186 protein-coding genes and 53 pseudogenes (2 of these 239 running past the window's edge) are annotated in these 230686 nt (G+C 62.4%); 122 read left to right on the forward strand and 117 right to left on the reverse strand.

From position 1 onward, the window contains the following. Together OMK73_RS15690 and OMK73_RS15695 are read right to left on the reverse strand one after the other, a co-directional pair. A protein-coding gene (locus OMK73_RS15690; RefSeq protein WP_420715540.1) for an H-NS family nucleoid-associated regulatory protein crosses the window boundary here: on the reverse strand, positions 1-107 show its 5' end (the start). The gene continues 202 nt to the left of window position 1, outside the view; 107 of the gene's 309 nt are visible here — the first part of the coding sequence; the start codon lies at positions 105-107; the stop codon falls past the left edge of the window. 256 nt (positions 108-363) lie between these two features. Next, positions 364-1423 (reverse strand): annotated as a pseudogene (locus OMK73_RS15695) (DNA-binding protein). A 152-nt stretch (positions 1424-1575) separates the two neighbouring features. On the opposite strand from OMK73_RS15695, the gene OMK73_RS15700 reads away from it, so the two are divergent. From OMK73_RS15700 to OMK73_RS15710, 3 genes are all read left to right on the forward strand, one after another. Continuing rightward, entirely contained in the window at positions 1576-2796 is a 1221-nt protein-coding gene (locus OMK73_RS15700) for a tyrosine-type recombinase/integrase (RefSeq protein ID WP_267602852.1), read from the forward strand. 117 nt (positions 2797-2913) lie between these two features. After that, a complete protein-coding gene (locus OMK73_RS15705) occupies positions 2914-3399 on the forward strand; it encodes a ProQ/FinO family protein (protein WP_267602854.1) in 486 nt (161 codons plus the stop codon). Positions 3400-3812: 413 nt separating this feature from the next. Then, on the forward strand, positions 3813-3959 hold the full coding sequence (locus tag OMK73_RS15710) for a hypothetical protein (protein WP_267602855.1): 147 nt from the start codon (positions 3813-3815) through the stop codon (positions 3957-3959). Between the two features lie 7 nt (positions 3960-3966). Here OMK73_RS15710 and OMK73_RS15715 read toward each other — a convergent pair whose 3' ends face one another. Then, the gene (locus tag OMK73_RS15715) at positions 3967-4890 is read right to left on the reverse strand and encodes a LysR family transcriptional regulator (protein WP_267602856.1); all 924 of its coding nucleotides are present in this window, start codon (positions 4888-4890) and stop codon (positions 3967-3969) included. A 161-nt stretch (positions 4891-5051) separates the two neighbouring features. Between OMK73_RS15715 and OMK73_RS15720 the strand changes: the two genes are divergently transcribed. The 3 genes from OMK73_RS15720 to OMK73_RS15730 all read left to right on the forward strand — a co-directional run bounded on the left by OMK73_RS15720 (position 5052) and on the right by OMK73_RS15730 (position 7642). Continuing rightward, complete coding sequence (locus tag OMK73_RS15720; RefSeq protein ID WP_267602857.1) at positions 5052-6338, forward strand: MFS transporter; 1287 nt, start codon at positions 5052-5054, stop codon at positions 6336-6338. Between the two features lie 12 nt (positions 6339-6350). Beyond that, positions 6351-7100 (forward strand): creatininase family protein, encoded by a 750-nt coding sequence (locus OMK73_RS15725; RefSeq protein WP_267602858.1) that lies wholly within the window; start codon positions 6351-6353, stop codon positions 7098-7100. A 77-nt stretch (positions 7101-7177) separates the two neighbouring features. Continuing rightward, positions 7178-7642: a RidA family protein gene (locus OMK73_RS15730; protein WP_267602860.1), complete on the forward strand. Its 465-nt coding sequence runs from the start codon at positions 7178-7180 to the stop codon at positions 7640-7642. Positions 7643-7821: 179 nt separating this feature from the next. Here the strand turns inward: OMK73_RS15730 and OMK73_RS15735 are convergent, their stop codons facing one another. Then, positions 7822-8409 (reverse strand): cupin domain-containing protein, encoded by a 588-nt coding sequence (locus tag OMK73_RS15735; RefSeq protein WP_267602861.1) that lies wholly within the window; start codon positions 8407-8409, stop codon positions 7822-7824. 184 nt (positions 8410-8593) lie between these two features. Between OMK73_RS15735 and OMK73_RS15740 the strand changes: the two genes are divergently transcribed. The 4 genes and pseudogenes from OMK73_RS15740 to OMK73_RS15755 all read left to right on the forward strand — a co-directional run bounded on the left by OMK73_RS15740 (position 8594) and on the right by OMK73_RS15755 (position 13053). Next, entirely contained in the window at positions 8594-9127 is a 534-nt protein-coding gene (locus tag OMK73_RS15740) for a M20/M25/M40 family metallo-hydrolase (protein WP_267602862.1), read from the forward strand. Continuing rightward, the gene (locus OMK73_RS15745; RefSeq protein WP_267602863.1) at positions 9037-9867 is read left to right on the forward strand and encodes a hydantoinase/carbamoylase family amidase; all 831 of its coding nucleotides are present in this window, start codon (positions 9037-9039) and stop codon (positions 9865-9867) included. Before OMK73_RS15740 ends, OMK73_RS15745 begins: the two co-directional genes overlap by 91 nt. Positions 9868-10057: 190 nt before the next feature. After that, a pseudogene (locus OMK73_RS15750) lies at positions 10058-11405 on the forward strand (MFS transporter). A 166-nt stretch (positions 11406-11571) separates the two neighbouring features. Then, positions 11572-13053 (forward strand): amidase, encoded by a 1482-nt coding sequence (locus OMK73_RS15755; protein ID WP_267602864.1) that lies wholly within the window; start codon positions 11572-11574, stop codon positions 13051-13053. A gap of 335 nt (positions 13054-13388) precedes the next feature. On the opposite strand, the pseudogene OMK73_RS15760 reads toward OMK73_RS15755, so the two are convergent. The 3 genes and pseudogenes from OMK73_RS15760 to OMK73_RS15775 all read right to left on the reverse strand — a co-directional run. Then, positions 13389-13639, reverse strand: a pseudogene (locus OMK73_RS15760) (transposase); the annotation flags it as partial. A 244-nt stretch (positions 13640-13883) separates the two neighbouring features. Beyond that, a complete protein-coding gene (locus tag OMK73_RS15770; protein WP_267602866.1) occupies positions 13884-14375 on the reverse strand; it encodes a hypothetical protein in 492 nt (163 codons plus the stop codon). Between the two features lie 110 nt (positions 14376-14485). Next, entirely contained in the window at positions 14486-14947 is a 462-nt protein-coding gene (locus OMK73_RS15775; protein ID WP_267602868.1) for a DUF6130 family protein, read from the reverse strand. 640 nt (positions 14948-15587) lie between these two features. On the opposite strand from OMK73_RS15775, the gene OMK73_RS15780 reads away from it, so the two are divergent. The 5 genes from OMK73_RS15780 (at position 15588) to OMK73_RS15800 (ending at position 20577) form a co-directional block, all read left to right on the forward strand. After that, positions 15588-16106, forward strand: coding sequence for an alpha/beta fold hydrolase (locus OMK73_RS15780; protein WP_267602869.1), 519 nt, complete (start codon positions 15588-15590; stop codon positions 16104-16106). Further along, positions 16099-16389: an alpha/beta fold hydrolase gene (locus OMK73_RS15785; protein WP_267602870.1), complete on the forward strand. Its 291-nt coding sequence runs from the start codon at positions 16099-16101 to the stop codon at positions 16387-16389. The genes OMK73_RS15780 and OMK73_RS15785 overlap by 8 nt, the downstream gene beginning before the upstream one ends. A 6-nt stretch (positions 16390-16395) precedes the next feature. Continuing rightward, the gene (locus OMK73_RS15790; protein ID WP_267602872.1) at positions 16396-16776 is read left to right on the forward strand and encodes a cupin domain-containing protein; all 381 of its coding nucleotides are present in this window, start codon (positions 16396-16398) and stop codon (positions 16774-16776) included. Between the two features lie 333 nt (positions 16777-17109). Next, complete coding sequence (locus OMK73_RS15795; RefSeq protein ID WP_267602873.1) at positions 17110-18162, forward strand: alpha/beta fold hydrolase; 1053 nt, start codon at positions 17110-17112, stop codon at positions 18160-18162. A 684-nt stretch (positions 18163-18846) separates the two neighbouring features. Next, positions 18847-20577 carry an FAD-dependent oxidoreductase gene (locus OMK73_RS15800; RefSeq protein ID WP_267602874.1) on the forward strand — a complete coding sequence of 577 codons (1731 nt, stop codon included), beginning with the start codon at positions 18847-18849 and terminating at the stop codon, positions 20575-20577. A gap of 113 nt (positions 20578-20690) precedes the next feature. Here OMK73_RS15800 and OMK73_RS15805 read toward each other — a convergent pair whose 3' ends face one another. Both OMK73_RS15805 and OMK73_RS15810 read right to left on the reverse strand, forming a co-directional pair. Continuing rightward, on the reverse strand, positions 20691-20969 hold the full coding sequence (locus tag OMK73_RS15805; protein ID WP_267602875.1) for a hydroxyquinol 1,2-dioxygenase: 279 nt from the start codon (positions 20967-20969) through the stop codon (positions 20691-20693). A 269-nt stretch (positions 20970-21238) separates the two neighbouring features. Beyond that, positions 21239-22065: pseudogene (locus OMK73_RS15810) on the reverse strand (IS4 family transposase DNA-binding protein). Positions 22066-22557: 492 nt separating this feature from the next. On the opposite strand from OMK73_RS15810, the pseudogene OMK73_RS39230 reads away from it, so the two are divergent. Beyond that, a pseudogene (locus OMK73_RS39230) lies at positions 22558-22923 on the forward strand (IS110 family transposase); the annotation flags it as partial. Between the two features lie 165 nt (positions 22924-23088). Here OMK73_RS39230 and OMK73_RS15820 read toward each other — a convergent pair. Continuing rightward, positions 23089-24375 carry a transposase gene (locus OMK73_RS15820; protein ID WP_267600424.1) on the reverse strand — a complete coding sequence of 429 codons (1287 nt, stop codon included), beginning with the start codon at positions 24373-24375 and terminating at the stop codon, positions 23089-23091. A gap of 159 nt (positions 24376-24534) precedes the next feature. On the opposite strand from OMK73_RS15820, the gene OMK73_RS15825 reads away from it, so the two are divergent. Beyond that, positions 24535-25329 carry a transposase gene (locus tag OMK73_RS15825; protein ID WP_267602877.1) on the forward strand — a complete coding sequence of 265 codons (795 nt, stop codon included), beginning with the start codon at positions 24535-24537 and terminating at the stop codon, positions 25327-25329. 104 nt (positions 25330-25433) lie between these two features. Here the strand turns inward: OMK73_RS15825 and OMK73_RS15830 are convergent. The 8 genes and pseudogenes from OMK73_RS15830 to OMK73_RS15865 form a co-directional block, all read right to left on the reverse strand. Continuing rightward, positions 25434-25634: pseudogene (locus tag OMK73_RS15830) on the reverse strand (ISAs1 family transposase); the annotation flags it as partial. A 28-nt stretch (positions 25635-25662) separates the two neighbouring features. Further along, positions 25663-26736: a threonine ammonia-lyase gene (locus OMK73_RS15835; protein ID WP_267602878.1), complete on the reverse strand. Its 1074-nt coding sequence runs from the start codon at positions 26734-26736 to the stop codon at positions 25663-25665. Positions 26737-27063: 327 nt separating this feature from the next. Continuing rightward, positions 27064-27999, reverse strand: coding sequence for an SDR family NAD(P)-dependent oxidoreductase (locus tag OMK73_RS15840; protein WP_267602879.1), 936 nt, complete (start codon positions 27997-27999; stop codon positions 27064-27066). Positions 28000-28152: 153 nt separating this feature from the next. After that, positions 28153-29205, reverse strand: coding sequence for an alpha/beta fold hydrolase (locus OMK73_RS15845; protein WP_267602880.1), 1053 nt, complete (start codon positions 29203-29205; stop codon positions 28153-28155). Between the two features lie 44 nt (positions 29206-29249). Further along, complete coding sequence (locus OMK73_RS15850) at positions 29250-30242, reverse strand: carbon-nitrogen hydrolase family protein (RefSeq protein ID WP_267602881.1); 993 nt, start codon at positions 30240-30242, stop codon at positions 29250-29252. An 82-nt stretch (positions 30243-30324) separates the two neighbouring features. Continuing rightward, positions 30325-30786 carry a MarR family winged helix-turn-helix transcriptional regulator gene (locus OMK73_RS15855; protein WP_267602882.1) on the reverse strand — a complete coding sequence of 154 codons (462 nt, stop codon included), beginning with the start codon at positions 30784-30786 and terminating at the stop codon, positions 30325-30327. Between the two features lie 315 nt (positions 30787-31101). Further along, positions 31102-31536 (reverse strand): hypothetical protein, encoded by a 435-nt coding sequence (locus tag OMK73_RS15860; protein ID WP_267602883.1) that lies wholly within the window; start codon positions 31534-31536, stop codon positions 31102-31104. A gap of 82 nt (positions 31537-31618) precedes the next feature. Further along, entirely contained in the window at positions 31619-32152 is a 534-nt protein-coding gene (locus OMK73_RS15865; protein WP_267602884.1) for a tautomerase family protein, read from the reverse strand. 109 nt (positions 32153-32261) lie between these two features. Between OMK73_RS15865 and OMK73_RS15870 the strand changes: the two genes are divergently transcribed. Continuing rightward, the gene (locus OMK73_RS15870) at positions 32262-33302 is read left to right on the forward strand and encodes a GlxA family transcriptional regulator (RefSeq protein WP_267602885.1); all 1041 of its coding nucleotides are present in this window, start codon (positions 32262-32264) and stop codon (positions 33300-33302) included. A gap of 613 nt (positions 33303-33915) precedes the next feature. On the opposite strand, the gene OMK73_RS15875 is transcribed toward OMK73_RS15870, so the two are convergent. Together OMK73_RS15875 and gstA are read right to left on the reverse strand one after the other, a co-directional pair. Beyond that, the gene (locus tag OMK73_RS15875) at positions 33916-34884 is read right to left on the reverse strand and encodes an MBL fold metallo-hydrolase (RefSeq protein ID WP_267602886.1); all 969 of its coding nucleotides are present in this window, start codon (positions 34882-34884) and stop codon (positions 33916-33918) included. A gap of 494 nt (positions 34885-35378) precedes the next feature. Then, a pseudogene (gene gstA, locus OMK73_RS15880) lies at positions 35379-36010 on the reverse strand (glutathione transferase GstA); the annotation flags it as partial. On the opposite strand from gstA, the gene OMK73_RS15885 reads away from it, so the two are divergent. The 9 genes and pseudogenes from OMK73_RS15885 to rutF all read left to right on the forward strand — a co-directional run bounded on the left by OMK73_RS15885 (position 35957) and on the right by rutF (position 42771). Then, positions 35957-36325, forward strand: coding sequence for an FAD-dependent monooxygenase (locus OMK73_RS15885; protein ID WP_420715654.1), 369 nt, complete (start codon positions 35957-35959; stop codon positions 36323-36325). The pseudogene gstA and the gene OMK73_RS15885 overlap by 54 nt on opposite strands. Positions 36326-36792: 467 nt before the next feature. Continuing rightward, positions 36793-37409 (forward strand): annotated as a pseudogene (locus tag OMK73_RS15890) (tyrosine-type recombinase/integrase); the annotation flags it as partial. 268 nt (positions 37410-37677) lie between these two features. Further along, complete coding sequence (locus OMK73_RS15895) at positions 37678-37833, forward strand: ProQ/FINO family protein (RefSeq protein WP_267602887.1); 156 nt, start codon at positions 37678-37680, stop codon at positions 37831-37833. A gap of 619 nt (positions 37834-38452) precedes the next feature. Continuing rightward, positions 38453-39565, forward strand: a complete 1113-nt coding sequence (gene rutA, locus OMK73_RS15900; protein ID WP_267602888.1) for a pyrimidine utilization protein A — start codon at positions 38453-38455, stop codon at positions 39563-39565. A gap of 17 nt (positions 39566-39582) precedes the next feature. Further along, the gene (gene rutB / locus OMK73_RS15905; protein WP_267602889.1) at positions 39583-40380 is read left to right on the forward strand and encodes a pyrimidine utilization protein B; all 798 of its coding nucleotides are present in this window, start codon (positions 39583-39585) and stop codon (positions 40378-40380) included. Between the two features lie 22 nt (positions 40381-40402). Continuing rightward, the gene (gene rutC, locus OMK73_RS15910; RefSeq protein WP_267602890.1) at positions 40403-40795 is read left to right on the forward strand and encodes a pyrimidine utilization protein C; all 393 of its coding nucleotides are present in this window, start codon (positions 40403-40405) and stop codon (positions 40793-40795) included. Positions 40796-40799: 4 nt separating this feature from the next. Further along, positions 40800-41606, forward strand: a complete 807-nt coding sequence (gene rutD, locus OMK73_RS15915; protein WP_267602891.1) for a pyrimidine utilization protein D — start codon at positions 40800-40802, stop codon at positions 41604-41606. Beyond that, complete coding sequence (locus OMK73_RS15920; protein ID WP_267602892.1) at positions 41603-42193, forward strand: malonic semialdehyde reductase; 591 nt, start codon at positions 41603-41605, stop codon at positions 42191-42193. Before rutD ends, OMK73_RS15920 begins: the two co-directional genes overlap by 4 nt. A gap of 26 nt (positions 42194-42219) precedes the next feature. Beyond that, positions 42220-42771, forward strand: coding sequence for an NADH-dependent FMN reductase RutF (gene rutF / locus OMK73_RS15925; protein ID WP_267602893.1), 552 nt, complete (start codon positions 42220-42222; stop codon positions 42769-42771). Positions 42772-42807: 36 nt separating this feature from the next. Here rutF and rutR read toward each other — a convergent pair whose 3' ends face one another. Then, complete coding sequence (rutR, locus tag OMK73_RS15930) at positions 42808-43578, reverse strand: HTH-type transcriptional regulator RutR (protein WP_267602894.1); 771 nt, start codon at positions 43576-43578, stop codon at positions 42808-42810. 397 nt (positions 43579-43975) lie between these two features. On the opposite strand from rutR, the gene OMK73_RS15935 reads away from it, so the two are divergent. From OMK73_RS15935 to OMK73_RS15980, 9 genes and pseudogenes are all read left to right on the forward strand, one after another. Further along, positions 43976-44617 (forward strand): isopenicillin N synthase family dioxygenase, encoded by a 642-nt coding sequence (locus tag OMK73_RS15935; RefSeq protein ID WP_267602895.1) that lies wholly within the window; start codon positions 43976-43978, stop codon positions 44615-44617. Between the two features lie 5 nt (positions 44618-44622). After that, positions 44623-44982, forward strand: a complete 360-nt coding sequence (locus tag OMK73_RS15940; RefSeq protein WP_267602896.1) for a 2OG-Fe(II) oxygenase family protein — start codon at positions 44623-44625, stop codon at positions 44980-44982. Positions 44983-44995: 13 nt separating this feature from the next. Continuing rightward, a complete protein-coding gene (locus OMK73_RS15945) occupies positions 44996-45397 on the forward strand; it encodes a VOC family protein (RefSeq protein ID WP_267602897.1) in 402 nt (133 codons plus the stop codon). A 63-nt stretch (positions 45398-45460) separates the two neighbouring features. Then, on the forward strand, positions 45461-46555 hold the full coding sequence (locus OMK73_RS15950) for a BMP family ABC transporter substrate-binding protein (RefSeq protein ID WP_267602898.1): 1095 nt from the start codon (positions 45461-45463) through the stop codon (positions 46553-46555). Between the two features lie 22 nt (positions 46556-46577). Beyond that, positions 46578-48091: pseudogene (locus tag OMK73_RS39235) on the forward strand (ABC transporter ATP-binding protein). Between the two features lie 274 nt (positions 48092-48365). Beyond that, positions 48366-49481: an ABC transporter permease gene (locus OMK73_RS15965; protein ID WP_267602901.1), complete on the forward strand. Its 1116-nt coding sequence runs from the start codon at positions 48366-48368 to the stop codon at positions 49479-49481. A gap of 78 nt (positions 49482-49559) precedes the next feature. Beyond that, positions 49560-50408, forward strand: a complete 849-nt coding sequence (locus OMK73_RS15970) for an ABC transporter permease (protein WP_267606397.1) — start codon at positions 49560-49562, stop codon at positions 50406-50408. A gap of 65 nt (positions 50409-50473) precedes the next feature. Continuing rightward, positions 50474-50635, forward strand: coding sequence for a hypothetical protein (locus OMK73_RS15975; RefSeq protein WP_267602902.1), 162 nt, complete (start codon positions 50474-50476; stop codon positions 50633-50635). Positions 50636-50742: 107 nt separating this feature from the next. Then, positions 50743-51579, forward strand: a complete 837-nt coding sequence (locus OMK73_RS15980) for an outer envelope protein (RefSeq protein WP_267602903.1) — start codon at positions 50743-50745, stop codon at positions 51577-51579. Positions 51580-51749: 170 nt separating this feature from the next. On the opposite strand, the pseudogene OMK73_RS15985 reads toward OMK73_RS15980, so the two are convergent. Together OMK73_RS15985 and OMK73_RS15990 are read right to left on the reverse strand one after the other, a co-directional pair. Continuing rightward, a pseudogene (locus OMK73_RS15985) lies at positions 51750-52795 on the reverse strand (porin). Positions 52796-53446: 651 nt separating this feature from the next. After that, positions 53447-54397, reverse strand: a complete 951-nt coding sequence (locus tag OMK73_RS15990) for a LysR family transcriptional regulator (protein ID WP_267602904.1) — start codon at positions 54395-54397, stop codon at positions 53447-53449. A gap of 120 nt (positions 54398-54517) precedes the next feature. Between OMK73_RS15990 and OMK73_RS15995 the strand changes: the two genes are divergently transcribed. The 6 genes from OMK73_RS15995 to OMK73_RS16020 all read left to right on the forward strand — a co-directional run bounded on the left by OMK73_RS15995 (position 54518) and on the right by OMK73_RS16020 (position 59620). Next, a complete protein-coding gene (locus OMK73_RS15995) occupies positions 54518-55219 on the forward strand; it encodes a Bug family tripartite tricarboxylate transporter substrate binding protein (RefSeq protein ID WP_267602905.1) in 702 nt (233 codons plus the stop codon). A gap of 4 nt (positions 55220-55223) precedes the next feature. Further along, positions 55224-56270: a 4-hydroxythreonine-4-phosphate dehydrogenase PdxA gene (locus tag OMK73_RS16000; RefSeq protein ID WP_267602906.1), complete on the forward strand. Its 1047-nt coding sequence runs from the start codon at positions 55224-55226 to the stop codon at positions 56268-56270. Between the two features lie 145 nt (positions 56271-56415). Continuing rightward, a complete protein-coding gene (locus OMK73_RS16005) occupies positions 56416-56607 on the forward strand; it encodes a hypothetical protein (protein WP_267602907.1) in 192 nt (63 codons plus the stop codon). A 14-nt stretch (positions 56608-56621) separates the two neighbouring features. Then, positions 56622-57224: a YncE family protein gene (locus OMK73_RS16010; RefSeq protein ID WP_267602908.1), complete on the forward strand. Its 603-nt coding sequence runs from the start codon at positions 56622-56624 to the stop codon at positions 57222-57224. A gap of 91 nt (positions 57225-57315) precedes the next feature. Further along, entirely contained in the window at positions 57316-58617 is a 1302-nt protein-coding gene (locus OMK73_RS16015; protein WP_267602909.1) for an MFS transporter, read from the forward strand. Positions 58618-58630: 13 nt separating this feature from the next. Continuing rightward, positions 58631-59620 carry an amidohydrolase family protein gene (locus OMK73_RS16020; protein WP_267602910.1) on the forward strand — a complete coding sequence of 330 codons (990 nt, stop codon included), beginning with the start codon at positions 58631-58633 and terminating at the stop codon, positions 59618-59620. Positions 59621-60477: 857 nt separating this feature from the next. Here OMK73_RS16020 and OMK73_RS16025 read toward each other — a convergent pair. Then, positions 60478-61398: a LysR family transcriptional regulator gene (locus OMK73_RS16025; RefSeq protein ID WP_267602911.1), complete on the reverse strand. Its 921-nt coding sequence runs from the start codon at positions 61396-61398 to the stop codon at positions 60478-60480. Positions 61399-61520: 122 nt separating this feature from the next. Between OMK73_RS16025 and OMK73_RS16030 the strand changes: the two genes are divergently transcribed. Beyond that, complete coding sequence (locus OMK73_RS16030; RefSeq protein WP_267602912.1) at positions 61521-62270, forward strand: SDR family NAD(P)-dependent oxidoreductase; 750 nt, start codon at positions 61521-61523, stop codon at positions 62268-62270. A gap of 55 nt (positions 62271-62325) precedes the next feature. Continuing rightward, a complete protein-coding gene (locus OMK73_RS16035) occupies positions 62326-62865 on the forward strand; it encodes a carboxymuconolactone decarboxylase family protein (RefSeq protein ID WP_267602913.1) in 540 nt (179 codons plus the stop codon). Positions 62866-63105: 240 nt separating this feature from the next. On the opposite strand, the pseudogene OMK73_RS16040 reads toward OMK73_RS16035, so the two are convergent. From OMK73_RS16040 to OMK73_RS16080, 8 genes and pseudogenes are all read right to left on the reverse strand, one after another. Next, positions 63106-63561 (reverse strand): annotated as a pseudogene (locus tag OMK73_RS16040) (IS5 family transposase); the annotation flags it as partial. A gap of 63 nt (positions 63562-63624) precedes the next feature. Further along, on the reverse strand, positions 63625-63924 hold the full coding sequence (locus OMK73_RS16045; RefSeq protein ID WP_267600707.1) for a group II intron maturase-specific domain-containing protein: 300 nt from the start codon (positions 63922-63924) through the stop codon (positions 63625-63627). Positions 63925-63929: 5 nt separating this feature from the next. Next, positions 63930-64876, reverse strand: a pseudogene (gene ltrA, locus OMK73_RS39240) (group II intron reverse transcriptase/maturase). A gap of 1180 nt (positions 64877-66056) precedes the next feature. Beyond that, a pseudogene (locus OMK73_RS16060) lies at positions 66057-66590 on the reverse strand (IS5 family transposase); the annotation flags it as partial. Positions 66591-66630: 40 nt separating this feature from the next. Then, positions 66631-67296 carry an FAD-dependent oxidoreductase gene (locus OMK73_RS16065; RefSeq protein WP_267602917.1) on the reverse strand — a complete coding sequence of 222 codons (666 nt, stop codon included), beginning with the start codon at positions 67294-67296 and terminating at the stop codon, positions 66631-66633. 202 nt (positions 67297-67498) lie between these two features. Further along, positions 67499-67948 (reverse strand): Dabb family protein, encoded by a 450-nt coding sequence (locus OMK73_RS16070; RefSeq protein WP_324291737.1) that lies wholly within the window; start codon positions 67946-67948, stop codon positions 67499-67501. 242 nt (positions 67949-68190) lie between these two features. Next, positions 68191-68418: pseudogene (locus OMK73_RS16075) on the reverse strand (Tn3 family transposase); the annotation flags it as partial. 192 nt (positions 68419-68610) lie between these two features. Then, positions 68611-68796: pseudogene (locus OMK73_RS16080) on the reverse strand (IS3 family transposase); the annotation flags it as partial. Here OMK73_RS16080 and OMK73_RS16085 point away from each other — a divergent pair. Beyond that, positions 68789-69903, forward strand: a pseudogene (locus tag OMK73_RS16085) (epoxide hydrolase family protein); the annotation flags it as partial. The pseudogenes OMK73_RS16080 and OMK73_RS16085 sit on opposite strands and share 8 nt — an antisense overlap. A gap of 322 nt (positions 69904-70225) precedes the next feature. Here OMK73_RS16085 and OMK73_RS16090 read toward each other — a convergent pair. Beyond that, positions 70226-70858, reverse strand: a complete 633-nt coding sequence (locus OMK73_RS16090; protein WP_267602918.1) for an FMN-dependent NADH-azoreductase — start codon at positions 70856-70858, stop codon at positions 70226-70228. A 94-nt stretch (positions 70859-70952) separates the two neighbouring features. On the opposite strand from OMK73_RS16090, the pseudogene OMK73_RS16095 reads away from it, so the two are divergent. Then, a pseudogene (locus OMK73_RS16095) lies at positions 70953-71063 on the forward strand (LysR family transcriptional regulator); the annotation flags it as partial. Positions 71064-71252: 189 nt separating this feature from the next. Here the strand turns inward: OMK73_RS16095 and OMK73_RS16100 are convergent. The 4 genes from OMK73_RS16100 to OMK73_RS16115 form a co-directional block, all read right to left on the reverse strand. Next, entirely contained in the window at positions 71253-71678 is a 426-nt protein-coding gene (locus tag OMK73_RS16100; RefSeq protein WP_267602919.1) for an organic hydroperoxide resistance protein, read from the reverse strand. Positions 71679-71740: 62 nt separating this feature from the next. Continuing rightward, positions 71741-72451 carry an SDR family NAD(P)-dependent oxidoreductase gene (locus tag OMK73_RS16105; RefSeq protein WP_267606399.1) on the reverse strand — a complete coding sequence of 237 codons (711 nt, stop codon included), beginning with the start codon at positions 72449-72451 and terminating at the stop codon, positions 71741-71743. A 365-nt stretch (positions 72452-72816) separates the two neighbouring features. Continuing rightward, a complete protein-coding gene (locus tag OMK73_RS16110) occupies positions 72817-73716 on the reverse strand; it encodes an N-acyl homoserine lactonase family protein (RefSeq protein WP_267602920.1) in 900 nt (299 codons plus the stop codon). A 143-nt stretch (positions 73717-73859) separates the two neighbouring features. Next, a complete protein-coding gene (locus OMK73_RS16115; protein ID WP_267602921.1) occupies positions 73860-74516 on the reverse strand; it encodes a hypothetical protein in 657 nt (218 codons plus the stop codon). A gap of 106 nt (positions 74517-74622) precedes the next feature. On the opposite strand from OMK73_RS16115, the gene OMK73_RS16120 reads away from it, so the two are divergent. The 5 genes from OMK73_RS16120 to OMK73_RS16135 all read left to right on the forward strand — a co-directional run bounded on the left by OMK73_RS16120 (position 74623) and on the right by OMK73_RS16135 (position 79224). After that, complete coding sequence (locus OMK73_RS16120) at positions 74623-75813, forward strand: mandelate racemase/muconate lactonizing enzyme family protein (RefSeq protein WP_267602922.1); 1191 nt, start codon at positions 74623-74625, stop codon at positions 75811-75813. A gap of 184 nt (positions 75814-75997) precedes the next feature. Then, on the forward strand, positions 75998-76693 hold the full coding sequence (locus tag OMK73_RS38335) for an MFS transporter (protein WP_324291738.1): 696 nt from the start codon (positions 75998-76000) through the stop codon (positions 76691-76693). Further along, positions 76690-77334 (forward strand): MFS transporter, encoded by a 645-nt coding sequence (locus OMK73_RS38340; RefSeq protein WP_324291739.1) that lies wholly within the window; start codon positions 76690-76692, stop codon positions 77332-77334. Before OMK73_RS38335 ends, OMK73_RS38340 begins: the two co-directional genes overlap by 4 nt. Further along, positions 77335-78342, forward strand: a complete 1008-nt coding sequence (locus OMK73_RS16130; protein ID WP_267602923.1) for a 2-dehydropantoate 2-reductase — start codon at positions 77335-77337, stop codon at positions 78340-78342. 201 nt (positions 78343-78543) lie between these two features. Further along, a complete protein-coding gene (locus OMK73_RS16135) occupies positions 78544-79224 on the forward strand; it encodes a GntR family transcriptional regulator (protein ID WP_267602924.1) in 681 nt (226 codons plus the stop codon). Positions 79225-79380: 156 nt separating this feature from the next. On the opposite strand, the gene OMK73_RS16140 is transcribed toward OMK73_RS16135, so the two are convergent. From OMK73_RS16140 to OMK73_RS16150, 3 genes are all read right to left on the reverse strand, one after another. Beyond that, on the reverse strand, positions 79381-79935 hold the full coding sequence (locus OMK73_RS16140) for a thioredoxin family protein (RefSeq protein ID WP_267602925.1): 555 nt from the start codon (positions 79933-79935) through the stop codon (positions 79381-79383). A gap of 64 nt (positions 79936-79999) precedes the next feature. Beyond that, entirely contained in the window at positions 80000-80419 is a 420-nt protein-coding gene (locus OMK73_RS16145; protein ID WP_267602926.1) for an organic hydroperoxide resistance protein, read from the reverse strand. A 69-nt stretch (positions 80420-80488) separates the two neighbouring features. Continuing rightward, entirely contained in the window at positions 80489-80890 is a 402-nt protein-coding gene (locus OMK73_RS16150) for a hydroxyquinol 1,2-dioxygenase (RefSeq protein WP_267602927.1), read from the reverse strand. Positions 80891-81344: 454 nt separating this feature from the next. Here OMK73_RS16150 and OMK73_RS16155 point away from each other — a divergent pair. Next, positions 81345-81509: pseudogene (locus tag OMK73_RS16155) on the forward strand (IS4 family transposase); the annotation flags it as partial. Between the two features lie 2 nt (positions 81510-81511). On the opposite strand, the gene OMK73_RS16160 reads toward OMK73_RS16155, so the two are convergent. The 4 genes from OMK73_RS16160 to OMK73_RS16175 are packed head-to-tail and all read right to left on the reverse strand — an operon-like array spanning position 81512 to position 87414. After that, entirely contained in the window at positions 81512-82363 is an 852-nt protein-coding gene (locus tag OMK73_RS16160) for a TolC family protein (protein ID WP_267602928.1), read from the reverse strand. After that, positions 82300-83025: a TolC family protein gene (locus OMK73_RS16165; protein WP_267602929.1), complete on the reverse strand. Its 726-nt coding sequence runs from the start codon at positions 83023-83025 to the stop codon at positions 82300-82302. Before OMK73_RS16165 ends, OMK73_RS16160 begins: the two co-directional genes overlap by 64 nt. Next, complete coding sequence (locus tag OMK73_RS16170; RefSeq protein WP_267602930.1) at positions 83018-86209, reverse strand: efflux RND transporter permease subunit; 3192 nt, start codon at positions 86207-86209, stop codon at positions 83018-83020. Before OMK73_RS16170 ends, OMK73_RS16165 begins: the two co-directional genes overlap by 8 nt. Before the next feature lie 8 nt (positions 86210-86217). Continuing rightward, a complete protein-coding gene (locus tag OMK73_RS16175) occupies positions 86218-87414 on the reverse strand; it encodes an efflux RND transporter periplasmic adaptor subunit (protein WP_267602931.1) in 1197 nt (398 codons plus the stop codon). Positions 87415-87713: 299 nt separating this feature from the next. Between OMK73_RS16175 and OMK73_RS16180 the strand changes: the two are divergent. Further along, positions 87714-87821: pseudogene (locus OMK73_RS16180) on the forward strand (IS5/IS1182 family transposase); the annotation flags it as partial. 239 nt (positions 87822-88060) lie between these two features. Beyond that, positions 88061-89877 (forward strand): annotated as a pseudogene (locus OMK73_RS16185) (cytochrome c biogenesis protein DipZ). A gap of 215 nt (positions 89878-90092) precedes the next feature. On the opposite strand, the gene OMK73_RS16190 reads toward OMK73_RS16185, so the two are convergent. Continuing rightward, the gene (locus OMK73_RS16190) at positions 90093-91112 is read right to left on the reverse strand and encodes a Bug family tripartite tricarboxylate transporter substrate binding protein (RefSeq protein ID WP_267602932.1); all 1020 of its coding nucleotides are present in this window, start codon (positions 91110-91112) and stop codon (positions 90093-90095) included. Positions 91113-91422: 310 nt separating this feature from the next. Beyond that, complete coding sequence (locus tag OMK73_RS16195) at positions 91423-91977, reverse strand: MarR family winged helix-turn-helix transcriptional regulator (RefSeq protein ID WP_267602933.1); 555 nt, start codon at positions 91975-91977, stop codon at positions 91423-91425. 182 nt (positions 91978-92159) lie between these two features. On the opposite strand from OMK73_RS16195, the gene OMK73_RS16200 reads away from it, so the two are divergent. Further along, positions 92160-93125: an amidohydrolase family protein gene (locus tag OMK73_RS16200; RefSeq protein ID WP_267602934.1), complete on the forward strand. Its 966-nt coding sequence runs from the start codon at positions 92160-92162 to the stop codon at positions 93123-93125. Between the two features lie 71 nt (positions 93126-93196). Then, entirely contained in the window at positions 93197-93595 is a 399-nt protein-coding gene (locus OMK73_RS16205; RefSeq protein ID WP_267602935.1) for a DoxX family protein, read from the forward strand. A 558-nt stretch (positions 93596-94153) separates the two neighbouring features. Here OMK73_RS16205 and OMK73_RS16210 read toward each other — a convergent pair. The 3 genes and pseudogenes from OMK73_RS16210 to OMK73_RS16220 form a co-directional block, all read right to left on the reverse strand. Beyond that, positions 94154-96482: pseudogene (locus OMK73_RS16210) on the reverse strand (phosphocholine-specific phospholipase C). 38 nt (positions 96483-96520) lie between these two features. After that, a complete protein-coding gene (locus tag OMK73_RS16215; protein WP_267602936.1) occupies positions 96521-96679 on the reverse strand; it encodes a hypothetical protein in 159 nt (52 codons plus the stop codon). A 284-nt stretch (positions 96680-96963) separates the two neighbouring features. Further along, complete coding sequence (locus OMK73_RS16220) at positions 96964-97161, reverse strand: hypothetical protein (RefSeq protein ID WP_267602937.1); 198 nt, start codon at positions 97159-97161, stop codon at positions 96964-96966. Between the two features lie 575 nt (positions 97162-97736). On the opposite strand from OMK73_RS16220, the gene OMK73_RS16225 reads away from it, so the two are divergent. The 6 genes and pseudogenes from OMK73_RS16225 to OMK73_RS16250 all read left to right on the forward strand — a co-directional run bounded on the left by OMK73_RS16225 (position 97737) and on the right by OMK73_RS16250 (position 101832). Beyond that, positions 97737-98051, forward strand: coding sequence for an ankyrin repeat domain-containing protein (locus OMK73_RS16225; RefSeq protein ID WP_267602938.1), 315 nt, complete (start codon positions 97737-97739; stop codon positions 98049-98051). Next, positions 98048-98305, forward strand: a complete 258-nt coding sequence (locus tag OMK73_RS16230; RefSeq protein ID WP_267602939.1) for an ankyrin repeat domain-containing protein — start codon at positions 98048-98050, stop codon at positions 98303-98305. The genes OMK73_RS16225 and OMK73_RS16230 overlap by 4 nt, the downstream gene beginning before the upstream one ends. A gap of 202 nt (positions 98306-98507) precedes the next feature. Then, positions 98508-98877 (forward strand): annotated as a pseudogene (locus OMK73_RS39245) (OB-fold nucleic acid binding domain-containing protein); the annotation flags it as partial. 1059 nt (positions 98878-99936) lie between these two features. After that, positions 99937-101004, forward strand: coding sequence for a phosphate ABC transporter substrate-binding protein PstS (pstS, locus tag OMK73_RS16240; protein ID WP_267602940.1), 1068 nt, complete (start codon positions 99937-99939; stop codon positions 101002-101004). A gap of 43 nt (positions 101005-101047) precedes the next feature. Next, the gene (locus tag OMK73_RS16245; protein WP_267602941.1) at positions 101048-101533 is read left to right on the forward strand and encodes an efflux RND transporter permease subunit; all 486 of its coding nucleotides are present in this window, start codon (positions 101048-101050) and stop codon (positions 101531-101533) included. Continuing rightward, positions 101530-101832 (forward strand): efflux RND transporter permease subunit, encoded by a 303-nt coding sequence (locus OMK73_RS16250; RefSeq protein WP_267602942.1) that lies wholly within the window; start codon positions 101530-101532, stop codon positions 101830-101832. Before OMK73_RS16245 ends, OMK73_RS16250 begins: the two co-directional genes overlap by 4 nt. 39 nt (positions 101833-101871) lie before the next feature. Here the strand turns inward: OMK73_RS16250 and OMK73_RS16255 are convergent, their stop codons facing one another. Beyond that, positions 101872-102207 (reverse strand): hypothetical protein, encoded by a 336-nt coding sequence (locus OMK73_RS16255; protein WP_267606400.1) that lies wholly within the window; start codon positions 102205-102207, stop codon positions 101872-101874. A gap of 466 nt (positions 102208-102673) precedes the next feature. Here OMK73_RS16255 and OMK73_RS16265 point away from each other — a divergent pair, with 466 nt between their 5' ends. Next, on the forward strand, positions 102674-103012 hold the full coding sequence (locus tag OMK73_RS16265) for a hypothetical protein (protein WP_267606652.1): 339 nt from the start codon (positions 102674-102676) through the stop codon (positions 103010-103012). A gap of 495 nt (positions 103013-103507) precedes the next feature. On the opposite strand, the gene OMK73_RS16270 is transcribed toward OMK73_RS16265, so the two are convergent. Further along, the gene (locus tag OMK73_RS16270) at positions 103508-103831 is read right to left on the reverse strand and encodes an H-NS histone family protein (RefSeq protein WP_267602944.1); all 324 of its coding nucleotides are present in this window, start codon (positions 103829-103831) and stop codon (positions 103508-103510) included. Between the two features lie 552 nt (positions 103832-104383). On the opposite strand from OMK73_RS16270, the gene OMK73_RS16275 reads away from it, so the two are divergent. After that, positions 104384-104758: a PHA-granule associated protein 4 gene (locus OMK73_RS16275; RefSeq protein WP_267602945.1), complete on the forward strand. Its 375-nt coding sequence runs from the start codon at positions 104384-104386 to the stop codon at positions 104756-104758. A 179-nt stretch (positions 104759-104937) separates the two neighbouring features. After that, positions 104938-105810 (forward strand): hypothetical protein, encoded by an 873-nt coding sequence (locus OMK73_RS16280; protein WP_267602946.1) that lies wholly within the window; start codon positions 104938-104940, stop codon positions 105808-105810. Positions 105811-105833: 23 nt separating this feature from the next. On the opposite strand, the gene OMK73_RS16285 is transcribed toward OMK73_RS16280, so the two are convergent. From OMK73_RS16285 to OMK73_RS16295, 3 genes and pseudogenes are all read right to left on the reverse strand, one after another. After that, a complete protein-coding gene (locus OMK73_RS16285; RefSeq protein ID WP_267602947.1) occupies positions 105834-106076 on the reverse strand; it encodes a hypothetical protein in 243 nt (80 codons plus the stop codon). Between the two features lie 225 nt (positions 106077-106301). Further along, positions 106302-106442, reverse strand: a pseudogene (locus OMK73_RS16290) (IS6 family transposase); the annotation flags it as partial. 122 nt (positions 106443-106564) lie between these two features. Next, a complete protein-coding gene (locus OMK73_RS16295; RefSeq protein WP_267602948.1) occupies positions 106565-108349 on the reverse strand; it encodes an acyl-CoA dehydrogenase in 1785 nt (594 codons plus the stop codon). A gap of 323 nt (positions 108350-108672) precedes the next feature. Between OMK73_RS16295 and OMK73_RS16300 the strand changes: the two genes are divergently transcribed. Next, on the forward strand, positions 108673-110304 hold the full coding sequence (locus OMK73_RS16300; RefSeq protein WP_324291740.1) for a 3-(methylthio)propionyl-CoA ligase: 1632 nt from the start codon (positions 108673-108675) through the stop codon (positions 110302-110304). 161 nt (positions 110305-110465) lie between these two features. Here OMK73_RS16300 and OMK73_RS16305 read toward each other — a convergent pair whose 3' ends face one another. Next, a complete protein-coding gene (locus tag OMK73_RS16305) occupies positions 110466-111113 on the reverse strand; it encodes a hypothetical protein (protein WP_267602949.1) in 648 nt (215 codons plus the stop codon). A 558-nt stretch (positions 111114-111671) separates the two neighbouring features. On the opposite strand from OMK73_RS16305, the gene OMK73_RS16310 reads away from it, so the two are divergent. Beyond that, positions 111672-114314 (forward strand): EAL domain-containing protein, encoded by a 2643-nt coding sequence (locus OMK73_RS16310; RefSeq protein ID WP_267602950.1) that lies wholly within the window; start codon positions 111672-111674, stop codon positions 114312-114314. Between the two features lie 130 nt (positions 114315-114444). Here OMK73_RS16310 and OMK73_RS16315 read toward each other — a convergent pair whose 3' ends face one another. The 3 genes from OMK73_RS16315 to kbl all read right to left on the reverse strand — a co-directional run bounded on the left by OMK73_RS16315 (position 114445) and on the right by kbl (position 118511). Beyond that, positions 114445-115863, reverse strand: a complete 1419-nt coding sequence (locus OMK73_RS16315; protein ID WP_267602951.1) for an amino acid permease — start codon at positions 115861-115863, stop codon at positions 114445-114447. A gap of 474 nt (positions 115864-116337) precedes the next feature. Beyond that, positions 116338-117312, reverse strand: a complete 975-nt coding sequence (locus tag OMK73_RS16320) for an NAD-dependent epimerase/dehydratase family protein (RefSeq protein WP_267602952.1) — start codon at positions 117310-117312, stop codon at positions 116338-116340. Beyond that, entirely contained in the window at positions 117309-118511 is a 1203-nt protein-coding gene (gene kbl / locus OMK73_RS16325) for a glycine C-acetyltransferase (RefSeq protein ID WP_267602953.1), read from the reverse strand. Before kbl ends, OMK73_RS16320 begins: the two co-directional genes overlap by 4 nt. 152 nt (positions 118512-118663) lie before the next feature. On the opposite strand from kbl, the gene OMK73_RS16330 reads away from it, so the two are divergent. Continuing rightward, positions 118664-119194, forward strand: coding sequence for a helix-turn-helix domain-containing protein (locus tag OMK73_RS16330; RefSeq protein ID WP_267602954.1), 531 nt, complete (start codon positions 118664-118666; stop codon positions 119192-119194). A gap of 71 nt (positions 119195-119265) precedes the next feature. On the opposite strand, the gene OMK73_RS16335 is transcribed toward OMK73_RS16330, so the two are convergent. The 9 genes and pseudogenes from OMK73_RS16335 to OMK73_RS16375 form a co-directional block, all read right to left on the reverse strand. After that, on the reverse strand, positions 119266-119511 hold the full coding sequence (locus OMK73_RS16335; RefSeq protein ID WP_267602955.1) for a hypothetical protein: 246 nt from the start codon (positions 119509-119511) through the stop codon (positions 119266-119268). Continuing rightward, entirely contained in the window at positions 119508-119696 is a 189-nt protein-coding gene (locus tag OMK73_RS16340; RefSeq protein ID WP_267602956.1) for a hypothetical protein, read from the reverse strand. Before OMK73_RS16340 ends, OMK73_RS16335 begins: the two co-directional genes overlap by 4 nt. Before the next feature lie 349 nt (positions 119697-120045). Next, positions 120046-120465 (reverse strand): organic hydroperoxide resistance protein, encoded by a 420-nt coding sequence (locus OMK73_RS16345; protein WP_267602957.1) that lies wholly within the window; start codon positions 120463-120465, stop codon positions 120046-120048. A 121-nt stretch (positions 120466-120586) separates the two neighbouring features. Then, a pseudogene (locus tag OMK73_RS16350) lies at positions 120587-120769 on the reverse strand (alpha/beta fold hydrolase); the annotation flags it as partial. A 100-nt stretch (positions 120770-120869) separates the two neighbouring features. Beyond that, on the reverse strand, positions 120870-122177 hold the full coding sequence (locus OMK73_RS16355) for an epoxide hydrolase family protein (RefSeq protein ID WP_267602958.1): 1308 nt from the start codon (positions 122175-122177) through the stop codon (positions 120870-120872). A gap of 921 nt (positions 122178-123098) precedes the next feature. Next, positions 123099-123791 carry a response regulator transcription factor gene (locus OMK73_RS16360; protein WP_267602959.1) on the reverse strand — a complete coding sequence of 231 codons (693 nt, stop codon included), beginning with the start codon at positions 123789-123791 and terminating at the stop codon, positions 123099-123101. Then, positions 123769-124200, reverse strand: a complete 432-nt coding sequence (locus OMK73_RS16365; protein WP_267602960.1) for a response regulator — start codon at positions 124198-124200, stop codon at positions 123769-123771. The genes OMK73_RS16360 and OMK73_RS16365 overlap by 23 nt, the downstream gene beginning before the upstream one ends. Before the next feature lie 7 nt (positions 124201-124207). After that, a complete protein-coding gene (locus tag OMK73_RS16370) occupies positions 124208-126991 on the reverse strand; it encodes a PAS domain S-box protein (protein WP_267602961.1) in 2784 nt (927 codons plus the stop codon). A gap of 125 nt (positions 126992-127116) precedes the next feature. After that, positions 127117-128183: pseudogene (locus OMK73_RS16375) on the reverse strand (alkene reductase). On the opposite strand from OMK73_RS16375, the gene OMK73_RS16380 reads away from it, so the two are divergent. Both OMK73_RS16380 and OMK73_RS16385 read left to right on the forward strand, forming a co-directional pair. Beyond that, positions 128104-128313 (forward strand): hypothetical protein, encoded by a 210-nt coding sequence (locus OMK73_RS16380; protein WP_267606653.1) that lies wholly within the window; start codon positions 128104-128106, stop codon positions 128311-128313. The pseudogene OMK73_RS16375 and the gene OMK73_RS16380 sit on opposite strands and share 80 nt — an antisense overlap. A 235-nt stretch (positions 128314-128548) precedes the next feature. Next, the gene (locus tag OMK73_RS16385; protein WP_267602962.1) at positions 128549-128998 is read left to right on the forward strand and encodes an Rrf2 family transcriptional regulator; all 450 of its coding nucleotides are present in this window, start codon (positions 128549-128551) and stop codon (positions 128996-128998) included. Between the two features lie 499 nt (positions 128999-129497). Here OMK73_RS16385 and OMK73_RS16390 read toward each other — a convergent pair. The 6 genes and pseudogenes from OMK73_RS16390 to andAc all read right to left on the reverse strand — a co-directional run bounded on the left by OMK73_RS16390 (position 129498) and on the right by andAc (position 135183). After that, positions 129498-130414 (reverse strand): annotated as a pseudogene (locus OMK73_RS16390) (dioxygenase). Positions 130415-130435: 21 nt separating this feature from the next. Further along, the gene (locus OMK73_RS16395) at positions 130436-131812 is read right to left on the reverse strand and encodes an MFS transporter (protein ID WP_267602963.1); all 1377 of its coding nucleotides are present in this window, start codon (positions 131810-131812) and stop codon (positions 130436-130438) included. Positions 131813-131847: 35 nt separating this feature from the next. After that, positions 131848-133069 (reverse strand): annotated as a pseudogene (locus OMK73_RS16400) (NAD(P)/FAD-dependent oxidoreductase). 14 nt (positions 133070-133083) lie between these two features. After that, positions 133084-133416 (reverse strand): anthranilate 1,2-dioxygenase ferredoxin subunit AndAb, encoded by a 333-nt coding sequence (gene andAb / locus OMK73_RS16405; protein ID WP_267602964.1) that lies wholly within the window; start codon positions 133414-133416, stop codon positions 133084-133086. An 11-nt stretch (positions 133417-133427) separates the two neighbouring features. Continuing rightward, a complete protein-coding gene (gene andAd, locus OMK73_RS16410) occupies positions 133428-133904 on the reverse strand; it encodes an anthranilate 1,2-dioxygenase small subunit AndAd (RefSeq protein ID WP_267602965.1) in 477 nt (158 codons plus the stop codon). A gap of 1 nt (position 133905) precedes the next feature. Further along, positions 133906-135183 carry an anthranilate 1,2-dioxygenase large subunit AndAc gene (andAc, locus tag OMK73_RS16415; RefSeq protein ID WP_267602966.1) on the reverse strand — a complete coding sequence of 426 codons (1278 nt, stop codon included), beginning with the start codon at positions 135181-135183 and terminating at the stop codon, positions 133906-133908. A gap of 423 nt (positions 135184-135606) precedes the next feature. Here andAc and OMK73_RS16420 point away from each other — a divergent pair, with 423 nt between their 5' ends. Together OMK73_RS16420 and OMK73_RS16425 are read left to right on the forward strand one after the other, a co-directional pair. Beyond that, positions 135607-136620 (forward strand): AraC family transcriptional regulator, encoded by a 1014-nt coding sequence (locus tag OMK73_RS16420; RefSeq protein ID WP_267602967.1) that lies wholly within the window; start codon positions 135607-135609, stop codon positions 136618-136620. A gap of 662 nt (positions 136621-137282) precedes the next feature. Beyond that, positions 137283-138518 carry an MFS transporter gene (locus OMK73_RS16425; RefSeq protein WP_267606402.1) on the forward strand — a complete coding sequence of 412 codons (1236 nt, stop codon included), beginning with the start codon at positions 137283-137285 and terminating at the stop codon, positions 138516-138518. 71 nt (positions 138519-138589) lie between these two features. Here OMK73_RS16425 and OMK73_RS16430 read toward each other — a convergent pair. From OMK73_RS16430 to OMK73_RS16445, 4 genes and pseudogenes are all read right to left on the reverse strand, one after another. Further along, positions 138590-138964: pseudogene (locus tag OMK73_RS16430) on the reverse strand (lecithin retinol acyltransferase family protein); the annotation flags it as partial. A 29-nt stretch (positions 138965-138993) separates the two neighbouring features. Further along, positions 138994-139383 (reverse strand): annotated as a pseudogene (locus tag OMK73_RS16435) (IS4 family transposase); the annotation flags it as partial. Positions 139384-139531: 148 nt separating this feature from the next. Further along, positions 139532-140839 carry a group II intron reverse transcriptase/maturase gene (gene ltrA, locus OMK73_RS16440; RefSeq protein WP_267600325.1) on the reverse strand — a complete coding sequence of 436 codons (1308 nt, stop codon included), beginning with the start codon at positions 140837-140839 and terminating at the stop codon, positions 139532-139534. 519 nt (positions 140840-141358) lie between these two features. Further along, positions 141359-142300: pseudogene (locus OMK73_RS16445) on the reverse strand (IS4 family transposase); the annotation flags it as partial. A 936-nt stretch (positions 142301-143236) separates the two neighbouring features. Here OMK73_RS16445 and OMK73_RS16450 point away from each other — a divergent pair. Continuing rightward, positions 143237-145153, forward strand: coding sequence for a sigma-54-dependent Fis family transcriptional regulator (locus OMK73_RS16450; protein ID WP_267602968.1), 1917 nt, complete (start codon positions 143237-143239; stop codon positions 145151-145153). Further along, entirely contained in the window at positions 145150-145275 is a 126-nt protein-coding gene (locus OMK73_RS16455) for a hypothetical protein (RefSeq protein ID WP_267606403.1), read from the forward strand. The genes OMK73_RS16450 and OMK73_RS16455 overlap by 4 nt, the downstream gene beginning before the upstream one ends. 38 nt (positions 145276-145313) lie before the next feature. Here the strand turns inward: OMK73_RS16455 and OMK73_RS16460 are convergent, their stop codons facing one another. Then, entirely contained in the window at positions 145314-146069 is a 756-nt protein-coding gene (locus OMK73_RS16460) for a sulfite exporter TauE/SafE family protein (protein ID WP_267602969.1), read from the reverse strand. Between the two features lie 173 nt (positions 146070-146242). Here OMK73_RS16460 and OMK73_RS16465 point away from each other — a divergent pair. From OMK73_RS16465 to OMK73_RS16475, 3 genes and pseudogenes are all read left to right on the forward strand, one after another. Further along, positions 146243-146434 (forward strand): annotated as a pseudogene (locus tag OMK73_RS16465) (LysR family transcriptional regulator); the annotation flags it as partial. A gap of 316 nt (positions 146435-146750) precedes the next feature. After that, positions 146751-146858, forward strand: a pseudogene (locus OMK73_RS39250) (IS6 family transposase); the annotation flags it as partial. A 125-nt stretch (positions 146859-146983) separates the two neighbouring features. Then, positions 146984-147886, forward strand: coding sequence for an NAD(P)-dependent oxidoreductase (locus OMK73_RS16475; RefSeq protein ID WP_267602970.1), 903 nt, complete (start codon positions 146984-146986; stop codon positions 147884-147886). A 129-nt stretch (positions 147887-148015) separates the two neighbouring features. Here the strand turns inward: OMK73_RS16475 and OMK73_RS39255 are convergent. Further along, positions 148016-148096, reverse strand: a pseudogene (locus tag OMK73_RS39255) (IS6 family transposase); the annotation flags it as partial. Positions 148097-148179: 83 nt separating this feature from the next. Here OMK73_RS39255 and OMK73_RS16480 point away from each other — a divergent pair. Beyond that, entirely contained in the window at positions 148180-149034 is an 855-nt protein-coding gene (locus OMK73_RS16480; RefSeq protein WP_267602971.1) for an SDR family NAD(P)-dependent oxidoreductase, read from the forward strand. A 54-nt stretch (positions 149035-149088) separates the two neighbouring features. Next, entirely contained in the window at positions 149089-149235 is a 147-nt protein-coding gene (locus OMK73_RS16485; protein ID WP_267602972.1) for a hypothetical protein, read from the forward strand. A 657-nt stretch (positions 149236-149892) separates the two neighbouring features. Here OMK73_RS16485 and OMK73_RS16490 read toward each other — a convergent pair. The 3 genes and pseudogenes from OMK73_RS16490 to OMK73_RS16500 all read right to left on the reverse strand — a co-directional run bounded on the left by OMK73_RS16490 (position 149893) and on the right by OMK73_RS16500 (position 153290). Then, positions 149893-150936: an AraC family transcriptional regulator gene (locus OMK73_RS16490; protein WP_267602973.1), complete on the reverse strand. Its 1044-nt coding sequence runs from the start codon at positions 150934-150936 to the stop codon at positions 149893-149895. Beyond that, positions 150920-152301, reverse strand: a pseudogene (locus tag OMK73_RS16495) (AMP-binding protein). Before OMK73_RS16495 ends, OMK73_RS16490 begins: the two are co-directional and overlap by 17 nt. Continuing rightward, complete coding sequence (locus tag OMK73_RS16500; protein WP_267606404.1) at positions 152298-153290, reverse strand: Bug family tripartite tricarboxylate transporter substrate binding protein; 993 nt, start codon at positions 153288-153290, stop codon at positions 152298-152300. Before OMK73_RS16500 ends, OMK73_RS16495 begins: the two are co-directional and overlap by 4 nt. 691 nt (positions 153291-153981) lie before the next feature. Here OMK73_RS16500 and OMK73_RS16505 point away from each other — a divergent pair. The 7 genes and pseudogenes from OMK73_RS16505 (at position 153982) to OMK73_RS16530 (ending at position 161062) form a co-directional block, all read left to right on the forward strand. Next, positions 153982-155040, forward strand: a complete 1059-nt coding sequence (locus tag OMK73_RS16505; RefSeq protein ID WP_267602974.1) for a 3-keto-5-aminohexanoate cleavage protein — start codon at positions 153982-153984, stop codon at positions 155038-155040. Positions 155041-155286: 246 nt separating this feature from the next. Further along, the gene (locus OMK73_RS16510; protein ID WP_267602975.1) at positions 155287-156288 is read left to right on the forward strand and encodes an AraC family transcriptional regulator; all 1002 of its coding nucleotides are present in this window, start codon (positions 155287-155289) and stop codon (positions 156286-156288) included. A gap of 332 nt (positions 156289-156620) precedes the next feature. Next, on the forward strand, positions 156621-157595 hold the full coding sequence (locus OMK73_RS16515; RefSeq protein WP_267602976.1) for a quinone oxidoreductase family protein: 975 nt from the start codon (positions 156621-156623) through the stop codon (positions 157593-157595). Positions 157596-157899: 304 nt separating this feature from the next. Beyond that, a pseudogene (locus OMK73_RS16520) lies at positions 157900-158733 on the forward strand (TauD/TfdA dioxygenase family protein); the annotation flags it as partial. Between the two features lie 249 nt (positions 158734-158982). Next, a pseudogene (locus OMK73_RS39260) lies at positions 158983-159297 on the forward strand (RBBP9/YdeN family alpha/beta hydrolase); the annotation flags it as partial. A 2-nt stretch (positions 159298-159299) separates the two neighbouring features. Beyond that, complete coding sequence (locus OMK73_RS39265) at positions 159300-159527, forward strand: RBBP9/YdeN family alpha/beta hydrolase (RefSeq protein WP_420715541.1); 228 nt, start codon at positions 159300-159302, stop codon at positions 159525-159527. 329 nt (positions 159528-159856) lie between these two features. Further along, positions 159857-161062, forward strand: a complete 1206-nt coding sequence (locus OMK73_RS16530) for a porin (RefSeq protein ID WP_267602977.1) — start codon at positions 159857-159859, stop codon at positions 161060-161062. Between the two features lie 180 nt (positions 161063-161242). Here the strand turns inward: OMK73_RS16530 and OMK73_RS16535 are convergent. The 7 genes and pseudogenes from OMK73_RS16535 to OMK73_RS16575 all read right to left on the reverse strand — a co-directional run bounded on the left by OMK73_RS16535 (position 161243) and on the right by OMK73_RS16575 (position 170608). After that, a pseudogene (locus OMK73_RS16535) lies at positions 161243-162569 on the reverse strand (MFS transporter). 100 nt (positions 162570-162669) lie between these two features. After that, positions 162670-163647: a tripartite tricarboxylate transporter substrate binding protein gene (locus OMK73_RS16540; protein WP_267602978.1), complete on the reverse strand. Its 978-nt coding sequence runs from the start codon at positions 163645-163647 to the stop codon at positions 162670-162672. 92 nt (positions 163648-163739) lie between these two features. Beyond that, positions 163740-167318 carry an indolepyruvate ferredoxin oxidoreductase family protein gene (locus OMK73_RS16545; protein WP_267602979.1) on the reverse strand — a complete coding sequence of 1193 codons (3579 nt, stop codon included), beginning with the start codon at positions 167316-167318 and terminating at the stop codon, positions 163740-163742. 88 nt (positions 167319-167406) lie between these two features. Continuing rightward, positions 167407-168453 (reverse strand): Ldh family oxidoreductase, encoded by a 1047-nt coding sequence (locus OMK73_RS16550; RefSeq protein WP_267602980.1) that lies wholly within the window; start codon positions 168451-168453, stop codon positions 167407-167409. After that, positions 168450-169154, reverse strand: a complete 705-nt coding sequence (locus OMK73_RS16555; RefSeq protein WP_267602981.1) for a GntR family transcriptional regulator — start codon at positions 169152-169154, stop codon at positions 168450-168452. Before OMK73_RS16555 ends, OMK73_RS16550 begins: the two co-directional genes overlap by 4 nt. 6 nt (positions 169155-169160) lie before the next feature. Then, positions 169161-170313: pseudogene (locus OMK73_RS38350) on the reverse strand (UxaA family hydrolase). A 4-nt stretch (positions 170314-170317) separates the two neighbouring features. Next, positions 170318-170608: a UxaA family hydrolase gene (locus OMK73_RS16575; protein WP_267602983.1), complete on the reverse strand. Its 291-nt coding sequence runs from the start codon at positions 170606-170608 to the stop codon at positions 170318-170320. Between the two features lie 188 nt (positions 170609-170796). Here OMK73_RS16575 and OMK73_RS16580 point away from each other — a divergent pair, with 188 nt between their 5' ends. The 12 genes from OMK73_RS16580 (at position 170797) to OMK73_RS16635 (ending at position 182065) form a co-directional block, all read left to right on the forward strand. Further along, on the forward strand, positions 170797-171258 hold the full coding sequence (locus OMK73_RS16580; RefSeq protein ID WP_267602984.1) for a hypothetical protein: 462 nt from the start codon (positions 170797-170799) through the stop codon (positions 171256-171258). Beyond that, complete coding sequence (locus OMK73_RS16585) at positions 171248-171613, forward strand: hypothetical protein (protein WP_267602985.1); 366 nt, start codon at positions 171248-171250, stop codon at positions 171611-171613. Before OMK73_RS16580 ends, OMK73_RS16585 begins: the two co-directional genes overlap by 11 nt. Before the next feature lie 49 nt (positions 171614-171662). After that, positions 171663-172634: a zinc-binding dehydrogenase gene (locus tag OMK73_RS16590; protein ID WP_267602986.1), complete on the forward strand. Its 972-nt coding sequence runs from the start codon at positions 171663-171665 to the stop codon at positions 172632-172634. A gap of 40 nt (positions 172635-172674) precedes the next feature. Continuing rightward, on the forward strand, positions 172675-173469 hold the full coding sequence (locus tag OMK73_RS16595; protein ID WP_267602987.1) for a TauD/TfdA dioxygenase family protein: 795 nt from the start codon (positions 172675-172677) through the stop codon (positions 173467-173469). 241 nt (positions 173470-173710) lie between these two features. Beyond that, a complete protein-coding gene (locus tag OMK73_RS16600) occupies positions 173711-174829 on the forward strand; it encodes a Re/Si-specific NAD(P)(+) transhydrogenase subunit alpha (protein ID WP_267602988.1) in 1119 nt (372 codons plus the stop codon). A gap of 10 nt (positions 174830-174839) precedes the next feature. Then, positions 174840-175175 (forward strand): NAD(P) transhydrogenase subunit alpha, encoded by a 336-nt coding sequence (locus OMK73_RS16605; RefSeq protein ID WP_267602989.1) that lies wholly within the window; start codon positions 174840-174842, stop codon positions 175173-175175. Then, entirely contained in the window at positions 175172-176641 is a 1470-nt protein-coding gene (locus OMK73_RS16610; RefSeq protein WP_267602990.1) for an NAD(P)(+) transhydrogenase (Re/Si-specific) subunit beta, read from the forward strand. The genes OMK73_RS16605 and OMK73_RS16610 overlap by 4 nt, the downstream gene beginning before the upstream one ends. Positions 176642-176728: 87 nt before the next feature. Next, positions 176729-177514: an SDR family NAD(P)-dependent oxidoreductase gene (locus OMK73_RS16615; protein ID WP_267602991.1), complete on the forward strand. Its 786-nt coding sequence runs from the start codon at positions 176729-176731 to the stop codon at positions 177512-177514. Positions 177515-177592: 78 nt separating this feature from the next. After that, a complete protein-coding gene (locus tag OMK73_RS16620) occupies positions 177593-178681 on the forward strand; it encodes a phosphotransferase family protein (protein WP_420715542.1) in 1089 nt (362 codons plus the stop codon). Between the two features lie 361 nt (positions 178682-179042). Then, positions 179043-180128: a YeiH family protein gene (locus OMK73_RS16625; RefSeq protein ID WP_267602992.1), complete on the forward strand. Its 1086-nt coding sequence runs from the start codon at positions 179043-179045 to the stop codon at positions 180126-180128. 66 nt (positions 180129-180194) lie between these two features. After that, positions 180195-181421 carry a molybdopterin-dependent oxidoreductase gene (locus OMK73_RS16630; protein ID WP_267606406.1) on the forward strand — a complete coding sequence of 409 codons (1227 nt, stop codon included), beginning with the start codon at positions 180195-180197 and terminating at the stop codon, positions 181419-181421. An 8-nt stretch (positions 181422-181429) separates the two neighbouring features. Next, positions 181430-182065, forward strand: a complete 636-nt coding sequence (locus OMK73_RS16635; RefSeq protein WP_267602993.1) for a c-type cytochrome — start codon at positions 181430-181432, stop codon at positions 182063-182065. Positions 182066-182308: 243 nt separating this feature from the next. On the opposite strand, the pseudogene OMK73_RS16640 reads toward OMK73_RS16635, so the two are convergent. Together OMK73_RS16640 and OMK73_RS16645 are read right to left on the reverse strand one after the other, a co-directional pair. Further along, a pseudogene (locus OMK73_RS16640) lies at positions 182309-183546 on the reverse strand (polyhydroxyalkanoate depolymerase). 193 nt (positions 183547-183739) lie between these two features. Further along, entirely contained in the window at positions 183740-185413 is a 1674-nt protein-coding gene (locus OMK73_RS16645) for a fatty acid--CoA ligase (RefSeq protein ID WP_267602994.1), read from the reverse strand. Between the two features lie 245 nt (positions 185414-185658). Here OMK73_RS16645 and OMK73_RS16650 point away from each other — a divergent pair, with 245 nt between their 5' ends. Then, positions 185659-186654, forward strand: a complete 996-nt coding sequence (locus OMK73_RS16650; RefSeq protein WP_267602995.1) for a Bug family tripartite tricarboxylate transporter substrate binding protein — start codon at positions 185659-185661, stop codon at positions 186652-186654. Positions 186655-186762: 108 nt separating this feature from the next. Here the strand turns inward: OMK73_RS16650 and OMK73_RS39270 are convergent. Next, positions 186763-189461: pseudogene (locus OMK73_RS39270) on the reverse strand (LuxR C-terminal-related transcriptional regulator). A 310-nt stretch (positions 189462-189771) separates the two neighbouring features. Between OMK73_RS39270 and OMK73_RS16660 the strand changes: the two are divergent. The 6 genes and pseudogenes from OMK73_RS16660 to OMK73_RS16685 all read left to right on the forward strand — a co-directional run bounded on the left by OMK73_RS16660 (position 189772) and on the right by OMK73_RS16685 (position 195828). After that, on the forward strand, positions 189772-190719 hold the full coding sequence (locus OMK73_RS16660) for a universal stress protein (RefSeq protein WP_267602996.1): 948 nt from the start codon (positions 189772-189774) through the stop codon (positions 190717-190719). 67 nt (positions 190720-190786) lie between these two features. Then, positions 190787-191766 (forward strand): annotated as a pseudogene (locus tag OMK73_RS16665) (quinone oxidoreductase family protein). A 9-nt stretch (positions 191767-191775) separates the two neighbouring features. Beyond that, positions 191776-192624, forward strand: coding sequence for a TauD/TfdA dioxygenase family protein (locus OMK73_RS16670; RefSeq protein ID WP_267602997.1), 849 nt, complete (start codon positions 191776-191778; stop codon positions 192622-192624). Between the two features lie 55 nt (positions 192625-192679). Beyond that, a pseudogene (locus OMK73_RS16675) lies at positions 192680-193737 on the forward strand (3-keto-5-aminohexanoate cleavage protein). A 110-nt stretch (positions 193738-193847) separates the two neighbouring features. Next, the gene (locus OMK73_RS16680; RefSeq protein WP_267602998.1) at positions 193848-195188 is read left to right on the forward strand and encodes an MFS transporter; all 1341 of its coding nucleotides are present in this window, start codon (positions 193848-193850) and stop codon (positions 195186-195188) included. Positions 195189-195234: 46 nt separating this feature from the next. Then, entirely contained in the window at positions 195235-195828 is a 594-nt protein-coding gene (locus OMK73_RS16685) for an RBBP9/YdeN family alpha/beta hydrolase (RefSeq protein WP_420715655.1), read from the forward strand. Positions 195829-196210: 382 nt separating this feature from the next. Here the strand turns inward: OMK73_RS16685 and OMK73_RS16690 are convergent, their stop codons facing one another. The 5 genes from OMK73_RS16690 to OMK73_RS16710 all read right to left on the reverse strand — a co-directional run bounded on the left by OMK73_RS16690 (position 196211) and on the right by OMK73_RS16710 (position 200335). Beyond that, positions 196211-197194: a Bug family tripartite tricarboxylate transporter substrate binding protein gene (locus tag OMK73_RS16690; protein WP_267603000.1), complete on the reverse strand. Its 984-nt coding sequence runs from the start codon at positions 197192-197194 to the stop codon at positions 196211-196213. Positions 197195-197240: 46 nt separating this feature from the next. After that, positions 197241-198227, reverse strand: coding sequence for a Bug family tripartite tricarboxylate transporter substrate binding protein (locus OMK73_RS16695; protein ID WP_267603001.1), 987 nt, complete (start codon positions 198225-198227; stop codon positions 197241-197243). Positions 198228-198288: 61 nt separating this feature from the next. Continuing rightward, positions 198289-199440, reverse strand: a complete 1152-nt coding sequence (locus OMK73_RS16700) for a mandelate racemase/muconate lactonizing enzyme family protein (protein WP_267603002.1) — start codon at positions 199438-199440, stop codon at positions 198289-198291. A gap of 11 nt (positions 199441-199451) precedes the next feature. Further along, entirely contained in the window at positions 199452-199748 is a 297-nt protein-coding gene (locus OMK73_RS16705; protein ID WP_267603003.1) for a TauD/TfdA dioxygenase family protein, read from the reverse strand. A 32-nt stretch (positions 199749-199780) separates the two neighbouring features. Beyond that, positions 199781-200335 (reverse strand): TauD/TfdA dioxygenase family protein, encoded by a 555-nt coding sequence (locus OMK73_RS16710; protein ID WP_267603004.1) that lies wholly within the window; start codon positions 200333-200335, stop codon positions 199781-199783. Between the two features lie 109 nt (positions 200336-200444). On the opposite strand from OMK73_RS16710, the gene OMK73_RS16715 reads away from it, so the two are divergent. The 3 genes and pseudogenes from OMK73_RS16715 to OMK73_RS16720 all read left to right on the forward strand — a co-directional run. Continuing rightward, entirely contained in the window at positions 200445-201371 is a 927-nt protein-coding gene (locus OMK73_RS16715) for a LysR family transcriptional regulator (RefSeq protein ID WP_267603005.1), read from the forward strand. 135 nt (positions 201372-201506) lie between these two features. Further along, positions 201507-201626 (forward strand): annotated as a pseudogene (locus OMK73_RS39275) (integrase); the annotation flags it as partial. 36 nt (positions 201627-201662) lie between these two features. Beyond that, positions 201663-201927 (forward strand): annotated as a pseudogene (locus OMK73_RS16720) (IS6 family transposase); the annotation flags it as partial. Positions 201928-202001: 74 nt separating this feature from the next. Here OMK73_RS16720 and OMK73_RS16725 read toward each other — a convergent pair. The 14 genes and pseudogenes from OMK73_RS16725 to OMK73_RS16790 form a co-directional block, all read right to left on the reverse strand. Beyond that, a complete protein-coding gene (locus tag OMK73_RS16725; protein WP_324291745.1) occupies positions 202002-202517 on the reverse strand; it encodes a PaaI family thioesterase in 516 nt (171 codons plus the stop codon). Then, entirely contained in the window at positions 202453-203223 is a 771-nt protein-coding gene (locus tag OMK73_RS16730; protein WP_267603006.1) for an enoyl-CoA hydratase/isomerase family protein, read from the reverse strand. The genes OMK73_RS16725 and OMK73_RS16730 overlap by 65 nt, the downstream gene beginning before the upstream one ends. A gap of 6 nt (positions 203224-203229) precedes the next feature. Beyond that, on the reverse strand, positions 203230-203892 hold the full coding sequence (locus OMK73_RS16735; protein WP_267603007.1) for a 4-carboxy-4-hydroxy-2-oxoadipate aldolase/oxaloacetate decarboxylase: 663 nt from the start codon (positions 203890-203892) through the stop codon (positions 203230-203232). A 2-nt stretch (positions 203893-203894) separates the two neighbouring features. Further along, positions 203895-204556 (reverse strand): annotated as a pseudogene (locus OMK73_RS16740) (RraA family protein). 4 nt (positions 204557-204560) lie between these two features. Continuing rightward, positions 204561-205216: pseudogene (locus OMK73_RS16745) on the reverse strand (RraA family protein). Positions 205217-205248: 32 nt separating this feature from the next. Further along, positions 205249-206247, reverse strand: a complete 999-nt coding sequence (locus OMK73_RS16750) for a protocatechuate 3,4-dioxygenase (RefSeq protein WP_267603008.1) — start codon at positions 206245-206247, stop codon at positions 205249-205251. A 16-nt stretch (positions 206248-206263) separates the two neighbouring features. Further along, positions 206264-207469, reverse strand: coding sequence for a CaiB/BaiF CoA transferase family protein (locus tag OMK73_RS16755; RefSeq protein WP_267603009.1), 1206 nt, complete (start codon positions 207467-207469; stop codon positions 206264-206266). Positions 207470-207495: 26 nt separating this feature from the next. After that, positions 207496-207948 (reverse strand): Zn-ribbon domain-containing OB-fold protein, encoded by a 453-nt coding sequence (locus OMK73_RS16760; protein WP_267603010.1) that lies wholly within the window; start codon positions 207946-207948, stop codon positions 207496-207498. Beyond that, the gene (locus OMK73_RS16765) at positions 207945-209108 is read right to left on the reverse strand and encodes a thiolase domain-containing protein (protein ID WP_267603011.1); all 1164 of its coding nucleotides are present in this window, start codon (positions 209106-209108) and stop codon (positions 207945-207947) included. The genes OMK73_RS16760 and OMK73_RS16765 overlap by 4 nt, the downstream gene beginning before the upstream one ends. Further along, positions 209105-210130, reverse strand: a complete 1026-nt coding sequence (locus tag OMK73_RS16770) for a Bug family tripartite tricarboxylate transporter substrate binding protein (protein ID WP_267603012.1) — start codon at positions 210128-210130, stop codon at positions 209105-209107. Before OMK73_RS16770 ends, OMK73_RS16765 begins: the two co-directional genes overlap by 4 nt. 43 nt (positions 210131-210173) lie before the next feature. Further along, on the reverse strand, positions 210174-211301 hold the full coding sequence (locus OMK73_RS16775) for an acyl-CoA dehydrogenase family protein (RefSeq protein ID WP_267603013.1): 1128 nt from the start codon (positions 211299-211301) through the stop codon (positions 210174-210176). Between the two features lie 14 nt (positions 211302-211315). Continuing rightward, positions 211316-212524 carry an acyl-CoA dehydrogenase family protein gene (locus OMK73_RS16780; RefSeq protein ID WP_267603014.1) on the reverse strand — a complete coding sequence of 403 codons (1209 nt, stop codon included), beginning with the start codon at positions 212522-212524 and terminating at the stop codon, positions 211316-211318. 9 nt (positions 212525-212533) lie between these two features. Next, complete coding sequence (locus OMK73_RS16785; RefSeq protein ID WP_267603015.1) at positions 212534-213097, reverse strand: acetate--CoA ligase family protein; 564 nt, start codon at positions 213095-213097, stop codon at positions 212534-212536. Continuing rightward, the gene (locus OMK73_RS16790) at positions 213061-214638 is read right to left on the reverse strand and encodes an acetate--CoA ligase family protein (protein ID WP_267603016.1); all 1578 of its coding nucleotides are present in this window, start codon (positions 214636-214638) and stop codon (positions 213061-213063) included. The genes OMK73_RS16785 and OMK73_RS16790 overlap by 37 nt, the downstream gene beginning before the upstream one ends. A gap of 563 nt (positions 214639-215201) precedes the next feature. Between OMK73_RS16790 and OMK73_RS16795 the strand changes: the two genes are divergently transcribed. The 4 genes and pseudogenes from OMK73_RS16795 to OMK73_RS16810 form a co-directional block, all read left to right on the forward strand. Then, the gene (locus OMK73_RS16795; protein WP_267603017.1) at positions 215202-215909 is read left to right on the forward strand and encodes a GntR family transcriptional regulator; all 708 of its coding nucleotides are present in this window, start codon (positions 215202-215204) and stop codon (positions 215907-215909) included. A 12-nt stretch (positions 215910-215921) separates the two neighbouring features. After that, positions 215922-216173: pseudogene (locus OMK73_RS16800) on the forward strand (RidA family protein); the annotation flags it as partial. 154 nt (positions 216174-216327) lie between these two features. After that, positions 216328-217332, forward strand: coding sequence for an amidohydrolase family protein (locus OMK73_RS16805; protein ID WP_267603018.1), 1005 nt, complete (start codon positions 216328-216330; stop codon positions 217330-217332). Between the two features lie 68 nt (positions 217333-217400). After that, positions 217401-217961 (forward strand): annotated as a pseudogene (locus OMK73_RS16810) (Rieske 2Fe-2S domain-containing protein); the annotation flags it as partial. On the opposite strand, the gene OMK73_RS16815 reads toward OMK73_RS16810, so the two are convergent. Next, entirely contained in the window at positions 217878-218066 is a 189-nt protein-coding gene (locus OMK73_RS16815; protein WP_267603019.1) for a hypothetical protein, read from the reverse strand. The pseudogene OMK73_RS16810 and the gene OMK73_RS16815 overlap by 84 nt on opposite strands. Here OMK73_RS16815 and OMK73_RS16820 point away from each other — a divergent pair. From OMK73_RS16820 to OMK73_RS16850, 7 genes and pseudogenes are all read left to right on the forward strand, one after another. Then, complete coding sequence (locus OMK73_RS16820) at positions 218065-218574, forward strand: hypothetical protein (RefSeq protein ID WP_267603020.1); 510 nt, start codon at positions 218065-218067, stop codon at positions 218572-218574. The two genes, OMK73_RS16815 and OMK73_RS16820, sit on opposite strands and share 2 nt — an antisense overlap. 37 nt (positions 218575-218611) lie before the next feature. Next, on the forward strand, positions 218612-219595 hold the full coding sequence (locus OMK73_RS16825; RefSeq protein WP_267603021.1) for a tripartite tricarboxylate transporter substrate-binding protein: 984 nt from the start codon (positions 218612-218614) through the stop codon (positions 219593-219595). An 87-nt stretch (positions 219596-219682) separates the two neighbouring features. Further along, the gene (locus OMK73_RS16830) at positions 219683-220903 is read left to right on the forward strand and encodes an aromatic ring-hydroxylating dioxygenase subunit alpha (RefSeq protein ID WP_267606408.1); all 1221 of its coding nucleotides are present in this window, start codon (positions 219683-219685) and stop codon (positions 220901-220903) included. Positions 220904-220953: 50 nt separating this feature from the next. Beyond that, positions 220954-221922 (forward strand): PDR/VanB family oxidoreductase, encoded by a 969-nt coding sequence (locus OMK73_RS16835; protein WP_267603022.1) that lies wholly within the window; start codon positions 220954-220956, stop codon positions 221920-221922. 51 nt (positions 221923-221973) lie between these two features. Continuing rightward, positions 221974-222771 (forward strand): crotonase/enoyl-CoA hydratase family protein, encoded by a 798-nt coding sequence (locus tag OMK73_RS16840; protein WP_267603023.1) that lies wholly within the window; start codon positions 221974-221976, stop codon positions 222769-222771. A gap of 2 nt (positions 222772-222773) precedes the next feature. Further along, positions 222774-224147 (forward strand): 3-hydroxyacyl-CoA dehydrogenase, encoded by a 1374-nt coding sequence (locus OMK73_RS16845; RefSeq protein ID WP_267603024.1) that lies wholly within the window; start codon positions 222774-222776, stop codon positions 224145-224147. Positions 224148-224488: 341 nt separating this feature from the next. Then, positions 224489-225557: pseudogene (locus OMK73_RS16850) on the forward strand (porin). 71 nt (positions 225558-225628) lie between these two features. On the opposite strand, the gene OMK73_RS16855 reads toward OMK73_RS16850, so the two are convergent. Beyond that, entirely contained in the window at positions 225629-226408 is a 780-nt protein-coding gene (locus tag OMK73_RS16855; RefSeq protein ID WP_324291746.1) for a GntR family transcriptional regulator, read from the reverse strand. Positions 226409-226627: 219 nt separating this feature from the next. On the opposite strand from OMK73_RS16855, the pseudogene OMK73_RS16860 reads away from it, so the two are divergent. Together OMK73_RS16860 and OMK73_RS16865 are read left to right on the forward strand one after the other, a co-directional pair. After that, a pseudogene (locus OMK73_RS16860) lies at positions 226628-226945 on the forward strand (tyrosine-type recombinase/integrase); the annotation flags it as partial. 140 nt (positions 226946-227085) lie between these two features. Then, positions 227086-227736 carry a dienelactone hydrolase family protein gene (locus tag OMK73_RS16865; protein ID WP_267606409.1) on the forward strand — a complete coding sequence of 217 codons (651 nt, stop codon included), beginning with the start codon at positions 227086-227088 and terminating at the stop codon, positions 227734-227736. Positions 227737-228096: 360 nt separating this feature from the next. On the opposite strand, the pseudogene OMK73_RS16875 reads toward OMK73_RS16865, so the two are convergent. From OMK73_RS16875 to OMK73_RS16885, 3 genes and pseudogenes are all read right to left on the reverse strand, one after another. Further along, a pseudogene (locus tag OMK73_RS16875) lies at positions 228097-228279 on the reverse strand (ISKra4 family transposase); the annotation flags it as partial. Between the two features lie 182 nt (positions 228280-228461). Next, complete coding sequence (locus OMK73_RS16880; RefSeq protein ID WP_267606410.1) at positions 228462-228818, reverse strand: organic hydroperoxide resistance protein; 357 nt, start codon at positions 228816-228818, stop codon at positions 228462-228464. Between the two features lie 17 nt (positions 228819-228835). Then, positions 228836-229213, reverse strand: a complete 378-nt coding sequence (locus OMK73_RS16885) for a hypothetical protein (RefSeq protein WP_267603027.1) — start codon at positions 229211-229213, stop codon at positions 228836-228838. 461 nt (positions 229214-229674) lie between these two features. Between OMK73_RS16885 and OMK73_RS16890 the strand changes: the two are divergent. Continuing rightward, positions 229675-229809: pseudogene (locus OMK73_RS16890) on the forward strand (hypothetical protein); the annotation flags it as partial. 258 nt (positions 229810-230067) lie between these two features. On the opposite strand, the pseudogene OMK73_RS16895 reads toward OMK73_RS16890, so the two are convergent. Further along, positions 230068-230686: pseudogene (locus OMK73_RS16895) on the reverse strand (hydantoinase B/oxoprolinase family protein); its annotated part runs 3003 nt beyond the window's last position; the annotation flags it as partial.

The following is a 230686-nucleotide window of genomic DNA, read 5'->3' on the forward strand; positions in this document are numbered from 1 at the left end:
GCAAAACAGCCGGCGGCCTGCAGGTGGGCCAGGGTCAGGCCGTGCTGGGCCATCTGGATGCGGATCCAGGTAATCGCTTCGGCGCGCTCGATTTCGATCGACATCATTTTAGGTGCACAGATTTGAGGTAGCTGCGGAGCAGGATCCTGCATTGTCGTCTCGAAGACCGTTGGGCCTCCACATTGTGCCGGCGGCTCGCTGGTGTAAAGCCACCCGCCCGCATGGGGATTGGGAATCACGTGCCCACCCCTGCTCAAAAATGCATCAGGCCCGAGGGGCCCGCCGGGCATCTGGTCCTCGCGCGGTTTGTCCACAGGCTTATCCCATCTCGCGGTGGACAAATCCTCGTCCTCGGACGCACCGTCAAGCGGGCCCCGGCTTGAACTTCGTCCGCGTCACCGGCACCCGGCGCTTGGCACCTACCAGGCGGCGCGTGGCGGTGGCTTGCGCATCGGCCCGCTCGGCGCGCCGTACCGCCGTTTCCAGTTGCGCCCGCAGCTCGTCTCGGGCCGCCTGCCCTCGCCCGAGCGCCTGCTCTGTCTCCGCCAGTCGCCGGCTGAGCGTGTCGCGCTCAGCCTGCAACCGCGCCCGCGCCTCGGCGCCGGCGACGGCGGCGTCCTGCGCCCTCGCCTGCGCCGCCGCCAGCTCAGCGCGCAATTCCGCGAGCGCCTGCTCGGCCTTCTGGCGCAATGTGCGCTCCTGGTCGATCTCGCGCAGCGCGCGGCGCTCGGTGGCGCTGGCCCGCTCCTGCGCGACGGCCACCTGCTCGCGGGTGCGCTCCAGGTCCATCGAGAATTGGGTACGCAACTCCTGCAACTGCCGCTCGAGCGCCTCGGCCTGACGCACGCCCTCCTCCTGGCGCGCCCGCGCGGCCGCGTGGGCCTGTCGCTCGGCGTCCAGTTCCCCTGTAGCGCCGCCCGCGCTTGCTGGGCAGCGTCGAATTCGGCTTGCACTGCCTTCGTCTCCTGCTCGGCCACCACCACCGCCGCGCGCGCCTGGTCGCGTTGTGCCTCCGCCTCGCTCGCCTGCAGCCGCGCTTCGGCCCGCAAGGCGGCCAGTTCGCCGGTGGCGGCCTCGTTGGCGGCCTGCCAGATCGACTGCACGGCGTCGGCCGCGATTTGCTTGAGCGCCTCCGGCAGCCCGGGGTGGTCGATGGTGACGCGCATCTTGCCGCGCAGGTCCTGCCAGAACTGCGCCAGCACCTCGGTGGGCGTGCCCATGCTGCCCTTGCGCACCAGGCCGTAGAGCTTGTTGGCGGTGGGGGTGATGCCGTACCTAAAAAGAGCAATCCGCAGACCTCGCGGTAGAGCGCGCGGGTCTCGGGGAACTGCGCGCGCAGCGTGGCCACGTCGGCGGCGAGCGTGGCCTGCAGGGCGGCGTCGGGGGCGGCGTCGGACGACGCGGATGCGGGGCTGGCAGTCATGTTTGGGCGGCGGACGAGATTAGTTTCTATAAATATTACTACGTAATACGTTAATTTACTGAGTAAAATTGCAAATCTTTAGACATAAGTGTCATTCTGTCTATTCTGTCTATAATGATGGCTACACTCACGCCATGCCGCCCGCTGCCCCGATGGAAGCCCTCCCCCTGCCCGCCCTGCACGCCCTGCCGGCCACCCCGCTCGAGCGCCTGCGCCTGCCCGCCGAACTCTCCGGCGCCGCCGGCAGCAACCGGGCCCGCGGCGGCACCCCGCAGATCGCGGCCGCCGACGATCTGGCGGCGGTGACGGCCTGGCTGGCCCGCTACGCCGACACCCCCGCCACCCTGCAGACCTATCGGCGCGAGGTGGAGCGGCTGCTGCTGTGGGCCGTGATGCAGCACGGCAAGCCGCTGTCGTCGCTCACCCATGAGGATCTGCTGCGCTACGAGCGCTTCCTGGCCGATCCGCAGCCGGCCTGGCGCTGGGTCATGGCGTCGCGCAAGAAGCTCGCGCGCGGCGCGCCCGCGTGGCGGCCGTTCGCCGGGCCGCTGTCCCCGGTCAGCGCGCGCCACACCCTGGTGATCCTCAATGGCCTGTTCGCCTGGCTGGTCGACGCCGGCTACCTGGCCGGCAACCCGCTCGCGCTGGCCCGCAGCCGGCGCGGCACGGCCAAGCCGCGCATCACGCGCTACCTGAGCCACGACATGTGGCAGGCGGTCAAGGACGCCATCGAGGCCATGCCGGGGACGCTCGAACGTGCGACCGAGCGCGAGCGGCTGCACGCGGCGCGCTGCCGCTGGCTCTTCACGGTGCTGTATCTCGGCGGCCTGCGGGCGGCCGAGGTGGCCGAGACCCGGATGGGCGCCTTCTTCTGCCGGCGCGACAGCCAGGGCCTGGAGCGTTGGTGGCTGGAGGTGACGGGCAAGGGCAACAAGACGCGGCTGGTGCCCGCCACGGACGAACTGATGGTGGAGCTGGCGCGCTATCGCGAGGCCTACGGCCTGCCGCCGATGCCATTGCCCGGCGAGGACCGCCCCATCGTGCTGCCGATCATTGGCAAGGAAAAACCCTTGTCGCGCGGCGCGCTGCACCGGGTGCTCAAGGAGATCTTCGCGCTGGCGGCCGAGCGCCTGCGCGCGCGCGGACCGGATTGGGAAAGCCGGGCCGCGGTGCTGGCCAGCGCCTCGGCACACTGGCTGCGCCATACGGCGGGGTCGCATATGACCGACCAGCAGGTGGACCTGCGCTTTGTCAGGGACAATTTCGGGCATGCGTCCATCTCGACCACCAGCGCCTACCTGCATACGGAAGACGATGCGCGGCACGAAGCTACGCAGGAACGTCACCGGATCGGGTGGAAGCGCGAAGGGTGACACGCGCACACCCTGGCCAGCATGCCTGCTTTGGTCAATGCCCCGCCGCGGCGTGGGCGGCAAGGCGAATTGCGACGGACTGCTACAATCTCCGTTCGTTTTTACTGGCTGGGCACGATGGGCTTCGAACAACTGGCGGCATTGAAGGAACAACTGGCAAAGCAAGCCAAGGCCGCGCCACAGGCCAAGACGCGTCGCGCACCCCCGAAGGCTTTGGCTCGCCCGGCGAAGCCCGTGAATGAGCTCGCTAAGCCCGTCGATCCGGTGCTGCAGGCCATCGCGAAGCTGCAAAAGCGCTTCCCGCAAACCTTTCCGAAGAATCCTGCGCCCAAGGTGCCGCTCAAGATCGGCATCTTTGAGGATCTCGTCCCGCACGTGCAGGAACTTGGCCTGACGGAGTCGGTGTTGCGCGATGCGATCCGCACTTGGTGCCGCGGCACCCGCTACTGGACCTGCCTTGTGGAAGGTGCCGCGCGCGTGGATTTGACGGGGCAGGCGGCGGGACACGTTGCACCGGCCGATGCGACCCGGGCGCAGGGACTGCAAGCACAGCGTGCGGCGCGAGCGCTATCTCGCCCCGCGACCACGCCGAAGCCCAACTGATCTGATCTGTGATGAGGGTGCCGAGCCGTTGGCGCGGGGTTCGTGCGCCGACGAAGCGCCACCACGATAATTGATGACCGCTCGCGGAGCTCCTTGGTTCGATGCAAGGCCGTCGCCGATCAGAGCGTCGGGGCTGGGGTCCGCGTCAGCGGATCTTCTTTGGCCGACTAATGGGTGTCACGTTAGCCGAAGCACGCCCGCAGCCTCGATGAGATGGATCCCCGGGATTCATAAGGCTATGTCTGAATAAACTGTTGAGATCGAGCTCTGCCCAGACTTGTTGCCATAGCGGGCTCCTGCTGGGTTACAGGATGGCCTGTGTAATGTAGGACGGCGGCGGATAACGCCTGCGGGGCGCGATTGCGGCAGGGCTGGCGGTCAGCGATCGCGTGGCACGCGGCGTGGCCGTCGTCATGGCAACCGGCGCATGGTACACGCCCGACGCCGATGGCGTGGATCCCGGGGCAGCCAATACCCTGACGCTCGATATCGGCACGTCGGATCTGACGCAAGGACGGAATGCGATGAGCTGCCTGGTCGAGGTGTCGCGCGAGCCGTAGCGGGCGGCTACTGGCCGCCCTGCGCAAACATCGGCATGTTCCGCAGGATATGTTCGAGCAGCTTGAGCGCCGCCGCCGGTAACGGCCGCCCGGCCTTGGCCACCAAGCGCGCCTGGGTGCCCCTGAACAGCGGATGATCGATCGGCACCACCGTGAGCGTTCCGGCAGCGATTTCGCGATACGCGGCGAACCTGCCGCCGATCAGCGTCATGTAGTTTTCGTAGGCAACAAACTGCTTGAGCGCCGTCAGTGAATTGGTGACCAGCACCGGCCGGATCCTGATGTTCTCCGCGAATTCGAGCATCTTGGCGGCGTGCCCGACGCCGAATGACGCCGGCATCATGGCCAGCGGCCAGGACAACATGTCCTTGACGCTGGCCGCGCCGCCACGCAATGCCAACGGATGGTCGGGCCGCACCAGCAGGCCGACCGGCTGCGACGAACTCGCCAGATACTCGATGCGCGGATGTGGCGGCGGATTGAAGGCAAGGCCGATGTGCGCGCGACTTTCGGCCACGGCGTCGAGTACCTGATCCACGCCGAGGATCTCCATCTCGATGTCGAGCAGCGGGTACTGCGCGCAGAACGGCGCCAGCACTTCATTGACCAGCGCATCCACGTACCCCTCGCTCAGGACCAGCTGGACCTGCCCCTGCTGCAGGCCCTTGAGGGCATGGAGCTGGTCCTCGAGCTTCTCCTGATGTGACCGGTAGCCGCGCCAGAACTCAAGCAGATGCGCGGCGGCCTCGGTCGGCCTGACGCCACGCGCCTGTCGCTCGAACAGAGTCGTGCCAAGTTCGTCCTCGAGCAGCCGGATCTGCCGGGTGATCACCGATGGCGATGTGTTGAGATTCTCCGCGGCGCCGCGAATGGTGCCTTGCTCGAGCACTTCGCGGAAGTAGCGCAGCCGCTGCTGATTGATTTCACGCATGTCGAACCATCCACTTGGCCGATGACAGACTCACACCATACCCGATGCGTTGCCTGGAAGACAACGAAGTGTGGACATAGTTGCTGTTGGCGATTGCCCTTGTCGCTGCCACTATCAGATCCATCAACGCGGTACCCACATAAAAGACATTGGAGACTGGCATGCTGGTGATCCCGAGCGAAAGCGCAGTAGACGACATTTCAACCCTTTACAACAAGATCAACTGGCGACTTCTGCCGTTCCTGCTGATCTGCTACCTGTTCGCCTACCTCGATCGCGTCAACATCGGCTTTGCGAAGCTTCAGATGCAAGGCGACCTCGGCTTATCCGATGCCGCATATGGCGTGGGCGCGGGGATCTTCTTTATCGGCTACGTGCTGTTCGAGATACCGAGCAACCTGATGCTGCCGCGCATCGGCGCACGCAAGACCTTCAGCCGCATCCTCGTGCTCTGGGGCATCACCTCGGCCTGCATGCTGTTCGTGCGCAACGTGCCGATGTTCTACGCCATGCGTTTCCTGCTCGGCATCTTCGAAGCAGGCTTTGCCCCGGGCATGATCTACTACCTGTCCCGCTGGTACGGGCCGCAGCGCATGGCGCGCGCCATTGCGATCGTGTTCCTTGCCGGCCCGCTCGGCGGCATTGTCGGCGGCCCGGTCTCGGCATGGCTGATCACCGCGCTGTCAGGCACCGGTGGCCTGGCCGGCTGGCAATGGATGTTCCTGGTCGAAGGCCTGCCCTGCATCCTGCTCGGCGTGCTCGCCCTGTATTTCGTGCCGAACCGTCCCGCCGACGCGGCCTGGCTGACCGAGCAGGAAAAGCGCCTGCTCGCCAACGAAATCGGATCCAGCGCGGCGCACAATCATTCCTTCCTGGCCGTGGCTCGCGATGTCCGGGTCTATGTGCTGGCCCTGGCGTACTTCTGCCTCATCGCCGCGATCTATGCGATCAGCTTCTGGCTGCCGACCTTCATCAAGGCCCAGGGCGTGAACGACACAGTGCGACTCGGCTGGTACTCGGCCCTGCCCTATGTCGCCGCGGCCTTCGGCATGTACTACATGGGCCGCCGCTCGGACCGGGTCGGCGAGCGCCGCTTCCACTGTGCCGTGCCCGCAACTGTCGGCGGATTGCTGCTCGCCGCGTCCATCCTCGTCGACGGCAATCTTGCGGCATCGCTGGTGTTGCTCACGCTCGGCACCTGCGCGCTGTGGATGACCTACACGGTGTTCTGGGCCATGCCTTCCGAATACATCAAGGGCCCGGCGGCCGCAGGCGGCATCGCACTGATCAACACGATCGGGCTATCGGGCGGCTTCTGGGGCCCGGCCATCATCGGATGGGCCAAGACCGCCACCGGCAACCTTCACCTCGGTGTGCTGATCCTGGCCGCGCTGCCAATCATCGCTGCACTGATCATCCTCGCCAACAAGCTGCCCGCGAGGCAGTAACAAGGAGTCGTCATGCTTCTACATCTCTCCACCTGGTCCGAAATCGAGCAGTTCCTCAAGCGCAGCCGCACGATCGTCGTGCCGATCGGCTCCAACGAACAGCACGGTCCCACAGGGCTGCTGGGTACGGACTGGCTGTGTCCCGAAATCATTGCGCGTGAATCGGAAAAAACCGCCGATATCCTCGTGGCCCCCACGTTTAACATCGGCATGGCACAGCATCACCTCGGCTTTCCCGGCACCATCTCGCTGCGCCCGTCCACGTTCATCGCCGCGATCGCCGACTGGACCCGCTCGCTGGTGGTGCATGGTTTCGAAAAGATCCTGTTCCTGAACGGCCATGGCGGCAATGTCTCGTCGATCGATGCCGCGTTCTCCGAACTGTACGCCGAAGCAAGCTTTGCGCGTCGTCGTGCCGGCTTCGCACTGAAGCTCTGCAACTGGTGGGATCTCGAAGGCGTGGGCGAACTGGCACGAGACCAGTTCCCGACCGGCCACGGCGCGCATGCCACGCCTTCGGAAATTGCGATCACGCAGTACGCCTTCCCCGATTCGATCAAGTCGGCCGACTATGCGCCGCCCATTGCCCCAACCGGCCCGATCCGCGAAGCCCTCGACTTCCGTGCCCGCTTCCCGGACGGACGCATCGGTTCCGATCCAGGCCTGGCAACGCGCGAGAAAGGCCGCGCACTGGTCGAACTGGCCGCGCAGTCCCTGGCGCGCGAACTCGAAGCCTTCGGCCGCGAGCCGATGCCGGACTGAAACCGGTCCGCCGGCGCCACATGACTCGCGATGACTCCCCGTGGCGCCAGCCATCTTGCCCTCCATCGACAAACATCATGCAATCACACGATATCCACCAAAGACTGAAAGCACTCGACATCGAGCTGTCCCCCGCAGGCGCGCCGGCTGCCGCGTACGTAATGAGCGCGCAGAGCGGCAACCTTGTCTACGTATCCGGCCACATTGCGAAGAAGAACGGCAACGTGTGGGTTGGCAAGCTCGGCGCCACGATGTCGACGGACGAGGGACGCGCCGCGGCCCGCGCGGTCGCGATCGATCTGCTGTCGACGCTACAGGCCCACACCGGCGATCTGAATCGCGTCAAACGCATCGTCAAGGTCATGAGCCTGGTCAATTCAACGCCCGACTTCACCGAGCAGCATCTGGTCACCAACGGCGCATCGGAACTGTTCGTCGACGTGTTTGGCGATGCCGGCAAGCATGCGCGGTCGGCATTCGGTGTCGCACAGATTCCGCTGGGGGCCTGCGTGGAGATCGAAGTCTGCGTCGAACTGGACTGAGGCTTCAGATCGAACCAAACCGTGCGGGCGGACGAACTCTCAAGGTCCGCGCGACAAACTTCAGCGCGGCAGCCAGTTGCTCACGCGAAGCGGCACAGGCCAGGCTCATGAGCGCTTGCCGAATACCGGGCAGCGGCGATAGCTTCGGAGCAGTCGGCTGCCACTTCGTTGGCGACGCTCTAGAAGCTCTGCGGAGTATTGACCCACAGCACCCGTGCATCGACGGAGCCGATATTCCTGTAGCCGTGAGGAAGGTGCGAAAGAAAGAAAAAGGAATCGCCTTTCTTCACAATCGTCTTCTGCTGGTCCACCGTCAACTCGAGCTCCCCTTCCAGCACATAGCCCATTTCTTCACCCTGGTGCTCAAGATAACCCTGAGACGAGTTGCCGACCGGAATATGATGAATATTCGCCTCCAGCAACGTGCACAGGTTATTTGGAAGTAGCGTTTCCAACGCGACACCATTTCCCGCGCGTTGATGTTCGGTCCGGAGCGTCTGCCGCTGCCCCTCGCGCATTACCGTGACCACGCCGCCCGCATCCGTCTCTTCCGAGAAAAGCCTGGCAACACTGATTCCCAGATTCACGGCGATCTTGTGAATCATCGGGAGCGAAGGACGCACTTTGTTATTCTCGACTTTCGAAAGGAAACTTTCGGTGCACCCGACCTTTTCTGCCAGCTGGCGCAAACTCAATTTTCGATTAAGTCTGGCATGCTTCAACCGGCCGCCAATTACAATTTCCTGATTTTGTCCGGTATTTTCCATAAATTATACGACGATTATATCGGGCTCGGCCAAATGTGAAGTATAACCGCATTCGTGTGCGCACATGCCAAATGATACCATTGAGTCACAAGTAATGACAGATTGATTCCTGTTAGTCAAGGTACTTGACTAACAGGAATCAACTCGGCAAACTGGCTCGCAACGAAACAAGGTAAGCAGCCAGATGAACGCCCCCACTCCTTCCTCCTCTCTCACGCAAATCGGTCCTCGCATCAACAGCCAGCGGCTCTGGGAACATGTCTGCGCCATGGCAAGGATCGGCGCCACGGCCAAAGGCGGTGTCAACCGCCAGGCGCTCACCGCGGAAGACACCCAGGGCAAAATGTTGTTGCTCCAATGGGCATCGAGGCGAGGCTATCAGACCTCGATCGACCCGATCGGCAATCTGTTCATCCGCCGTCCCGGAAAGAATCCGGGTCTCAGGCCCATATTGACGGGTTCACATCTCGATTCCCAACCGACCGGAGGCAGGTTCGACGGTGTCTACGGCGTGCTAGCAGGTTTCGAGGTACTCGAGACGCTCGACGATCACGGTATGGAGACCGAACACCCGATCGAGCTCGTTGTGTGGATGAACGAGGAGGGCTCAAGGTTCCCCCTCCCACGATGGGTTCCGCCGTTGCGGCCGGCGCGCTGCCGCTGGCCGATGCATTGGCGATCAAGGACGTCAACGGTGTCGATGTGGAAAGCGCACTGAAGGCCCAAATCGCGAAGCTGCCGGTACTGGAGAAGCGCCCGCTTGGCATGAGCGGCTTTGCCTATATCGAAGCCCACATCGAGCAGGGCCCCGTGCTCGAGAACCAGGCATGCGATGTGGGCATTGTCACGGGAATTCAGGGGCTTCATGCCTACGAGATCCAGCTGCTAGGCGCTGAGGCCCACGCGGGCACCACGCCGCTGCGGCATCGCAAAGACGCATTGGTGGCCGCCACCACGCTCATCGGACGCATTCGCGCCGCGATAGACGACCCCGCGGATATTCTGCGCTTCACCGTCGGAAGGCTGGAGGTCTATCCGGGATCGCCTAACACCGTGCCAGGCCGCGTGACATTCAATATCGATTTGCGCCATCCCGACCCCGACTCCCTGCTACGTGCCGGCGAGACGATCCTTCAGCTTTGCTCCGGCGAGATCGAGGGCTGCCCGGTGTCGGCGAAGGTTCTGTTGAGGTCCACGCCGATAACGTTCGACGATCGCGTGGTGGCAACCGTGCGCAACGCTGCCGCCGGTCGGGCAATGAAATTCCTTGACATCGTATCCGGCGCGACTCACGACGCCAAGTACACCGCACACCACATCCCCACCGGCATGATCTTCGTGCCTTGCGAAAAGGGCATCAGCCACAACGAGGCCGAGAACGCGCGCGAAGTCGATGCCGCGGCCGGGGCGCAAGTCCTCTGCGACGCCATGCTGGCGATCATGTCCGAACAACTATAGGCAGTTCCAACTGCCGCATCGAGCCCGGGCCAACCGCACACGGGCAGCCATCGGCCGCACCGCCACCGGAAAGTGTCGGTCGACGTGAAGCGAAGTTGCCACGCAATGACGCCAGAACCATTTCGACCACACCTCCCGGCGTCGATGCGCGCCGTGGCGACGCTATACACACCAACCAAAGGAGAGGTCTATGTCTCAGAAAGACCAAATTTCATGGCGCGGGACGGACGGTGCGTCCCTCTATCGAAAGGTAGATCTACGCCTGCTGCCACTGCTGTTCATTGGCTTCATGTTCGCCTATCTGGACAGAGTCAACGTAGGGTTTGCAAAGCTTCAGATGCAGAGCGACCTCGGCTTCTCCGACGCCGCCTACGGCATCGGGGCCGGAATATTTTTCGTGGGCTATGTCCTGTTCGAGGTGCCAAGCAATCTCTTGCTGCCCAGGGTTGGCGCCCGGCTTACCTTCAGCCGCATCATGGTGCTCTGGGGTATTACCTCGATGTGCATGGTGTTCGTCAATAGCGTCCCGGTGTTCTACGCCCTGCGCTTTCTGCTGGGCGTCTTCGAAGCACGGCTTCGCGCCGGGCGTCCTGTTCTACCTGTCGCGCTGGTATGGTCCGAGCCGCATCGCCGGCGCAATTTCGATGGTTTGGCTTGCGGGCCCTTTCAGCGGAATTGTTGGCGGGCCGCTGTCGGCGTGGATCATGACGGCTTTCGCCGGTACGGCCAACCTCGCCGGTTGGCAATGGATGTTTCTCATTGAAGGCGCCCCCACCCTTGTGCTTGGCGTCGCGGCCTACTTCCTGCTTGTCGATGATCCATCCAATGCGAAATGGCTCAACGACGAGGAGAAACGCGCGCTGGCCGCGGAAACGAACACGGCTGCAGACCGGCGGCACGAATCGTTCCTCACGGTACTGCGTGATCCCAAGGTGTATATCCTGGCGGCTGCCTATCTGTGCATCATCGCGCCGATCTACGCCTTGAGCTTCTGGCTGCCGACGGTCATCAGATCCGCCGGTGTCACCAACACACAGACGCTCGGATGGTATGCGGCCATTCCTTATGTGGCTGCGGCGTTTGCCATCTTCTTCGGTGGCCGTAGCTCCGACAGGCGTCAGGAGCGTCGAATTCACATCGCCGTGCCGGCCGCCATAAGCTGCCTTTGCTTCGTTGGCTGGTACCTTGCCGACGGTAATCTCGCAGTGACAATGGTATGCGTTACCGTCGCTACCGGCCTGATGTGGATGGCCAACATCGTCTTCTGGGCCGTTCCGCCCGCGTACATCAAGGGCGACGCACGAGCGGGAGCCATCGCCCTGATCAATACAATTGGCCTGTCTGGTGGCTTCTTCGGCCCAAGCATCATCGGTTGGTCGAAATCCGTGACCGGCAGCATCTACCCTGGGTTCCTGCTGATGGCAGCGCTGTTGTCGATGTGCGCGTTTATCATCCTGTTCCTGCGCCTGAAGCCCAGGGCCGATACCGCGCTTCGCCACGAGTCGCCCATGCCGGCCAGCGTGCGTCAAGCGAAGTAAATCTCCTCCGGCCAGTGATCGCGCATGCCAGTAGTCACTCAACTATGAAGCCGCCGGGCAGTGCGATGCGGGACGAACGTCCTTCATTGCCTGCGGTCAGACCAGGCAGGCGCGCAGCCCTTGCGACGCGCGCCCTCCCAATGTCTCGCTGAAAGAGAACGTCCAAATGAAGCTCGCCGAATACACCGCCCTTGACGGCATGGGCCTGCATCACCTCATCGCCACGCGAGAAGTGACCGCAATGGAAGTAGCGCAGGCCGCATTGGCTGCCATCAAGGCGGTCAATCCCCAGGTAAACGCTGTGCTCGATTATTGGCCCGAAGAGGTGGAGATACAGTCAGCCGGCATCGTGAGCGCGGATCCGAGACCGCTCGGCGGCGTGCCGTTTCTCCTCAAGGATCTTGGCGTCGCCATGCAGGGACGCAGGAGCGAAATGTGCAGTCGTTTGGCGATGGGAACCGTCGCAAAGGACGACTCGTACGTGATGACGAGCTTCCGTCAGGCAGGCCTGATCACGCTTGGGCGAACAACCATGCCGGAACTGGCGGTTAGCACGACGACGGAACCCGTGCTGTACGGCCCGACGAGGAATCCCTGGAGTCTGCAGCATGGCGCGGGCGGATCGAGCGGCGGTGCGGGAGCGGCGGTAGCCGCCGGTATCGTTCCCATTGCGCATGCGACGGACGGAGGCGGATCAATACGGGTGCCGGCCTCCTGCAACGGGCTCTTCGGTCTGAAGCCGACCAGGGGACGCGTGTCGAACGGGCCCTATGTGGACGAAGTATGGAATGGTCTGGGCGTGCATTTTGCCGTGAGCCGAACTGTGCGCGACAGTGCGGCGCTGCTTGATGGCATCCACGGCGGCGGCGTGGGCGAGCCCTACTACATTGCCCCACCCAAAGCCAGCTATCTGTCGGAGATCCGGCAGCAGCCGGGAAATCTGAAGATCGGGTTCATGATGCATCCATGCAATGCCGCGCGTACCGACACGGGGGTTGTTGATGCCTTGAGCAAGGTGGCCAGGACACTTGAGTCCCTGGGTCATCATGTCCATGAAGTAGCGCCAGATTTGGGTGTGAGCTGGGACGCCTTTGTGCTATGCAATGCGCAAATCTGGGCTGCCAACGCGGCGCTCCGGATCAACGGCATTGCCGCAGCCACCGGACGGACGGTGGATGAGAAACACCTCGAACCTGCAACGCTCGCGCTCTACCGATACGGCATTGAGATTGGCGCCGTAGACCTCCTGTCGGCATTGCAGGTCAGGAATACGGTCACACGGGCGCTGGGGCGGTTCTTCGGCGACTACGACATTCTGCTGACACCGACGCTACCCGGACTTCCGCCTCGGATTGGTGAATACAACCGGGTAGAGACATCCGTCGATGGGCTTGGCTGGATCGCGCACGTTTTTAGCCAGTCACCGTTTACCGCGTTATCGAACGTGACCGGAACGCCAGCAATGTCAGTGCCGCTTTCCATCGACCCGCAAACGGGTCTGCCAATCGGCTCGCATTTTATGTCTGGCTTCGGGCGGGAGGACACGCTGTTCCGTCTGGCCGCACAATTGGAAACGGCATGTCCCTGGCGCGAACGGCGGCCACCGGTATGGGCAGGGTCAATCGTCAACGAGATGTCGAAACAGTAGTAACCGCTATCCGGCAAGTGGCGGGATGACAGTTTTATTGTTGCAGTCGCGACACTTTTAGTACGGTGTACGATAGCCTTTAAGCATTACAACGAGCAGCACCCTCACGGTGCCCTGAATTACCGCTCACCGAGAGAGTTCAGGCGCACCATGGGGTTATCAACCAAAGGGTGTGTCCGTGTCCGGAGACACGGGGGCAAATCCATCAACCGATGAATCCAAGATCTCCTTACTCGCTGTGCATACTGCGCCGTTAGCACCCATTAGGACTCCATGCATCGCGCATGTGTGGTTGGCGTGCTCGCTGACTCGGGCTCACGGGTTCCCTCTAAAGTGCGATGCTTTCCGCGTTGCACTTCGTCAATCTCCCCGTTCCTGCGGGTCCGCTGATTGGTGAAGTCCTTGGCGTGCGGCGCATTCGATGCGATCAGCTCCTGCTGACTGGCGTACGCGCTGTCACCGTAGACACGCCGCTCCTCCCCGTGCAGTAACTGGGGCAGCGCATGCTTGTCGTGAACGTTGGCCGGCGTCACCACCGCTGAACGCGCCAGCCCACTCAGCCAATGTGCAATTTCATGCCAAAGAACCTCGATATAGCCACCCGTGCCAAGGCCGCCCGTGTAATGGAACGTCGACGGGTGCACCGCATTGAGCGCGGCGCGCCGACGCAGGCGTTCCACGAGGTCCGGATTGGCGATATACGCACGGCCAAATGCCACCCCATCGGCGTCGCCTTGCTTGAGAACCGCCTCTGCCGCGTGCTGGTCCACCCTTCGTTGGCGATGACCACGCCGCCGAATTCGCGCATGAGCGCCGGAAGCAGCGCGCCTTCACCCTGCGTTTCGCGGATAAACGGGAAGCCCAGGCCACGCTGACCGAGCACGCGCGCCACGTAGGCGAACGTCCGTGCCGGCTGGCTTTCCGCCATCGAATGGCTCGGCGAGCGGGGTGCCAGATGCACGCCAACGCGCTTCAGGTCCCAGACCGCGGTGACAGCATCGGCAACTTTCACCAGGATGCGCAATCGAGCCGCCATCGGCATCGGTGCGGACATTGATTCCGTCCTGCAGGAACTGGTCGAGCAGGTAGCCGTTGGTCGCGTGGATCGCCACACCGTCGAAGCCGGCCGCCCTGGCATTGGCGGCCGCGCGACCGAAGTCGGCCATGATGCCCCGGATCTCTTCCGCAGTCAGCTCGCGTGGCACCACGAACGGACGCTGCGGACGCAACAGGCTGACATTTCCACCCGCGGCAATCGGGCTCGGCGCCAAGGCCTTCAGAAGAAGGGACTTTGGGGTGCCCGTTAGAAGCGAGGTCAGCATCCGATACTTGGCCGCATCCGCAAAGCGCGTGTGCATGCCGCGGCCCTTAACGTTAGACCTAATCGCCGCAGGCATATGCCGTGTCTCCTGCAGAAGGAACACACAGGCCCTCAAGGCTGGTGGGGTTTTGACGCCTTCAGGTCCGGGACGGTAACGGAAACTGTCTCGCTGCCCAGGATCTTGTGGCTGGGATCGGCCAGTTCGAGCCGCAGCTTGTGTGCGCCGGGCGTCAGCCCCACAACGATGATGGGATCCTCGCTGGTATGGGCCCAGGTGCCGTGCGCGTCGTCAACGGTTACATGAAGATGCCCTATACGCGGCGTTACCTCGACGGCGGTCTTGCCGAATAACGGCATGACTCGGAAGTTCTCTGTCCGGAACTGAACGATGACGACGCCGCGAGCCAGTGGTTCGGGCAGCGGTGGATATGGAATCAGCTTCGGTGCCGGTTCCGATTCGAGCGGCAGGATCGCCGGGGGACGGACGGTATCCGGGGCGTTCTGCGCGAAGGCAGCAATGCAGAAAACAGCGCCAGCAGCGGCGACTGACAAGTGTCTGAAGAGGGGTCGCATGGTTTTTCCTTTCGCGGCCAGGCTGGCCGGGGGTAGCGAAGCCATTTACGCTTCGCTGTTATGTAAGAGTAGTAGTTGGGACCAAAAAGCGGACTTTGACCGTGGTCCCGGCCGAATCGTAGGCCACTCCTCCATGCGTTTCAGAACCTTTTTGTACCCGTCTGTATCACCCCCTGTGTTGATACGTTTCATGACGGAAGCGGCCCAGGTACGTTACAGGCCCGATACAAAGGTCGGCTTAAATTCTTCGCAACAGGCAGCCGCAAGCTGTGACGCAGAGACCCCCTGAACCTGCTCTTGTTTGCTGCATATGCAACACAATCACGAACATGCCATTTAAACGTTCAACCCTCGTTCAGTTAGCCCTATACATCATCGAGATTTCTTTGAACCCGATTGTCAGGATTGGCACTGCAACCGCTGCATTTGCTGCTCTCATGGTGGCCGCCTCCCAGGTTATGCAGGGGCGCCCTCCAAAGCTCACACGGATGCGGCGGCCGTTCGGAAGACCACCGCCGCAAAGGTTGCCGACGTGTCAGATGCGGCGCTGGTGAAGTCGTTGCCGGGATTCAGGAACGGCTACGCCGAGGTCAACGGTGTACGGCTGCACTACGTCGTCGGCGGCAAGGGCTAGCCGCTCGTGTTGCTGCCCGGCTGGCCTGAGACCTGGTGGACCTTCCACAAGATCATGCCGACGCTCGCCGAGCATCACACCGTCATCGCCGTGGACTTGCGCGGCATGGGCGCATCGTCGAAGCCCGCCGAAGGCTACGACAAGACGACCATGGCACGTGACATTCACGAGCTGGTGAAATCGCTGGGCTATGACAAGGCCAGTGTCGCAGGTCATGACATTGGCTCGGCGGTGGCCTTCGCGTATGCGGCGAACTATCCGCAGGCCATCGACAAGCTGGTGATGCTGGAGCTGCCGCACCCGGACGAGAGCCTGTTGTCGTTCCAGCTTCTACCCGCGCACAACACCTTCGGCGACAAGCTCGACTTCGCCCATCCGTATCTCTGGTGGTTTGCCTTCAACCAGGTCAATGGGCTGCCGGAGAAGCTGCTCGCCGGTCGTATCCGGGTCGAGCAGGATTGGCTCTTCAAGTACTTCCTGGTTGGACGAGGGTGCGATCGACGCGCGGGACCGAGCCGTGTATGAGCGCGCGTACAACAGTGCTGACGCCATTCGCGCAAGCAACGCGTGGTATCAGGCCTTCACGCAGGACGTGGTAGACAACAAAGGTTACGGCAAGCTCGAGATGCCGGTTCTGGCGATGGGTGGCCCGGCCTACCGATGGATGAAGAAGGTCATTGGACAGAAGGTGTCGAACCTGACTACTGTGAATATGGAGGGCACGGGCCACTTCGTTCAGGAAGAGCGCCCAAAATTCGTCGCCAGGACGATGGTGGATTTCCTGCAGACCATCGGACCGGCGACCTGAGCCCCCATGCACGCGCCGCACACCCGGATTGCTGTATATGCAGCGTATCCGCCCGTTAGTTTTTGGAAGCACGAAAGGAAGTTGCATGAAACGAAACGAATTCTCACCGCAGCCGCACTGCTCGCCACCAGCGGTCTGGCAATGACTCTGGCCCATGCTCAGGAAGGAATCGGGCGCACCGAGATTCATCGGCACGATCTCGGAAGCTCCGGACGCGAGGTCGTGCAGGTGCGCGTTGATTTCGCCCCAGGAGCGGCGTTCGGCAGGCACACGCATCCGGGCGACGAAATCGCCTATGTCCTCGATGGCACGCTCGAGTATCAGGTCGACGGCAAGCACCAGCATGCTCGACTTCGTCAAGCTCAATGCCTCCGAGTTCTCGCGTGACGGCACCTTAGCTTGAGAAAGCGACGCACCGTACCTATTGCACAAAGGCAAGACGCATAGCCGCCGCATCATGCAATCGACCAAGGCGCCAACACGGGCCGGCCGCACGACCAGGCGTGTACAAGCGGGCGCCTTGTCTCGGCTATTTTTTATGAACGCGAGCAAATCCGGTGCTATACAAGAACAGTTGTCTGATCGCACTGGCAGAAACATCGTCGTTTCGATTCTGGTAGCTATGACGCAAAGGCGCCATGCTACCGGGAATCGCAGCCACGCCAAGATAAGTAAAGCACCGACCCGATGAACGATTCCGCATCAGCGCGAGGAGAAAAAATGACGGAGAAAATCGATCTGCCTCGTCGAGGCTTTCTGGGCACGGCCGCCTTGACGCTCGCTACAGTACAGTTTGGCGTTTTAACGTCCGCCAAAGCCCAGACCAATCAATCGAAGCCGGCGCCCCTGCCCTCGACCAGGCCGGGTACCCATGCGGCCTTTGCATCGATCAAGCAGATCAACGCAGGGCTACTCAACGTCGGCTACGCGGAGGCTGGCCCTGCTAACGGGCCAGCCGTCGTCCTGCTACACGGTTGGCCCTATGACATCCACAGCTTCGTCGACGTCGCGCCTCTGCTCGCGTCGCGCGGATACCGCGTGATTGTTCCGTACCTGCGCGGCTATGGTTCGACGACCTTCCTGTCGAAGGAATCCATGCGCAACGGCCAGCCGGCGGCCGTTGCGCTCGATATCATCGCGCTGATGGATACGCTGGGCATGCAGAAAGCCGTCATCGCGGGGTTCGATTGGGGCGCGCGCACGGCATGCATCCTTGCTGCCCTCTGGCCAGAGCGCTGTAACGGGCTGGTATCCGTCAGTGGCTACCTGATTGGCAGTCAGGCGGCGGGCAAGATGCCGCTGCCGCCTGAGGCCGAGTTTCAGTGGTGGTACCAGTTCTACCTGGCCACCGACCGCGGACGCGATGGCTATCAGAAGTACACGCATGACTTCGCCAAACTGATCTGGCAGCAGGCCTCACCGAAGTGGAAGTTCGACGACGCCACCTTCGAACGCAGTGCCGCTGCATTCAACAATCCCGATCACGTGGAGATTTCCGTACACAACTATCGCTGGCGGCAAGGTCTTGCCGCAGGCGAGCCGAGGTACGACGAGTTCGAGCAGCGGCTCGCGACGGCGCCCACCATAGGCGTGCGCACAATCACGATGGAAGGTGACGCCAACGGCGCCCCGCATCCGGCGCCCAGCACCTATGCCAGCAAGTTCACCAGCAAATACGAGCACCGGGACCTCAAGGGAGGCATCGGCCACAACCTCCCGCAGGAAGCACCGCGGGAATTCGCGCAGGCGGTTATCGACGTCAACAGGTTTTAGTGTGACAGACTAGCCCGGCCGGCATCGGGACTCAACGTCCGACGCCTGCGTCACAGAGCTGCGGAAAGATCTTCCAGACGTCCTATGAGCAAGCGCCCGCTCAGGGACCGGTCTGCTCGTATCGGTGCTCCTCACATCTTCGCATTCACATGCCGATCATCAGGTGCCCGGGCCCATCGCGGGAAAAGTGCCTGGCCTCGATGAAGGCATGCCCGACTACCAGGGCGTCTCTAATGCCTACTCTCGCCATGGCAGGGGACGACTGAAGCAAACGTACCCAAGAACGCCCTAGCCAAAAAGTGTGTTTAGGCAAGATCCGCCCGACGGACAGATCTAAAAGGGACTTGACCTCTATTGATCGTTGCGTCGTGCGTTGTACAAGTCCGTCCGCAGGTCGCCTGTCAGCTCTCAGACCACAGTACTGTGACTCCGCGTGGCGCTCCGTAGCGTTCAACGCGGTGCCAAAGAGAGCGAATGCAAGATTTCTTGGCTGGCGGCGACAACTCGATTACTCTCGTCATAAGGTGGTCGTCGCGCACAGTCCCGTGCGCACCGGTAACTGCCGAGCGGAAGTATTCAGTAGCCGCTTCATTCTTTTTGACCGGGCGGAGCCTTTAGCTGCAGGTATCGGCAACAGTCGACCTGGCGGTGGCGGTGCCGATTTGCCACCAAGGAGAATCGGCGATGAGCAACGAGTCAAGGCTGGAAGGCGACAAGCTCGCGCATCAGGTGGCAGAGGACGCGAGCCGTATCGACGACGGCGCGATCGTCGATGACCCGAGCGTGCGCGACCATCCGCGCTACCACCAGATGTTTCCGGTCCTGACGGAGGCTGAAGTCGACAAAGTGCGTCGCTTCGGCAGCCAGTGCCACTACGCTAAAGGCGAATTGCTCTATCGTGCCGGAAGTATCTGTCCGGGCATGTTCCTCCTGCTGTCGGGAAAAGTGCGGATAGTCATTCGTGATGGCCTGGGCCACCGGATTGTCCACACCTATACACAACGCGGCGAGTTCACCTCCGATATCACCCAGCTTTCGAGCAAGCCCGCAGTTGTAGATGCGCATGTCATCGAATCTGTCGAAGCGGTGTTGCTGCGGCCCAACCAACTAAGCGCCATGGTGATCAGTGAAGCCGATCTTGGCGAAAAGATCATGCGCGCCTTGATTCTGAGGCGCGTCTTGGCGATTGAACGCGGACAGGGTGCCGTTCTGGTCGGCGCCCCCGGCAATGATCGACTCCTCGCATTGCAAGATTTTCTGCGCCGCAACGCTTTTCCAAATATGGCGCTCGATGCGGAGCAGGACGCCGACGCCATCGCGTTACTTGAACGCCTGACGCCGCAGCCCGATGACTTCCCGCTCGTCGTTTGTCCGAACGGCACTGTGCTGCGAAACCCCGATGTGGGACAGCTCGCCTCCTGCTTGGGACTGATTCCCGAGTTCGATCCGACGCACGTCTACGATGTGGCGATCGTCGGCGCCGGCCCGGCGGGACTAGCGACGGCCGTCTACGCGGCATCCGAAGGGCTGTCGGTCGCGGTGTTCGACTATCGTGCACCCGGTGGCCAAGCGGGTACGAGTGCACGCATCGAGAACTATCTGGGCTTTCCCACAGGCATTACGGGTCACGCGCTGGCTGGCCGCGCGTTCGTCCAGGCGCAGAAGTTCGGAGCACATATCGGCATCCCGTGCGAAGTCAAGGCGTTGTATTGCGACAAGCACCCGCTTGTCGTGGAGCTTGCCGATGCCCGGCGCATCCTCGCGCGCACCGTGGTCATCGCCAGCGGCGCAGAGTATCGGCGTCCCGTCGTCGAGGGACTTGCGCGCTTCGAGCGCTGCGGCGTCTATTACTGGGCTACGCCAATCGAGGCCAGGCTATGCCGCAAGGAGCCGGTGCTGCTGGTCGGCGGCGGCAACTCCGCGGGGCAGGCTGTCGTATTTCTGGCATCGCACGCCGAGCATGTGCACATGTTCATCCGCGGCGCGAGCCTTGAGCAAAGCATGTCGCACTACCTGATCGAACGTATCGGCTCGCTGCCGAATGTGACGCTTCATACGCGCATTGAACTGACTGCGCTCGAGGGGGATGGGCGTCTCGAACGCGTGCACTACCGCGGTGCCGGCGGCATTGAAGGAAGCATGACGGTACATCATCTATTCGTATTCATCGGCGCCGAACCGAATACGAGCTGGCTTAAGACATGCGGCGTGTCGCTCGACAGCAAAGGATTCGTATTGACCGGCACCGACGTTGCCGAAGCTCCCGTGCAAACGCTGCTTTTGCAGACGAGTGTTGAGGGTGTCTTCGCGATCGGCGACGTTCGTTCGGGATCCACCAAGCGTGTCGCGTCGGCGGTAGGCGAAGGCGCGGCCGTAGTGGCGCAGATTCATCGTTTCTCGGCCGGCGTCCGGTGAACGCACCTGTCGACCGGAACGGCCGCAGTTAGTGCGGTATGAAGAAGCGCGCGCATGAATCGGGGGCGGGAGCGCTGTCAGTCGCGCTCCCTGTCTGGTCGGCAAGGGGAGCGTCAGACGTAGGCGCCGTCAAGATAGGGATCAACACTGCGCGCCGGGTCCGCCGAGACGCCCGTACGGTCCATGCCGGCCAGGGTGCGGGCACCGTCGATGTACGGATCGACTGCCCGCGCGCCATCGGTGTATGCGTCGCGCGACTCCTGCACCGAACGGGCACCCTCGGTATACGGGTCCCGGGCGCCTACATGGGACAGACCGGCGGCATGCGCACCGGCAGCGGCGGCAACCAGGGCGATGGCGAACACAAAACGCTTGGCGATGTTGGTAGTCATGATCGGCTTCCTTGAAAGTCTGCGTTGGATATGGCAGCCGCGGGATCGCATCGTTGCTGTTCGCCTGCGGGCTACGGAACGTATTTAAGGAGACCGATGTATCGTGCCAGTAGCGCGTAATGACCGTTTCTGTCAGTACGCGTATCGTTGCGGCGGCTTGATACAGTCGCGTACAAAAGTCTTGCGCGAACGGGCGGACCGCCATGGAACCGGGGACTCTGATGGTGCACATCCGTTCACTTGCCGAAGCGCGCCTGTGGCAGGGCCAGTCAGCCCAGCCTGACTTCCGCCGCCGGGCCTCCGCCCTCACGATTACGCAGCCTGAGGGTTCCGCCGATGGCCACCGCGAGCTGCTGGGCAATCGCCAGCCCGAGCCCGGTACCGCTGGTCTCCCGGCTGCGTGAATGCTCGAGCCGGACAAACGGCTGCAGCACCACCTCGAGCTTGTCTTCCGGGATGCCGGCGCCGCGATCGAGTACCTTGAGGACCTCGGCTCCAAGGTTGCGGTTGTGTTGCGATCCGATCAACCAGTCAGCAGGCTGGCCTAACTCCTCAGCCCGCTGCATCAATGCAGCGATGTCGCCTTCCCGATCCGTCACATAGACCAGCCGGGTCTGCGCCAGCGTCGCCGCTTGCTCGGCCACGCGTTCATAGCCTTCGATCCACCTCACGCTCTCCTTGATACCACCGCGTTGCCCGGCCGCATCCTTTGGTTCGCGTGCCCACATCCAGGCGTCGATCACCCCCAGCGGCCCCCGATCCGGTGTCACCGCATACGTCGCGTGAAGATACATCCCGCGCTGAACCTCATAGCTCAACGGCCCAGCCCCTCCATCTCTTGGCCGTTAAAGTCCAGTTCGGTCGCATCAGCAAGGCAAAGCACGACCGGAAATGGATGCATCCGCGCAGCCGTACGATCCCAATGTGGCTGCATCATGTCTCGCCACTCGACCTCTTCGTTGCCGAGGAAGCGGTATGCAGCCATGGTCTCAGCCCAGCCATCGCATGCCCCCGGAATGCTCGCCGTCGGCTTGGCCGCAAACCGCTTCAGCAACTCCTTCGCGCGACGGTCCCGTCTTGGATCGCCAAGATCCAGCGCTTCAAATTCGTCGTCCACCCACGCCCCTGACTCGTTGCGCATTTTCTCTGGAAAATCCAAGGGCAAACGCGAGTTCACGCCGGTTTACAACCCCTCTGCATCGACATCCACCCACTTCTGCCTCGCACCATCGCTCTGGCCGGCCGTACTTCTGTATAACCTTTTCATGATTCAGATCGGCATCGCCCCCAAGCATGAAAGCTCATGAGCGCGGAGAATAAACGGTGGCGCACAGGACACCAAAGACCGCAATCTCAATGGTGGCCCGACCCCGTGTATAACCAGGCCTACCCGAACTGGCTCGCACCCCCAACAGTTGCGCGGTTTGTCGCCGCAGCACAAACGGTAAAGAGACCCAGACTGATTGAGTCTGAGGAGTTTTCCAGTTCACCGATGCCCTGTGCTCCACTTTTATTTTAGCCACAGGAGAGTGACATGGAAGGACTGTCTCCACTCTACCGACGCGTTGCTGGCATCGATGTCCACAAGATGCTACACGTTGTCACGGCCGTCATTGAACACCCTGACGGCACCATCGAACAGCAAAGCCGTGAATTCGGCGGGTTCAAGCGCGATTGTCGCGCCCTGACGACCTGGCTTCTTGAACTGAATGTCGAACTCGTCGTCATGGAAAGCACGGGCATCTACTGGAAGAGTATCTATGCCCATCTCGAACGCGCGGGCATCCAGGCCTGGGTCGTCAATGCGCATTTCGTCAAGCATGTCCCAGGCAGGAAAACGGACATGAACGATTCGCAGTGGCTGGCTGTCCTGGCGCGCTTCGGGTTGGTGCGCGGCAGCTTCATCCCGCCTCACGATTTGCGCGAACTGCGCCTGGTGTCCCGTTACCGGCGTAAGCTCACTGCCATGCGCGCCAGTGAAATCAACCGGCTTCATAAAATCCTCCTCAACATTAGACATGCGAATGGCTGCCTCACCGGCTGCGAAGGTGGTCGTCAACGAGGCGATTTGGCAATGGAAACAGCGATGAGACGCCGTCAGAAGCGCGCGCGGGCAATCCTACGAGGTCGGTCGCGTGTCGTTGCGTGGCGTTGGCCACTGGAATTTCTGGGACTTGCGATTCAGGCCATCGCGAAACGCAAGTCCGGTAAATTCCATGCGCAGCCACTGCGTGACCAGACCGGCCGTGACGGGCTGATTCATGCGCCATGGTGCGACCGCGTTCATCGGGAAGGTCTCGACAAGCACCAGACTCAGCAGTTGGTTCAAAGTCCAGGCCATCGAGCGAATTTGCATCCACAACTCCAGCACGGTGCGCGATTGCTGCCAGAGATTGCTCACGCCGAACCAGCGCTTGAGATTGTGAAACAGCGGTTCTATGCCCCAGCGGCGCGCGTACAACTGCACGATCTCCTGGGCGCTCAAGTCCGTTTCGCTCGCGAGCAGCAGACGGGGCTTGGTCCAGGCCTGTTTCTTCGCATCGAAGAACTGGCACCAGACGGCACGCACCAACGCGCCCTTGAGGAAGCGCGCGCGAGCCTCGGCAGAGCGCAGGCGAACCTGCTGGTCTTTGCCATAGAGCGGCATGCGCAGTTCGATCGCGGGCAGTGCTTCGATGGCCTCGGCGTTCAGGCGCTCGCCATAGATGCGCTTGCGACCACGTCTGGGTGTGGTTGGCGGTGGCGGCACGAGAAACAGCGCGGTGTCGATGCGCGCCTGTCCAATCACGTGCATTTGTCTGCGCAGCAAAGGCAATACCAGGCGGGCGCGCATGAACCACGAATCGAACAGTACGCGCACCGGCTTGTTGGCCACGCCCGCCAGAGAGCGGACCAGCACCAGCGCGATTTTCAGCTTGTTGCGGTTGCCGGTGTTTGGCACCAGCCGCGAGAGAATTGGCAGCACCAGGTTGACCCCGCCGTTGCCCAGCGCGCTCACGCCCAGCGTAACCCAGCACTGGGCCCGTATGAATTGCGGCCGATTGATCTTGCGGCTGTGGTCGTGGCGATACGCGCAACCGGGCGCCTGCTCCGAGGAGCGCGGCACCAGCGTATCGTCGATGACCAGTGTCAGCACATCGCATGGCAGCACTGTGAGCACCAGCAAGAACAATTGGCGGGCCAAACGCACGGTGCGCAAGCTGCCGCGCCCGAGAAGCTTGTAGTAGGTCGTCCAGTGCCTGCGTCGCGCGATGGCGCTGATAGCGCGCGTCACCCAGCCTTCTGGCGAAACCATACAGCCGCACAGCAGCTCGACAAAGCTCCCGCGAGAGCGAATTGGCACGGCCAGAAGCAGAAGGTTGATCCATTCGGACAGACACAGTCGTACACGGTTGGACAAAGACATGGGCAATCGCAAGAGGACCGAAAACGATCCTCATTGGCCGCCGCGCTGCTTGCGCTAAAACCCGCGCAAGCAGCGCGGCGGCCACACGATCATTGCCCCATGTCAAGCATTTTTCGATTTCTTGAATCCATTTCCAACCCGCTCGTTGAGCGGGCCTGAATGTCTAAAGTTGAGAAAATCCTCGATGACGGTGGAATCAAACTTGGCGGCGTCGTCAGCGACCTCAACGGTTTGTCGGCACGCGCGATGGTGGTCGGCCTGATCGAGGGTAAATCGATCAGTTCGCTACTCGATATGGCACGCGGCAGACTCAAACTCAGACGCGACGATCTACAAGCCGCCCTCGATGGCGATCTGACGCCGCGGCACCGATTCATTCTCGAACACATCCATGAACACATTGCAACACTCGAGCATAGTCTGGCCGAACTCGACGCCTATATCCTTGCCGCCATGGCTCCCTACCAATGGGCGCATCGCCTGCTACAGACCATACCTGGCATCGACCAGATTGCGAGCGCCCTGATTCTGATCGAAATTGGTGACGACATGACTCGCTTTGGCAGCGCCGACCGTATCGCCGCATGGGCCGCACTCTGCCCCGGGAACAACGAATCGGCTGGCAAACGCAAATCGGCACGCATCGGCAAGGGCAATTCGGTCATCCGTTACATCATGTGTGAATGTGCCAACTCGGCGTGGAAGACCAAGAGCTCGATCGCCTCCAAATACAAAAATCTGATAGTGCGCAAGACACACAAAAAGGCAATCATCGCTCTGGCTCACAAGATGATACGGTTGATCTTCCTGCTACTGACACGCAAAGTTGCGTATCACGACCCGCAGATTGACTATGCGGCCATCAGTGCCAAGAAAAACGCGCCTCGCTGGATCAAACAACTCAAGGTTATAGGCCAATGGCCCAATAACCCATCTACGTCTCCTACCACGTAGAGATCGCTACAACGAGGGGTCGGGCCTGGCGATAGTTTTACTCGCGGGCTACGCGAGCGGGAATGCGCATGCCCGTTCTATCCAGCTTTCACGGTAAGGAGATGGGTAATGACACCGCCTTTGATGTAAAGTGAACTTAACAATTCGGGGATCGCAGTGATCTCATTACTTTTATCGGCAGTCCGAACCTGCCCCAACGTCAAGCCGGTGCGGCTGCTCCAGGCCGACACCAGATGAATCGCACTTTGTTCGCCATCATGCGAGCCGCACACGCACTTGCCGTCGATAGCAATGTGATGCCCTTCCAAACTGGACTGCGCCCGCTAATGTCTTTCAAACGTTTTCTAGACGCTCTAGCGAATTGAGCCCGCGTATCAACATGTCCGCATAGCTACGCGGGTTGATATTTGCGCCACAAATAACGACAGCTACGCGCTTGCCTGCGAGCCGAGCTCTGTATGGACCCAAGGCTGCGGCGATCGCGGCCGCACCGGCCGGTTCGACCGCGATCTTTGCCTCTTGTTGTAAAAGAGCGAGCCCAGCGCAAATCAAATCGTCGTCTATCGCAACGAGGTCGTCGAGGTGCGTGCGGCACAGCTGATAAGAGTATGGCGTCACCATAGGCGGAGCGAGGCTGTCGGCGACGGTAGAAGTGCCCCCGAGTTCAATTGCATGGCCAGCCTGAAAGCTCCGGAGCATCGCGTCAGCCCCCGTCGGCTCAACGCCCAGTACTTCGCAGTTTCGATGCACCGCCTTGATCGCTGCCGCAAGACCACCGGCAAGGCCGCCGCCGCCAACTGAAACTACCACCGCATCGAGATCAGGTATTTGCTGGACTAGTTCAAGTCCTAAGGTGCCGGTACCGCAGGCAGTCCGCTCTCCGTCAAATGGGTGGAGGAACGTCATTTTCTCCTCACGCTCAATGCGCATCGCTTCGGCAAACGCTTCAGACGGGGGCTTTAATATCACTTCAGCTCCAAAGTCGCGTGCGAGCCTGACGCGCATAGGGTCTGCGATTGACTGCATGACGACCTTCGCACGAGTACCCATCTTCGAGGCGGCCCACGCAACGGCCACAGCGTGATTTCCTGCACTTACTGCGGTTACACCACGCTTGAGCGCGTCAGGAGATAGCGCAAGCATGTTCGCAAGCGCTCCGCGAGCCTTGAATGTGCCGGTGTATTGGAATAACTCCAACTTGAGTACAATCTGCGATATTCCTTTGGGCACAGTTCCCGGCCATGGAATAGCGGGCGTGCGGCGCACATAAGAAAACAGTTGAGCAGCGGTGTTCTCTATCTGTTGTAGTGTCGGCATGTTCTCTTCTTTCTGCTTTAGTGTGGGCATGTTCTCCTCTTTCCGGAAATCTCTGCCGGTTCGGCGCGTCAAGGTTTCATCGGCTTCCACTTGTAAAATCGCTTGAGGTCGCCATCGCGACGGACCCATGAACCGATTGCTGGAAAAGCCTCACCAGTTGATGGGACAAGGTAAAGAAAATCCGCCGCTCTGCTGGCGCCAAAATGCGCTTGTGCAACCGTCCATGTTGCAAATAGCCTAAGAAGTGTAGTGGCGGGCTAGCGATTGACCAAGACCGCTGATGACGGATAGGCTGTACGTATGATGCACAGCTCAGCAATTAATCTTAGCGTGATCGAACGCGCCCTTGATTGCGATATTCGACGCACGGTGCGCCGTAGCAATACGCCCTGTAGACAAACTTCAATATCATGGGCGTTAAGCAGTGGTTTCACCGCTTCCGAACTCTGTGGCGTGGAGTTTCACGAAGTCGTGCATGCTCGTCGGAGCCTTGCCGGTGAGCCTGAACAGATCGTCGGTCATGCGGTCGTATCTTCCCTGCGCATGAAGTTTGGCCATTACGGCGAGGTGCTTGACGAGATGCGCTGGCACGCCTGCTTCGCGAAGCTTTTCGGTCCACGCCGAAACCGGCACGTCGCGGTAGCGGATCGTCCGGCCGAGTGCCTCGGAAAAGGCACGCGCGTAGTGTTCGAGATCGGCCGACTCATATCCGGTCAGGTTATATACACTGCCGATGTGCGGCGCCGGGTCGTCGAGGATGACGGATACGGCGTGCGCCACATCGATGGCTGAGATCGGCGAGGTGCGACTGCTGCCTAGCGGCAACACGAGTTCATCGTGGTCACGCACGCCTGCATCGGCGAGACGCAGAAAGAAACCTTCGAGAAAGACCGTGGGTCGCACAGTGACGACCGGCAACCCCGACCATGCCAATACCTGCTCGGCAAGCCAGTGCAGCTTGTGCTGAGGGCTGTCGGTGGTCTCCGTGATGCTCATTTCGGTGACCGTCATCTGCGACATGTTCACGAAGGCCTCGACGCCGTGATGACGCGCCACCGACGCGACGTTGACCGTCGCCTCCAGATAGGCCGACGAGATCGACATACCAAAGTAGATGCGCGAGCAGCCTTCAACTGCGCGATGCATCGAAGCGAGATCGGTCAGATCGCCCACCATGACCTCGGCGCCAAGCCGGCGCAGATCCTCGGCGCGCTCATCTTCACGCCGAACAAGCGCACGCACTTTATGCCCCTTGGCAATGAGCATTTCAGTGACGTTGCGACCGATGCCACCGATAGCGCCCGCCGCTCCGGTGACGAGAATCGGTCGATCATGCGTAGATTGAATCGTCATATCGTTTACCTCTTCGTTGCGTTCAAACGGATCGAAATCCGGCGGCCCTCACGACCTCTGTTGTTGTGCACGCCTGATGTCGCGTCACGAATATATGCATGCACACTTAAAGACGACATTCGTCCGGATAGCGTGACTTCTCGGATCGTCTGTTCAATGTTGATGATCGCCTTGCAGGAAATCAAGCATCGTTCTGGCGACGCGTTCCGGCTGCTCTTCCTGGATAAAGTGACCGCTGTTCTCCACATTGACTGCCGTGAGATTCGCCGCTTTTTGGCCGACGACTTTCTTCATCCATCCGTAGGCCGGGCCACCCATCGCAAGGACCGGCATTTGCAGCGTGGCGTAAGTCTTGTTGTCGAGCACGTCCTGGGGGAAAGCCTGATACCACGCGTTGCTTGCGCGGATCGCGTCGGCGGTGTTATATGCCCGCTCATACACTGCGCGGTCTCGCGCATCCACCGCGCCCGCATCCACCAGGAAATAGTTGAAGATCCAGTCCTGTTCCACCCGGATGTGTCCCGCGAGAAGCTTTTCCGGCAGCCCCTGGACCTGGTTGAACGCGAACCACCACAGATACGCGCGTGCCGTGCCCAGCTTGTCGCCAAACGCGCCTTGCGCGGGCAGCAGCGGGAACGACATCAGGCTGTCGTCGGGGTGCGGCAACTCTATCATCACTAGCTTGTCGGTCGCTTGCGGGTAGTTCTCCGCATAGGCGAAAGCCACGGCCGAGCCGATGTCGTGTCCGGCGACGCTGGCCTTGTCATAGCCCAATGATTGCACCAGTTCATGGATATCCTTCGACATGGTCTTCTTGTCGTACCCGTCGGCGGGCCTCGACGACGACCCCATGCCGCGCAGGTCAACGGCGATGACGGTGTAATGCTCGGCGAGCGTCGGCATGACCTTGTGGAACGTCCACCAGGTCTCCGGCCAGCCGGGCAGCAGCACCAGCGGTTCGCCCTTGCCGCCGACGACGTAGTGCAACCGCACGCCGTTGACCTCGGCGTAGCGGTTCCTGAATCCGGCTAGCGATTTCACCAGGGCCGCGTCGGATACGGCGGCGACCTTGGCCGTAGCGGTCTTGTGTACCACCGCTACATCAGTGCGGACTTGAGTCTTCGCCTGCGCGAAACTCGGAAAAGCGGTTAGCACAAGAGCGGCTATCGCGGCGCTCGCAGCGCCAATTCTGGCAATGACTTTCAAAGTGCATCTCCATCGATTTATAGGGACTAAATAAGTCGACCTGTTCACGAAATCGCGGTGCGCAGATCGTCCGGGTTTTGTTCAGCGCTCGATGGGTCGTGCACAGGGCGTTGATGAACATGTGCCGTGGGCGTGCGGTCGATCAACAGACTGAGCAGTTCCGGCCGGTTGTAGTGGCCGGCCGAATCCATCAACAACTTGCGTCGGTCGATCAGTGCAAAATCGAGGTCGGCGATGACTTCACCCTCACCCGACCGGAGCGGTTCACCGATCAACATGCCATCGGGGGTCACGATCGTGGTGAAGCAACCGCCGGAGATCGGGCCGATCTCGCAGCCTGTGTCCTTCATGATTTGCGCCTGCTGATCGGCATCCAGCCAGGCCGTTGCATTGACGACGAAGCAGCCGGACTCAAGCGCGTGCTGGCGGATATTGATTTCCATTCTTTGCGCAAACCCTTCACCGAACGCAGAACCCGGATACATCGCCGAATGGATCTGCTCGCCGTCGGCGATCATCGCGTAGCGCGCCAGCGGATTGTTGTGCTCAAAGCAAGCCAGTTGCCCAATGCGACCGACCTTGCTGTCGACCGCGCACAGACCCGATCCGTCCCCCTGGCCCCAGACCATTCGCTCGAAATGGGTCGGTGTGATCTTGCGGCGGCGTTGGATCAAGGTGCCGTCGGCATCGAACAACAATTGAGTGTTGTAGATAGTTCCGCCGTCACGCTCGTTGACGCCGATCGACACCACCATGCCAGCCTTTCTGGCTGCCTCGCCGATTGCATCGGTTGCGGGAGACGGTACTGTCACGGCCTGGTCGAGCAACCTCAGATGCTCGGTGCCGGACAAAAGCTGTATCGGCGTCTGGACTGCGGAGAAATACGGATAGTAGGGCACCACGGTCTCCGGGAAGGTGGCGAACTGCACACCCATCTGACCAAGCTCGTGGATCTTCTGCACGACCTTCTCGACGGTCCCTTCGCGGCTGTAGAGAACCGGGCTGATCTGGACGGCGGCGGCTTTGACGACTTTCATTACGAACTCCTTGATGACTATGATAGGAGGGGCACGGAGCGCCCTGCTACGCTGCATATGCAACATTGGTGACTAAAGAAAATTATGTGCGACGCGGCAGTTCGCCCGCCACGCCCATGAGCGCATTGGCACCAACCGCTCCGAGGAGGGTCGTGCCTTTAGTCTGGGCAGCCGACCACGCGGACGCGGCGCTACGGAGCAATGTTTTGCCTTCTTCCGTCGGCGAAAGGGCGCGACTGCGACCATCGTTTCCCGGGACGTCTTCGGAGACCAGCCCCTGCGAGATGAGCGGCCGCAAATTCCTTGTCAGCGTCGACCGATCGTGAAAATTCCTGCGCCCGAGGTCCGACCGGCTGAGTGGGGCAAACTCGACGATCAGTACAAGCAGGGTGAATTGACAGGCATTTATGCCGAAGGGCCGTAGCTGCTCGTCGTAGATGGCAGTCAAGACCCTGGAAATTTGCCGCGTACGCGTCAGCAGACAGTTCCGCGCAATCTCGCTGCTCACGTCATCTTCCACTTTGTGTTGAACGTCTAAAATCATGCTCGACTCATGTTGTTTATGCGATACGTTGAAGGACAAATTTCGGAGTGTCAGCGAATCCTCCGGCCTAAACGAGCGTGGCTCAGACGGCTACGCTGCTCTGCAAACTCACTACTCGATGGACGTATTTGATCGCGTAGACGTATCCCGCATGTGTCGAGCAAAGGCGGCTTTTATGAGCTTTCGTGTCACGGCCCTCAGCAAATACATTGCGATACGAAGCTAAACCACCGCGTCAGCGACACCTGTCCGAAGTTCACGTGCCTTTTCGCGGCGCCGACGTGCCAGTCGCGAATAAGCTGGGCGCCCAAACGGTCAGCTGCGGCCCGCATTCACGGCGTCGGCGTCCGGTCCGCTCAGATAGAGGTCACGGAACCGCTCGTCAACCCGTTCCCGCATCAGTTTCGAAAACAGCATCGCCGCATTCAGCGGGCGATGATTGATCACCACAGAGTCGGCTTCGCCCTGTTCGTTCAGGTGCGCCACGAGCAGAGTTTCAATCGGTACACCCTGAATCTGCGCGCGGTAGGACTCCATATACAGGCCGTTGCCGATCTCGCCCTTGTAGCTGTGATGTTGGAACTCGTAGAGTGAGACCGCGTGCTTGATCACAGACAGGATGTTCGCCCGCCCTTGGACCGGACGCTTCAGGACAGTCGCCTCAAGCGTCGCATCGTCGGCCAACCTGGCCAGCCAGAGCGGCGGCCCACCTGCAGGAGCCAGGACTGGTGCCGTATCGTTGAATTTCATGTCGGGTTTTCCTTCGGTTGTATGAACGTTGGCAGCGGGCGCGGGCATCCGCTCCCGCACCGCTGCACTACATGTGACGCTGTTACGACCTGGCACTTCTAGAGCTAATGGCATCAACGGCGGCTTCCAGCGTGATGCGTGCCTTTTCGCGCCGTCTCCGCGCGAGTCGTTCCTCGCCGACGCTGCATTCGGACTCACCGGCCAGTAGCGCATGAATGGCGGGCAGCCTGAAGATTGCGCCGCGACTGCCCCAGGTACCGTCCGGAATTTCTGTTGGAAAGACCCATACCCGCGATGCGACCTCGTCGAACGGTCGGCCCTCGGCGCGGGCGACCGCTTCCGTGACGGCTTTAACCAGCGCGTTACGCGACTCGTCGGTGTATTGCCCCTCGGGCGCCGAAGGAATAATCCGGTAGCGTACTGCCTTCGAGCGCTCTCCTCCGACGAATACCGCGGCCGGTCGGTGGAGATGAAACACAGTTACGCTCTGCGCAACCGGATTGCCCGGGTCGTACCCTTCCGCTTTGATCAGGATGTCAGTCAGTTCTTTGACCAGACGTGCTTCCGCTTCAGGCGTCAAGGCACCTTCCGGCCACAGTGCGTCGATCATTGGCATGGTGTCACTCCTTCTTCAGGTGTCTCGGTTCGCCGATCATCGGCCTTTACGGGCAGACCTGGAAGTGGCAGTATTGCCATCATTCGAGGAATATCAGACACATACGCAAATGATCACGATCCGGATCTGGGTCTATGACGGAATTCTGGCATCCGGCGTCGCGGGACCCATCGACGTCCTCAACGCCGCCAATCACCTGAGTGCACGGGAAGTCGCACATAGTCGCCATCCTTCCCCCATGTTCACCTGGCGCGTGGAATCGCTGGACGGAGGACCGGTCAAGGCCGCATCGGGCCAGAGCATTTCCGTGGACGGGAAAATCGATCCACGCAAGCGTGCAGACGCCATTCTGATAACGGCCCCTTTTTTCTCCAACATGGACGAATTCATCGGCCGCCGGAAGCAGTTGAATGCGCTGTCGTCCGCGCTACGGCGCCAAAGCGAGGCTGGCGCCGTGCTGGCCGCATACTGCACCGGCAACTACCTGCTTGCCGAGGCGGGCTTGCTGGACGGCCGGGTCGCCACGACACACTGGGCCACTGCGGCGGACTTCGCCCGACGCTATCCGCGCGTCGAGCTTCGGGCCTCGGAGATCCTGACCGCGCAAGATCGCATCATCTCGGGCGGCTCTGTGACGTCGTATCTCAATCTCGCCGTGCGGCTGGTCGAAACGTTCGCGGGCGAGAAGCTTGCCGCGATGACCGCCAAGTCGCTATTGATCGACATGAACCGGACTTCCCAAGCTTCTTACGCGAAGCTTCTCGACGAACACGGACATGCCGATCCGCTCGTCGCACGAGCTCAACAGCGCATGGAGGCGACCCTGCAGCAGGGGTTTCGGCTGAGCGAGCTTGCCGAGTGGCTCGCTGTCAGCGAGCGGACGCTTAACCGGCGTTTCAAGCTGGCAGTAGGCCTCGCGCCATTGACGTATCTGCAGAACCTGCGCATCGAAGTAGCCAAACAGTTGCTGGAATCAAGGCCCATTGGCCTTGAAGTGGTCAGTCAACGCGTCGGCTATGGTGACCTCAGCACATTCCGACAACTGTTCAAGCGCAAGACCGGTCTTTCGCCGAGCGAATATCAAATGCGATTCGCGCGCACGTCGATCACGGACGATACAGAAAGCAAGTCGCACAGCTTTCTCGATTAGCAATCCGCAACGCCGCAAAGACGGGATGCCCCGGAACCGATCCAGGATGCCGTTGATTGCACAAATCGATGCACAGCCTTGACTCTGGATTGGCCGATCTTGCGACAGACGAGCTCGACGCTCGATCCCCGATTTCCGTGGTGATGCTCGTGTGTTCCATTACCTACCTCCGCCACGATCCATTTGCCACGACCTTGCCTTCCCAGTACGACATTGGCCAAGCGAAATTACTGAAACCAGCTAGACACGCGACGCCAGGATGGCCGATGACGCAATGTTCGTCTCGACGAATCGAATGGCCGTTTGCCGAGTGGACCCGACGTCCGAACGCCCGAGCGATGACGTGGGCGATTGGCGCTTCATGGCTCCGATCTGAGCCATTGCCCGGTGTCGCATAGTCATCACACAAGACCAGCTTCGTGGTGGACTCGCACAGGCGGCCCTACCGAGGCCCGTCATTGAGGCCGTGGCCTGGTCAAACGGCTCACGCGCGTCATGACGTTGCCCGTCTGCGTCTACCACCGCCTTCATCGCCACAACGGCGAGATAGTCTGCCCGCGTTGCCTGCCTCTCCAAGAAGACCGGCGGCGCAGCGGTCCAGTACGCTCTCTAGTCAAAGAATGAAACGCTTCCCTACCGCCGAAGATACGACTCGATCCTTGAACCGTGTTGCCAGTGCGCGCATTGCCCGCCAACCGGTGCAATGCGCGCCGGCGATCAGACTAAGATTGAACTGTTCTAGCGCTTCGACAGTGTCTGGAATGATGCTTTCTGTTGCACCTGACAAATGGAAGCCGCCTAGTACCCCGTAGATCGGGACGTCAGGGAAGCGATTGCTTGCATGAGTTAATACGTCGATGAGACCTGCGTGCGAACAGGCTGTAAAAACAAACAAACCCTTGTTAGCGATATGCACGGCAACAAATCGTTCATCCACGAGGAGTTCGTCCAACTCCCATTCGCCGTCAGGGCCAAGCCTGTGCTGGCCAGGCATACCTCGCTCGAAGCTTGTCACGCGCGGGATTTCACCGCTAACGTAGAATGATTTCGACAGAACCGCCTGTTCAGCTCTCGTAATAATTAGTTCTGCACCGTTACCAGCAAGCACCTGCTGGTTTGGAATATCCTCCATCGGCATCATGCGGCCCTGCGGATTCTTGACCGCTCGCGATGCGAACATTTCTGGATGCATATAGGTTGGGACAGGCTTTCCACCGTTTGCCAAAGTTATCATCTGCAGTGCCCGTGGCATCGCTGCTGCATGATCCCAATGTCCATGTGAAAGCACCATCGCGCCGACCTTGCCAAGGTCGAGGTCGAGCCTGACGATGTTACGTTCGAATACCCACTCGTCAGGCCCCGTATCAAACAGAAGTGAGTGCGACGTGTCGCCAACACGGGCTGTAATCAGGCAAGACAAGCCGTGAGCGGCGCAACAAAGACATTCTCCGCCGAGCCATTTCATCCTGCGCCGCCAGGCGCCGGCAACCTCCGTTTCCACATACTTTGGATTTGATGAAAGGATATCGGTCACGTTATCGACTATGACCGCAATCTCCAGGCTGTCGATCGGCTCAATCATATCCGCCTCCTTAGCAGGCTGTTTCCAGGTAGATTCCAAGCTCACAATGAGCGGCTGGTGTAGGTCGCGATCCGACCGGGCCGAGACGGTCCGGTCGCTGGATCCTGACCTGATTCAATTCTCGGAGGACCGAGACATCGCGTGGGGACGGTGCGCCCTCACGGATCAGGTTGTCGCGCCTGGGAACCGCGAGACTGAAGGCCGCAGAAAGGGTAACGTGACCCCTCGAAACCTTGAGAATTGGCGCTTCTACACAACCGTGACCGATTACTGCCGACTGCATCGGGCAGTAGCCGGCCGGCACCTGGAGCGGACGCTCATCGTGCCCGCTCAGATCGTCAACAATCAGGCATTCAACGTTTGCCGTTGCTGCTTGCGACCTAACGCCGACGACCCTTGAACTCCAAATTGATTTCGGTACCGAGCACCTTGCGTGGCGAACAGTCGCCGCGAGAGCCCGACCTGATCAGTCCCGCAGCAAACCTTCCGCCAAAAAGTGCTTCCCGGACTCGCGGGCGACCAGCCACGCGTTGCTGAAACGCGGTGATAGCGGGCAGCCGCGATAAATCCAGGCCAACGTGCTTTGCCCAATTTTTTACCGTAAAAAGATAGGCGTCGGCTGCCGAGAATTGCTCTCCCAGCAACCATTTCTGGGACGTCAGGGATCGCTCCAGCAATGCATAGTATTTTAAGAGTACTTCTTGCCTTTTTCTGCGGATCAGTTCTGGCGTATCGGGATTGAAGAGCGGGGCGTAACTCGTGTGCAAATCAGAATTAATGAAACCAAGCCATTCCTGCAGGCGGTACCGCGCCATCGTCCCATTGCGAGGAACGAGATCGCGTTCTGGCTTCAAGTCCGCGAGGAACTGCATGATTGCAGGACCTTCCGTAAGAAAACTCCTGTCGTCCAGTTCGAGCACTGGAACGTTTCCCTTTGGATTGATTGTGAAAAAGTCGATTTCGCCTTGCGTGCGCTTCGTCGAAATGTCCACCTTTTCGAGTTCAATTGCGATACCGACTTCGCGTGCGACGCAAGCGAGCACGCTCCCGGCGAGTATAGGGCGAGTCGGACCTGAGCGACGAGACCGTTCTGAGCAAGATTCGTGTTCTGGTCGGTGACCCGAATCTCGAGGTCGAGCTTGTGCGGAAATCAGTTTGGTATGTGAACCAGGCATACGCGACGTCGTATTCAAAGGGAGGTGTGTTCTGCGGCGGCGACGCCACCCATCGTCATCCTCCATCGAGCGGCCTTGGCCTGGATACCTGCGTACAGGATGCGTTCAACCTTGCTTGGAAGATAGCGTACGTGGTCAAAGGCTACGCGGGCGAGCAGTTTCTAGAGAGCTATTCGTCGGAGCGCGCGCCTGTCGGCAAGCAGATTGTTCTGCGCGCGAATCAATCGCGGGGAGGTCCGTCGCGGCAAGAACGATGTTGGTGTTAACGGGGGAGTACGCGTGAGCTTCTGACCGCTGCCCCGTAAGTGATGCATAACGAGTTGTCCCGAGGCCAGCCCATCCGGTCACGGCCCTGCGCGGCAACCTGATTAAGCAGCATCGCATTTTCTCGCGGGTGTAGATCAACGCGCTGCGCCTACACCCCGGTTCTACATCATCAATGAGTACGCCAGGAGACACTCTAGTGATGATTTACCTTCTCGGATTTTTCTCTTCGAAGCGCTGTGGTTCTTCCCCTATAGAAAAGTCTTCCAAGCCGCTCGCTTTAGCGGTTACTACGCCTACTTGGCCTTGCTTCCTATAATCGGCCCCCTTGCTCTGCATTTGGATACTTGCGTATCGTCCCTGGCCTCTGAAGACCAAGTTAGTTAGATCCTATTCACCTATGTGGTCTAGTACTAAACCGATGCCGCGCTAGTGGGAGGGAATCGACGCCATACCGGGTACGATCGGCAGTGCGACCGAGCGCGACCGCCTGCACGCGGCGCGCTGCCGCTGGCTGCTGACCGTGCTGTATCTCGGCGGCTTGCGGGCGGCGGAGGTGGCCAGCACGCGCATGGGGGCGTTTTTCTGCCGCCGTGACAGCCAGGGCCTGGAGCGTTGGTGGCTGGAGGTGACGGGCAAGGGGACAAGACGCGGCTGGTGCCGGCCACGGACGAAATGATGGTGGAGCTGGCGCGCTATCGCGCCGCCCACGGCCTGCCGCCGATGCCATTGCCAGGCGAGGACCGCCCCATCGTGCTACCGGTCATTGGCAAGGAAAAACCCTTGTCGCGCGGCGCGCTTCACCTGGTGCTCAAGGAGATCTTCGCGCTGGCGGCCGAGCGCCTGCGCGCACGCGGACCGGATTGGGAAAGCCGGGCCGAGGTGCTGGCCAGCGCGTCGGCGCACTGGCTGCGCCATACGGCGGGGTCGCATATGACGGACCAGCAGGTGGACCTGCGCTTTGTCAGGGACAATTTCGGGCATGCGTCCATCTCGACCACCAGCGCCTACCTCCACACGGAAGACGATGCGCGGCACGAAGCTACGCAGGAACGTCACCGGATCGGGTGGAAGCGCGAAGTGTGACCGGGGCACCCGCCCCGGGGCCAGAATGTGCCTGGTTTGGCCGATGCCACGCCGCGGCGCGGGCGGCAACGCGAATCGTGACGGATTGCCATGCACGAGGCTTCTGTTTCTAATGTCTGGGCACGATGGGCTTCGAACAACTGGCGGCACTCAAGGAACAACTGGCAAAAGTAGCTAAAACGCCACGGGCGAGGACGCGACGTGCACCCCAGTTTCAGCCAGCCCGGCTAGGCCCGTTAAGCCCGTCGATCCGGTGCTGCAGGCCATCGTGAAGCTGCAACAGCGCTTTCCAAAAACCTTTCCAAAGAATCCCGCACCAAAGGTGTCGCTCAAGATCGGCCTCTTCGAGGATCTCATCTTGCACGCGCGGGAACTTGGAGGCATCCGAGCAGCGAACCACGCGCCACCGTCAAACAATCAATAGCTCGTCTGAAACCTACCCTGACGGAGCCGATATTGCGCGACGCAATCCGGACCTGGTGCCGCGCACCCGCCACTGGACCGGCCTACTGGAAGGTGCCGCGCGCATGGATCTGGCGGGACACGTTGCGCGGGCCGATGCGACGCGGGCGCACCAACTGCAAGCCCATCGCGGAGTGCGTGCGTTATCTCAACCCGCTACTGCACCGAAGCCGAACTGATCTGTGACGACGGCACGGCACCGCATGCGTGCGCTCGACAACTGGAATCCATTGCTCCCCGTCGAACTGCCGCGGTCACCACTGCAGCCACCATCGTTGCGCGCTGTGCTTCCTGCTCTTGTTTGGACTTGCACCCACTGGAAAAGCACCGCCTAAACAAGGCGCACACCCGTGGCGGGCATGGCACTGTCTCGGCGCATGCGCGCACCATTGCCGTGAGCCAGATGAAAACCAAATGATCCAACTTGGACCATTTGGTCAAATAAAATCCAATACTAATACTCAAGTCATTGATTAATAATGCTATTTTGCATATGGCACGATGCATGCTAGTACGGACTACCCTGGCACGGATGCAACGGCATGACGCGGATCAGGGCCCTTTGACCAAATGAGGAAAACATGAACGTCGGCGTCTTCATTCCCATCGGCAACAATGGCTGGCTCATCTCGGAGAACGCTCCGCAGTACAAGCCCACGTTCGAGCTCAACAAGCAGATCACACAGACGGCCGAGCACTATGGCCTGGACTTCGCGCTCTCCATGATCAAGCTGCGCGGCTTCGGGGGCAAAACCGAATTTTGGGACCACAACCTGGAGTCTTTCACGCTGATGGCAGGCCTGGCCGCGGTCACCTCCAAGATCAAGCTCTTCGCTACCGCCGCCACGCTCACCATGCCCCCTGCCATCGTAGCGCGCATGGCCGCCACCATCGACTCGATTTCGGGCGGGCGCTTTGGTGTGAACCTGGTGACCGGCTGGCAGCGGCCGGAGTATTCGCAGATGGGCATGTGGCCGGGCGACCAGTTCTTCGGCACTCGCTACCAATACCTCTCGGAGTATGTGCAGGTGCTTCGCGATCTCTGGGCCACCGGCAAATCCGATTTCAAGGGCGAGCATTTCGCCATGGAGGACTGCCGCGTGAGCCCTACGCCGCAGGCGGATATGAAGGTGATCTGTGCCGGCCAGAGCGACGCAGGCATGGATTTCTCGGCCAGGTACGCCGACTACAATTTCTGCTTCGGCAAAGGCGTCAACACGCCCAAGGCCTTCGCTCCGGCAGCGGAGAAGCTGATCGAGGCCACGAGGAAGACGGGCCGCCAAGTGACTTCCTATGTCCTGATGATGGTGATCGCAGACGAGACCGACGAGGCCGCCCGGGCCAAGTGGGAGCACTACAAGGCCGGTGCCGACCACGAGGCAATTGCCTGGCTTGGGCAGCAGGGCGCAGTCGACACCAAATCCGGCGCCGACACCAATGTGCGCCAGATGGCCGACCCGACCTCGGCCGTCAATATCAACATGGGCACGCTGGTGGGCTCCTACGAGAACGTCGCCCGCATGCTCGACGAAGTCGCCGAGGTGCCGGGCACCGAAGGCGTGTTGCTGACCTTCGACCATTTTGTGGAAGGCGTGCAGGCCTTCGGCGAGCGCGTCCAGCCCCTGATGAAGAGCCGCGCCCACGTGGACAGCCCCGTCCCCTCGCTGGTTCAGTCCAAGCGCCAGGCCGCATGACGGCAAGGAGGATCGCCATGACGACGCCGAAGAACACCACCCTCACCTCGTCCACGCCCGTCGGTGTGCCCGGTGCGCCCGGCACCCCCGCGCCGATGGTGCTGCCGGCACGCCCCGAGCCTGTGGCCTTGCTCGCTGCCAACACCGCCCTGATAGTCGTCGATATGCAGAACGCCTATGCCTCGGCCCAGGGCTACCTGGATCTGGCTGGCTTCGACATCTCGGGTGCGCAGGCCGCTACAGCCAACATCGCGCGCGCCATCGCCGCGGCGCGTGCCGCAGGGATCCTGGTCGTGTTCCTGCAGAACGGCTGGGATGCGAACTACGTGGAAGCTGGCGGGCCCGGTTCGCCAAACTGGTACAAGTCCAACGCGCTCAAGACGATGCGTAGCAAGCCCAAGTTGCAGGGCAAGTTCCTCGCAAAGGGCGGCTGGGACTACGCGCTGGTCGATGCACTGGTGCCACACCCTGGCGACATCGTAGTGCCCAAGACGCGCTACAGCGGCTTCTTCAACTGCATGCTAGACAGCACGCTGCGCTCACGTGGTATCCGCAACCTGGTCTTCACCGGCATCGCGACCAACGTGTGCGTCGAATCCACGTTGCGCGACGGCTTTCACCTGGAGTACTTCGGCGTGGTACTGGAGGACGCCACGCACCAGGCCGGTCCGGACTATATCCAGAAGGCGGCGATCTACAACATCGAGACCTTCTTCGGTTGGGTCTCCAACGTGGACGACTTCTGCCGCACTGTGGCACCCGAAGCCGCCGTACAACCCACACAACTCGTGCCGGCCGAGCCGGCCATCGCCTGATCTTCACAAAGAGGAGCACACCATGCCCATGCAAGCCATCATCCCGCCGGGTACCGGCACCCCCATCGCTCCCTTCGTTCCCGGCACGCTCGCCGACGGCGTGCTCTACGTCTCGGGCACGTTGCCCTTCGACAAGGACAACAACGTGGTCCACGTGGGCGACGCCGCCGCGCAGACGCGCCACGTACTCACCATCATCAAGGGCGTGGTGGAGGCCGCCGGGGGCACGATGAACGACGTGACATTCAACATGATCATGCTCAAGGACTGGGCCGATTACGCCAAGATCAACGCAGTCTATGCCGAGTTCTTCCCTGGCACCAAGCCCGCACGCTACTGCATCCAATGCGGGCTGGTGAAACCCGACGCGCTGGTGGAGATCGCCTCCATTGCCCACGTAGGCAAGGGGGCCTGACGCGATGACCTTGACCTACGATCTGCACGGCCCGGTAGACGCCTGCGAGACAGTGCTCCTCTCCTCCGGCCTGGGCGGCTCTGCCGGCTTCTGGCAGCCGCAGATCCCGGCGCTGGTGGAAGCAGGCTACCGCGTGATCGCCTACGACCAGCACGGCACGGGCCGTAGCCCCGGCACGCTACCCCTGCCCTACACCATCACCCACATGGCGCAGGACGTGGCCGAGATCCTGGATGCCACTGGCACCGCACGCTGCCATCTCGCCGGCCATGCACTGGGGGGCTTGGTGGGCCTGCAACTGGCGCTGGATGCGCCGGACCGGATCGCAAGCCTTATCCTGGTCAACGCCTGGTCGAAACCCAATCCGCATTCGGCGCGCTGTTTCGACGCGCGGCTGGCGCTGCTGAGGGCCTGCGGTCCGCGCGCCTACGTGGAAGCGCAACCCATCTTCTTGTACCCCGCCGCCTGGTGCGCCGCGCACGCGGAGCGCGTGCAGGCCGAGGTGGAGCATGCCTTCTCCCACTTCCCGGGCGAAGCCACCATGCGCGCGCGCATCGGCGCCCTGCGTGCCTTCGACGTAGATGCCCGCTTGTCCGAGATTGCCGTGCCCACACTGGTGGCGGCTGCCGCCGACGACACACTGGTGCCCTGGACTTGCTCCCGGCGCCTGGCCGACGGCCTGCCAAACGCCACGCTGGACTGCGTGCCGCATGGCGGCCATGCGCACAGTGTCACCGAGGCCGAACCCTTCAACCGCAGCTTGCTGAGCTTTCTGGCCGGCGTCACAACCCGCAACGAGATTGCCGCATGAGTACCCACCTGGACGATATCGCGCTGGGAACGCTGTTCTCCGAAGCCCGCAGCCACAACGGCTGGACCGCGGAGCCCGTGAGCGACGCGCTGTTGCAGCAAATCTACATGCTTGCGCGCATGGGCCCCACCTCGGCCAACTGCTCGCCCGGGCGTTTCGTCTTCGTGCGCACGCCCGAGGGCAAGCAGCGCCTGGCGCCCGCGTTGTCCAAGGGCAACCTGGAGAAGACCCTGAGCGCGCCCGTGACCGTGATCTCGGCCTGGGACACGGCCTTCTACGACAAGCTGCCTGTCTTGTTCCCGCATGCGGATGCAAAGAGCTGGTTCACCGGCAGCCCCGCGGCGGCGCACGAGACGGCCTTTCGCAACGGCACGCTGCAAGCGGCCTACCTGATCCTGGCGGCCCGCGCGCTGGGACTCGACGCGGGGCCGATGTCGGGCTTTGACCAAGCGAAAGTGAATGCCGAGTTCTTCGGCGGTACCACATGGACCGCCAATTTCCTGATCAACCTCGGCCATGGCGACGCCTCGAAGGTGTTCGGGCGCCTGCCGCGGCTCGACTTTACCGACGCCTGCGCGCTGGCCTGATGCGCCCCCTTCACCGGAGCCTAACCATGCTGAATACCACTACCCCTGAGGCCGCGTCCACAGCGATAGCGCCATCGTCCGCGCTACCCAAGAGCGACTACCGCGACGCGATGGCGCGCCTGGGCGCGGCAGTCAACATCATTACCACCGATGGTCCCGGTGGACGCGCGGGCTTCACCGCCTCGGCCGTCTGCAGCGTCACCGACGATCCGCCCACGCTGCTGGTTTGCCTTAACCGCGCGGCCTCTGTGTACCCCGCCTTCCTGGCCAACGGCGTGCTCTGCGTGAACGCGCTCGGCGCCGGCCAGCAGGCACTCTCCAGCCTGTTCGGCGGCAAGACACCGATGCACGAGCGCTTCGCGGCTGGCCGATGGGGCCGCAAGCTGACGGGGGCGCCGGTGCTCGAGGGCGCGGCAGTGTCGTTCGACTGCCGCGTGGTGCGAAGCACCAGCGTGGGCACGCACGAGGTACTGTTCTGTGAGGTCATCGCCCTCACCGCGCACACCGCGCACACCGACGCGCACGGTCTCATGTACTTCGGGCGCCAGTACCACGACTTGCGCTCGAATGCGCACTGAATATCTGCGGCAATGCATCGCGGGACGGATGCTGCATCAGGGCAGCGACGCCTGCGCACGTACCGCGATGCCCTCCAGCACGATCCGCTGCACGTTCTCCACCGTCTGCTCGAAGAATGCCGGGTCTTCCAGCGTGCGCCCGGTGATGGCCTGCACCTGCACCGCGAAGTCGGCGTAGTGCTGGGTGGTGGCCCATAGCGCGAATACCAAGTGGTGCGGCTCCACCGGCGCCAGACGGCCGGCGGCGACCCAAGCACGGATCACCTCGGCTTTGCGCTCCACCTGGTCGCGCAACTCGCGCGCCAGTTCGTCACGCATCAGCGGCGCACCCTGGACCATCTCCAGGCAGAACAGGCGTGAGGCATCGGGCTGGTCGCGCGAGATCACGAGCTTGCGCCGGATGTAGTCGGCGATGGCCTCGCGCGGGTCCTGCTCGACACTGAAACTGCGCAGCGGCTCCAGCCACAAAGCTAGCAAGTCGCGCAGCACCGAGACGTAGAGGTCCTCCTTGTTGGAGAAGTAATACAGCAGGTTGCTCTTGGACACGTCGGCGCGCGCCGCGACCTGGTCGAGCGAGGTGCCATGCAGCCCGAAGCGTGAGAACAGCCCCAGCGCCGCACCGAGGATGGCAGCGCGCTTGTCCTCGATCTGGCGCCACCGCCGGCTACCCGCCGGCGCCTGGCGCACGCCGGACACGGAGCTCTTGGCTGCGGCCTTCGCCACTACCGATGTTGTGGTTTTTCGCGCTGTCTTACGCGCTGTCTTGCGCTGCGCGATGGCCTTGTCCTTCTTAGTCTCTGGTGGCATGTACTGCTATTCCCTGGCGTTGCTAATGGTGTATTGAAGCACACCATGCACGAACCGTGCGCGGTGTGACAACCCGGAAAGCATGCCACAGGACGTGACATCGGGCGCACCACCACGACTCAGTCGAAATGACCACCGTGGTGCCTCATATGTTGTGGCCCTCGAAAATGCACCGATGGGGCGCGTCCGGATGCCGCGCTATGCCGCTCTCATGACGCTCACACACGGCACCCATAGGAATTTGTCCAAATGGTCCAACTTGGCACGGACGTTGCGTATCCGCTGGCGTCGCGTGCCTGCCGACGCCGCCCTCCCAGGAAACGGCTCCTTGCCCGCTACGCATATCACCCTCGACCACCGAGCGCCTGCTGGCGCCGTCCTTCCCGGGAGAAATTCGATGTCCCCAACGAGTGTCGGTGTTCCCATCATCGATCTGCAACCTTACTTCTCTGACACGCCGGAGGGCAAAGCCGCCGTTGCGCGCGCGGTGGACGAGGCCTGCAGCAGCATCGGATTCCTTGTCATCACGCAGCACCAGATCCCGCAGGACCTGATCGACCGCGTGTCGCGCGTCTCGCAGGAATTCTTCGAGCTGCCGCTATCCGACAAGCGCAAGGCCGACCGGCCCAGCCCCGACACAGTGCGAGGCTACAGCGCGGTGACAGAAGAGAGCCTTGCCTATTCCCTGGAGGAGGCCGCGCCCGGCGACTTGAAGGAGTCCTTTTCCACCGGCCCCGCGAACGTGCCTGACGATGAGTACCACCACGGCCCCGCGGCCGGCCCGCACTTCGCGCCCAACGTTTGGCCCGCGCTGCCAGGTATGCGCGAGACCTACGCTGAGTACTTCGCGGCGATGAGCGATCTGTCATGTTCGCTCATGCGCATCTTCGCGCTGGCGCTGGAGATGGAGGAGCACTACTTCGACGACAAGATCGACAAGCACATCAGCATGTTTCGCGTGCTGAGCTACCCGCCACAGGAAGAGACCCCCTGCCTGGGCAGCTGCGTGCCAGCGCGCACACCGACTACGGCAGCCTGACCATCGTGCTGCCCGACAGTCCGGGCCTGCAAGTAGCCTCCGGCGGAGGCTGGATCGACGTGCCGCACGTACCCGGCGCCTTCGTGGTGAACCTGGGCGATCTGATGATGCGGTGGACCAACGACCGATGGGTTTCCACGCTGCACCGTGTCGTGAACCCGCAGTTGGACAACATGCAGAGCAATACGCGGCGGCAGTCGCTGGTCTTCTTCCACCAGCCCAACTACGACGCCATGATCACTTGCCTGCCGGGCTGCACGGCACCGGGCGAGACGCCCCTCTACGCGCCGATCACCTCGGGCGACCACCTGACGTCCAAGTTCGTCAAGCAGACGACCTTCGGTGGTACCAAGATTGCGGCCTGATCGGGAGACATCGATGGCGCAACTCTCCTACGTCAACGTATTTGCCAAGGACGTGGTCGCGCTCAGCGGCTTCTACCAGCGTGTCTTTGGCTTCCCCGAGATCGAGGCGATCCGCTCTCCCATCTTCCGCGGCCTCGACACGGGCAAGAGCAGCCTCGGCTTCAACGCACATGATGCCTATGTGCTGCTGCAGCTCGGTAAAGGCGCGGACGACGTGTGCGGCGACAGCTTCCTCCTCAACTTCGACGTGGAGTCCAAGGCTGAGGTAAACCGCATGGTACCGGTGGCGCTGGAGGCCGGCGCCATGCTGTTGAAGGCTCCCTACGAAACCTACTACCACTGGTACCAGGCTGTGCTTCGCGACCCCGAAGGCAACGTTTTCCGCATCAACTACATGATGGACAGGCATGCATAGACGTATCGCACGCCCTTCCACCACAGGCCGTTTTTTCCTTCTCTCCCAACACAGAGGTTCATGATGAAATTGACGCGATCGATCGCCGGCTTGTTTGCCGGATTGGCCCTGCTAGGCACCGCCCTGCACGCCCAGGCAGAGGCGCCGGGCTTTACCTTGAAGAGCAAGCCCAAGATCGCCATGATCTACTTCGGCCCGAAGAACGATGGCGGCTGGACCCAGGCCTTCGACGAGGCGCGCGCGAAGGTCGAGGCGGCGCTGGGCCAGAAGATCCAGTTCGTGGAAAGCGTGCCGGAGGACGCATCGGCCATCAAGCCCGCCGCCGAGCGCTTCATCCAGCGCGGTGCCAACATCGTCATCGGCACCGCCTTCGGCTATTCCGATGCCTTCAAGGAGTTGGCTGCCAAGTATCCCGACGTGGCCTTCCTCAATGCCTCGGGCACGACGAACGGGCCCAACCTCGAATCATTTTACGGCCGCACCTATGAAAGCCAGTACTTGTGCGGCATGGCCGCCGGTGCTGCCTCCAAGAGCGGCAAGCTCGGCTTCGTCGCGGCCAACCCCTTCGGCGTGGTGAACTGGACGGTCAACGCCTTTGCGCTTGGTGCACAGAAGACGAATCCCAACGCCACGGTCACGGTAATCTACACCGGCGCCTGGAACGATCCGGTAAAGGAACGCGCTGCCGCCATGGCACTGATCGACCAGGGCGCCGACGTGATCGGCCAGCATGTCGACACGCCCACGCCGCAGCTGGTCGCGCAGGAGCGCGGCGTTTACGGCACCGGCCATCACCGTGACTTGCGCGCCTTCGCACCGAAGGCCACGCTGTGCTCCTCCGTCTGGGTATGGGACAAGTTCCTGATCCCCGAACTCAAAAAGATCGAGGCCGGCAACTGGAAGCCCGAGCCCCATGGTGCCTTCATCGCTATGAAGGATGGCGGCACAGACGTTGCCGGCTTCGGTGCGGCCGTGTCCAAGGACAAGCAAGCCGCCATCCTGGCCGAGCGCGACGCTCTGATGAAAGGCAAGCAGATCTACGCCGGCCCGCTCAAGGACCGTGACGGGAAAGAACGCGTGACCGCCGGCCAAGTGCTCTCGGACGCAGACCTCTGGAAGATGGACTGGTACGTCAAAAACGTGATCACGCAGAAATAATCAACAACCAACTGAGTAAGCCATGCCCGACGCCCTCTCCCTCTCCGGCATCCACAAGTCTTTCGATGGCTTCGTCGCCCTGGACCACGCGCATTTCACCGTCCGACGGGGCGAGGTGCATGCGCTGCTTGGCGAGAACGGCGCGGGCAAATCATCGCTGATGAACATTGCCGCGGGCCTGTACGCGCCCGAGTCCGGCACACTGCTGGTTGACGACAACCCCGTGCGGCTGGCCGGTCCGCGCGATGCGGCGCGCTATCAGATTGGTATGGTGCACCAGCATTTCAAGCTGGTGGCGCCGTTCACAGTGGCTGAAAACATCTTGCTGAGCCTGCCTGTGGCAACGGATGTCGCAGGCTACCGCAAGCGTCTGGCCAGGGTGCGCCGCACGATTGCGGAACAGGCGAAGGTGCTGGACTTCGACATCGACCCGGACCAGCGCGTGGCCCGGCTCTCGGTGGCCGAGCAGCAGCGCGTGGAAATCCTCAAGGTGCTGCTGGCCGGCGCTCGCATCCTGATCCTCGACGAACCCACCGCCGTACTGACCGACCAGGAGGCTGCACGCTTGCTGCAAACGGTACGGACTTTGGCACGCCAGGGGGCAGCAGTGGTGCTGGTCACGCACAAGATGGCCGACGTGAAGCGCTATGCCGACCGCGTGACCGTAATGCGCGGCGGACGCACGGTCGCCACAGTGGATCCGCGCGAGACGGCCGAGGCGGAGCTGGTGCGCCTCACCGTTGGCGAGGCGCCGCCGCCACTGGCGCGGCGACCGGCAAGGGCCGGCGCGCCGCGGCTGATCCTGCAGAGATTGTGCAGCGCAGCCTCCGGCGGCCCCCGGCACTCGATGGCATTGACCTCGTGGTGCATGCGGGCGAGATCTACGGCCTGGCCGGCGTGGGTGGCAACGGCCAGAGCGAACTCGCGCAGGCCATCATGGGCCTGCTGCCGGTAAGCGAGGGCACGATGGTGCTCGAAGGCTTCGGCGATCTGCCTTCCGCCTCCACCGTGCAGCGGCGCAGCCAGGGCATTGCCGCCATCCCGGCGGACCGCTATGGCCTGGCGCTGGCCGGCGGTCTGTCGGTGGCGGAGAACTTCGGCATTGGCCAGGTGCATGCAGGCCGCTATGGGCGCGCGATGCGCCTGGACCGCCGGCGCCTGGAAGCGGACGCCGCGGCAGCCGTGAAGGCCTTCGACGTGCTCGGTGTGCGCTCGGTGCGGCAGAAGGCCGCCCTGCTCTCGGGGGGCAATGCGCAGAAGCTGGTGATCGCCCGGGAATTCAGCCGCAACCCGCGGCTCGTGCTGGCCCACAGCCCCAGCCGCGGTCTGGACGTGCGTGCCGGCGCCCAGGTGCACGAACGGCTGCGGGCCGCGCGCGACGCAGGCGCCGCGGTGCTACTGATCAGCGAGGATCTCGACGAGGTCCTCGCTCTGGCCGACCGTGTAGGCGTGATTGCGCGCGGCCGCATCGTGGGCGAATTCGCCACGCCCGCCGACAGGCAGGCTGTGGGACAAGCGATGGTGGCCCATGGCTGAGCTCGCCCCCGCCGTCCCGGCCCGCTCCGATGTCTCGCGCAACAGTCCAATGTCCGGTCCGCCGCCCGAGGTGCCCGCACCCGCGCCGGCTCCTGCGCTCGCCCTCCCCGTTCCGGCCCCGGCTCATTCTCTACACGGATTTCACATGTCCACTTCCCTGCCCGAGGCACCTGCGCCTGTGTCTGCAAGTGCGCTTGCTACCCCTCATTCGGCCCACGGCGATGCCCCACACAGCGCTCCGATGTTGGCTTCCAAGCCCGAGACTCCAGCACTCGTGACTGCAATTGCCACGCCCCCGCCGTCCCGTCCACGCCGCGTGCCGCTACTGCAGCGCCGCTACACGCTGGAGTTGCGCCAGCAACTCAGCTGGCCGCAACAGGCTGCAGTGCTAACGCTGTCGGTGGCGGTCGGACTGCTCCTCTGCGGCGCCATCCTGGTGGCCGCGGGTGTGTCGCTCCAGGACCTGCTCAACGAGTTCATCGTCCAGACCTTTCTCGATGCGCAGAACTTCCGCGCGGTGCTGTTTCAGGCCGCGCCGATGGTGATGGTAGGGCTCGCTGCCGCCATGGCCTTCCGCGCCCGCTTCTGGAACCTAGGGCTGGAAGGCCAGATGATTTCTGGGGCGATCGGCGCCACGGCCATCTCCATGCACGAAATCGGGCCGCCGGGCTTGCGTCTGTGGTTCATGGCCGCAGCCGCCCTGCTCTGCGGCCTGGCCTGGGTAGTGGTGCCGATGACGCTCAAGATGCGTCTGGGCATCAACGAGATCATCTCTAGCCTGATGCTCAATTACGTGGCAGCCAACTTCCTGCTGCACCTTCTCTACGGCGCATGGAAGGACCCGAAGGACGCCTTTCCCTATTCGCCTAAATTCCAGGCATTCGAGCGCCTGCCCGACCTGCCGGGTGGCTACAGCAGCGCCATCGTGCTCGCCGCACTGGTAGCGCTGGCAGCGTGGTGGTTCGTGGAGCGCAGCCGTGCGGGGCTTTACCTGCGCTTCGTGCATGCCAGCCGGCGCGTCGCCGACGCCGTTGGCGTCCCGGTGCGGCGGCTGGTGCTGGGCGCGGTACTGCTCTCGGGCGCGCTGGCCGGACTGGCGGGCTTCATGGTAGCCGCGGGACAAGAAGGACGGCTCACGCAGGCCTTCTACAGTGGCTACGGCTTCTCGGGCATCCTGATCGCCTTCCTGGCGCGCAACAACCCGCTGGCCGCCAGCGTGGTCGCGGTGCTCGTGGCCACGCTGTTTGTGGCAGGCCGCAGCCTGCAAGTCTTCTACCAGATCCCGTTCTCGATGGTGCAGTTGATCCAGGCCATCCTGGTGATCTGTGTGGCCTCTTCAGATTTCTTCATCCGCCACCGGCTGCGCGCCGTGGCGCCACAAGGTACGTGATATGGACTTGATCGCTAACTGGCTCGGCAATCTACCGGATTTCGCCGTTCCCTTGCCCTGGCGGCGCTGGGCCTGATCATCTCTGAGCGTGCGGGTGTACTTTCGCTCGGCGCCGAGGGGCTGATGCTGGCGGGCGCGCTGGCGGGCATCGGCACGCAACTGGCCGTACACGAGCCCGGCATTGCTTTGCTGGCATCGATGGCGGCCGCCATGGCAGTGTCGGTGCTGTTCGCTGCAATGACCATATGGCTGCGTGTGAACCAGGTAATCGCGGGGCTAGCGCTGGTGTTCTTCTGCCAGGGCGTTACAGGCCTGCTAGGCACGGTGCTAGGCTGGACCAACCAGCCGGTAACCGGTCTGCCCGCCCTGCCCCTGGGACCCTTGGCGCAGTTGCCGCTAGTGGGCGGGCTGTTTCGGCAGAACCTGGTGGCCTATCTCACACCGTGCATCTTCGCGGCCGTGGCCTGGTACCTGCACCGGTCGGTTTCCGGCCTGCGCCTGCGCTCTGTCGGCGAGAACCCCCAGGCGGCTGATGCTGCCGGCATCCCCGTTCTGCGTTACCGCTTTCTGGCGGTGCTTGCGGGGTCTGCCCTGGTGGGGCTGGCTGGCGGCTACATCGCGGTCATCAGTACCAAGCTCTGGATCGCCGGCATGACGGGCGGGCGCGGCTGGATCGCTGTGGGCCTGGTCATCTTCGCACGCTGGGCCCCCTGGCGCGCCTTCGCGGGAGCGGTGGTATTCGGCGGCATTGAAGCGCTGATCCCGCAGCTGGCCGCAGCCGGAATTGCGCTGCCGCAGTACTTCTTGCTGATGACGCCCTATGTGGTCACGTTGGGCGTGATGGTGTGGGTGGCAATGACAAGGCGTGGCAGCGACGAGACGCCCGGTGCCCTGGGCGAGCCCTACCTGCGCGAGGAAAGGCGCTGACATACTACTGCAAACCATGCACGCCTAAGCGCTTGGGACGGTGCGTCTACGCACGGAAATAACGCATGCTTGACAACGACTCCTCATGCCGCATGACCATGGTAGCGCGCAACAACCAGATCGCGCTTCATCTTAAGAAAAAACATCCGTATGACACCAATTCAGCGCTTATTTCACATCAATTTTATCAAAATAAAACTGGCATAAAAATTGCTAACACTTTTTGATTGCTTTAAGCACTTTAGCTTTATAAATACGGCAATCATTTCCATAAGCATGCTTAATTTAGTCAGCTTAACTTTTTTCGTTGAAAACTCTCTTGTAAAAAAACAATATGGCAAAGCAATTGGCATTAAAGAATGGAAAGTTCGCACTCTGCGCACTGACAGCGGCAGGATCACTGACTTGCATCCAGCCGGCGAGCGCTCTCGAGTGGAGTGACACCTCGATAGGCTACCGCTACGGCACCAAGTTCGCCGAACCCTACGTGGGAGATGGCATTAGCAAGAGCATCTTCAATCTGACTCACGCCAGCGGGTATAAGTACGGCACTAACTACCTGAACGTCGACCTTCTGCAATCAGACAGCAAGGACCACAACGCACAGGAAGCCTATGTTGTCTATCGACACACACTCGATGCGGGAAAGGTCATCGACAAGGATCTCGAAGTCGGACCGGTCCGCGGCTTTGGACTGACCGCCGGCTTTGACTGGAACACGAAGAATGATCCTGGCTATGCATCAAAAAAGCGCATGCTTGTGGTGGGTCCCACCTTGATGATGGATGTGCCGGGCTTCCTCAACATTAGTCTGCTGATGCTGTGGGAAAGCAACCAGCCGGTGGGAGTCAGCAGCCGCTACCACTTCGAGGCACATCCAATGCTCAATGCAGCGTGGGGCATCCCGATTGCCTCGACGGGTCTCTCGTTTGAAGGATATATCAACTACATTGCTGCCAAGGGCACAAACGAATTCGGCGGCCCAACTTCGGCTGAACTGAATATCGACGCGATGATGATGTACGACCTCGGCACCCCTTTGCATATCGGAAAGAATACGTTGCGCGCCGGCGTTGAGTACCAATACTGGCGCAACAAGTTCGGCAACCCGCACTCGGTGCCGGGCTCGTTGGCTAAAACGCCCATGGTGCGGGTCGAATACCACTTCTGACGTATATATGCAGGGGAGATAGTCCAACTCCCTCATATCCGCGAGCAACGACCAGGGGCGTCGTCGAACACACGGTGCTTCGCAACGTGGCACCCTCCCCCAGTTTCTTTCCACTCCCGGGACACCAACCATTCCTAGCCTCGATGTGATGGTTGAGTATCTCGGGACACTCAGAATTTGTGTCGTAGCCCGGCCATGACGCCCAGGCGGCTGCCGTAGTTGTAGAACGGCGTGACGAAACTAGCCTGACCGCCCAGCGTGCGCCAAGCGCCCGAAAGCGTGGTGTAGTCGCTCTCCACGTACACATCCGTGCGCTTGCTGAAGGCATAGTCGAGCATAACCGAGCCGGTGAAGCGGTTGCCAGATTCGCCACTGTGCTTGAGCCGATCATAAGTACCCAGAGCAATCGCAGACCACGCCGAGTTGAGCGCGTACTTGACGCCGGCGTAGACGGCTTGGTTGCGATAGTCGGCAGTGTTGATCTTGCTATTGGTGTAGCCAAGGTAGAGCGTGGCAGGCCCCGCGTTGTAAGTGCCGCCCAACGTTCCCACCTTCTGGTTGCTGTTGGGCACCGTCACTCCGTAGTAGCTGGCGGTGTCGCGCATGATCTGGTAGCCACCGCCGACCATAAAGGGCCTGCGGCGTAGCTCAGGCTACCACCCGTCGAGGACGATCTGGCGATGCTGCCGGCAACTTCGCCAAAAGCATGTTGGGCCGCGATGCTGAATCCGCCGAAGATGCCGGCGTACTTCAGCATATTGTCCTGGCGGACGCCGCCGGTGTAATTGCCGCCCTGAAAGCCGACGATGGAAAGGTTGGCCAGCGCCATCGCGTCATAGCTTGCCATGACTTCGTGGATAACGGTGAACTGGCGGCCCAGTGTGACGGTGCCGAACTCACCCTGGAGCCCGACGAACGCCCTGCGGCCGAACAGCCGGTTACCTTGCAGACTCTGACCGGAGTCCGGGGCGAAGCCCGATTCCAGCACGAAGATCGCCTGGTAGTTGTTGCCAAGCTCCTCCTTGCCGAGCAAGCCCCAGCGGCTGCCGGTCAGCACGCCGTCGCTCATCTGCAGCTTGGCGTTGCCGGTGGCGTTCTCGTTGGTACTGTAGCGGATGCTGGTATCCACCAGGCCATACAGCGTAAGGCTCGACTGCGCCAGCACCGGTGTCGCCGCTGCTCCCAGGAACAATAGCGTGGTAGCGTTCTTCATCATTCTCTTCTCCATTTTCGGCCAGAAAATCGTTATCGTTGTCGTGATCTCGCAGGCATGGATGCGCTGGCATCCTCGCCTGCTGCAAGCGGCACGGATCCAAAGCGCGAGCGCATCCCTGCCGGCTCATTCGATGAGGGCGCGATGGACAATGCGTGCGGGAATCAGATCGTGCTTGGTAGCGCGCTGTTGCGCGCTTTCAGTCGGGCAGTTGGGGGCGTTCGGCTATGAACAGCGCAGCGGGAATGCGCGCCGTTGCCATGGAAGGTATGCCCGTCCACGGCAAACGCGTTCTGGTGCTTTCATCTTGTGTCTCCGGATATCGGCAGACCGCTCGGTAAGGCGAGCGCTGCAGCCTTTTTTGTGCCGCTAGTCTGCGAGATTGACGGGTGACGAACAATTGAAAATAACTGATCCGTGTATTCCTTGCGGTTATCTCGCTAGCGCCTCTACACGCGGCGCCGAAATTGATGCTCGGGTTGTCGGGAACTCGCTTTGCGCATCGGGCGACGAAATTGGATGCCATTGATGCCGCCTGCGGCAGCTAGCACATGAAGTGGATACGCCACGGACTTGCCGCGCAACGTCACCGACGTGGCCTGAACAACGTTGGTGACGTTGCGCGCGCAGTGCATGGCGCTCAGTCGGAATCGATCACGTGGTGGCGCCGCCCGGCTTAGCATGGAGCAGTTCCAGGAAATGCAGCGCCGCAAGACTCGGCGGCCGGTCCTGGCGAACAATGCTGCCATAGGTAGCCAGCTTCTGGCGGATCGGATACGCCACGATCTTTAACATGTGATGCTGGGCGTCGCGTCGAGCCACCGTCTCGGGAATGACACCGATCATCTCCGAGCGACGGATCAGGTTGATGGTTGTGAGTATCGAACCGGTCTCCACCAGCCCCCGTGGCAAGGCCGTGTGGTGGTCGCGAAATTCCCGCTCGATGACCTCGCGCATGGGGCTGCCGCAGGGTTGCAGGATCCACGGATAGGCCTGCAGCGCGGGGAAGTCCACCCGGTGCTTGCTGGCGAGGGGGTGATGGTTGCCGACGACCAGGGACAGGCCTTCGTCATCGATGGCTCGAAAAACGCAAGTCCGTGGCTCCTCCCCCACCATCCGCCCGATCACGACCTCCAGCACGCCTTCGTGCAACTGCGCAAGCAGACGATCGCTGGTGTCTACCGCGATCTCGATCGCAAGCAACGGAAACTTCTCCTTGAGCCCAACCAGCGCCTCGGTCAGCCGACCGGGCGACGCCGCCATGATGCTGCCCACCGCGAACCGCCCCGCGCTGCCGAGCCTCAACTCGCCCAGATCGCGGTTGAGTGCTTCCATGCTGCCGCGAATGCCACGGAAGTAGCCCGTCACCCGCTGGCCTGCCGCATTGAGCAACAGGCCTCGGCCCACGCGCTCGAACAGACGCTGCCCCAGCGCATCTTCGAGCTCATGGAGCATTTTCGTTGCAGCAGGCTGTGTGAGTCCGAGTTCGTCGGCCGCCGCTCTCAGGGTCTTGCGCTCCTCGATGGCCAGCATCAGCGCAATCTGCCGCATGCGAAGCCGATTGAGCAGCAACGGGGTTGAATCCTGCTTGTCAATGGAACCCAAACCAATCACTCCAGGTTATAGATCGATCAAGTTCTTTCAATATACCGAGATCAATCGCCCGCCTACTATACGGTCAACCGGCGCGGCGTACAAACCAAAAAATCAAACTGGAGACAACTCATGAAAGCGGTGATCGGCACGACGATCGCCGTCGTGCTTTTGCTCGCGGCGTCCATCGTATCGGCGCGAGACTGGCCGACGCGACCAGTCCGGATCCTGGTGGGATCCGCCCCCGGTGGCATAGCGGATTCAGTCGCGCACGCCATCGCGGATCAGTTGGGCCCCATGCTCAAGCAAGCTGTATTCGTCGAGAACAAGCCGGGTCGCTGGAACACGCTGGCAGCCGAGGCGACTGCCAAGTCGACCGACGGCCACACGTTGGAGTTGGGCATTGGAGCCGCCCACACGATCGTCCCTCACCTGCTGCCTATCGGCTACAACGGCAACCGCGATCTGGTGCCGGTGGTCTTTGTGGGCGATATCCCCAATGTGCAGGTAGTGAGCCACGGGTCGCATATTGATTCGCTACAGAAGCTGATCGAGCTATCGGATGTACCGACGGTGGCAGAGGCTGGTGCCCCTGATGTCGAGATAAGCGCCTGGTACGGGATCTACATGCCTGCCAGCGCACCGAAGTCGGTCCAGGACACGGTGCACGACACGATCAGCACTGTGCTGAAAACACCGGCACTTGTCGCCCGGCTCCACAGCATTGGCGCCGAGATCACACCGATGACCCAACTGCAGTTTATGGCCTTCCACGCCGCGCGATACCAGCGCTACGGCAACATTATCCGCAAGAACCACATCCGATTGGACTGACCCCATGATGTCTTCAACAAAACCCGTGGTCGCGCTCACGCTCGGCGATCCCGCCGGCATCGGCCCCGAACTGATCGCCAAGCTGCTGGCCAAGCCGGCAGCGGCGGCCATGGCCAATATTGTGCTGGTCGGCGATCGCTGGCTGTGGGCCGATGGACAGCGCACCGCCGGCGCCGAGGTGGCAATGGACGATGTGGCTTCGCTTGCCGACGTCCGGGACAGGCCCGACACGGCGCGGCCAGCTTTCCTCGCGGTCCAGAGCATCGCAGCCGCCGACGTGCAGCGCAGCCGGGCCGGAGCGCCGGGCGGCCGGTCGGTGCTGCAGGTACTGGACCAGTGCATGGACGCGACGCTCGCCGGCGACATCGACGCGATTTGCTTCGCGCCGCTCAACAAGCAGGCCATGAAGCTCGGGGGCCTGCGCCATGAGGACGAGCTGCATCACTTCGCCGAGCACCTTGGCGTGACCGGCTACTTTTGCGAATTCAATACGCTCGGCGATCTGTGGACCTCCAGAATCTCGTCCCACGTACCGCAGAAGGACGTGGCCGGCCACCTCAGCGTCGAGCGCATCGAACAGGCGGCCGAACTGGTGTATCGCTCGCTACTGGCCAATGGCGTGACAGCGCCGAAGGTGGCGGTGGCGGCCTTCAATCCCCACGGCGGAGATGGCGGCGTGTGCGGCCGCGAGGAGATCGACATCATCGAGCCGGCGGTACGCGCGCTGCAGGCCCGCGCCTGGCCAAGCGACTGTCCCTTCCACGGACCCTTCCCGGCCGACACCATCTTCCTGAAGGCACTGGCCGGGGAGTATCAGGCCATCGTCACCATGTACCACGACCAGGGCCAGATCGCGATCAAGCTGCTGGGCTTCTCGCGCGGCGTGACGGTGCAGGGTGGCCTGCCGATCCCCATCACCACGCCGGCCCACGGCACCGCCTACGACATCGTGGGCCAGGGCAAAGCCAACGTGGAAGCAACGTGGCAGGCCTTCCAGATCGCTTGCCGCATGGGCACCGCGCATTATCAGCGGGCAGGCACTCCCGCATGAACCCTTCCCACTCCGGAGACCCAATGACATCCCCCTCAAAGCCGTACTGGTCGAGAAATTCGGCAATAGCTTCAGCGGCTATCACCTGGACACTGGTGCGCTGGCCTTTCGCGCGCAGCTGCCGGCATACCCCCACGAATTTGTCGTGGATTCTCGCGGCGCGTTCGCCTACGTCGGCCACTATGGCGTGCAGACCTATGCCCACGAGGGCCTGGGCGGGCACGAGGTCTTCGTGGTGGATATCGCGCGCGGCGAGCATGTCGCCTCGCTGGACTGCGCCCCTATCACCGTATCCACGGCCTGCAGATCGACCGGCAGGATCGTGTCTATGCGCTGAGCGAACATGACAACATGCTCCTGGTTTTCGATCAGCCCCAGGAAAGCCGGGTGCCGGCGCGCACGGTGCCGGTAGGCGGCGTGAAGAGCCACCTGTTCGTCGTGCGCCGCGACGGTGAAAAGGCCTATGTGACCAACCTGCAGTCGCACAACGTCACGCTGGTGCATCCGCACGATCCTTCACAGGCGCCGGTGGCGGCTAGCGTCGGCGGGCGGCCCGAGGGCTGCTGCCTGAACCACGACGAATCCATCCTCTACGTGGCGAGCCGGGATGACGCCACCCTGTCGATGCTGGACGCGTCCAGCATGCAGCTGCTGGCGACCGTTCCCACCGGTGAGGACCCGACCCGCATCTACCTGTCGCGCGACAACCGGCTGTTCGTCACGAACTACGGCGAACGCAGCATCGGTATCTACGACCCCGAGACCCTGGCCGAGCTGCATCGCGTGCCGACCGAGCACAAGCCCATCGCACTGGCATTCCATCCGACGGAGTCCTTCGCCTATATCCCGCTGAACGATAACAGCGTCGCGAGGCTGGATCTGAAGACGCTGGTGCTTTCACACGCGTTCCCGACCGGCAAGGAGCCCGACGGCCTGGTAGTGCTGGGCGGCTAGACGGCACCGCCGAGGCGGCAACAGGCCACAACACAAAGAGAAAACAGGCGCCGCGTCGGGACTCCCGAACGGGCGCCATCGTGGAGACAACATGACAACCCTCAATTCAAGCGAGCCGGCGAACCTGGCCGCGTCGGCCTCCGTGGCCGCGATTCCGCGCAAGCGCTGGCTACGCATCATCCCGCCCATCCTGCTGGCCTGCATCATCTCCTACATGGACCGCGTCAACATCGCCTTCGCCATGCCCGGGGGCATGAGCGCCGGGCTCGGCATGACCGCTAGCATGGCAGGCCTGGCAGGCGGCATCTTCTTCGTCGGCTACCTGTTCTTGCAGATTCCCGGCGGCCGGCTCGCGGCGCTGGGCAGCGGCAAGAAATTCATCGCGTGGTCGCTGGTGGCATGGGCCGTGATCTCGGTGCTGACCGGCCTGGTCACCGAGGTCTGGCAGCTCCTCACGCTGCGCTTCCTGCTCGGCGTGGCCGAGGGTGGCATGCTGCCCGTGGTGCTCACCATGGTCAGCAACTGGTTTCCGGACCAGGAGCGCGGACGGGCCAACGCCATGGTCATCATGTTCGTCCCGCTCGCCGGCATGATCACCGCCCCGCTGTCCGGCGCGATCCTGGCAACGATGGACTGGCGCTACCTGTTCCTCACGACGGGCGCGCTGTCGCTACTGTTCCTGTTCGTCTGGATCCCGTTTGCCAGTGACAGCCCGGAGAAGGCGAAGTGGCTGTCGCCCGGGGAAAAGGACTACATCCTTTCCTCGCTGAGGGCCGAACGCAACGCGGCGCGCGAGAAGGCGGTAGTTTCGGCATCCTTCGGCGCGGTGCTGCGCGACCCCACCATCTGGCGCCTGATCGCGCTCAACTTCTTCTACCAGGCCGGCATCTATGGCTACACGCTGTGGTTGCCCACCATCCTGAAGAACCTAACGCACGGCGGCATGGGGCAGGTCGGCATGCTGGCCATCCTGCCCTATATCGGGACCATGGCCGGCATGTGGGCGACCTCCTACCTCTCCGACCGCACAGGCATGCGCCGGCACTTCGTAACCGGTCCGCTGCTGGGCTTCGCACTATGCCTGTTCCTGTCCGTACATTTTCAATCGTCCGTCGCACTGTCCTACCTGTTTCTGATCGGCAGCGGCTTCTTCCTGCAGGCCGCCGCTGGCGTCTTCTGGACCATCCCGCCCAAGCTGTGCAGCGCGGAGGTGGCCGGCGGTGCCCGCGGGCTGATCAATGCCCTGGGCAACCTTGGCGGGTTCTGCGGACCCTACGCGGTGGGGGTGCTGATCCAGCGCTACGACGGTGGCGTTGGGGTCTACTGCCTGGCCGGCGCGCTGGTGCTGGCCGCCGTGATCTCGAGCACGTTGCCCGCTCGTTGCGAGCGCTGAAGAGAGACCCGCCATGACGACGGCATCTACGTCCTCCCACCCGGCACGCCCCGACGACGAGCCAGTACCGATCGTCGACGCGCACCACCACCTGTGGGACCTGTCGCAAGGCCACTACCCGTGGCTGCAGGAGGACTACGACCCACAACGCTTCTTCCTCGGAGACTACCGGGCACTGTGCCGGGACTTCCTGCCGGTTGACTATCGGGTTGCGGCCCGGGGCGTTCGCGTGGTTGCGACTGTCCATGTCGAGGCCGAGCGTTGCCGCGACGAGCAGGTGGCCGAGACGGCTTGGCTGCACGAGCTTAACGAGAAGCACGGCCTGCCGCGTGCGGTCGTGGCACACGCCTGGTTCGATCGTCCGGACACCGAGGAACGTCTGCTGCAGCACGTGCAATACCCGCTGGTACGCGGCATCCGCAGCAAGCCCGTGACCGCGCCGTCGCCCGCGCACAGCGTGCGCGGGCAGCCCGGCACCATGCAGGACGAAGCGTGGCTGCGGGGATTCTCCCTGCTCGAGCGGTACGGGCTGAGCTGGGACCTGCGCGTGCCCGCGTGGCACCTGGCGGATGCCGCGGAGGTGGCGCGGGCGTTTCCCGGCGTGCCGATCGTACTCAACCATCACGGTTTCGCCTGGGACCGCAGCGAAGACGGCTTGCGCCGTTGGCGCGCATCGATGGCAGTGCTGGCGCGTGAATCCAACGTGCACGTAAAACTCTCGGAGTTCGGACTGCGCGACCAGGCCTGGGATTGGCACGCCAACGCCGCCATCGTGCGCGACACCGTCGCCATTTTCGGCTGGCAGCGCTGCATGTTCGCGAGCAACTTTCCGGTGGCCGGGCTACGGATCAGTTTCGGTGATCTGGTGCACGGGGTCCTGCGCATGCTGGACGGACTCTCGCCGTCCGAGCGACATGCCGTGATGTGCGGGAATGCATTGAGTTTCTATCGCATCGATCCCGCCTCCCTTCCCTACTCCATCCATGATGAGGTGAGTAACTGATTGCTTCCATCATCGTCTAAGACTTGCGTTGGCACCCCGCGATGGCATGCACGTGTGGCGCGAACGGGCTGACTTTTCCAACGGTGATACGCGGGAAGCGGGCGGCTCTTTCGCATGGCAGGCGCGCCATCGTTCGGACGCGCTTGCCTATTGCACGAAGCACGGCAGTCACGTTGCCATCGTTGCGCGCTGTGCTTCCTGCTCTTGGCGCTGCCCTACGCTCCTGAATTCACCTAGACGCTGGAGTTCGGAAATTGCCCGCTCGCCATGGAAACATATCGCCGGAAAAGTGATTCGGTATGACTCGGTCCTAAACTCCCGCGAAATACATTCACGATCTCGCCGGTGCAGAAGGCCGCATGGGTCCGCTGGTTTCGTTTCCCTGCTACTTCGACGCACTACGCATTCGCGGCAGCATCGAGAACTTACGCAAGTGGGCCGGAGCACGCGGTACTGGCGACAAGACGATTCGCGACTTGGGCTTTCTTCACATTTGGCAGTGGGCTATTGGCCGCTACTGCGCATTCGGCAGAAACGGCATGCGCCGCAGTGCGAGTAAGAACGTAGATCTCGTGCGATAGACCAATGTCTGCTTGCCGGCTAACATGAGGCGAGCACCAATGGCGCTTTCAGTTTCCGCTGGCCGGCCCGAGCGGACTGTCATAGCTGCCCAGGGCGGTCTTCCCTCTATGGCGAGCTCGACGCCGGTCCTCTGATCAACGTGCATCGCCGCGTTGCCCGGCGGCACGATGTGCACCGGCGAGCCGATTCCGCCCCCGCACACCCTGCAGCCGATCGTTACTGAGCTTGGCCAAGTGGTGTTAGTGCGTTGTTCGTCTGCTGCATCTTCCTTGGTCTCAACCACGATCCAGTGCCTTGCCGACATATTCGGCGAAGGCTTTGACTTTGGCCGAATGCCGACGCTCGCTGGGGCTGACCAGATGAATCGGCATGGCGACCGTTTCCCAATCCGGCAACAACTGCTGAACCTCGCCGCTGGCAAGCTCCTCGTCGAAAAGCCATGTCGGCGAATAGCCGATGCCCATGCCTGAGAGGACCGATGCCCTCATCACCTCACTGCTGTTGGTTTGCAGATTGCCTTGCACCCGCACGATACGCGTCGTTCCCACGGGTTCAGGAGCGCCAGGGCCGGCCGTAAAACTCCAGGCATTGTGCGTGGCCAGCTCCGTGTAGACGAGACAGTTGTGGTAGATCAGGTCTTCAGGAAGACGTGGCCTTTTCATCACGCCCGGCAGCGAACGCAGGTAGTTGCGATGCACCACCACCATCCGGCAGGTCGTCCCTATGCGCCTCGCGACCAGGCTGCTGTCCGACAACTCGCCGATGCGCACCGCCACGTCGATACCTTGTTCCACCAGGTCGATGAAACCGTCGTGAAGACGCAGGTCGATCTTCACGCCGCGGTGCTCGGCCAGAAACGACTGCACCAGCGGCATGAGCTTCAAGCGCCCAAAGCCGACCGACGCCGCAATCCGAAGCCAGCCCGACAACTGCTGCTCACCGACTCGCAAGGCGCTCTCGGCCTCATCAATTTCCGCAACGAGGCGCCGCGCCTGCTCGAAGTAGCGCGCGCCTTCTTCGGTCAGCGCGAGCGACCGCGTGGTGCGCGTCAGCAGCTTAGCTCCCAGTTCGCGCTCCAGCGCCGCGACCTGTTTGCTCACCGCGCTCTGCGTCGTATCGGCCTCGTGGGCCACCGCTGAAAAGCTCCCTGCTTCCACGACCCGCACGAAAGTCTTCATTGCTTGCAGTTTGTCCATGGTCTTCGATATATGCCCAACTGGAATTAGTGATATGACCATACACCATCTATATCGGCGATCCGGAATCAGTCAAAGTTCACTTACGCAAACGCGCAACCCCACCCCCAAGGAGCACTGACATGAACCAACCCGTCGTCGTGATCACTGGCGCATTGACCGGCATCGGTCGCGCCACTGCCATCGCCTTCGCTAACGAAGGAAACAGCGTCGTCATCAGCGGTCGCCGCGAAGAAGCGGGCCAGGCGCTCGCCGCCGAACTGCGCGCGCTCGGTGCCGAAGCTGAATTCGTGCGCGCCGACGTGCGCTCCGAAGCCGATGTTCGCAACCTCATCGAGCAGACCCTCGAGCGCTTCGGCCGCCTCGACGTCGCGGTGAACAACGCCGGCACGGAGGGCCAGATGGGGCCGATCGTCGAGCAGTCGGCTGCCAACTACGAAGACACATTCGCCGTCAACGTGCTGGGCACGCTGCTGTCCGTCAAGCACGAGATGCGCGCGATGCTGGCCCAGGGCTCGGGCTCGATCGTCAACCTCTCGTCGATCGCAGGCCAAGTCGGCATTGCCGGCGCTTCGGTCTATGCGGCCAGCAAGCACGCTGTCGAAGGCATCACGAAGAGTGCGGCTCTCGAAGGCGCCGCCGCCGGCGTGCGTGTCAACGCCGTGGCTCCCGGCCCTGTGGCCACCGAGATGCTCGATCGCTTCGTCGGCGGCAGCGAAGAGGGCAAGGCGGGCTTCCTGTCCACGATACCCGCACGACGCGCCGCCGCCCCGGAGGAGATCGCCCGAACCATCGTGTTCCTCGCCAGCGACAAGGCGCGCTACCTCACCGGACAGTCCATCGCCGTCGACGGCGGCTATACGGCGCAATAGCGCGTCGACTAACCCCACCTTATCACGTTACTTTTTTCAACCCAGGAGAACCAGCATGACCACCATCAACGTCCCGACCCGCGACGAAGTTTCCCCGGCCAACCAGGCCATCTTCGACAAGCTCAAGAGCAGCCTTGGCACCGTTCCTAATCTCTACGCGACGCTCGCCCATTCCGAGAATGCGCTGGGCAACTACCTCGCCTTCCAGAACGCGAAGAGCACCATCACCGGCAAGGCCCGCGAAGTCGTCAACCTGGTCGTGAGCCAGGTGAACGGTTGCGAGTACTGCCTGGCTGCGCACACGGTCATCGGCAAGATGAGCGGTTTCACCGACGAGCAGATCCTCGAGATTCGCAGTGGTAGGGCGAGCTTCGACGCGAAGTTCGATGCACTGGCCCAGCTCGTCAAAAACATCGCGGTCAACCGCGGCCATGCGGGCGCGGCGCTGGTCGATGCCTTCTTCGCCGCAGGCTGGACCAAGGCCAATCTGGTCGACGCGATTGTCGTCATCGGCGACAAGACGGTGACCAACTATCTGCATGCAACGACACGCGTGCCGGTGGACTTCCCGGCTGCGCCCCAGTTGCCTGCCTGATCGTAGCCGCCGGGTGGGACGTGCACGTCACGCGATGGCCGTGCTGTCCGCCTCACCCGGCCAAAGATAAAGGCGGACGGTCTCCGCCTTTTCTGTACCTTTAAGGCTACGCTGAAGAAGCCGCCGTTTTCGTCGACGGCCTGCTGCTGAATTTCGGAATGAGAGATCAGCGACGCGATTGGTTCGATTTTCTTGCCCCGAAGGGCCTTGTAAGCGGGTCTCCCGACCCACTTTGGCCGCTCATGGACGCACCTGTGCCATGAGCCGCTCGCGGCTCATGTAGATGTTGCTCAACGCCAGTGCTGTGAAGGCGCGCGTGGCGTTCTTCGCCAGGCCGCGATAGCGCACCTTGACGAAACCCCATAGTCGCTTGACCACCGCAAAGACGTGCTCGACCCGCGCACGTATCTTCGACTTGTTGCGGTTCTTCGAGCGTCTGGCGTCATCGACTTCACCACTGCGCCTGCGCACACGCTGGTTGGTAAAGTCCTTCGCGTGCGGTGCCTTGCTGGCAATGAGTTCCTTCTGGCTCGCATAGGCGCTGTCGCCGTACACACGCCGCTCGGCGCCGTGCAGCAGAGCCGGCAGCGGATGCTTGTCATGCACGTTCGCAGCCGTCACTACCGCGCTGTGTGCCAGTCCCGTCTGGCTATCCACGCCGATGTGCAGCTTCATGCCGAAGTGGTAAGTAGACCCGGGGAACCGCCCCCGAGCCTCTCGCAGAACCGTACGTGACACTCTCGCGTCATACGGCTCCCGCTATCCAGCCGGTTGCGTAACCACACGCCAGTGAGCGAACAGCATCGGGTTGGTACGGCGCATCCTGTCCAGCCAGTCAGCACTTCGTCGCTTGCGTCTGTGCAGACCCTTGTACTTCCGTCGGGCCCAACGCTCAAGAGCGCAGTCGATGTGCTGGAAGATGCGAAGCATCGCAGTCTTGTAGAACGCGCCATAGTAATTCCACCATCCCTGTATCACTGGGTTGTACAGTCTCGCCACATCGGCAAGCGTTACATGAGTCTGGCGATTGAGTCGCCAACCCCGCACTGCCTGCCGCATCCGCTTCAAGGCACTCTCGCTGGCGCCCGGCAGGAAGCTGGTAAAAGACCCCCTTGCGGGCTGCGCGCCTTCCTCGGCCTGAACGTAAAACCGAGAAACGTAAAGCTCGCATGCGGATGGCGTTCGCTGCGGTTGCTGTCTCTGCAGTACACGATCTTCGATTTCTCCGGATGCATCGTCAGCCCACAAGCTGCCAGCCGTGTTGCAATGGACCGCATCACGTATTCCGCCTGCTTGCGGCTATGACAGTGAACAACCGCGTCATCCGCGTAGCGGGCAAACGGACAGTTGGGGCTGGTGCGGTGCATCCATCGGTCGAATGTGTAATGCATGAACAGGTTCATCAGGATCGGACTGACGACACCGCCCTGGGGTGTCCCCGCGTGCGGGGCACACGTACCCCGTCCGTTGTCTCGAACGGTGCAACCAGCCACCGTTCGATGTATAACAGTATCCAGTCTTCCCTGATGTGGGTGCGCACCGCTTTCATCAGCAGCCCATGATCGATCTGATCAAAGGCTGCCTTGATGTCAAATTCAACCACCCAGTCATATCGCCAGCAGCGTTCACGAGTGATCGCCACCGCCTGCTTCGCCGACCGCCCCGGCCGGTACCCGTAGGAGTCCGGATGGAAGATCGCGTCGAGACCCGGCTCAATGACCAGTTTGACTACGGTTTGCGCTACACGGTCTGCGACCGTGGGCACCCCCAGCTTTCTCGTGCCTCCCGACGCCTTGGGAATCTCCACCTGCTTAACCGGTGGCGGGAAATACGACCCCGATGACATCCGGTTCCACAGCTTGTACAGATTCTTCGACAGGTTCTGCTCGAACTCGGCGATGGTTTCATCGTCGATCCCGGCAGCTCCACGGTTGGCCTTGACCTGCCGGTATGCCTCCCATACCGTGCGCTTCGCAATGTTGTACGGCTTCGCCGATTTCACGCCGCTCATCCCCGCAGGTTGACCGCGTTCATCGGCAGGATAACGCCGCCCCTTCGCTCCATTCCCATTACAGGAACTTCAACACTACTACGGACGGCTCCGCCCCTCACTCCAGCATCGGTATTCTTCCTCATGGTGTCTGCCATTTGTCATTTCCCTTCACATCTGGAGCAAGGTTCTCCCGTTCCGTACCAAAGCCTGCGCTGAGATCATGCCGCCTATACACCGGCTGCCACCGGGCCCGTAAACAGGTGTCGTCCCGGTTTGTCCTGAAGCAAGTGGCCAGCCTCAGTTTCGACAGCGTCCTGGCCATAACGATGCGTCATCGGACGGTTGCCGGGTCGGCCGGTGGAATTTCACCACCAGCCGCCCACAGAACCGTGCGTAAACCTCTCGATTTACACGGCTCGTCCCAGCCGTTCTCCTGCTACCTTGCGGCGGCAGATCGACGCGGAAGATCAAGGCTCATCCCGGTTTCCCGGTTGGCGGCGACCTTCTTTGAGCTGAGTCATCCCCTTCGCTCCACTCCCATTACAGAAGCTTCATCACTACTACGGGATGATCCGCCCCCTTCATGTGCATCGGTACTTTCCCCTTCGTGGTTCCCACTTATAAGGTTTTCCCTTGGCATCACATGAAGAGTTCCCAAGTTCCGTACCTAAGCCCGGATTAGATTCACGCCACCTATACACCGGACACCGCATGGCCAATAAGCAGGTTCCCGCCATGCTGCTCCTGGGAAGAAAGCACGTCCCCAGTTTTGATGTCGTTTGAAGATGAGTTTCGATGCGTGATCAGTGGTTCACTTTCGTTCGTCTCTCTAATCCATACATGACGTGTTCGACCACGCCTTTTAACCGTAACGTTCACCACCGCAGCGTTTCCGACTGAAGCAGCTTACGGCTGTTTGAAGCCTGCGCCTGCACGCCGGCTTCGGAGGGCCTTCCTCCATCTCAGGTACAGCATCGCTTTCGCACATGCGAACGCGTTCTTGGCACAATGCTTTCGCTCATCTTCTCAGCACGTACCTGCCATCCTCTGCGGATGACTTCTCCGGTCGCTCACCACCACGCCTTTTGAACGCAGCAGCACCGGGTGGTTTGGAGCCTGCTCCTGCAAGCCGACTCCGGGAGGCCTTCTCCCATCTTCAGTACAGCATCGCAGGCTCAGCCTGCGTTCGTGACACACACCACTGCTGGCCTTTCCTCGTCTGATGCATTTCGGGGTCTCGCGCCTTGTCCGCATTCTTCGTGGAACTGGGCGCCCCGATGATGGTGGCATCCACGATCGTGCCGGTGCCAACCTTCAGCCCCCGCCCTTGCAGTACTTCGCCGACCTTGGCGAACAACTGCTCGCCGAGCTTGTTGCGCTCCAGCAGCCGGCGAAACTTCAACAGCGTCGTGCCATCGGGAACGCGCTCGCGCCCCAGGTCAATCCCAACGAATCGCCGCAATGCGGTGCTGTCCAGCAGCGCCTCCTCGCACGCTTCATCCGCCAGGTTGAACCAGTGCTGCACAAAGTGCATGCGCAGCATGCGCTCCAGACCAACTGGCGGGCGACCGCCTTGACCCTTCGGATAGTGCGGCTCGACAACCTCGCACAACTGCGTCCACGGCACGATCTGCTCCATCGTCTCAAGGAACACATCACGTTTGGTTGGCCGACGGTACTGTTCGAATCCGGCGCCTTGATCGGCCGCCATCGCAAGGGTCTGTTGTTTCATCCGCATTTAACGATTCACCGCCCAACGGCGTTGACCTTTTTCAGCGTAGCCTTAGCTCATCACCCAGGTGATTTCGTAACTCGTCATCAAATCCGCGCAAGATCTGCGAGCCACGATGAAGTTGCACCACCTTTCTGCCAAGCCCGTTAAATATCCCTGCGAACTCGCAGGCAATATATCCGCCTCCGACAATCGCAATCCGGTCTGGGGCGGCAGGCAGATCAAAAGCGTCGTTCGACGTGATCATCAACTGCGCGCCGGGCACAGCCGGCATGGCAGGTGTCGCGCCCGTCGCGATCAGAATGGTGTTCGCGGATACTGAGGTCCCATTTATGGTGATCTCATTCGGTCCCGAAAATTGCGCCCGCCCAGTGAAAATCTCAACTCCTGCGGCCTCGAGCAAGCGCCGATAGATGCCTTCAAGTCGGGTTATTTCGACATTTTTTGCCGCGATCAGCGAAGTCCAGCTATGGCTCGGATCCATCCGGCTCCAGCCAAAGCCGGCCGAGTCTGCAAAGCCCGGTCCGAACTGCGACGCGTACATCAATAGCTTCTTGGGGACGCAACCCCGGATAACACAGGTCCCGCCCAAACGGTATTCCTCGGCGATGGCGACTCTCGCGCCATGGCCAGCGGCGACGCGCGCGGCTCTCACACCGCCGGATCCTGCTCCGATCACGAACAGGTCAAAATCGTAGTTTTGCATGGGCACTCTCTGTTAAACGCCAGCCACATAACGGGCGTATGCCGTCGTATGCACGCTCAAAACGGTTGTCTTATCGCGGCCCTTTCAAGCGGTCTGGGGATTCGGGTAGGGATGTTTGACGGCCCATATCCGCAGCGGGGTCGTAGAGCGGTCTGCGGAAGCACTCGCTTGTCCTCACAAGAAACGTCTCTTCATACGGGCACTACTCTGCAAGATAGTCAACTTGATAGCGGGTGATCCGTAGATCAGCCAGTTCCCGCTTGACTCGCAAGTGCTCGGGATGGATTGCATAGGAGTCGAGTGCCTCTCTGGACTCGAATTCTGAATAAAGAACGACATCACACGCGTAATCGATACCACTGACGTCGACGCCGATCTCGAGTGCAGTCAGGCCCGGTATCAGCGCCTGCAAACCGTCGAAAGCCGCTCTCACCCGACGGACGCTGTCGGCCTTCTCATCGGGCGTAGTGCCTCTCAGGTTCCACATCACAATATGTTTAATCATTTTTAAACGCTCTTTCCAAGAGTATTTCGGATCGCGCCCTCGCTGATGTTGATCCTTGCGAGATCGGAAGCTGATTTCGAGGACGATATGGCGGAAGACACTCTGTGCGGCGACGCTAGGAGATTCGGATCGTCTAGCCGTCACCATGATGTGACTTTATGCGAAAGCCGAGCGACGCGGCACACCATCCCAGCAAATCAGTTTCCCACCAGGCGGGATACGCTTTATAAGTAGAGTGCTCAGAACTGGCAAATGCCCGGATGTTCAATCCAACGCCTACCGGCCACAATGGGGCTTACTCGTTTTTACGCCGAGCCGGCAACGGCGCGGGGAGCGATCTGCACTTCGTTGATTAGGTTGATTTTTCTGTTCACATTGGAATACATGTTGTTGGCCAGCAAGCTCAGCGCGTCGGCCACCGCCTGCACCTCGTCGACGCGCTTGACCTGCACCCCCACTCGCCCGGTGTAGATCGCACGCTTGAGCGCGTTGAGCGCCTCGCCGCGATTGCGCACCTGCCGCAGTTCTCGCCGGAACGCGGCGTTGACGAAGTAGTCTGCCCGGGAGGTCGCAAGCAGCAATCTGCCGGGTTGTACACCGGCGTCGTAGATCGGATCGCGCTCGTTCCCCTTCGTACCCGAGAAGGTGTCGCGCCATACTAACCTTTGTTCCCAGGCTCCCGCGCCTTCTCGACAGACCCATTTCCTCAGCGAATTCGTGATTCAAGACACTAGAAGTGCATGCGCGCCAGAGCCCAGATGCGGGTACCCTGATGTTGCCCCTGTTTGGTGTAGCTCTTAGCTCTCGGGTTATGCGGCCTTTTTACGCTGTGCCGCATGCCAGCGTTGCTCGTATTGCATGGGGCTGAGATAACCCAGCGTGGAATGCAGCCGTCGGTGATTATAAAAGGCTATCCAGTCCAGCACCGCGTCCATGGCCTCCCGCCGGGTGGCGAACTTTCTTCCGTGCAAACTGGCGGTCTTGAGCCGTCCCCAGAAGCCGACAAGGTGGCCTGAGCGGGAAACGGTAACGGATGCATCGCAAGGCGTGCGGCTCGCGACGATGCAGAAACTCGCGCATTATTGGAACACAGATTACGACTGGCGCAAGGTCGAAGCGAGGCTGAACGCCCTGCCGCAATTCATCACCGAGATCGATGGGCTCGACATTCATTTCGTCCACGTTCGTTCGAAACATCAGAATGCGTTGCCGGTCATCGTCACGCACGGGTGGCCCGGCTCGATCATCGAGCAATTGAAGATTATCGATCCGATGACCGATCCGACGGCCCATGGCGGGACTGCATCGGACGCTTTCGACGTCGTGATTCCGTCGCTCCCGGGCTACGGGTTCTCAGGCAAGCCGACCACGACCGGCTGGGATCCTGCTCGCATCGCGCGCGCCTGGGTCGTACTCATGAAGCGCCTCGGATACACGCGATATGTGGCGCAAGGCGGCGATTGGGGGAACGCTGTCACGGAGCAGATGGCCCTCCTGGCGCCACCGGAACTGCTCGGCATTCACACCAATATGCCGGCCACCGTACCGGACAACATTGCAGAGGCACTCAAGTTCGGCAAGCCTGCGCCGGCCGACCTCTCGGCCGACGAGAGGCACGCGTACGATCAGCTCGACTTTTTCTACAAGCACGGCCTTGGCTACGCCCAGGAGATGGCGAACCGCCCGCAGACGTTGTACGGGATTGAAGATTCACCTGTCGGCCTCGCCGCTTGGATACTCGACCACGACGCTAGCAGTCAGGCGCTCATCGCACGCGTCTTTGACGGTCAGTCCGAGGGACTTACGCGAGACGACATCCTCGACAACATCACGCTCTATTGGCTGACGAAGACGGGGGTCTCGTCGGCTCGACTGTATTGGGAAAACAAGCTCAACTTTTTCGCCCCGAAGCACGTCGCCGTCCCGGTCGCCGTCAGCGTCTTTCCAGATGAGATCTACGCCGCCCCGCGGAGCTGGACAGAGAAGGCGTATCTCAAACTGATTCATTACAACCGCCTCCCCAAAGGGGGCACTTTGCGGCCTGGGAGCAGCCACAGGCTTTCTCGGAAGAGGTTCGCGCAAGTTTCCGGTCGCTGCGCTGAACGCAAAGATGCAGACGACGCCGTAGTGGCGTCCTTCGCGTCGCGCTCGCTAACCGCGCAAGGAGAATTCCTGTGGTCAGCACATACGTCGTTTCATTGTGGGGCAGAACGGCAGCTCTGGAGCGCGTTCGTGACATTCGCAGAAACTAACTGAAGGGCCGGAACGGGTCGGGAAGAGCCGACCGGCAATCGGACGACGGAGGTCGCTTGCCTGCCAGTTTCAGCGGACATTCGAGCGTAGGTTTCGCCCAGACTCGCTGTGAGGCGGCCACGGCAACGCGATGGCCGCCCCGTTCGAAACCGAGTTAGCTGCGGCCTCGTGTCAAAAGTAGCGCGCCAGCGCGCGGGCCTCTTCCGCCGCCTCGAACCGTCCGGATTCCCTGTGCGCCCCCAGCAGGGTCTTCTCGACCAGGATGCCTTGCACGTCGGTGACCCCGACGAATTTCAGCCACATCTCGACATAAGGTCGCTGCAGGTCGTATTCGCGTGCTGGGGTAAACGATCCCGGCGACGAGTAATCGAGCCCGCGCGCGTAGACGACCGCCGCTTTCTTGCCTGCGAGCTTGCCAGCGAAACCCGTGCCGTCGAAAGTGAACAGCACATCCTTATGCGAAATGACGTCGATCAGATGCTTGAGCTTGTACGGAATGCCGAAATTCCACAGCGGTATGCCGAACAGCGATTTGTCCGCCGCGTGAAATGGCGCCGCGAGTTCCTCGATGCGCCTCCACGCCGACTCCTGAGCCGACGTCAGTGCCGTGCCGCCAAGGCTCGCGTACTTCGCCGCCATCGCATGGCCGTCGAATTCCGGCATCACCAGGTTCCAGACGTCCAGCGTCTGGATGGTGTCCGCCGGATTGGTCTCGTGGTAGGCATCAAGAAAGGCGCGGCAGACTTCGATGGAAGCCGAGTCCTGCTTGCGCGGCGAGCATTCGATGTAAAGCAGTTGAGCCATGTCAGAAAGCTCCTGTGGTGGTCAAGTGGAAGCGAGGCAACAAGGGGTACTCGCCAGTGCAACCACAGCGAAGCGCCTCAACGTCAAATAGAGAGTGCCGCTCGACACCGCTCTGCTGCACACGTTCGTCACGGTCGCGGACGTACGCAGCGTTACCGGCGCGGGGCGCCGGTTGCATTTGAGCCAGTCAGCCGTCGGCGCCAAGGCTCATCCTTCGGTTCTTGGGCCACAAGCAGTCCGTGCATGGCGAGTTGCAGAATGGTCTGCTCGAGCACGTTGACGGCTTACGGGCGGTCGAGCAGCAGGTCGAAGTGGGAAGCAATGCGGGACCAGTTTTCGTGAGCCCGTGCGCTGACTACGAGGGGGATCAACTGTTGGTAACAGGATTCGCAAGTTAGACGAGCGTGAGCGTCACGTCGATGTTGTTCCGCGTCGCGTTCGAGTATGGGCACACGACGTGGGCCTTGTTGATCAGGCCCTGAGCGGCCTCCCGTTGCATGCCCGGCAGCGATATTTTCAGCTCGACTTCGATGCCGAAACCATTGGGAATGAGACCGATGCCGACACTTCCGTCGACTGCGACCCCAGCGGGCATGGCGATCTTGTCGCGCGCAGCAACGAATTGCATTGCGCCGATAAAGCATGCGCTGTACCCGGCAGCAAACAGCTCTTCCGGGTTGGTGCCTTGCCCTCCGCCTCCACCAAGTTCTTTCGGCTTCGTTAGCTTCAGCTCCAGTCCGGCTTTCGGTACCACGGCACGGCCATCACGGCCGCCGGTTGCTTGGGCGTTAGCACGGTAGAGAACCTTTTCGATCGACATCGCAAACTCCTTTATTGACGTTTGACGCACACGGGCGCCGGACAGCGGCGCCCGGGAGTGCTTTAGTGACCAGCGCTCTGGCCGCCGTCGACATGCAGGATTTCGCCCGTCACGAAGGGCGCCGAATCCAGATACAAGATGGCGTCCACGATATCGCTCATCTCGCCCATGTGACCAATCGGGTGCAGTGCCCCGAGCGCCTCGTGCGTTTCCGGCGCGTGCATCGGCGACTTGATGATGCCCGGCGCGACGGCGTTGGCGCGAATGCCGCGCTTTGCGTACTCGATCGCAAGCGATTTCGTGGCGGCGTTCAGACCGCCCTTCGTCAGCGATGCCAGCACTGAAGGGACACCGCTGATTGCGTGGTCGACCAAGCTGGTCGTGATGCTGACAACGTGCCCGCTCGAGTTCTTCTCCATTTCGGCAATGGCGAGCTGGGTGATATGGAAGAAGCCAGCGAGGTTCACGCCCGTAACCGCTGCGTAGTCTTCAGCGGTGTACCGAGTGAATGGCTTGGCAACGAAGATGCCGGCGTTGTTGATCAGCGTATCGATGCGGCCGAAGCGTGCCACAGCCTCCGAAATCACGCGGCGCGCGGTAGTCGGGTCGGCGATATCGCCCGCCACCGTCAGAATGTTGGGATCATCCGACGGCCTGATGGTCCGTGCCGTTGCGACAACGCGGTAGTCGCGTTTGCGGAAAGCCTTGACCAGTTCTGCACCAATGCCTTGTGACGCACCAGTAACAATGACGACTTTTTGCGACGTGCTCATGGTAACTCTCGAATAAATGGATTCGGCGTCCTGGCCGATCCGGCCAGCGGTGTCCATGGAGATAAGTCTAGGCGGATCCACGCTGGATTCGAATAGCCACCATGGACAAACAGTAATGCGCGGTTGGTACAAATCATGCGCACCGTCGGCGCGATACTGCGTGGACGCTGCTGAATTGGCACCGAGGCGTCTTACTTCGCTAGCGATACCCACAAATTCTGCTACCGCAGCTTTTGGGCGAACCGAGAAGTGCTCCTTTCCGTCTCCTCGTGCTTTCGCCGCGTTTTTGCATTTGACGTTTGTTAGATGACGACCCCGGCAGGCGCACTCAATCCTGCCAGGGTGCAATGACCAATCACCAAACCTTAGTCGTAGAAAGCAGGGAGCAGCTTAAGCTTGTTGGATTGCTTCTTGTCATGATTGATGAAGAGCTTCGCATTGTACGTTGCAATCAACTGCCTGATTTTTTCCATTGAAGCGATTGATTCTGCATTGTTGGTATTCAATGACGGAACTATGTTTTTCTCGAAATTTCCTTCCAAATGAACAACATCGCCCGACAGGATGATGAAGCCAGAATTCTTGAGATGGACTAGCAGCGACTGGCTGCCGGGAGTGTGCCCTGGCGTGGAAACCAAAATGACGCTCCCGTCGCCGAACACATCGGTATCACCGTCGACAAGCTGAAGGTTCTTCGGCGCGCCCAAAAGTTTACGCGCCAGTGCCATCAATTGATTTACGTTGTCATTCGACCCGTTGGGGGAATGTATCCAGCTATACTCAGCCTGCTGCATCAGAATTGTGGCGTTGGGGAACAAGCTCACGTTACCTATGTGGTCTCCATGTGTGTGCGATATTGCAACCCGAGCGATATTGCCTGGCTTCAGCCCGATTTCGGCGAGTTGATCTGTCACTGTCTTGTCGAGGTGATAGACGATCAATTTCGGTAAAGTGGACCAACCTTTGGGGTCGTTGAACGCTGCTTCAGGAACGCCCGTATCCCAAAGCAACCATTCGCTTCCATGCCTTATCAGCCAGCAAGTAGATGAGAACTCGATACTGTGTCCAGCGTTCTCGCCGGGCGTCCATACCGACTCGTCGTTTGCAAGGGAGCGGCCACAATCCAACCGAAAAAGCTGTTCGGCGACACCGGCCTTGGCGGGATCCGGTAGTTTGGAGCCTGCGTGCGCATTTGGCGCGCCTTCCATCATTAACAAGAAGGCAACCAAGATAAATGACACCGCTGCTTTTGTTTGTCTCAGCATGACCACTACTCCTCAGGGAAAATGCGCGGCTCATCACCGTGCTGCGTTTTACACTGCACAAAACCTAACAACTGAAAAACTGCCAGGCAAACCAATCGCGTTTCTATTGCAGCAATTTGATGAATGTCACTGAGCATGCAATACTAACGGCTTGCCCTTTTAAACAATATAGTGGGCGAGAGCCTTGAACCGCCCGCTGCCGACATTACACACGTTATGCATTTCTCGGGGCCCGAATTGCAGCGGCCCCCGGCTTTGAGAATCAAGTCCGGCTTATTATCGAACTTCGCGACAGCCTCTCCCTCCAGCACATAGGCGCTTTCAATCCCTGGATGAGCATGCCGACCCGTGCAGGTACCTGGCTCTAGTTCAGCAATCACGGCCATTGTCTCGTAGCCCTGTGGGAAGTCGATCGTCTGAAGTGTCGTTCTCGCCTGAGCAAACGCGTTGGTTCCGGCAGCAGCAAGCAAAAAAATGGCAGTCGAAAACACCGCCAATGGTCGCGTCAATGATGACATTTGTCCTCTCCTTAATGAAATCGTTGTTATGCGGTCGTTGTCCGCGGGGAAGACTCTAGGCGGCGCCTTTTTGTCAATAAAGCCATCGAACGGAACATGAATTGTTACATCAAGGAATAAATCGCCTGCCCGTTCATCGAGTGCGACGAAAGAGTCGCAGCCGGGGTAATGCCGCCGGCGGTCAACCGTACAGTCTGGAGGAGCGGCGGCGTATTCGCGCTCTTCGCGCGCACTACGCGGGAAACGGCAGTAACGGCTATTCGCCGACCCATGCGTCGTCACGCGGCCACCTAGGGTTTACCTTAGTTGCCTCTCTGCACCCCCTCGCCTAGATTAATTATTAATTGTTAACAATAAAAGTTATCTGTTATCACTGACGAGGACAACCATGCGTATTGAGCACTTCGAGACCATCTCCTGCGATGCCGGGTGGCGAAACTACTACTTCCTGAAGGTGGTGACCTCCGACGGAACGGTCGGCTGGAGCGAGTATGACGAATCGTTTGGCCCGCCCGGCCTGACCGCGGTCATCGAGCAACTGGGGGCCCGTCTGATTGGCAAATCCGTGTATGACCATGAGGAGGCGTATGGCCGGCTTGCAGCTTCCTTGCGCCCGGCTCCCTATGGGCTCAGCGCCGAGGCCATTGGCGCCATCGAGAACGCGCTGCTCGATGCGAAAGCGAAATCGCTGGGGGTCCCGGTCTACCAATTGCTAGGCGGCAAGCACCGAGACAGCATCCCGATCTACTGGTCTCACTGCGCAACGTGGCGAATCAGCCATCCCAAGCTCTACCAACCGGCCATCGTCGATCTGGACGGTGTCAAGAAGGCTGGCGAGGACGCGCGCAAATCCGGGATTTCCGCGCTCAAGACCAACCTCTTCGTCAACGAGAACGGCAAGCCGCGCCAGTGGATGGCTGGCTTCGGCTCGCCCTACGCGCCGTCGCTCAACGTGGACAAGGCATTGCTGCGCAATCTGCGCGCGCACCTCGAAGCGCTTCGCGATGGTGCTGGTCCGGATGTCGACATCCTGTTGGACCTGAATTTCAACGCGCGCACCGAGGGCTATCTCTCGCTGATCAAGGCCATCAAGGACTTCGACCTGTTCTGGGTCGAGCTCGATATCTACAATCCGGAGGCCATGGCATACATCCGCCAACGGAGCCACGCACCGATTGCAGCGTGCGAGACGCTGTTTGGTATCCGCCAGTTCCTGCCCTATTTCCAGGCGCAGTCGATGGATGTGGCCATCATCGACGCGGTCTGGAACGGCGTGTGGCAAGCGATGAAGATCGCCAACGTGGCAGACGCCTTTGACGTCAACATCGCCCCGCACAACTTCTATAGCCACCTGTCGACCATGATGAACGTTCATTTCGCGGCGGCGGTTCCAAACCTGCGCGTGATGGAGGTCGACGTGGATCGGCTGGCTTGGGATGACCAGTTGTTCACCCATACGCCCGAGATCGTGAATGGTGCCATTCAGGTCCCGAAAGCGCCCGGCTGGGGTTGCGACCCGATCGAAGAAGTTCTGCGCGCCCATCCTCCACAGGTCCGCCGCAGCCATCTCGGTCTGTAAGCCCAATCCCTGGCGTGAGGGAAACAATGCCAAAGGCGGGAACGCCTTTGCCCGTCACGCCTGATCACCACTTACTACTTCCAGTCAGCTTTCGAGGCGGGGTGGAGACCTGTCGTGGATTGACACGACCAGACTCCCCTCGGAAGCCATCAGTCTCACAACAATCTGAACGGATGGCAGGATCATGACGACAGTTTCCACCTCGGCGGCGCAGCAACGCAGTGCGGCCATACACACAAGCGACGAAGTCCGGCGCGTTTACACCAAGGTCACGCGGCGCATTATTCCGTTCCTTTTCATCTGCTATGTGTTTGCCTATCTGGACCGCGTCAACATCGGTTTTGCCGCGCTTCAGATGAAGCATGACCTCGGCTTTTCAGATGCCGTCTATGGCCTTGGCGCCGGCATCTTCTTCATCGGCTATTTCTTGTTCGAGGTGCCCAGCAACCTGCTGCTAGAGAAGATTGGCGCACGCAAGACGCTGATGCGCATCATGGTCGTCTGGGGTGTCATTTCGGCAAGCTGCGCCTTTATCACGAGCCCCACGCAATTCTATGTGGCCCGCTTTCTTCTTGGCGCCTTCGAAGCCGGCTTCTTCCCCGGCATCGTGCTCTACCTGACGTACTGGTATCCGCCCATGATGCGGGGAAAAATCATCACGCTCTTCATGTCGGCGATCGCGGTATCGGGCATCATCGGTGGACCTTTGTCCGGATGGATCCTGGCCAACTTGAGCGATACCTCAGGGCTGGGCGGCTGGCAATGGTTGTTCCTCATCGAGGCGGTCCCGTCCGTTATCCTTGGCGTGCTCGTCATCTTTGTGCTTGCCGACAAGCCGGCCGATGCCCGATGGCTGTCCGCCAGGGAAAAGAGGTCGTGACCCGCGAAGTGGGTACCACAGACTCACATGGTCACGATCACTCCTTCCTGAAGACACTGCGCGACCCGCGGCTGTATGCCTTGTCGATCATCTATTTCACGATTGCCGCTGGCCTCTACATCATCAGCTTCTGGCTCCCCGAGATGGTTCGCAGCTACCACGTGACCAACGCCTTGCACATTGGCATCCTGACGGCGATTCCCTATCTGGTCACGAGCATCGGCATGGTGATCATCGGCAGGCATTCGGACAAGACACGTGAGCGCCGCTGGCACGTTGCGCTGGGCATGATCGTTGCCGCCATCGGCCTGGTAGCCGTGACATTCGTCCATACAAGCCTGCCCATTGCGCTGATTGTGCTGTCGATCACCGCACTGGGCGTTCTGACCGCGATGCCTCTGTTCTGGACGATCCCGACTTCCTATCTTTCCAGTTCCGGCTCGGCGGGAGGGATTGCCGTCATCAACAGTATCGGGCTGATCGGTGGCTTCGCCAGCCCATCCATGCTCGGTTGGGTGAAGACGACGACGGGGTCGCTGGACTACGGCCTGTACACCTTCGCGGCAGCCCTGGTAATCGGAGCTGTTCTCCTGCTCGCCGCCATGCCGCAGCGTTTGCTGCGAGAGGAAGTCCGGCACTGAATGCTTTCGACTCAGGGTTCAAGGCACAAGCAGTCATTGCGCCTTGGCCATGTACAACAATCCTTTGATGGAGTCCCTATGCGAATTCTGGTTCTCGGTGCTGGTGCGATCGGAGGCTACTACGGCGGCCGGCTGGTCCAGCAAGGTGCGGACGTCACCTTCCTTGTGCGCCCCGCGCGGCGCGCCATTCTCGAACGCGATGGCTTGAATATTCGCAGCCAATATGGCGATTTCCATGCGCCCGTGAAAACCGTCACGAAGGACGAACTAAGCGGCAACTGGGATGTCGTCCTGCTGACCAGCAAGGCCTACGATCTGGATTCCGCGATCGAAGCCATCCGCCCTGCCGTAGGCCCAAATACCGCCATCCTGCCGCTGCTGAACGGCATGGAGCACATCGACAAGCTCAACGCCGTATTCGGCGCCAACCGCGTGCTCGGCGGCCAGGCGAAAATCATCGTCACACTCGACAGTGATGGAACGATTCAGCATCTCAATGACTGGTGTTACATCAAGTTCGGCGAACAGTCCGGCGTCATGAGTGACCGCGTGCAAGCGCTGCAACGTGCGTTCCCCCAGGGCGGCGTGGTGGCGAGCGCCGTCCCCGACATCATGCGCAACCTTTGGGAGAAACTGGTCCACCTTTCCACGGTGGCCACCGTCACCACGCTCCTGCGCGCAAGCGTCGGAGAGATCGCCCGGGTGCCTGGTGGCACCGAACTCTTCTACCAGGTGCTTTCGATCCATGCCGAGGTCGCCACGCGAGAGGGATATCCGATGACCGAGGCATTCCTTGCGGAGTACCGCCAGTTGTTCGCCAACAAGGAATCGGCCTATGTCCCGTCGATATTGCGCGACCTGGAAAGGAAATCATCGATCGAAGGAGAGCACATTGTCGGTTACATGCTGGGCCACACCAGGGCACATGGGCTGGACGATACCGTGCACCGGATCTGCTGGATGAACTTGCAAGCGTACGAAGTGCGGCGGGCGACGGGAAGGCTCTGAGCCATCCCGAAGCGGCCCGTGCTGGCGAAGTGACGCCAACACGGCCTATGGTTTTGCGGCTGCCAACAACTAATTGGCCACAATTAACAATCATGATGCAGTTTGGCGGTATCATGGCAAGCATCTTTCCCGTTGCGGCAGACAGGATGGGCGGGCGTTTCCGGTATGGCGATGGAGCCCAGCCTGCCAGGACAAGCAAACATGAGTACTCGCGTTGAAATTGACAAGCGCAGCCTGGACCGACAGGCTGCCGACTGGATCCGGGACGCCATCTTTTCCGGTGATTTGGCGCCTGGCTCAAAGCTCACGGAAATCTCCCTTGCGACGCAAATCGGCCTTTCCCGCTCGACGGTTCGCGCAGGCATGCAGCGCCTGGCTACTGAAGGCCTGCTGATCCAGCACGCGTATACCGGATGGGAAGTCGTATCGCTTTCAGCAGAAGACGCGTGGGAACTCTATACACTGCGCAGTAACCTGGAAGGGATGGCCGCACGGCTAGCGGCCGCAAACATCGACAATGCCGGCCGCAAGCGACTACACGAGGCCCTGGCGGATCTGAAATCCGCCATCGCGGATATGGACCGCAGACGCATCGCTGAGGCCGACCTGGCCTTTCATAAGACCGTCGTTGCGCTGTCACGGCATCGTCGCCTCATCGTCCAGTATGGACTGATCAGCGATCCGGTCATGCTGTACATCCTGATGACCACAAAATTGATGGAATATTCCGAAGCCATCTATGCCGAGCATGAGCATATGGCCGCGGCAATCCTGCAGGGGGACACGACGGAAGCCGAGAAGCTTGCCCATGACTACGCACAGATGCACGGCGAACACCTAGTGAAGGTTCTGCGAACGCAAGGCGAGTCCCAGGAAGCCTGAGCGGGGGGCGACGCTGTAGGCAATTGCGTGAATGTGCCCAGACGACCGCGCGATGGATGCGTGGCGATCGTCCTGGTCGCACATATCAGCCAGCGCTGTTGTAGGTGGCATGGTGTGGCAACGAGAGCTCTTGTGAGCAACGGGCGACCAGCCCCTTTACTGCATCTGCGCTGCCTTGCGTTCCGCCAAGAGTTTCTGAATCTCCGCTTCCGTCTCCTTGTACTGTCCCTCGCCGTAGTGCTGATAGACGATGCGGCCGTTGGCATCGATCAGGTACGTAGCGGGCCAGTACTGGTTGCGGAACGCTGACCATGTTGCATACATGTTGTCCTGCGCCACGGGGTAACGGATGTCGAAGCGTTTGAGCGCTGCCTGCACGTTGTCCGTCGACTTCTCGAACGGAAACTCCGGCGTGTGCACGCCCACTACAACCAGTCCCTGATCCTTGTACTTGTCGTGCCACTGCTTGACGTACGGCAGCGTGTTCACGCAGTTGATGCACGAGTATGTCCAGAAATCCACCAGCACTACCTTGCCGCGCAGCTGCTGCATCGTCAGCGGTTCCGAATTAAGCCAGTGGTCGATGTTCGCGAACTCCGGGGCCTTGCCCTGATCGCCCACCTTGGGGCTCTCCGCAATGGCGCCGGTGCCGAAGGTATAGATCGCAGCAATGCCGGCTGCGGCCAGGATGGCACGAATAAGGTTACGCATGATTCAGGCTTCAGAGTTTGGATGTCTTGCCCCTCGTCCGCACGGCGAGCGAGGGGTGCAGGGATCAGACCAGCACGGTTTCGATATGGACGTTGCCATGCAGCGCCTTCGAGTACGGGCACGTACGGTGCGCGGTGTCTACTAGCGCCTGAGCCACCTCTCGTTCGATACCGGGGATATGCACGCGCAGGCGTGCCTGCAGGAAGTACTCGATGCCCGCAGTGCCCAGGTCCACTTCCGTATCCACGGACAAGTCTTCCGGTAGTTTGATCTTCTGCTTGCCTGCGGCCAGGCCGATGGCACCGATGAAGCATGCCGACCAGCCGGCGGCCAGCAGTTGCTCCGGGTTGGTGCCCTGCCCCTTGCTGCCCGGCGACGACAGTTCGATGTCGAGCCTGCCATCATCGCTTCGAGCCGTGCCATCGCGGCCGCCAGACGTGATGTGGACCTTGCCGGTGTACAGGACTTTCTCGATGCGGGTCATAATGCGCTCCTTCTACAGTTCAATGGGTGTTCAACAGCGGATTGACGAGGGTTGTGCGATGGGCGGCGATCAGGCATAGGCACCATCGAGGTACGGATCGACCGTGCGGGCCGGATCGGCCGACACACCGGTGCGATCCATGCCAGCGATGGTGCGGGCGCCGTCGTAGTACGGATCGACGGCGCGGGCCGGATCGGCCGACAGGCCGGTGCGGTCCATGCCAGCGATGGTGTGTGCGCCGTCGTAGTACGGGCTGCGCTGGTCCTGCACGGAACGTGCGCCTTCCGCGTACGGGTCGCGGGCGTCTGTCGCCGAATGGGCACCTTCACTGAATACATCGCGGGCATCCTGGACGGAGCGGGCGCCACCCAAGTACGGGTCACGGGCATCGAGGACGGAAGCCTCCGCGCCGGCAGCGGCGGCAACCAGGGCGACGGCGAGGACGAGGCGCTTGGCGTAGTTCTTGGACACGATCAGTTTCCTTTGCATTGATTGGTTTGAGAAATGCGGTTTGCGTTGTCAGCTATGGCGAAGCAGCGTTTTCGCTTCGTCGGTTGTGCGTTGCGCTGCCACGGAACGTATTTAAGACGGCTCACGTATCGCGCCCGTAGCGAAATACGGGCCGTAGTGTCAGGGAACGTATCGGTGCCGTCGGCTGATACAAATGCGTACAAAAAGGAAAGGAAACGGCGGCGAGGCGTCCCGGAATAGCCATGGGAAGGCACGGGAGAGCAGGAAAGTCGAGGCGAATAAGGCACACAGTGGCGCGAAAAGCAATATGGCCGCGCCAGAAGCTGGCGCGGCCATGCGGAAGCCGCGGTGGCCGAAATGGCTTGGGCGATGTCTCCCTTAGCCGATACGGATCTCGGCGATCAGCGCCGAACACGCCGCACCAGCAAAGACACCAGTTACGCTCAATTAGATGATTCGCCTGGTGGCCTCTCTGGGCGGATTCCTTGGGCGCAAGAGTGATGGCGAACCCGGCGCCAAAACGAGCTGGATCGGCATGCAGCGAACAATGGATCAGAAGCCAGCAGATTCGCTGGTAGCGCGAGTGCTAGCCCAACCCGGATGCAGTCTGCAGGAATAAATTCAGCGCGCGAAACTCGGCTTGCCCTCCGAGCCTGGCGCCGTCTCTGACGGCTGGTGCGGTAATGCAGTGCTTGAATCTGACACGCCATCCTTTCCCACCTCGAAGGCTTCCCACCCGCCGCCGAACGACGTGAACACCGCCACCAGCGCCAGCGCGGTGTCCTGCTGCGTCTGCGCCAGCTGGTCCTGCGCGGTCAGCAGGGACCGCTCTGAATCCAGCACGTCCAGGAAGCTGGCCGCGCCGTCCCGATAGCGCTGGCGCGCCAGCACCGCGGCGCGATCCGCCGCCTGCGCGTTGGATTCCAGCGAGCGCCGCCGCGCCAGTTGCCTGCCGTAGCCGTATAGCGAATTCTCGGCATCTTCGAGCGCGCCGAGCACGATTCGCTCGAAGCTCGCCAGGGCGCCCTGCTGCCGGGCGTCCGACGCCTGGATGCGTGCGCGCACGGTATGCAGGTCGAACAAGGCCCAGCGAATACCCGGCACGATCGTGAAGGTGTCATAGCGCGACTGCCCGATGCCCGAGAAAACCGGAGATACATAGCCCGCCAGCGCCGACACCGATATCTGCGGATAGAGATCGGCGGTTGCCACGCCGATATCGGCGGTAAATGCCGCCAGCGTCCGTTCCGCGACACGTACGTCGGGACGGCGTCGCAGCAGATCCCGGGGTGGCGGGATATTCAATGTGGGCGGCGTCTCGGGGATCGGCGCCGTTGCCAGCAGCGTCTCGTCGCGCTCCTCGGGAAAGCGGTCGGTCAGCACGGCCAGGCGGTTGCGGGACTGCTCGATTAGAATCTCAAGCAGCGGCACCGAAGCCATGGTGAAGTCGAACTGGGACTGCGCGCGCGCCACGTCCAGCGCATTCCCGCGCCCGGCCTCCAGGCGGTTCTGGGTGAGCTGCAGCGTCTCCTCTGGGTCTGCGCGTTCTGCACCGCTAGCAGGAAGCGCCGCTGCGAGCCGCGCAGCGTCACGTAGCTCCTGGCTACCTCCGCGATGAGGGAAACCTGGACATCGTGCAGGCTGGCCTCGCTCGCTTGCACGCGCGCCGCTGCCCCTTCCACCGAGCGGCGGGTACGTCCGACCACGTCGATTTCCCAGTTGGCGGTGGCGGCAACTGAATAGAAATTGCCGATCCGCGGCTGCCCCGGCGACAGCGTGGCCGTCGACTGCTCCTGTCGTTCGAACGAAGCCTCCACCTGGCCATGCGGGAAATAATCGTAGAAGAAGATCCGGTAGTCGGCCCGTGCCTCGTCGATACGGGCTTGCGCAATCCTGATCGAAGGGCTCCTGCGCACGGCTTGCTCGATCAGGCGGGTCAGCGTGGGGTCGCCGAGGCTATCCCACCAGCGGACCTCGGGCTGTCCGGCCACCGATGCATCTGGCGCGCTGATCAACAGCTCGGGCAATGGCGTGTCCGGCTGCTTGTAATCCGGGCCGACGGCGCAGCCGGGCAGGGCCGACACCAGCGCGCTGGCCAGCGCCAATGCGCAACCCGTGCGTCGCGCGCTAGCCATGACCACCCTCCTCCGCTGGCGCGGCAGGAACGGTTGGCGCCGAAGGCTTGCTGCGGCGAGCCGATAGCCGTCGTATCGCCACATACACCACCGGTGTCAGCACCAGGCTGAATATGGTCACCCCGATCATCCCCCCGAACACCCCGATGCCGAGCGCCTTGCGCATCTCTGCTCCGGCGCCTTTGGACGTTACCAGTGGCAGCACGCCAAAGATAAACGCAAAGGAAGTCATCAGGATCGGCCTTAGCCGCAGCTTGGCCGCCTCCACGGCAGCCTCGAACGTGGCCGTGCCGTCCTCCTCGAGCTGGCGGGCGAATTCCACGATGAGGATTGCATTCTTGGCGCCCAGCGCGAGCAGCACCAGGAAACCGATCTGCGTGAAGATATTGTTGTCTCCGCCCGCAAGCCACACCGCGCCGATCGACGCCAGCAGCGACAGCGGCGCGACCAGCACGATGGCAATCGGAATCGCCCAGCTTTCATACAAGGCCGCGAGCGCAAGGTAGACGATCAGCACGCTTAGCGGAAAGATGAACAGCGCGCTGTTGCCGGCCAGTTTTTCCTGCAGGGCCAGCTCGGTCCATTCGATGGAAAACCCGGCGGGCAGGTTTTCCTTGGCCAGCCGCTCGATCGCGGCAATGCCCTGGCCGCTGGAGGTCGTCGGCAGCGTCACCGCGTTGATATCGGCAGAGGTGTACATGTTGTAGTGGTTCACCACCTCGGGTCCGCTGTCCACGCGCGCCGTCACCAGCGTGCTCAGCGGTAGCATGTCGCCGCGCATATTGCGGGTACGGAGCTGGCCCACCTGCTCGGGCTCCATGCGGTATTCGGCGTCGGCCTGGAGGTAGACCCGGTAGTTGCGGCCGAACCGCGTGAAATCATTGACGTAAAGCGAGCCCAGGTAGGCCTGCAGCGAGTCGAAGACATTGGCGAGCGGCACGTCCTGGGACTTTGCCTTGGTGCGGTCCACGTCCAGGCGAATGGTGGGCACGCTGTTGCGGAAGGTGGTGAAGGCCCCCGCGAACCCCGGCTCGGTGGCGACCTTGCCGATCAGCCCGTCGGTGGCCTTCTGCAGCGCCTGCAGGCCCTCTGCGCCGCGGTCTTGCACCTGCAGCTTGAGGCCGCCGACATTGCCGATGCCGCTCACCGGCGGCGGCGGGAAGGCCGCGATAAAGGCGCCGGTAATTGTGGACAGCGTGCGCATTGCGTCGGCGCGGATGGCATCGGCGGACTGGGCCTTGCCCGCGCGGTTCTCGAACTCGCCCAGGATCGGGAACAGCACCCCGGCGCTGCTCGAATCGCTGAACCCGTTGAAGATGTCCACGCCGGCAAACATGGGCACCTTGATCACGCCCGGAATCTTCAGCAGCGCGTCGGATGCCTGGCGCATCAGTACCGATGTACGGTCCAGCGACGCGCCGTCCGGCAGCTTGACCGCGACGACGAAGTAGCCCTTATCCTGCGTCGGCACGAAGCCGTTGGGCACGGATTTAAAGCCAAGCGCGGTCAGCGCCACCAGCCCCAGATACAACACGGCGATCAACAGCGGCATGCGGATCAGCTTGCCGGAAAGGCTGCCATAACCGTTGCCCGCCTTGTCGAAGACTTTGTTGAAGCGGGTGAAGAACCAGCCGAACGCGCCGTCGATGCCGCGCTGGACGAAGTCTTTCTTGGCGCCGTGCGGGCGCAGCAGCATGGCTCCCAGGGCCGGTGCCAGGGTCAGCGAATTAAAGGCGGAAATCAGCTCGGCGACCGCCAGCGTGATGGCGAACTGCCGGTAGAACTCGCCGCTGATGCCGGTGATGAAAGCCGACGGCACGAACACGGCGGTGAGCACCACGGCAATGCCTATGACCGCCACGCCGACTTCGTCAACTGTCCGGTAAGCGGCTTGCTTGGCATCCATGCCCTCCGCCAGGTGCCGCTCCATGTTCTCCACCACCACGATGGAATCGTCCACCACGATGCCGATCGCCAGCACCAGGCCGAACAGCGTGAGGCTGTTAAGACCGAAGCCGAACGCGGCCATCGCGGCGAACGTGCCGACCAACGATACCGGCACGGCCAGCAGCGGGATCAGAGAGGCCCGCCAGGTCTGCAGGAACACCACCACCACCAGGACCACCAGCACGATGGCTTCCAGCAGGGTGTGGATCACGGCCTCGATGGATTGCTCGATAAAAGGAATCGTATCGTAGACGTCGTAGGCAATATCGTTTGGGAAGGCGGCCTTGAGCGATTCCATCTTGGCGATCATCGCCTTGTGCGTCTCGAGCGCATTGGCGCCCGGGGTGAAGTAGGTTGGAATGGCGATGGCGTTCTTGCCGGAGAACAGCGAGAACCGGCCGTAGTCCCTGGCCCCCAGCTCCACGCGCGCGACATCGCGCAGCCGCACCACCTGCCCGTCGGCGCCGGTCTTGAGCACGATGTCGGCGAACTCCGTGGCATCGGTGAGGCGGCCCTCCACCGTCAGCACCAGCTCGAAGCTATTGTCGGCCCTGGCCTTCGGCGCCTGGCCGAGCCGGCCCGCCGCCACCTGCACGTTTTGCTCGCGGATGGCGGTGGCCACGTCGGAGGGCGTCAGGTCCCGCGCGGAAACCTTGGCCGGATCGAGCCACACGCGGATGGAGTACTCCCGCGCGCCAAACAACTGCACATCGCCCACGCCCCGTATCCGCGCCAGTTCGTCGCGGATCTGCAGCAGCGCATAGTTGCTGAGGTAGGCAACGTCGTACGTACCCTTCGGCGAATAGAGGAAGAACACGGTGGCAAGGTCCGGCGAGCGCTTGCGCACGTCGATGCCCTGGCGCACCACTTCCGGCGGCAGCCGCGGCTGCGCCAGCGCGACGCGGTTCTGCACCAGCACCTGCGCACGGTCCACGTCGGTACCGGAGCGGAAAGTCACCGTGATGGTCAGGCCGCCGCTGTTGGTGGCCGTCGAGGACATGTACAGCATGTCTTCCACGCCGTTGACCTGCTCCTCGATCGGCTGCGCCACGGTCTCCGCGACAACCGAGGCATTGGCACCGGGATAGGACGTGGTAATGCTGACCGTCGGCGGCGCAATGTCGGGATACTGCGTGATTGGCAGGCGCAGCATCGCCACGATCCCGACCACCACCGTCATGATCGCGATGACCCAGGCAAACACGGGCCGATCGATGAAGAAATGGCCGAAGCGCATGGCCTCCCCTATTTGGCCTGGTCACCGGGGCCCGGCTGGGCAACGACCAGCTTGAGCGGCTGCATGGCGCCCTTGGTCGGGGTCACCTTGACGCCTGGCCTGGCACGCTGCAGGCCATCCACGATGACCAGGTCGTCCTTGCCCAGGCCCGAGCGGACAATGCGCAGGCCTTGGTTCATCGGCCCGATCTCTACCGGTTTCACGACCACGGTATTGCTGGCATCGACTGTGAAGACGATACGGCGCCCCAGGTCGGTCATCACCGCGCGGTCCTCGATCAGCAGCGCGGCGTACTCGCCGCTGCCCGGCAGCCTGATGCGGGCGAACATGCCCGGCGTGAGAATGCGGCCCGCCTTGTTCTCGAATACGCCGCGCGCCTTGATGGTGCCCGTGCCTGGGTCGATACGGTTATCGACAAAATCCATGACGCCTTCACGCGTGAACTCGGTCTCGTCGCCGAGCGCAAGCAGCACCTTCTTCTTGCCCTCCCGACCGCTCGTACGCGTGCCTGCCACCGCGAGCTTTTCATAGCGCAGGAAGGCGTTCTCGTCGGCATCGAATAAAACGTAGATGGGGTCCTGGCTGACGATCGTGGTCAGCAGGGTGCCATTGGCTAGGCCGCCGGTGATCAGGTTGCCCTGCGTGACCAGCGCCCGGCCCACGCGGCCCGTGATTGGCGCGCGCACCTGGGTGTACTCGTAGTTGAGCTGGGCCGAGCGCAGGCTCGCCCGGGCGGCGGCGAGGTTGGCCTCGCTCTGGTCCCTTTGCTTGCTGATGGTGTCGAATTCTTCCTGCGAGATGGCGTTGGTGGCCACGAGCCGCTCGCCGCGCTCCTGGTTGTTGCGCGCCAGCGCAAGGGCGGAAGTCGCGCGGCGTACTTCCGCGGCCAAGCGTTCCATCTCCACGCCGAACGGCTCGCGATCCAGCGTGACCAGCACATCGCCCTGCTTGACGATCTCGCCTTCGTGGAAATTGACTTTCTGCAGGTAGCCGGACACGCGGGCCCGTAGCTGGACCGTTTCTACCGCGTCCACACGGCCGTTGAACTCATCGAAGTCAACCACCGTCCGCCCGATCGGCTGCGCGACAGAGACCTTGGGTGCAGGCGGCGCCGGAGGTGGAGCCGCTTGCCGGGAGCACGAGGAAAGCGCACATCCCAAAAGAAGCAGCGGGATCCACGTACACACTACCGGCCGGCATCGCATGTCAGACTCCCGCAGCACAAAGGACAAGTCCTTCCCATTTGGCCGAAACGCCTTCCGGGATATCGTGATCCCCAAAGCGAGGGGAGAAACTATCTCTTCCTAAAACGATTGATCAGGGAGAGCCAAGGAGTGAGTAATCGGCCACGCGCCGTGCCGAAAGCGTTTCGACCCGTTCAAAACGGGATGTCTGTACCAACAATAGATTCTTCCCAACACTTCGTCAATACCAGCAGAAGTGGCGCTGTCCAAGCTTTTTCCCAGAAGCCGCTTCCTTAAGAGCCTTGTTTGAAGACTCAAGGATTCGCTGGCATCGCCTTGTCAGGGACAACAAGCTGCGTCCTGATGTGTCCGAGGCCATGGTCTATATCCCAATGGGAGGACTGCTGCTACGCAGAGTCGCCCATCCTCGTCGAGTACGCACCGATGCCGCGCAAGCCTGGGAGCGACATCAAGAGGTGCTCAAATCGCATGCCGATCCCAAGCCGGAAGGGTGCCGCGCTGTTGTCGTGTATCGCACTGTATCTTGCCGCGCCGGACCCACAGAACGGTACAACGTTCCCCTTTGGTGACACATTCACGATAGATGCGCGGCGTCAAATTGGGGGCATACCAGATCACTGGCCAAGCCTTCGAAAGAAACCCGATCATGACCCTGCTAATCCTTGCTTATCTGGGTGGCGCGCTTACCATCCTGAGCCCGTGCATTCTGCCCATACTCCCGTTCGTGCTCAGCCGCAGCGCAAAGCCGTTCCTGCGCGGCCGGCTGCCGATGCTGGCCGGTATGGCGTCGGCGTTTGCCGCCGTAGCCACGCTGGCATCCGTGGGGGCGCGTGGGCCGTGCGCGCCAACGAATACGGCCGCTACAGCGCACTGATATTGCTGGCGGCGTTCGGATTGTCGCTGCTGGTGCCAAGGCTGGCCGAAGCGCTCACGCACCCGGTCGTGGCACTGGGCAACCGGCTGGCCGGCAGTGGAAGCAGCGCCGACGCTTCGCCTTGGGCATCGCTGATGCTGGGCGTAGCCACGGGCATGCTGTGGGCGCCGTGCGCGGGCCCGATTCTCGGCATCGTGCTGACAACTGCAGCACTGCAAGGCGCAAGCGTGCAGAGTTCCCTGTTGCTGGTGGCCTATGCGGCGGGCGCGGCCACGTCGCTGGCAGCGGCGCTGGGCATTGGCGGCCGTCTGTTCGCGGCGATGAAACGCTCGATGGGCGTCGGCGAATGGCTACGCCGTGGGCTTGGCGTGGGCGTGCTCGGTGGCGTAGCCGCGATTGCGGTCGGCGCCGACACTGGCCTGTTGGCCCGTTTGTCCACGGGCGGCCCCGCACGGCTGGAACAGGCATTGGTCGAGAGGCTACACACGACCGCGCCGACGGCGCCCCGCTTGCCCACCACGCCCGTCCTTCAGGACGTCAACGATGCGCAGGTCGCTGGCGAGCCCATGCTGCTCGCCGCCAACGACATCACCGTGGGCTTTCCTGTCCGACTGCCGGTGGAAGGCCGACTGCCGTCGCTCGACGGTGCCGTGAAGTGGTTCAACACCGGGGCCGGCGCGGCGCCCGTGTCGCGCGATCAGTTGCAAGGCAAGGTCACGCTGGTCTATTTCTGGACGTATTCGTGCATCAACTGCATCCGCACGCTGCCCTATCTGCGCGCGTGGGCGGAGAAGTACAAGGACCAGGGTCTGACGGTGATCGGTGTACATACGCCCGAGTTCGCGTTCGAGAAGAACCCCGAGAACGTGCGCCGCGCGGTCGGAGACTTCAAGATCGGCTTCCCCGTGGCCGTGGACAGCGACTTCCGCATCTGGCGCGCCTTCAACAACAACTACTGGCCCGCCGCGTACTTCGTGGATGCGCGAGGAAATATCCGCCATCACCAATTCGGCGAAGGTGACTATGCCAACTCGGAGCGCGTGATTCAGTCCCTGCTGGCCGAAGCGGGCCGCCCGTTCTCGTCGCGCGACGTGGTGGTGCCAGACGCCGAGGGTGCGCAAGCCGCGCCCGACCTCCGGAACGTACGTTCAGGCGAAACCTATGTCGGCTACGCCCAGGCATCGGATTTCGCATCGCCAGGTGGAATTCGCCAGGACGCGTCACACGGCTACACCGTCGGCAACCTCGAACTGAACGAGTGGGGACTGAGGGGCCAGTGGACCGTCGGGGCCGAGCAGGCCACGCTCGATCGTGCCGATGGCGGCATCACGTACCGCTTCCATGCGCGCGATCTTCACCTTGTGCTGGGGCCGGCACCCGATGGCCGAGCGGTGCGCTTCCTGGTGAAGATTGACGGCAAGGCGCCGGGCACCAGCCACGGCGCCGATATCGACGCCAATGGCAACGGAGCCATCACGCAAACGCGGCTCTATCAGCTGGTACGGCAGGCGGGAGACGTGGGCGAGCACACGTTCGAGATCTGCTTCCTTGATGCGGGTGCGCAAGCCTATGCGTTCACGTTTGGCTGATCGCAGCCCATCAAGTCGTCCCGCATCATAGATACCGGCGTGGGTCGTTCCCAAACGACCACCCGTGGAGCGCGAACATGAATTGTGCCCAGCGCAGTATCGAACGTGCGCGGACGCCAATCTTTGATGCGGCGATACGTTCCACAATACGGGCACTTTCCGTATTCTTATGTCGTAGGTAAATTGTCAGCTCCGAGTTTCAGACGAGAATCGGCTCATTCCACACGCAAGCCGGCTGCTTCGATGACCTTGCGATACATCGCTGCGTCACTTCTGATCCTCTGGTCATATTGCTGTTGCGAGCCCGCTCGGATTTCCCATCCCAGCGCTTCGAGCTTCTGTTTGACGTCAGGTGACGCCATGGCCTTGGCGAGGCCGTCATGCAAGCGGTTTGCCACGCTCTGTGATGCGCCGGGTGGTAGCACGAAGCCAATGCCCACCGCTACATCGAACCCTGCAACGCCGGATTCCGCCACACTAGGCACATTCGGCATAACAGCCGCGCGATTCCGCGTGGTAACCGCGATCAGCCGGATCTTTCCGCTATCCAGATAGGGGCGCAGTGATGACAGAGACGCGGCTGCAAGGCTGACCTCATTGGCCGCCAGCGCTACGGCGGCGGGGGATGCCCCTTTATAGGGAACGTGCGTCAGTTTCATCCCGGTCTGCTGCGCCAGAGACTCCACACTCAGTTGATGCACGCTGCCGATGCCAGTGCTGCCATAGGAAAGCGGATGCGCTTTGGCATACGCAATCAGTTCCTTGACCGAATGAATCGGCAGCGAAGCGTTCACCGCCAGGAACAGCGGCGTCGTTACCGCTTCCATGACTGGTACGAAAGGCTTGCTGACGTCGTAAGGCAACGCCTTGTAAAGACTCGGGTTAATCGACAACTGCCCAGTATCGGCAGCGAAAACGGTAAAGCCGTCTGGACTGGAGCGGGCGACGAAGCTGGCCGCAACGATGCCGCCGGCACCAGGCTTGTTCTCAACCACCACAGGCTGGCCGAGCTGGATGGACAATTGCTGTCCCACCAGCCGAGAGACGGTATCCACGGCACCGCCCGGTGCCATTGGCGCAATCAGGTGAATCGGTTTCTTCGAAAGATCTTGCGCAAGGGCCGCGGTGGCGCCCAGTACAACAACAGCTATCGAGATGCCACCAATGCCCTTGCGCAGCAAACGGGAAACCAGCCTATGTGAACCCTTCAGAGGAATTGGATCTGCCTTGGACATGTCTCTTCCATCCGCGGCCCGAGAGGGCCATGTAAAATTCGGTACGGTTTGATATCGTATGTATTCATACAAGATGTTGTCAAGATGGCACGGCGCTATTTTTTTGTCTGTGGGTTGGTGGCATCGGAGCCATCACACAGAGGTCTGGCCAGGAAGGCCTCGTCGGCACTTTGAAGACGCGCGGCATTAAAGCCGAAGAGTGGATGCACGGACGGCGATATCGCCGGTCGTGGAGACCGGTGTTTCATCGCCTGCAGGATCGCTCAAATAGCGTGCGGCCCCTTCGGGGCCGTTGCAAGAGGACGATGCACTACTGCAAGTTGTCCCAGACCTTCTTCAGAAGCGAGCGCAGCGTGGCACTTTCTTCTTTTGTCAAACCCTTGACTGCCCGCTTTTCGATCTGCGGCGCAATGGGCATTAGGACCGCTTCCAGCGAGCGCCCTGTCTCGGTCAAGTGAACATTCCAGCGGCGCTTGTCTTCGTCACTGCGCGACCTGAGAATCAAGCCCTTCTTCTCAAGCGACTCTAACAGTGCAGTCAACGATGCCTTTTCGACACGGATACGCTGCGCAAGCTCGACCTGGCTATAGCCATCTTCACGCCAAAGCGCGCGCAGCGCTGTCCATTGCGCTGGCGAAATACTGTGGTCCAGCAGGCGCTCCCCGAGTACACGGGTAAACGAGCGATGCGTGTGTCGGATCAGGTAGCCCAGTGGCTCCTGTTCTAGTTCCTCCGCGAGCGGTCTCGTGTGGTCAGTTCCGGCTGACTCATTCCTGGCTTCGTCGGTATGCTTCCGGCGCACTGCACGTGGCACGGTTCTTTTTGCGTCCATGGTTTCAGCGTTGTGAAGGGAGTGATGCAGCAACTGCAATTGCAGTCATTGCAAAGTATACGCCCATACCATCGACTAACATACGAACTGACGTACATTCTGACGATATGGTATCGTACCATACGATATGCGTACGATCGACTTTGGGGCGCGCTACCGGGAGACCAGTACGTCGCTACGGTTGAGTCAAGTAGCAATACCCTGTGGAGGTGCAAATGAAGATCGACATACACGCGCACGTGATAGACAAGGACTACCTTGATGCCCTGGTTACGCAGATGGGGTTATCGGTATCGCGTAACGCTAGTACAGGACAAACGTTCCTTCGCAAGGGAAATACCACCGTTGCCTGGTTCCGGGATGAATTCTTCGATCCGGACGAACGTGTGCGCACGATGGATCGTCTTGGGGTCGACTTGCGGATTCTCTCGCTTTCGAGTCCCAGCGTGTATGAATGGCCGGCGCATGATCAGGTGATCTGGGCACGCCGCATCAATGATGCAAACGCTCGCATGCGCGACTTGCATCCACAGAGATTCCGCGGACTTGCAGTCTTGCCGATGGCAGATGTAAAAGCCGCGCTGACCGAGCTGAAGCGGGCCATAGACGAGCTTGGCCTTGTTGGCGTCGCGATGGGTTCCAACATCGGTGGTGCACCGCTGAATCATCGCGACTTCGAGGAGTTGTGGGCGGAGATCGACCGGCGCCGTCTGCCGGTGGTGGAACACCCGATGCAGCCGCTGGGTACGGACCACATGGATGAATTCGAACTACCGATTCGCGTAGGCTTCATCTACGAAACGACCACAGCACTGACCCGAATGATCTACGCCGGCGTGTTCGAGCGCTATCCGAATTTCCCATTCATCGTTGCACATACGGGTGGATCGCTGCTTGGACTCCTGGAGCGTCTGGACAATGGCTATCGCATCTTTCCGGACTGCAGGGCGCACATTACACGCCTGCCAAGCGAGTTTGCGCGTCGACTCTACTACGACACCTGCTCGTTCTATGGCCCGGCCATCATGTCCGCACGCGAGATCGTTGGCGCGGAGCGGCTGCTATGGGGGGCGGACGACCCATTTATCGGTGCCGACATGTCGCATGTGACATCGCTCGGCATTCCGGAAAGAGAGAAGGATCTGATCCTGGGGGAAATGCTGCCCGATTGTTCTCGTTGAATTGATCAAACGCATTCCACGGTCGACCCGGGTCCCGAGACGACACATCTGTTTGCCACAAGGAGTCAATAGTGAAGACTACGAACACGGCAGTCATCCGAGCTGCCAGAGCACTAATTGCCGTTCTTTTCCTGATTGCCGGGATTCGCAAACTACTTGCCTGGAATGCTACGACGGCCTACTTCAGTGCGCTGGGCATACCATTTCCCAAACTTGCGCTGCCGGTGACCATCCTGATCGAGCTCGGCGGAGCCATTGCACTGATCGCCGGCTGGCGCATCCGAGCCGTAGCCTGGGGAATGGCGGTCTTCACGCTTGGCAGCGCGCTCATTGCTCACCGTTTCTGGCTGGCGGACCCAGTCACGTTTGGCAATCAACTCAACCACTTCCTCAAGAATCTCGCTATCGCTGGAGGCTTCCTGCTGCTGGCGCAGAGCGCGCCGCCCGTCGAGCAGCGCGACGCATCCTAGAACTTCGTCGATTGTCTCGGCATCTCTTCCTATTCCGGAGGCTTCCGACAGTTCGTGCGCTTGAAGGGCGGCTTCTTTCTGACCCCGCAGCTTCTACGCTGGCACTGCAAGCCTGCGCGCGTGACCGATGCACGAGAGAGCGTGCACCCGTTGGGGAGGCTCCCAGGGAGGGTCGCTCGAGCATGGGCGCCGCCGTTGAGCACGCGGACCCGGTGGCCGCGCCATTGACAAGCGGGATCCGCTCTCGGATGGCGCACATGCGATTGGGACCCCCGACCCATTCACCGACGGTAGATCGCGATACGTTTTCCGACGGCACCTGAGCTAACGTAACGCCTGCACGTATGCCAGGCCGACCGTCGAAAGGCGGTCAGCCGCCGCAGCGGCAGGGTTGGGTTAGCGTCTTCCGACTCGGTACATGCTGCTAGATCGCTATGGCGTTCATATCTTCACCGAACAGCATCAACCGTTTTGTCATTTGTCGCAGATTTTGAGGTGCTGCCGCTCGGCAAAGAGCCGTTCTGTTGCGCGATGCAAAGGCTTCCCCTTCCCGCTGGTTCAGCCAGGCATTTCCCCGCTCACCCCCATCGCCGGGTCGCTCACCGTATGCTTGCCCGTCTCCACCCGCCCCGCAAAGCGTCGGTAGAATGCGGGGTCGCTGTCGCAGGTCACGGCAAAGTCATACCACTGGCCGCTTGCCGCCAGGGACCAATGGCGGGAGTCGGTGCCCTTGCCGGCGACCGAGACGGGCCACGGGCCGTCCTTGCGGTAGGCCAGCGGCGTGATGGTGAAGTTGCAGGCTTTGTCGCCGGTGTTCATCAGCTCGGCATAGACATCGCCATTGGTGATGTCGTAGCACACGCGGATCTCGGGCGCTGTCCCGGTATCGGCGATCCGGGATCAGCTCGGCATAGACATCGCCATTGGTGATGTCGTAGCACACGCGGATCTCGGGCGCTGTCCCGGTATCGGCGATCCGGCTGGTGTCGCCCTTGATGTGCCGGTGGTAGCCGTTCGGGCCGATGACCCAGAGGTCATACATGCCGAGGTTGTCCTGGAGCGCGTTCCAGGTGTCGCTCAGCAGCTTGCCGGCTTCGACGACGTAGCGCCGTGGCAGGCGGCTGAGCTTGTAGCGGTCGTAGACGTGGAACACCGCAGCCTGCGTGCCTGTGTTGGAGAACAGGAGCTCCACTACGCCGGAGGCGTTGCAGCGCGCGCTGGTGTGCAGCTCATAGGGCAGCGCGCGAGAGGGCCGCGTGCCGCTGGCCTGGATCGGCAACTGCATATCAAGCGGCAACGGCACGGCGGGCAGCGCTTGTTGCGCGCTGCGCAACTGATCCGCCGCGGCGCGCGTACTGCGGCCGTTAAGCGTGGGAAGGGCTTCGTCGTTCGGTGTCTTGAAATTGAACGCGCTGGTCAGGTCGCCGCAGACGGCGCGGCGGAACGGGCTGATGTTGGGCTCCGCGACACCAAAGCGCGCCTCCAGGAAACGCAGCACCGATGTGTGATCGAACACTTGCGAGTTCACCCAGCCACCGCGGCTCCACGGCGAAATCGCGAACAGCGGCACGCGCGGGCCCGGGCCGTAGACGCGGCCGTCCGGCGCCGGCTGGCTGCTGCTGCCCGCCGGCGCGGGATGGCTGAAGTACTCGGCGCTCATGTCGGCATCGCTGAGCGTCGACTTCCCTGCCAGCGACAGGTCGGCGTTGCGTGACGGCGCCGACGGCGAGGGCATATGGTCGAAGTAGCCGTCGTTCTCATCGAAGTTGACCAGCAGTACTGTCTTGCTCCACACCTCGGGCACGGCAGTGAGCGCATCCAGGACTTCCTGCAGGAACCACGCGCCCTGCACAGGGCTGGACGGCCCCGGGTGCTCGCAATAGATCGAGGGCGCATTCATCCAGCTCACCTGCGGCAGTTTGCCCTCGCGGATGTCCCGTTTGAACGCATCCAGGTAGTTCTCGGGGCCGATGCCCGGCAGCGTATTGGCGATGCCCTTGTAGAGCGGATTGGCGGCATTGTCCGTGGCAGCATCGTAGGCGTGGTACGGCAGGGCCTGGCCGGTATTGGCATAGGGTACGCCGGGTGCGCCGCCACTGGATACCGGGAAGCCGGACGCAATGTTGGCGAGGCGGAACGGTCGGAACGCGCCCAGCATGTTGTCGCCCCATTCGTCCGGCATGTTCTGGTACGAGATCCAGTTGATGCCTGCTTCTTCCAGGCGTTCCGCATAGGTTTTCCAGGTGTAGCCCCTGTTGGCCGTGGCAGGCAAGCCGTCGATCCAGTCCCACTCGTTATTGACAAAGGCAACGCCGGCGGCGGCGCCGTTGGTTCCCGTCAGGTGGAAGGAGCGGTTGGCATCCGTGCCGGTATGCATCGAGCAGTGATACGCATCGCGGAGGGTGAACGCATTGGCCAGCGCGAACTGGAACGGTATCTCCTTCTCCTTGAAGTACCCCATGGAAGTATCCGTCTTATGGGTTGGCCAGTTTGCCATGCGCCCGTTGTCCCAGGCCTTCTGGCTGTCTGCCCAGGCATGGGGCGTACCGGCCGCGCGCTGCGCGTTGTTGGCGCTGCCGTCCAGGTGATACGGCGTGAGCACTGCGCCGTTGGTGCGCTGCTGCTGCCATACCTTGCGGCCGTTGGGCAGCGGGATGGTGAGCCGGTCGCCGAAGCCGCGAACGCCCTTGAGTGTGCCGAAGTAGTGGTCGAACGAGCGGTTCTCCTGCATCAGGATGACCACATGCTCGACGTCCTTGATGGTCCCGGTCGCGTTGTTGGCGGGTATCGCCAATGCCTTGCGGATGCTGGGCGGAAAGGCGGCCAGTGTGGCGGCGGCAAAGCCCGTGCCGGTGACTGCCCGTAGAAAGTTGCGGCGTGAATTCATCGTCTGGATCTGGTGCTCATTGGATTCGTAATCGTTCATCAAGGCGCGCAGCGCATTTCGCGGGCGGCCGGCTGCTCGGGCGTGCCGGGCGCTGGCGGGTTCGCGTTGGACGTATCGTTGTTGTCACCGCCGCATGCGGCGAGCGTCGCGGCAACGATCAAGGCGGCAAGCATTCTTGCAAGGCGCTTGGGAGGCATGGGGGTTCTTTAGAATGTGAAAGAAATAAGACTGAATATTTGCAAACAGAGACAATTGGAAAGCCGCGAGTGTAGGTCCGCCCTGTGACACGGGCATGACCCGGCGCAAGGGAGGGAGGCATTGTCAACTTGCCCAGAGTGAGACATAACGGCAGCAGGTGTAACCATCGTTCAGATGGCTAGTCGACGGATTTTTGGCGACTCTCGGCTTCCCACCGTGCGTCATCTGCTGCGCAGTGCGCTGATAGGGAAGGTTGTCCCGGACCTTGACGAGGCCCGATTGCCTATTGACGTGCCAGCCGCCACAGGCTCAGATTCACGTTCGCCGGCGCCTGGCTGTCATGGATGAAGTCGAAGGTGGCCAGATCCCACGCGACGCGCCCGCCTGCGGTCCTGACCGGCATCTTCGGCAAGGGTGCGACCACGCCCCGCGCCGCTTCGGCAAAATCCGCGCAGTCACCGAACGGCAGGCGGTACGACATCCACTGTCGTACCGCCACTGAAGCCAACTCCACTGGGGATGTAGGAACGGCACCGAATCGGCGGAAAGGCCACCACCGTGGAGCAAGCCCACTCGAAGCAGGATGTGATTCGGTATAACTCCGGTCCGAAACTCCCGCGAAATACATTCATGTTCGTGAAAGAACATGCTTCCCCCACGCCTGGCAAATCGCGGTTTAGTTCTGTTGCACGGTGGGCGGACAGGACGACGTTCGCCACCTCGTGGTATGGGATTCGGCACCACCTGCGCCGATTTGCACAGCGAGGACGCTGCACGGCACGAAGCCACACACGCGCGTCAGTGGAGGATGGGCGCCCCACTGATGCTGAGTGCTCGTCCGCCCCCTCCCCAGGCAGGTAGCTTCTGCTGCCAAACCCAGGTTTACGGTTGGAGTAGGAATCCTGGCGATTAATTGCATTTTGACGATCAAAGGATGCTCGCCACGGACAGTTACCCACCGTGTCCACGTGAGCAGCCAAGCGAAATCGCCGCGTTGATCCTCGCCCCGACGCTCTCTCCCGAAAGCTACAATGGGGCCGGATCAGGCGACACGAAATGAAGAAGCCAGACATCAAGAGATGCGAGGGATACCGGCAGTTCGAAAAGATCCATGCGGCCTTCTGCACCGGCGACATCGATGCGCTGCGGGCGGCGGTTGATGATCCGGCCGGCATTCCCAACGAACCCATGCCGCCGGGGATTGGGCCTTGCCTGGAGTACGCGATCTACCATAGCCCGCTGCCCCTTATCCGCACCCTGCTTGAGATCGGGGCGGATCCCCGGCCGGTGGATCATGCGGGTTTTCCACCGCTATTGCGGCGCTTTCATGTAGTCTCGCCCGGCCAGGCGCACCCGCACGAACGGATGTGATCGAGGTGCTCAGGCTGCTGCTAGCCTTCGGCGCCGACCCTGCGCAGCGCGGCATCAATGACTATAGTGCGCTGCACATGGCCGTGAGCGTGCGCAATTTGCCTGCGGTAAAGATGCTGCTGGCGGCGGGTGCGGACGCGACTAGCCGGACGCGCATCGACGACTGCAGAACCCCACGCGAGATGGCCGAGGCAATGGGGTTGTCCGGGATTTCACAGTTGCTGGCTGCCCATGAAGTGAGCGAACGGCTGTAGCGCCGATCAACCATCGACCCGCACCGAGCACTGTCACCCTCGCCCACCATTCAAGCCATTGAATGGGATGCCACCTCAGCGGCGTCCCGCTCGTTTCCGGCTCACCGTCTTCGCTTCTGGTCGGTCACCTTCGCTTCGCCATTGTGGCTATTCTTGTCCGCCTAGTGGCGGCCTTCGAGATATCCGGTTGCTGAGCAGCTCGGTGGCAAAGCGCCTCGTCACAGCCCCTATGTTGCCAACCTACCAAGATGGGCAACTGGCGCGAGGATGCGGCATCGTTACGGTTCGCCAGCGACCCGGCACCGCCAAGGGCGTAGTCTTTATGACTTTGGAGGATGAAACGGGGCCCATCGATGTCATCGTCTGGCCTCGGTCTTGGAGAGGCAGCGCCGCGAGGTGTTGACTGCCACGCTCGTCGGCGTAGATGGAAAATGGCAGTGCGAGGTAAGGTTCGTCACCTCACTTTTAACTCATTGCAAATATCGGCAAGTCATAAGATATATAACAAAATTATCTGTTTGTGCGACGCAAAAGTCGTATTTTTCAGTCCTATACTTAATGCAATTTTTTAACTGGCAATAGATGACGAATAACCACAACAAATTCCACCTAATTTTTAAAACAATTACACAGCACTGAGTACCTGGTGCCGTATTTGTCATTGATGTTGCCTATCGGCTACCGGCATGTTGGATGTTCACAGTGAACGCGCTAGCAAGATAGGCTCGCGTGACGCCTATCCTGATGGAGAAAAATACATCGAAGCTTGACGTCTATAAAAAGACATCAGAACGTTTCTGCGAGATAAATTCATCTCCAAGCACTGCGACGTCCTCGCTCGCAGTCTAATGCATGGGACGGACCATAGTGCACCGAAAGAGCGCACAGGTATTAGCCACCAACATCGAAATGGTACCGGGGCCTGTAGGAGGGACGAGTGAATAAAGAATTAAGAAGGTACTTGCTTGACGACGAACGCTGCATTCGGCGAAGCCTTGTCCGCAGCGAACCATACGGCCCCTCCTTTTCTAGACGGGGCGGTGTCGTGGCGGGCAAAAGCGCGAGGCGAAAAAGAGCGTAGAAATGCCCCCCGGGGAATGACATGCAGCAACCAGCGGATGTTGAATTCGACCGCATAAGCAATGCGCGCAAGGGTCGCCGCTCTTTCCCCTGAGCCATCACCTGCGCATGCCGTCGCTCAGCGCGCCACTCCACTGGCCAGCCTGTCGCCGGCTGGCGTTGTAACGCCGAACTCTGGCTAGCCGTTGACGACCACAAATCGAATTGCACCGAACCGGTGCGGCAGCGCATCCCCCTTGGCAAGCCCGAGTGCGAAGCTCGACGCGATTCCCTTCCTTCGTCCGGGTCACAGCCGAGGCACAATAGACTTGGGATAAACTCGGCTAATTCGGGCTTGCCAATCTCGCTGTGCGTACTAAAGTGCCCTGCGTGTGGAGAAGGCCTCATGGAGGACAACGAGCTCCGCCGGATACTTGGCGAGCCTGAGGGAATCTGCTGAATAGGGGCGCCCGTCTTGCGCGAGGGCTAGCAATGCAAGCAATCGGCCGAATCGTGGCCATGCATAGTGCGGAAGCAAGTACAATCAGGCCCGAAACTTCCTCCTGCCTCCCATGCAATATAAAGTCGCTCTAGCTATTGCCGCTCTGGTGCCATTTATATCTCCTTTTGCGAGCGCCCAGGTTCGTGGGGCAGGCTCAACTGCCGCGGCACCTGTCTACCAGATTTGGGCGGAATCCTACAGAGCGTCCACAGGCACACATATCGCGTATGAAGCGGTGGGCTCGAGCGAGGGCATGAAGCGCGTGCGCGAGGGAGGCATCGATTTTGGGGCGTCGGATGTGCCGCTGTCGGCGTCGGAAGCAAAGCGTGTCCATCTGGTGCTGGTGCCAACCGTGGTTACCGCAGCCGTTCCCGTTGTCAATCTTCCTTCTGTTGCCCAGGGCCAATTGCGGCTCACCGGCGACGTGCTGGCCAAGATATTCCTGGGAACGCTCGACGCGTGGGACGCTTCCGAAATTCAAGCGCTGAATCCCGGTATCACGCTTCCAAAGTTGAAGATTCGGCCGGTCGTACGCGCTGACGGTTCAGGAACGACCTTTCACTTCACGGACTATCTGAGCAATGTTAGCGACGATTGGAAAACGACCTTCGGCACGAAGTCTTCCCTCTCCTGGCCGGCCGGTTTTTTGCCCGCAAAAGGAAGCGGCGAGGTCGTCCGAGCGGTGCGAAGCAACGCTGGAACCATCGGTTACATCGACTACAACTACGTGCTCGACGCCGGCCTCAGCCCCGTTCAGTTACGCAACGCGGCAGGAAATTTCGTAACCGCTCAGGTCAACAGCTTTCGCGAAGCCGTGTTGAACAGCGACTGGAACAGAAAGGGCGATTTTTCCAGCAGCCTGGTCAACCGCCCGGGCCGAGATACATGGCCAATTACGATGGGCACGTTCATTGCGGTGCCCGAAATCAGTAAATCCGGAAAGCAAACGCTGGCTGCGCTCCGGTTTGTCACCTGGGGATATTTGCACGGAGACGACCTGGCTCGACAGGCCAAGTTCGTCCCCCTTCCGGAACGCGTTCAGGCTAATGCTTATCGCGAACTCGCGCGAGTCACTGATGAGTCCGGTGCCATGATTGGCTTGCAAAGCATGGCTAGCACTCCCGGCAACAAGCCATAAGCGCCTTGAATTCGCCAAGTCCGCGACACAGAAGGTTCTTCTGGTGATTGCGGCAACGGATTTCTCTGGTGACAAACCGCGCCTGGTTTCGCAAAGAGGGTTAGCGGTACACACCATTGCGGCCATAGTCATGAGCGCCCGAAATCCCGCAGCTAACCATCCGTCTGCGGCAGGACCAGCTGACGCGCTGGGCTATGCAGCGCTGGACGTGATGGAAGCCATTCGGACCGCTTACCAGAGCGCGGAAGTCGCCCAGGTCTATGAGGCAAACGCCGTCGTCAATGTGGCGGTGGTGCTCGCCAGCGAATCTCGCCGCACGCCGGCTCAGGTGGGCGAGTTGCCGCTGCGCAATGCCGATGGCGTCATGGTGCCGCTAAGCCGCCTTGCGGACATCACGCAAACGACAGGCCGCTACCTCATTCTGCACGATGGCGGCCAACGGTTGCAGACCGTGACCGCGCATCTCAACGGTCCTTCGCTCGGTCAGTTTGTCAGTGAGGCCCAGCGCCGCAAATTGCCGCTGAAGTGAAGTTTCCGAAGGGCTATTACTTCGCCCTATCGGGCGAGGCGCAGGGCCAGGCGCAAGCACAGCGGGACTTGCTGGTCTATTTCGCCATTACGGCCGCCGGCATCGGCCTGCTTGTCTATCTGGCATTGCGCAGTTGGCGCGGCCTGGTCCTGGTCATGGCAAATCTGCCGTTTGCGCTGGTGGGTGGCGCGCTTACGGTGTTCGCCACGGGCGGACTGCGTTCGCTAGGGTCGATGGTCGGCTTCGTCACTCTGTTCGGCATTGCGCTGCGCAACTCAGTATCGGCATTAGAAATGTAAAAAGCCGGCGTGTTGCCGGCCTTTTACTTTGATGGGAGATTATTTTCCGGCGTCAGCTTCGCACTTTTTCATAAACGACGCCTTAGCAGCACCGGCAAGCGGCTTACCGTTCTTCCCAACTGCCTTGGCTTCGCAGGCGGCTGACGCGTTGCCTTTGCTGCCGCTTTCGCACTTCTTGATAGAGGAGGCCTTAGCGGCTCCAGCTAGCGGTTTGCCATTTTTGTCAACCGCCTGCGCTTCGCAGTTCGAAGAAGTAGCCGGAGTGGTAGCAGCGGGCGCTGCTGGTTTGGCGGCGGCCGCAGGCGCAGCAGTTTGCGCGCAAGCCAAACCTACCGAAAAAAACGCTGCAACAGCGACCGCACAGAATCTTTTCATCACGGTACCCCTCCTCGGAAGATGAGGCACATTGCCTCGGCCTTATTAACGCTTGGGCGGCAGCATCGTTGACGCTGCTCCCCCTCATATGCAGGCAACGCCCGTCGGGAGACCGCATCGCCCGCGCATCTCACAGCTCGCCAGCGCTTTCGTTACATTTCTTTACAGTTGACGCACCAAGGCTCCCAGCGCGAAGCGGCACAATAACTGCCGATTTGCGATAGAGAACATATGAAACAACTTCCTTTCTTTGGGGTGCTGTCCGGCGCACTGCTCGCAATTGCGTCGACTGCCCAGGCACACGTGAATGTCGACATTGGCATTGGGGTCCCAGGTGTCGTCTATGCCGAACCTGCTCCAGTCTATGTGGCTCCACCTGTATATGTTGCACCGCAGCCAGTGTATGTCCCGCGACCGGTTGTAGTGGCTCCGGCGCCCGTGTATGCCCCTTACTGGCGGGGACGCGATGACGACGACGACCAAGGCGAGCGGAGGTGGCGCGGGCGTGGCCACGAGGAGCACGGTCAACATGGTAAACACGGCCGACACGGCCACGACGACTAGTAGTGGGCAATCGCGGACACTCACGGCACCGTATTGCTTTCGCTCATCGGAGGAAATGATGACAGCAGCAGAGCGAGTCAAACATATTTTGACGAAGTTCGATAGTCTGGCGTCCCAAGCTGGGAACATCGAGACGAAGCTCCTGATTGAGGCGCTAAAACTGCATTCCGAATTGGTGAACCTGAGGCTGGCCGAGATTGAGCAACAGTTACCCGAAGCAAACAGGGCCCAGGGAGAATGAAAAAGTAACTCGCATAGCGCGAACCGTCCGGGTATCTCGAACGCTCAACACCAACAATCCTGAGGCTGCGCCGGCAACAAGCAGTCCTTGCGGCCTGGTAGTCACGGGAATCCGCGCGTAGGCATCGCGGCACGGTCCTCGTGTTAGGCCTAGAACGCGCCTGTCCACTCGCCCATAGTCAGACAGTAAGCCTCTGAGCCACCCCGGTCCCGAAATGGCGGAGCCGGGCCAGCAAGAGGAGCGAAATCGGGCGGGTCAATGCTCTACGGTCCGAGATTTCACAGTTGCTGGCCGCCCATGAAGTGAGTGAACAGCTGTAGCGCAGCCCAACCCTCAACCCGCTCCGCGACGCTGCTGTCGATTGCATGTCCAGTCTTCTCGCTAGCCATCGACGCTGACCTGCACGACATATTGACGAATCGCGGTGGGTCGCGCGCAACGCTGGCCCATGGAGACGTTGCATCTCCGCGACCGCCACATCCTCCCACCAACGGCTCATGCCTCTGGAATCAGAAACTTGTCGCGATTCTTCCCTAGCCACGCCGGTGCCCGACCACGGCCGGTCCAGGTGGCACCAGTCTTGGGGTCCATGTACTTTGGCGGCAGCGAGGACTTCTCCTTCGCCGCAGCCTTAGGCTTGTCAGTAGCCGCCGGGCGTCCACGACGTCGTTTCGGCGCTAGGTCATCGACGGTGAGTTCATACTCTGCCATCAAATCCTGGATTTTCTCAATGACTCCAGCGACCTCGCTTTGACGAACTTCGGCGAGCTGGGTTTCCAGCTTTTCCTTTTCTGCTAGCAATTGTTTGTAGGTAGCCATCTCAGTCTCCGTCTAAATAACAGTTCAATTATCCTACAGCACTTTGCCATATTTTTACTACCTCCGTGAATCTATCCAACCCGGATGATCTTGACCGCAACAGAAATGGCTTTTTTTGAGTACAACCCTCTTTGCCTATTCCTTCCCGTCAGGAAAGACGCGATAGCAGCTAAGTGGGTGAATTCAGCGCGAGTTACCATGTGCAGAATGAGGTACGCACGAGCAAGTTCTTCGCCGATGCTTGGCTGCCCCGAGCTGAATTTGCCAAACTCGAGCCTACAAGGGCTCCGGCTATGACCGTGGCACCGGTGGGATATGCCCAATGCCACTGCCATGGCTGGCATCCCACAAGCTGAATGAAGTGTGTTCTGAAAGAGCGGCGACATCGCAGCTCCCTCCCCTTGCCCACCGGGTCTGCCCCCAAATTCCACAGCCCCTGCGGATGTCAACCGCAGGAAAGGGCTATCGGGCTCGATGCTCCGCTGGAGATTACAATACTGTGGGAGCACAGGGTGTTGCCCAAATGCGCCAAGAATGTGAGCGGAGAAGTCAATGGCGACCGCACGAGCTGGCACCAAAGGGGAGGCACTAAGACTCCTGGGGACGGAAGGCGTGACCGTGGTGGAACTGGACTATGAGGCTGGCTGGCAGGACGCGATTGAACTGGGTCGGCTCGGCCAGAAGGCAGGAATCCGCGTGGAATATCGCGGGCAAGAGAACATCGCAGTCAAATCGACGACGGCATTGGTCGCCGGCCTTATGCGGCCAAAAACGACCTTCCGACAGCGAAACCTCTATTGTCATTTTGATCTGTCCGAGCTGCCTGCAGCCGAGTTGGAGAGCCTCGAGGCAAAGGCATCCAAGCTGGGCGACTATATTCTCGCCGGGCGCCTGATGCGGGAAGTGGATTCGGTATGGACAGAGTAAGCACTTCCCCTGGCATCCCATTGGCTACTCCAGCGCGTATCCACCCACCGGCCGCGCCGGCGAGATTTCCACCTGGTCGCCGCGGATGCGACCACTCCCCACCTGCTCCTGAGCAGCCAGATGGATTAGAATCCCTCCTCATGCCTTGAACGGTCACATTATTCCTGGTGTTGAAGTCGATGCAACTCGATATCTTTGCTCACAGCCGCGACGTGATGCTACGCAATGATGTTGCCGACGCCCTGCAGCGCCGCGATGCGGTTGCTGCGCGTGGTGCGTTGCAGCTATTGCTCAGCGAGTGTCCTTCCGACGATCTTCTCCCTGCCCTTAGTACGCTGACTCGAGCCCTCGAGGAACCAAGGCCAGAGCGTTTTAGCGACCACGATGCACTACGACAAGCGCATGGCGAGATAACCTGCGAGGTCATGCCGGCTGCTGCCCGCGTGTTTGGTGACACTGCCGCCAGTGCATGGCTCGCGCCGTTTTGGCGAGCGCTCGCGCACGCAGCTGAGCACTTGCCGTTGCGCCGCAACGAGCACGATGCCCACGCAGCGCCCTTGTGGATCAAGGTCGGGGACTGGGTCGCGGCACAAGAAGCCATCGCACGTATTGCCTCGTGGCGCCGCATTCCAACTACGCTTTGCTGGATGGCAGAGGCGCAATATCACCAGCACGGACTGGAAGCCATCTGGCCGCTGTTGGCCGAGCTCGCGTGGCTTTCGGCAAGCCGTCTTGACGGACTAATGCACCGCCTAAAGGACTCCTGTCTGACTACGCTGCGCAAGACGTTCGACTCTCGCTTCGAGGGCGATGGTGCCGTCGAGGATCTGGTGTGGTTTCCCGCCTGGACATTGATCGAGAAGCCTGGCCTCGCGAACCTACTGCGTCAGACACAACAGTCGACTCAAAGCTCGCCTGAGCGTGCGATGCGTTTGCTGCTCGAACTGCTGAATTTGGAGCGGCACGGTCGCCACCATGAGCTCGTTGAACGGCGCAAGGAATTGCGCGGTTTGCAGCCAGCGCTGTTTGCCGCATACATGAGCACCCGATAGGGTTGTGTCGCAGAAAGGGCGAGTCAGCTGTCGAAGTTGGCAATGGCCGTATTGATTACGCTGACAGGGTACGATTGCTGCGCCTGGCCAGCCAGGCTCGGGAACCAGATCGATCGGGGCATGAGCCCGGCAGGTATGCGAGCGATAGCCTCAAGGACAGCACCGCCCTTGGGCGTGATGCAGGGGCAGCGCCATGAAGCGGTCTCTTCCACGTTGACAAGTTGGTGCTCGCGGAGCGCTTCCAAATCCGCGTGATTCAGTTCCATGTGATCCGGGGCGCCCTGGACTAGCATGAGGGTCGCTACTCCATGGCGGCTCAGCATCCTTGCCTCTTATATTTTTGAACGGCAGCTGGGAAGTGTAGATTGCAACCATTGCATCGAGGCCGCTTTCGCTCGGCGGCGTAGGCTGCAACCTCTTATGAGATCTTTGGTAAGCGGTCTTTAAGGCGCGCCCTTCGACGCGCGATGTCTGTCAGCCGCTAGGCTGGGTGCCACCGTCACGCCGCGCTCGAACAGCAATTCCTCGATGTCGCGCAGGCTCAGGTTGAACCGGAAGTACAAGCGCACCGCCTAGCTGATGACCACCGCCGGGAATCGGTGGCCGTGGTAGAGCGATTTCGTCTTCATCATCACACCATCTTACGCGACCGCCCCATCAACGTGACAGTGCCAGAGGGAGTCAACACCGTCATCATTTCAATCGGCGTTGGCGCAACTTGTCGGCTTCGGCAAATGCCCGCTACCGTGCGATCTCAGAACTGCGCTTCGCTCAACGCATTGACCGGCGCCGCGCCCGCCACGATGGCATCGCGCAAGCCCGATGCCTGCGACAGGATGTGCTCCGCGAAAAAATGCGCGGCAGCAATCTTGGCGTCGTGGAAGGACGGATCCTCGGCACGCTTCGCGTCCGCCGCGAGCATCGCCCGGCCAAGCTGCCAGCCCGAAAACACGATGCCGCAGAGCTTCAGGTAAGGCACGCTGCCGGCAAACACGGCATTGGGATCCGACTTGGCATTGGCCACGACGAACGCCACCACGCCCTCCAGCGCCGCGCGCCCCTTGGCCAGTTGCGCCTGCACTGCGGTGAACGCCGCGCCACCATGCTTGCCCAGCGCCGCCTCGGTCTCGGCGATCTGCGCACAGATCGCCCGGGCCACCGCACCACCGTCGCGCACCGTCTTGCGGCCGACGAGATCATTCGCCTGGATCGCGGTCGTGCCTTCGTAGATCGGCAGGATGCGGGCATCGCGATAGTGCTGGGCCGCGCCGGTTTCCTCGATGAAACCCATGCCGCCGTGCACCTGCACGCCCAGGCTGGTCACATCGATCGACAGCTCGGTGCTCCAGCCCTTGACGATGGGCACCATGAACTCGTAGAACGCCTGGCTTTGCTTGCGCACCGCTTCGTCGGCGTGTTGGTGCGCCGTGTCGCAAGCCGCCGCGGCCACATACGCTACCGCACGCGCGCCTTCGATCAGCGAGCGCATGGTCATCAGCATGCGCTTGACGTCCGGGTGATGGATGATGGTCACCGCCGCGCGCGCCGAGCCATCGACCGGACGGCTTTGCACGCGCTCGCGGGCAAAATTCACGGCCTGCTGATAGGCCCGCTCCGATACGGCGATGCCTTGCATGCCAACCGAGAAGCGCGCCGAGTTCATCATGATGAACATGTATTCCAGGCCGCGGTTTTCCTCGCCGACCAGCGTGCCGATGGCGCCACCGTGATCGCCGAACTGCAGCACGGCTGTGGGGCTGGCCTTGATGCCCAGCTTGTGCTCGATCGACACGCAGTGCGCGTCGTTGCGCGCGCCCGGTGAGCCATCTTCACCCAGCAGGAACTTGGGCACGATGAACAGCGAGATGCCCTTGACGCCCTCGGGTGCCGTGGGCGTGCGCGCCAGCACGAGATGGACGATGTTTTGCGCCATGTCGTGCTCACCGTAGGTGATGAAGATCTTGGTGCCGAACACCTTGTAGGTGCCATCGCCCTGCGGCTCCGCGCGCGTACGCACGGCAGCCAGGTCCGAGCCGGCCTGCGGCTCGGTCAGGTTCATGGTGCCGGTCCACTCGCCGGAGATCAGCTTGGGCAGGAAGGTGGCCTTCTGTGCGTCGCTGCCCGCGGTCAGCAAGGCCTCGATGGCGCCGTCGGTCAGCAACGGGCACAGCGCGAACGACAGGTTCGCCGTGTTCAGCATCTCGTTGCAGGCCGTGGCGATCAGCTTGGGCAAGCCCTGGCCACCGAACTCCTGCGGATGCGGCACGCCCTGCCAGCCACCTTCGCCAAACTGGCGGAACGCGTCCTTGAAACCGGGTGTGGTGGTGACCACGCCGTCCATCCAGCTGCTGGGATCGGTGTCGCCAATGCGGTTGAGCGGCGCCACCACTTGTTCGTTGAATTTGGCTGCCTCGTCAAGCACCGCCTGCGCCGTCTCCGGCGTGGCGTCCTCGAAGCCAGGCAGCTTGCTGACGGCGTCAAGATCAGCCAGTTCGTTCATCACGAACAGCATGTCCTTGAGCGGGGCACGATAGGTCATTTTTTGGGGACTCCATTTTGGGAACAGGGCGCGGTGCATCTGGCCGGATGCCGGCACCGCATGGTCCGGATACCGGATCGTAGCGCCCGCCGCGTCATGCGGGGATAACCAAACCTGCCCATTCATTGACAAAACCTGCCGCTTTGCGTCGCGCTGGCCGCTTGCCATGCACCCCAGCTCGATTGGCCGGATTTGTCACTAATTCGGCCATTCCTGTCAGTGCCAGAAGTGGCTGGCACCTCTAGAATGCCTCGCAGCCGGCGTCGCCATGACCGATGAATGCAACCGGCATAACGATAAACCGCCTGTCAGGAGACAAGACTATGGACCTGTTCGGTCAGATGATGTACGCGCCTTTGCAATTGTCCGCGTTGCTGGAGCAGGCGGCGCGGCACTCCGGCACGGTCGAAATCGTATCCCGGCGCGTCGAGGGCGACATTCACCGCTATACCTACGGGGACTGCCATGTCCGCGCCATGCAACTGGCCAATGCGCTCACGGGCCGCGGCATCGTGGCCGGAGACCGCGTCGGCACGCTGGCGTGGAACGGCTATCGCCATATGGAGCTGTACTATGGCGTGACCGGCATTGGCGCGGTTTGTCATACCATCAACCCTCGCCTGTTCCCGGAACAGATCGCCTACATCATCAATCATGCCCGCGACCGCGTGGTCTGCTTCGATGCCTCGTTCCTGGGCCTGGTCGAGCAGATCGCGCCGCAATGTCCTCATGTCGAGTCATGGGTCATGCTGTGCGACGCCACCAGCCTGCCGCAAGGACCGACGCTGCCGCTCGAAAGCTACGAGGCTCTGATCGGCGGGCAGCCCGGCCATTTCGACTGGCCCCGCCTGGATGAGCAGCTGGCGGCGGTGCTTTGCTACACCTCCGGCACCACCGGCAACCCGAAGGGCGTCTTGTACTCGCACCGTTCGCTTTGCCTGATGGCCTATGCCTCGGCGCTGCCGGACGCGCTTTGCCTGCGTGCGTCGGACTCCGTGGTGCCTGTCGTGCCGATGTTCCACGTCAATGCCTGGGGGCTGCCGTTCTCCGCGGCGCTGGTCGGGGCGAAACTGGTGCTGCCGGGTCCGGCGCTCGACGGCGCGTCCCTGTCGGCGCTGTTCGACCAGGAAGGCGTGACGGTGTCGGCCGGCGTGCCCACGGTCTGGCTCGGCCTGGCCGACCATATGCGCCGCACGGGCAAGCGCTGCAACAGCCTGGAGCGTGTCATCGTGGGCGGCGCGGCATGCCCGCCGCAACTGGCCAAGGCGCTGGGCGAACTGGGCATCAAGTCGGTACACGCCTGGGGCATGACCGAGCTGTCGCCGGTTGGCACCGTGTTTTCGCCCTCGCAGGGCTTCGCGCAAAAGCCGGAGCAGGAGCGCGCGCAGCTCGAGGCCAAGCAAGGCAGGGTCGTGCCGGGTGTCGAGATGAAGGTCGTCGACGCCGATGGTGCCGAGTTGCCGTGGGACGGACGCTCGGCGGGCGACCTGATGGTGCGCGGCCATTGGGTCGTGGAGCGCTACTTCGGCATGGAGGAAACCTGCCTGGAGAATGATGGCTGGTTCGCCACCGGCGATGTCGCCACGATCGACGCCGACGGCTATATGCAGATCACGGATCGCAGCAAGGATGTGATCAAGTCCGGCGGCGAATGGATTTCCTCGATCGAACTGGAAGGCATCGCCGTTGCGCATCCGGAGATCGAACTGGCGGCCTGTATCGCCTGTGCCCATCCCAAGTGGGACGAACGACCCCTGCTGGTCGCGGTAAGGCGCGCCGGCAGCACGCTCGATGCGCAACAACTACTGGCCTTCTATGAAGGCAAGGTGGCCAAGTGGTGGATCCCGGACGATGTGGTGTTCGTGCCGGAACTGCCGCTGACCGCGACCGGCAAGCTGCATAAGCTGGTGCTCAGGCAGCGTTTCGGCACCCATTACAGCGGTGCCGCCGCCTAGCCGGGCCGCTCATGCCATGCCGCGGTACGCCTTGGGCGTGCTGCCGGTCCAGCATGGCGGGAAGGCAATCGGCGAGGAATTGCCTGACCCGGTGGCAAACCATCTGGTCAAGCTCGGTCCACGCTATGCTTGGCCACGCGCTCAAATCGATTGATTGAAACTCAGGCTTGCGGCGAATCATGACCGGCCTCCCCGACCGCAAACTTCGTCATCCACGACAATGGGTCGGTTCGTAATTCCTCAGCATGCACGCGACCGGTATGCAGTAGATTGAAGATGGCGGCGCGCACAAGCACCGGGTCACCTTTCGAGAACTTGCGCTCGATGGCTAGAAGCGGCTTTGGACTGGCGACAAAGCGCTCGACCGCGTCGAGCAGTGACACCGACACGAGACCTCGCGTGGCTACGATACTTGGCAGCATGCGCTGCCATTTCTCGATCCAGATGCGTGATGCCGCCAGTTCGGCCGCGTCGACCAGCCGGACATTGAGCACATCAGCGCTGAGCTCGAGGCCCTCCTTCGCTTCTTCATCGATAACTGGATTCGGCAGGAGCGCCAAGTCTTGACGGTCAGAGTACGAGACCAGGAAGTCTGCTAAGTAGCGCCGTCCGCGAAACTGAATGAATCCGGGACGCTCACAAAAGTGGGCGATTGCCGGATCTGATTCGATCAAGACCCATTGGTCGAACGCACAGCGTCGGTAGAAGGTGAGCCGACGCTTCAGCTTCGGACTGAAGGCTTCGAAGCGATGCGCGCCGCGCGGGCGGACGAGTGCAACCGGCTCCGCCATGCGCAGGGAATCCTCCATAAAATCAATGCCTTACGAGCGGGATTCGAAGTCTAGGACGCCAATTGACAAAATTATTCCGGACGAAGGCGAATTGACGGTTTTGCTTCGTTTGGAGTGGAAGCAATATTGTCAATTCACCGGCCGGACTTCTATATACGGCGCGGGTTCCGGGGGATTCCGGAGTGACAGAATTGCTTCGTTCTACGCAACGAGGCTGGCAGCAGTACGCACTACGTGGTGTTGGCCGATGTTTTGCATTGGCCGGTGGACGGGGCGCAGTTGCCCTTGCTCCAACATGGGGCGTATCGCTGGTTGGCGCCGGAGGCAGTGCTGGCGGATGCGGGCGTACACGCCTATACGAAGGCGTACTTCGCATGAGGCGGGCCATGTCCGGTATCGAGGCCCACGTGCCCACGAGTCGAGCGGGGCATGAACACGACGTGACGCTTTCGGCGCACGCCGGCCCGGCTCCAAGCGGTGAGCACAGGACTAGAGTGCGTGCTGCTTGTCGCGTTCGCTGACATCGACTAGCCTGCTATCGATGTCGATTCTTCGCTGCGCTGCGATACCCATTTGATGCCAGAACGCTCGACCACCCGATATGGCAAGGCGCTGCAGCGCCTGCGACAGGTCTTTTCCCCGTTGAACCTGGCGGCGGCGGCGTGGCTGATTGCAACATGGGCGTTCGCGGCGTTTCAGCTCGTGAGCGAGCGGGACCGCTTGCTGCACGTCGCCGCGGAGCGTACCCAGGCGGAGGCCCGGGCGTTCGGCGCGTACTCGAAATCCAGCATCCTGCGGCTGTCCGAGTTCCTCCTCGACCTGCGGGCCAGTTGGCTGGTCGGCCAGCCGGGGTTCATCGACATGGTGCGTGAGCGGGAGAACCTGGTGGTGGACCTGTCGTTCCAGGTGTCGGTGATCGACAAGCATGGCCTGCTCATCTACTCGTCCATCGCCCCGCCCGCGCCCGGCGAGAAGGTCGACCTGAGCGGGCGCGAGCATTTCCGGGTCCATCAGAACGCGGGCGGGCGCGACATGCTGTTCATCAGCGACCCGGTGAAGGGCAAGGTCTCGCGCAAATGGTCGATCCAGTTCACGCGCCCCATCCTGCGCGCGGGCAGCTTCGACGGGGTCATCGTGGTCTCGGTCAGTCCGGAGCAGTTCGCCAGCTTTGCGCAGACGTTCACTAACCGCGATGGCGAAGTGGCGTCGGTCATCAAGACTTCCGGCCAGGTCCTTGCGCGCGTGCCGGCCCTGGAGGGCACGCTGGCCAGGGCGGTCAGCAGCAGGCCGTACCTCGCCAGCGAGTCGCCCCAGTCTGGTAGTTATCGGGCGGTGTCGGGCTCCGAAGGCGTGGAGCGGGTCTTCGGCTATTACCGTGCGCCGGAGTTCGGGCTCAATTTCGTGGTGGGCGAGTCAGTCGGCATGGTGCTGGCGCCCTACGAGGTCTATCGCCGCGTTGCCTTGGCCGGTGCCATTGCTTCCACGCTGCTGCTTGGCTTGTTGTACTACAGCCTGCGCCGCTCCATGGGGGAGCGACGGCGCCATATGGAGGAGATGCGGCTGGCTTCGCTGGTCTATTCGTCCAGCAGCGAGGCCATGGTGGTGACGTCGCTCGATGGCACCATCATCGACGTGAATCCGGCCTTTGCCGCCGCCACTGGCTATACAGTCGAGGAGGTCAAGGGCCGTTCGGGCTATAGCGTCAGCGGGGCAGGCAATGCGGCAGGGCTGGTCGAGCGCCTGCGGGCCACCGTGGCAGCCAAGGGCAGATGGAGCGGCGAATTGTCGATTCGCCGCAAGGACGGCAGCGAGTTTCCCGCCTACCTGACCGTGGATACCTACCTGGCCCACGCGTATGGCGAGCGCCGCCGCGTTGCGCTGATCCATGACATGACCGAGAAGCGCCAGGCGGAGGAAGTCATCCGGCACCAGGCGAATTTCGATGCGCTGACGGATCTGCCCAACCGCCGCCTGTTCTTCGACCGGCTGGAGCAGGAGATCGAGCACTCGCGCGGCATGCAGGATGCGCTGGCGCTGCTGTTCATCGACCTGGATCGCTTCAAGGAGGTGAACGATACCCTCGGCCACGATCAGGGTGACCAGTTGCTGCTGGAGGCGGCGCGGCGCATTGCGGCATCGGTGCGCGCGTCGGATACCGTGGCGCGGCTGGCCGGCGACGAGTTCACCGTGATCCTGCCCGCGGTGGGCGATGCCGGCGTTGCCGAGGGCATTGCCCATGCGATCCTGGAGCGGATTGCCGCGCCTTATCGCCTGGCCGGCGAGCTGGTGGTGGTGTCGGCCAGCATCGGCGTGGCGACCTACCCCAAGGACGCCGACAACGCCGAGGCCCTGCTGGTGTGCGCCGACCAGGCAATGTTTGCCGCCAAGGAGGAGGGCCGCAATCGCTGGAAGGCCTTCACCCAGGCGCTGCTGCAGGCGGAGAGGGAGCGCCTGCGCATCACGCAGGACCTGCGCACGGCATTGGCGTCCGGGCAGTTCGCGCTGCACTACCAGCCCATTGTCAATCTGCGCACGGGCAAGGTCTGCAAGGCCGAGGCCCTGATCCGCTGGGACCATCCGGTGCGCGGGCCGATCCACCCGGCCGATTTCATTGCCGTTGCGGAGGAATCCGGCCTCATCATCGACATAGGCCGCTGGGTGCTGACGGAAGCGCTGGACCAGCTTGCGCGCTGGCAGGTGCTGCTGGGCAAGGGCTTCCAGATCTCGGTCAACAAATCGCCAGTGGAGTTCTGCGCGCCTGCGAGCGGGCCCGAGTCCTGGTCCAGCATGATCGAGCGCAGGAACGTGCCGGTGGGCAGCCTCGTCATCGAGATCACCGAAGGCTCGCTGATGGAGCAGAACGCCGATGTCATGGACCAGCTCTCCCGCTTCCAGGCGGCCGGCATCGAGATCGCGCTCGACGACTTCGGCACCGGCTACTCGTCCTTGTCGTACCTGCGGCGCCTGGACATTGACTACATCAAGATCGACCAGTCCTTCGTCCGCTCGCTGACGCGGGGCTCGGACGACGTGGCCTTGTGCCGCGCCATCATCAGCATGGCGCATGCACTGCGCATCCGCGTGATTGCCGAGGGCGTCGAGACCGAGTCGCAGCGCGACATCCTGCTAGCTGCCGGCTGCGACTACGGGCAAGGCCACTTCTTCTGTCCGCCGGTGGAGGCCAGCGCGTTCGAGGCCTTCGTGAGCGCCGTGACTTGAGGCGAGCGGCGTCCTTCGGTGCCTTGGTCGGGGGCTCGTCTGGGCTTCGTCCTTGCGCACGCCGGACACCGCGCGGGGTCCGGCGCTGCGCGCCGCCGCGTGGGAACACCGGCAGCGCGCGGGACAGTGATCAAGCAGACTTTTGGACATGCGCCTCAAGCGGCGCGCGCGATTTGGTGAGCCGATAACCGATGCCGAGCAGCGCGAACCACACGGGTGCCACGTAGAGCGCCACCCGGGTACCCGGATCGAGGGACAGCAGCGCCGCAACCGCGATCATGAAGGCGACCACCAGCCAGTTGGCATAAGGCGCGCCAGGCATGCGAAAGTCCACCGCCTTGACCCGGCCGGCGGCGATTGCCTTGCGATAGCCGAGGTGGGCAATCATGATGATCGACCAGGTCCACAGCGAACCGACCAGCGAAATGCTGGTGACCCAGACGAAAACCTGCTCCGGCACGATGTAGTTGAGCAGCACGCCGATGCCCATCAGCACGGCCGAGAACGTGATGGCGGTGGACGGCACATGCTTGCTGCTGACCCTGCCGAAGGCGCGCGGCGCTTGGCCAAACTGCGCCAGCGTGTACAGCATGCGCCCGGTGCTGAAGATGCCGCTGTTGCAAGATGAGGCTGCCGCCGTGATGACGACCAGATTGACGATCGCGGCCGCCCCCGGAATGCCGATCCTCTCGAACACGTAGACGAAGGGGCTGACGCCGGGCTTCAGTTCATTCCAGGGCACCAGCGCCATCATGACGATCAGCGCGCCAACGTAGAAGATCAGGATGCGCCAGACGACGCCGTTGGTCGCATGCGGCAACACCTTCTCGGGATTCTGCGCCTCCCCCGCGGTGACACCGATCAGTTCCACGCCCTGGTAGGCGAACATGACGATCTGCAAGGTCAGCACCACGCCGAGCGTCCCGAACGGCATGAAGCCGCCATGCGTCCACAGGTTCGAGAAGCTGGCCGTCGGGCCGAGCGGTGTCACGCCGAAGAAGATGATCGCCAGCCCGATCACGATCATGGCGATGATGGTCACCACCTTGATCAGCGCGAACCAGAATTCCAGCTCGCCGAATACCGCGACCGCGATGCAATTCACCAGGTACAGCACCGCCAGGGTGGCCAGCGCCGGTATCCACTGCGGCACGTCCGGGAACCAGTAGTGCACGTAGACTGCGACCGCGGTGATCTCGGCCATCCCGGTGACCACCCACATGAACCAGTACGACCAGCCGGTGGCGAAGCCGGCAAAGGGGCCGACAAACTCCTCGGCGTAGGTTGCAAAGGATCCGGTCACCGGGCGGTACAGCAGCAGCTCGCCCAGCGCCCGCATGATGAAGAAGATCGCCACGCCGCCGATGGCATAACTCAGCATCAGTCCCGGGCCGGCGATGGCGATCGCACGCCCTGCCCCCAGAAACAGTCCGACACCGATGGCGCCGCCGATGGCGATCATCTGGATGTGCCGGTCCTTGAGCCCGCGATGGAGATCCTTCTCCTCGTGGGCCCGCTCTTCGTCGAGCAGTTTCCTTACGTCAGTCATATTGATCTCCTCTCAGACCCGCGAACGCTTGTCAGCACCAGCACGGCTCTCACCCGTGAATTGGTTCCGGCGCGCAATGACCTTCCGGATACGGGTTGCCCGGCTTCGCGCCGGTAGTGCGCCAGCATGAACCCTCCGATGTCGAAGCCGGCCCTGGCGGCCGGAAAGTCGGATTGCTGGATTTGCGGATGTGGTCATAAGTTGTCTCCTCTGGTAATCGTTATTTGGATCGATGCGGCCGGCGCTTCGCGCCCTGTCTATCGCCCGCGCGGCATCGCGCATCGTCCTGATCGCCTTCATTCCCCGACAACGCATCCCAGCGTCCGAAATCGAGGCGATCTTCTATCACTGGGTCTCGACCCTGTCAATACGTTTCCCGCGCTGCCGTGCAACGACCTTCGCGCAGCCTGCTGTCATGCCACGAGGCTGGCCGGCGGCCGGGTTCCTGGCTTTGCCTGCCGCGCCAACCCGTTCTCAGCTCACGCATTCCAAGGCGCTACCCTGGTTCAGCGTTGCCAGGTTTTTCAGCATGTCGGGCACCATCTCCTTGAGGCCGAATTCAGGTCTCCAGTTCCAATCTCGCCTGGCTACCGAGTCGTCGATAGAGTCAGGCCATCCACCGGCAATTTCCTGACGGAAATCAGGCTCGTACCTGATATCGAACCCGGGGCAATGCCGCCGGATCTCGTTCGCGATATCGCCAGGCGTGAAGCTCAAGCCCGCAAGGTTGTAGCTTCCCCGCTCGGAGATGCGGGCGCCAGGCGCCTCCATCAGCTCGATGGTCGCGCGAACGGCGTCCGGCATGTACATCATTGGCAGGGCTTCATCTTTCTCCAGAAAGCAGGCATAGGGTTGCGCCCTGAGCGCCGAATGGAAGATATCGATTGCGTAGTCCGTGGTTCCGCCGCCTGGAGGCGTCTTGTAGGAAATCAATCCTGGATACCGCAGGCTTCTGACATCCACGCCATGGTTCTCAAAGTACCAACGGCACCATCCTTCGCCCGCCAGCTTGGAGATGCCGTAGACGGTCTTGGGCTCCATGATGGTGCTTTGGGGCGTGGCGTCCGGCGGCGTTGTCGGGCCGAATGCCGCAATCGAACTGGGCCAGAATACCTTGTCGAGCCTCTGGTGACGCGCAGCCTCCAGCACGTTCAGCAGGCCGTTCATGTTGAGTTGCCACGCCCATGTGGGCGACTTCTCTCCCGTTGCCGACAATGCGGCTGCCAAGTGATAGATCTGGGTGATCCCATGCCGCTCGATGACATCGCGAAGTTGCGCCCCATCGGTTACGTCGAGCATTTGATGCGTGAGGTGCGGGTGGCGGCCGTGCGGCACCATGTCGCTCGTGACGACATTCTGCTTGCCATAGCGATCGGCCAGCGCCGACGCCAACTCCGTTCCCAATTGGCCGTTGGCGCCAATGATCAGAACCCTGGCTGGCTTTGTCATTGAATGATCCCCAGTTCCTTGCCTGCGATCTCGAACGCCTCCAACGCCTGGTCCAGCTCGGCGCTGTCGTGCAAGGCGCTGATCTGCACCCGGATGCGTGCCTGCCCCCTGGGGACCACGGGATAGAAGAAACCGATGACATAGACGCCCAGCTCCAGCAGACGCCGGGACAGTCGCTGCGCCTTTTCCGCGTCGTACACCATGACGGGAATGATGGGGTGGTCGCCGAGCTTCACGTCGAAACCCAGCGTGCCGAGCTTGCCGCGGAAGTACCGCGCATTGCGCTCGAGCTTGTCTCGCAACGTGGTATCGGCTTCGAGCAGGTCAAGCACCTTGAGTGTCGCGCCCACGATGCACGGCGCCACCGTGTTCGAGAAAAGATAAGGCCGGGAGCGCTGGCGCAGCAATGCCACGACTTCCTTTCGCCCACTCGTAAAACCACCCGAGGCGCCGCCTAGCGCTTTGCCGAGCGTTCCGGTGATGATGTCGACCTTTCCGAAGATCCCACGGTGTTCGTGAGAGCCGCGGCCACGCTGCCCAAGGAAGCCGGTGGCATGGCACTCGTCAATCCCGAGGAGCGCCCCGAACTCGTCGCAGATCTCGCGGATCTCGTCGAGCCGGGCAATCGTGCCATCCATCGAGAATACGCCATCGGTAAAGACGAGCTTGAAACGTGCGCCTGCGGCATCGGCCGCCTTCAACTGCTCGCGAAGATCCTCAAGGTCATTGTTCTTGTAGCGGAAACGCTTGGCTTTACAGAGCCGGATGCCATCGATGATGGACGCGTGGTTCAGTTCGTCGCTGATGACAGCGTCGTCCGGACCAAGGAGCGTCTCGAACAGGCCCCCGTTTGCATCGAAGGCCGAGCCGTAGAGGATCGTGTCTTCGATGCCGAGAAAGCTCGCGAGACGCGCCTCGAGCGACTTGTGCAGATCTTGCGTACCACAAATGAACCGAACGGAGCTCAAGCCAAAACCACGCTCGCCGAGCGCGCGATGCGCAGCCTCCACGACCTCCGGATGGGACGAGAGGCCCAGGTAGTTGTTAGCGCACAGGTTGATGACTTCCTTCCCATCGGTAGTCCTGATTAGGCTGCCCTGGGGAGAGGCGATGACACGCTCGGTTTTGAACAGACCGGCTTGTTCAATGGACTCGAGCTCCTGGCGGATGGCTGCGTAGAACGCGTCTGTTGTCGGCACAGCGGGGCTCCTGTAAACTGAGGGTGATCGATAAACCGAACATATTCTGTATATCGAACGTTTTGTTCACTTTACAGGACTTCATTTCATGACACAAGTCCCCCGGCGGAGGCGTTCACAGAAGGCCCCCCGTCATTGGAGCCAGGCTGCAATTGCTTCGCCAGGCACGCAAGCTCTCTCTCGACGAGCTTTCCCGGCGTGCTGGCGTATCCAAATCGATGCTTTCGCAGGTTGAGCGGAATCTTGCCAATCCCACGGTAGCGGTCTTGTGGCGATTGGCGAACGCCTTGGGCATTGGCCTGGCCGAGTTCCTTTCCGGCGGGCAGGCCGACAAGCCGACGCCAACCGTGACGGTCATTCCTGCTCACTCGATCCCGGTGATCAGAAGCCCGGATGGCAAATGCGAGTTGAAGACTCTCGGCCCGGTGGACCTTGCAAGCCGGGTGGAATGGTATGAGCTGTCGATCCATCCTGGCGGCATACTCGCATCCGAGCCGCATGAGAGTGGTTCGAAAGAACATCTGTCCGTAATGAGCGGCTGCGTCACCGTTCAATCCGGCCCCAGTGAGAAGAAAGTCCGGCACGGCGAGTCCGCGCGCTATCCGGCGGATGTTCAGCATGCCATTTCGAATCCTGGAAAAACCATGGCCACGGCATTGCTGGTCGTTGAGTACGCCCAATGAAGCCGTTCATCGGAAGTCGACAGGATCACGCCAGCACTGCAACACGAGCGCGGATATCCGCATCTTCTGCGTCATGTCCCGCGCGCGCGAAAGCGCCGATACCCTCGTCGGAACAGGTAACGGATGCCGATGCGCACGGCGGTCCGTACGCCGGCGCTCGACTGCACACCGCCGCCAAAGACGCCCGACGCACCGGAATCGGGCCCCTCTGCCACGCGTAACCCGGCATGTGCCCCCAGCGCTGCGGTCAGGCCATCGGGCGGCAAATAGCCCCGGCAGTACCGCATCGGGATGCGATTCGCAGGCCAAGGCATCATGGTGCCGTAGCGTCATAGATGCGCACCGTCATGTCAGGCCACTCGCTAATGCGGCGCTTGACCTCGGCACGGACATTCTCCGTTGTCAGGCGCAGCGTTGAAACCAGAGCCTGCGGGCCATCGGTATTCAATGTCTCCTCGAGGGGCTGCTTAATGCGCAGGCAGGTAAAGAGCTTGACTTTCATATCCACGTACTGCAGCTTGGGCTCGCGCACAGAGCCTCGCGCTTCCCTGCCCCGACTTCCCATTAGCCGTGCCCATGAAACGGTGTGGCCAGCAAGGCAGAGACCAGGGAATCCAGACGTCCAGTGCAAGCCAGTGGAAATCATATTGGCAGTACCGGTGGGACCGTGGCTATCAGTTCTGACATCAGATCGTCAGCCGTGATGCCATAGCATCCGACGCCCCCCCAAAAAAACGCCAATGACCTGCCGGAGCAGCATTCCGAGGTCAACATGGGTTCTGGTGACGGATACACCATCTCCCTCCGGAAAAAGGGCCTGCCCGGGCTACCGGAGCAGGCTCCGATGCGTGTCAAATCACGTTGATTTTTACGTGGATATTGCCGTGTGTGGCCTTCGAGTACGGGCACGTCTGGTGCGCGGCATCCACCAGCGCCTGCGCAACCTCACGCTCGATGCCGGGGATATGAACATTGAGGCGGGCCGGCAGGAAATACGCGTCACCGCCCTTGCCCAGGTCCACCTCCGCGTCGACGGCGAGGTCGGACGGCAGCTTGACCTTCAGCTTGCCGGCGGCCAGCCCGATCGCACCAATAAAGCACGCCGACCATCCAGCGGCAAACAACTGCTCCGGGTTCGTGCCGGCGCTGCTGGTGCCCGGCGACGACAGCCGGATATTCAGGCGTCCGTCGTCGCTACGGGCCTCGCCGTCGCGGCCGCCTGCGCTGGTGTGGACCTTGCCGGTGTATAGGACTTTTTCGATGCGGGTCATGATGTGTTCCTTCTACAGGTCAACTGGTGTTCAACAGTGGCTTAGCAAAGGCAGCATAGGCGCTATATCCGGAAATCGCGCCCGAGCTCACCAGCCCAGCCATCGGATGAACGCCGCGTGCGTCGACGGCGAGCACCGACTGCTGGCCATTGCGGACCCTATCGCTGGAAAGGAACCGCGTTGTCCCGTAGCCGCGCAGGTACGGAACGACTACCCGATAGCCCGCCGACGCGAGCCGGGGCGCGACATCGGCAAAGCTGTGGATGTCATAAGGCCAGCCATGGAGCAAGATCACCACTGGGCCGCGCCTCGCCCGGAGCCGGAAATGAACATGGTGATGCCAGCAATCTTCATAGATGACTGTCTGCTCAGTTTGTTTCCATGGGCGACGCTCATCGTGCCGATCAACGCAAGGTCTTGAAAGCCGCCCTGAGCTCTTCCGAGAAGAGTTCAGGCTGCTCCCAGGCGGCGAAGTGGCCATCCTTGTTCACTTCGTTGAAGTGAATCAGCTTGTGGTAGCTGCGTTCGGTCCAGCTCCGGGGCGCCTGGTAGATTTCGCCGGGGAATATCGTCACCGCGGCCGGGATCGATATGTCGACCGCGTTGAAGTTGTTTGCGTTGTTTTCCCAGTAGAGCTGCGCGGCAGATGTAGACGTATTGGTCAGCCAGTAAAGCGTGATGTCGTCGAGCATCTCATCCTTGGTCAGCGAGCGTTCGGGATCGCCACCGCTGTAGGTCCAGTCCGCGAATTTGTCGTACATCCAGGCGGCCTGGCCAACCGGTGAATCCGCGAGCGCATACCCCACCGTTTGCGGGCGGGTAACCATCATCGCGGCGTACCCGCCGCCCCGGGTATAGAGATTGTTGAGCGACTTGTACGCGGCCTTCTCCTTGTCGGAGAGTCCGGCCGGCGGCGGGTCGCCCGCTTGCAACGACTTGGCGATGTCCGGCGGCACGGTTGCCGGCATGTTGACGTGAATGCCCAGCAATCCGGGAGGCTTCTGGGCGGCCATCTTGTCGGCGATCACCGAACCCCAATCGCCGCCCTGCGCCACATAGTGCTGGTAGCCGAGGCGCCGCATCAATTCCTCCCAGGCACGCGCGATGTGGTCAGGCGTCCATCCCGTGCCCTTGGGCTTGCCTGAGAATCCGTACCCGGGCATCGAAGGCAGGACCAGGTCGAATGAATCCTCAGCGCGCCCGCCATGGGCAACGGGATCGGTGAGCGGTCCGATGACTTTCAACTCCTCGAATACCGAACCGGGCCAGCCGTGGGTCATGATCATCGGTAGCGCGTTTGGATTGCGAGAGCGGACCCAGATGAAATGAATATCGACCCCATCAATCGTGGTCACATACTGCGGCAACGCATTTAGCCGTGCCTCCGCCTTGCGCCAGTTATAGTCGGTGCCCCAGTAGTGCACCAGGTCCTTCAGCTTGCTGAACTGGGCGCCCTGTGATCTGTCGCTGACAGTTTCCATGTCAGGCCAGCGGGTTGCCGCAATGCGTTTGCGTAAATCGCTCAGTTGAGCGTCGGAGAAATGTGCATGGAACGTGCGGATCGTCGCGCCCGCGCTTGACGCCGATGCGGGTGGGTCGTCAGCAGCGAGGACCCGGGTGGTGAGAACGGCCGCAGCCAGCAGTGCCACACCGAGTGCGGGAGCGATTAACGAATCGAGTGCGAGTCGCCGGTTCGAGGAAAAGGGAAACATAGTCTGGTGCTCCTCAGTTAATGAGCCAAATAAAGGGATAAATCGGATCAGTTGAAGGTCGCAAAAGCTTGCGGCGGGCACCGCGCGTCGGTGTAGCGCCGTCCGTGCTCGAAGATGCTGAATGACTGGGGAGGCGATCGGCTCCACAAGTGATATCAGTCAGGGACCCGCGTTAAACAACATCAATGAGTTCGTGGATTCAGTGCATTGCAAGGCACCACTTGTACGCATACAGGTTGTCTTTCGCGAGGCAAGGTTACGCAAAGCGAGTGCGCAGTTCCATTGTTCGATGGTATTGGCGATACTTTCGTATCGGTGGGCGCGACGCGGCGCCGGCCGTTGCAGTTCACGCAGGCGGAATTGAAAGCGGTCCTGGATCACAACGCCTAGCTCAATGGACGTGAGCGAGCAGGAGGTCATGGCGTCAGTGGTATCGGCCCGCCGAACAGGCAAGCAGGTCGCCGTGGCAGGCGAGCGCGCGAGGAACCAGACGAATTCGCGAACGATGCGCAGCTAGACCCCCTGTGTCTTCGGGGAAATTGAGCGCATGCACATGTCGTCGATCATGCGCTGGAGTAGCGGACTGACGCTAGCCTGTGAAAAGGCCCTGATCGGGCATCTGCCATCAGAAAGAATAGAAAGCAGCCTCTCGACAACGCGCGCACATTGGAGCGCCCGGTTGCTCGACATTCGCGATACGCTCCGTCATGAAGAGTGGCTCGATAGGCCGAACGACAATGCTGCATCCACAACATACGACCTATATCGCTCGCGCTGATGCGTCCTCCGCCGGAAACCAAAGGACAGATGCTACTTCGGCTGGAAAGCCCGTCCATACGGAGGAATAAGGCATCGGGCGTCGACCGCCCATTGATACCTAAAGTGGTGCAGCCATCGGAGTGTACGGAGCCGTCCCCTCCCTCACGCAGCTTCCGGCCGTACTATCCGTGGTGCGCGGCCAAGACGAAGTTTCCGCGCCATGTTTATCAGGTCGGGGAACGAGTGGGCGTTCATCTTTCGCATGACCTGCCCGCGGTGCGCTTTAACGGTGATTTCGCTGATGCCCAATTCGCTTCCCACTTGCTTGTTCAGCAAGCCGGACACCACCAACACCATGACCTCGCGCTCGCGTCGACTAAGTGACGCATAGCGGTCCTGAAGCACCCTTATCTCAGCCCCATCGCTCAATGCCGCGCGGCTGCGCTCGATGGCCAACCGGATGGCATCGAGCAGGACTTCGTCGTCGAAAGGCTTGGTGAGAAATTCAACCGCCCCGGCTTTCATGGCCCGCACCGTCATCGGCACGTCGCCGTAGCCGGTGATGAAGATGATCGGCATGTCAGTGCGCTCGGATGCGATGTGGTTCTGCAGTTCAAGGCCGCTGAGGTCGGGTAGACGAACGTCCAACACCAGGCAGTTCGGAACCATGGCGCGCGGACGCTTGAGAAAGTCCTGCGCGGAGGCGTACGCCTCGGCCGTGAGACCGGCGAAGCGAATCAGCGCCTGCAGCGACTCACGCACCGAGACGTCGTCGTCGACGACGAAGACGACCGGCGTGGCGTGCGCCGCCGACGACGATTCCAATTCGCGTTCAACCGCGTTGGCTGGTGTCATTGCGAGCTCCAAACGTAGGTACCCCTGGTGGTATCAGGGAGGCGCCGAGCGCGGCCTGGATCGCCCTCAGCAGGGCGATGTCACTGAATGGTTTGCGCAAGCATTCGACTGCACCATTTTCAAGCACGCTCGGGCGTAGGACGTCGTCCGCATGCGCGGTGATGAAGACGATCGGAACGGCTTGCCAGTGCTGCTGCAGCTCGTGCTGCAGGTCGCGGCCGGACATGCCGGGCATGGCGATATCGAGGATCAGACAGTGCGCCTGGCCGATACATCCGGAGGCCAGAAACTCCTCCGCCGACGCAAACGCCTGGGCGGCAAAGCCGAATTCGCGCAGCAGGTCGGGCAACGATTCGCGCACCGACTCGTCGTCGTCGACTACCGCGATAAGCGAGCGCTCGACCATCATCGGTTCCTCACGCCGGTTCCGTGTCCGCGCCTGCGGACTGGCACCTGGCACCAAGACGGTTGCCGTCCGCCATGCGGCCCGCACGGCACGGAACGGAGAATGTAAACGTGGCACCAAAGCGCTCGTTCGAGGTAGCCCACAGTCGGCCGCCATGGCGCTCGATGATGGAGCGACTCACAGACAGGCCGATGCCCATGCCTTCCCTCTTGGTCGTGTAGAACGCGTCGAAGAGCTCATCCGCACGCTCCGGTTCGAACCCTACCCCTGAATCGCTCACGGCGAGTCGCACACAGTCGCCATCGTCCCGTTCAATCTCGACCAGTATCTGCCGCGGACGGTCGTCCACGCCCTGCATCGCCTCTATCGCGTTGAGAAACAGATTCAGCACCACCTGCTGGAGCTGGACCTTGTCGCCTGTGATCGGCGGTAGGTTGTCGGCCGTTTTCAACCGCAGCACAATCCGTTTCCTGCGGATGTCGCTGCGCATCAGCTCAATGACCTCACATGCGGCTTCGCCCAGATCTACCGCATCGGTCATGACGACCTCCTTCCTGAACATTGCGCGCAGACGTGTCACCACCTCCGAAGCGCGTTGCCCGTCGCGGATCGTGCGTCGCACGGTCTCGAGGGCGCCGTCGACATTGGGCGGCTCGGCGCTCAGCATGCGCAGACCGGTGCGAGCGTTGGTCATGATGCCGGTCAGCGGCTGGATGATCTCGTGCGCGATCGAGGCCGTCAGCGCACCCAGGCCGTCGACCCGGCTCACATGAGCCATTTCTGCACGCAGGCCGTAGAGTGCTTCTTCGGACTGCCGGCGATCGGTCACATCTTGCACGGCGCCGATGTAGTCCAGCTGGCCCAGCGCATCACGCGTGGCGTGAGCCTGCATGCGCACGTACTTGACCGAGCCGTCGGGCAACAGCAGACGATGATCGGACTCCAGATTCCTGCCATCTTGTGCCTGCTCGAGCGTGTTATGCACGATATGAAGATCGCCAGGGTGGACTCGCGCAGTGACCATGTCCATTGTTATCCGCGCCCCCGGCTCGATCCCGTAGATGCGATAGAGCTGCTCCGACCAGGTGATCGAACCGCTTGCCGGGCACCAGAAAAAGCTTCCGCTTAAACTGAGCTTCTCCACTTTGGCCATCAGCGCCTCGCTTTTCCGCAACTGCTCGTCCGCCCGCTTGCGCGCCGTGATGTCGCGCGTCACGCCCAACTGCACGATCGATCCGTCGCTGCTGTGCAACGGCGCGGCATGGGTTTCCATGTGTCGGCGTTCGCCGTGCAGGGTGATGATGTCGAATTCCAGGAAGCCCGTCTTGCCCGAGCAGATGTCCTGATTGAATTCGATATACCGTTCGCGATGCTCGGGAGCCACGAAATCATAGAAGCATTTCCCGACGAGCGCTTCCCGGCCCGGTGCCCCCGATATGCCAATTCCAGCCGAATTGACGCGCAGCAGCGTACCGTCGTGCGCGATGACCTTCACGCACTCGGGCGTGGTCTCCACGATCGCTCGGAAGCTTTCCTCGCTTCTCTTCAGTGCCAAGTCGCTCTGTGCGCGTTCGATGGCGATGCTCGCGATGTGCGTGAATTGGGCGATCAGATCGCGCTGGGAAGGCGTGGGGCTTCCGGGTGCCGACGAATAGAGGGTGAAACTGCCCAGGGCTTCGTGGGTACGCGACAAGATCGGCGTGGCCCAGCATGACCGCCAGCCCCGAGCGACGTTCCGCTCCCGCCACTCCTGCGTCCAGCGGGTCTCCGACGCAATATCCGGCACGATCACCTGTGTCTTGATGGACACAGCTAGTCCATAAGGTCCCGACTCGTTGCTGACGGGGATTTCACTCCCATCATCGTCGCCCGGCATCAGCCTTGGCGCGCCAACCCGCTGAAACGTCATGCTGTCAGCATCGATCAACGAGATGCCGCATCTGCATCCGCTCGCGGCGTCTTCGGCCAGTCGGCACAAGTCATCCAGGACCGAGAGCAAAGGCAGCCCCAAGGCGACCATTTCGAGCAGCCGCTTCCCGCCCGCAAGTAGCGCCTCGGCGCGCTTGTGGTTGTCGATATCAGTCTGCAGGAAATGCCAGAGAACGATTCGGCCCTCGTCGTCCTGCAATGGGAAACCTTGCACTCGAGACCATCGGTAGACGCCGTCGGCACGACGATGGCGGGACTCGAAGTCATACGGCTCGCCAGCGCTGATCGACGCATAGAACCGGGCAACAACCGCTTCCAGGTCATCCGGATGGGTCAGGCCATTGGTCTCCCACTCCTGTAGTTCCTCGAGAGTCACGCCTGCGTAATCGAGCGTATAGCGATTGGCATGAAGAACCCCACCTTCCGGCGCAAAGAGGATGACTGGCGTAGGTAAGCTATCCACGATCAGGCGAAAGCACCGCTCATTCGCGCGCAGCGCGGCTTCGGCCCGCTTGCGGTCCTCGATATCCGTGTTGATTCCGCACCACTTCACGACCTCGCCGGCAGCGTCAGTCATCGGGCTGGCGCGGACAAGGAACCAACGATACTCCCCATCGGCGCGTCGCATTCGCGCTTCCGCTTCACTCGGCTTGTTGGAAACCACGGTGGTGCGCCAGCATTCAAGCAGCGCGGGCCGGTCGTCGGGGTGGACCACCGACTGCCAGCCCTCGCCGGCCGCTTCTTCCACGGAAAGCCCGGTATATTCGCACCAGCGTCGATTGACGTACTCAGCGCGACCGTCAGGGAATGCGGTCCATACCAACCCCGGTAGCGCATCCACGGTTCGAGTGAGGTCATTCACCATTTGGTCCTTTCCTGCCGGCGCTCTACCAGCGCGAGTTGTTCGACTTTCTGCCCGCGCTCGAGCGGTCGCGCGTATGCATGTCAGTACGTGCAACTGCTATGCGGCGCCGGCAGCGCACGTCGGCTTCAGACAGCTTCGTCGAGCAACGGATAGTCGTTGTAGCCGGTGTCGTCGTCCGCGTAGATCGTTTCCGGATTGACCGCATTGAGCGGCGCACCGCGTCGAAAGCGCTCCACCAGGTCAGGATTGGCGATAAAAGGACGCCCAAACGCCGCCGCGTCCGCCTCGCCGCGTTCGATGGCCAGCTCCGCGCTCTCCCTCGTCAGCCCTTCGTTGAGGATGTAGGCCCCTTTGAAGATACGCCGCACGTCACGACCGATGCGATCGTCGCCGCGATCCAGCGCCTCGCGCGCAAAAATAAAAGCGATGTTGCGCGCGTTGAGTTGCTCGGCGACATACGTGAACAGCGCGCGCGGATTCGAATCGCGCATCGAGTATGAACTCGACATCAGGTTCAGATGCACGCCAATGCGGCCCGCCGGCCAAACCGTGAGCAACGCGTCGACTGCCTCCAGCAGGAAGCGCGCGCGATTCTCGATCGAACCGCCATAACGGTCGATCCGCTGGTTGGATCCGTCGTGCAGAAACTGATCAAACAAGTAGCCATTTGCCGCGTGAAGCTCGACGCCATCAAAACCAGCGCGTTTTGCGTTTGCGGCGCCGACCCGGAAATCCTCGACGATGCCAGGAAGCTCTTCGGTCTCCAGCGCACGCGGTACGGTGTACGGGCGCTGAGGCCGCACACGCGTGACATGGCCTGCCGGCGCAATGGCGCTGGGGGCGACCGGAAGTTGGCCGCCGTGGTAGACCGGATCGGAAACTCTCCCGACGTGCCACAACTGGGAGACGATCAGGCCGCCCGCGTCGTGTACCGCGGAAGTCACCTCTTTCCAGCCGGCGATCTGCTTCTCGGTCCAGATGCCCGGCGTGTTGGGATAGCCAACGCCCTGAGGCGTGACCGAAGTGGCTTCGGTAATGACGAGTCCTGCGCTCGCGCGCAGCACGTAGTGCCGCGCGTTGAGGGGCCCGGACTGCGCTCAGAGAACGCGCGCATGCGCGTGAGCGGTGCCATGACAATGCGGTTCGGCAGCTTCAGCGCGCCGATCTGGATAGGATCGAAGAGTGTGGACATCTGCAGGCTTCTCGTTTCGGTATTGAAGATGAAAGGAACGGCCGCACCGTTTCCGCTGACTATGGAGCGTCGTAAAGCCTACGTGCATTGCCGCAGCACCTACGATGTAACCATTGTTGTTACACCATAAATCATTCGTGCCATCAGCACAAGTCTCTCGTCATGAACGTTCGACGTCGACGAGACGAGAATGGTATGAGCGGAGCGGATTTGGCACGTCAATGGGACCCAGGCGTGTAGCCTGAAATCGCCCGTCTTGCGAGGCTGCGAACGCGCGAGGTCACCGGATTCATCAAGCCCGTCAGGTTGACAACCCATACTGTAATGAATATTGTTACAACTAAACTCACTAGTAGAGGCTTTCCATGAGCGCCAACAGCCGCTTGACCGTGGCGACCCATATCCTTGCGTGGATGGCGCTCGTCACGCGGGAAAATCCTGAGCCAGTCACGTCCGACAGGATCGCTGCGAGCGTCAACACCAATCCGGTGGTGATTCGTCGTACCCTCGGGTTGCTTGCAAAAGGCGGCCTTGTCGAAAGTTATCGCGGCGTCAACGCGGGATGGCGTCTGACCAGGAGTGCGGACGCCATCAGCCTGCTGGACGTCTTTGATGCACTTGAAGAGGGTGCGCACTTTGCGCTGCACCCTTCGAAGCCCAGCCAGGCGTGCCCCATCGGGCGAGGCATCGGATCGACGCTGAGCCACGTCTATGAGTCGATCGACGATGGCGTTCGAAAGACGCTTGCCGCCACGACGATCGAAGCGGTACTTGCAGACACCCTTGCATCGAGATCGTCGAAAAAACGCGGCTGAATCCGGGTCGGTTGCATCGGGGACATCGGTCCAAAAAGGTGATCGAATGAATCGTCGCTAAAGAAGCAATGGTGCGGGTTGTCGTCCAATCGAGCCAGCCGTCACCAGATCAAGCTGAGCCGGGCGACCGCGATACACTGCCGTTTGTCCGACGAGGCACCACTGCGCAGGTCTTTTCCACGGAAGAGCCAAGCCGAGGCCCGGGCGCCATCGTAAAGCCGATAGCCAGTACATTCAAATAATTGTCATGGATACGATCGGCGTCGCCCTGATGCTCGACGAGAATGCGTGACTGGAACTGGTGTTCATCGGATTCACGACGCGCACGGTCGGCGGCAGCGCGCTGAGCGTCCGCTGAGGGACGCCGAGCGGCCGTCCAAGCCGAGGTTGGCGACCGCCTCCTCCGTCCGGAGACAGGCAGAATGCCGACGCAGGGCGAGCCGATGGGCTGCGCCAACGGGATCATGATGACCTCGCCCTACCTCGGCGATCCGCGCGATCAGAGCGCTGCCGTATCGTATCGGCTCGCGGCAATCATTTCGTCTTCGCGCAGCGCGTCCTGGAGCACAAAGTCGAAACGCACGTGCGTGAACCGGCCAGTTACCCCTAGCGACGCAAACTCCGTCGAGCTTTCCACCTTCGTGAGCGCCACCACCAGGCCGTCGCGGGTGGCGAAGGCGAAGTCGTCATCCAGGAAGGTGTCTCCCGGGATGTTGACCTGCGTGGTCAGCGCGCGCTTGCCGCCACCCGAGACCAGGAAGTGAATGTGGGCCGGCCGGTTGCCGTGCCGCCCAAGCAGGTCGAACAACTCGGAAACCGGGCTGCCCGGCGGAATCGCGTAGCCAGGCGGCAGGAAGCTGCGGAAGCGATAATTGCCCTCGGCGTCGGTCTCGATCCGGCGGCGCAGGTTGTAGGCGGGCTGGTCAGGATCGAAATGCGAGTACCGTCCGAGTTCGTTGCAGTGCCACACGTCGACACTGGCGTGCGGCACTGGCTTGCCATCGAGGCCCAGCACGCGGCCTTCCATTACCAGCACTTCGCCTTTTCCTTCATTGCCTTCATCCAGGAGGACCTCGCGCATGGCCAGCGGCGCGCCGGCCACGTACAGCGGCCCTTCGATGGCGCGCGGCGTGCCCTTCTCACGCGCTTCGGCCTGGTCTGCCTCTTCTGCCAGGATATCCAGCAACCGGTCGAAGCCCAGGCCCGCGGTGATCAGGCCGACCATATTGGCTTCGCCCAGGCGGTTCAGCCATTTCATGGCCGACCAGAATTCCTTGGGGTGACCTTGAATTCCTCGATGGTATGGAACAGATCGGTGACGATGCGTGCGGTGACGGCGCGAACGCGGTCGTCGCCAGCGCTGACCTGGCTGCCATTGACCAGCGCCAGGAGTTGGGAGGTGGTGTACTCGGCCATGATGCATGGTCTCCTTAGATTTTAGAGTTTGCGGGGGTGAGAAATATTGAGAATCGCGTCAGTGCCGGCGGCGTTGCCTTGCTCCGTGGCCGCCGACGCCGACCGTGCGTGGTTGATGATCAGCACGGCGGCTGCCGCGACGACGCCGGGCACCGCGATGGACATGAAGTTCTGCTCCAGCGGAAGCCCGAAGCCGACCAACATGCCAATCACGATCGGCGCCAGGATGGCGCCGCCACGGCCGACGCCCAGGGTCCAGCCAATTCCCGTGGCACGGATGGCAATGGGATAGAACTGCCCCGCATAGGCGCAGCCGACGATCTGTGTACCAATGGTCGACGCGCCTGCAAGGCCGACGAGTACGTACAGCAAGCCGGCTGGTACCTGGTGGCCCAGCATGGTGATCGATACGGCGGCCAACAGGTACATGCCCACCAGGACGTACTTGATGTGAAACCTGTCGGCCAGCCATCCGCCGCCAATCGCGCCGATCATGCCGCCAAGGTTGAGCACCAGCACAAAGGTCAAGGCGGAACCAAGGCTGTAGCCTGCGCTCGCCATCAGCTTGGCCAGCCACGAACTGAGCGCGTAGACCATGAACAGGCACATGAAGCACGACAGCCAGAACATCAGTGTGCTCAAGCCGCGCCCCTCCCTGAAGAGCTGGCGGATGGGTGCACCTGCGGCGACGTCCGTGCCTGTAATCACGAAGCGGTCGTCTGCGCGCGGGGCGTAGCCAGGGTCGATTCGCCCGGCCAGCCGCCTCAACTCGTCACTGCGCCCACGCAGGATCAGGAATGCCACCGATTCGGGCATCGACTTGAGGATAAGCGGGATCAGCAGCACGGGGAGTCCCGCGGCGATGAATACGGATTGCCATCCATAGGTCTCGATCAGACCCTTGCCTAGCAGGGCCGCGAGCATGCCCCCGATCGAGTAGCCGCTGAACATCAACGTCACCATCGTGCTGCGCACGCGCTGCGGTGCATACTCAGTCATCTGCGCGATCACGTTTGGCATGACGCCGCCGATGCCAAGACCGGCCAGGAAGCGCGCCGCGCCGAACGAGAGCGGGTCTGTACATAGCCCCGCGACGGCGGTGAAGACGCTGAACAGCGCGATGCAGATCGTGATCGCCCAACGCCTGCCGATCTTGTCGGCGATGGTGCCGAGCAAGATGTTGCCGAACATCATGCCGAACAGCGCCGAGCTGACCAGCAGGCCGGCCTGCGTGGGATCGATCGCCATCTGCTTCATGATCGACGGCAAGGCGATGCCGACCACGGCCAGATCATAGCCGTCGAAAACGATGATCAATGCGCACCAGATCAGCACGCTGTAATGGAAGGTATTGAGCCTGGCGTCGCTCGCCAGTTTTTGTATATCGATTTGCCGCATAGTCTCCTCTCTATTCTTCTATCTTTCTATCGTTGTCAAAGCTTGGCCAGTGGCACGCTTTCATCAGCCAGGCTATCCGGACTGACAAGAGTGCGTCTCTCGATCAGGCGGCGCGCAAATCGCAGGTCGCGGGCGGCGTTGCCGCCCAGCGCGGCCACCACCCGTTCGCCTTCCAGGTAGAAGAAGATGAAGCCACCCGCCGCTGGCAGGTCGCGTACGACCACTTGATGGGATGGCGACGGCACGCCGTAGATCTGCAGGTTCACGCCGTATTGGTCGGACCAGAACCACGGCAAGGGGTCGTAGTGCACGGCAACGCCGAGCACCGACTTTGCCGCCGCGATCCCCTGCTCCTGGGCGTTCTGCCACGACTCGAGCCGCATGTTGCGCCCGGCCCAGCCGTTGCGCGCGACCGCGAGGTCTCCGGCGGCGAACACGTCAGGATCGCTGGTCCGGCACTGTGCGTCGACCAACACGCCGCCATCGCAATGCAGTCCAGCCGCGCGCGCCAGTTCGTCGTTGGGAACCAGGCCGATGCCCACCACCGCGACGTCGCAGACGATCTCGCGGCCATCGGTCAACTTGACCATGAGGGTGCCGTCCGCCATGCGCGCGAAGCTGGCGACATTGGCCTCCAGCAGCATCTTGGTGCCATGTGCCGTGTGCAGGTCAAGCAGCCGCTCCGACAGTGCGGCCGGTACGCTACGCTCGCATAGTCGGCACATCGCCTCGATCACAGTGGCCTGCGCGCCGCGCTGACGCGCGGTAGCGGCCACTTCCAGTCCGATCCAGCCACCGCCAACGACGGCAACGCGGGTGCCGGGGCGCAGCGTGGGCGCCAGGCGCAGGGCGTCGTCAATCGTGCGCAACACATGCACGCCCGGCAGGCTCGCGCCGGGAACGTCGAGCGCTCGGGCACGGCCACCGGTACACAGCACAAGCCTGCTGTAGCCAATGGTCTGCCCGTCAGTGAGCGTAACCCGCTTGCCGCGCGGTCCAGCCCGGCGACTCGTGTGCTCGCCAGCCATTCGATCGATAGCGTGGCCATCATCTCGGCGCTTAGCAGATGCACGCTTTCCGGCGTTGCCTCGCCCGAAAGTACCGCCTTGGACAGCGGCGGGCGTTCATAGGGGGATGCGGCTCGTCACCGATCAGCACGACCCTGCCCTTGAAGCCTTCGTCGCGCAGTGTGCGCACCGCCCAGCTTCCGGCCTGGCCGGCACCGATGACGACGATTGTGGTGAGGTTCGTATTCATGGCACTCCAGGCGTTCAGGTGGCCGCTACGACTTGCGGCAGGACCTGGATCTGCACCCGGCCGCCCGCCACACGCAAAGGAAAGGTCTGGACCGGCTTCACGCACGGCGCCTTGCGCGCCTCGCCGGTACGGAGGTCGAACAAGCCCTGATGCAGCGGGCACTCGACGCAGCCGTCCTCGACAAAGCCTTCCGACAATGGCACGCGCTCGTGCGTGCACAGGTCGTGCAGCGCGAAGAGCTCCTCGCCCACTCGGAACACCGCGACCGGCAAGCCCGCCGCCTCGACCGCGCGCGGCTCGTCCTCGATGAATTCGTCGGCCGCGCCGACGTCATGCCATGTACTCATGGGAACCGCTCCTAGATCGGCGTAGCGAGAAGGGTCTGGACACGCGAGGTGTCATAGATGACCCGTTTTTCCTTGTAGCGCCACTCGCCGTCCTGCTTGACGACGGTGTCGCGATAGCAGCCCGCCTGGTACACGACGCTCTCGCCGGCCGCGCCAGTATTGACGACGATATAGCTCGACAGCGTGCGCACTTCCTCGTCGCTCATCGACTCGATCACCAGGCCGCCTAGTGCATGGCGATAGGCATGTGCTTCAAAGATGTTTGCGTGGCGCAGCGCGACGATGCGGTCGCGCATCATCATCTGGTTGCGGCAATGGATCACCGGCGCCGGCAGGCCGCGGTCTGCGTTCTCGCGCGAGATGATCGTGTACGTGCCATCCTCCGTGAAGAAGCCCGGCCAAGCCTCGAGCAGGTTGTTGTCGATCGCGTGAACGTAGCGGCTTTGCAACTCGCTCAGCTCCCACCAGATCTGCAGGTTCTTTTCCATCTCAGTACCCCATCGCCCGCTGATATCCCGCCCAGAAGCGGCGAATCAGGTTTTCGGTGATATTGCTGTTGGTCTGCTCGGGCGCATCCAGGCCCATGCCCATATAGGAAGTCTTGTCGCCATCCCGGACGGTGCCACGCTGCACCAGTTCGGTGGCCTCGGTATCCTCCATCGAGATGAAGCCGGCCGGCCCGACGAGGTTGGCCTGCAGAAGCCGCAGCTCGCGCAGCTCCGGGGTGTCGTCCTCGTAGCCGAAGAAGTGAAACACCAGCTCGAAGTTGCTCGGACCCTTCGGCAGCAACTGGCGGGCAACCAGCGTGTTGTGGATCTGCTGGATGACCAGTTGCGGGAAGAGCGGCTGGATATGGTTGGTGCAGTCTTCTTCGAACTCGGGGATCTGCCCCAACACGTAGGGATCCTCGAGTGCGAAGCCGTCCTGCATGGAGCGGATCTTCTGGTCGGTGTACGCCGCCGCGGTATTGGTATCGGCCTTCGGCTTGGTCACCGTGATCAGGCTATGCAGGCCGTGCGTCGCATCCGGAATGGAGCGCGCGCTCATGCCGACACGGAAGATGTTGAACGTGGTGTGGAAAAGATGCAGCAGGCTCGCGTGATACGGATCCTTCACGTTCTCCAGGTAGAGCTTCCAGTTCGACTTTGAATACTGGCGCGTACAACCCAGGTACACGATGGGCTTGTGGAATACGCGATCCACCCAGGGACGCATCTCCGCACCCAGGTATTCGGGCAGTGGCGGCGTCTCGTCGCTGAAGGTGGCGAAGAGCAGGCCCTTGTACTCTTCGACGCGCAGCTTCTGCAGGCCGTGTGCCTTGGGGTCGAAGGCCTTTGCCATGCCGACGAGCGTGACCGCGCCTTGCTTCTGGCCGCGACGGAACGGCACCCCTTGCAGGTCGCCCTCGCAAGAGTAGTTCCACTGGTGATAGACGCAGGTGTGCGATTCCGCATTCCCATATTTCTCGCGACAGACCATGGCGCCGCGATGCGCGCAGCGATTGACCCAACAAGCGAACCCGTTGGCGGTGCGCGTTACCACCACCGGTGTATCGCCGACAAAGGTACTCTTGAAGTCATTGAGGGCGGGAATCTCGCTGGCCAGAGCCACGAAGCTCCAGTACGGCCCGCGATAGATGCGTTCCTGCTCCCGGTCGTAGACCTCCTGTGAGCTGAAGACGCTGTAGGGGACGCAAGAGCCGTCCGTCTGGGGGAAGAACACCTGCCGGCTGGCGGCGCTCTCGGCGATCTGTGGAGAATCTGACATCGCTGTCTCCGTGAGGTTATGTGTGTTATCGGATGGAGACAGTGTAGAAATCCGCCGCGCCGCGGACTATCCGGAAATGGTGAACTTGGGGCGCGGGCAAGTCCGCTTCTTGCGATTCGCGGCGGGACCATCCGAAAACGGCAGCGATGCCGCCGGCGTCTATCCGATTCCGGCAAAGCTGCGTTGCAGCCTCGCCCGGGCACTACTTCTGCCGCGAGCGCTGTGGCAAGATAAGGCACATAAGAGGGGCGACCGACCCCTAGTCAATGAATCTGGGTCTTATGTAGCAGTTCCAGGATGAAAGACAAACCGGTCCTCGCGTACGCTACTTGGCGATACAGCGAATGCGACCAGGCAGCGCTGCGGCGCTAGCGTCTTATGCGTCGCATGGAAACCGCCGTAAAGTCAGAATGGGGACAAAAGATGCCACTCTCGCCGCGCACCCCCGCCCTGTCGGCCTTGTACAGGAATCCGCTCTTCCGCTCGGATGTGCACGTCGAGGCGCACGAGCAAGTCGCCCGCGAACTCGCCGACCATGTCCTGCGCTGGAAACCTGGCGCGCCGGATGCCGCGATGTTCAAGGGCGAACTCAACCGCTTGAAAACCTACGCGCTACGGTATGGTGCCGAAGTCGAAGTCTCGGCACGCCCGTTCGATAATTTTGCGCTGGTCCATACCTCCCTGCACGGCGGCGCCGAGATCGAATGCGATGGGCATCGCCTCTGGGTCGCGGAAGGACGCACTGCCGTGCTCGCACCGAAAGAACGCATTCGCCTGCGCTGGTGCCCTGGTAACCAGCAGATGATCGTGAGGGTTCCGCACAGCCTGCTGCGCGAGGCCATGGCATGCGAAGAAGACAAACGTATCGACCTGGTGCCGGGCTTCCTGCTGCCGCGCTCGCTCGAAGCGCACTGGGAACTGCTCGCGCATTCGATGCTGAACCTGCTCCCGCCCGCCGGCGACGCGGCCGCGCATGCCAAGTGGGTAGACCACTTTGAACGGCACCTGGCGTTGTTCCTGCTACTGCACCAGCCCGCGGAAGTTGCGCCGCTTACCGCCTCTCGTGACCACACCATGCTGCCAAGCGAGACAGACGATGTCCACGCGAGCCGCGGTACGCGCCAGATGGATGCCGTCATCGCATATATCGAGTCCCACCTCTGCGCACCGGTATCGCTCGAGGATCTGGCCAGCGTTGCCAGAGTGAGTTGCCGCACGTTGAATACCCTTTGCCATCGCTACAACGGCATCGCACCGATGGAACTGTTGCGCAACGCGCGCCTGGACGCCGTGCGCACGCGTCTGCTACTCGATCCCGGCGCCAGCATCACCGAGACCGCGCTGGCGTATGGGTTCGGGCATCTAGGTCGCTTCGCAGCCTACTATGCGGCACGCTTCAATGAACTGCCGAGCGACACCCAGAAGCGTCGAGACTAGGAAAGCCAGGGCCGGCTGCGAGACGCCGTTGTCCACTATTGGAGTTAATCGATCTTTTTGATTTTCTTCCAGCCTTTCGTAAGCGCCATTTGCACCCCTAAGCTCGCTGAAAGCGAGTGGCTCCGACCCGAGGTTCACGAAGACGAAAATCAGCGCAATGGCCAACAGCACGCCGCCATGGCCTCACGCGATCAAGCAAGGAGATCTCGCGACGCATTCTCGATGTGGCCGAGTTCGATCACCTCGCTTTCCACCAGCATGACAGAACTGTAATTAAATCGACGCCGAGTGGTCAGCATTGTTCGAGTAAGAACCCATCGAATGCAGGCGACTCTGTCATCAGGTCTGCATGCGAGAAGACCCTGCCGGCAACCAAGGTTTAGCGCCATATTTGCAAGCTGCCAGCGCAAAGCATGAACCGATGGTATGGTGCCGACCCTGCCTCGCACTTCTTAGGTAGCCTAACCACGTGTATCGCGGTCAGGCTGGCGTTTCCTGTTACATCGGCGCGGTTGACGGATGCCGTCGTCCGCTTCGCGATGGAGCTACCGGAAAGCCTGTCTGCACGATGTCGCGGTAGACCTATCGGCGAGCCCAACTGTAGACCCAAAGCCCGGAAGCAGATTTATGATGATGGAAAACAGTCACCCGGTAGGTGACCCATTGAACGAAGCCCGCACCCCTCCCCTATGCGGGCTTGGCTAGCGGTGGGTTCCGTAACCGTGGGCGCATTTGCGTTCGTCACAACGGAATTCTTGCCGGTCGGACTTTTGCCGCAGGTCGCCCAGGAGTTCGGCGTAACGCATGGCACCGCTGGCCTCATGGTCACAATCCCTGGCGTGATGGCAGCCATCTCCGCGCCGGGCATGATGCTGGGGGCTGGACGGGTCGATCGCCGCTATATCCTGCTCATACTTTCGGTGTTGCTGCTGACGTCCAATCTGATATCCGCATTTGCACCCAATTTCGCGGTCATGCTGATCGGGCGCGCCATCCTCGGTGCAAGCCTGGGAGGCTTTTGGACTCTCGCGCTCGCCGCCGCGGGAAGGCTGGTGCAGCCGCGCGAAGCGGCGCGGGCGACTGCGATGATTCTGGCAGGGGTCACGTTTGCTACAGTGATTGGAGTCCCGTTCGGCACGTTCATCGCCAGCCTTGCGTCGTGGCGGGCATCGTTCATAGCGACCGGTATTCTCGTAACCGTGGCCATGGTAGCCCAGGCCATCCTTGTCCCATCACTGCCCTCGAAAGCTGCGTTGCGCATCGCTGATCTGTTCGCGCTCTTGCGCCGGACGCACTCACGCAGAAGCTTGATCATGGTCGCCTTCATCTTCGGCGCTCACTTTTCTTCCTATACGTTCATTGCCCCTTTCCTGTTGCAATACGCCGACTTCAGCACCGAAAGCATTACTTGGGTCTTACTGGGCTTCGGAGCCATCGGCTTCGTTTCCAATTTCGCCGTCTCGGCAACGGTAACGCGCAACCTCAAGGCGTCGCTGGCTGCGATGGTCTTGATGCTGATGATCTCGCTGTTGATGATGCCCGCGCTACGCCATTCTGCCCCGACAGTGGTAGCGATCGTTCTTGCGTGGGGCATCGCATTCGGCGCGATTCCACTGTGCCTCAGCTTGTGGATTCAGAAATCGACAGCCGATCTACCGGAAGCTGGCTCAGCACTGTTCGTTGGCATCATTCAGGTCGCGATCGCGGTTGGCTCGTCTCTCGGAGGCCGCGTCGTGGACCGGCTTGGCATTCCAGCGGACTTCGAACTCGGTGCGGTCCTCGCACTGGTCGGCCTTGCGATGCTCGGGAGCTTCCTCACCCGTCAACAGGACACTGGCTCAACTTCTGCCCCGGGAGAAAGGCTTGGGACCAGACCGGACTGCGGCCAAAGCGTATAAGTAGCGTTTCCAGCAGCAAGGCACTGAAGTGAGGTGCCTTGTTGAGGAACATCTGGCGGCGTAAGCCCCAATCACGGCGAGCATATGGAACGCCGGAGAGACATGGCGCCGCCTGCCTTGATCTGATGGAAAATTGCTCCCAGGAACAGGCGGGGGAACACCAGGCATCTGTCCACCTGTGCGCTGCGCGCTACTCCACATAGACACCACATACAGAAGTGCTCGCAGTTGTTGGTCAGCAGCCGGTAGTGGTTTTCGCCCAGCCGGGAGCGAGCCCGGCGGACGACTTCCGCGCCTGTGTACTTTGGGGAAAGGCCCGGCTCAATCCACACTTTTTGGCCGCAGGCAAAGCGCGCTACCGGGACCTCTTCGATGGGCCCCGCGAGCAGGGCACCCGAGAGCCCTGCATAGTGCACAACCTTCCCGTCGCCCACGTAGAGGCCATGATGGGTATACCCATCTCCTTATACAGAAGTCATGAGTCCTCAGCCCGTAGCGCCAGGATCATGAACGCAGCATCCATGGTTCGCTGCATGCCGATCCAGATCGTTTTGGCGCCGGGCTCGCCATCACTCTTGCGGCCCAGGAAACCACCCAGTGACGCGATCAAGCGGATCATTTGATTGAGCGTGACGGGCGTCTTTGGGCGCGCCTTCTTCGCGAGTAGATACGCGCCTCGTATCTCATCGGCATCAAAGAATAGCGACGCGTCCAGGTCAGGGCAGGTTCTGCCCAAACGCATCAGTCGGGCAATGCGCCACGCCACCACCATGTAAAACACCAGGGCCCGTTCCACGCGGTCCATGTGGGATAACTGTAAAGCTTCCACCTTGCACCCGTTCTTCAGGACATTGAAGAACATCTGTCGGGTAAAGGACTGGCGCGGTGCTCGGCTTGTCCGGCCCGTTTCCAGCCCCTCCCCATAAGAACTGCTCGTGAGGTTTTCCCTCAAGCAGCTCACCCAGTGAGATTCATCGCAAGGGTTATGAGTCCTATCGGTGTGGCGACCACTTTCACGCGAACCCCTCCGCGCCCGACAGCGGGCGCGTCTTCCAGTCCCAGAACAGTCCCAGGACTCCGTAGAGGTACTCGTTACTCCATCGTCGCCACCCGACGCTCGTCTTCTGGCGTCGCTTGCGCCGCGTTAGCAGAGTTCGAACCTTCATTTCCAGATAGTCGCGCACCTCACTGAAGGCGCGACTGGCGTTGCCGACCCGGAAGTAGTTGACCCATCCCGCCACCGTAGCGTTGAGTTTCGCGACCAACTTCACGGCCGGGGTCGAGCCTCCATGCCGGATGATGTCGCGGATCCTCGCCTTGATGGCTTGGCGAGCCTTCTTCTTGGGGGTCATCAGGACGAAGTACCCGTTCCCCGCTCGTTTGCGCACGCGACGCAGGTCGAACCCCAGGAACCCAAAGGCGTCCTCCTTCAATGTATCCACCACAATGGTTTTCTCCGTGTTCAACTCGACGCCTAGCGGCACGAGTTGTTCCCGCAGACGCTGCAGGGCACGTTCAGCCCAGCCGCGTTTGGTGTGGTGGCCACTGACGGTGATGACAATGTCGTCAGCAAACCGGTGATAGTTCACTGCCTCGTAAGGGCCCTGTGCCGTCTTGCGTCGAATCTCGTCGAACATCCAGTCAATCTCATTCAAGTAGATGTTCGCAGCGAGTGGGCTGAATGGGCCACCTTGCGGTACCCCAACTCTGCCCGCTGCTTTGATAACCTGCTTGACCAAGTGCATGACCTGAGGATCCTGAATGCGTTTCGCGATCTTGCCCAACAGGGTTGAATGTTGAATTGTGTCAAAGTAGCGCGACAAATCCACATCAACCACCGTCGACATGCGCCGCAGCACACTGCGTCTGACTTCCGCCAGCGCGCGGTGTGGGGACCGCTTCGGTCGAAACCCGTAGGAGTTCGGGCAGAAGTCCGCCTCGAATACCGCTTCGAGGATGAGTTTCAGCGCCCCCTGCACCACGCGGTCGCGGATGCATGGAACCTGGAGAACGCGGACCTTGCCATTGCTCTTCGGGATCTCTACCCTGCGGTTCGGCTTGGGTTCATACCTGCCTGTTTTGAGGTCTGCCTGAATCTCCGCAAGGAATACAGTACGTCCCGATGCCTCGATGTCTTCAAAACTCAGATCATCGATTCCCGGGGCACCGCCGTTCCTCTTGGCGATACGGTAGGCCTCGTCGAGGGTTTCACTCTTCGCAATATGTACGAAGAGCCCCCAGAAGCGATGAGTCTTGTCAGACTTCGCCTTGCGATATATCCGCCTTCTCAGTTCCTGCAGACTGCCGGATGCCTTTGTCATTTCATCCCTGCCTCACCTTGTTGGACGGAGTACTCACCGGTCCGGGCCCTTCCCTCCGGGCGCGTTTTGCTGCACGCCCATCGACAGTACTACGACCCGATCCGTCACCCTGGCACCTATGCCCGCATTTCCCACTCGCGGTTATAACGGGCATCTCCTCGACGGGCTTTCTCCGCCGGGTGCCGAGGGCTTCTCCAGTTTCCACGTTATCCTTCACACCATGTCGCCGCTGATACCCCGCCGGTGAGAGTTGCCGCATCGGACTCGTTTCGGACAACTCTTGCTGCTTTCGCGCGTTATCGACCGTCTCAGCCACCGGGTTTTCGTGTGACGAGGCTACATCTGCGTTCACTGCACGTTGCAACCTGGTGCGTTGCATACACTCCTTTCTGAGCATACTGTCGGAGGGCTCCGTCATCTTGCTTTCGCGCCATGACGCCTCCCGAGCTACGAGGCTTGAGTCTTTTGCCTCGGTCGGACTTACACCGACTGGATAACGTGTCCTTATCTGGACACACCAATCTCCCACCGGGCTCGATACCAATCGATCAGCTCGACGACGGCATCTGTATCTTGAGCCTCCCGGTTGGTCAGCAGTCGCCACACGACAGGGGTAACGCCTGCCGGAGCGCCGATCTCCTGGGCCACTATGCAGGTGACGGCTGGCCCCGTCTTACCCGGCAGCTTCACGCGTTGCGCACGTAACTCCTGCTTGACCTCGCGCGCCTTTTGGCCTGCGCGCCCCGGCAGGATGAAGCCGATCTCTCCCAGAGCTTCGCTGGCGTCTACCGTGTCCCACAGCTTGCCTGCCTCACCAAGGCTGCGGTTGTGTTGGGAACGTATCAGCCAGTCTGCAGGATTGCCGAGCTCATTAGCACGCTCCATCATCGCAGCGATATCGCCTTCCCGATCCGCCACGTAGACCAGGCGAGTCTCAGGCAACATCGCGGCCTGTTCTGCAACGCGTTCGTAGCTTTCAGTCCACCGTACGCTCTCTGTAATACCAACCCGCTGCCCGTTTGCATCCAGCGGCTCCCGGGCCCACATCCAGGCGTCGATCACACCGAGTGGTTCCCGATCCGGCGTCACAGCGTAGGTCGGATGCAGATACATCCCCCTCTGCGCTTCGTAGCTCAAGGGCCCGAGCCCATCGATCTCCTGGCCGTTAAAATTCAACTCGGTTGTGTCTGCAATGCACAGCACCACCGGGAATTGCCGCGCCCGCCCTGCCGTGCGCTCCCAATGCGGCTGCATCATGTCTGTCCACTCGACTTCCTCGTTGCCGAGAAATCGATAGGCAGCGATGGTCTCTGCCCAGTCTTCGCATGCGCCAGGAATGCTCGCAGTCGGCCTCGCAGCCAGTCGCTTCAGCAGCCCCTTCGCCCGTCGGTCCCGCCTTGGATCGCCAAGATCCAGCGCCTCAAATTCTTCGTCCACCCATGCCCCCGACTCGTTGTTCATTCGCGCTCAAAAAGCCAGGAGTAAACGCGAATCCGCACGAGTTTACAACCCCTCCCGCCCAAGTCCCATCAAATTCTGGTCGCACTGCGCCCGGTCAGGACGCTGGACTTTTGTATAAGGAGATGGGGTATACCCTCTGCGCGGCGTCACGAGTTGGGCTCCTAGCGGCGGTTCCGCGCGCATCGAGAAATCACTCCATGTCACTGCGGCTCCGGTGTTCCCTTTCCATTCCTTGTGGGCGGAGTCGTCATGGCTTCGGCCGCTTTTCATCTGCCTGGCTCCTTCGTTGCAGCGTTGCTCCAGATCTTGCGAAATCCAAGCTCGCCAGCGCGAGTGAAGCGGCGGTGACAGCCCGGTTCGCATTGCCATTAACGCAATTCCGATGCCAGACGCAAAAACACGGCGCGGCGCGTTACCCGCTTGACTGTCCTTGCTCATTCATCGCACTTTCTGAAGGGCCAGATTTTGTAGCGCACAGAGAGACCTGCCGCGCCGCTTGATCCAATGGCGTGCGCTGAGGCCGTTTGGGCTGAGGATTGATCTTTCGCGTCAAGCTGCGCTTGACCTTCCGAACCCTGTTCGGTGCGCGCAGAGAGGACTGGCTCTGACCGTTCGCACGGCACCGCATGGACCAGGTATGGGAAGAGATAAACACGCCGATCGGAATTCAGCCTGCGCGCGCTCCGGCGTTCGAAAATCGAACGCCGGCTCCCTTCGGGATCGGTACGCAGACGAATCCGGTCGCAACCAGTCGCTTGTCACCGATGGGTCCGCTTCGAGGGGCATCCCTGCTGATGGCGTTACAGGAAATATACTGGTAGTAGGCTTTTCACCCGCGAGGCGACCCTCATCCGCTGGTGACAGAAAGTTGTCCAAGAGACACGGCAGGGAACTCTGTAGGTATGGCGGCCGCGCGCGGCCGCCAGGAGATGCCAAATGCACAAGACGGGCACGCCGATGGACTGGTTCTCCAGCCCGGATCACGAAGCGAGCATCATGTCCGCCTGGGAGCACTTGCTCAGTGGGGACGAATCGCGGTCCGCGGACTTGCGCGAGGTTGTCGGCGACTCGTGGCATCGCTGTCTGCATAGCCAGGTCGATCCGGGGGTAAGCCGGGCGCAACCGCCGCTGGACGCGGATCAATTGAAGGAGTGGCGTGCCAGGCATGAACGCCTCGTCAATGCCAGTTCGCCCCTGATCGAGCAAACGCGGGATTTCCTTGCGCAAACCGGCACCATCATGCTGTTGACCGATCCGGATGGCATGATCCTCCAGCAGGAAGGAGACATGCGCATTATCGAGCCGGCGGGTGAGGTAGGACTTGTCCCCGGCTGCAACTGGAAGGAACGCAATTGTGGGACCAATGCCATCGGGACTGCCCTGGCATTGCAGCAACCCGTGCAGATCCATGGCGCCGAGCATTTTTGCGCGGGCATAAAGCGCTGGACTTGTTCTGCCTCTGTGATTCGCGATCCGGTGGATGCTGGCGTACTCGGGGTCATTGATGTGTCGGGCCTTGCCCAGACGTATAGTCGGCACAGCCTTGCCCTGACAGTCGCGCTGGCAGGGCGAATCGAGGGCCGCCTCGCCAAGTTTTCGATGGAGCGCCGCCTGCACCTGCTTGATCGCTGCATGGCCTGTTTCGGTTCGGGGCGAAGCGATGGTGTGCTCGTCCTTGATGAGCGGGGGCGCCTGGTCAAGGCCAATCCGCAGGCCGCTTCCGCCCTAGCGCGGCTAGATGTGCACGCAGTATTGAATGATGCGTTTTCCGTCCCCGGCCTGGACATCGTTGCGAACCCTGCCAAGGCCGGGCGTGCTCCCGAGTGGTTAAGCCTGGCACGGGTCGAAACCATCCACGAAGGACGGGACGTGCTTGGGTTCCTGGTCGTCATCCCCGCCGCCGTGCGTCAGGTCAGGTTGCCACCCACCCTCGGCGTGCGCGACGCTGGCAGCGAAGCAGCACCTGCGTTTAGCAGGGTTGTCGGAAAATGCACGGCATTGCGTGCCGCCGTCGCGAAGGCACAGCGGTTGGCACCCTCGAAGGTTCCGGTGCTTCTGCTAGGCGAGACCGGTGTCGGCAAGGAATTGTTTGCCCAGGGAATCCATCAGGCCAGCGCCTGCGCCGACGGCCCGTTTGTCGCGCTCAATTGCGGCGGGCTATCGCGGGACCTGCTTGCAAGCGAGCTCTTTGGCTATGCGGATGGTGCCTTCACGGGTGCGCGCAAATCGGGGGCCGCCGGGAAAATCGAGGCCGCGAGCGGCGGCACATTGTTCCTGGATGAAATCGGCGAGATGCCCCTGGATATCCAGCCCCACTTGCTGCGGGTGCTGGAGGAGGGCGAGATCTATCGTCTCGGCGAGAACTCGCCGCGCAAAGTCGACTTTCGCCTGATCGCGGCCACGCATCGCAACCTGAGGGACGAAATCGCGGAAGGGAAATTCCGCATGGACTTGTTCTATCGGATTGCCGTGACCACTGTTTCGATACCACCGCTACGTGACCGCAAGGACGACCTGCCTGGGCTGATCGCTCACTGGTTGACCCATCTTTGCGAGCGCTACGGCCTACCCGCGACTTCGTTCGACGACGAAGCCTATGGGTGCCTTCTAACTTATGATTGGCCAGGTAATGTGCGCGAGCTGCGCAACGCGATTGAAGGCTCCCTGCTGATGGCGCAAGACGATGTGATCACCACGGACAAGCTGCCACCTGAAATCACTATCGGGTCGATCCTCAGCCGAGGGGTGCTGGGCAGGAAGCGACGCCACCATTCAGCGCAAAAAGCTGTTCACTGGAAAAGGCCGAAGCCGAATCAATCCGGGAGGCGCTCGCCTACAACGGCGGCAATCTGACCAAAACCGCTTTCCAGTTGGGCATTGCAAAAAGTACCTTATATCAAAAGATCCGCAAATATGGGTTGCTCCAAGCTGTGAGTGAAACCCGCGGCAGACAAGGAAGTGGGTTGCTGGAGTGAGCCCAGCAGCAAGTCGAGACCGTACCGCGACAGAATCCCTACGCCAATCGCTGAAGCAAATGTGGCGCGGACGATGCCAGCAACGCAACCCCGGAGGCGGCGAGCAGGCTCAACACAATCTTGCGGAAAGTTGCTTCCGAAATGCCAACATACAGACGCGCGCCCAGGAGAGTGGGAATTAGCATCGCCGGCCCGACGATGGCAAACATCGGCAGCATTTCACGTGTCACGATGCCCTTTTCCACGTAGATGGCCATCGTCACAAGCAGCAAGGCGAGATTGAAATTCTGAATGATCGCGCGCTGTTCATCCTTGTCGAATCCTCGCAACGTGCACCACAGTGTGGGAATTGTGCCGGTGAAGCCCCCGATGCCACCCATGATCCCCCCGACGCCACCCACGATCCCGTCGGCTACCCTCCCACCCGCCGTGATCGTCGGCAGGTTTCGTGCCGCAAGCATTGTGGGGCACCACAGCACAAGGAACGTGCCCAGGAGAGCCTTGAAGAGTTGAAGGTCGAGCGCCGGAAGAATCGCAACGCCAATCGGTATGCCCACCAGGCCGCCGATCAAGAAAGGCAACAGCCTGCCCAGCTTCAATCCTCGGCGCATGGTTACCGCGGCGATGATCTGCCCCGTCAACGCTCCAAAGACGGCCATTGCCGCGGCCAGTTTTGGATCCAGCGACCAGGCCCAGAACGACATTGCAGTGAGTCCAAAGGCGAAGCCCGACAGCCCTTGAACGAAGCCCGCAACAATGGCTCCAATTGCAACAACCAAGATCACTGCATCCATGCGTAAAGGCCTATTCTTATTGGGGAGTCATCTGAGAATGCGCGGTCAATCGATGTAGCCACTGTAGTCGGCCATGTCATCTCCGTGGTTAAATGCCTGGAAATCTATTGTTAAGCTGAACTGAATGATCCGAAGCCTGAGACCTTCCAGCGCGACGACCAGCAGTTGACACGCACGGGGTGCCCCAGGTGCCCCGCGATTTGCTGGCGCATGCATGCATCTGCATCCGCGAAAACGATGAGGACGTGACACTGTGGCATGTTCGCCTGCTGGCCGACTGGCAATTCGACAGTGCCCCCGTCGCCCTTCTGGTTGCGACGCGCAAGGGCCCCACCGCCCGCGTGCAGGCGCTTCTGCAAACGTGAGCGCATTGTAGGTGGCTCATTGACCTCTCGCGAGAGGTCCTGATCTTAGCCCCCGCTTTGGCGCGCTCTCGACCATCACGGCGATGGCCACCGGCGAGCTGAGCTCGAACCGCTCGTACGCGGTGATGCCGGCCTCACGCAGGTGCCGGTCGGCCTGCTTGTATCCAAATATCTTCTTTGGATTAAAGAAAGACTTGGATGGTTTATCTTTGCGCCGGCGTGACCCACACTTCCGCATACGCTCCCCTAACGGCTCTGGTGCAAATCGTGGGGGCCGGTGGGTGATGCTCGGGTTTTTGACTAGCGCGAGCCCGCAATGAGTACGCTGAGAGCCATCGACTGGTTGTTCAACAGGTGGCACTTCGACCGCGAAGTCATCGTCCTGTGCGTGTGCTGGTACATGCGTTACAAGATCAGCCTTAAAGGCGATCAAAAGGCTAGAGCTCGCTCCAAAGACCATTACGCTGGACGGTTACGTGGCGTCCAAGTCTATCAACTTGCCGTCTGAGCGAGCTCGCGCCCGTTTGGCTGATCATTGGGAATTTCATCATGAAAATTGGATTTGTAGGACTTGGCTCGATGGGTGCCGCGATTGCGATTAACCTGATCGAGTCCGGGCATGACGTACATGTCTTCAATCGCAATCCCGCCCGCGCCGAACCTCTGCGTGCGGCAGGTGCTAGCATCGCGACAAGTCCTGCGCAGGCGGCGATGTCGGCCGACGTCGTGTTCACGATGGTGTCCGACGACGCCGCGCACGTAGCGGTCACCTTCGGCGAGGCGGGTATCGCCACAACGCTGAAACCGGGCGCGTTGCACATCTCGATGAGTACCATCAGTGTGGCAACCGCACAGGACCACGCAGCCACGTACCGCGGAGCCGGTCTTGGCTTCGTGTCGGCACCAGTGTTTGGCCGGCCCGATGCAGCGGCGGCGCGCAAGCTGTTCATTATGGCCGCTGGTGCGGATGAGCACCTCAAGGTTGCCGTGCCGCTTCTTGAGCTGCTTGGGCAGTCGGTCGGCATTGTCGGCGAGGATCCTTCTCAGGCCAACCTGGTCAAGCTCATCGGTAATTTCATGCTGTCCGTGATTATCGAGACATTAGGCGAGGCATGTGCGGTTGCGGGCAAGGCGGGCCTTGACCCTATGCGCCTCGTTGAATTGTTGACGAGCGCAAATTTCAATGCGCCGCCGTACAAGATCTATGGCCCGCTGATCGCATCGCAACGATTCCAGCCGCCTGGCTTCTCGTTGCCGCTTGGCCAGAAGGACAACCGCCTGATGCTCGCGGCCGCCGAGGCGCTTGGCGTTCCCCTACCGCTTGCGAGCCTTGTCCATGACCGATTCTTGAGCTTACGCTCACAAGGTATCGGCGCTGAGCATGACTGGTCCGCGATTGCGCTTTGTGCCTTGACCGACGCGGGCTTGAGCAAACAACTCTACGGCGGCTGAGCGTAGTCGATATGAGGCGGCTTGCCTGGGAAACCGCGGTTCTTTCTAAGGTGCCGTCCCGGCTTGTGGTGCAATTCAGCACGGGGCGGGAAGCCGCCCGTTTCTGGAGCCGAGCTTGTAACGTAGCTACCCACGCACGAAAAGGACTAAAACTTCGCGATCAAGGTGGCGCCCGTTGAACAACCTGTCGATGTCTTTGCGTTTGCCCATCGGCTCGCGCTCTCCAAAGTATCAGACCGGCACGTCCGAATTGCACCGCAACCCCGGCAGCCAAGAACAATGAAGGACCATTGATGACACACTTTGCGTTCACGCCCGGATCCGTCGCCGTTATCACGGGCGGGGCTGCCGGCATTGGGCTCGCCGCTGCCAAGCGGTTCGCGCAGCGCGGACTTCGCGTCTGCATCGCTGATCTCCGCGCGGACCGACTCGCTCGCGCGGCCCAAGAGGTCGCCGTTCTTGCGGCCAACGGAACAGCCGACGTGATGGCGTTCGAGACGGACGTCAGCCGCCTCGAAGACCTGCGTCGGCTCGAAGCTGCAGTCCAGGATCGTTTCGGCGGCACAGATGTACTCGTGAACAACGCCGGCATTCAGCCTGGCAGCGGCCTGTTCGGGCCCGGCGCGAACTGGGAACGGGTGCTTGACATCAACCTGTGGGGCGTCATCCGCGGCACGCAGACCTTTGTGCCCGCAATGATCGCGCGCGGACGCCCGGGTCTGGTCATTAACACCGGTTCGAAGCAGGGCATCACCACGCCGCCTGGCGACCCGGCCTATAACGTCTCCAAAGCTGGCCTGAAGGCCTTTACCGAGGCGCTACAGCACGAGCTGCGCAATACGCCGAACTGCCGGATCAGCGCTCATTTGCTGATTCCGGGTTTTGTTTTCACGGATCTTGCTGCCCGAGGTCGTACCGAGAAGCCGGCCGGTGCCTGGACGCCAGAGCAAACCATCGATTTCATGATGGACCGGTTGGGGGCCGGTGACTTCTACATTCTCTGTCCCGACAACGATGTGCCGCGTTCGCTCGACGAGCGACGCATCCTCTGGGCTGCAAGAGATATTGTCGAGAACCGGCCGCCGCTTTCGCGCTGGCATCCGGATTACGCGAAGGCATTCGAGGTCTTCAGCCAGAAGACAGACTGATGATCGATTGCGCTGTACGTCGAATCCGACGACAGCGAGCTATGTGCCGCTGCCGTGTCGAGCGCGCAAACACGCAGGACATTGCTGCCCGCTGCGGTCCACGGCTACTCGGCGCTGCTATGGGACAGCATCAATGGCGCCGGCGCCTGGGAGACAAATCCCTGGAGATGGGTGGTGGCGCTCGGGAGGCCCAACGAATGACGCTATTCGTTTCTGAGATCCATCCCAAGGCCACCGGCCAACTCACAGTCAATGACACCGGCTGCATATGCGAACAGCCATGCTTCCGCTTCCTCGGCCGTCTTGGGGGCTGGATCCAGTCCGGCGTAAATCGAACCCCGACACTCTGATCCAGACCGGAAATCTGCACCCGGCCATAGTGTTCACCAGCATTGACGGCATCTGGCATGACAAGCCTAACCTTGAACCCTTTGTACGACTGTTCTCTTTCGCGCATGCGAATCTCCAGGAATGTGAGACGAGCCTAGCACCAGCATCACGCGTGAAGTTGAGCCGAGTCAAGTCACATCAATGCCAGTTTGTGGACGCGGCAGCACAACGGTTCATCGAATTGACCCGCCGGGACTGGCGGATTGGAGAATGAGGTGAGCACGTATCTCGCGGTGAATGAGATTGCCATGCACCGGGAGCCGTCACCAGACCGAGTCCGCGACTTGTGCGTGCAACTGCGCACTCAAGTGCATTGGCGAAGACGTCAGCGCGGCTCCGGCAGCCACATTGCGGCCGGAGCAAACCAGTCCTGATAGGCTCCAATAGTGGAGGCCCTCCTCTTCTCATCAATACTTCTTACTGATCGCAACTTGATCAGATGCCTCTATTGGCAGCCTGCCGAGGTACTCACCCGTCACGGTCCATGAAGGGTGGTGCAGCCTGGCCTGCCATCCGCTTGCGCCAGTCCGTGGCGCTGCAGCCAAAAGCGGTGTGGAACCAGTGGCTGAAGCTGCTTTGCGCCGAAAAGCCCAACAGGCTGGCAACCTCGGCGACCGGCAGGTCGCTCTCTTTCAGGTGGCACATCACCAGTTCCGAGCGCACCTGGCTAAGCAGGGCTGAGAATGTCAGCCCTTCCGCGCTGAGGTAGCGGTGCAGCGTGCGGCGATCGATGCGAAGAAGAAGCGCCACCTGCTGGGTAGTGCAGCGCCCTCCCGGGAGCAAGGCCAGCATCAGTTCCCGGCATGATTCGCGGACGCCTTCATCGCGGCGCCGCAGCGCCGCCTCAAGGTAGTCCCGTGCGAAACGCGCAGCGCCCGGATTGTCAGGCGTGCGCGGCATCAGCAGATCGGCCGCCGCGCAGACCAGCCCGTTGAATGGCTGATTGAACTTCGGGCTGCGGCCGAAGAAGGCGCGGTGGGCCGACACGTCGACCGGCGGGCGATGCGTGAAGCAAACCTCCAGCGGCCGCCACCGGGGCCCGATCAGTTCGCGCAGGGTGCGGAACTTCACGCCGACCGCCAGTTCCATTGCCTGCCGCGTGGCCAGTCCGGGGCTGGGCAGAAGATCTTCGCGGATGATGACGGCCTGCCCGGCATCCTCGATGCGGGTGATCAGCGTGGCGCTAAGCAGCTTCAGGTAGCGGCACAAGGTATCGAGCGCCTGCCGTGGGGTAGGCTCTTCCTTCAGCACCAGGCTGATGGGCCCCAGGTTAGAGAAGGTGCGCCGCGCCGCCAGCCGCAGGGCAAGGTCTTCCACGCCGGTAGCGCGCGCGGTGACTTCGAGCAATTCGCGCACGGCGTGGCTGGGGATGAGCGTCTCAGGGTTTTCGAGCAGCCGTGCTGACAGCCCCACTCCTCGCAGGAAAGCGTAGGGATCGCGCCCGAGCGACTCCATCAGCTCGATGTAGCCGTTCAGGCTGGCACTGCGAATCAGTTTATCGACGTGTTGCATAGGTTCCGCCAACGCCCCGGAGCACCACGACGCCCCAATAACCCTTGAATACCTGCGGTCCGCTGACGATGATTTCACCGACTTCCCCGACCGGCAGTACCGTGAGCGTCGTCGGGTCGACCACGCGGGCTTCAGTGTTGAAGGTCGGCAGACCGAGACATTGCTGCTTATGCCGATGGCTCGGATTGTTGTGTGTGGCGGCCATTGTTTCCGACAGGCCGTATCCTTCCAGGTAACTGAGCCCGAACTGTTGGTCCAGACGTTCAGCAACCGCTTGCGGCATGGCCGCCCCTCCCCGCCAACGTGGCGCAGGGTCGTGAGATTGAATCGCTCAAGATTCGCGCTGGCAAGGAGGTCGATCACCATGGTCGGATTGCCCATCCAGTGTGTAACCCCATGCTGCGAGATGAGCTGGCCCGCCGTGTCGCGGTCCCAGCGGGGCAGCATCACAATCGTGGCCCCGCAGTAGATCGGTGCGTTCATGCCATGCTGCATGCCGCTCACGTGAAACAACGGCAGTACCGAAAGTACAACCGATTCGGCCCCGCATGCCGACCAGAGGCAGTTGCCGATCGCGTTATGCATGACGGATCGATGCGTATGGATGCAACCTTTGGGAGCGCCCGTGGTGCCGGAGGTATAGGGCATGACAGCCATGTCGTCGACTTCGGCGTCATGCCGTGCAGGGACATACCGTGCCGCAAGCGCATCGGACCAAAGCGATACCTTGCCGGCAGCCCACACAGGCAGCTCATACGCCTGCGTCATCCACGCCGGCAGCGAAGGCCCGGGCGCAGCATCGACATCAGGTAGTCCGTCCGCATAGCGGGTCACCAGCACGCGTTGAAGATGGCCAGCCGACAGCAGGTCCGCGCTAATGCCCGTTTCGAAGGCGTCCGCTGCACACACGACCATCCGAGCCTCGCTGTCCGTCACGTAATGATGGAACTCGTCAGCCTTGTTCATTGGGTTGACCGGCACAACAACCGCCCCGGCGCGCAGGATTGCGTAGTAGGCAACGATGAACTGCGGGCAGTTCTGCATATACAGCAACACCCGATCGCCTTTCCCGACGCCGGCTTCATGCTGAAGCCATCCGGCAATCGCCAAGGCTTGCGCATGCAGATCGCGAAAGCTGAGCGCATAGCCATAGCAGTGAATTGCGGTCTTGTGCGGGAAACGCTGCGCAGTGACTTCCAGGTTGTACCAGAGGGACGTTTCCGGCGACACAATCCCGGTGGATCCCTTGCCGGAATCTACGTGTGCCGGCGGAAAGTCCTGCCTTGTGTGCAACATCGCTTGCTCCCCCACGTCCTTGACACTCTGTCTGAGCCCCGGCCATCGTTTCGGCGTCTGAATCATCATTCGGGCTTGAAGTTGATCGAGCGCAACAGTTCGCCCTGACGTTCGGAGGATTCACGTACGTCTGCGGAAAGCTCTTCGCTGGTTGCCGGCGAACCGATCTCCATACCGAGGTCTTCGATCTTCTTCCGGATGTCGGGCGATTGCATCACCTTGAGCGTGGCGTCGCGCATCCTGGCCACCACGGCTGGCGGTACGCCTGGCGCTGACCAGAGCCCCATCCAGCTGACTTCCTTTAGGGCGGGAAATCCCAGCTCGGCAAAGGTCGGTAGATCAGGAAGCGCGGAGATCCGCTTGGGGTAGGCAATGGCAAATGCCTTGAGCTTCCCTGCCTTGATGAATGGAAGCGAAGTTGCCGGACCGTCGAACATGAGCGGAACGTGTCCCCCCATTACGTCTTGCAGCGCAGGTGGCGATCCCTTGTAGCTCACGGTGCCCGTAGTTAGTCCGGCAAGACGATTGAATTGCACACCGATGGTCTGGCCACGCAAGCCGACACCGAAATTCGCATAGTCGACCTTACCCGGGTTCGCCTTGACATACGTGATCAGTTCGCCCAGGTTTTTCGCGGGCAGGCCAGGATTGCCGACGAGTACGAGGCCCTGCCGGGTAAGCTGCGCAATTGGAACTATGTCCTTGAACGGATCGTAAGACATCTGCATGGTGTGGGGCACTTCCGAGGCAATGCCCTTTTGAATCAACAGGAATGTGTATCCGTCCCGTGGCGCCGACAGCAGGCCATGGACGCCGATGGTTCCCGCTGCGCCGGCCTTGTTGTCGACGATCACAGCCTGTCCAAGCGGGCGTTGCAACTCATGCGCAAAGAGGCGCGCCACGATATCGGCCGTGCCGCCCGGAGGGGCACCAACGATGATCCGCACGGGCCTGGTCGGCCATTCGGCGGCATTCGCCGCTTGCGCGGTCGACAACAGCGGAACAAATGCAATCGTGAGCGCCAGGGTCTGGCGTGCAATCAGGGGGACGCGTTTCATCGCAGTTCCTTTCGTGGTGCCAGCGGCTTGCCGGCTGTGGTGGCGACTGGGTACTTCGGGCGGCAATGCCCCCGGGATCAGCCCGGGGCGAACAGGTGCGTCAGCCGGGGTGGGAACAACGGCGCGCACGGGGCAGCAGAGAGTCGTCGGGAAGCTGCATGTCTCACTCCAGGTGTTGATTGCGTTTCCTGGTTCCTGGGCCAACTTGCTTTGATGCAGCGGCCCGGCTCTGAAATGGCCTTCGATCAGATTCTGTGGGCTCACTCCTCCGGGCGCTTTGCTTCGCACGACAGAATCTTGCGGATCGCGACAATTGAGGTGCCCGACACCGCCCGGTCCAGACTTCACAAGGTGACTTCATGGGCGCGTTGGCGCGCAGCGCGCCTCTGATCTGGTACGCCGAGATCGCCCAGACCTTGGGCATCGTAGCCAGGGATGGCTCCATCGCTGGCGCTGGCACCTTGTCCCGAATAAGCAAATGAATGTCCCGGATCAGCAAGCGTTGATTGCGGCTGCCGCAGATACTCAAGCCACCGGATCGAAGCCGGATGACGCAGACATACGCACGAAGCGGATGGCCGGCGCCTGCATGACGCTGGCGGGCCGGGCCCCGCACAAGGCGCCCGGCGAATGCCAGCCGGGCGACATTTCCTACCGAACCGACAGCAGCCCTTCCCCTTGGAGAACCACCATGAATTTCCTCGACGGCCACCTTTTTCCCGAAAACCAGCAACCGCTGATCATTACGGCTGCGCCCTATGCACCTGGTTGGTTGCCTGCTGACTTTCCTGAGGACATCCCGGTCACGATGGAAGACCAGATCCAGAAGGCGGTGGACTGCTACAACGCGGGGGCCACGGTGCTGCATCTGCATGTGCGCGAACTCGATGGCCGGGGCAGCAAGCGCCTGTCCATGTTCAACGAACTGATCGCCGGCGTGCGCAAGGCGGTGCCTGAAATGATCATTCAGGTTGGCGGTTCCATCTCCTTCGCCCCCGAGAACGAAGGCCAGGCCGCCAAGTGGCTGGCTGACGATACCCGCCACATGCTTGCCGAGCTGGAACCGACGCCGGACCAGGTCACGGTGACCGTCAACACCTCGCAGATGAACGTCACCGATCAGGCCGAAGATGCGGATTTCAGGGGCACGTCGCGCGCGAATCCCGCCATCTTCGACGCCTACAAGGAAATGACAGTACCTGCGCAGCCGGGGTGGGTAGAGGAGCACGTCCGCCGCCTGACGGCCAAGGGCATTCAGAGTGCATTCCAGTGCTACAACCTCAACAGCTTTGAGTCGGTGGAGCGGCTGATGCGCCGCGGCTTCTACAAAGGCCCGCTGGTCATGAACTGGGTAGCAATTGCCGGCGGCATGGACACTCCCAATGTCTACAGTCTCGCCAACTTCATTCGCGCAGTGCCCGATGGCGCGGTGGTCACTGTGGAAAGCAACGTGCGCAACGTACTGCCGGTCAACATGATGGGCATTGCCATGGGCTTGCACGTGCGCTGCGGCACCGAGGACTGTCTGTGGAACCAGTCGCGCACGGAGAAGATGAGCACCGTGAAGCAGATCGAGCAGCTGGTGGGCATCTCGCGCGAATTCGGCCGCGAGATCGCCACTGCAAAGCAGGCGCGCGAGATCTCCAGGATCGGCGTTTTCTTCGACACGGTGGAGGAATCTCTGCAGGAGAACGGCTTCGCGCCCAATCGCAACGGCGGCAACCAGGGCTTCCTGCGCAAGACGTTCTGAGCGCTGATCCGGGCGACGGGCGACGGGCGTTGCCAACTGGCGGTGGAACGCAGACCGGGCGAAGCAGGTGACATCTGCCAGGCCCAGGTGTTTACCCCAACTTCTATATAGGAGTCTTGACACAGCCCGTGCTCTTAAATACCTTCAGCTTCAGCAGCAGCCGCCCAGTGACGAATTGAGCGCACCGTTGCTCCTCGCCGACGCGGCGATGGATTCAGTTGCCAAAGGATTCGCCCGAGTGATCATATGAGTACCCTGATTCGCAGCGCCCTCCTGGTCAAGTACTCCGAGATTGCCCGGACCCTGGGCGTCGACCCGGAGCGCATGATCCACCACGTCGGTGCCGACCGGACATGCATCCTTTCGCCGGACCTGCATGTTCCGGAATCATGGCTGGCGAAGGTGCTTGAATCCACCGAGCAGGCGTCCAGCTGCTCATCCGTCGGCCTGCTGATGGCTGAGGCGTGGCGGCTGTCCGATTTCGGTCCCATCAGCCTGCTGCTCCAGCACCAGCCGACGCTGCGTCATGCACTGGGGCAGGTGGAGACATACCGTCATCTCCTCAGCGAGTCCGTCACTGTCCACGTTGAAGAAAGCGATGAGATCGCCGTCGTCCATCAGCATCTGACTACGGAGAGGCCGAATCCGGGACGGCAGCCTGTCGAGCTTTCGGTCGGCGCGCTTCTGTCGCTGATGAAATCGATGCTTGGGGGACGGTGGAAGCCGCGAAGCGTACACTTCTCGCATCCTGCGCCCGCAAGTCTCCATATTCACCATCGACTGTTCGGCACAAGGGTCGAATTTGGCTGCGGCTTTGACGGCATCGCATTGGACCGCCAGGACCTTGACCGGCCCAATCCGCTGGGCGACGTGAGCCTCTCCCGCTATGCCAAGGAGTTTCTTGACCATAGCTCGGTCGGCAGGCAGGTTTCCATGGCCTCCAATGTCCGTCGCACGGTCCACTTGCTTTTGCCGCGGGAGCGAAGCGGTATCGACCAGGTTGGCGAGAAGCTCGGACTGAGCGCCCGCACGCTGCAACGACGGCTTGAGCAGGAAGGCGAAGAGTTCTCCTCCCTGGTGAATGACGTCCGGCGTGGCTTGGCCAGCCGCTACCTGGGGGATCATCGATATCCCGTGTCCCAGGTCGCGATCCTGGTCGGGTTCTCCGAGGTAAGCACCTTCTCCCGCTGGTTCAGCGCGCAATTTGGCAAGTCGCCGACTCGCTGGCGAGGTGACCTGCTCCAGTGAATGGGCTGGCCTCATCAATACCACGGCCCTCGCCCCGACCGGGCGATCCGCATCGATATCCAGGGCCCGGCACAACCTATCAATACCCCCGTTTGACTGACGGCGGCCTCATTCACGGCTGCTGCCGGCATCCTTCGTCTGCAGGCACCTGACCGCAGCGCGCCGTTCGCTCGATTCCGACGGATGCATTCGCGCCTGGCGCGATTGGCCAAGTTGTGGCGTTTCCTGCCAAGCGGCGGCGGGTGGAACTGCTGAGAATCCCTAAGCGTCACGGCTCAGGAGCGCTGGTCTTCCATTTGTCAGATCTCCTGAGCCTTTAAACAGGAGACAGGATGAAGGCAGTACGCGTAATACCAGGCGCCGACGGTGGCCGGCTTGAGGTGCAGGATCTTCCCGTTCCAAATCCGGGTCCCAACGAAGTGTTGGTCCGAAATTTTGCGTCGGGCGTCAACTTTGGCGAGATCAAGTACATGCGGGAGCACCGGGCCGGCAACCCGATGACCGCTGGCGTCGAGTTTGCGGGCGAAGTCGTCCGCGTCGGCGAGCAAGTCAGCGGCTGGCGCGAGGGCGACCGGGTCATGGGCCATGGCCGCGGCTGCCATGCCCAATATGTTGTCGCTGCCCCGCTGGCGCTGATGCCGGTCCCGAAGGATGTCTCATGGATCGATGCAGCCGCCTTTCCCAATGTGTTCATCACAGCCCATGACGCGCTGATCACCAACGGCGAACTGAAGGCAGGCGAATCGGTCTTCATCAATGGCGCCTCCGGTGGTGTAGGCATGGCCGCCATCATGATTGCGGCCGCGCTGGGTGCTAGAACGGTGATCGCCTCGTCGCGGTCGGCGGCGAAGCTGGACCGCCTCGCCAGCTTCGGGGTGGATGTTGGCATCGATGCATCCCGTGATTCGCAGGTGGAGGCCATCATGGCAGCCACCGACAAGCGTGGCGTAGACGTCATCATAGATACCATCGGTGGCTCGGCATTCGAGGACCACATCAAGAGCCTCGCGGTAAAGGGGCGCCTTGTCAATCTCGCGAGACTAGGCGGGGCAAGCACTGCGCAGGTCGATATCAACCTGCTGTGGCTGAATCGCCTGAAGCTGATCGGTGCGACGTTCCGCACGCGCAGCGAGCAGGAGCGCCTCGATTGCATCCAGGCTTGCGCACGCGACCTGCTGCCGTTTTTCCGCGAAGGCAAGCTTCGCCTCCCGATCGACCGCACCTTCCCGATGGATTCGATCGCCGACGCCTATGCGTACATCGCGAGCAGCCAGCACATGGGCAAGATCGTGCTCGTTGCCGACTAACTGCTGAAGCTGACCTGCTGCACCCGACAACCCGCCCACGACATCTCGCACCCGGAATCCTCCCCACCCGTGCGAACCGTGGCCAGTCTCGTTGCGACGCAACGCCGAGCGGCGATCAGAGGTTTGATGACAAGTCCGGCGCGCGGGCTTGCACCTGTGGAGCGGTTTGGCGTGACCCGCCAAATTGTGGCGCGATGGGTCAAGCGCATGGGCAGGCCAGTGCCGACAATGGAATCCAAGCTATCCGCTACCCGCTGGCGGGCCTGTCAACTTCCTACGTCAAAGGAAAAGTCGCTATGCAAATCAACCCCTCACCTGCTCGATTGGTGCCGAACTGTCGGGTGTGAATCTCGCCGATGTGGCGCGGAACGATTCGCTGTTCCCCGAGATCAAGGCACTACTGTTGAAACACCGGGTGCTGTTCTTCCGCGACCAGGACATTACGCGCGCCGACCATGTTGCTTTCGCCAGGCGCTTTGGTGACCTGGAAGACCATCCTGTCAACAATACGGTGCCGGGCTATCCGGGCCTGATCGAGATCTACAAGAGTGACAAGCGGGACCACTTCGAGAATACCTACCACACCGATGCGTCGTGGCGGGCGACTCCGCCCAAGGGCGCAGTGCTGCGCTGCATTTCCTGTCCGGAGGTGGGTGGCGACACCATTTGGGTGAACATGGTGGACGCGTACAAGAACTTGCCGGAAGAGATCAAGCAGAAGATTGCCGGCCTGCGTGCGAAGCACGGGATCGAGCATTCGTTTGGCGCGATCATGACGACGGAGGAGCGCGAGAATTTGGTGCGGAAGAACCCGCTGGTGGACCACCCGGTGGTCAGGACGCACCCTGAGACGGGAGAAAAGATCCTGTACGTGGGGCCATTCTCGACACACTTCATCAACTACCACACGCCGGAGAATGTGCGCGTCGGGCAGGACAAGACCCCTGGCGCGAGCCTGCTGCTGAACTACCTGCTCAGCCAGGCGGCGATTCCGGAATACCAGGTGCGCTTCCGCTGGAAGCCGAACAGCGTAGCGATCTGGGACAACGTGGCGACACAGCACTACGCCGTGAGCGACTACTGGCCGGCGCCGCGCAGGATGGAGCGCGCGACCATCATGGGCGACCGTCCCTTCTGAGCCTCCCAAGGACGGTGCGCGCCAGGCACTGCGCGGACGCTGCCGGGCGCAACCGCGTTGCCACCAGACGCTAACCAGGCACGGCAACCCGTCGCCGCGCCAAGGCCAGCCAGTGCGTCCTCACGCTCAACGGCTCGCCACTGCTGGATGACCGCTTCGGCAAGACATTCAATGCTAACGAGGAACTCGAATTCCATGACCACCAGAAAGCCGCCGACGGTTGTGATTGTCCCTGGCCTTCGCGATCACATGCCGGATCACTGGCAAACGCTGCTGGCTGAGCGTATGCGAAAAATCGGAAGAGCGGTACACATCGTGCCCCAAATTGACCAGGACAAGATCCTGCGCAGCGCACGGGTGGCCAACCTTGATCGGGCCGTGAACGGAATTGATGGCCCGATCATCCTGGTTGCCCACAGCGTTGGTGTCCTGATCATCGTTCACTGGGCGCAGCAAACGAAGCGCGAAATCGAGGGCGCGCTGCTAGCCGCGCCCCCGATTTCGACGCGCCGTTGCCGGCCGGCTACTCCGATCCGCAGACGCTGGCAAGGAACGGCTGGACGCCGGTGCCGCGCGAGCGCCTGCCGTTTCCAAGCATCGTCGTCGCCCGCCGCAATGACCCGATCGGCAACTTCGAGCGAATCCGCGAACTCGGGGACACCTGGGGCAGCCGCTTCGTCGACGCCGGCAACGTCGGTCATCTTTCGCCGGCTGATGGATATGGCACGTGGCCGATGGCTGAGGCGTTGATTCAGGAGTTGCAAGCAGCAGGGAGGGCTTCAGCGGTCGGGTGAAACCTGCGTGGTACCGTCGGCCGCCAATGGATTCAATCCGGGGCCGGGCAACAGGGTCTACCGCGTGGACTCCGGCGGCCTGGCCGGTTCCCGCTGGGGCCTGTGTGGCGTAGAGGACCCTGCCCGCCTCCTTCGCCTTCCCTGTGCTTCCTCTTTCCGCGTTGGCTTGCTGCGGCACCTCCGGGGCCACTTTGCACCCATGCGCTGAGATCTTCCTGCAATCCGGACAATCCCGCCCCCTGCCATTGGGGGGCACACGGTGCCTGGCTCTGAGCATGATGGCGGCGTAGTGATGGCCGTAAATAAAACAGACACGAGGAGAAAAGGTAGTGAAATCATCCAGCAAGCTGAGCAAGCTTAATCTTGCACTCATCGCTGTGGGTGCAATCTGCGCCGGCGGCGCACACGCACAGAGCAGCGTGACGCTGTACGGCGTGGCGGACATAAACGTGGAGTACGCCAACCATGTTGGCGCCGTTCCCACCGCCGCCAACAAATTCAATGCCGGCCCGTCCAACGATGTTTACCGCATGAACTCCGGCGGCCTGTCCGGCTCGCGTTGGGGCTTGCGCGGCGCGGAGGATCTTGGCAACGGCCTGAAATCCGTTTTTGTACTGGAAAGCGGCTTTAACCTGGATACCGGCACGTCGCAGCAAGGCGGCCGCCTGTTCGGTCGCCAGGCCTACGTGGGCATCCAAAGCATGCAGTTCGGCCAGGTGACTTTCGGCCGTCAGTACACCTCGATGTTCGAGAGTATCGCGAACTTCGTGCCGGCTGCGTTTGCCACGCAGTATGAGCCGATCGTGATGCTGACCGGCGCGAACTTCCGCGAGGACAACACCATCAAGTACTCCGGCCAGTTCGGTGCCGTGTCCGCCCTGGCACACTGGTCCTTCGGTACCGGCCTGGCATTGCCCACGACGGTGGCCAACGGTCCGTTGCTCGGTGGCAACGGCGAAGTGCCGGGCCAGTTCCGCCGCGACACCGCCTATGGCGCAGCGTTGACCTATATCTCTGGCCCTGTCGGTGTGGCCCTTGCTTACGACCAGTTCAACCCGACCATTTCCAACCCATTGACCGCTGCTGCCCTCGGTAGCGGCAGCTTCAAGAAGGCGACCGTCGCGGCAAGCTATGCGTTCGGCCCGGCAAAGATCATGGGCGGCTATCGCTGGGGCCAGAACAAGGACCAGAATGGCAGCCTGATCGAGCGCGACGACTTCTACTGGATCGGCGCCACCTACCAGGTGACGCCGGCGCTTGGCCTGACGCTCGAGTACAACTACGACAACGTCAAGAACTTCTTCGCCAGCACGTCGGTGCCGAACCCATGGCAAGTTGCGTTTATCGCGGACTACACGCTTTCCAAGCGGACTGACATCTACCTGACCACGGCATATGCAAAGAATGCAGGTCTGGGACTGGACTCCCCGATGATCGGCTTTGCCAACAGCCTATCCCTTGGCAATAGCTACACGCTTGCCAGCGGCCAAAGCAATATGCTCGGTGTCGCCGTAGGTATTCGCCACAAGTTCTAAAGGCAGCCCAACGGCTGTGACAAGGCCTTGTTTGCGCAGCGGTCCTAGCAGGCCTGCGGATACGCTTACATGCATGCAGCCCCCGCTCATGCTCTTTGTGCCGCCTCGGCGGCATTTTTTTGGCACTGACGCAGCCCACACAGATCACTGTGCAACTACCGGGTCGAAAAGACCTCCTGCTCACGACAAACGCCGCCCCAACGTCTCGGGCACCATGGCGAGCCCGATCAGCGAGACAACGCCGCAGCCAATGACATAGAGAGCCGGCGCGTTAGGGTTCCCCGTGACCTGGATCAGCATCGTCGAGAACAACTGCGCGAAGCCGCCGAACACCGCGATCGCCACGTAGTACGTGACCGACATGCCCGTTGCGCGTAGCCGCTGCGGCAGCACCTCGCTGACCAGTACCATCGTGGCGGGAGAGGTCATCGCCATCGGTACGGCCAGCAGCCCTACCACGACTAGCAAGCACGTTAGGGATGGAAAGCGGTTCAGGAGCGAGAAGGCAGGATAGATCATGACGAGCAGCGCCACCCGGGACCACCACACCACTTTCCGGCGCCCGATGCGATCGCAGAGCCAGCCGGACAGCGGTGCGAACACCGCCAGCACCAGCGAGGCGACGAAGCCTGCCCAGATGGCGTCACCGCGCGAGATATGCAACTGGAAGGTGGCGTAGTTGGCCAGGTAGAAGGCAATGATGTGGACCGAGGCCGCGAGGCCGATCATCAGCAGCACGCTCGCCAGCAGTTCACGCCAATGTGCCTTCAGCAACTTGCGGCCGCCGTCCTTTTTCGTGGCCTTCTTCGGCTCCAGCACCAGCGTCTCTTCCAGACGGCGCCGGATGATCTGGCCGATCGGAATGACCAGGATGCCAATCAGGAAGGCGACGCGCCACCCCCAGGACTCGAGTGCGGAAGGCGGCAGCGCATGACTGAGCACCAGTGCAACCAAGGCAGCGAAAACAGCGGCAACGCCCTGGCTGGACGCCTGCCAGCTGGTGTAGAAGCCCCGCGATCGCTCATCCGCATACTCGAGCAGCATCGCGCTGGCAGAGCCCATCTCGCCGCCGATGGCGAAGCCCTGGATCAGGCGGGCAAGAATCATCAGCACGGGGGCAAGGACGCCAAGTTGCGCATAGGGTGGCGTCACCACCAAAATCAGCGCACTGAAGGCCATCAGCCACATCGAGAGCACCACCGCCGGCTTGCGGCCTACGCGGTCGGCATACGCACCGATAACCAGGCCGCCCAAAGGCCGCATCAGATAGCCCGCCCCAAATGTGCCGAAGGACAACAGCAACTGGCCGAGAGGATTGCCGACTGGAAAATACAGGGGAACGATCAGGAGGGCGAAGAAGTTGTAGACACCTGAGTCATACAAGCTCCAGCGCGCCACCGATGGTAATGGCGGAAACGGCCGAAACCTTGGATAGCGGCTTGGGCGCGGAGGTGTTCGGCATGGCGCGTGGGGATGTGGCTCCCATCGCAGTCGGATCAGAGGGCATTGGTGTCTCCTGCCTTGCGGCGGTGGATCAGCAAGTACATGGCTCGCTGCCGGTAGTCGTTACTGAGGGGATGGGATTTGCGCATCCGCACCGGTATCCGCTAGTCCAGGCGCACCCCCGATTGCTTGACCACGATGGCCCACTTCTTCTGCTCAGCGGCGATAAACGTGCTGAACTGCTCGGGGGTGCTGCTGGCCGGTTCATAGCCTCTGCCGACCAACTGATCGCGGACACTTGGCATGTTCAGGGCTTTCGCAATCTCCGTGCTGAGGCGAACCACGATCTCCTTCGGCGTCCCGGCAGGTGCCACCAGGCCATACCATTCGCTCGCCTCGACCCCGGGGAATCCCGCTTCCGCCATCGTTGGCACATCCGGCAGCATGCTCAGGCGCTGCTTGCTGGCTACCGCGATGGCTCTGATCTGCCCGGATTTCACGAACGGCAGCACTGCGGGAAGGCCGTGAAACATCATCTGGATATGGCCGCCGACCATGTCGGTCAGTGCCTGCGGCCCGCCCTTGTAAGGGGCGTGGATGACGTTGATGTGGGCTGCTTCCTTGAACGACTCTCCGATCAGGTGCTGTTGGGTTCCCGGCCCTGGCGACGCATAGCTCATGAGCCCCGGCTCCGATTTGGCGCTGGCCACCAGTTCCTTCACCGATTTCGCCACCGTCGGATTCACCACCAGCACATAGGGTGAACTGGCCAGCAGGCTCAGCGGTGCAAAATCCTTGCTCGTGTCGAAGGGCAGGTTGCTGTAGAGGCTTGGGTTGATCGTCATCGGTGCGCTTGCCACCAGCAGCGTATAGCCATCCGGTGCTGCCTTCGCGCCCATGCCCGCACCAATATTGCCGGTGGCGCCGGGCCGGTTGTCCACCAGGACCTGCTGGCCAAGGCTGATGGAGAGTTTCTCCGCCACGGTACGGGTGACGGAGTCGACGCCGCCGCCGGCCGGCCACGGTACGATGATACGGATCGGCTTGTTTGGGTACCCACCCTGCGCCCACGCGCAGGGGACGGTAGCAGCCAGTGCAATGGCAGACAGAAACAGGCCTGCACGGCGTAGTACGAAGTTCATCACGGTCTCCAGACTTTATCGTGTTTTGATGATGCTCTACGCGCAATCTTGCTTGCCTCGCCCCGGGTGCGCGCCGGTATGCTGCCTCTGGCTCAAGCCTTGGCCTTGCGTTTCGGCCCGGCTTCGCTCTGGGCACCAAGGGCGCTACGCCACTCGGTCATCAAGCGCTCCCATCTGGCCCGGACTGCGGCCAAATTTCGCGCCTTGACGTGGCCGTACCCGCGAACGTCTTCCGGCAGGCGCGCGATTTCCAGTGCCAGGTCGAGATTCCGTTGCGACAGCGTTTGCAGAAGCTCTTCGATACTCTTGCAGTACTCCCCGATCAGTGCCCTCTCCACCTTGCGTTCCTCGGTGTAGCCGAACGCATCGAACGGGGTACCACGCAGGCCTTTGAGCTTGGCCATCACCCGGAACGCGGTGCGCATCCACGGGCCGAATGGCCGCTTGACGAGTTCGCCCTTCTCGTTCTTCCTTGCCATCAAAGGCGGCGCCAGATGGTGGACCAGCTTGAAGTCGCCCTCGAACATCGCGGCGACCTTGCCGATGAAGGCCGGGTCGGTATGCAGCCGCGCCACTTCGTACTCGTCCTTGTAGGCCATCAGCTTGAACAGGTAGCGTGCGACCGCTTCGGTGACCTTGCTGCTGCCAAAGCGCGACTCCACAGCCTGGACCTTGGCAACAAAGTCCTCATACTGCGCGGCATAGGCGCGGTTCTGGTAGCTGGTGAGGAACTCGGCGCGCTTGCCGATGACATCGCCGATCGAAGGCTTCCTGACGAACTGAACCACCTGGGCATCGGCGGACCGCACGGGCACCTTGGCCAGATCGTGCGCGCAGTGCCGGCCCCACTCAAAGGCCGCCTTGTTGTTGTCGACCTGCACGGCATTGAGTTCGATCGCGCGCATCAGCGCTTCACGCGACAGCGGCACCCTGCCCTTCTGCCAGGCGTAGCCGAGCAGCATCAGGTTGGAGTAGATCGACTGCCCGAGCAACTGCGTCGCCACTTGTTCGGCATCAAAGATGCCGATCTGGCCGGCCTCGACGCCTTGCGCGATCGCCGCGATGGCCTGGTCGCTGTGAGACTGCCAGTCCGGATCGAGGACAAAGGCCGAAGTCGGTGTCACGTGGCTGTTGAGCACGACGAAGGTGCGGCCGTGCGACATGGTCGCCAGCGTTGCCTTGCTGGCACCGACCACCGTATCGGAGGCGATCACGAGGTCCGCCATGGCGACATCGACGCGCGTTGCGTGCAGGGCGTCGGCTTCGTTGGCAATCTGGATGTGGCTCCAGGTGGCGCCACCCATCTGCGCCATGCCGGTGGCATCCTGCGTGCTCACGCTCTTGCCTTCCAGGTGGGCCGCCATGCCGAGTACCTGGCCGATGGTCACAATCCCCGTCCCGCCCACGCCCGCCACCACGATGCGCTGCGCCTTGGCGGCATCCGGCAGCTTCGGCTCGGGAAGCGCCGGCATATCGGATAGCTTCGCCTTGCGCGCCGCCTCCGGCTTCTTGAGCTTTCCACCCTCCACCGTGACGAAACTCGGGCAGAAGCCCTTGACGCAGGAAAAGTCCTTGTTGCAGGTGTTCTGGTTGATCTCCCGCTTGCGGCCGAACTCGGTTTCGAGCGGCTGTACTGCTACGCAGTTGCTCTCGACCGAACAATCCCCGCAACCTTCGCAAACCAGTTCGTTGATGATGACGCGCTTGTCCGGATCGGACATGGTGCCGCGCTTGCGTTCCCGCCGCTTCTTGGTAGCGCACGCCTGGTCATAGATGATCACGGTGGCACCCTCGACCACCCGCAACTCGCGCTGCACGGCATCCAGCTCATCCCGGTGGCGTACGGTGACGCCAGGCGCCAGGTCCTTGACGACAGCATACTTCTGCGGCTCGTCGGTCACCACGACAATGCGCTTCGCCCCCTCCGACGCCAGTTCGCGCGTCATGCCCGGCACGTCCAGCTGCCCGTCGACCGGTTGCCCGCCCGTCATGGCAACGGCGCTGTTGTAGAGGATCTTGTAGGTGATATTGACGCCGGCATTGATCGATTGCCGCACCGCCAGCGACCCGGAGTGGTTGTACGTGCCGTCGCCCAGATTGGCGAACATGTGCGCGCGCTTGCTGAACGGCGCCTGCCCCATCCAGGGCACGCCCTCGCCGCCCATCTGTGTCCACGACGTGGTCGAACGGTCCATCCAGACCACCATGCCGTGGCATCCGATCCCGGCCATGGCAATGGATCCGTCCGGAACACGGGTGCTGGTGTTGTGCGGGCAACCTGGGCAGAACCACGGCAGACGGTCGGTGCCGCGGCTGTCGCCGGAGGGGAACTGGCGATCCTTGGCCTCGATTTGCGCCAGGTGCACGTCCATCCGTGCGGCGACATCCGGGGGCACGCCCAGCTTCTTCAGGCGGCTCGCGATGGCCTTGGCGATCAGCGCGGGGGTCAGGTCGGCCTTGGCGCGCAGCAGCCAGTCTTCTGCCGGCTTGCGGTGGCTCCATTCACCGCCGGCGCCTTCACCGTCGGCCGGCTCGTACTTGCCGATCACGGCAGGCCGTGCGTCGGCGCGATAGTGGTACAGCTCATCCTTCACCTGCTGCTCGATGATCGGGCGCTTCTCCTCGACTACGAGGATTTCGCGCAGGCCGTGCGCGAATTCGCGCACGCTCGTTGGCTCGAGCGGCCACACCACGCTCACCTTATGTAGCCGCACGCCAATCGCGCGGCACAAGGCATCGTCCAGGCCAAGGTCAGCCAGCGCCTGCCGGGTATCGCTGTAGGCCTTGCCGCTGGCGATGATGCCGAGACGGTCATTCGACCCTTCAATCACGTTGCGGTTGAGCCGGTTTGCGCGGACATAGGCAAGCGCCGCCGGCCACTTGATCTCCATCATCCGCGCTTCCGCCGCCAGCGGATCATCGGGCCAGCGGATATGCAAGCCGCCCTGCGGCGTGGCGAAATCTTCGGGCAGCAGGATGCGCACCCGGTCGGCATCGGTGACCACCGACGCGCCCGCCTCCACCACCTCCTGCACGGTCTTCATGCCAGCCCACAAGCCACTGAAGCGGCTCATGGCCAAAGCATGCACACCCAGATCCAGAATATCCTGCACGCTGGCGGGAAAGAACACCGGCAGCCCGCAGGCGATAAACGTATGGTCGCTCTGGTGCGCGAGCGTGCTGCTCTTGGACACGTGGTCGTCTCCGGCCAGTGCGATCACACCACCCAGCGGCGCGGTGCCTGCCAGATTGGCGTGCTTGAGCGCGTCGCCGCTGCGGTCCACCCCCGGGCCCTTGCCGTACCAGATACCAAACACCCCGTCGTACTTCTTGCTCTCGGCATCGAACTCAAGCTGCTGCGAGCCCCACACCGCGGTCACGCCGAGTTCCTCGTTGACGCCGGGCTTGAAGACGACATGATTGTCCGCGAGGTGCTTCTTGGCCTGCCACAGCGCCTGGTCGTATCCGCCGAGCGGAGAACCCCGGTAGCCGGAAATGAACGCGGCGGTATTATGGCCGGCCAGTGCATCGCGTTTGCGCTGCAGCAGCGGCAGGCGCACCAGTGCCTGGACGCCGCTCATGAAAGCACGCCCCGTGTCCAGTGCGTACTTGTCGTCGAGCGTGACGATTTCCATGGCCTTGCGTGAGGCGTCTGAGAGAGGGGCATTCATAGGGCAGGTACTCGCCAATTGTGTTGTGGGGAGGGCGACCAGCGCCCGCCGGGCTCGCAAGGACCCGGTACGTGTGGCGCTTCGGTGCTTATTCTGGTGCTGATGTCGGAAATCGCACGCCGAGCCGTTCGCCAAGCACGCTTAACTCCTGCGCGATCGCGGCAGGCAGCGCAATCCCGTGCTCGCGTGCCTCGCGCTCCAGTGCGTCGCCACGATTGCCGGGCAGCCGCGCTTCATCGCCGCCTGCGCAAAGGTAGGTCTCGGTCCATTGACTCATATACTCGCCAAAGGGCGCCTGCCCGGCGAAGGATTCCGGCTTTACCATCCAGAGGAACCCGTCCTGCATGGCGGCGGCACGGCCAGGCAGGAGATTGCCCGGCGCCGGTGCGTGAGACGCCGTGGTTGCCGCCAGGGCACCGGCGAGGCACTCCACCATCATGGCAATGCCGATGCCCTTGTGGCCGCCCATGGGCAACAGTGACCCGCCCAGCGCGCGCTTTGCATCGGTGGTTGGCCGGCCGTCCGCATCCAGCGCCCACCCTTGCGGGATCGGCTTTCCCTCGCGTGCCGCGAGCAAGATATGGCCACGCGCGGCCACGCTGCAAGCCACGTCGAATACGATCGGGGCCTGCCCCGGCAGCGGGCAACCGAACGCAATCGGGTTGTGCCCGATCGCCGCGCGCGGGAATCCCTCCATGGCGAGCGCCGGCGGCGTGCGTTGCCCGATCATGGAGAAAGCACCGGCCTCCGCCGCCAGCAGGGCGTGGATGCCGAGCGCCCCCAGATGGCCGCACGATTGCAGCACGATCAGTACGGAAGCGCTGGTCTCCAGGGCTTCCAGTCCCAGGCGCACCGCATAAGGACCGGCGATCTGCCCCATGGCGCCATCGGCCTGCAGCACGATGCCGCCGGGGAAGGACCGATATGCCATCTCCGGCCTGGGATTGAACTCGTTCGCCCGCAGCCGCTCCACGTAAGACGCCAGGCGAGTCATGCCGTGCGTCTTATAGCCCTGCAACTCGCTGCGCACCAGGATGGCGGCGGCTTCGGCAGCTTGTTCCTGCGGCACGGAGCAGCCTTCGAATACCCGGGTCGTCCACTGCTCAAGCGCCTGAACGTTCCAATGCGTGCTCATGAGGCCTTCTCCCGCACCACCATCAGGCGCTCGGAAAACGGGCCGGAATAAACCGTCTGGTAGTACAGCGGCCGGTCGCGCAGCGTATAGCCGCGCAGTTCCATGACGAAGCCCGGCTGCCCGGCTTCGAGACCGAGCTCGCGGGCCGCTACCGACGGGATTTCGTCGAATCGCATCCACTGGTCCACGCGCAACGTCGGGAGCGCCAGGCGCTGCCCGAGCAGCTCCCGCAGATTCTTCTCGAGATCATCGCGTTCAACGCCGCCCAGTTGCGCGAAGTCCTCCTCGCGCAGCCAGAACTCGCTGTACAGGTCGAAGCGCCCGCCCACATTGATGATGCGTTCAATGCGAACGAAGGCTTCGCCCTCGAGAAACTCCGACCACGGCCCTTTGCGCTTGAGCCGCTTGACCGAGCGCGCATGGACGTAGGAAGGCAGCTCGTTGCCCTCGGCATCGCGAAAGCGCAGGTAGCGCACATCGGCAGGCGCGACCCTGGCGCCCGAGACGAAGGTGCCGCGGCCCTGCTCGCGGGTGATCAGTCCGGAGTGCGAAAGACGTGCCAGCGCCTTCTGAATGGTGCCCACGCTGACGCCATGCGCCGTGGCAAGCTCTCCCTCGGAAGGCAACCTGTCACCCTCGCGCAGCGCACCGGATTCAATGGAACGGATAATGGCGTCGGAGACGCTGATCAGCTTTGTCATGTTGGCTCAGAGGCTAAGTGCAAATCGACTGATTGCGGTTTCCCTGATGTCCAGCACCTCGCTGCTGAGACGGGTGCCGGACGCCACATCCATGGCGTAGGCATACAGCCGATCACCGACATCAGAGATCTTTTGTCCCTTCTCGAGGATCCCGCTTGCGTCGAAATCAATGTTATCGGCCATGGACTCCAGCGTATTGACGTTGCCGCAGACCTTGACCGTCGGAGCGACCATGCTGCCGATCGGATTGCCCACCCCCGTGCCAAAGAAGGTGAGCTGGCAACCGCCGGCGGCAAGTGCACTGAGATTTTCCACTGCCGCCGCCGGAGCGTCCATGAAATGCAGGCCTTTTTTCCCGGGGCTTCGCCATAGCGCAGCACGCCAACCAGTGGACTCGAGCCAGCCTTGGCCATCGCGCCCAGGGCTTTCTCCTCGACCGTGGTCAGCCCGCCGCGCTTGTTGTCGGGCGAGGGCTGGGATTCGCGCATATCCACGCCACGGGTAATCGCGAGGTTCTCCATGCCGCGGACCGCCCTGACGAAGGCATCCCTGACCGAATCGTCGACGGCGCGTTCGGCAAAGAGGTGCTCCGCGCCAATGAACTCAGACGTCTCGGAAATGATGATGGTGCCCCCTCTTCGATCACCCGGTCGGCCAGACGGCCGATCGTCGGATTGCAGCTCAGGCCGGAGGTGGTATCAGAACCGCCGCACTCGACGCCCAGGACCAGCGACGACACCGGGCAGGGTTCGCGCCTTGCACGCGAGGCCGCAAGCGAAAGCCTCAAGGCCTTTCGGGTGCCGGCGGCAATGCAGTCGATCGTGCCGTTCGGTTGCAGATGCACCGTTTCCACGGGTTTCCCCGTGGTCCTGATACGGCGCGCCACCTCCTCCGTCGACGAATCTTCGAGCCCCACCAGCAGGACTGCGGCGACATTGGGATTGCGTCCCAGTCCTGCCAGCGACTCATAGGCGAAATCCAGGTCGGCGCCGAACTGCCCACGGACAAACAACGTGGTGACCGGGATGCAGCCGCTCACGGTCTGCGCAATGGTGCGCGTAACCGGGTTGCAGTTGTCCATCACGGAAATCACCGCCACCCAGTTGCGTACGCCAACTGTGTCGTTCTCGCGGCGGTAGCCAAGGAATGTCATTGCCATTTGCTTACCTCTTTTCCAGATCGCCGCGGGCGCGGGTCGACTCGATGTTGTGCACGTGCATGTGTTCGCCAACCTTCAGGTTCCGGCTGGCCCGCCCGATGACCTGCCCGTACTTCAGGACACTGGCGCTCAGCGGGGTATCCGCGATACAGACCTTATGGCCGAATGGCACATCCTGGAGCAGCGTCATCTGTCCCGATGCCTCTCCTTGAAGGGTGCAGGGCTCGCCGGCACGGCCGGCATCGAGCAGCGTGGCGACGTTGTCCGCCTGGTTGAGTACGATGGCACGTGGCATTTGCTGGATTCCTATATAGGTGTTTGATGTACTGTAGTTAATCGAAAGCCAGCATGTCAAGGTTTACTGGGGCAATCCACTACTCTCCCACGTAAGTCCTATATAGAAGTTCTTGACAGCAACACGCACTGTGCCTATCTTCACAACAAGGGCGGCACAGCAGTGCCCGCGAATTCAGGAGACAGAGAATGAAGGTGGCTTCCCACATGGAGAAGATTGCGAAGCTGGAAGCATTGCGCGAACGCCTCGATCCTCTTCAGGACTTCGAACTGTGGTTCTGGACCGGGATGACGGCTGGCACGCACGCAGTCAATGCGGCACTCCATCATGCCGCCGTCACGCTGGACGACGACGTGTTCCCGACGCAGCCAGGCGCCTACCTGGTGCCGCAGCCGGACGGCTCGCTGCGTGCGGCATTCGGCCCGCTGGGCGATGTGCTGCACGTGGGCAGGCCCAAGATCGACGCCCCCGTCCCGGACGATGTGGCGGCGATGATGCATGAGATGGAGATCGTCGAACGCCATCGGGATCCGTGCCTGCGCGAGGGGCTGGCGCCGACGGCGGCCATTGCCGGGGAATGCGATGCTGCCCTTGGCCGTTGCCTGCGGCTATTGGCCAGCCGGATGCATGGAGGCAAAGATGCACGTTGACGCCCACATCGCCATCGCGCGCCGGATCGAGCGCTCGCTGCAGAAGTGCGGCCCAGCCGACTACGAGATCAAGATCGAGGCCGCCATGCTGGCAGGCACGCACTGGTTGAACGCCGCGCTGCATCGCGTGCGTGCGAACCGGCCGGACAGCGACGTCTTTCACACTTACCTGCTGATCATCAACGAGTTCCGACGGCTCAGCATCGCGGACGGCGAGTTGATGCAGATGCTGGCCGAAATCGAGGATATCCGGCCGCCCTTTGTCCGCGGCAACCTGGCGGGCGGCGAGCGCGCCGCCGAGCGCGCCCTTGAATTGCTGGCGCGGATCCGTACGAAGGCCCTCGCCAGCGAGTGATCAAACGAGTGATCAAACTACTGCAGCACCATATGAAAAGGAGACAGCAGTGAAAGCAGTACGTGTCATACCGAGCCCTACTGGCGGCAAAGTGGAAATACAGGACATCCCCATTCCAGTCGCTGGCGCCGGCCAGGTTCTGGTCAGGGTGCGAGCCGCCGGTCTCAACCGGGGCGAAATCAACCAGGCGCGTGAGTTGCGCACAGGCAATACGATCACCGCGGGCGTCGAGTTTGCCGGGGAGGTGGCAGCAGTCGGCGACGGCGTGAGCGGATGGCGCAAGGGGGATCGGGTCATGGGCCACGGTCGTGCGTGCCAGGCCGAGTATGTGATTGCCGATCCACTGGCGCTGATGGCCGTGCCCGATGGTCTTTCCTGGATCGACGCCGCGGCATTCCCCAATGTCTTCATCACGGCCCACGACGCAGTGATGACCAATGGCCGCCTGCGTGCCGGCGAAGCGGTACTGATCAACGGCGCATCAGGCGGCGTGGCCATGGCCGCGATCCAGATCGCGTCGCTGTTTGGCGCCAAACCAGTGATCGCCACTTCACGCTCGGCCGCCAAGCTCGATCGCCTGAGCCAGTTCGGTGTGGACGTGGGCATCAATGCATCGAGCGAATCGCAGGTCGATGCCGTCATGGCTGCCACAGGCAATCATGGCGTCGATCTCATTATCGACACCGTGGGCGGCCCGGTCTTCGAGGCAAATATGCAGAGCCTCGCGGTCAAGGGACGGCTGGTCAATATTGCCCGGCTGGGTTCGAGCACGGCGCAGATCGACCTGAGCCTGCTCTGGCTCAAGCGGCTGACGCTGGTTGGCGTGACATTCCGCACGCGCTCAGAGCAGGAACGGCTGGAGTGCATCCAGGCTTGCGCGCGCGACATGCTGCCCTTCCTGGCGGCTGGGCGGATCCGTCTGCCGATCGACCGCACCTTCGCAATGGACGCCATTGGCGAAGCGCACGCCTATATGCAGCTTGACCAGCACGTCGGCAAGATCGTTCTGGTCGCGGACTAATTCATCCTTTTGAGTTTTCAAGAACGAACAGGAGACATTCATGGGTATCCAGGTCACACCGCTCACCGGCTCGGTTGGCGGGTCGGTGGAAGGCATCGATTTGAACCAACCGATTGACGATGCGGCCTTCGAAGTGTTGCATCAGGCGTTCCTTGAATATGGCGTGCTGGTCTACCGCGGCCAAAGGCTCCAGCCCGAGGCCCAGATCGCATTTGCCAAGCGCTGGGGTAAGCCGGTGCAAAACAATCCGCTGCTGAGAGGGCTGCCGGACTTCCCGGAACTCGCCCAGGTCACCAAGATTCCCAAGGAGACGGCATCTACCGAGGCCTGGCACTCCGACTCCATCTATACCGAGGTGCCGCCCAAGATCTCGATTCTCTCCGCGGTGGTGGTACCGCGCGGCGGAGACACGATGTGGTGCAATCAATATCTGGCCTATGAGCGCCTGTCTCCCGCCATGCAACGCATGCTCGAAGGCCTGCGCGTACGCTTCACGGGATTGCGGCTCGCCAGGATGACGGGGTCGGATTCGGTGCCCTCGGCGGTCCACCCGCTTGTTCGCACCCATCCGGAGACACACCGCAAGGCGCTCTATGTGGGGCATCCCGACACGGCACACTCCATCGAAGGCATGACGCCCGCCGAAAGCCGGCCGCTCCTCGACTTTCTCTATGAACACTCGACCAGCCCCGATAACGTCTACCGCCATATGTGGCAGCAAGGCGATGTCGTGATGTGGGACAACCGTTGCACCATGCACTATGCCGTGCACGACTATGGCGAGGCCGAGCGCATCCTGAACCGGGTGACGCTGGAAGGCGAAGTCCCCTGTTGACAAGCAGCGGGCCCGGCTGCGGAACATGCGCGGCCGGTGCCCTGGTTGCCGGCGGCTTCCTTCCCGCCGGTCCGGATCGAATCCCTGTCCCCAGATGCTAGTCACGGCTTCACGCGCGCTACGCGGGTTTCCAGTGCCCCGCCATGGTCCCGCGTGGGGAAGCGCTTCTTGAACTGAAGGTGCCCGGCAGCCCGGTCACGAGGCCGCCGGGCGACAAGACAAGAGCATAGGAGAATACACAATGCAGATGGGTATCCCGACAGAAGTTCGGGCAGGCGAAGCACGCGTTGCCGCCACCCCGGAGACAGTCAAGAAATATGTTGCACAGGGCCACCAGGTTACCGTGCAGGCCGGTGCGGGATTGCGCGCCAGCCAGCCCGACGCCGCCTACGAGGCGCTCGGCGCCCGCATCGGCAGCGCCGCCGACGCCTTGGGCGCGCAGTTGGTGCTCAAGGTCCGCGCCCCGACCCCGGCCGAGCTGGCCCGGATGAGCGAGGGCTCGGTGCTGGTCGGCATGCTCAACCCCTTCGATGCCGAGAACAAGGCCCGCATGGCCGCCGCCGGCATTGTCGGCTTCGCGCTCGAGGCGGCGCCGCGCACTACCCGCGCGCAGAGCATGGACGTGCTCTCCTCCCAGGCCAATATCGCGGGCTACAAGGCGGTGCTGGTTGCCGCCCACCATTACCAGCGCTTCATGCCGATGCTGATGACCGCCGCCGGTACCGTCAAGGCGGCGCGCGTGCTGATCCTCGGCGCCGGCGTGGCCGGCCTGCAGGCCATCGCCACTGCCAAGCGCCTGGGCGCCGTCATCGAAGCCTCCGACGTGCGCCCCGCCGTCAAGGAGCAGATTGAATCGCTGGGCGCCAAATTCCTCGATGTGCCCTTCGTCACTGACGAAGAGCGCGAGATCGCCCAAGGGGTGGGCGGCTATGCCCGGCCGATGCCGGCGGACTGGATGCGGCGCCAGGCCGAACTGGTGCATGAGCGCGCCAAGGGCGCCGACATCGTCATCACCACCGCGCTGATCCCTGGCCGCCAGGCGCCGGTGCTGCTCAAGGAAGAGACCGTGCAGGCGATGAAGCCGGGCTCGGTGGTGGTTGACCTGGCTGCGGCGCAGGGCGGCAACTGCCCGCTCACGGTGGCCGACGAAGTGGTGGAGCGCCATGGCGTCACGCTGATCGGCCACACCAACCTGGCCGGCATGGTTGCGGCTGACGCGTCCGCGCTCTACGCGCGCAACGTGCTCGACTTCCTCAAGCTGATCATCGACAAGGATGGCAAGCTCGCCATCGATATGAACGACGACATCGTAGCGGCTTGCCTGATGACCAAGCGCCGTGAACTGGAATTGACAAGCTGAGGAGAAGTCGATGGAAATGGTGAACCACACGGTGATCAACCTGATCATCTTCGTACTGGCGATCTACGTGGGCTATCACGTGGTCTGGACGGTCACGCCCGCCCTGCACACACCCCTGATGGCGGTGACCAACGCAATCTCGGCCATCATCATCGTCGGCGCCATGCTGGCGGCCGGCCTGACCGAGGGCCCCGTCGGCCGCACCATGGGCGCGCTGGCGGTGGCGCTGGCCGCGGTCAACGTGTTCGGCGGCTTCCTGGTGACGCAGCGCATGCTGGAGATGTTCAAGAAGAAAGAACCCAAGGCCAAGCCGGCGGGTGCCCATGGCAAGGAGGCCACGGCATGAGCAATCTCGTGAGCATGAACCTCGTCACCCTGCTCTACCTGCTCGCCTCGGTGTGTTTCATCCAGGCGTTGAAGGGATTGTCCCATCCTAGCTCCGCGCGGCGCGGCAATGCCTTCGGCATGATCGGCATGGCCATCGCCGCAGTGACCACGCTGGTGCTGATCGCCAAACTGAAGCACGACTTCGTGACGGCAAGCGCCGGCCAGTCGTCGGTCGCCGAAGGCCTGGCGTTGATCTTCGGCGCGCTGGTGGTCGGCGGCGGCATCGGCGCCTACGTCGCGAAGAAGGTCGAGATGACCAAGATGCCTGAACTGGTGGCCGCCATGCATTCGCTGATCGGCCTGGCCGCGGTCTGCATCGCGGTGGCCGCGGTGGCTGAGCCGGCCGCCTTCGGCATTGCGCCAACGGGATCGCACGACATCCCGCTGGGCAACCGGATCGAGCTGTTCATCGGCTGCTTCGTCGGCGCCATCACCTTCTCCGGTTCGGTGATCGCCTTCGGCAAACTGGCCGGGCGCTACAAGTTTCGCATGTTCCAGGGCGCGCCGGTGTCCTTCGCCGGGCAGCATATGCTGAACCTGCTGCTGGCGGTGGCCATGATCGGCTTCGGCGTGCTCTTCTTCCTGTCGCAGGACTGGCTGCCCTTCCTGCTGATGCTGGCGATTGCCTTCGTGCTGGGCGTGCTGATCATCATCCCGATCGGCGGTGCAGACATGCCGGTGGTGGTATCGATGCTGAACTCGTACTCGGGCTGGGCGGCGGCCGGCATCGGCTTCTCGCTCAACAACCCGATGCTGATCATCGCGGGCTCGCTGGTGGGCTCCTCGGGTGCCATCCTCTCGTACATCATGTGCCGCGCGATGAACCGTTCGTTCTTCAATGTGCTGCTGGGCGGCTTTGGCAACACAACGGCAGCTGCCACGGCCGGCGGTGCGGAACAGCGCAATGTCAAAGCCGGCTCGGCGGACGACGCGGCCTTCCTGATGGGCAACGCCGAAACCGTGATCATTGTCCCGGGCTACGGCCTGGCGGTGGCGCGCGCGCAGCATGCGCTCAAGGAACTCACCGAGAAGCTGGTCGAGAAGGGCGTGACGGTGAAGTACGCCATCCACCCGGTGGCGGGCCGCATGCCGGGCCATATGAACGTGCTGCTGGCCGAGGCCGAGGTGCCTTACGACCAGGTCTTCGAAATGGAAGACATCAACAGTGAGTTCGGCCAGGCGGACGTGGTGCTGGTGCTGGGCGCCAACGACGTGGTGAACCCAGCCGCCAAGACCGATCCCAACTCGCCGATTGCCGGCATGCCGATCCTGGAGGCCTACAAGGCCAAGACTATCATCGTGAACAAGCGTTCGATGGCGGCGGGCTACGCGGGCCTGGATAACGAACTGTTCTACATGGACAAGACCATGATGGTATTCGGCGACGCCAAAAAGGTGGTCGAAGACATGGGCAAGGCGGCCTGAGGCAGCTTTGGCTGGCCGCCTGCGCCCATTGGCGAGCGGTGGCCGGGAAACACCCGCATCCATTCTGGCAATCAAAGGAGATTTGGCATGAAAGCGCATCCCGCCCCTAACCCGTTTGCCGACCTGGAAGGCAAGGTAGCGCTGGTGACCGGCGCCTTCGGCGGCCTGGGCCGGCACTTCGCCCTGACCCTGGCGCGTGCCGGATGCCGGGTTGCACTGGCCGGACGGCGCGTCGGCGAAGGCGAGGCATTGCTTGCCGCGCTCCGCGACGAAGGTGGTCAAGGCTGCGTGGTTTCGCTCGACGTCAGAGACGCGGCCTCGGTGGCGTCGGCCTTCGCGAGTGCGGCCAGCGCGTTGGGCACGGTCAATATCGTGGTCAACAGCGCAGGCATTGCTGTCACGCGTCCCGCCATCGAGGTGGCGGAGGACGAATGGCAGAGCGTGATCGACACCAATCTGAGCGGCGCGTGGCGGGTGGCACAACAGGCGGCGAAAATGATGCGCGATGGCGGCAAAGGCGGCAGCATCGTCAACATCGCCTCGATCCTTGGTATGCGCGTCGCCCAGCAAGTGCCTGCCTACACCGCGGCCAAGGCTGGCCTCATTCACCTGACACGGTCGCTTGCGCTGGAATGGGCGCGTTATGGCATCCGCGTCAATGCGCTGGCGCCGGGGTATTTTGAAACCGACATCAATCGGAGCTTTTTCGAGACCGATAGCGGCCAGGCGCTGGTAAAGCGGATACCGCAACGCCGGCTCGGGCAACCGGAGCAACTCGATGGTGCGCTGCTCCTGCTGGCGTCGGACGCCTCGGATTACATCACCGGCGCCGTCTTGCCCGTGGATGGCGGGCACATGGTCAGCACGCTTTAGCAGGCTTTAGCACGAAACGCACGACACAAGCAATCGAAGAGACCTCGTAGTGGATCGCGGATCCAGGAGACAGACACGATGACGCATGCCAGCGCGCAAAGCGAGACCGCCCCGGCGGATGAACACACGCTGGACCTGGATTGCACCAGACTGGCAGTCTTGATGCACGAACAGGGCCTGATCGAGCGGCCCTCGCTGATGGCGGAACGGCTGGCCGGCGGCCAGTCCAATCCCACCTATCGGATCTGGTGCGAAGCGCAACAATATGTGCTGCGCACCAAGCCGCCGGGCAAGCTGCTATCGTCCGCCCATGCCATTGACCGCGAATATCGCGTGATGCGTGCCCTGCAGGGCAGCGAAGTACCCGTCCCGCGGCTCTTCCTCTACAGCGAGGATACGTCGATCCTGGGCAGCCCCTTCTACGTCATGGAGTTCCTGCAAGGCAGGGTGATGTTCGACCAGTCGCTGCCCGGCCTGTCGCGCGCAGAACGCACGGCGATTTATCGGGAAATGAATCGCGTGATCGCCGCCTTGCATCGGGTGGACTATCACAAGGTAGGCCTCGCCGACTATGGCAAAAGCGGAAACTACATCGCACGGCAAGTGAGCCGCTGGTCGCGCCAGTGCGAAGAAACCGGTACGGACGGCAATACGGCGCTGGCAGCCCTGGCGGACTGGCTTGCGCGCCATCTTCCGCCGGAACACCAGACCAGCCTTGTGCACGGCGACTTCCGCCTGGACAACCTGCTCTTTCATCCGACCGAGCCGCGCGTACTCGGGGTCCTGGACTGGGAATTGTCGACGCTAGGCCACCCGGTGGCCGACCTTGCCTACCAGTGCATGGGCTGGCACATCCCGGCGTCGCTCTGGCGCGGCATCGGCGGGCTGGACCTGCATGCTCTGGGCATTCCGGACGAGGCCACCTACATCCAGTGGTACGGCAACGCCAACGGCATGCAGGAGATGGAACATTGGGACTTCTACCTCGCCTATAACTTCTTCCGGCTTGCGGCCATCATGAACGGTATCGCGCGGCGCGCAGAAGGCGGCAATGCGGCGGCAGCGGATGCGCTGGAAACCGGCCGCAAGGCAAAACCGCTTGCGGAACTGGGCTGGGAGTATGCGACCCGCTACGGGGCAACGCGGCCAGGGGCATGGGCGCGCTAATCCCGTGCAGCGGCCGCCAGCGGGCCCGCTTTATGTGTCCATCCCCGCAAGCGACGTGCCGGCACTTGAGCCGCGCAGACTAAGCAACGTGTGCCCCCCGCAGCGGGGGGCATGCATCGACCTTGCGGAAGCTAGACTCGGCGTCGGGATCTTGGCATTCAGGCTCGCATTGGGGTTTCCGATGCTCGTACTCTCGGTGGCCCGAACGTGCCTGGTCGATTCAAGGCACGCGAACTACGGAACGGCGATGCCACATTCCCACTACCTATCGACATAACTGGTAAGGGATATCCAAATTTCCCGTTATGCCGATTAGGCCGAGCGCTCTACGCTCGCTCATCCACACAGGAAAGCCCCCTCCATGTCTTCGATCGCTCAAGCCAGCAGCCCCACTCTCTCCACTGCCCTGAACTTGCGGAACCGGCTGCTTACGCTTTTGCCCCTTGGATTTACTGCCTGGCTGGCGCTGCAGCTTTCAGAGCACCCAGCCATCGCCAAGACGGGCCTGAGCGCCCTGACACTGGCCATGTTCGCAGGCATGTTCGCCGGGAACACGTTGCCGCGCGGGTGGCTCACGCCGCTGGCGTCCGGCATGCAGGTCGCGCGGCATCACATGCTGCGCCTGGGCGTGGGGTTGTACGGCCTGCGCCTGACGTTCGATGCGATCGTTGCGCTGGGCCTGGCCGGCGTCCTGATTCCACTTGCCATGCTGGTCTCGACCCTGCTGTTGGGCACCTGGATCGGCGTCAAGCTGCTGGGGCTAGAGCGGCGCGAAGCGCTTGTGGTCAGCGCGGGCAGCGCCGTATGCGGTGCCGCTGCCGCCATTGCCATGGCCTCCGTGGTGAGGACCGACAATCGCCAGACTGCCGTTGCCGTGGCTACGGTCGTGCTGTTCGGGACGGTCGGCATGGTGCTCTACCCTTACCTGTTCGACCTCGCCGTGGGTCACATGCACATGGCGGTCAGCGAACGCACTTTCGGCATCTTCACCGGCGCCACCCTGCATGAGGTAGCGCAGGTCATCGCGTCCGGCAAGATGGTCAGCGATGCGACGGCCGATGCCGCCGTCGTCGCCAAGATGGTGCGCGTGCTGGCGCTCGGCCCCCTGCTGCTGATCATGGCTCTGTGGACCCGCACAAGCGAGCGCAAGCAAGGCCTCGATACCGGGGCCGCCGGCTGGTCCGGTCTCCTGCGCTCGGTACCGTGGTTTGCCCTTGGCTTTGTTACCGTGATGGCCATCAACTCCGCCGGCATGGTGCCACATGCCTGGAAGCCCGGATTGATCGCACTGGACAACTGGCTGCTTGCCACCGCCATGCTCGCGATCGGCCTGCAAACACGCTTGATCGACCTGGTCCGCACCGGCCGCGCGCCGATGATCCTGGCGGGCATGTTGTTCGTGTTCCTGATCGCAGGCGGTGCGGCGTTGTGCTGGTTCGCCGCCTGAGCGCCGGCAGATAAAAAGACCAACCCCAGAGGAGAAGCCGTGGAGAACCATCAGAACCCTGATCAGATATTGCCAGCGAGGCGCACATTCCTGCGGGGTGCGGCTGCAATTGGCGCACACGCCGCGCTTGGCGGCTTCGCGTTCGACGCAATGGCAGCCGCAAGTGCTAGCACGGTGGACTTGCCTTTCGATAACGGCACGCGCGAACTGGTGGCATTCCCCCAGAAACGCCCCCTGATCCTTCTGACCAGCCGTCCCCTGCAACTCGAGACGCCCTTCAGCGTATTCAATGAAGGCGCCATCACGCCAAACGATGCGTTCTTTGTGCGATACCACTGGAGCGGCATTCCCACGTCCATCGATGCAGACAGCTACCGGCTGCAAGTGGGCGGCAAGGTTGCCAACCCGTTGGCGTTGTCGCTTGCGGACCTGAAGCAGATGGCCGACCCGGTCGAACTGGTGGCGGTCAATCAGTGCTCGGGGAATAGCCGTGGCTTTCTCACCCCGCGCGTCAACGGCGGCCAGCTGGCAAACGGTGCCATGGGCAATGCCAGATGGATGGGGATTCCGCTGAGAAAGGTACTGGAAAAGGCTGGCGTGCAAGCCGGCGCCGTGCAGGTCAGCTTTGACGGACTGGATCACCCGCCGCTGGACAGCAGTCCGGACTTTGTGAAAGCGCTGCCTATCGATCACGCGCTGGATGGCGAAGTAATGCTGGCGTGGGGCATGAATGGCGCGGATCTGCCCTTGCTCAATGGCTATCCACTGCGGCTGGTTGTGCCGGGTCACTATGGTACCTACTGGGTGAAGCACCTTTCGAAGATCCAAGTGCTTGAAGGCGTCTTCGACAGCTTCTGGATGAACGCCGCCTACCGCGTTCCCGACAATGGCTGCGCATGCGTCGAGCCGGGCACGTCGCCCGCGCGTACGACGCCGATCGGCCGCTTCAACGTGCGCTCCTTCATCACCAGCCTGCAGACCGGGGGCAAGGTTCCGGCCGGCCATGAGACGGTCGTGCGCGGCATCGCGTTTGACGGCGGGTACGGTGTTTCCGAGGTGGCCTTCTCCTCCGATGGCGGGCAGACCTGGAACGCAGCGCGCATGGGCAAGGATCTCGGCCGCTACTCCTTCCGGGAGTGGAGCGTGGCCTTCCGCCCCTCGCGCAAGGGCAGCTACGATCTGCGCGTACGCGCCACCAATCGAATCGGCCAAAGCCAGCCGCTCAACGCGCTCTGGAATCCGGCTGGCTATATGCGCAACGTGGTGGAAACCACCCGCGTCAGCGCAATATGAGGTACAGCATGATGTCTCCTAAACTGGTACGCGCCAGCCTCGCCGCCGCAATGGCAGTCGTGAGCGGCATTCCCGCTGCCTTTGCACTGGAAGTCACGCTACCCGCGGAAACCGCCAGCTATCGCGCTAGCGAACTCCCCGGATACCGCCTGGTGCAGCAGAACTGCATGACCTGCCACTCCGCCCAGTACGTGCAAAGCCAGCCGCCTTCTTCTACGCGCGCCTATTGGGAAGCCACGGTGAAGAAGATGAAGAAGCCCTTTGGCGCACCGCTGAAGGACGAGGACATGCCGGCCATGATCGATTATCTGGTCAAGACCTACGGCGCCGAACGGGGCAAGGACAGCCCGGGAACCGCCGGCGCGCATCCGGCCGTGCAAGCATCCACAGCGCCGCAGGATGCCAGGAGCCTGCTCAATGCGAACAACTGCACCGCTTGCCACACTGTCGACAAGAAGCTGGTCGGGCCAGCGCTGCACGATGTCGCGGCGAAGTACGCCGGAAAAGCGGATGCCACCACGCAATTGATGCAGAGCATCCGTGCCGGCGGAAGCGGGAAATGGGGCGCCGTTCCCATGCCCGGGTTCCCGCAGCTAAGCGAGGCCGAATTGAAAACCCTGGCAAGCTGGGTGCTCACACAGTAGCAACAAGCCTGCGCGGGTTATCGGACAGATCACCGACATGGACAACATGCTTGGTCACGCTTTACTCCTGGCTTGCGAGGGGGCGATACGCGGCGTATCTGGCACCACGGCATCCTCCTATTGCGTCGGGCCATTACCGGGTCGAATACGAGCGCGCTGGGTTCATGGGGGTTCGATGCCGATACGCAGCCAGCGCACGCGCAGGCTGACCGCTCCGCTGCCTGCCGAGCCGCGTGGCGGGCGCTAGGAGCTACGAATGAATGCACGCACTTGCGGGTATACGCTCTCGCGCCAACGGCTGCCGGCAAAGATGCCATAGTGCCCGCAGCCTGCAGCGACAATATGTTGCTTGCGCCCGTCCGCGATACCGGTGCACAGTTCGTGCGCTGCCGCGGTCTGGCCAGCCCCCGAAATGTCGTCCAGTTCGCCTTCGATGGTCAGCAGGGAGGTGGCCGTGATGTCCTGCGGCCGAACCGGCAAACCGTCGATCTCCCAGTTGCCGTTCGCGAGCCGGAACTCCTGAAAGACGTCACGAATCGAATCGAGGTAATACTCGGCGGCCATATCGAGCACCGCGTTGTATTCATCGTAGAAGCGCACGTGCGCTTGCGCGTCGTCTGCGGCGCCCTCGACCAGGCTCAGGTAATAGTCGTAGTGCGACATCAGGTGACGGTCAGGATTCATCGCCACAAAGCCAGCATGCTGCAGGAAGCCCGGATAGACCTTGCGGCCGTGTCCTGGGTAGTTCGCCGGCACCGTGTGGATCAGATGATTCTCGAACCACGCGAACGACCTCTCCTGGCCAGGGAATTCACTGCGGTGGGACTGCGGCGCGCGTCGATCGGGCCGCCCATCATGGTCATGGTCTTGGGCGTCTTCTCGCCAGCGGAGGCCAGCAGGGAAATGGCCGCGAGCACCGGCACCGTGGGCTGGCTCACCGACACCACATGCAGGTTCTCGGCACCGACGTGGCGGATGAATGCCTGGATGTAATGGATGTAGTCAGCCAGATGGAAGGCGCCGTCCTCAAGCGGCACCATGCGGGCATCGATCCAGTCGGTCACATAGACCTTATGGTCCTGCAGCAAGGTCTTCACGGTGTCGCGCAGCAGCGTGGCGTGGTGGCCCGATAACGGCGCGCACACTAGTACCACCGGCTCGTTCTTGAGCTGCCTGATGGTCTCAGGATCGTCCGCATAGCGCTTGAAGCGCACCAGCCTGCAGAATGGCTTCTCGATAATCGTCTGCTCGACGATTGGGATCTCGCGGCCATTGGAGCGGACCGACCGGATATCGAAGGACGGTTTCTCGTAGGCCTTGCCGAGCCGGTACAGCAATTCGTAGCCGGCCGCCAGCCGAGTAGCGCCGGGTAGAAGGGAAAGCGGACTCGACGGATTGGTCAAGGTCTTGGCCGTTGCCTGCGCCCACGCGGTGAGTGGTTGTAACAACGAGCGCTGAAATTCATGCAACTGGTAAAGCATATTGATTTCCCGGTCGGACAGACTGGCCTGAAGCTAGATTGAAGATTACCCGCGTGGAAGCCCGGTGTGTCTGCAGCAATAGGCGCTAGCACACAGAAGGCAACGGAAAAGGCAAGGGAATCGGCAATGGAATCGGCAATGACGTTATATTGCAATCACGCGGCTGCCCACTTCCCTTGCCGGCCCTTTACCCCTATTCACCCTCCCCCTGCACCAGATCCCGTCGAAGCTGCTTCTTGTCGATTTTCCCGACACTGGTCTTCGGGATCCCGGAAACAAAGACGATCCGCTGCGGATCCGGCACGGCATACCGGCTGATGCGCCTGGTTTCCACGTGGCGCTCCAGGTGACGGCGAATCTGCTCGACAGTCAGTGCGCTATCGTCGACGCATACCGCGGCCATCGGCCGCTCGCCCCATTTGTCGTCCGGCACCCCGATCACCGCGCATTCACGCACGCCGGGAATCTCGCAGATCAGGTTTTCGACCTCGATCGAGGACACCCACTCGCCGCCGGTCTTGATGACGTCCTTGAGACGATCCACCACCTGTACGTAGCCGTCCGGGCGCATGACCGCCACATCCTGGGTATGCAGGTATCCACCGGCCCAGAGTGCCTCCGATGCCTCGGGCTGGCCAAGGTAGGACAGCGTCAGGTATGGCGAGCGCAGCACGATTTCCCCTTGCGTCTTGCCGTCACGCGGCACATCGCGCATCGCGCTGTCGACCACGCGGAAATCCACCAGGGGAATCGGCCTGCCGGTCATGCAGCGCATGCGAACGCTCTCATCGATATCGTCGGGAGCGCCTCCGGGCGGGAATTGCGACAGCGCGACAATTGGCCCCGTCTCCGACATGCCATAGCCGGCAAACACATCGATGCCTTGCGTGACAGCGGCTTTGCAAAGCGAGGCCGATAGCGCGGAGCCGCCGATGACCATCTTCCATCCGCTAAGATCAGTCTGCTGCTCGCCGGCCTTTTGCAGCAGCATCTGGAGAATGGTGGGCACGCAATGGGAAAAGGTCACCTTCTCCGCCTTGCGCAGGCGTAGCAGGTTCTCCGGCAAGTAGCGCCCCGGGAGCACGATCTTGAGTCCGAGCATGACGGCAACGTAGGGCATGCCCCATGCCAGCACATGGAACATCGGCGTGATGGGCATATAGACGTCTTCGCGGTGGAGCCGCTGGCCATCGCGCGGAGCACATAGCGTGGTCGCCGTGGCGAGCGTATGCAAGACGATCTGGCGGTGGCTGTAGCTCACGCCTTTCGGATCGCCAGTGGTGCCCGTTGTATAGAAGATGGCCGCCGTGGTCCTCTCGTCGAAATCCCGGAATGCAAACTCGGCCGGTGCCTGGTCGATCAGCGCCTCGTATTCCCCCGCGACCGGCAGGCTGATCTCCCGCAGCGCCTGACCATCTGCTATCACGATGATCTTGCGCAGGTAGCGCAATTCCGAGCGTATCTGCTCCACCAGGGGCAGGAAGTCGGCATGGACCAGGGCTAACTCGGCACCCGAGTCGTTCAGCGTATAGGCAATCTGTTTGGGAGAGATGCGCACGTTAACCGTGAAGAGCCTCGCGCCCATCATAGGGATGGCGAAATAGCTCTCCAGGTAGCGGTGGCTGTCCCAATCCATGACCGCAACGGTCGACCCTTGTACGACACCCTGTGCATCCAGTGCGCAGGCAAGCCGCCCGATACGCTGGCGGAACTCGCTGAAGGTAAAGCGCCGCTCCCCGCAGTAATTGATTTCCTGGCTGCCATGGAGGCTGACCGAATTCAGAAGCAGTTGCCCAACAAGCAACGGATAGTCATACGCGGATGGAGTTGCCGACGCATGGCGCGCGGACGGTTCAAATGCTTGCATAGGAAGTCTCCGTGTAGTGTTTGTGAGTAGCATGCTCCGCCAGCGACGTCGCGCGCCGGCCTGATGCGCTGGATTCTCCCCTAGTCCCACTCCGCACCCCCCAAGGCAGGGGGCGATGCCACGGACGCCAGGGTAAGAATGCTGGCAAGGGGCCGTTGGGCCTGGTATGCGTTGCCTACGTCTTTGCGCTTCTTGCAGTACGCAGCCACCAAGCCAGGGCCGCTATCAACAACAAGGAGACACTCGTGGAATGCATCAAGTGGTTTGACCGGGGCGGTCGTGCACTCATGGCCGCCGGCACCGTGGTCCTGTGCCTCGCTGGCCAGCAGGCAGGCGCCGAAACCTGGCCTGCCAAGCCGGTTCGCATCGTCACGGCTGCGCCCGCGGGCGGCACCGCCGACATGCTCGCCCGTAGCCTGGCTGACGGGCTGACCAGGCAACTTGGCCAACCCTTTATCGTCGACTCCAAGCCGGGTGGCTTCGGCGCCATTGCAGTGCAAGACATGCTGGCAGCGCCGCATGATGGCTATACGCTACTGGTCATCCAGGATGGCATCGCGTCCGAAGCCCCTTTCCTGGCCAAGCAGCGGTTCGACCCCTTCAAGGACATCAAGCCGGTTGCGGAGCTGGCGCGCGGCGGGTTGGTGCTTGTCGGCAATCCCGCCTTGCCCGCCAAGACCCTTGGCGAGCTGATCTCCTATGTCAAAGCCCATCCCGCCTCGGTCAACTATGCGTCCTACAGCACAGGCATGCTCGGGCATACCATGGGCCCGCAGTTGAATGAGCTTGCCGGCATCGACATGAGCCATGTGGGCTACAAGGGATCTCCGCCGGCGCTCCAGGATGTGATGGGAGGGCATGTCCCCCTGATGTTCGATGGGACAGCGACTTCGCTGCCGCTCATCAAGGCTGGCAAACTCCGCGCCTTCGCCGTCAGTTCGCCGAAGCGCCTTGCGACGCTCCCGCAGGTACCCACGTTCACCGAACTTGGCTACCCTGCGCTTAACCAGCTCGCGTGGATCGGCGTCTGGGTAGCACCTGACGTGCCAGAAGCGATCCAGGACCGCTTGCGTGCGGCAACCCGCAAGGTGCTTGAATCGGCATCGGTACGGGATCGCATTGCCGAACTCGGCCTGGACGTTGGGGTTCCCAGGAGCCAGGCTGAACTGGGCGCCTCGCTGCGCACGGCGCACGATCGCCAGGGCGCACTGCTAAAGGCGATTGACTTCAAGCCAGACTAGCCATACCCGCTCGTACACAATACCGCTAGCCAGGAACGCTTGCCCATGAACACGCCAAACACAAGCATGGATCTTGTGCCCAGCCTGACAATCGTGCTGTCATTCCCGCTACGCGTCGCGCAGCAGGCCTAGCAGTTGCGCCCTGCGCACGATTTGCTTGCGCGTGCCGGCATCGAGCTTGGCGGACAGATTCTTCAGGTGCCATTTGACGGTCTCTTGCCCGATGCCCATGGCAAGCGCGATTTCCTTGTTGGCAAGGTGCCGGGCCAGCAGTTCCAGGACATTGCGCTCTTTCGGCGTCAGCACCATGCTGGGCGCCGCGCGCGGCCCGTCTGCGCCAGTCGCGGCGAGGGGACGTGCCGCCGGCGCCAGCGTGGCGGGATCAAGACGCCGGGCAACTGTGGATTCAGTCTCGATATCGCGCGCCCAGTCCGCCAGCGCGGGATGGACGTCGCGCACGCCGCGCGTCACCCCGTATGCCTCCAGCAGGTTCATGGCTTCACGCAGCAAGGCAAGGCTCTTCTCCCCGCAGCGGTCCATGGCCAGCGCCCGCAGCGCCATGATCTCGATGCGCACGACCTCGCGCTTCATCGCCTCGGCCCCTGCTTCCGCCCGCGTGAGCTGCTGCTGCGCCGCGCGCCAGTCCTGCTCGGCAATGCACGTATAGGCATGCGCCAGATCCTGAAGCAGGACCAGGTTGCGCTGCCGGATCGGAGACTCGGGCGCGGCGTTGTCTGCAACGATCTCATCGATGCGCCGCCGCAGGGTCCGGCACGTCTCCGAGCGAAAACGCCCGCTATGCAGCCGCAACTGCTCTGTCAGGCTGGCCACGCACAGCCTGGGCAGGTTGCGGGCAATGCCAACCGCATACATGGTCTCGAGCAGGTCGAGAGCGCGATGCTCGACGCCCCTGGCGGCGGCGATGCGGGCCGCCGTGCGGTAAGCCAGCAGCACCGTGTCTGGCGTCCCGCCACGCTCCAGGACATCCAGGCGATTGGCCAGCAGCGCTGCCGCTTCGTCAACCTGGTCCCGCGCATAAGCGGCGGCGGCCAGCAAGCCGGCGATCATGCAGGAAAACGGATGGCGCCGGCCCAGCTCTTCGTCGGCGCGGGCCAGTGCCGGGCGCAGCGTGCGCTCCGCCAATAGCACCTGTCCCTCGAACAGGTACCCCAGCCCGATGATGTAATCGCGCCAGCGGATCACGTAGCGGTAGGCAAGACTGGCGTCGCCGCGCGGCGCGTTCTGTTCGTAACGGCGCGCCTTGGCATACTCCCCTGCCGTCAGCGCGCGCACGGCCAGGCGGTTGGCATGCGCCTGCTGCAGCCACGCATCGTTGACGGGCGGTGCCTCCCCCAGCGATCGAACAGTGCCGCGACGCGGTCCGGCTCGTCCGCGTAGTAGGCCGCGGCGCTCAGGATCAGGTCGATCTCGTAGCGCATGGCATCGTCCGGCGTCGCATGGCGCAGGATTTGCCGCACTTGCGCCTCGGCCTGCTGGTGGCGCTCGCTCAGCGCCAGCGCCCATGCCGCCGCTAGGCGCAGGCGTGGATGCCGGTCCAGCTCGGACTCGGGCAGCCATTCGAGCCATTCGAGCACGGCGGACAACTGGCCGCGCGTGGCGGCGTCATGCAGGCAGCGCTGCGCCAGGCCGTAGGCAGTCTCGCGCTGGCCGCTGGCGAGCGCGTGGCGCGCGGCAGCCTCGGTCATGCCATGATCGGCAAGCCAGTGCATCGCACGATCGTGCATCCCGGCGAGCTCCTGAGCCGGGAGGTCCGCCAGCCGGGTGCGCAGCGCATCGCGTGCCATCGCATGCAGGCGGAACCACTCGCCATGCTGGTCCGAGACGACAAACAGCGGCGTGTCACGCATCAGACGCTGCAAACGCTCCTGCGCATCCGGCAACCCCGTCACGGCGTGGCAAAGATCGGCATGCAGCAGCTCGACGATCGAGATGCGCGTCAGGAACCCGGTATCCGCATCGGAAAGCCGGGCGAGCAGCGCGGTAACGAAGTGTTCTCGCATGCCTGCGGTACTGCTGGCGAAGGCATCAATGGCGGCAACGGGATCGGGAGCATGGGCGATTGCCGCCAGCGCGAGTTGCAGGCCGAGCGGCCAGCCCTCGGTCACGTCATGCAACCTGGCGCAGGCGTCGGCCTCCACGCTGGCCTCAAAGTGCCTGCCGATCAGCGCGATCGTCTCGTCCAGGCGGAAACGCAGCAAGCCGGTATCGACTTTCACGCACTGGCCATATGGGCCCAGCCGCTCCACGACCGTGTCGAAGCCGCCGCGGGCCGCCACCACGATGCGCAGGTTGGATGGCAAGTTGTTAAGCAGGTAGATCAGCGCATCGCGGCTAGCGTCCGGCAGCCGCTCGGCCTCATCCAGTATGAGCACGACATCCAGCGCAAGGTGGGCAACCTCGCCCAGCCATGCCGTGAACCCCTCCAACAGTCCATCGGTTGCCCTCTCGCCTTCCAGCAGCCGTCCGCCGAATGCAGCGCGCCCGCAGCCTGAGCGAATCGCGCTCGTGAGGCTCATCAGCAACCGGCGGGGATCGTTGCCCTCATCCAGCGACACCCAGGCCACGGCGCTGCCGCGCATGATGTATTCGCGGTGCCACTGGATCAGCAGGGATGTCTTGCCGAAGCCGGCAGGCGCTTGCACGATCGTCACGGGCCGGTCAACGAACCGCTCGCTATCCGAACGCAGGCGCGACCGCGCTAGCAGGTGGCGCGGTGCGCGCGGTGGACTGGTCTTGAGCAGCAGTTCCGATGCTGCGATGCCAGTGCCACTGGTGGGATTTGTCATCAAGTAAGCCCGGCAGGCTATGCCGATCAAGTGGGTTGAGCGTATCCGGCGGGTCAGCCGAAGCGCACGGCCGATGCCGCGGATTATAGCCACGCCGGGTGCATTGCTGGTCGCTCTCAGGGATATCCCTGTGCCCTATCCCCCCGCTGCTGGGGGAGCCCCCACCGGCGCGCTCCTACCATTCAATCCACAATCAGGACGATCAAACAAGGGACGCAATGCCTGCAACCGACAACCCAATCGCTACGACGCCCGGCGTCCATGCACCAACGTCGCCCTAACCCGCTCTAACCAGAAACCGGCCCAGACCATGTTCCGCCATCTGTTCGTCCCTGTCGACCCCCGCGACCACGACGCCAAAGCAACGCTGCAAGCGATCGCACTGGCCCGCAGCCACGGTGCGCGCATCAGCTTCCGGCATGCGCAGGATAGCTGTACGCGTGGCCAGTCGCAGGTCCGCGAGGCGCTGGTCCGGGCAGATGCGGCGGCACGTGCACAGGGCGTAGCGAGCACGTTCGCCAGTCTCGTTGCCGAACATCCGGCGCGGGCCTTGCTGGCCGCGGCGGACCAGGCCGGTTGCGACGCGATTGTCCTCGCCCATGGCACGGGGGATCTCGCCGAGCCGGCGTCACCTGCCAGGGACATGCTGATGCATGCCCGCATTCCCGTGCTATCGATCGGGGCTGCTTGCGCACCCGCGCCCATTGCGGCAATCGATTTGCTGCACAACGCGTACAGCCGCCTGGCCACGCTGCTGCACGCCTGGCTGCGCCTCGTCGAGGCGCCGCCGGTGGCGGGCGCGCCGATTGTCGCGGCTCCCATGCTGGCAGCCGTCGAATATGTGCACCAGACGATTCATCCGCTGCACCGGCGCAAGGAGGCCACGTTGTTTCGCCGCCTGAGCCAGCGCAGCGAAGCCCTGCGCGCAGAACTGGACGAGCTGTCCCGCCAGCATTTGCGCCAAGAGAATCTGCTTGATGACCTTGCCGTGCAAGTGGAGCAAGCCGCTGCCAGCGCGTCCGCCTTTACAGCGCTCGCCCGGGTGGTCGAGCAGTATGCCCGCCTGGTATGGGAGTACAGGGGCCGCGAAGAAGGCGTGGTATTGCCGGCGGCGCGCCACTACTTCACTCAGGCCGATTGGGATGCGCTGCATGTCGCGCTGACCCAGGCCATCGATCACCGCGCCGGGATTCGCTCCGACGCCACTTTTGCACAGCTGCTAGCCGCGCTTGCCCCAGCCGCACCGCCGGGTGCCTGAACGCATCCCGGCGGATCGCCGCTAAACCGAATCAACCACATACTGAATATAACGAGGAGGAGTCAACATGCCACACGCCATTCGAATCCATGAAACCGGCGGCCCGGAAGTCTTGCAATGGGAGGAGGTCGCCGTGGGCGATCCGGGTCCCGGGCAGGTGCGCTTGCGCCATGAAGCCGTTGGCCTGAACTTTGCGGACACCTACTTTCGCTCGGGCCTGTACCCGATGCCACTCCCGGCCGGCATGGGCGTTGAAGCCGCCGGCGTGGTCGAGTCCGTCGGAGCCGGCGTCAGCCAGGTCGCGGTGGGCGATCGCGTCACCTATACGGGCTTTCTGAATACGCTCGGCGCGTACAGCACCGAACGCCTGATCCCGGCTGCGGCGCTGATCAAGCTGCCCGCCGGCATCGCCTGCGAGACAGCTGCCGCCATGACCATGCGCGGCCTGACTTCCGCTTACCTGATGCGCCGCATCCACGCTTTCAAGCCCAACGACACCATCCTGCTGCACGCCGCCGCCGGCGGGTCGGCCTGATCGTCTCGCAATGGGCGAAGCTGCTCGGCCTCACCGTGATCGGCACGGTGTCGAGCGAGGCCAAGGCGGCCGTCGCCCGCGCCCACGGCTGCGACCATATCATCGACTACAGCCGTGAGGACGTGGCCAAGCGTGTGCGCGAACTGACCGACGGCATCGGCGTCAACGTAGTGTTCGACAGCGTCGGCAAGGACACCTTCGAGGCTTCGCTGGATTCGCTCAAGCGCCGCGGCCTGATGGTCTGCGTGGGCACCGCCTCGGGCCCGATCCCGCCGTTCAACCCGCAATTGCTGGCAATGAAAGGGTCGCTCTACCTGACCCGCCCGGCCCTGGCCGACTACATCGCCGACCCCGCCGAAAAGAGGGAACTGGCGGATGAACTGTTCGCCCATGTCGCGGCCGGCCGCATCCGGATTGAGATCAACCAGCGCTACGCCCTGCAGGATGCGGCACAAGCCCATCGGGACCTGGAGTCGCGCAAGACCACCGGATCCTCGATTTTCGCGGTCTAGGAGGGCATCATGCGTGTCGAACAATTGACTTGCGCCATCGGCGCCGAGCTGACCGGCGTCAACCTGGCCGATGCCATCCACGATGGCGACCTGTTTGCGCAGATCCGGTCTGCGCTCATCCGGCACCGCGTGGTGTTCCTGCGCGACCAGGACATGACGCGCGCCGAGCACGTCGCCTTTGCGCGCCTCTTTGGCGAGCTGGAAGACCACCCGGTAGCCGGCAGCGACCCCGATCATCCCGGCCTGGTGCGGATCTACAAGAATCCGGACCAGCCGAACGATCGCTACGAGAACGCGTGGCACTCGGATGCCACCTGGCGCCCGGCCCCGCCCCTCGGCTGCGTACTGCGCTGCGTGGAGTGCCCACCGGTGGGCGGCGACACCATGTGGGCGAACATGGTCCTGGCCTATGAAAACCTGCCCGAGCACATCAAGAGCCAGATCGCCGACCTGCGCGCGCGCCACAGCATCGAAGCCAGCTTCGGCGCCGCCATGCCAATCGAGAAGCGCCTTGCGCTGAAGGCCCAGTTCCCGGACGCCGAGCACCCGGTCGTGCGCACCCACCCGGAGACCGGCGAGAAGGTGCTGTTCGTGAATGGCTTCACCACGCACTTCACCAGCTTCCACACGCCGCAGCGTGTTCGCTACGGCCAGGACGGAAATCCGGGCGCTAGCCTGCTGCTCAACTACCTGATCAGCCAGGCCAATATCCCCGAGTACCAGGTGCGCTGGCGCTGGCAGCCCAATAGCGTGGCGATCTGGGACAACCGCTCGACCCAGCACTACGCCGTCATGGATTACCCGCCCTGCCATCGCAAGATGGAGCGCGCCGGAATTATTGGCGACACCACGTTCTAGGCGGTCGACAGGCTTAGCGCAATTGAATCTGCCCCAATCCGACATGGAGTAACAAATGCAATTTCTCGACGATTCCCTGCATCCCGAAAACCAGGACAAAGTAGTCATCACCGTGGCGCCCTACGGCCCCGAGTGGATGCCGGCGGATTTCCCCGAAGACATTCCGGTGACCATGGAAGAACAGGTGCAGAAGGCCGTTGACTGCTACAACGCGGGGGCCACGGTGCTGCACCTGCACGTACGCGAACTCGATGGCAAGGGCTCCAAGCGCCTGTCCAAGTTCAATGAGCTGATCGCCGGCGTGCGCGCCGCGGTGCCCGACATGATCATCCAGGTCGGTGGCTCGATCTCGTTTGCGCCGGAAGACGACGGCCAGGCCGCCAAGTGGCTGTCGGACGATACGCGCCACATGCTGGCTGACCTTGACCCCAAGCCGGATCAAGTGACGGTAGCCATCAATACGACGCAAATGAACATCATGGAGCTGCTCTATCCGGAATACCTGGAGGGCACCTCGCTGGCCAACCCGGCTTTCCAGACCGCCTACAGCGAAATGACCGTGCCGGCCGGCCCTGCCTGGGTCGAGGAGCACCTGAGGCGCCTGCAGGCCTCCGGCATCCAGCCGCATTTCCAGTTGACGGGCATCCATGCGCTCGAAACGCTTGAGCGCCTGGTGCGCAAGGGCGAGCCTACACGGGACCGCTGAACCTGACCTGGATCGGTATCGGTGGCGGCTTCGACGGTCCGAATCCGTTCAATTTCGTCAACTTCGTCCATCGCGCGCCGGATGGTTGCACGCTGACCGCCGAATCGCTGTTGAAGAACGTCCTGCCGTTCAACATGATGGCCATGGCGATGGGCCTGCACCCGCGCTGCGGCATCGAGGACACCATCATCGACCAGCACGGCAAGCGCATGACCTCGGTGCAGCAGATCGAGCAGTGCGTGCGCGTCGCCCGCGAACTCGGCCGCGAAGTGGCCAACGGCAAGCAAGCGCGCGAAATCTACAAGATCGGCGTGCAGTACAAGGATGCCGACGAAACCCTGGCAGTGCATGGCATGGCGCCCAACCGCAAACCGGGCCAGGTGAACCTGCCCTTGCGCGCGGCCTGACGCCAGCCTGGGCAAGCGGGTGGGCGAAGATGCCCGTCCGCTTGCCACAGATCGCAAAATCTTCGCCTCATTCGCGACGCCATAGCGGCATCAGACCGCAGGAGACTTTCATGGGACAGTACCTTTCCGAGACCGCCCCCGCGGACACGGATCTCACCGCCAAGCCGGCACGCTCGCATGCCTACGCGTGGCTGGTATTCGCCCTAATCTTTGCGCTCCTGCTGTCCGACTACATGTCGCGGCAGGTGCTCAATGCCGTCTTTCCTCACCTGCGGCTCGAGTGGGGCCTGTCCGACGCCAAGCTCGGCTCCCTCAGCGGCATCGTCGCGCTGATGGTCGGGCTGTTCACGGTCCCGTTCTCGCTGGTGGCCGATCGCTGGGGCCGCGTCAAGAGCCTGGCCCTGATGGCGCTGCTCTGGAGCTGCGGCACGCTGGCATGCGCGCTCTCCGCCAGCTACGGGCATATGCTGGCCGCCCGCTTTTTCGTCGGCATTGGCGAGGCTGCCTATGGCAGCGTCGGGCTGGCCGTGATCCTGAGCATCTTCCCGCCGTCCATGCGTGCCACCCTGACCGGCGCCTTTACTTCCGGCGGCATGTTCGGCGCGGTGCTCGGCATGGGGCTGGGCGGCGTCGTGGCGGCGCGCTTCGGCTGGCGCACGGCGTTTATGGCCATGGCCGTATTCGGCCTGGTCGTCGTGCTGATCTACTGCGTGACCGTTACCGAAGGCAGGCTCGCGCGCCGTGCGGCAGGGGCACCGGCCACGCGCCGTGCCGCGGTGCCAGGCCATGCGCGTACGCCCTTGCTGGCGACATTGCGTGGGCTCTTCTGGGCACCATCGCTGGTATGCGCCTATGTCGGCAGCGGCCTGCAGTTGTTCATCGCTTACGCGATCATGGCCTGGATGCCGAGCTACCTGAACCGTTACTACGACATGCCAGCCGACAAGGCCGCTCTGCTCGCCGCCGGGCTGCTGATCGTCAGCGGCGTTGGCATGACCTTGTGCGGGATGCTGACGGACTGGGCAAGCCGCAAGGCACCGGGCCGCAAGCTAACGCTCGCGATCACCTTCTGCCTCGTATCGTGCGTGCTGCTGTTGGCGGGCTTCCGCCTGCCGCCGGGTAGCGCGCAGTTGCTGCTGATCGCTTGCGGCTTGCTGCTGGCAATGGGTACCTGGGGCCCGGCCGGCGCCATGGTGGCGAATCTCACCCGCCCCACGACCCACGCAACCGCGCTGGCGATGCTGACGCTGGCCAACAACCTCCTTGGCGCGGCGCCTGCGCCCTACCTGACGGGCGTGCTCGCCGACAGGATCGGCTTGCTGGGTGCCCTGCAGCGGATTCCGCTGATGTCCCTGGGCGCTGCGGCGGTGTTCTTCATTGCCCGGTCGCGCTACCTGCGGGACCTGCGGCTTGCCGAGTCGCGCAATGAAGCGGACAACGCCGCAACCTGAGCCCTCCGACAATGCCTTTATCCGTTGAGTAGACAAGATGCATCACATGGAAATGCCCCCGAACGTCATCGTTCCCGGACTGCGCGAGCACGTGCCGGAACACTGGCAGACCTTGCTGGCCGAGAAACTACGCACCGCCGGGCGGCAGGTCTGCATCGTGCCCCCGCTGGAGCAAGACAAACTTGACTGCGCCGTGCGCGTCGCGGCCCTGGAACGCACGCTGGCGAGCCTGCGGGAGCCGGCCTTGCTGGTGGCCCACAGTGCCGGCGTCATGATTACGGTGCACTGGGCGCGCCGTTCCGCGCGCCCGGTACGCGCCGCCTTGCTGGCCGCGCCGCCCGACTTCGATCATCCGCTGCCCGACGGCTATCCGGACCAGGATGCGCTGCGCCTGAACGGCTGGACGCCGGCACCGCGCACAACATTGCGCTTCCCGAGCATCGTAGCGGCCAGCCGCAACGATCCGCTCAGCCGCTTCGAGGAAGCCGCAGGCCTCGCCCGTGCATGGGGCAGCCAGCTGGTCGACCTGGGTAACGTAGGTCATCTCAACCCCGCCTCGGGATATGGCGAGTGGCCACGTGCCGAGTCGCTGCTCAGGGAGCTAGCCGAACTGTCCGGGCTGGAACCGCGGAAAGACTGACAGGCCAGGCCAGCCCCCCGATCGCCAGCGTGCGTCAAGCCGGATCTCTCGCTTAGCTTCGGCTCGATCTGTTCCTGACCTCTGGCGTCTATCGCCGCTACGCCGAGCGCTTCATGCGCCCAGAACAGATCGATGAAGTTGATATTGCGCTGTTTGTGGCTAATGGTGTACGGAGCGGTCAAGCAACAGCTTGACGCATAGCGAACACTCAGTGCCTGGGGCCACTACGCCACTGACGTATGGTGTTGAGGGAAGCCGTTAAAAAGCCTGGGACGCCAGCGTACACCGGAGTATCGTCTTCGTAAAAACGGGCGCTGCCATGCGATGCACGGTCGAGTGATCGACCGGGACGAGACAAAGGGCAAACGGCAACGAGGCCGGATCAACGTTCCGCACGCACGCCGGTAGTCTGGGCGATCTGCTGCCAGCGGGCAGCATCGTCCGCCAGGTATTCCGCGAACTTGGCGCTGGGCAGCGGCGTGACGATGCTGCCTTCGCGCGCCAGCCGGTCGCGCACCGCGGGAAGCTGCATGATCTTCAACAGGGCGCCGTTGAGTTTTTCCACGATCGCCGGGGACGTGCCCGCCGGTGCCAGTACTCCCGACCAGAAGCTCACCACGAAGCCCGGCTGGGCTTCCTGGATCATGGTCGGTACCCTGGACAGGGCGGGCAACGGTTCCTTCGTTGTGACAGCTAGCGCGCGCACGCGGCCATTCTTGATATAGGGCAGCACGGGCAACACATTGCTGAACATCACTTGCACCTGCCCCGCCATCAGGTCCGCCATGGCCGGGCCGCCGCCCTGGTAGGGCACGTGCGTCCAGTCGAGCCCCGCCTTCTTCTTCAAGAGTTCCGTGGCGAGTTGCTGCGGCGAGCCAACACCGGTGGAGGCATAGTTCACGGCGCCCGGGTGCGTCTTTGAATAGCTCAACAGTTCAGCGAACGATTGGGCCTCTAGCGTGGAAGACGCGACCAGCACGAACGGCGACTCGGACAATAGCGTCACCGGCACGAAATCCTTCGTCGGATTGACCCGGCTCTTGGCGTCGACGGCCGGGTTGATCGTCACGTTGGCGGTTGCCATCAGCAAGGTGTAGCCATCGGGAGCGGCACGCGCGGCGGCTTCGGTGCCGATCGCGCCGGAGGCGCCGCCGCGATTGACGACCACGATGGGCTGGCCGAGCGCCTTCGACAACTCAGCCCCCACCACGCGCGCCAGGATGTCCGTTCCGCCCCCGGGCGGGTAGGCGACAATCATCTGAATCGGCTTGGTCGGGTAACGAGCGTCGTCTTGCGCCACTACGGGCTGCACGGTCGCCGCCAGCGTGGCGAGCGCGGCCGCCATGCCCCATTTCGCATATGTCATCGTTGTCTCCATATTCCATTCTTCGCGCTATCCGGACTCATGTCGGCTATTCCGCACGGATGCCGGACTGCTTGACGATCTGCGCCCACTTGCGCACCTCCTCGCGATGGAAGGCGGCAAATTCCGCCGGCGTATCGACCACGGGATCCACATATAGTGCCGCGATTCTTGCCCGGACGTCCGGGGTGGACAGCACCTTGGTTATCGCACTGTTCAAGGCGGCCACCACCTCCTGCGGCACCTTCGCCGGCGCAAACACGCCGAACCAGCCTAGTTGCTGCAGCTCGGGCATGCCCTGCTCACCGAACGTCGGCACCTCGGGCAGCAACGGCGAGCGCTGCGCCGAGTTCACCGCAATGGCCCGCACCCTGCCGTCCTTGATAAAGGGCATCACCGCACCGGTCGTCACCACCATCGTGCTGATCTGGCCGCCGATCAGGTCGGTCAGCGCAGGGTTGCTGCCGCGGTAAGGCACGTGGCGCATATTCACGCCGGCAAGCTGCGCCATGCGATAGCCCAGCAGGTGCTGGGGCAACCCGATACCGGGAGAGCCGTAGGTCATCGCGCCGGGCTGGGCCTTGGCAGCCGCCAGCAGTTCACGCAGCGACTTGATAGGCGAGTTCGCCGCCACCACCAGCACTTCCGGCGCAGTTGCCACCAGGCTGATCGGCGTGAAGTCGCTGACCGGGTCGTAGGGACTCGGATGATGCATGGCCGGCACGATGGCATGGGTTGCGGCATGCCCGAGGATCAGCGTGTAGCCGTCCGCCGGCGCGGCCTGGACATATTTGGTGCCGATCAGGCCCGAGGCACCGGCGCGGTTTTCTACTACCACCGGCTGCTTCCACATGACGGACAGCCGCTCCGCCAGCACGCGGGCCAGGAAGTCGGTGCCGCCGGAGGGCGGACCCGCCACGACCAGCTTGACGGGCCGGTCCGGGAAGGTGCCCGCAATCGCCGTGCCGGCGGATGCCACCATCATGAGCGCGCCTAGCCCACGGATCATCGCATGGCGCAGCTGGGTCGTATTCATCGTTGTCTCCTGAAGCCTCTGCGTGCGCCTTCTGCGCGGCGCTATGCCTTGTCGCACCGCTCTAGCGTCGCGTAGGCGACGCGGGTCGCGCGTGGAACGCCTTGCTGTCGCGGGTATGGAAAGCGAGCACCTCGCGATCGATCTCCGGCCAATACCCGGCGCGAAGCCGGATGGCCCCCTGGCTGAATGGCAGCGGATTCGCAAACAGCCGCTGGCGCACTTTCAGGAAACCGTTCATCTCGCCGGCGTTGTCGATGGTGTGCGCTGCCACGCAGGCCTCCATCCAGCAGCCGATCTCGATGGAAACGCCATCGCCCATCACCGGCGTCATGCCAAGTTCGCGGATGCGGTGCAGCGCATCGCGCAGCATTCCGGCATTGCCCACCTTCTTGAGCTTTAGCTTGACGAATCCGACATTACCGATACCCGCCGCGCGCTCGATTTCCTCCATACCGTAGATGGATTCGTCGAGCATGACCGGTACCGTCGATACCGCGGCCACGGCAGCGTTGTCGTCCCAGTCGTCGGCGCCGCAGGGCTGCTCCAGCAGCTCGATGCCGTGCGGCTGCAAGCGCCGCGCAAAGGCGATGCCATCCTTGCGGCTGAAGCCGCGGTTGGCGTCCAGCCGCAAGCTGGCGCGCCCCGCCACCGCCGCCTGGATCGTATCCAGCCGGTCCAGATCGTCCTGCCAGGCGTAGCCGACCTTCACCTTGAGCGTGCAAAAGCCCTGGGCGATCAGGCTGTCGACCTCGTCCCGGATGCGGGCTGGCTCATGCTCCTGGCAAGGCGCCAGCAGCGGCACGTCCACGTCGTGGCCAGGATGCAGCATCGGCTCGCCACCCAGCATGTCCAGCGCGGCCAGGATGGCGCTGACCACGCCTGGATTGGGCAGGATCCAGGCCGTCACCAAAGCCGCGGCCTGGTCCAAGCGCAGCCCGACAATCCGCTCGGCCAGGGTGGCGGCCACTTGCCAGGCGCCCTCAATGGACTCATGCGTATAGCCGGGGATGATCAGTGCCTCGCCCCAGCCGCAGCGCCCTTCGCTGTCCCGGATCTCGATCACGATGGGATCGAACAGCCTCAGGTCGCCCGACGATAGGCGGTAAGGCGCGATCAGTGGAAAGGCGAGTTGGTGCACGGTAACGCAATCGATGCCCACGGCGGCGCTCCAGGGAAAATTGGCTGTATGCGTCACATCGGGTAGTGCATGCATGGCCCCACTCCTCACACTACCGCCTCGCCGGTGATCTGCGTGCGGTACATCAGGCGCCGCGTGAACGGATCGAAACTGTCGCGCCGGTGCATCGTGCAACGGTTGTCCCACAGGATCATGTCGCCGAGCTGCCACTGCTGCCCCCAGACAAATTCCGGCTGCGTGGCATGGGCCCAGAGCGCATCAAGCAGCGCCTCGCTCTCTTCGAGCGGCAGGCCGGCCAGGTAGGCGTTGCGGCGACGCCCGAGAAACAGGCAACGCCTGCCCGTGACCGGATGGGTGCGCACGACCGGATGCACGGCGCCCACGGTGTGACGGGGATCCGTGATGTCACGAAAGCCTACGCGCAGCTCCCCGCGCTATTGCGGCTGGCGTCATGTACGCAGCGCAGGTGATCCGCGCGTTCCTTGAGCTCGCCTGGCAGGGTTTCGTAGGCGCGATACATATTGGCGAAATGGGTGTCGCCGCCTGTCGGCGGAATCTCCACCGCATAGAGCGCGCTGCCCTTGGGCGGCGTCGCGTTGTAGGTCATGTCCGAATGCCACACCGCCTCGTACGATCCCAGGCCGCCGACCGGTTTGCCGTCGACAAGCACGTTCGAGAGCACTGTGATCTCCGGATGCTGCCAGGCGAAGTCCTGGCCCATCTTCTGGCTGGCCACCGGGGCGCGGTCGAGGTCGCCGAACAGCCGGGAGAAATCGGCGAGCCGCTGCAGCGGCACTTCGCCGTTGCCCCGAAAGCGCAGCACCAGGTGCTCGGCCCAGGCCTGCCTGACCTGGCGCAACTGGTCGGCGGACAAGTCCTGCCGGATGTCCACGCCAATGACGTCGGCGCCGAGCGCCTTGCCGGAGGGGACGATTTCGATCGAGGCGACAGCGAGAGCGGCTTCGGCCATGGCGGATTTCCTTGCGCTTGGTGGTTGGGAATGGCTCCACAGTAGGCCTGGCGGATTTATCCGTCCAATTTCATTATGTGATAGATTTATTTGTCAACGATATAAATCCATGAAATCGAAAATCACGCTGCGCCAGCTGGAAGCCTTCCTCGCCGTGGGCCGTACGCTCAGCTTCAGCGAGGCCGCCCGGCAGGTCCACTTGTCCCAGCCAGCGCTGAGCGCCACCGTGCGCAAGCTGGAAGAAAAGGTCGATGCGCAGCTCTTCGACCGCACCACGCGTCACGTGGCGCTGACCCCCGTCGGTGTGGAACTGCTCGGCATCGTGGAGGGGCTGTTCGAGAACTTCGACAGCGCATTCGCAGCCGTGCGCGACTTTGTGGACGGCAAGCGCGGCCGGCTGGCAATTGCGGCATCGCCCTCACTGGCGGCGGCATTCCTGCCAGAGGTGATCGTCGCATTCGAGGCGGCGCACCCCGGTGTCGTCGTGCAGGTGCATGACGCCCTGTCGGACGTCTCGATCGAATTGGTGCGCCAGGGCACAGTCGACCTGGCACTGGCTCCGGTCAAGGCCGACGAGCACGACCTGCTCTACCGCGAGCTGTTTCAAGATAGCCTGGTGCTGCTATGCCATACCGAGCATCCGCTCGCGCAGTCACGCACGGTGACCTGGCGGCAAATGCAGCCCTACCGCCTGATGTCCCTGAAGAGCACCAGCAGCGTACGCCACCTGATGGAAGCCGCGTACCTGCAGCAAGGCCGCGCACTAGCCCCCGCCTTCGAGGTGGAGCATGCTAGCACCGTCATCGGCTTTGTCGCCAACGGCCTGTGCGTGGGGGTGTTGCCGCTGTCCCTGCTGCCGCTGCTCAGGGTTGGACAGGTCACCTACCGGCGTATTACGCATCCCGAGATACAGCGCACCATCTGCGCGATTACGCTAAAGGCGCGCACGTCGTCTCCGGTCGCCAGGGCATTTCTCGAGCTCTGCGGCGAGTTCGCGCAAAAGAGAAAGGGCCCGGTAGCCAATGCCGGTCGCTAACGGCGATATACCGAGATCGCAGCACGGGCAGGCGTACTTGACGCGAGCGCCGACCATCCCGGGTGCGCCTCACCGCCAATAACTCTGAGTCCTTCTCTGTCAGTTCAACCTCACAAAGCTGCGCTTCAAAGAGCAAGCCGGGCCGCGGTGCTGGCCAGTGCCTCGGCGCACTGGCCGCGCCATACGGCGGGTTCGCATATGACGGACCAGCAGCTGGACCTGCGTTTCGTAAGAGACAATTTCGGGCCCGCATCGTGCCACGTTGCCGTAGCGGCCGAGTAAGATGGCGCGATGAGCAAAGCTAAATCGCTCTATCACGGCCATCGGTTCCCCGCGGCAGTGATCAGCCACGCCGTGCGTTGGTGTCTCCGCTTCAACCTGAGCCTGCGCAACATCGAAGAGCAGTTGTTCGAGCGCGGCGTGGTCGTGAGCTATGAAGCGACTCGCCGCTGGTGTGACAAGTTCGGCGCGGGCTTCGCGCCGCAAGCCCGACTGAACCTGGCATCTCGACGAGGTGTTCGTGACGCTGCGCGGCGAACCCTACCTGCTGTGGCGCTGCTGTGGCGCACCGTCGATCTGCCGATACTGCGGCCCGTGATCGTCAACGTGACAACGCCTGCGGTACTCCTCTCACTTCGTCCCAACAATTATGCAAGTTGCAGTGGCGGTGGCAACAAGCCTGCCATCCTGCAGCAGTTCCCCACTGACGTTGCACACTTCCTTGCCCCGGCGAACCAGGCTGGCACGCCCAAGCAGAGGACCAGTTCGCGCTGGGCGCAGGAACGAGACATTGAGGTTCAGCGTGGCGCAAAATTCATGTTCGGCCAGCGTGGCTGTAACCAGGAAGGCCGTCACATCGTCCAGCATCGCACTAAGCATGCCGCCCTGCACTTGCCCGGCCGGGTTCAGAAAAGCGGCGGTCGCCACATACTCCGATTCGAGCGTCCCTGCGCTGAGATCCACTGCGACAATCCTTCCGCCCAGCGTGGTCGAAATCGGCGGTGGCGCAATAGCGCCGCGCTGCAGTCTGGCGAAATAGCTATCCAGCGACATCGTCATGAAATCCTCCCGGCTCTCGCCATCAGCATCCCCTAAACCGCGGCGCGCGCTTTTGCTGCCACGCCAGCGCGCCTTCACGCAAATCATCCGACGCGTCGGCCTGTGCGATATCGCGGGCTATCTCGTCAGCGTCCAGCCTGCCCGCGGCGATCCGGTTGAGATGCTTCTTCATGCCCAGCAGCGCGAGCGGCGCCATGCCCGCGAGCGTGCCGCTCAGTTCCACAACCATCTGTTCCAGTGCGTCGGCTGATGAAGCCAACCGGTCCAGGAAGCCACAGGCCAGCATCTCCTGCGCATTGAACTTGTCTGCCATGAGCAGCAGCCGCTTGGCTGTCGGCAAGGCCAGCCTCGACACATAACGCTCCAGTCCGCTACGGTAGAACAGCAACCCCAATCGCGCCGCCGGCACAAACATCTCGCAGGCGGGCACCCCGATGCGAAAGTCGCAGGCCAACGCCAGGTCCGTGGCGCCCCCGTACACGCCGCCGTTCAGCACGGCGATGGTGACGGGCCGCGCCTGCTCCAGCGCGTTGGCCAGTGCCTCGAAGCGTGCGCCGGCGTCGTCCGCGGCCACATTGCCGATATTGAAGCCGCTGCAAAAATGCCGGCCCATCGCGCCAAGGCGCAGCACGCGCACCTCATGGCGAGCATCGATGGCTGCCAGGTGCGCGCGCAGCAAGTCAAGATCTTCAAGCTCAAGCCGGTTTGCTACCGCCGGACGCCGCAGCGTGATGGTGGCCACATGGCCGTCGATGACAAGCTCGGGCGCCTGGCCAGTGACAGTTGTGCTCATGCGGCCTCAGTGAAAGCCATAGATCTGCATGGTGGACTCGCCCGCCTCGACGCGCGCAAGGATTGCCGCCTCGTCGGCTTCGCGCCGCCGGGCTTTTTCCACTACCTCGGCGGCCCCGCCGCGCGGCAGCACAACGACACCGTCGCTATCGCCAACCACCAGGTCGCCCGCCGCGATCCGGCAATCGCCAATCAACAACGGCTCATTGAGCCAACCGATCGCGCCATAGTCCTTGCCGGTGCCGCGAATGCACAAGCCGCGCGCAAAGACCGGGAATCCGATCTGCTCGAGCAGCACGCCATCGCGCACGCACGCGTCGATCACCAGGCCTGCCAGGCCGCGCACCTTGGCGGCGGTGGTCATGATCTCGCCCCAGTAGCCATGTTCGTAGACGCCGCTGGCGTGGACGACCAGCACGTCGCCGGGCCGGGCGAGGTCGAGCGCCCGGTGCAGCCAGAGGTTATCGCCCCCGGGAGAATGCACCGTCAGCGCCGGGCCACACAGGCGGAACTCAGGCGCGACCGGCTTGATGGCCGAAGGCAGAGCGCCGATCTTTCCGCCCGCCTCGTGCAGGGTCGCGGTCGGCAGCGCGCGCGCCGCCTCGACCACGTCAGGCGCCACGCGTGTGAACTCGCGGCGGGTGGTACTTTCAGCGTCATGCTCTTTCATACTCATGCCTCCCTGGTCTGCAACTGGTGATAGTGGAACTGCCGGCGCGCTTCATCGAGCCGCATGCCGCCGCGCACCGCTTCGCGGATCGCGTTCTCCGCTCGTTCCACCTCTTCCGCTGTGTCAAGCACCCTGGCTTCGTGCTCCTTTGGGATCACCACCACGCCGTCGGCGTCGCCGCGCACGATGTCGCCGGGCTGCACCCGCGCGTCGCCAATGTTGACCGGGATATTGACGGCTTCGACCTGCACCCGGTCCTTCCCGGTACGCATCCAGTGGTCTTTACTGAACACCGGGTAGCCCAGCTCCGTGCACAGGGCGACGTCGCGGCACACGCCGTCGATCACGGTGCCGGCGATGCCGCGGCGATGCGCGATCTCGGTCAGGATGTCGCCCCATACGGTGGCATTGTCCCGCCCGCCGTTGTCGAGCACGAGCACGTGCCCGGGGGCACGTCGTCGATATAGTCGCCCACCGTACCCGGCGGATTGGATGCCGGACCGTACAAGAGCGTGTACGCGCGGCCAGCCATGCGGAAGCTACCGCTGCCTGGCTTGATCCGGTAGCACTGGCCCACAATGCCCAGCTTGTCGAGGGCGTCGCTCAGGGTTGCGGTATCGAGCTTGCCGGCGCGTTCGACGTTGATATCCTTGGTATCGCTCATTCTCTCAATCCGTAAGCATGTGTTCGTAGTTTCCCCCATCACCTCACTGATCGGGGTTCCCGCAAGAATCGCCTTGGCCATCCTGGCTTCCTTCGCAACGATGGACTCCGCGGCCTCGAGCACGCGCTCGATGTCGCGTGCAGCGATAAAGATCACCGCGCTACGATCGGCCAGCACGTAGTCACCTGCCTTCACCTTGACCGCGCCGATCTGCACCGGCACGTTGGTTCCCTTTTCGACCACACGACCGCGAGCAGTGAATGCGGTGAGGCTGCGGCTAAAGATGGGGAAGTCGTAGGCCAGGGCTTCGTCTATGTCACGCACCGGGCCGTCGGCCACCACACCCGCGACGCCTCTCGCCTTGGCGCCCAGCGACAGCAGCCCACCCCAGCTACCAGCCTCGATGCCGCTCTGCTGTTCGACCACGATGATGTGGTCCGGCCCCGCCTCCTCGATGGCCGTGCATCCCAGGTGCCGGGGCGGGCCAGGTGGCGGCTCTCCGGTGCCGAGCCTGACCGTGACGGCCCGGCCCGCGATGCGGCCGGCGCCGGAGCGCTGCGGCAGCCCGGTAACCGCGCCGGGCAGTTGCAGCTTATCCAGCGCATCAGAAACCGCGCAGCAATCGAGCCGGCGCAGGCGTTGTACGTTGGTGTCTGTCATAGCGGTGTCCTGTAGCGAATAAGATAACGGCATCATGGCAAGGTGCGCCAGGCGGCGAAGCACAGGCCGGTTCCGGTCAGTGCCGGGCTGCGGTAGCCGGGCGTGTAGGACACCCATTCGAGGTCCAGCTCCTTGACCGCTTCGACGACGATCAGCCAATTGCGGATTTCCGAGCTGCCGGCCTGCAGCTGCCTCGGGTCCAGCGAAGCGAGATAGTCGATGTTCTTCTCGCTGATCGCTTTGATGATTGACTCGTCGAGCGCCTCGTCGACGACAAAGTGGCTCAGACCGCCGGAAGCCAGCACGCCGACGCGCAAATCTTCCGGGTAGGCGGCGATGACCTCGCGCAAGGCGGCCCCAAGCTGCACACAGCGGCGCGGCGTAGGCTGGTTGGGCGGATCGAACGTGTTGACGATCACCGGAACGATCGGCAGGCTGGTGTCCTGCAGATAGCGCCGGTGGATAAACGAGAAGGCGTGGCCCTCGAATTGCCCGTGTTCCAGTCCGTCCATGGCCGCGATGTCGAAGTTGCGATCGCACAGCTCGCGGATCATCCAGCGTCCCATTTCGCCATGCACCGGGTAGTCACGGTCGGCCTCGGGTTCCTGGCGTGCCATGCGCGCCTTCTTGTACCAGCCGTCCGACGTCCCCAGTTCGCTGCGGGCGTTGCGAATCGTCTCTCCGTAGTAGATGGCGAAGGCCGGGTTGTTGGTCGTGCGGAACAGCTCGGTCTGGTCGTCGCCGACCACAAGCAGCACGTCCAGCCTGGCCGCCCGGATGCGCTCGCGCAGTTCATCCATGGCCGCCTCGACGCGGTCGTAACGCTCGCCCATCCGGTCAGGCGTTACCATCGCCTCGGCCTCGGCGGGCGCGTTGGCGAGCAACGTCGCATACGTGGTGGGATTGCCAGCGCGATCGTAGTAATGCGGGTTCTTGGGATCGATCTGGCGGAAACCGTGTTGCCAGTCTTCGCGTTGGGAGACCAGCATGATGCTGTGCGACGAGCCGAATGCGGCAACGAGTCTTGCCATTGCTATGTCCTTGGAATCAAACAATAAAACCGGCACGCAACGCTTCGATGCGCTGCTCGGAATAGCCGAGTTCGGCCAGGATCGCCTGCGTGTCGCAGCCCTGCTCGGGCGCCGGACGGGCCTGAGCTTCGCGCGGATGGCGCGACAGCCGAATCGGCTGGCCGACCAGCGAGATGTCGCCGAGTTCCGGATGCGCCATCGGCCACGCCATGGCCAGGTGCCGGACCTGCGGGTCGGCAAAGACCTGATCGATGTTGTGGATCGGCCCGCAAGGCACGCCGGCCTTGAGCAGGCGCTCGGTCCATTGCGCGGTGGTCCGGCCCAGCAAGGCCTCGCCGATGGCGGCATTGACGCGCGCGCGGTTCTGTACCCGCTCCGGATCCGTTCCCAGGCCGGGCTCGGTCACCAGGTGCGAAACCTCCAGTGCCTCGCACAGCCGCGTCCACATGGTCTGCCCGATCGCTGCGATGTTGAGGTAGCCGTCCTTGGTGGCGAACACGCCGGTCGGCACGGTCAGGGGATGTTCGTTGCCGCTCTGCACCGGGACCTTCTTGTCGATCAGCCATTGCGCGGCCTGGAAGTCGAGCATGGCAATCTGCGCTTCCAGCAACGAGGTCTGCACCCACTGGCCCTCACCGGATGCTTCGCGCTCCAGCAGTGCCGTGAGGATCCCCATTGCGCAGAAGTGCCCCGCGCACAGATCGGCAATCGGTATGCCAACCCGCATCGGTCCCTCCCCTGGCTTACCGGTCACGCTCATCAGGCCACCCATGCCCTGGGCAATCGAGTCGAAGCCCGGCCAGCGCGCATAGGGACCATCCTGCCCAAAGCCGGAGATGCTGGCGTAGACCAGGCGCGGGTTGATCTCGCGCAGCGCCTCGGGGCCGATACCCAGGCGGTCCTTGACGTCGGGGCGGAAGTTCTCGATAAACACATCGGCGCGCCGGACCAGCTCTTGCAGGATCGCCAGCCCCTCGGGCGACTTCATATTGAGGGTCAGGCTTTCCTTGTTGCGATGCAGGTTTTCATAATCGGCGCGGTTATGATCGCGCCCGCCGATCATGTCGTCGCCACCCGGCGCGCCGGGCGGGATCTCGAGCTTGATCACGCGCGCGCCCATGTCCGCGAACAGCCGCACGGCAGTCGGGCCGGCGCGCACACGCGAGGCGTCGATAACGGTGAACCGGGACAACGCGCCTTTGCGCTCGGACTTGTCCTGCATGGATATCTCCTTCATGGACGCTTCTCTCAGGCAGGGGTGAACATGGGAACGGCGTGTCCGCCTTCGCTTGGCTTGAACACCACCTTGACGCGCTGGCCGATGGTGACAAGCGCAGGATCGCAATCGACCAGGTTGCTCATCAGCGTGACGCCTTCATCCAGGGTCACGAAGGCCAGGGTGTAGGCTGCCTCGCCGCGGCCCATGGTGCTGAACGAATACACCGTGCCGGTGCCGGCCGCGCCGGTCCATTCGGTCCGCTCGCTCAGGCAGTGGGGGCAGATGTCACGCGGGTAGAAATGCGTCTCTCCACAGTCGGCGCAGGTCTTGACCAGCAAACGGCCTTCGTCGGCGGCGCTCCAGAACGGCAGGCTCTCGGGCAGCGCGCGCGGCGCCGGAATCTTGCGCGGACCGGAGGGCGCGGCTGGTCCCGCGGCGGACTTGACGGGCGGCGTAGCCTTGGATGTGTTCATCGTAGTCATACCCTTTCCAGAATGAGCGTGGCCGCGGTATGGCGCGAGGCGAGCGCACCGCCAATGCCGCTGGCAATCGCCAGGTCGCAGTTCTTCACCTGCACGGCGGGATGCGCCTCGCCGCGCAATTGCCGCACCGCCTCGATTACCTTGGTGACACCGCCCCGGTTGGCCGGATGGTTGTTGCACAGCCCGCCGCCATCCGTATTGAAGGGAAGCCGTCCCACCCCGGCAATGAGACCGCCATCCGCGACAAACCTGCCGCCCTCGCCCTTCTTGCAAAAGCCCAGGTCTTCAAGCTGCATCAGCACCGTGATGGTGAAACTGTCGTAAAGGGAGGCGTACTTGATGTCGGCTGGCGTGACGCCGGCTTCGGCAAACGCAGCCGGGCCTGACCAGGCAGCTGCCGACCATGTCAGGTCGATCTTGCCGCCCATTGCATGCTTGGGCGCTTCGCCAGTGCCGCGCACCTTGACCAGCGGGCGTTTGAGCTGCTTCGCGATCTCGGGCCGCGCCACGATCAAGGCGCCGCCGCCATCGCTCATCACACAGCAATCGAGCCGGTGCAGCGGGTCCGAGATCATCGGCGAGTTCACTACGTCTTCCACCGTCACCACGTTGCGCAGCATGGCGTGCGGATTGTGCTGGGCGTGATGGGACGCCGCCACCTTGATCCACGCCAATTGCTCGCTGGTGGTACCGAACTCGTACATATGGCGCTTGGCAACCATGCCGTAGAGGTTCTGCGTGGCCGGGCCGAAGGGCAGCTCGAAGGCAAGCTCCGGCGCGTCGGGATCGGGCGCTTTCAGCGACAGCGCGGCACCGGCGGCGCGTGGCCTGCCTGCCAGCGTAATCAGCGCTACATTGCAGCGGCCAGCAGCAATGGCTTGCGCCGCGTGCGCAACATGCAGGATGGGCGCCGAGCCGCCGCACTCCGTGGAGTCGACGTGCCGCACCTTGAGCCCAAGGTACTCGACCATTGTCGTGGTGCCCAGGCCTGGTGCATCGCCAGCGCAGAAATAGCCATCGATGTCGCTCTTGCTCAGGCCGGCGTCTTCCAGCGCGCCCTTGGCGACGTCCGCGTGCAGCCGTACAACCGACAGTTCATCGGCCTTGCGGGTGGGATGCTCGTACGCCCCCACGATATAAGCGCTTCCGTTCAGACTCATGGCGTTCTTGAAATGTAGGTGGGAAAGCAGGCGCGGGATGCGTCACTGCTCGGGGTGAAGCCGCTAGCCTTGATCACTGGTCCCCAGTAGGCCAGTTCCTTGCGCTGGAGCTGGTCGAGCTCGGCGGCCGAACGGAAGTCCGGGTTCAAGGCCGCCTTGCTCATCAGGATGCTACGTACCTCGGGCAACGCCAGCACCTGCTTTAGCGCGGCCTGCATGCGCTCGATCTCGGCCTTGGGGGTTTTGCCCGGCGCCCAGACGCCGGCCCAGGCATCGCCTGTCGCAACCTTGACACCCTGCTCCATGACGGTCGGCACATCCGGCATGACGGGTGAGCGCTTGTCGCCGAACACGCCGATCACCCTGACCTGGCCGCCGCCCTGATGCTGCGCGATGTCGCCCGCGGTCATCACGGCAGCCGGCAGCTGGCCGCCAAGCAGGTCGGTGGCCAAGGGGCCGTTGCCGCGGTACGGCACGACATTGAGCTGCAACCCGGCGGCCTTGGCGAACTGCAGTCCGGTGAAGTGGGTCTGGCCGCCGAGCCCCGCTGTGCCGAACACGCCCTCCTTCGGATGGCTCTTGACCCAGTCCACGTACTCTTTGACGTTGGTGGCGCCGGTCCTGCTGCTGACGGCGAGCGCCAACGGATACGACACCACCACGGCCACCGGCGCCAGGTCCTTCAGCAGGTCGTACTTGAGCACCGACGGTGGATAGAGCAGGCTCGGGAAGATGCTGGTGGCGTTGGGCGCGACCATATAGGTGAGCCCGTCCGGCGCACTGTTCTTCAGCACCTCGGTGGCCATCCGGCCACCGGCGCCCGGCCTGTTCTCGACGATCACCGTCTGGCCCAGCACGCCGTGCAGCTTGTCGGCGAGCACACGCGCCACGGTGTCCGTAGAGCCGCCGGGCGCGAAGCCTACCAGCAGGCGAATGGGAAGCTTGCTCTGGGCCTGGGCGCCAAACGCCAGTCCCAGGGCCATTACGCAGAACGTAGTCTTGATGGATCGGATGAAAGCCATGTCTTGTCTCCTGTCTGTCGTCTTTTTCGGGAAACGCTCGGCTCTACGGCCGCTGCGCAAACCTTTGCAGATGATGCGACGCGTCGCCGAAGAGCTGGTTGATGACCAGCAGACGCTTGGCGTAGTGGCCAGCGCGGCATTCGTCGGTCATACCCATTGCGCCGTGCAGCTGGATTGCCCATTGGCCCACCTGGCGCCCGGCCTGGCCGATCACGACCTTGGCGGCAGACACCAGCCGGCGCCGCCGCGCGGGGTCGCCCGCATCCACTGCCATGGCGGCGGCGCAAGCCATCGATTTGCTCTGTTCGAGCGCGATCAGCATGTCGGCCACGCGGTGCTGGAGCACCTGGAACTTGGCCAGCGTCGTGCCGAACTGCTTGCGCGTCTTCAGGTGCTCGGCAGTGAGATCGATCAGCGCTTCCAGCGCGCCGGCCGCTTCGGCGCACAACACGGCGCTGGCGCGGTCGATGGCGGCTTCGATAAGCGGCGACGCGTGGCCAGCGTCGCCAAGAATGGCATCGCTGTCGACCTGCACGCCATCCAGCACGACATGAGCAGCATGGCGACCATCCAACGTGGCGAAACCGTGCACCGCTACGCCGGGCGTCTTCGCGTCGACCAGGAATAGCGTCAGTCCGTCGTCATCGGCCACGTCTCCCGCAGTACGCGCAACCACGATGAAGGCATCGGCGCCGCCGCCTTCGAGCACCAGCGTCTTGCGCCCCTCGATGCGCCAGCCATCGGCGCTCGTCTGCGCCCGGGTGCGCACCCGCGACAAGGCGTAGCGCGAGTCGGCCTCACTGGCGGCGAGCGCCAGCTTGCACTTGCCGGATGCCACCGCCGGCAACCATCGGCTGCGCTGCTGCGCCGTACCCGCCTGGTCCAGCAACTGCCCGGTCAGCACCACGCCCGACAGCCAGGCACCGCCGCCGAGGCACCGCCCCAGTTCCTGCGCCACCAGCATCAGTTCGACCGTGCCCTGGCCGCTGCCGCCGAATTCGCTGTCGAAAGGCAGGCCCAGCAGGCCCAGCTCGGCCATGCTGGCCCAGCGCTGGGCGCCAAGCTCCGGCGCTTCCGGATTGCCGCGCTGGTGCGCGGGGTATTCGCCATCGCAAAAGCGGCGCACCGCGTCTTGCAAGGCGATATGGTCGTCGGTAAAGGAGAAATCCATGGTCCGGTTCTGGTTCAGGCCGCGAGAAAGGCCTTGCTGATGAGGTTGCGCTGCACTTCGTTGACGCCGCCATAGATCGACAGCTTGCGCGAATCGAGATAATTCGCCGCCAGCGCCGCCACCGAGGGCGGACTGGCTGCATCGCCCGGCGTGCTTTGCTCGTAGCCTGGCGCACCAAGCAGCGCCGCTTCGTCAAAGGGCACGGCATGCGGCCCCGCCACCTCGACCAGCAGTTCATAGATCGCCTGGCGCAGTTCGGTGCCGCGCACCTTCAGCATGGACGCCTCCACGCTTGGCACCCGGCTGCGCTGGTTGGCCCCGAGCATGCGCAGCGCCGTGTACTCCAGCGCCATCAACTCGATCTCGAACTGCGCGAGACGAGACTGCAGCAGCGCGTCGTCGCCCAGGCCCTGCTCATCGGCGAGTACGCGAGCACGCGCAAGCTGCTGCTTGCACGAGCCGATGCCGGCGATGCCGGTGCGCTCGTGGCCGAGCAAGTATTTGCCGTAGGACCAGCCTTTGTTGATTTCGCCCACCAGGTTCTCGACCGGCACCCGCACATTGTCGAGGTAGCACTCATTGAGGTCGGTGCCGCCTTCAAGCATGCGGATCGGCCGCACTTCCACGCCGGGCGAAGCCATGTCGATCAGCACGAATGAAATGCCCTCTTGCGGCTTGGCCGCATTCGGGTCGGTGCGCACCAGCGCGAACATCATCGAGCACCAGTGCGCGTATGAAGTCCAGACCTTGTGCCCGTTGACGATGAAATGGCTGCCGTCGGGCTCCAACACCGCCGCGGTACGCACCGCCGCCAGGTCCGAGCCGGCACCCGGCTCCGAGAATCCCTGAGCCCACCAGGTATTGCTGTGGCGAATGTCCGGCAGGTATTTCGCCTTCTGTTCCGGCGTACCGAATGCAATCAGCACCGGCCCCAGCATCTGGATGCCGCTGGCGATGATGCGCGGCGCACCGCCGAGCAGCGTCTCCTCATCGAAGATATAGCGCTGCAAGTGACTCCAGCCAGGGCCGCCATGCTCGACAGGCCAGCCCGGCGTGATCCAGCCGCGCGCCTCGAGAATGCGGAACCAGGTCACATAGTCGGCATGCTCGAGCCGCAGCCCGAGCTCCACCTTGCGCTTGATATCGGCCGGGAGCCGGGCCTTGACGAAGGCGCGCACTTCCTGCCGAAAAGCTTCGTCGGCGGCGGAGAATTCTAGTTGCATGGGAATTCCTCAGGCAGCTGGGTTGCAGACCACCAGCGCATCGAGCGCCAGCACGCGGTCGGGATAGGCAACCAGCGGATTAATGTCGATCTCGATAATCTGGGGACTGGCCCGCATCTGCTCGCCGACCAGCGCCACCACGCGCGCCACCGCCGGCACGTCCACCGCTGCCGCGCCGCGGATACCCTTTAGCAGGGACGCGGCCTTCAGTCGCCCGAGTTCCTCAACGATGTCGGCCTCGGCCATGTCGGCGGGAATCAGGCGCACATCCTGCAAGGCTTCGATCCACACGCCGCCCAGGCCAACCAGCACGACAGGCCCCCAGTCGGCGTCGCGCTTGGCGCCCACCACGAGTTCCAGCCCGCGCGCGCCCATCGCCTCGACCAGCGCGCCATCGAGCTGCAAGTCGGGCCTGTGCGATGCCACGTTGGCGTGCAGTTCGTGCCAGCCCGCCCGCAATGCCGCCTCGTCGGCCAGGCCGACGATCACACCGCCGACATCGCTCTTGTGCGGCAGCGCGCTGGCTTGCGCCTTGATCACGACCGGGTAGCCGATCCGCGCGGCGATGCGCACCGCCTCGTCGGCGCTGCCAGCGAGCGCCCCTCGGGCACCGCGATACCCGCGGCCGCCAGCCAGGCCTTGCCCTGGTATTCGGCGAACACACCGGACGGCGGTACGGGAGCCGGCAGCGGCAACGCGCGCGCCGCACCCTGGCTGGCACGCGCGGCACGCTGCAAGGCCTCGCCGTAAGCCGCCACGCGCGCCAGGGCGCGCAACGCACGGTCAGGCGAGCGGAAGAATGGCACGCCGCTGGCGCGGATCGCATCCACGAAGAACGGCTCGATCGGGCCATTGTCGCCGGTGATCACCAGCACCGCCGGCTTGGCCGCCTGCGCAATGGCCGGCAGGATATGCTCGGCTTTATCGCGCTGCGCCACCTCCGGGCCGGCCGGGATGCTCAGCACCATGCTGCCGATGTGCTCGTCGGCCAGCATGGCGAGCAGGATCTCGCCGATCAGCCCAGGCTGGCGTACGCCGATCGTGGTGTAGTCCAGCGGGTTCTCGGCTACCGCATAGCCCGGCAGCAGGCCGGTGAGGCGCTGCGTCGTCGCTGCAGTCAGGGCGGGCAGTTCCAGGCCAAGCCCGTCGCAGAAGTCCAGCGCAATATTCTTCATTGCGCCGGACCCGGTCATAAAAGCCGGCCCGCCGCTGGGCGGAACCGGGAAACGCAGCAAGACTGCCGCTGCGTCAAAGAGCTCATCCAGGGAATTCACCAGTACCACCGCCTCGCGCGCCAGTGCCACCGAGGCGGTGGCATGATCGCCGGCCAGCGCACCGGTGTGAGACTGCGCCGCCTCGCGCGCCCTTGCGCTCTTGCCCGGCATCAGCATCACGATGGGCTTGCCGACGGCGCGTGCCTGGCGCGCCAGTTGCAAGAAGAGCCGCGGCCGGCGCACCTGTTCCGCATAGACCGCGATGACGCGCGTCTGTGGATCAGCGATGTAGTACGCCAGCACGTCTTCGATACCGACCGAGGCCTCGTTGCCCGTCGAGACGGTCGCCGTCAACGGCAGGCCGCGGCCCATCACAGCATCGCGCAGGTTGGCAGCCATGGCGCCGCTTTGCGCAACCACGCCGATGCCCGGGCGGCCGTTGCACGGATAGGACTGCACCGGCTCGAAGGTCACCGGCACGCCGGCCTCGAAGTTAGTGAAACCCATGCAGTTGGGTCCCAGCAGCAGCATCCCGGCATCACGCGCCACAGCGGCAAGCGCATCCTGCCTGGCCCGGCCTTCCTCGCCCGCTTCGGCATAGCCGGAGGCAAACAGCACTGCGGCATGCGTGTGGCGGGCGGCCAGTCCACGCACGGCCTCTAGCACACCGGCCTCCGGAATCGCCAGCACAGCCAGATCGATCCCCTCGGGCAACTCCCCCACCGTCTTCACGCAAGCCCGGCCGTTGATCTCGCTGCTGCTGCGGCTGACCAGGTGGATGGCGCCCGCATAGCCGAAGCGCTCCAGATTGGCCAACACGAAACCGCCGAAGGAACGCGGGTCTGCGGACGCGCCGACGATGGCGATCGATTGCGGCTTGAGGATACGGTCTACCGGCATGGCGGCGTGACCGGAAAGATCGCGGACTGATGCAGGACTGCGCATGGAAATAAGGCCTTTTGAGATGGGGTTCCGGACGCGACCAGGAAGGTCTCAACCGAGGTGTTTGACCATTGTGGCATACCACAACACCGTTTTCAATACACCAGAATCAACTACTGAAATCCATCTCTCAGTGATTTCCCTTAGTGATACTGGCTGGTAGCGATGCCTGGCCCGGCAGTCACCGAGTGATTTCAATCGATGGTGGCACAGATCCCGAAGATAGCGCGAAGGTCTTTGTTTATAAGGCATTTCCGAAGGGACCAGGATGGCTGTAGGTGCCCTCGGAAGTACTGGCAGCATGTCGATCAAGTGCTGTTTTCCACCCGCGACCCAGCAACAACCCAGCAACAACCGCTTTTTTCCAGGCACCAGAAAAATATTCTGTTTGCATACCAGAAAGCTGTTGTTGTATATTTTTTGGCAACCCCGGTCTAATCGCCGGCCGTGACCTTCAACGTAAACCGCTGATGACTTCAACCTCCGTTCGCACCCGCCCTCTCCCTAGCGAGGGGATGGCCTTGTCCGCGGCAGCCGATCCAGTGCCGCGCACGGGCCTCGCCATAGACATTCGCGCCACGCTGGAGGAGGAAATCGAAAAAGGCATCCTGCCACCTGGCAGCGCGCTGGATGAGCGTGCGCTGGCGGTCCGCTTCGACGTGTCGCGCACGCCCGTTCGCGAAGCGTTGCAGCAGCTTGCGGCACGCGAACTGGTCTGTATCGCGCCGCGTCAGTGTGCAACCGTGGCGCGGCTTTCGATCAGCAAAGTGCGGGCAATGCTCGAATACGTGGGGGAACTTGAGTCGCTGTGCGCCAGGCTGGCCGCCCGGCGAGCCGACGAAAGCCTGCACGCCACGCTCGACGCGGGCATTCACCACTGCCGGCAAGCCGCGGAGACAGGCGGCCAGCAAGCGTATGCGGCCGCCAATGCCCTGTTCCACGAGGCAATTTACGCGGGCTGCCGCAATACGTATCTGGCCGAGCATATCCGCCAGGCACGCAGGCGCCTGCAGCGCTACCGCACCCAGGATTTCCTGAACAGGAGCCAGATCGCCAGGTCCCTGAGCGATCACCAGGAGATCGCGCGCGCCATCCAGTCCGGTGACGAACTGCAGGCAGGCGCCGCGATGCTGTTGCACGTGCCCGCCGGTACCACCGGCTTTTCCGAGTTCCTGGCCACTGTGCCGATGAACTTCTTCGCAGGCGAAACCAGCACCGAAACGCCCTGACAGAGGCATTCCATGACACGTACGCTCCGCTCGCTCGATGTCCCCGGCCTGGCGCACAACGCGCCGATCCCGGTCGGCGCTCGCGTGGGCAACATCATCTGCTCCTCGGCGATTGCCGGCAAGGATCCCGCCACAGGCAGACTCCCGGCGGATGCCGCTGCGCAGGCGGAACTGGCCTTTTCGAACCTGCAGCGGCTGCTTGAAGTCGGGGGCGCGACCCTCGCCGACCTGGTCAAGCTCACCGTCTACGTGAAGGACAACAGCGTGCGCGAGGCGGTCAACGGTGAGTGGCTGCACTATTTCCCGGACCCCTCGACCGTCCCGCGCGGCACATCGTCGTACACGACCTCCAGCACGGCATGTTGCTGCAACTTGAATGCATGGCCGTTGTGGCCAGCGAAACCAAAGGCTGAACCTCATGATCATCGATTCCCACGCGCATATCGTCATGCCTCCCGAAAGCTTCCGCTACATGGCGGAGCTGGTAGGAGGCCGTGCCAACCCGTCAACCACGCCGAAGGTGCCGGATGCTTCCGTGCGCAAGGTGGCCGAAGAACTGGTTCAGAGCATGGACAACGTCGGCACCGACGTGCAGTTCATTTCGCCGCGTCCCTACTTGCAGATGCACTCGGTCAAGCCCGGCCGCGTGACCGAATTGTGGTCGCGCCATTGCAACGACCTGATCGCACGCTTCGTGGCGCTGTTCCCGGACCGTTTCCGCGGTGTCGCGGGATTGCCCCAATACATGAACGAATCGCCGGCGCTGCGCGCAGTGCCCGAGCTGGAACGCTGCGTCAAGGAACTCGGCTTTGTCGGCTGCCTGATCAACCCCGACCCGACCGAAGGCGAAGGCCCGACGCCTCCCGGCCTGGGCGATCCGTTCTGGTATCCGCTATACGATGCCATGACCAAACTCGACGTACCGGGCCTGATCCACTCGGCCGGCAGCTGCAGCGCGCGCGAGTCCTATACCCTGAAGTTCATCAACGAAGAGAGCATTGCCATCGTCTCGCTGCTGGGCTCCAAGGTCTTCGACACATACCCGGGCCTGAAGATCGTCGTGGCACATGGCGGCGGCGCGATTCCCTACCAGATGGGACGTTTTCGCTCATGGTCGGTCCGCAAGGGCGATACGGTGAGCTTCGACGAACAGATCAAGCGCTTGTACTTCGACACCTGCAACTATTCCAAGGAAGCCATTGAGCTGCTGCTCAAGGTAGCCGGCACCGACAACGTGCTGTTCGGCACGGAAAAGCCGGGCACCGGCAGCGCGCGCGATCCGGTCTCCGGACGCGATTATGACGACATGAAGCCGGTGATCGAGAGCATCGACTGGCTCAGCGAGCAAGAGCGCAGGAACATCTTCGAGTGCAATTGCACCCGCGTCTACTCGCGCGCCTTCCGCAAAGACGAGGAGTGCTGAACATGGCCATGACCCGCCAAGACAATGAATTGCTTACCCGCGTGGAGAACGGCGCGCCGATGGGCGAGATGATCCGCCAGCATTACTGGATCCCGGCCGTACCCTCGGCCAAGCTGGAAGCGGACGGTGCGCCGGTGCGCGTGCGGCTGCTGGGCACCAACTACGTGGCGTTTCGCGCCACCGACGGCCATGTCGGCGTGCTCGACGAGCAATGCCCGCACCGCAAGGCTTCCCTGCTGATGGGCCGCAACGAAGACAACGGCCTGCGTTGCCTCTTCCACGGCTGGAAGATCAATGCCAGCGGCGAGGTCATCGATGCGCCGAACCACGTGGGCGATCAGGCGCAGTTCTGCAAGCACGTGCGCGTCAACCGCTATAGCGTGGAAGAACGCGGCGGCATTGTCTGGGTGTGGCTTGGCAAAGGCGAGCAGCCGCCCAAGTTCCCCGACTTGCCGTTCACCCGCCTGCCGCACGACCAGCGTTCGGTCACCAGCCAGGAAGTGCCGACCAACTGGGTGCAGGGCGTGGAAGCCTCGATGGACTCTTCACACGTCGGCGTGCTGCATGAATCCACCACGCAGATTACCGCCGGCGCGGGCAACGAGCGCCTGCACATGACCCAGGCGCTGGCGCCGCGGCTGGAATTCGAAGACATGCCGTATGGCTACCGCTACGCCGCCGTGCGCGCCCTGCCCGACGACAAGATCTACGCGCGCGTCAACAAGCTTCGTCATGCCGTGGTACGGCATCATCTGCGCGCCCGATGCCAAGGGCCCCGGCACGGTGTTCTTCTCCACGCCGGTGGACGATGTCACGCACCGCGCCTGGTTCGTGCATTTCAACCCGCACCGGCCGCTGGGCATGACGGTGATGTCGGCCACTCCCGATGTGTGGGATTTCCCACCGCTGCCACCGGGCGGTCCGGAAAACAACTGGGGCCAGAACCGCGACCTGATGAAGCGCGGCCATGCCACCGGGTTCCCGCAACACCTGGGCACCGAGGACTTCGCCATGTTTATCGGCCAGGGGCCCATCGTGGACCGCACCACCGAACAGCTCTGCTCGGCCGACGGCGCGGTGCTGCGTGTGCGGCAGGCTCTGCTCAAGTCCGTGCGCGAGTTCACGGCGGGCAAGACGCCGACGCTGGCCGACAACCCAGATCTCGACTACGCCAAGGCGGCGTCCGTAGGTGGCGTGCTGCCGGCAGGCAGCGACTGGCGCACGCTGACGCAAACGCCCTGAGCCATCCGCACCGTCACAAGAAAATACGGAGACAAGCATGACAAGCTACCGCCGACGCCGGCTCCTGCTGGCGGCGTGCGCGGGCCTCGCCGCGCCTGCCGCAGCGTACGCCGGCATGCAGGGAAAGCCCGTGATCCGCATCCTGCTAGGGCTGCCGCCCGGCGGCGGCACCGACGCGATCGCCCGTTACTTCGCCGACTGGCTGCCGCAGATCCTGGAGCAGCCGGTCATCATTGAAAGCCATGTCGGCGTTGGCGGCCGTCTCGCCGCGGACGTGCTGATGGCGGCGAAGCCGGACGGCCTCGCCTACATGATCGCCCCCAACGCCACGCCGACCTTCCAGACGCTGGTCTTCGGGCCGCAGCTCAGGTGGAACCTCTGGCGCGACTTTGCTCCGGTGGCCGGCCTGGTCTCTTACCCATTGGGGATGGCAGTACGGATGGATACGGGCGTCAGCAATGCGCGCGAATTCGTGGATTGGGTCAGGAAGCATCCCGACAGCGCCGTCTTCGGCACGCCGGGCCTGGGTGGCATGAACCACTTTCTCGGGATGCAGTTCGCCAGGGCGGCTGGCATCGCGCTGTCGGTGGCGCCCTACAAGGGCACGCCGCCCCTGATCAACGACCTGGTGGGAGGCCACGTACCCGCGGCCGTGACGTTGCTGGACGACATGCTGAAGTACCACCGCACCGGCAAGGTGCGGATGATCGGCATTTTCAGCGCGAAGCGCTCGCCTCTGGCTCCGGATATCCCGACCATGGCCGAGCAAGGCATCAACGTGACCTCCGGCGACGGCTGGACCGCAATGTGGGCGCCAGCCGGAACCCCGGGGGCCGAGCTCGAACGGATGCAGCAGGCGTTGCGCAAGATTCTGTCCATGCCGCAAACCAATGAGTTCCTGATGAAGCGCCTGGCGGTAGTGCCGGACTTTATCGATGCCCAGGATATGGCCCGCCGGCAGCGCGCGGAGCTCGCGGCCTGGGAACCCATCATCAAGGCGTCCGGCTTCAAGCCGGAGTAGCCGATCGCCCGCGGGAACACGCCAATGCTTAGTGAGGACAAGAATTGTCAGCTGACCCAAGTGGGGCCGGACGCGCCAATGGGAGAAGTGTTGAGGCGACACTGGCACCCGATCGCCGGCATCGACGAACTGGACCGCAACCCCATCAAGCGGGTGCGCCTGATGGGCGAGGACCTGGTGCTCTACAAGGACCTGAGCGGTACCTACGGCCTGGTTGACCGGCATTGCGCACACCGCCGCGCCGACCTGGCCTACGGCTATGTCGAGCAATGCGGGCTGCGCTGCAACTACCACGGCTGGCAATACGACCAGCAGGGCCGCTGCGTAGACCAGCCCTTCGAGCAAATGGCCGATCCGCATGGCAGGCTGAAGGCGCGCGTGCGCCTCAAGGCCTACCAGGTCCAGGCCAAGGCCGGCATGCTATGGGCCTATATGGGTCCGCAGCCGGCGCCACTGCTGCCGGACTGGGAGCCGTTCAGCTGGCGCAACGGCTTCGTCCAGGTGGTCTTTGCCGAGGTGCCCTGCAACTGGCTGCAAGCACAAGAGAACTCAATCGATCCGGTGCACTTCGAGTGGATGCATGCCAACTGGGGCCGCCGGCTGCGCGGCGATTCCGCAAGCTACGCGCCACGGCACCTGCGGCTCGATTTCGAGGAATTCGAGCACGGCTTCCTCTACAAACGCATCAGCGAAGGCACGGACGAGCACCATCCGCTATGGACCATCGGCCGCGTCTGCCTGTGGCCCAATGGGTTCTTTCTTGGCGACCACTTCGAATGGCGTGTTCCCGTCGACGACGAGAACACGCTGAGCGTGACCTGGTCCTTCATCCGCGTGCCACGCGAGGCCGAGCCCTACGAGCAAGCCGTGATCCCTTCGTGGACCAGTCCGATCCGCGACGCGCGCACCGGCCGATGGATCTCAAGCCATGTCATTAACCAGGACATCATCGCCTGGGTCGGCCAGGGCCGTGTCACCGACCGCAGCCAGGAGAACCTCGGCGCCAGCGACCGCGGCATCGCCATGATCCGCCGCCGCCTGTTCGACGATATCGACGCCGTGGCGCAGGGCCGGGATCCCAAGGGGCTGATCCGCGATCCGCAGGCCAACCATCGCGTGATGCTGCCCTGCGACTCGCGCGCCTTCTTCCTGGAGGGCCTGGCGCTGGAGCAGTACGCCAACCATCCGAAGTGGAACAAGCTGTTGTTCCACTTCATTTTCCACGCCGGCCAGCCGGACGAGGTCAAGCGCGCCTACGAGGCAGCCACGGGCGTGAAGCTCAAGGACATTGACGTGGTCGAGATCTAGCCAAAGCCATCCGCCACGAACCCACGCAGGCCCAACCCCGGGAGACACCCATGAGCATTACCGAGACACTGCAAGTCAGGGTCAAATCCATTACCTGGGAAGCGGAAGGCATCCTCAGCTACGAACTCTGGCCGGTAGCCCCGCACAAGGAACTCCCGCCGTTCGAAGCCGGGGCGCACATCGACGTGCATCTGCCCAACGGCTTGATCCGCAACTATTCCCTGTTCAACTCGCCGCAAGAACGGCATCGCTACCTGATCGGCGTCAACAAGGACCCGCAGAGTCGCGGCGGCTCGCGCTATCTGCACGAAGTGCTGCGCCCGGGCGACACCCTGACCGTCAGTGCGCCGCGCAATAACTTCCCGCTCGAGGAAGCGGCCGCGTCGAGCGTCTTCATTGCCGGCGGCATCGGCATCACGCCGGTCCTCGGCATGATCCGCCGCCTGCAGACGCTGGGCCGGCCGTGGCAACTCTTCTACGCGGCACGCACACGCAAGAATGCCGCCTTCGTCGAGACCCTGCAGGCACTGCGGGACGATTCCGGGGCCACGCTCCAGCTCAGCTTCGACCGCGAGCCCGGCGCCAGCATGCTCGACATCGCCGCCATCACCGCCGCGCTGCCGGCCGGCGCCCATGTCTACTGCTGCGGCCCGCTGCCCATGCTGGACGCCTTCGAGCAAGCCACCGCCGGCCTGCCGCCCGAGCGAGTGCACAGGGAATATTTCGCTGCGCGCGAGAGCGCCGCCACCGCAGGCGGCTTCACCGTCGAACTGGCGCGCAGCGGCCGCAGCATCGAGATAGCCAGCGGACAGACCATTCTCGACTGTCTGCTCAGTGCCGGCATCGAGCCGCCGTACTCGTGCCAGGAGGGCATTTGCGGCACCTGCGAGGTACGCGTGCTCGCAGGGTTGCCGGACCACCGCGACCTGGTGCTCAGCGAGGCGGAAAAGGCGTCGAATCAACGCATGATGATCTGCTGTTCAGGCGCGAAGGGCAGCAAGCTGGTGCTGGATCTCTAGTCCTGCAGAACCTACGAAACCCCGATTTCCCTACTCAATGGAGTGACAGATATGAGCGCCGAACTCGTTACCTACGAACTCGAAGGCCCGGTCGCACTGATCGGCCTGAACCGTCCCGACAAGCGCAACGCCATCAATGAAGAGGTGATTTGTGCCCTGCGCGATGCCGTGGTACGCGCCGGCGAAGAAGCCGACGTCGGCGTGCTGTTCGGACATGGCAGCAACTTCTGCGCAGGCCTGGACCTGAAGGAAGCCCTGGCACGCGCGGCTGGCGAGGCTGTGCGCCCGCGCAAACGCCGGCGCCATTCATGGCATGAGGTGTTCGACATCATTGCCCGCGGCCCCATCCCGTTCGTTGCTGCGCTGCATGGCGCCGTGGTGGGCGGCGGCCTCGAACTGGCCACGGCGGCGCATATCCGCGTGGCGGACGAATCGGCGTTCTTCGGACTGCCCGAAGGCCAGCGCGGCATCTTCGTCGGCGGAGGCGGCACGGTCCGCGTACAACGGGTGGTCGGCTACACCGTCATGGCCGACATGATGCTGACTGGCCGCCTGCTAACGGCAGCCGAAGGCGAGCGCGAGCATATCGTGCGCTACGTTGTGCCGGCGGGCAAGGCGCTGGATAAGGCGCGTGAGCTGGCAGCGAAGATCGCGCAGAACACGCCCGACACCAACTGGCGCATCACCAACGTATTGCCGCGCATCAACGACCTGTCGCACGACGACGGCCTGTTCATGGAGTACCTGAACTCCAACATGGCGCGCTCCCCGGAGACCGCCGAGCGTCTGCGCGAATTCGTCGAAGGGCGGGCCAAGCCGCTCGTCGCCCCCGGAACCCAACTGGACTGAATATGACCATGACCGCTACGTCTCCTGACAACGACGCCCGCACAGAGCCCGATACACAGGCCCAGCGCGATGCCGCGGCAGCCCATATCCGCTTCGCCGAGGCCGAGGCGGCGAGGATTCCCGATATCCGCGCTGACCTGCCGCTTCGCCCGATCGGCAGCGTGGCCGTGATCGGCGCCGGAACCATGGGCGGCGGCATCGCCATGGCGCTCGCCAACATCGGCATTCCGGTGACCCTGATCGATAGCGGCCAGGAAGCCCTGGATGGCGGCCTGCGCCGGGTGCGCGACAACTACACCGGCAGCGTTTCGCGCGGTCGGCTGGAACGGTCTGAAATGGACCGGCGCATCGCCCTGATCAGCGGCGCGATCGACATGGCACAAGCAAGGCACGCGGACCTCGTGATCGAAGCCGTCTTCGAGGACCTGGCGCTCAAACAGCAGATATTCCGCCAACTTGACACCATCGCCAAACCGGGGGCTATCCTCGCCACCAACACCTCGGGGCTGGATGTCGACGCGATTGCCGCGGTCACGCAAAGGCATCAGGACGTCGTAGGCGCCCATTTCTTCAGTCCGGCGCATGTCATGCGCCTGCTGGAAGTCGTGCGCGCGCAGCGAACCGCCCCGGACGTCATCGCCACGCTGATGGAACTCGGCCGGCGCATGGGCAAGATCTCCGTGCTCGCGCGCATCTATCCCGGCTTTATCGGCAATGCGCTGTTCCGCAACTACACGCGCGAAGCGCACTTCCTGCTCGAAGAAGGCGCATTACCCCACGAGGTCGACCAGGCCTTGACACGCTTCGGCTATGCCATGGGCATCTTCGCTGTTCACGACATGGCCGGCAACGATGTTGGCTACCAAACACGCAAGGCCCAGATGGCGACGCGGCCCAATGATCGGCGCTGGAACGACCTGATCATGCAGCTGACGGAGATGGGACGGCTCGGGCAAAAGAGTGGAGCCGGCTGGTACCGCTACGAGCCGGGCAGCCGCACGCCGCTGCGCGATCCGGTGGTCGAAGACTTCATCGTTCGCGAGTCGGCCCGGCTGGGGATCGCGCGCCAGCCGATTTCCGAGGAGGAGATCATCAAACGCTGCCTTTACGGCATGATCAATGAAGGCGCGAGACTCCTCGAGCAAGGCATCGCGCTGCGCCCAAGCGATATCGACATCGTCTACGTCACAGGCTATGGATTCCCGGCTCACCACGGCGGGCCAATGTACTACGCCGACCGCATCGGGCTGGCCAAGGTCTACGCGGACATCAAGCGCTTCCACGAACAGCATGGCTTCTGGTGGCAGCCTGCTCCCCTGCTCGAGCGCCTGGCACGAGAGAACGGGCGTTTTGCCGATCTACAAATGCGCACCTGAGAACAAGACGGCATGGCCGGCGCCATAGGCGCGCGGCGGGCAGGCCGTGGACTCGGCACGCTTGGCTTGCTCCACCGCTTGATGAGGCGCAAATCCGACCCGGGCTTGCGTCCGGGTCGCACGCCAATGCGTGCGCACATTGCGTGCCCGGCTGCTGCGCCCCACCGCATTTCCCTGGCCTCGCCCGTGCGCAAATCGATAATTTCGTATTCACTGAACAACATTAACGTATACCACTAAGAGCCATACGAATACCAATATGCGATTATGGAATCCGGAAGCACGAACTCGCCAATACGGAAACCAGAGCGCAACCTGGATCAATACGGAGGAGAAGGTTCATGAAGAAAAGTATCGTCGGCGTTGGATGCGCCATCGCAAGCATGGCGGCATTTGCCCAGTCATCGGTCACCCTGTATGGGGTCGTTGATGCCAATATCGAGTACACCAATCACAACCTGGGCAGCGGTGCCAACGGCCATTCGAAAGTAGCGCTGAATTCGGGGGCTGTCCCCGAGCCGCTGGGGCTTGCGTGGCGCCGAAGATCTCGGCGGCGGAAACAAAGCGATCTTTGCCCTGGAAAGTGGCTTCAACATCGACACAGGCACATCCGGGCAGGGCGGCCTGCTGTTCGGACGCCAGGCATGGGTGGGGCTTGCGTCCGGCAGCCATCAACTGACGCTCGGGCGGCAATACACGTCGCTCTTCCTGATCATGGCGAACTACTCGCCCACCGCATATGCCACGCTGTACGAGCCAGTGACGCAAATTGCCGGTGGGTCGCTTCGAGAAAACAATATGGTGAAGTACCATGGCAGTTTCGGCCCGCTGACGACCGAAGCGCACTGGAGCTTCGGTGAGCAACCCGGTTCGATGCAAGGCTCGGCCGGCTATGGCGCGGGCGTTGATTATTCGTTCGGATCAGGCGGCATCGCCATCGCTTACGACAATGTGAATGGCCCTGCGACCGGCGGCAACTACACGCGGGCCCAGAAGGCAGCGGTCGGCGTGCGTTACCAGATCACACCGAGTTTGCTCGCCCAGGCCGCCTACCGCTATGGAAAGAACGACGCGCCGGCTGCCGGGACGGTCGCGCGTGACGATATCTTCTGGCTCGGCCTGAACTACCAGGCAACGCAGGCACTGGTATTGACTGGCGTCGTGTACTACGACAACCTGCGCTCCCTGCGCACGGCAACCGGCAGCACTAACCCCAGCAACCCGTGGCAGCTCACGTTCATCGCGGACTATTCCCTGTCCAAGCGCACCGACGTTTACCTGAGCACCGCATACACGAAGAACGCTGCGCTGAACTTCGAGAACTTCAACGGTGCCATTGCTGCGTACCAGCTTGCCGCCAATGAGCACAATCAGATCGGGGTTGCCATCGGCATGCGGCATAAGTTCTAAGCGCAGCTCCGGCGGCCGGCCGGAGCGAGTTTTGGGCCGATGCCCGCCCCCACCCCTGGGGGCATGCGAAATCAGCTAGCAGTGGCGCGGCTCAGGCCGCGTCTGGCCCTGGGCTTGGCGTCGCCTTCCTCGGAGGTACCGCCACCCCTCGGCCGCTTGGTGCCGGATGTTGCCGCGGAGGGCGAACCACCCTGCCCCACCTCGTTTTCGAGGTAACTCGCCGGCAGCGTCGAGAGAAACTCGGAAAATCCGGTGGTCCCCACCGGCGCATGCTGGAGCATGGCGTCATGCGCCGCGATCTCGTCGCCATGGAGAATCGCATCAGCCAGTTTCTGATGGTCTTGCAATGCTTTCTGCCGTTGCGCCGGCGTCAGGAAAATCTTTGGCCGATAGCGCTGCATCAGACGCCGGATGCCGTGAATCTGCTGGGCAAGGTATTCGTTGTGGCTGCCGGAATAGATCAGGTCATGGAACGCAGCATTGGCCTCGGCAAATCGTTTCCCATTGTTATCGTTGGACGCCTCGACGCACTGCGCCATGCTCGCCTCAAGCAACAACCGCTGCTCGTCGTCCATCCGCCGCGCCGCAAGTTTGGCCGCGACGGCCTCGAGTTCGCCAAGCAACTCGAGCGTTTCACGCAGTTGCGTGACCGACAGCCGTGACACGAAGACGCCGACACGGGGAGCGATGCGCACGAGATTCTGTACCGCAAGCTGCTGCAAGGCCTCGCGCACCGGCGTACGGGATACACCAAAGCGCTCAGCCAGCGTGCGTTCGTCCAGCAGCGTCCCCGGCGGTAGCTTACCACTCTCGATCTCTGCCTCGATGGCAGCCTTGATCTCGGCGGCCATACTCTGTTTTGGTTGTAGTGTCATAGGGAATATTGGTAAGCGAAGACTACAGGGAATCTCATACTGCACGAACCAGGCAACGCATTCTGCACGGCTCATGCGTTCAAAAGGCCAAATCCCCATCTAAGTATACCAAATGATAACATTGGCATTCCAACGGTTGATCTAGGGGTGCTGCATAGTACTTCGCGCGCCTCTGTCTTCACCGGTGGTACCGCTCTGCCGATCGCCGACAAGGAGCGGCCCTTGTCGCGGCGCCCTGCGCCTGGTGTTCAAGGAAGTGTTCGCGATGGCGGCCGACCGTCTGCTTGCACGCGGCCCCGATTGGGAAGGCTAACTGACGTGCTGGCCAGCGCGTCAGCGCACTGGTTGCGTCACACCGCCGGCAGCCACATGACGGATCAGCAGCTCAACCTGCGCTTTGGGCGGGACAATTTCGGGCACGCCTCCATCTCGACCACCAGCGCCTACCTGCATACGGAGGACGACGTCCGCCATCAGGCTACCGGGAACGCCCACCGGATTGGATGGCCGTGAGAGCGTTGGCGGCTGGCGCACCGATGCCGATACGAGACGGCAACTCGCCACGCTGCTCCGTCCGCCCTACTATAGTGATCAGGGAAGGAAGCGGCTGTAAGGCTGCACGCGTCAAAGCGCATCTGATGAGGGATCGCGCCATGTGGACTGACTCAGCGGCACGGGAAGTTGTGATCCCGGCCGGGAACGTGTACCTGCAGGGCATACTCACACTGCCGCCGGGTGCCGGCTCCTTGGTATTGTTTGCGCATGGTAGCGGCAGTTCCCGACATAGCCCGCGGAACAAGTACGTGGCCGCCGAACTCAATCGGAGCGGCATGGGAACGCTGCTGATGGACCTCCTATTGCCGCAGGAGGACAGCATCCCGGCCACCCGTTTCGACGTTGATCTCCTGGCTGAGCGGCTAGTGCAGGCGACAAAGTGGGTGGCACAGCAGCAGGCGATACCGCTGCCGTTGGGCTACTTTGGGGCGAGCATCGGCGCCGCCGCGGCAATCCGTGCCGCGAGCACGTCGCCAACCCGAATCCGCGCTATCGTGTCACGAGGTGGCAGAGTCGATCTGGCGGGTCGTGACGCTCTCGCAAAGTTGCTTGCGCCTACCTTGTTGATCATTGGAGGGCTCGATTCAAGCGTGATCGAACGAAATGAGGCGGCATTTGCCTTGCTTATATGCCAAAAGGAACTTGACATTGTGCCTGGTGCCACCCACTTGTTCGAAGAGCCCGGCGCACTGGAAACGGTCGCTCGGCTGGCGACCCAATGGTTTGAGCGCCATCTTGCCAAGGCATAGCGCAACCAGCCATGCCGGCGCGGCGTACTCGGAATGCCTAGCGAAGCCCTGCCCCGGCATGAGGCAATCCTGGTCTGTGCGTACTCCTGCCATTATTCGCGCCTAGCCGCGAGGCGTGCCCGAAGTCGATCTGCACGAAGCGCTTGTCGACCTGCTGGGCCGTCATGTGCGAGCCGGTGGTATGACGCAGCCAGCGTGAAGGAGGGCGTGCAAAAGTTGGGGAGGCCTATTTCGTCAGGCGCCCTGGTTTGCGGCGAGGATGTCACGGTTAATTCTGTTCGTTGGCCGGTGCCGGTTTGGCGATGCTGGCCCGATGGATTTGCTGTGACGCGAGGCGGCGATCTCGAGCGCCGAGATGCGGTCGGGTGAGAGTTCCCCATTCAAAACCGCGACCCTGACCTGCACCATGCAGTGCGCCCCTTCGTCCGTCCAGCGCATCTGTCGCTTCTTGGCCATGCGATGGCTGACGACCTGGTTCACCGCGGACTCCGCGATGCTACTGCTGATCGGCAGGCCCTTTCGATGCGGAGCGCCGTAGTTGACCAACGCATGCGCGTTGTTCCTCAGGTACCAGGAGACTTTATCCAGGTTCCACTCCACGCGGTGGGGGCGTTCGCAGTATTGGCGGTACTCAACACTTGCGGTCCTCGGGATGGGCGTTTCAGGGGGTAGAGAGGTTGCCTGCCCGAACAGCTCGGACAGGCTAGCTTCGCGAAAGCGCCGGCTTAGACCAGGTTGATCACGACGTCGATATTGCCCCGTGTGGCTTTGGAGTATGGACAGGTCTGGTGCGCGGCGTCCACCAGCGCCTGGGCGACTTCGCGCTCCAGACCCGGCACGCGGACATTGAGACGAGCTTGAAGCAGGAAAACGCCTCCAGCTGTGCCCAGGTCCACTTCTGCGTCAACGGCCAAGTCAGGCGGGAGAGCGACCTTGATCTTGCCAGCAGCGATCCCCATCGCACCAATGAAGCAGGCCGACCAGCCGGCGGCGAACAGCTGTTCCGGATTGGTGCCGTTGCCCGGCGAACCAGGAGACGAAAGCTGAATGTCCAGGCACATACGATCAAACCGAGCGGTCATCACCGCTGCGGGACGCGCTATCCGACCAAGCGGGGATCTGCGGCATGTTCGCCTTCGGTATAGCCATCGCGATTGCTGATGCGGGCGAGCGTGGCCGCGGCAACTGCACTTCGGGCAGGCGGCGCCCAGACGCCGATGCGATCCAGGCTTGCAGCGAATCGGGCGGAGCCATCCACATTGCGGGCGCCATCCGTGTAGACGTCTCGCTTGTCAATACGCGCGCCGTCAGTGAACGGGTCACGCTCTCCGATGCGCGCAGCGGCGGCGCCAGGGCCATAGCCATGACCGGAAGCCAGGTCGGCCGCGGACACGGCCTGTACCCCGCCCGCGGCGGCCGCAAGGGCAACGATCGAGACAAAGCGCTTTGTAAAGGTTGCGACGTTGATGATTCTCATGATGAGTTCCAAAGTTACGTGTAGAACCGTTGCGCCGGTGTCCGGCGCGGCCAATGTTGCAACGCCGGCGGGATCCTCTGCTCTTTGCTGCCGCCGCCGCGCTACTGGATGCATTTAAGGCGACCGATGTATCTGGTCCGTAGCGACTTGGCGGTAGCGCTGTGAGCACACGTATCGCACTGGGCAAGCGATACAAACGAATACAAAATCGATCGTCGCGGTTAATCGATCGTCGCGGTTGCGAGAAGGAAGGGTTATGGGAACAAGGGCAGGCCGCACCCCGAAGGGCCGCAGGATGCCGCGCTCGGGGTCTTTGCAAAGGGAGCCCGGCATGCCTGCCGGAAAGCAAGGTGTGCCTGAACCGGCGCACCGCAGGCGCCCCGCTTTGTATCGCAACGTATCGGACTGTGGCCTTGACACCGTTCCTTACCGGCCCCGCCCGTCGCCGATACATCGCGGACGCGGATGGCAACGGCACCGTCACGCAGACCAAGCTCTACCAGCTCGTTCGCCAGTCGGGTGCGGTCGGCGAGCACACCCTCGACATCCGTTTCCTGGACCCGGGCGTCCAGGCCTTCGTCTTCACTTTCGGCTAACGCGAAGGGCCCGGAAGGATGTTTCCGGGCCCTCATTCAGCCGCCTGCCGGCAAGGCAAGCGTTTCAACAACCATCCCCAGCCACCGTATCAGGCCGCCGCACATACCGCGTCCAGCACGCGCTCCAGCTGCCTCGCCACGTTGTCTGCCGATGCGTAGCCCGCCGCCACCTGATACAGCTTGTTGCCATCGCGAGGCACCAGCGTCGGAAGGCTGCTCACGAGCGGGGCAACAGCGGTTGCGGTGCTTTCGCCTATTCGCGGCCGTACCCTCCCCTCCGGGCGTCTCGATCACGAAGACGTCGCCCGGCTGCATCTCGGCCCTGCCGATGTGCGGTAACGCATCCCGGGTGCCGTTCGCGCGCTCAATGTAGTTGTTGCCGAGTGCACCGGCGCCACCGCCCGCCACGCCGAAAGGCGCGTGCACGCGGTTGTTCGACAAGATCGAGGCGATCATTGGCGTCAGGAAGCGCACGCGTCGGATCGCGCCGTTGCCGCCCCGCCAGCGCCCGGCGCCGCCCGAGCCGTGGCGGATCACGTGGCTGTCGAGCCTGACCGGATAGCGCCACTCGAGAATCTCCGGATCCGTCAGGCGCGAGTTGGTCATATGCGTCTGGACCGTATCGGTACCATGGTAGCCGTCGCCTGCGCCGCTGCCGCCGGAGATGGTCTCGTAGTACTGGTAGCGGGCGTTGCCGAACGTGAAGTTGTTCATCGTTCCCTGGCTCGACGCCACAACCCCCAGCGCACCATAGAGCGCGTTCGTGATCGCGGACGACGTTTCCACGTTGCCCGATACCACCGCCGCTGGAAAGACAGGGTTTAGCATCGACCCCTCCGGGACGATCACGCGCAACGGCTTGAGGCAGCCGGCATTG

The sequence above is a fragment of the Cupriavidus sp. D39 genome, from assembly GCF_026627925.1.
GTDB classification, from domain to species: domain Bacteria; phylum Pseudomonadota; class Gammaproteobacteria; order Burkholderiales; family Burkholderiaceae; genus Cupriavidus; species Cupriavidus ulmosensis.

Bases quoted from the DNA above. Each gene is read 5' to 3' on its own strand.
- OMK73_RS15740 (WP_267602862.1), top strand. From the start codon at position 8,594: ATGAACGCCCCCACTCCTTCCTCCTCTCTCACGCAAATCGGTCCTCGC.
- OMK73_RS16600 (WP_267602988.1), top strand. From the start codon at position 173,711: ATGCAGATGGGTATCCCGACAGAAGTTCGGGCAGGCGAAGCACGCGTT.
- OMK73_RS16885 (WP_267603027.1), bottom strand. From the start codon at position 229,213: ATGAGAATCATCAACGTCGCAACCTTTACAAAGCGCTTTGTCTCGATC.
- OMK73_RS16770 (WP_267603012.1), bottom strand. From the start codon at position 210,130: ATGGCTTTCATCCGATCCATCAAGACTACGTTCTGCGTAATGGCCCTG.
- OMK73_RS16815 (WP_267603019.1), bottom strand. From the start codon at position 218,066: ATGACGAAGCTTGTTGACGCGCGCGTAGATCTTGTCGTCGGGCAGGGC.
- OMK73_RS16700 (WP_267603002.1), bottom strand. From the start codon at position 199,440: ATGCATGCACTACCCGATGTGACGCATACAGCCAATTTTCCCTGGAGC.
- OMK73_RS16355 (WP_267602958.1), bottom strand. From the start codon at position 122,177: ATGTTTCCCTTTTCCTCGAACCGGCGACTCGCACTCGATTCGTTAATC.
- OMK73_RS15755 (WP_267602864.1), top strand. From the start codon at position 11,572: ATGAAGCTCGCCGAATACACCGCCCTTGACGGCATGGGCCTGCATCAC.
- rutF (WP_267602893.1), top strand. From the start codon at position 42,220: ATGCTGAATACCACTACCCCTGAGGCCGCGTCCACAGCGATAGCGCCA.
- OMK73_RS16280 (WP_267602946.1), top strand. From the start codon at position 104,938: ATGCAACTCGATATCTTTGCTCACAGCCGCGACGTGATGCTACGCAAT.
- OMK73_RS16025 (WP_267602911.1), bottom strand. From the start codon at position 61,398: ATGGACAAACTGCAAGCAATGAAGACTTTCGTGCGGGTCGTGGAAGCA.
- OMK73_RS16340 (WP_267602956.1), bottom strand. From the start codon at position 119,696: ATGAAAGTCAAGCTCTTTACCTGCCTGCGCATTAAGCAGCCCCTCGAG.
- OMK73_RS15975 (WP_267602902.1), top strand. From the start codon at position 50,474: ATGCTTGACAACGACTCCTCATGCCGCATGACCATGGTAGCGCGCAAC.
- OMK73_RS16515 (WP_267602976.1), top strand. From the start codon at position 156,621: ATGAAGGCAGTACGCGTAATACCAGGCGCCGACGGTGGCCGGCTTGAG.
- OMK73_RS16750 (WP_267603008.1), bottom strand. From the start codon at position 206,247: ATGGCAAGACTCGTTGCCGCATTCGGCTCGTCGCACAGCATCATGCTG.
- OMK73_RS16620 (WP_420715542.1), top strand. From the start codon at position 177,593: ATGACGCATGCCAGCGCGCAAAGCGAGACCGCCCCGGCGGATGAACAC.
- OMK73_RS16725 (WP_324291745.1), bottom strand. From the start codon at position 202,517: ATGATTTGCGTGAAGGCGCGCTGGCGTGGCAGCAAAAGCGCGCGCCGC.
- OMK73_RS16315 (WP_267602951.1), bottom strand. From the start codon at position 115,863: ATGACTGACGTAAGGAAACTGCTCGACGAAGAGCGGGCCCACGAGGAG.
- OMK73_RS16755 (WP_267603009.1), bottom strand. From the start codon at position 207,469: ATGCAGGACAAGTCCGAGCGCAAAGGCGCGTTGTCCCGGTTCACCGTT.
- OMK73_RS15860 (WP_267602883.1), bottom strand. From the start codon at position 31,536: ATGAAATTCAACGATACGGCACCAGTCCTGGCTCCTGCAGGTGGGCCG.
- OMK73_RS16015 (WP_267602909.1), top strand. From the start codon at position 57,316: ATGACAACCCTCAATTCAAGCGAGCCGGCGAACCTGGCCGCGTCGGCC.
- OMK73_RS16690 (WP_267603000.1), bottom strand. From the start codon at position 197,194: ATGACATATGCGAAATGGGGCATGGCGGCCGCGCTCGCCACGCTGGCG.
- OMK73_RS16130 (WP_267602923.1), top strand. From the start codon at position 77,335: ATGCTTTCGACTCAGGGTTCAAGGCACAAGCAGTCATTGCGCCTTGGC.
- OMK73_RS16660 (WP_267602996.1), top strand. From the start codon at position 189,772: ATGTTCCGCCATCTGTTCGTCCCTGTCGACCCCCGCGACCACGACGCC.
- OMK73_RS16395 (WP_267602963.1), bottom strand. From the start codon at position 131,812: ATGCGGCAAATCGATATACAAAAACTGGCGAGCGACGCCAGGCTCAAT.
- OMK73_RS15700 (WP_267602852.1), top strand. From the start codon at position 1,576: ATGGAAGCCCTCCCCCTGCCCGCCCTGCACGCCCTGCCGGCCACCCCG.
- OMK73_RS15725 (WP_267602858.1), top strand. From the start codon at position 6,351: ATGCTTCTACATCTCTCCACCTGGTCCGAAATCGAGCAGTTCCTCAAG.
- OMK73_RS16765 (WP_267603011.1), bottom strand. From the start codon at position 209,108: ATGAGTCTGAACGGAAGCGCTTATATCGTGGGGGCGTACGAGCATCCC.
- OMK73_RS16825 (WP_267603021.1), top strand. From the start codon at position 218,612: ATGACAAGCTACCGCCGACGCCGGCTCCTGCTGGCGGCGTGCGCGGGC.
- OMK73_RS15875 (WP_267602886.1), bottom strand. From the start codon at position 34,884: ATGATTGAGCCGATCGACAGCCTGGAGATTGCGGTCATAGTCGATAAC.
- OMK73_RS16820 (WP_267603020.1), top strand. From the start codon at position 218,065: ATGCCGTGGTACGGCATCATCTGCGCGCCCGATGCCAAGGGCCCCGGC.
- OMK73_RS16190 (WP_267602932.1), bottom strand. From the start codon at position 91,112: ATGTCCAAGGCAGATCCAATTCCTCTGAAGGGTTCACATAGGCTGGTT.
- OMK73_RS15980 (WP_267602903.1), top strand. From the start codon at position 50,743: ATGGCAAAGCAATTGGCATTAAAGAATGGAAAGTTCGCACTCTGCGCA.
- OMK73_RS16685 (WP_420715655.1), top strand. From the start codon at position 195,235: ATGGAAATGCCCCCGAACGTCATCGTTCCCGGACTGCGCGAGCACGTG.
- OMK73_RS16140 (WP_267602925.1), bottom strand. From the start codon at position 79,935: ATGCGTAACCTTATTCGTGCCATCCTGGCCGCAGCCGGCATTGCTGCG.
- OMK73_RS16420 (WP_267602967.1), top strand. From the start codon at position 135,607: ATGCCACTCTCGCCGCGCACCCCCGCCCTGTCGGCCTTGTACAGGAAT.
- OMK73_RS15995 (WP_267602905.1), top strand. From the start codon at position 54,518: ATGAAAGCGGTGATCGGCACGACGATCGCCGTCGTGCTTTTGCTCGCG.
- OMK73_RS16805 (WP_267603018.1), top strand. From the start codon at position 216,328: ATGATCATCGATTCCCACGCGCATATCGTCATGCCTCCCGAAAGCTTC.
- andAb (WP_267602964.1), bottom strand. From the start codon at position 133,416: ATGAGTACATGGCATGACGTCGGCGCGGCCGACGAATTCATCGAGGAC.
- OMK73_RS16780 (WP_267603014.1), bottom strand. From the start codon at position 212,524: ATGCAACTAGAATTCTCCGCCGCCGACGAAGCTTTTCGGCAGGAAGTG.
- OMK73_RS16105 (WP_267606399.1), bottom strand. From the start codon at position 72,451: ATGAGCACGTCGCAAAAAGTCGTCATTGTTACTGGTGCGTCACAAGGC.
- OMK73_RS16490 (WP_267602973.1), bottom strand. From the start codon at position 150,936: ATGCAACACGTCGATAAACTGATTCGCAGTGCCAGCCTGAACGGCTAC.
- OMK73_RS16370 (WP_267602961.1), bottom strand. From the start codon at position 126,991: ATGGTGAATGACCTCACTCGAACCGTGGATGCGCTACCGGGGTTGGTA.
- OMK73_RS16580 (WP_267602984.1), top strand. From the start codon at position 170,797: ATGAAGGTGGCTTCCCACATGGAGAAGATTGCGAAGCTGGAAGCATTG.
- OMK73_RS16730 (WP_267603006.1), bottom strand. From the start codon at position 203,223: ATGAGCACAACTGTCACTGGCCAGGCGCCCGAGCTTGTCATCGACGGC.
- pstS (WP_267602940.1), top strand. From the start codon at position 99,937: ATGCAATATAAAGTCGCTCTAGCTATTGCCGCTCTGGTGCCATTTATA.
- OMK73_RS16300 (WP_324291740.1), top strand. From the start codon at position 108,673: ATGGACCTGTTCGGTCAGATGATGTACGCGCCTTTGCAATTGTCCGCG.
- OMK73_RS16275 (WP_267602945.1), top strand. From the start codon at position 104,384: ATGGCGACCGCACGAGCTGGCACCAAAGGGGAGGCACTAAGACTCCTG.
- OMK73_RS16645 (WP_267602994.1), bottom strand. From the start codon at position 185,413: ATGCAAGCATTTGAACCGTCCGCGCGCCATGCGTCGGCAACTCCATCC.
- OMK73_RS38335 (WP_324291738.1), top strand. From the start codon at position 75,998: ATGACGACAGTTTCCACCTCGGCGGCGCAGCAACGCAGTGCGGCCATA.
- OMK73_RS15800 (WP_267602874.1), top strand. From the start codon at position 18,847: ATGAGCAACGAGTCAAGGCTGGAAGGCGACAAGCTCGCGCATCAGGTG.
- OMK73_RS16220 (WP_267602937.1), bottom strand. From the start codon at position 97,161: ATGTCGTACCGCCTGCCGTTCGGTGACTGCGCGGATTTTGCCGAAGCG.
- OMK73_RS16265 (WP_267606652.1), top strand. From the start codon at position 102,674: ATGACGACGACGACCAAGGCGAGCGGAGGTGGCGCGGGCGTGGCCACG.
- OMK73_RS15920 (WP_267602892.1), top strand. From the start codon at position 41,603: ATGAGTACCCACCTGGACGATATCGCGCTGGGAACGCTGTTCTCCGAA.
- OMK73_RS16120 (WP_267602922.1), top strand. From the start codon at position 74,623: ATGCGTATTGAGCACTTCGAGACCATCTCCTGCGATGCCGGGTGGCGA.
- OMK73_RS15730 (WP_267602860.1), top strand. From the start codon at position 7,178: ATGCAATCACACGATATCCACCAAAGACTGAAAGCACTCGACATCGAG.
- OMK73_RS16175 (WP_267602931.1), bottom strand. From the start codon at position 87,414: ATGCGATGCCGGCCGGTAGTGTGTACGTGGATCCCGCTGCTTCTTTTG.
- OMK73_RS16385 (WP_267602962.1), top strand. From the start codon at position 128,549: ATGAGCGCCAACAGCCGCTTGACCGTGGCGACCCATATCCTTGCGTGG.
- OMK73_RS16460 (WP_267602969.1), bottom strand. From the start codon at position 146,069: ATGGATGCAGTGATCTTGGTTGTTGCAATTGGAGCCATTGTTGCGGGC.
- OMK73_RS16165 (WP_267602929.1), bottom strand. From the start codon at position 83,025: ATGGCTAGCGCGCGACGCACGGGTTGCGCATTGGCGCTGGCCAGCGCG.
- rutB (WP_267602889.1), top strand. From the start codon at position 39,583: ATGACGACGCCGAAGAACACCACCCTCACCTCGTCCACGCCCGTCGGT.
- OMK73_RS16010 (WP_267602908.1), top strand. From the start codon at position 56,622: ATGCTCCTGGTTTTCGATCAGCCCCAGGAAAGCCGGGTGCCGGCGCGC.
- OMK73_RS15790 (WP_267602872.1), top strand. From the start codon at position 16,396: ATGCACGCGCCGCACACCCGGATTGCTGTATATGCAGCGTATCCGCCC.
- OMK73_RS15950 (WP_267602898.1), top strand. From the start codon at position 45,461: ATGAAATTGACGCGATCGATCGCCGGCTTGTTTGCCGGATTGGCCCTG.
- OMK73_RS16170 (WP_267602930.1), bottom strand. From the start codon at position 86,209: ATGCGCTTCGGCCATTTCTTCATCGATCGGCCCGTGTTTGCCTGGGTC.
- OMK73_RS16605 (WP_267602989.1), top strand. From the start codon at position 174,840: ATGGAAATGGTGAACCACACGGTGATCAACCTGATCATCTTCGTACTG.
- OMK73_RS16790 (WP_267603016.1), bottom strand. From the start codon at position 214,638: ATGCCGGTAGACCGTATCCTCAAGCCGCAATCGATCGCCATCGTCGGC.
- OMK73_RS16145 (WP_267602926.1), bottom strand. From the start codon at position 80,419: ATGACCCGCATCGAGAAAGTCCTGTACACCGGCAAGGTCCACATCACG.
- OMK73_RS15715 (WP_267602856.1), bottom strand. From the start codon at position 4,890: ATGCGTGAAATCAATCAGCAGCGGCTGCGCTACTTCCGCGAAGTGCTC.
- OMK73_RS16540 (WP_267602978.1), bottom strand. From the start codon at position 163,647: ATGAACTTCGTACTACGCCGTGCAGGCCTGTTTCTGTCTGCCATTGCA.
- OMK73_RS16380 (WP_267606653.1), top strand. From the start codon at position 128,104: ATGCGCGTGAGCGGTGCCATGACAATGCGGTTCGGCAGCTTCAGCGCG.
- rutA (WP_267602888.1), top strand. From the start codon at position 38,453: ATGAACGTCGGCGTCTTCATTCCCATCGGCAACAATGGCTGGCTCATC.
- ltrA (WP_267600325.1), bottom strand. From the start codon at position 140,839: ATGACAAAGGCATCCGGCAGTCTGCAGGAACTGAGAAGGCGGATATAT.
- OMK73_RS15855 (WP_267602882.1), bottom strand. From the start codon at position 30,786: ATGATTTTAGACGTTCAACACAAAGTGGAAGATGACGTGAGCAGCGAG.
- OMK73_RS16625 (WP_267602992.1), top strand. From the start codon at position 179,043: ATGTCTTCGATCGCTCAAGCCAGCAGCCCCACTCTCTCCACTGCCCTG.
- andAd (WP_267602965.1), bottom strand. From the start codon at position 133,904: ATGGAAAAGAACCTGCAGATCTGGTGGGAGCTGAGCGAGTTGCAAAGC.
- OMK73_RS15775 (WP_267602868.1), bottom strand. From the start codon at position 14,947: ATGCGACCCCTCTTCAGACACTTGTCAGTCGCCGCTGCTGGCGCTGTT.
- OMK73_RS16020 (WP_267602910.1), top strand. From the start codon at position 58,631: ATGACGACGGCATCTACGTCCTCCCACCCGGCACGCCCCGACGACGAG.
- OMK73_RS16865 (WP_267606409.1), top strand. From the start codon at position 227,086: ATGTGGACTGACTCAGCGGCACGGGAAGTTGTGATCCCGGCCGGGAAC.
- OMK73_RS15805 (WP_267602875.1), bottom strand. From the start codon at position 20,969: ATGACTACCAACATCGCCAAGCGTTTTGTGTTCGCCATCGCCCTGGTT.
- OMK73_RS15735 (WP_267602861.1), bottom strand. From the start codon at position 8,409: ATGGAAAATACCGGACAAAATCAGGAAATTGTAATTGGCGGCCGGTTG.
- rutR (WP_267602894.1), bottom strand. From the start codon at position 43,578: ATGCCACCAGAGACTAAGAAGGACAAGGCCATCGCGCAGCGCAAGACA.
- OMK73_RS15745 (WP_267602863.1), top strand. From the start codon at position 9,037: ATGGGTTCCGCCGTTGCGGCCGGCGCGCTGCCGCTGGCCGATGCATTG.
- OMK73_RS16840 (WP_267603023.1), top strand. From the start codon at position 221,974: ATGAGCGCCGAACTCGTTACCTACGAACTCGAAGGCCCGGTCGCACTG.
- OMK73_RS16710 (WP_267603004.1), bottom strand. From the start codon at position 200,335: ATGGCCGAAGCCGCTCTCGCTGTCGCCTCGATCGAAATCGTCCCCTCC.
- OMK73_RS16100 (WP_267602919.1), bottom strand. From the start codon at position 71,678: ATGTCGATCGAAAAGGTTCTCTACCGTGCTAACGCCCAAGCAACCGGC.
- OMK73_RS16255 (WP_267606400.1), bottom strand. From the start codon at position 102,207: ATGAAAAGATTCTGTGCGGTCGCTGTTGCAGCGTTTTTTTCGGTAGGT.
- OMK73_RS15795 (WP_267602873.1), top strand. From the start codon at position 17,110: ATGACGGAGAAAATCGATCTGCCTCGTCGAGGCTTTCTGGGCACGGCC.
- OMK73_RS15870 (WP_267602885.1), top strand. From the start codon at position 32,262: ATGATCACGATCCGGATCTGGGTCTATGACGGAATTCTGGCATCCGGC.
- OMK73_RS16000 (WP_267602906.1), top strand. From the start codon at position 55,224: ATGATGTCTTCAACAAAACCCGTGGTCGCGCTCACGCTCGGCGATCCC.
- OMK73_RS15770 (WP_267602866.1), bottom strand. From the start codon at position 14,375: ATGCTGACCTCGCTTCTAACGGGCACCCCAAAGTCCCTTCTTCTGAAG.
- OMK73_RS16575 (WP_267602983.1), bottom strand. From the start codon at position 170,608: ATGCCACGTGCCATCGTACTCAACCAGGCGGACAACGTCGCCACGCTG.
- OMK73_RS16365 (WP_267602960.1), bottom strand. From the start codon at position 124,200: ATGATGGTCGAGCGCTCGCTTATCGCGGTAGTCGACGACGACGAGTCG.
- OMK73_RS16845 (WP_267603024.1), top strand. From the start codon at position 222,774: ATGACCATGACCGCTACGTCTCCTGACAACGACGCCCGCACAGAGCCC.
- OMK73_RS16775 (WP_267603013.1), bottom strand. From the start codon at position 211,301: ATGGATTTCTCCTTTACCGACGACCATATCGCCTTGCAAGACGCGGTG.
- OMK73_RS16760 (WP_267603010.1), bottom strand. From the start codon at position 207,948: ATGACTACGATGAACACATCCAAGGCTACGCCGCCCGTCAAGTCCGCC.
- OMK73_RS16070 (WP_324291737.1), bottom strand. From the start codon at position 67,948: ATGGTGACGGCTAGACGATCCGAATCTCCTAGCGTCGCCGCACAGAGT.
- OMK73_RS16480 (WP_267602971.1), top strand. From the start codon at position 148,180: ATGACACACTTTGCGTTCACGCCCGGATCCGTCGCCGTTATCACGGGC.
- OMK73_RS16335 (WP_267602955.1), bottom strand. From the start codon at position 119,511: ATGATGCCTTGGCCTGCGAATCGCATCCCGATGCGGTACTGCCGGGGC.
- OMK73_RS15820 (WP_267600424.1), bottom strand. From the start codon at position 24,375: ATGTCTTTGTCCAACCGTGTACGACTGTGTCTGTCCGAATGGATCAAC.
- OMK73_RS16510 (WP_267602975.1), top strand. From the start codon at position 155,287: ATGAGTACCCTGATTCGCAGCGCCCTCCTGGTCAAGTACTCCGAGATT.
- OMK73_RS16310 (WP_267602950.1), top strand. From the start codon at position 111,672: ATGCCAGAACGCTCGACCACCCGATATGGCAAGGCGCTGCAGCGCCTG.
- OMK73_RS16475 (WP_267602970.1), top strand. From the start codon at position 146,984: ATGAAAATTGGATTTGTAGGACTTGGCTCGATGGGTGCCGCGATTGCG.
- OMK73_RS15935 (WP_267602895.1), top strand. From the start codon at position 43,976: ATGTCCCCAACGAGTGTCGGTGTTCCCATCATCGATCTGCAACCTTAC.
- OMK73_RS16200 (WP_267602934.1), top strand. From the start codon at position 92,160: ATGAAGATCGACATACACGCGCACGTGATAGACAAGGACTACCTTGAT.
- OMK73_RS16065 (WP_267602917.1), bottom strand. From the start codon at position 67,296: ATGCAAAACTACGATTTTGACCTGTTCGTGATCGGAGCAGGATCCGGC.
- OMK73_RS16500 (WP_267606404.1), bottom strand. From the start codon at position 153,290: ATGAAACGCGTCCCCCTGATTGCACGCCAGACCCTGGCGCTCACGATT.
- OMK73_RS16880 (WP_267606410.1), bottom strand. From the start codon at position 228,818: ATGACCGCTCGGTTTGATCGTATGTGCCTGGACATTCAGCTTTCGTCT.
- OMK73_RS16270 (WP_267602944.1), bottom strand. From the start codon at position 103,831: ATGGCTACCTACAAACAATTGCTAGCAGAAAAGGAAAAGCTGGAAACC.
- OMK73_RS15840 (WP_267602879.1), bottom strand. From the start codon at position 27,999: ATGACGATTCAATCTACGCATGATCGACCGATTCTCGTCACCGGAGCG.
- OMK73_RS15865 (WP_267602884.1), bottom strand. From the start codon at position 32,152: ATGCCAATGATCGACGCACTGTGGCCGGAAGGTGCCTTGACGCCTGAA.
- OMK73_RS15825 (WP_267602877.1), top strand. From the start codon at position 24,535: ATGTCTAAAGTTGAGAAAATCCTCGATGACGGTGGAATCAAACTTGGC.
- OMK73_RS15850 (WP_267602881.1), bottom strand. From the start codon at position 30,242: ATGAAAGTCGTCAAAGCCGCCGCCGTCCAGATCAGCCCGGTTCTCTAC.
- OMK73_RS15720 (WP_267602857.1), top strand. From the start codon at position 5,052: ATGCTGGTGATCCCGAGCGAAAGCGCAGTAGACGACATTTCAACCCTT.
- OMK73_RS16555 (WP_267602981.1), bottom strand. From the start codon at position 169,154: ATGACAAAGCTGATCAGCGTCTCCGACGCCATTATCCGTTCCATTGAA.
- OMK73_RS16855 (WP_324291746.1), bottom strand. From the start codon at position 226,408: ATGGCCGCCGAGATCAAGGCTGCCATCGAGGCAGAGATCGAGAGTGGT.
- OMK73_RS16450 (WP_267602968.1), top strand. From the start codon at position 143,237: ATGCACAAGACGGGCACGCCGATGGACTGGTTCTCCAGCCCGGATCAC.
- OMK73_RS16615 (WP_267602991.1), top strand. From the start codon at position 176,729: ATGAAAGCGCATCCCGCCCCTAACCCGTTTGCCGACCTGGAAGGCAAG.
- OMK73_RS15710 (WP_267602855.1), top strand. From the start codon at position 3,813: ATGGCAACCGGCGCATGGTACACGCCCGACGCCGATGGCGTGGATCCC.
- OMK73_RS16635 (WP_267602993.1), top strand. From the start codon at position 181,430: ATGATGTCTCCTAAACTGGTACGCGCCAGCCTCGCCGCCGCAATGGCA.
- OMK73_RS16545 (WP_267602979.1), bottom strand. From the start codon at position 167,318: ATGAATGCCCCTCTCTCAGACGCCTCACGCAAGGCCATGGAAATCGTC.
- OMK73_RS16285 (WP_267602947.1), bottom strand. From the start codon at position 106,076: ATGGAACTGAATCACGCGGATTTGGAAGCGCTCCGCGAGCACCAACTT.
- andAc (WP_267602966.1), bottom strand. From the start codon at position 135,183: ATGTCAGATTCTCCACAGATCGCCGAGAGCGCCGCCAGCCGGCAGGTG.
- OMK73_RS16030 (WP_267602912.1), top strand. From the start codon at position 61,521: ATGAACCAACCCGTCGTCGTGATCACTGGCGCATTGACCGGCATCGGT.
- OMK73_RS15705 (WP_267602854.1), top strand. From the start codon at position 2,914: ATGGGCTTCGAACAACTGGCGGCATTGAAGGAACAACTGGCAAAGCAA.
- OMK73_RS16595 (WP_267602987.1), top strand. From the start codon at position 172,675: ATGGGTATCCAGGTCACACCGCTCACCGGCTCGGTTGGCGGGTCGGTG.
- OMK73_RS16715 (WP_267603005.1), top strand. From the start codon at position 200,445: ATGAAATCGAAAATCACGCTGCGCCAGCTGGAAGCCTTCCTCGCCGTG.
- OMK73_RS16610 (WP_267602990.1), top strand. From the start codon at position 175,172: ATGAGCAATCTCGTGAGCATGAACCTCGTCACCCTGCTCTACCTGCTC.
- OMK73_RS16670 (WP_267602997.1), top strand. From the start codon at position 191,776: ATGCGTGTCGAACAATTGACTTGCGCCATCGGCGCCGAGCTGACCGGC.
- OMK73_RS16585 (WP_267602985.1), top strand. From the start codon at position 171,248: ATGCACGTTGACGCCCACATCGCCATCGCGCGCCGGATCGAGCGCTCG.
- OMK73_RS16320 (WP_267602952.1), bottom strand. From the start codon at position 117,312: ATGACAAAGCCAGCCAGGGTTCTGATCATTGGCGCCAACGGCCAATTG.
- OMK73_RS16835 (WP_267603022.1), top strand. From the start codon at position 220,954: ATGAGCATTACCGAGACACTGCAAGTCAGGGTCAAATCCATTACCTGG.
- rutD (WP_267602891.1), top strand. From the start codon at position 40,800: ATGACCTTGACCTACGATCTGCACGGCCCGGTAGACGCCTGCGAGACA.
- OMK73_RS16550 (WP_267602980.1), bottom strand. From the start codon at position 168,453: ATGAGCACGCATTGGAACGTTCAGGCGCTTGAGCAGTGGACGACCCGG.
- OMK73_RS16110 (WP_267602920.1), bottom strand. From the start codon at position 73,716: ATGCTGAGACAAACAAAAGCAGCGGTGTCATTTATCTTGGTTGCCTTC.
- OMK73_RS16505 (WP_267602974.1), top strand. From the start codon at position 153,982: ATGAATTTCCTCGACGGCCACCTTTTTCCCGAAAACCAGCAACCGCTG.
- OMK73_RS16035 (WP_267602913.1), top strand. From the start codon at position 62,326: ATGACCACCATCAACGTCCCGACCCGCGACGAAGTTTCCCCGGCCAAC.
- rutC (WP_267602890.1), top strand. From the start codon at position 40,403: ATGCCCATGCAAGCCATCATCCCGCCGGGTACCGGCACCCCCATCGCT.
- OMK73_RS16135 (WP_267602924.1), top strand. From the start codon at position 78,544: ATGAGTACTCGCGTTGAAATTGACAAGCGCAGCCTGGACCGACAGGCT.
- OMK73_RS16680 (WP_267602998.1), top strand. From the start codon at position 193,848: ATGGGACAGTACCTTTCCGAGACCGCCCCCGCGGACACGGATCTCACC.
- OMK73_RS16225 (WP_267602938.1), top strand. From the start codon at position 97,737: ATGAAGAAGCCAGACATCAAGAGATGCGAGGGATACCGGCAGTTCGAA.
- OMK73_RS16215 (WP_267602936.1), bottom strand. From the start codon at position 96,679: ATGCCTCCCAAGCGCCTTGCAAGAATGCTTGCCGCCTTGATCGTTGCC.
- OMK73_RS15945 (WP_267602897.1), top strand. From the start codon at position 44,996: ATGGCGCAACTCTCCTACGTCAACGTATTTGCCAAGGACGTGGTCGCG.
- OMK73_RS16695 (WP_267603001.1), bottom strand. From the start codon at position 198,227: ATGAATACGACCCAGCTGCGCCATGCGATGATCCGTGGGCTAGGCGCG.
- OMK73_RS16305 (WP_267602949.1), bottom strand. From the start codon at position 111,113: ATGGAGGATTCCCTGCGCATGGCGGAGCCGGTTGCACTCGTCCGCCCG.
- OMK73_RS16345 (WP_267602957.1), bottom strand. From the start codon at position 120,465: ATGACCCGCATCGAAAAAGTCCTATACACCGGCAAGGTCCACACCAGC.
- OMK73_RS16045 (WP_267600707.1), bottom strand. From the start codon at position 63,924: ATGCGGCAGGCAGTGCGGGGTTGGCGACTCAATCGCCAGACTCATGTA.
- OMK73_RS16360 (WP_267602959.1), bottom strand. From the start codon at position 123,791: ATGACACCAGCCAACGCGGTTGAACGCGAATTGGAATCGTCGTCGGCG.
- OMK73_RS16295 (WP_267602948.1), bottom strand. From the start codon at position 108,349: ATGACCTATCGTGCCCCGCTCAAGGACATGCTGTTCGTGATGAACGAA.
- OMK73_RS16090 (WP_267602918.1), bottom strand. From the start codon at position 70,858: ATGGCTCAACTGCTTTACATCGAATGCTCGCCGCGCAAGCAGGACTCG.
- OMK73_RS16735 (WP_267603007.1), bottom strand. From the start codon at position 203,892: ATGAAAGAGCATGACGCTGAAAGTACCACCCGCCGCGAGTTCACACGC.